This is a genomic window from Leucobacter rhizosphaerae, assembly GCF_022919175.1.
Taxonomy (GTDB): Bacteria; Actinomycetota; Actinomycetes; order Actinomycetales; family Microbacteriaceae; genus Leucobacter; species Leucobacter rhizosphaerae.
The window spans coordinates 340,710-571,395 of record NZ_CP095043.1 but is presented as its reverse complement, the minus strand read 5'-3'; the positions used below and the strand labels follow the sequence as shown (position 1 = coordinate 571,395).

General features: G+C 69.0%; 202 protein-coding genes, 4 tRNA genes, 1 other RNA gene and 1 pseudogene (2 of these 208 only partly in view). 72 read left to right on the top strand and 136 right to left on the bottom strand.

The window, feature by feature from the left end; translation table 11 throughout:
* On the top strand, positions 1-857 hold the 3' end of the coding sequence (gene sucB / locus MUN76_RS02600; RefSeq protein ID WP_244686884.1) for a 2-oxoglutarate dehydrogenase, E2 component, dihydrolipoamide succinyltransferase. 937 nt of this gene lie to the left of the window's left edge; 857 of the gene's 1,794 nt are visible here — the last part of the coding sequence; its start codon lies off the left edge, out of view; the stop codon is at positions 855-857.
* A 125-nt stretch (positions 858-982) separates the two neighbouring features.
* Here the strand turns inward: sucB and MUN76_RS02595 are convergent, their stop codons facing one another.
* Entirely contained in the window at positions 983-1,264 is a 282-nt protein-coding gene (locus MUN76_RS02595) for a hypothetical protein (protein ID WP_244686882.1), read from the bottom strand.
* A 410-nt stretch (positions 1,265-1,674) separates the two neighbouring features.
* On the opposite strand from MUN76_RS02595, the gene MUN76_RS02590 reads away from it, so the two are divergent.
* The 3 genes from MUN76_RS02590 (at position 1,675) to glnA (MUN76_RS02580) (ending at position 4,350) form a co-directional block, all read left to right on the top strand.
* Complete coding sequence (locus tag MUN76_RS02590) at positions 1,675-2,364, top strand: DUF4191 domain-containing protein (RefSeq protein ID WP_244686880.1); 690 nt, start codon at positions 1,675-1,677, stop codon at positions 2,362-2,364.
* 6 nt (positions 2,365-2,370) lie between these two features.
* Complete coding sequence (locus MUN76_RS02585; protein WP_244686878.1) at positions 2,371-2,799, top strand: RDD family protein; 429 nt, start codon at positions 2,371-2,373, stop codon at positions 2,797-2,799.
* Positions 2,800-2,925: 126 nt separating this feature from the next.
* Positions 2,926-4,350, top strand: coding sequence for a type I glutamate--ammonia ligase (gene glnA, locus MUN76_RS02580; RefSeq protein WP_244686876.1), 1,425 nt, complete (start codon positions 2,926-2,928; stop codon positions 4,348-4,350).
* A gap of 270 nt (positions 4,351-4,620) precedes the next feature.
* Here the strand turns inward: glnA (MUN76_RS02580) and MUN76_RS02575 are convergent, their stop codons facing one another.
* The 3 genes from MUN76_RS02575 to MUN76_RS02565 all read right to left on the bottom strand — a co-directional run bounded on the left by MUN76_RS02575 (position 4,621) and on the right by MUN76_RS02565 (position 9,347).
* Positions 4,621-7,683 (bottom strand): bifunctional [glutamine synthetase] adenylyltransferase/[glutamine synthetase]-adenylyl-L-tyrosine phosphorylase, encoded by a 3,063-nt coding sequence (locus tag MUN76_RS02575; RefSeq protein ID WP_244686875.1) that lies wholly within the window; start codon positions 7,681-7,683, stop codon positions 4,621-4,623.
* 12 nt (positions 7,684-7,695) lie between these two features.
* The gene (glnA, locus tag MUN76_RS02570; protein ID WP_244686873.1) at positions 7,696-9,033 is read right to left on the bottom strand and encodes a type I glutamate--ammonia ligase; all 1,338 of its coding nucleotides are present in this window, start codon (positions 9,031-9,033) and stop codon (positions 7,696-7,698) included.
* A 110-nt stretch (positions 9,034-9,143) separates the two neighbouring features.
* Positions 9,144-9,347, bottom strand: a complete 204-nt coding sequence (locus MUN76_RS02565; RefSeq protein ID WP_244686871.1) for a methionine aminopeptidase — start codon at positions 9,345-9,347, stop codon at positions 9,144-9,146.
* Between the two features lie 70 nt (positions 9,348-9,417).
* On the opposite strand from MUN76_RS02565, the gene map reads away from it, so the two are divergent.
* Positions 9,418-10,287 (top strand): type I methionyl aminopeptidase, encoded by an 870-nt coding sequence (gene map / locus MUN76_RS02560; protein WP_244686870.1) that lies wholly within the window; start codon positions 9,418-9,420, stop codon positions 10,285-10,287.
* A 25-nt stretch (positions 10,288-10,312) separates the two neighbouring features.
* Here map and rnpB read toward each other — a convergent pair.
* From rnpB to MUN76_RS02530, 6 genes are all read right to left on the bottom strand, one after another.
* An RNA gene (gene rnpB, locus MUN76_RS02555) (RNase P RNA component class A) lies at positions 10,313-10,697 on the bottom strand.
* Positions 10,698-10,731: 34 nt separating this feature from the next.
* Entirely contained in the window at positions 10,732-11,460 is a 729-nt protein-coding gene (locus MUN76_RS02550) for a zinc ribbon domain-containing protein (protein WP_244686868.1), read from the bottom strand.
* A 41-nt stretch (positions 11,461-11,501) separates the two neighbouring features.
* Complete coding sequence (locus MUN76_RS02545; RefSeq protein WP_244686866.1) at positions 11,502-12,371, bottom strand: Nif3-like dinuclear metal center hexameric protein; 870 nt, start codon at positions 12,369-12,371, stop codon at positions 11,502-11,504.
* Positions 12,372-12,373: 2 nt separating this feature from the next.
* Positions 12,374-13,039 (bottom strand): methionine ABC transporter permease, encoded by a 666-nt coding sequence (locus MUN76_RS02540; RefSeq protein WP_244686864.1) that lies wholly within the window; start codon positions 13,037-13,039, stop codon positions 12,374-12,376.
* Entirely contained in the window at positions 13,039-14,067 is a 1,029-nt protein-coding gene (locus MUN76_RS02535) for a methionine ABC transporter ATP-binding protein (RefSeq protein ID WP_244686862.1), read from the bottom strand. Before MUN76_RS02535 ends, MUN76_RS02540 begins: the two co-directional genes overlap by 1 nt.
* 117 nt (positions 14,068-14,184) lie before the next feature.
* On the bottom strand, positions 14,185-15,087 hold the full coding sequence (locus tag MUN76_RS02530; protein WP_244686860.1) for a MetQ/NlpA family ABC transporter substrate-binding protein: 903 nt from the start codon (positions 15,085-15,087) through the stop codon (positions 14,185-14,187).
* Positions 15,088-15,306: 219 nt separating this feature from the next.
* Between MUN76_RS02530 and MUN76_RS02525 the strand changes: the two genes are divergently transcribed.
* From MUN76_RS02525 to MUN76_RS02505, 5 genes are all read left to right on the top strand, one after another.
* A complete protein-coding gene (locus tag MUN76_RS02525; protein ID WP_244686858.1) occupies positions 15,307-16,746 on the top strand; it encodes a glyceraldehyde-3-phosphate dehydrogenase in 1,440 nt (479 codons plus the stop codon).
* A gap of 46 nt (positions 16,747-16,792) precedes the next feature.
* Complete coding sequence (locus tag MUN76_RS02520) at positions 16,793-17,638, top strand: universal stress protein (protein WP_244686856.1); 846 nt, start codon at positions 16,793-16,795, stop codon at positions 17,636-17,638.
* Entirely contained in the window at positions 17,638-18,855 is a 1,218-nt protein-coding gene (locus MUN76_RS02515) for a glycoside hydrolase family 3 N-terminal domain-containing protein (protein ID WP_244686855.1), read from the top strand. The genes MUN76_RS02520 and MUN76_RS02515 overlap by 1 nt, the downstream gene beginning before the upstream one ends.
* Positions 18,856-18,899: 44 nt before the next feature.
* Positions 18,900-19,550 (top strand): MBL fold metallo-hydrolase, encoded by a 651-nt coding sequence (locus MUN76_RS02510; RefSeq protein WP_244686853.1) that lies wholly within the window; start codon positions 18,900-18,902, stop codon positions 19,548-19,550.
* Positions 19,551-19,688: 138 nt separating this feature from the next.
* Positions 19,689-20,927 carry an MFS transporter gene (locus MUN76_RS02505; protein ID WP_244686851.1) on the top strand — a complete coding sequence of 413 codons (1,239 nt, stop codon included), beginning with the start codon at positions 19,689-19,691 and terminating at the stop codon, positions 20,925-20,927.
* Here the strand turns inward: MUN76_RS02505 and MUN76_RS02500 are convergent.
* The gene (locus tag MUN76_RS02500; RefSeq protein WP_244686850.1) at positions 20,924-22,090 is read right to left on the bottom strand and encodes a glutathione S-transferase family protein; all 1,167 of its coding nucleotides are present in this window, start codon (positions 22,088-22,090) and stop codon (positions 20,924-20,926) included. The two genes, MUN76_RS02505 and MUN76_RS02500, sit on opposite strands and share 4 nt — an antisense overlap.
* 9 nt (positions 22,091-22,099) lie before the next feature.
* Entirely contained in the window at positions 22,100-22,630 is a 531-nt protein-coding gene (locus MUN76_RS02495) for a flavin reductase family protein (protein ID WP_244686848.1), read from the bottom strand.
* Positions 22,631-22,751: 121 nt separating this feature from the next.
* Here MUN76_RS02495 and MUN76_RS02490 point away from each other — a divergent pair, with 121 nt between their 5' ends.
* From MUN76_RS02490 to MUN76_RS02470, 5 genes are all read left to right on the top strand, one after another.
* Positions 22,752-23,237 (top strand): glutathione peroxidase, encoded by a 486-nt coding sequence (locus tag MUN76_RS02490; protein WP_244686846.1) that lies wholly within the window; start codon positions 22,752-22,754, stop codon positions 23,235-23,237.
* A 229-nt stretch (positions 23,238-23,466) separates the two neighbouring features.
* Positions 23,467-23,808: a PadR family transcriptional regulator gene (locus MUN76_RS02485; protein ID WP_244686844.1), complete on the top strand. Its 342-nt coding sequence runs from the start codon at positions 23,467-23,469 to the stop codon at positions 23,806-23,808.
* 17 nt (positions 23,809-23,825) lie between these two features.
* On the top strand, positions 23,826-24,227 hold the full coding sequence (locus MUN76_RS02480) for a DUF1048 domain-containing protein (RefSeq protein WP_244686843.1): 402 nt from the start codon (positions 23,826-23,828) through the stop codon (positions 24,225-24,227).
* Positions 24,228-24,253: 26 nt separating this feature from the next.
* Positions 24,254-25,036, top strand: coding sequence for an ABC transporter ATP-binding protein (locus tag MUN76_RS02475; protein WP_244686841.1), 783 nt, complete (start codon positions 24,254-24,256; stop codon positions 25,034-25,036).
* Entirely contained in the window at positions 25,033-25,797 is a 765-nt protein-coding gene (locus tag MUN76_RS02470) for an ABC transporter permease (RefSeq protein ID WP_244686839.1), read from the top strand. Before MUN76_RS02475 ends, MUN76_RS02470 begins: the two co-directional genes overlap by 4 nt.
* A 35-nt stretch (positions 25,798-25,832) precedes the next feature.
* Here the strand turns inward: MUN76_RS02470 and MUN76_RS02465 are convergent.
* Together MUN76_RS02465 and MUN76_RS02460 are read right to left on the bottom strand one after the other, a co-directional pair.
* Positions 25,833-25,905 (bottom strand) — tRNA-Val (locus MUN76_RS02465).
* Positions 25,906-25,967: 62 nt separating this feature from the next.
* Entirely contained in the window at positions 25,968-26,429 is a 462-nt protein-coding gene (locus MUN76_RS02460) for a peroxiredoxin (protein ID WP_283248118.1), read from the bottom strand.
* Positions 26,430-26,670: 241 nt separating this feature from the next.
* Between MUN76_RS02460 and aceE the strand changes: the two genes are divergently transcribed.
* The 7 genes from aceE (at position 26,671) to MUN76_RS02425 (ending at position 35,164) form a co-directional block, all read left to right on the top strand.
* Positions 26,671-29,397 (top strand): pyruvate dehydrogenase (acetyl-transferring), homodimeric type, encoded by a 2,727-nt coding sequence (aceE, locus tag MUN76_RS02455; protein WP_244686837.1) that lies wholly within the window; start codon positions 26,671-26,673, stop codon positions 29,395-29,397.
* A 13-nt stretch (positions 29,398-29,410) separates the two neighbouring features.
* Positions 29,411-30,610: a PucR family transcriptional regulator gene (locus MUN76_RS02450; protein ID WP_244688627.1), complete on the top strand. Its 1,200-nt coding sequence runs from the start codon at positions 29,411-29,413 to the stop codon at positions 30,608-30,610.
* Between the two features lie 79 nt (positions 30,611-30,689).
* Entirely contained in the window at positions 30,690-31,607 is a 918-nt protein-coding gene (locus MUN76_RS02445; protein ID WP_244686836.1) for an ACP S-malonyltransferase, read from the top strand.
* A gap of 17 nt (positions 31,608-31,624) precedes the next feature.
* Positions 31,625-32,629 (top strand): beta-ketoacyl-ACP synthase III, encoded by a 1,005-nt coding sequence (locus tag MUN76_RS02440; RefSeq protein WP_244686834.1) that lies wholly within the window; start codon positions 31,625-31,627, stop codon positions 32,627-32,629.
* 84 nt (positions 32,630-32,713) lie between these two features.
* Positions 32,714-32,962: an acyl carrier protein gene (locus MUN76_RS02435; RefSeq protein ID WP_099725062.1), complete on the top strand. Its 249-nt coding sequence runs from the start codon at positions 32,714-32,716 to the stop codon at positions 32,960-32,962.
* Positions 32,963-33,070: 108 nt separating this feature from the next.
* Positions 33,071-34,309 (top strand): beta-ketoacyl-[acyl-carrier-protein] synthase family protein, encoded by a 1,239-nt coding sequence (locus MUN76_RS02430; RefSeq protein ID WP_244686832.1) that lies wholly within the window; start codon positions 33,071-33,073, stop codon positions 34,307-34,309.
* A gap of 69 nt (positions 34,310-34,378) precedes the next feature.
* Positions 34,379-35,164 carry a glutamine amidotransferase gene (locus MUN76_RS02425; protein ID WP_244686831.1) on the top strand — a complete coding sequence of 262 codons (786 nt, stop codon included), beginning with the start codon at positions 34,379-34,381 and terminating at the stop codon, positions 35,162-35,164.
* Here the strand turns inward: MUN76_RS02425 and efeB are convergent.
* The 6 genes from efeB to MUN76_RS02395 all read right to left on the bottom strand — a co-directional run bounded on the left by efeB (position 35,146) and on the right by MUN76_RS02395 (position 41,328).
* Positions 35,146-36,441 carry an iron uptake transporter deferrochelatase/peroxidase subunit gene (gene efeB / locus MUN76_RS02420; protein ID WP_429953339.1) on the bottom strand — a complete coding sequence of 432 codons (1,296 nt, stop codon included), beginning with the start codon at positions 36,439-36,441 and terminating at the stop codon, positions 35,146-35,148. The two genes, MUN76_RS02425 and efeB, sit on opposite strands and share 19 nt — an antisense overlap.
* A gap of 2 nt (positions 36,442-36,443) precedes the next feature.
* A complete protein-coding gene (gene efeO / locus MUN76_RS02415) occupies positions 36,444-37,670 on the bottom strand; it encodes an iron uptake system protein EfeO (protein ID WP_244686827.1) in 1,227 nt (408 codons plus the stop codon).
* Positions 37,667-38,578, bottom strand: a complete 912-nt coding sequence (gene efeU, locus MUN76_RS02410) for an iron uptake transporter permease EfeU (RefSeq protein ID WP_429953044.1) — start codon at positions 38,576-38,578, stop codon at positions 37,667-37,669. The genes efeO and efeU overlap by 4 nt, the downstream gene beginning before the upstream one ends.
* Positions 38,579-38,772: 194 nt before the next feature.
* On the bottom strand, positions 38,773-39,261 hold the full coding sequence (locus tag MUN76_RS02405) for a Dps family protein (RefSeq protein ID WP_244686824.1): 489 nt from the start codon (positions 39,259-39,261) through the stop codon (positions 38,773-38,775).
* A 178-nt stretch (positions 39,262-39,439) separates the two neighbouring features.
* Positions 39,440-40,180, bottom strand: a complete 741-nt coding sequence (gene hemQ, locus MUN76_RS02400) for a hydrogen peroxide-dependent heme synthase (protein ID WP_244686822.1) — start codon at positions 40,178-40,180, stop codon at positions 39,440-39,442.
* A 50-nt stretch (positions 40,181-40,230) separates the two neighbouring features.
* Positions 40,231-41,328: a ferrochelatase gene (locus tag MUN76_RS02395; RefSeq protein ID WP_244686820.1), complete on the bottom strand. Its 1,098-nt coding sequence runs from the start codon at positions 41,326-41,328 to the stop codon at positions 40,231-40,233.
* 153 nt (positions 41,329-41,481) lie between these two features.
* Between MUN76_RS02395 and MUN76_RS02390 the strand changes: the two genes are divergently transcribed.
* Positions 41,482-42,240 carry a FadR/GntR family transcriptional regulator gene (locus tag MUN76_RS02390; RefSeq protein ID WP_244686818.1) on the top strand — a complete coding sequence of 253 codons (759 nt, stop codon included), beginning with the start codon at positions 41,482-41,484 and terminating at the stop codon, positions 42,238-42,240.
* 27 nt (positions 42,241-42,267) lie between these two features.
* Here the strand turns inward: MUN76_RS02390 and MUN76_RS02385 are convergent.
* Positions 42,268-42,341, bottom strand: a tRNA-Ile gene (locus MUN76_RS02385).
* A gap of 160 nt (positions 42,342-42,501) precedes the next feature.
* On the opposite strand from MUN76_RS02385, the gene MUN76_RS02380 reads away from it, so the two are divergent.
* The 4 genes from MUN76_RS02380 (at position 42,502) to MUN76_RS02365 (ending at position 45,431) form a co-directional block, all read left to right on the top strand.
* On the top strand, positions 42,502-42,987 hold the full coding sequence (locus MUN76_RS02380; protein ID WP_244686816.1) for a type 2 periplasmic-binding domain-containing protein: 486 nt from the start codon (positions 42,502-42,504) through the stop codon (positions 42,985-42,987).
* The gene (locus MUN76_RS02375) at positions 42,984-43,964 is read left to right on the top strand and encodes a cation diffusion facilitator family transporter (RefSeq protein ID WP_244686814.1); all 981 of its coding nucleotides are present in this window, start codon (positions 42,984-42,986) and stop codon (positions 43,962-43,964) included. The genes MUN76_RS02380 and MUN76_RS02375 overlap by 4 nt, the downstream gene beginning before the upstream one ends.
* Positions 43,965-44,006: 42 nt before the next feature.
* A complete protein-coding gene (locus MUN76_RS02370) occupies positions 44,007-44,438 on the top strand; it encodes a hypothetical protein (protein ID WP_244686813.1) in 432 nt (143 codons plus the stop codon).
* Between the two features lie 123 nt (positions 44,439-44,561).
* Positions 44,562-45,431, top strand: a complete 870-nt coding sequence (locus MUN76_RS02365; RefSeq protein WP_244686811.1) for a GNAT family N-acetyltransferase — start codon at positions 44,562-44,564, stop codon at positions 45,429-45,431.
* Positions 45,432-45,480: 49 nt separating this feature from the next.
* Here the strand turns inward: MUN76_RS02365 and MUN76_RS02360 are convergent, their stop codons facing one another.
* On the bottom strand, positions 45,481-49,761 hold the full coding sequence (locus tag MUN76_RS02360) for an SdrD B-like domain-containing protein (RefSeq protein ID WP_244686809.1): 4,281 nt from the start codon (positions 49,759-49,761) through the stop codon (positions 45,481-45,483).
* A gap of 193 nt (positions 49,762-49,954) precedes the next feature.
* Between MUN76_RS02360 and MUN76_RS02355 the strand changes: the two genes are divergently transcribed.
* Together MUN76_RS02355 and MUN76_RS02350 are read left to right on the top strand one after the other, a co-directional pair.
* Entirely contained in the window at positions 49,955-52,525 is a 2,571-nt protein-coding gene (locus tag MUN76_RS02355) for a LuxR C-terminal-related transcriptional regulator (protein WP_244686808.1), read from the top strand.
* Positions 52,497-53,756: an MFS transporter gene (locus tag MUN76_RS02350; RefSeq protein WP_244686806.1), complete on the top strand. Its 1,260-nt coding sequence runs from the start codon at positions 52,497-52,499 to the stop codon at positions 53,754-53,756. Before MUN76_RS02355 ends, MUN76_RS02350 begins: the two co-directional genes overlap by 29 nt.
* A gap of 35 nt (positions 53,757-53,791) precedes the next feature.
* Here the strand turns inward: MUN76_RS02350 and MUN76_RS02345 are convergent, their stop codons facing one another.
* Complete coding sequence (locus MUN76_RS02345) at positions 53,792-53,995, bottom strand: hypothetical protein (protein ID WP_244686804.1); 204 nt, start codon at positions 53,993-53,995, stop codon at positions 53,792-53,794.
* A gap of 40 nt (positions 53,996-54,035) precedes the next feature.
* Positions 54,036-56,432: a helix-turn-helix transcriptional regulator gene (locus MUN76_RS02340; protein ID WP_488167806.1), complete on the bottom strand. Its 2,397-nt coding sequence runs from the start codon at positions 56,430-56,432 to the stop codon at positions 54,036-54,038.
* A gap of 391 nt (positions 56,433-56,823) precedes the next feature.
* Between MUN76_RS02340 and MUN76_RS02335 the strand changes: the two genes are divergently transcribed.
* From MUN76_RS02335 to MUN76_RS02325, 3 genes are all read left to right on the top strand, one after another.
* On the top strand, positions 56,824-59,427 hold the full coding sequence (locus tag MUN76_RS02335) for a choice-of-anchor G family protein (protein WP_244686801.1): 2,604 nt from the start codon (positions 56,824-56,826) through the stop codon (positions 59,425-59,427).
* 96 nt (positions 59,428-59,523) lie between these two features.
* Positions 59,524-60,339: a DUF5819 family protein gene (locus MUN76_RS02330; RefSeq protein WP_244686799.1), complete on the top strand. Its 816-nt coding sequence runs from the start codon at positions 59,524-59,526 to the stop codon at positions 60,337-60,339.
* Positions 60,340-60,374: 35 nt separating this feature from the next.
* On the top strand, positions 60,375-61,484 hold the full coding sequence (locus tag MUN76_RS02325; RefSeq protein ID WP_244686797.1) for an HTTM domain-containing protein: 1,110 nt from the start codon (positions 60,375-60,377) through the stop codon (positions 61,482-61,484).
* Here MUN76_RS02325 and MUN76_RS02320 read toward each other — a convergent pair.
* Entirely contained in the window at positions 61,384-62,076 is a 693-nt protein-coding gene (locus tag MUN76_RS02320; RefSeq protein WP_244686796.1) for a YoaK family protein, read from the bottom strand. The two genes, MUN76_RS02325 and MUN76_RS02320, sit on opposite strands and share 101 nt — an antisense overlap.
* 108 nt (positions 62,077-62,184) lie before the next feature.
* On the opposite strand from MUN76_RS02320, the gene MUN76_RS02315 reads away from it, so the two are divergent.
* From MUN76_RS02315 to MUN76_RS02300, 4 genes are all read left to right on the top strand, one after another.
* The gene (locus MUN76_RS02315; protein WP_244686794.1) at positions 62,185-63,180 is read left to right on the top strand and encodes a GGDEF domain-containing protein; all 996 of its coding nucleotides are present in this window, start codon (positions 62,185-62,187) and stop codon (positions 63,178-63,180) included.
* Positions 63,181-63,804: 624 nt separating this feature from the next.
* Positions 63,805-66,387 (top strand): helix-turn-helix transcriptional regulator, encoded by a 2,583-nt coding sequence (locus tag MUN76_RS02310; RefSeq protein WP_244686792.1) that lies wholly within the window; start codon positions 63,805-63,807, stop codon positions 66,385-66,387.
* A gap of 90 nt (positions 66,388-66,477) precedes the next feature.
* Positions 66,478-67,341 carry a PhzF family phenazine biosynthesis protein gene (locus MUN76_RS02305; RefSeq protein WP_244686790.1) on the top strand — a complete coding sequence of 288 codons (864 nt, stop codon included), beginning with the start codon at positions 66,478-66,480 and terminating at the stop codon, positions 67,339-67,341.
* 332 nt (positions 67,342-67,673) lie between these two features.
* Entirely contained in the window at positions 67,674-68,132 is a 459-nt protein-coding gene (locus MUN76_RS02300) for a MarR family winged helix-turn-helix transcriptional regulator (protein WP_244686789.1), read from the top strand.
* A gap of 34 nt (positions 68,133-68,166) precedes the next feature.
* Here the strand turns inward: MUN76_RS02300 and MUN76_RS02295 are convergent, their stop codons facing one another.
* The 5 genes from MUN76_RS02295 to MUN76_RS02275 are packed head-to-tail and all read right to left on the bottom strand — an operon-like array spanning position 68,167 to position 73,113.
* Complete coding sequence (locus MUN76_RS02295) at positions 68,167-69,120, bottom strand: siderophore-interacting protein (RefSeq protein ID WP_244686787.1); 954 nt, start codon at positions 69,118-69,120, stop codon at positions 68,167-68,169.
* Positions 69,110-69,910 carry an ABC transporter ATP-binding protein gene (locus MUN76_RS02290; RefSeq protein WP_244686785.1) on the bottom strand — a complete coding sequence of 267 codons (801 nt, stop codon included), beginning with the start codon at positions 69,908-69,910 and terminating at the stop codon, positions 69,110-69,112. The genes MUN76_RS02295 and MUN76_RS02290 overlap by 11 nt, the downstream gene beginning before the upstream one ends.
* Complete coding sequence (locus tag MUN76_RS02285; RefSeq protein ID WP_244688625.1) at positions 69,907-70,953, bottom strand: FecCD family ABC transporter permease; 1,047 nt, start codon at positions 70,951-70,953, stop codon at positions 69,907-69,909. The genes MUN76_RS02290 and MUN76_RS02285 overlap by 4 nt, the downstream gene beginning before the upstream one ends.
* A gap of 11 nt (positions 70,954-70,964) precedes the next feature.
* Positions 70,965-72,047 (bottom strand): FecCD family ABC transporter permease, encoded by a 1,083-nt coding sequence (locus MUN76_RS02280; protein WP_429953036.1) that lies wholly within the window; start codon positions 72,045-72,047, stop codon positions 70,965-70,967.
* Between the two features lie 37 nt (positions 72,048-72,084).
* Positions 72,085-73,113, bottom strand: coding sequence for an iron-siderophore ABC transporter substrate-binding protein (locus MUN76_RS02275; RefSeq protein WP_244686784.1), 1,029 nt, complete (start codon positions 73,111-73,113; stop codon positions 72,085-72,087).
* Between the two features lie 115 nt (positions 73,114-73,228).
* Between MUN76_RS02275 and MUN76_RS02270 the strand changes: the two genes are divergently transcribed.
* Positions 73,229-73,843, top strand: a complete 615-nt coding sequence (locus MUN76_RS02270) for a DNA-3-methyladenine glycosylase (RefSeq protein ID WP_244686782.1) — start codon at positions 73,229-73,231, stop codon at positions 73,841-73,843.
* Between the two features lie 81 nt (positions 73,844-73,924).
* Positions 73,925-74,284: a metallopeptidase family protein gene (locus MUN76_RS02265; protein ID WP_244686780.1), complete on the top strand. Its 360-nt coding sequence runs from the start codon at positions 73,925-73,927 to the stop codon at positions 74,282-74,284.
* Positions 74,285-74,456: 172 nt separating this feature from the next.
* Here MUN76_RS02265 and MUN76_RS02260 read toward each other — a convergent pair whose 3' ends face one another.
* The 11 genes from MUN76_RS02260 to efp all read right to left on the bottom strand — a co-directional run bounded on the left by MUN76_RS02260 (position 74,457) and on the right by efp (position 86,411).
* Positions 74,457-75,497 (bottom strand): DMT family protein, encoded by a 1,041-nt coding sequence (locus MUN76_RS02260; protein WP_244686778.1) that lies wholly within the window; start codon positions 75,495-75,497, stop codon positions 74,457-74,459.
* 6 nt (positions 75,498-75,503) lie between these two features.
* Positions 75,504-76,418, bottom strand: a complete 915-nt coding sequence (gene gmk / locus MUN76_RS02255; RefSeq protein WP_244686776.1) for a guanylate kinase — start codon at positions 76,416-76,418, stop codon at positions 75,504-75,506.
* A 61-nt stretch (positions 76,419-76,479) separates the two neighbouring features.
* Positions 76,480-77,337 (bottom strand): orotidine-5'-phosphate decarboxylase, encoded by an 858-nt coding sequence (gene pyrF / locus MUN76_RS02250; protein WP_244686774.1) that lies wholly within the window; start codon positions 77,335-77,337, stop codon positions 76,480-76,482.
* A 2-nt stretch (positions 77,338-77,339) separates the two neighbouring features.
* A complete protein-coding gene (carB, locus tag MUN76_RS02245) occupies positions 77,340-80,651 on the bottom strand; it encodes a carbamoyl-phosphate synthase large subunit (protein ID WP_244686772.1) in 3,312 nt (1,103 codons plus the stop codon).
* Positions 80,651-81,862 (bottom strand): glutamine-hydrolyzing carbamoyl-phosphate synthase small subunit, encoded by a 1,212-nt coding sequence (gene carA / locus MUN76_RS02240; protein ID WP_244686771.1) that lies wholly within the window; start codon positions 81,860-81,862, stop codon positions 80,651-80,653. The genes carB and carA overlap by 1 nt, the downstream gene beginning before the upstream one ends.
* Positions 81,859-82,410: a PH-like domain-containing protein gene (locus tag MUN76_RS02235; RefSeq protein ID WP_244686769.1), complete on the bottom strand. Its 552-nt coding sequence runs from the start codon at positions 82,408-82,410 to the stop codon at positions 81,859-81,861. Before MUN76_RS02235 ends, carA begins: the two co-directional genes overlap by 4 nt.
* Positions 82,407-83,834: a dihydroorotase gene (locus tag MUN76_RS02230; RefSeq protein WP_244686767.1), complete on the bottom strand. Its 1,428-nt coding sequence runs from the start codon at positions 83,832-83,834 to the stop codon at positions 82,407-82,409. Before MUN76_RS02230 ends, MUN76_RS02235 begins: the two co-directional genes overlap by 4 nt.
* Positions 83,831-84,787, bottom strand: coding sequence for an aspartate carbamoyltransferase catalytic subunit (locus MUN76_RS02225; protein ID WP_244686765.1), 957 nt, complete (start codon positions 84,785-84,787; stop codon positions 83,831-83,833). The genes MUN76_RS02230 and MUN76_RS02225 overlap by 4 nt, the downstream gene beginning before the upstream one ends.
* A complete protein-coding gene (gene pyrR / locus MUN76_RS02220; RefSeq protein WP_244686763.1) occupies positions 84,784-85,311 on the bottom strand; it encodes a bifunctional pyr operon transcriptional regulator/uracil phosphoribosyltransferase PyrR in 528 nt (175 codons plus the stop codon). Before pyrR ends, MUN76_RS02225 begins: the two co-directional genes overlap by 4 nt.
* Positions 85,312-85,422: 111 nt before the next feature.
* On the bottom strand, positions 85,423-85,839 hold the full coding sequence (gene nusB / locus MUN76_RS02215; protein ID WP_244686762.1) for a transcription antitermination factor NusB: 417 nt from the start codon (positions 85,837-85,839) through the stop codon (positions 85,423-85,425).
* 8 nt (positions 85,840-85,847) lie between these two features.
* Positions 85,848-86,411 (bottom strand): elongation factor P, encoded by a 564-nt coding sequence (gene efp / locus MUN76_RS02210; protein ID WP_244686760.1) that lies wholly within the window; start codon positions 86,409-86,411, stop codon positions 85,848-85,850.
* A gap of 156 nt (positions 86,412-86,567) precedes the next feature.
* Between efp and MUN76_RS02205 the strand changes: the two genes are divergently transcribed.
* Complete coding sequence (locus MUN76_RS02205; protein ID WP_244686758.1) at positions 86,568-87,131, top strand: thioesterase family protein; 564 nt, start codon at positions 86,568-86,570, stop codon at positions 87,129-87,131.
* Between the two features lie 197 nt (positions 87,132-87,328).
* Here MUN76_RS02205 and MUN76_RS02200 read toward each other — a convergent pair whose 3' ends face one another.
* Positions 87,329-88,243: a hypothetical protein gene (locus MUN76_RS02200; protein ID WP_244686756.1), complete on the bottom strand. Its 915-nt coding sequence runs from the start codon at positions 88,241-88,243 to the stop codon at positions 87,329-87,331.
* Entirely contained in the window at positions 88,221-90,248 is a 2,028-nt protein-coding gene (locus tag MUN76_RS02195; RefSeq protein ID WP_244686755.1) for a vWA domain-containing protein, read from the bottom strand. Before MUN76_RS02195 ends, MUN76_RS02200 begins: the two co-directional genes overlap by 23 nt.
* Before the next feature lie 35 nt (positions 90,249-90,283).
* On the opposite strand from MUN76_RS02195, the gene MUN76_RS02190 reads away from it, so the two are divergent.
* A complete protein-coding gene (locus MUN76_RS02190) occupies positions 90,284-91,753 on the top strand; it encodes an AAA family ATPase (protein ID WP_244686753.1) in 1,470 nt (489 codons plus the stop codon).
* A 194-nt stretch (positions 91,754-91,947) separates the two neighbouring features.
* On the opposite strand, the gene aroB is transcribed toward MUN76_RS02190, so the two are convergent.
* From aroB to MUN76_RS02120, 14 genes are all read right to left on the bottom strand, one after another.
* Positions 91,948-93,030 carry a 3-dehydroquinate synthase gene (gene aroB / locus MUN76_RS02185; protein ID WP_244686751.1) on the bottom strand — a complete coding sequence of 361 codons (1,083 nt, stop codon included), beginning with the start codon at positions 93,028-93,030 and terminating at the stop codon, positions 91,948-91,950.
* Positions 93,027-93,740 carry a shikimate kinase gene (locus tag MUN76_RS02180; protein ID WP_244686749.1) on the bottom strand — a complete coding sequence of 238 codons (714 nt, stop codon included), beginning with the start codon at positions 93,738-93,740 and terminating at the stop codon, positions 93,027-93,029. Before MUN76_RS02180 ends, aroB begins: the two co-directional genes overlap by 4 nt.
* Positions 93,737-94,933 carry a chorismate synthase gene (aroC, locus tag MUN76_RS02175; RefSeq protein WP_244686748.1) on the bottom strand — a complete coding sequence of 399 codons (1,197 nt, stop codon included), beginning with the start codon at positions 94,931-94,933 and terminating at the stop codon, positions 93,737-93,739. The genes MUN76_RS02180 and aroC overlap by 4 nt, the downstream gene beginning before the upstream one ends.
* Positions 94,934-94,938: 5 nt before the next feature.
* The gene (locus tag MUN76_RS02170; protein WP_244686746.1) at positions 94,939-95,817 is read right to left on the bottom strand and encodes a shikimate dehydrogenase family protein; all 879 of its coding nucleotides are present in this window, start codon (positions 95,815-95,817) and stop codon (positions 94,939-94,941) included.
* Complete coding sequence (mltG, locus tag MUN76_RS02165) at positions 95,817-96,914, bottom strand: endolytic transglycosylase MltG (protein ID WP_244686744.1); 1,098 nt, start codon at positions 96,912-96,914, stop codon at positions 95,817-95,819. Before mltG ends, MUN76_RS02170 begins: the two co-directional genes overlap by 1 nt.
* The gene (gene ruvX / locus MUN76_RS02160; protein ID WP_244686742.1) at positions 96,911-97,411 is read right to left on the bottom strand and encodes a Holliday junction resolvase RuvX; all 501 of its coding nucleotides are present in this window, start codon (positions 97,409-97,411) and stop codon (positions 96,911-96,913) included. Before ruvX ends, mltG begins: the two co-directional genes overlap by 4 nt.
* 3 nt (positions 97,412-97,414) lie before the next feature.
* On the bottom strand, positions 97,415-100,087 hold the full coding sequence (gene alaS / locus MUN76_RS02155) for an alanine--tRNA ligase (RefSeq protein WP_244686739.1): 2,673 nt from the start codon (positions 100,085-100,087) through the stop codon (positions 97,415-97,417).
* Positions 100,088-100,124: 37 nt separating this feature from the next.
* Positions 100,125-100,343 carry a hypothetical protein gene (locus MUN76_RS02150; RefSeq protein WP_244686737.1) on the bottom strand — a complete coding sequence of 73 codons (219 nt, stop codon included), beginning with the start codon at positions 100,341-100,343 and terminating at the stop codon, positions 100,125-100,127.
* Between the two features lie 79 nt (positions 100,344-100,422).
* The gene (locus MUN76_RS02145; protein WP_244686736.1) at positions 100,423-101,934 is read right to left on the bottom strand and encodes a sensor histidine kinase; all 1,512 of its coding nucleotides are present in this window, start codon (positions 101,932-101,934) and stop codon (positions 100,423-100,425) included.
* Positions 101,927-102,670, bottom strand: coding sequence for a response regulator transcription factor (locus MUN76_RS02140; protein ID WP_244686734.1), 744 nt, complete (start codon positions 102,668-102,670; stop codon positions 101,927-101,929). Before MUN76_RS02140 ends, MUN76_RS02145 begins: the two co-directional genes overlap by 8 nt.
* 8 nt (positions 102,671-102,678) lie before the next feature.
* Positions 102,679-103,779 carry a bifunctional glycosyltransferase family 2/GtrA family protein gene (locus MUN76_RS02135; RefSeq protein ID WP_244686732.1) on the bottom strand — a complete coding sequence of 367 codons (1,101 nt, stop codon included), beginning with the start codon at positions 103,777-103,779 and terminating at the stop codon, positions 102,679-102,681.
* A 3-nt stretch (positions 103,780-103,782) separates the two neighbouring features.
* Positions 103,783-104,742, bottom strand: a complete 960-nt coding sequence (locus MUN76_RS02130) for a phosphodiester glycosidase family protein (RefSeq protein ID WP_244686731.1) — start codon at positions 104,740-104,742, stop codon at positions 103,783-103,785.
* 443 nt (positions 104,743-105,185) lie between these two features.
* Positions 105,186-105,815 (bottom strand): 30S ribosomal protein S4, encoded by a 630-nt coding sequence (gene rpsD / locus MUN76_RS02125; protein ID WP_244686729.1) that lies wholly within the window; start codon positions 105,813-105,815, stop codon positions 105,186-105,188.
* Between the two features lie 229 nt (positions 105,816-106,044).
* Entirely contained in the window at positions 106,045-107,394 is a 1,350-nt protein-coding gene (locus tag MUN76_RS02120; RefSeq protein WP_244688621.1) for a replication-associated recombination protein A, read from the bottom strand.
* A 138-nt stretch (positions 107,395-107,532) separates the two neighbouring features.
* Here MUN76_RS02120 and MUN76_RS02115 point away from each other — a divergent pair, with 138 nt between their 5' ends.
* Positions 107,533-108,768 carry a DUF349 domain-containing protein gene (locus MUN76_RS02115; RefSeq protein ID WP_244686727.1) on the top strand — a complete coding sequence of 412 codons (1,236 nt, stop codon included), beginning with the start codon at positions 107,533-107,535 and terminating at the stop codon, positions 108,766-108,768.
* A 102-nt stretch (positions 108,769-108,870) separates the two neighbouring features.
* Positions 108,871-109,464, top strand: a complete 594-nt coding sequence (locus tag MUN76_RS02110) for a hypothetical protein (protein WP_244686725.1) — start codon at positions 108,871-108,873, stop codon at positions 109,462-109,464.
* Between the two features lie 40 nt (positions 109,465-109,504).
* On the opposite strand, the gene MUN76_RS02105 is transcribed toward MUN76_RS02110, so the two are convergent.
* The 7 genes from MUN76_RS02105 to leuA form a co-directional block, all read right to left on the bottom strand.
* Positions 109,505-111,754 (bottom strand): RelA/SpoT family protein, encoded by a 2,250-nt coding sequence (locus tag MUN76_RS02105; RefSeq protein WP_429953026.1) that lies wholly within the window; start codon positions 111,752-111,754, stop codon positions 109,505-109,507.
* Positions 111,755-111,840: 86 nt separating this feature from the next.
* Positions 111,841-112,881 (bottom strand): protein translocase subunit SecF, encoded by a 1,041-nt coding sequence (gene secF, locus MUN76_RS02100; protein WP_244686724.1) that lies wholly within the window; start codon positions 112,879-112,881, stop codon positions 111,841-111,843.
* Position 112,882: 1 nt separating this feature from the next.
* The gene (gene secD / locus MUN76_RS02095) at positions 112,883-114,694 is read right to left on the bottom strand and encodes a protein translocase subunit SecD (protein WP_244686722.1); all 1,812 of its coding nucleotides are present in this window, start codon (positions 114,692-114,694) and stop codon (positions 112,883-112,885) included.
* A gap of 87 nt (positions 114,695-114,781) precedes the next feature.
* Positions 114,782-115,252 (bottom strand): preprotein translocase subunit YajC, encoded by a 471-nt coding sequence (yajC, locus tag MUN76_RS02090; RefSeq protein WP_244686720.1) that lies wholly within the window; start codon positions 115,250-115,252, stop codon positions 114,782-114,784.
* Between the two features lie 162 nt (positions 115,253-115,414).
* Positions 115,415-116,434, bottom strand: coding sequence for a Holliday junction branch migration DNA helicase RuvB (gene ruvB, locus MUN76_RS02085; protein WP_244686718.1), 1,020 nt, complete (start codon positions 116,432-116,434; stop codon positions 115,415-115,417).
* Positions 116,431-117,060: a Holliday junction branch migration protein RuvA gene (ruvA, locus tag MUN76_RS02080; protein WP_244686716.1), complete on the bottom strand. Its 630-nt coding sequence runs from the start codon at positions 117,058-117,060 to the stop codon at positions 116,431-116,433. The genes ruvB and ruvA overlap by 4 nt, the downstream gene beginning before the upstream one ends.
* An 87-nt stretch (positions 117,061-117,147) precedes the next feature.
* Positions 117,148-118,911 carry a 2-isopropylmalate synthase gene (gene leuA / locus MUN76_RS02075; RefSeq protein WP_244686715.1) on the bottom strand — a complete coding sequence of 588 codons (1,764 nt, stop codon included), beginning with the start codon at positions 118,909-118,911 and terminating at the stop codon, positions 117,148-117,150.
* A gap of 222 nt (positions 118,912-119,133) precedes the next feature.
* Here leuA and MUN76_RS02070 point away from each other — a divergent pair, with 222 nt between their 5' ends.
* Positions 119,134-120,990, top strand: coding sequence for a DUF2207 domain-containing protein (locus MUN76_RS02070; RefSeq protein WP_244686713.1), 1,857 nt, complete (start codon positions 119,134-119,136; stop codon positions 120,988-120,990).
* A 40-nt stretch (positions 120,991-121,030) separates the two neighbouring features.
* Here the strand turns inward: MUN76_RS02070 and MUN76_RS02065 are convergent, their stop codons facing one another.
* The 6 genes from MUN76_RS02065 to MUN76_RS02040 form a co-directional block, all read right to left on the bottom strand.
* On the bottom strand, positions 121,031-121,402 hold the full coding sequence (locus tag MUN76_RS02065) for a DUF5684 domain-containing protein (RefSeq protein WP_244686711.1): 372 nt from the start codon (positions 121,400-121,402) through the stop codon (positions 121,031-121,033).
* Between the two features lie 62 nt (positions 121,403-121,464).
* Complete coding sequence (gene era / locus MUN76_RS02060; RefSeq protein WP_244686709.1) at positions 121,465-122,385, bottom strand: GTPase Era; 921 nt, start codon at positions 122,383-122,385, stop codon at positions 121,465-121,467.
* Positions 122,382-123,674 carry a hemolysin family protein gene (locus MUN76_RS02055; RefSeq protein ID WP_244686708.1) on the bottom strand — a complete coding sequence of 431 codons (1,293 nt, stop codon included), beginning with the start codon at positions 123,672-123,674 and terminating at the stop codon, positions 122,382-122,384. The genes era and MUN76_RS02055 overlap by 4 nt, the downstream gene beginning before the upstream one ends.
* A complete protein-coding gene (gene ybeY, locus MUN76_RS02050; protein WP_244686707.1) occupies positions 123,671-124,132 on the bottom strand; it encodes an rRNA maturation RNase YbeY in 462 nt (153 codons plus the stop codon). Before ybeY ends, MUN76_RS02055 begins: the two co-directional genes overlap by 4 nt.
* Positions 124,129-125,187, bottom strand: a complete 1,059-nt coding sequence (locus MUN76_RS02045) for a PhoH family protein (protein WP_429953021.1) — start codon at positions 125,185-125,187, stop codon at positions 124,129-124,131. Before MUN76_RS02045 ends, ybeY begins: the two co-directional genes overlap by 4 nt.
* Positions 125,177-125,527: an HIT domain-containing protein gene (locus MUN76_RS02040; protein WP_244686705.1), complete on the bottom strand. Its 351-nt coding sequence runs from the start codon at positions 125,525-125,527 to the stop codon at positions 125,177-125,179. The genes MUN76_RS02045 and MUN76_RS02040 overlap by 11 nt, the downstream gene beginning before the upstream one ends.
* Between MUN76_RS02040 and zapE (MUN76_RS15595) the strand changes: the two are divergent.
* Positions 125,433-126,521: pseudogene (gene zapE, locus MUN76_RS15595) on the top strand (cell division protein ZapE); the annotation flags it as partial. The gene MUN76_RS02040 and the pseudogene zapE (MUN76_RS15595) overlap by 95 nt on opposite strands.
* Positions 126,500-126,775: an AFG1/ZapE family ATPase gene (gene zapE, locus MUN76_RS15545; protein WP_429953019.1), complete on the top strand. Its 276-nt coding sequence runs from the start codon at positions 126,500-126,502 to the stop codon at positions 126,773-126,775. The pseudogene zapE (MUN76_RS15595) and the gene zapE (MUN76_RS15545), both read left to right, overlap by 22 nt.
* Before the next feature lie 33 nt (positions 126,776-126,808).
* On the opposite strand, the gene MUN76_RS02025 is transcribed toward zapE (MUN76_RS15545), so the two are convergent.
* From MUN76_RS02025 to lepA, 6 genes are all read right to left on the bottom strand, one after another.
* Positions 126,809-127,582 carry a 16S rRNA (uracil(1498)-N(3))-methyltransferase gene (locus MUN76_RS02025; RefSeq protein ID WP_244686699.1) on the bottom strand — a complete coding sequence of 258 codons (774 nt, stop codon included), beginning with the start codon at positions 127,580-127,582 and terminating at the stop codon, positions 126,809-126,811.
* 6 nt (positions 127,583-127,588) lie between these two features.
* Complete coding sequence (dnaJ, locus tag MUN76_RS02020) at positions 127,589-128,689, bottom strand: molecular chaperone DnaJ (protein ID WP_244686697.1); 1,101 nt, start codon at positions 128,687-128,689, stop codon at positions 127,589-127,591.
* Between the two features lie 62 nt (positions 128,690-128,751).
* Positions 128,752-129,789 carry a heat-inducible transcriptional repressor HrcA gene (gene hrcA / locus MUN76_RS02015; protein WP_244686695.1) on the bottom strand — a complete coding sequence of 346 codons (1,038 nt, stop codon included), beginning with the start codon at positions 129,787-129,789 and terminating at the stop codon, positions 128,752-128,754.
* Positions 129,790-129,880: 91 nt separating this feature from the next.
* Positions 129,881-131,104: a radical SAM family heme chaperone HemW gene (gene hemW / locus MUN76_RS02010; protein ID WP_244686693.1), complete on the bottom strand. Its 1,224-nt coding sequence runs from the start codon at positions 131,102-131,104 to the stop codon at positions 129,881-129,883.
* A 257-nt stretch (positions 131,105-131,361) separates the two neighbouring features.
* Positions 131,362-132,078: a DUF1990 family protein gene (locus tag MUN76_RS02005; RefSeq protein ID WP_244686691.1), complete on the bottom strand. Its 717-nt coding sequence runs from the start codon at positions 132,076-132,078 to the stop codon at positions 131,362-131,364.
* On the bottom strand, positions 132,075-133,928 hold the full coding sequence (gene lepA / locus MUN76_RS02000) for a translation elongation factor 4 (protein WP_244686689.1): 1,854 nt from the start codon (positions 133,926-133,928) through the stop codon (positions 132,075-132,077). Before lepA ends, MUN76_RS02005 begins: the two co-directional genes overlap by 4 nt.
* 441 nt (positions 133,929-134,369) lie before the next feature.
* Here lepA and rpsT point away from each other — a divergent pair, with 441 nt between their 5' ends.
* Positions 134,370-134,630, top strand: a complete 261-nt coding sequence (gene rpsT / locus MUN76_RS01995; RefSeq protein WP_244686687.1) for a 30S ribosomal protein S20 — start codon at positions 134,370-134,372, stop codon at positions 134,628-134,630.
* Between the two features lie 149 nt (positions 134,631-134,779).
* Here rpsT and holA read toward each other — a convergent pair whose 3' ends face one another.
* The 5 genes from holA to MUN76_RS01970 all read right to left on the bottom strand — a co-directional run bounded on the left by holA (position 134,780) and on the right by MUN76_RS01970 (position 143,338).
* Positions 134,780-135,781 (bottom strand): DNA polymerase III subunit delta, encoded by a 1,002-nt coding sequence (gene holA, locus MUN76_RS01990; RefSeq protein ID WP_244686686.1) that lies wholly within the window; start codon positions 135,779-135,781, stop codon positions 134,780-134,782.
* A 9-nt stretch (positions 135,782-135,790) separates the two neighbouring features.
* Positions 135,791-138,163 carry a ComEC/Rec2 family competence protein gene (locus MUN76_RS01985; RefSeq protein WP_244686684.1) on the bottom strand — a complete coding sequence of 791 codons (2,373 nt, stop codon included), beginning with the start codon at positions 138,161-138,163 and terminating at the stop codon, positions 135,791-135,793.
* 71 nt (positions 138,164-138,234) lie between these two features.
* Positions 138,235-139,161, bottom strand: coding sequence for a ComEA family DNA-binding protein (locus tag MUN76_RS01980; RefSeq protein WP_244686682.1), 927 nt, complete (start codon positions 139,159-139,161; stop codon positions 138,235-138,237).
* Positions 139,162-139,316: 155 nt separating this feature from the next.
* Positions 139,317-141,845 carry a leucine--tRNA ligase gene (leuS, locus tag MUN76_RS01975; protein WP_244686680.1) on the bottom strand — a complete coding sequence of 843 codons (2,529 nt, stop codon included), beginning with the start codon at positions 141,843-141,845 and terminating at the stop codon, positions 139,317-139,319.
* Positions 141,846-141,910: 65 nt separating this feature from the next.
* Positions 141,911-143,338, bottom strand: coding sequence for an anthranilate synthase component I family protein (locus tag MUN76_RS01970; RefSeq protein ID WP_244686678.1), 1,428 nt, complete (start codon positions 143,336-143,338; stop codon positions 141,911-141,913).
* Positions 143,339-143,377: 39 nt separating this feature from the next.
* Between MUN76_RS01970 and MUN76_RS01965 the strand changes: the two genes are divergently transcribed.
* Both MUN76_RS01965 and MUN76_RS01960 read left to right on the top strand, forming a co-directional pair.
* Positions 143,378-144,094 carry a maleylpyruvate isomerase N-terminal domain-containing protein gene (locus MUN76_RS01965; RefSeq protein ID WP_244686676.1) on the top strand — a complete coding sequence of 239 codons (717 nt, stop codon included), beginning with the start codon at positions 143,378-143,380 and terminating at the stop codon, positions 144,092-144,094.
* Between the two features lie 71 nt (positions 144,095-144,165).
* Positions 144,166-144,948 carry an aminotransferase class IV gene (locus MUN76_RS01960; RefSeq protein WP_244686675.1) on the top strand — a complete coding sequence of 261 codons (783 nt, stop codon included), beginning with the start codon at positions 144,166-144,168 and terminating at the stop codon, positions 144,946-144,948.
* Here the strand turns inward: MUN76_RS01960 and cydC are convergent.
* From cydC to MUN76_RS01940, 4 genes are all read right to left on the bottom strand, one after another.
* On the bottom strand, positions 144,931-146,628 hold the full coding sequence (cydC, locus tag MUN76_RS01955; protein WP_346730403.1) for a thiol reductant ABC exporter subunit CydC: 1,698 nt from the start codon (positions 146,626-146,628) through the stop codon (positions 144,931-144,933). The two genes, MUN76_RS01960 and cydC, sit on opposite strands and share 18 nt — an antisense overlap.
* Positions 146,625-148,283 carry a thiol reductant ABC exporter subunit CydD gene (cydD, locus tag MUN76_RS01950; RefSeq protein WP_244686673.1) on the bottom strand — a complete coding sequence of 553 codons (1,659 nt, stop codon included), beginning with the start codon at positions 148,281-148,283 and terminating at the stop codon, positions 146,625-146,627. The genes cydC and cydD overlap by 4 nt, the downstream gene beginning before the upstream one ends.
* A 96-nt stretch (positions 148,284-148,379) precedes the next feature.
* Positions 148,380-149,408, bottom strand: coding sequence for a cytochrome d ubiquinol oxidase subunit II (cydB, locus tag MUN76_RS01945; protein ID WP_244686671.1), 1,029 nt, complete (start codon positions 149,406-149,408; stop codon positions 148,380-148,382).
* 12 nt (positions 149,409-149,420) lie between these two features.
* On the bottom strand, positions 149,421-150,875 hold the full coding sequence (locus MUN76_RS01940; protein WP_244686670.1) for a cytochrome ubiquinol oxidase subunit I: 1,455 nt from the start codon (positions 150,873-150,875) through the stop codon (positions 149,421-149,423).
* Positions 150,876-151,118: 243 nt separating this feature from the next.
* On the opposite strand from MUN76_RS01940, the gene MUN76_RS01935 reads away from it, so the two are divergent.
* Positions 151,119-152,168 (top strand): App1 family protein phosphatidate phosphatase, encoded by a 1,050-nt coding sequence (locus tag MUN76_RS01935; protein WP_244686668.1) that lies wholly within the window; start codon positions 151,119-151,121, stop codon positions 152,166-152,168.
* Complete coding sequence (locus MUN76_RS01930; protein ID WP_244686666.1) at positions 152,165-153,235, top strand: FUSC family protein; 1,071 nt, start codon at positions 152,165-152,167, stop codon at positions 153,233-153,235. The genes MUN76_RS01935 and MUN76_RS01930 overlap by 4 nt, the downstream gene beginning before the upstream one ends.
* 66 nt (positions 153,236-153,301) lie before the next feature.
* Here MUN76_RS01930 and MUN76_RS01925 read toward each other — a convergent pair whose 3' ends face one another.
* From MUN76_RS01925 to ftsY, 10 genes are all read right to left on the bottom strand, one after another.
* Positions 153,302-153,859 (bottom strand): YceI family protein, encoded by a 558-nt coding sequence (locus MUN76_RS01925; RefSeq protein WP_244686664.1) that lies wholly within the window; start codon positions 153,857-153,859, stop codon positions 153,302-153,304.
* Between the two features lie 148 nt (positions 153,860-154,007).
* Positions 154,008-154,730 carry a type 1 glutamine amidotransferase gene (locus tag MUN76_RS01920; protein WP_256451799.1) on the bottom strand — a complete coding sequence of 241 codons (723 nt, stop codon included), beginning with the start codon at positions 154,728-154,730 and terminating at the stop codon, positions 154,008-154,010.
* Entirely contained in the window at positions 154,727-156,052 is a 1,326-nt protein-coding gene (locus tag MUN76_RS01915) for a Mur ligase family protein (protein ID WP_244686662.1), read from the bottom strand. The genes MUN76_RS01920 and MUN76_RS01915 overlap by 4 nt, the downstream gene beginning before the upstream one ends.
* A gap of 20 nt (positions 156,053-156,072) precedes the next feature.
* Entirely contained in the window at positions 156,073-156,810 is a 738-nt protein-coding gene (gene trmD / locus MUN76_RS01910; RefSeq protein ID WP_244686661.1) for a tRNA (guanosine(37)-N1)-methyltransferase TrmD, read from the bottom strand.
* On the bottom strand, positions 156,800-157,465 hold the full coding sequence (gene rimM / locus MUN76_RS01905) for a ribosome maturation factor RimM (protein WP_244686659.1): 666 nt from the start codon (positions 157,463-157,465) through the stop codon (positions 156,800-156,802). The genes trmD and rimM overlap by 11 nt, the downstream gene beginning before the upstream one ends.
* On the bottom strand, positions 157,465-157,782 hold the full coding sequence (locus MUN76_RS01900) for an RNA-binding protein (protein ID WP_244686657.1): 318 nt from the start codon (positions 157,780-157,782) through the stop codon (positions 157,465-157,467). Before MUN76_RS01900 ends, rimM begins: the two co-directional genes overlap by 1 nt.
* 5 nt (positions 157,783-157,787) lie before the next feature.
* Complete coding sequence (rpsP, locus tag MUN76_RS01895) at positions 157,788-158,207, bottom strand: 30S ribosomal protein S16 (protein WP_244686655.1); 420 nt, start codon at positions 158,205-158,207, stop codon at positions 157,788-157,790.
* A 287-nt stretch (positions 158,208-158,494) separates the two neighbouring features.
* Positions 158,495-160,063 carry a signal recognition particle protein gene (ffh, locus tag MUN76_RS01890; RefSeq protein WP_244686653.1) on the bottom strand — a complete coding sequence of 523 codons (1,569 nt, stop codon included), beginning with the start codon at positions 160,061-160,063 and terminating at the stop codon, positions 158,495-158,497.
* A 79-nt stretch (positions 160,064-160,142) separates the two neighbouring features.
* Positions 160,143-163,310, bottom strand: coding sequence for a tetratricopeptide repeat protein (locus tag MUN76_RS01885; RefSeq protein ID WP_244686651.1), 3,168 nt, complete (start codon positions 163,308-163,310; stop codon positions 160,143-160,145).
* 28 nt (positions 163,311-163,338) lie between these two features.
* Positions 163,339-164,214, bottom strand: coding sequence for a signal recognition particle-docking protein FtsY (ftsY, locus tag MUN76_RS01880; protein WP_244686649.1), 876 nt, complete (start codon positions 164,212-164,214; stop codon positions 163,339-163,341).
* 347 nt (positions 164,215-164,561) lie between these two features.
* On the opposite strand from ftsY, the gene MUN76_RS01875 reads away from it, so the two are divergent.
* Genes MUN76_RS01875 through MUN76_RS01860 form a run of 4 tightly spaced genes read left to right on the top strand, consistent with a single transcriptional unit; the run spans position 164,562 to position 168,557 of the window.
* Positions 164,562-165,815, top strand: a complete 1,254-nt coding sequence (locus tag MUN76_RS01875) for a branched-chain amino acid ABC transporter permease (RefSeq protein ID WP_244686647.1) — start codon at positions 164,562-164,564, stop codon at positions 165,813-165,815.
* 9 nt (positions 165,816-165,824) lie between these two features.
* Entirely contained in the window at positions 165,825-166,811 is a 987-nt protein-coding gene (locus MUN76_RS01870) for a branched-chain amino acid ABC transporter permease (RefSeq protein ID WP_244686645.1), read from the top strand.
* Positions 166,804-167,787, top strand: a complete 984-nt coding sequence (locus MUN76_RS01865) for an ABC transporter ATP-binding protein (RefSeq protein WP_244686644.1) — start codon at positions 166,804-166,806, stop codon at positions 167,785-167,787. The genes MUN76_RS01870 and MUN76_RS01865 overlap by 8 nt, the downstream gene beginning before the upstream one ends.
* Positions 167,784-168,557, top strand: coding sequence for an ABC transporter ATP-binding protein (locus MUN76_RS01860; protein WP_244686642.1), 774 nt, complete (start codon positions 167,784-167,786; stop codon positions 168,555-168,557). Before MUN76_RS01865 ends, MUN76_RS01860 begins: the two co-directional genes overlap by 4 nt.
* 145 nt (positions 168,558-168,702) lie before the next feature.
* On the opposite strand, the gene MUN76_RS01855 is transcribed toward MUN76_RS01860, so the two are convergent.
* From MUN76_RS01855 to MUN76_RS01840, 4 genes are all read right to left on the bottom strand, one after another.
* The gene (locus MUN76_RS01855) at positions 168,703-169,989 is read right to left on the bottom strand and encodes an ABC transporter substrate-binding protein (protein WP_244686640.1); all 1,287 of its coding nucleotides are present in this window, start codon (positions 169,987-169,989) and stop codon (positions 168,703-168,705) included.
* 170 nt (positions 169,990-170,159) lie between these two features.
* Positions 170,160-173,822, bottom strand: a complete 3,663-nt coding sequence (locus MUN76_RS01850) for a chromosome segregation SMC family protein (RefSeq protein WP_244686638.1) — start codon at positions 173,820-173,822, stop codon at positions 170,160-170,162.
* 147 nt (positions 173,823-173,969) lie between these two features.
* Entirely contained in the window at positions 173,970-174,599 is a 630-nt protein-coding gene (locus MUN76_RS01845; protein WP_244686637.1) for a maleylpyruvate isomerase family mycothiol-dependent enzyme, read from the bottom strand.
* 69 nt (positions 174,600-174,668) lie between these two features.
* On the bottom strand, positions 174,669-174,926 hold the full coding sequence (locus MUN76_RS01840; RefSeq protein WP_244686636.1) for a hypothetical protein: 258 nt from the start codon (positions 174,924-174,926) through the stop codon (positions 174,669-174,671).
* A gap of 25 nt (positions 174,927-174,951) precedes the next feature.
* Between MUN76_RS01840 and MUN76_RS01835 the strand changes: the two genes are divergently transcribed.
* Positions 174,952-175,488, top strand: coding sequence for a CGNR zinc finger domain-containing protein (locus tag MUN76_RS01835; protein ID WP_244686634.1), 537 nt, complete (start codon positions 174,952-174,954; stop codon positions 175,486-175,488).
* A gap of 86 nt (positions 175,489-175,574) precedes the next feature.
* Here MUN76_RS01835 and MUN76_RS01830 read toward each other — a convergent pair whose 3' ends face one another.
* Positions 175,575-177,170 (bottom strand): isocitrate lyase, encoded by a 1,596-nt coding sequence (locus tag MUN76_RS01830; protein ID WP_244686633.1) that lies wholly within the window; start codon positions 177,168-177,170, stop codon positions 175,575-175,577.
* 463 nt (positions 177,171-177,633) lie between these two features.
* A complete protein-coding gene (gene nhaA / locus MUN76_RS01825; protein WP_244686631.1) occupies positions 177,634-178,953 on the bottom strand; it encodes a Na+/H+ antiporter NhaA in 1,320 nt (439 codons plus the stop codon).
* A 206-nt stretch (positions 178,954-179,159) separates the two neighbouring features.
* On the opposite strand from nhaA, the gene MUN76_RS01820 reads away from it, so the two are divergent.
* Positions 179,160-179,642 carry a hypothetical protein gene (locus MUN76_RS01820; protein ID WP_244686630.1) on the top strand — a complete coding sequence of 161 codons (483 nt, stop codon included), beginning with the start codon at positions 179,160-179,162 and terminating at the stop codon, positions 179,640-179,642.
* Positions 179,643-179,789: 147 nt separating this feature from the next.
* Here MUN76_RS01820 and mutM read toward each other — a convergent pair whose 3' ends face one another.
* The 10 genes from mutM to MUN76_RS01770 form a co-directional block, all read right to left on the bottom strand.
* On the bottom strand, positions 179,790-180,770 hold the full coding sequence (gene mutM, locus MUN76_RS01815) for a bifunctional DNA-formamidopyrimidine glycosylase/DNA-(apurinic or apyrimidinic site) lyase (protein ID WP_244686628.1): 981 nt from the start codon (positions 180,768-180,770) through the stop codon (positions 179,790-179,792).
* A gap of 1 nt (position 180,771) precedes the next feature.
* On the bottom strand, positions 180,772-181,500 hold the full coding sequence (gene rnc, locus MUN76_RS01810) for a ribonuclease III (RefSeq protein WP_429953004.1): 729 nt from the start codon (positions 181,498-181,500) through the stop codon (positions 180,772-180,774).
* A 72-nt stretch (positions 181,501-181,572) separates the two neighbouring features.
* Positions 181,573-181,776: a 50S ribosomal protein L32 gene (gene rpmF / locus MUN76_RS01805; protein WP_017793916.1), complete on the bottom strand. Its 204-nt coding sequence runs from the start codon at positions 181,774-181,776 to the stop codon at positions 181,573-181,575.
* A gap of 13 nt (positions 181,777-181,789) precedes the next feature.
* The gene (locus MUN76_RS01800; protein ID WP_244686626.1) at positions 181,790-182,368 is read right to left on the bottom strand and encodes a YceD family protein; all 579 of its coding nucleotides are present in this window, start codon (positions 182,366-182,368) and stop codon (positions 181,790-181,792) included.
* Positions 182,368-182,862 (bottom strand): pantetheine-phosphate adenylyltransferase, encoded by a 495-nt coding sequence (coaD, locus tag MUN76_RS01795; protein ID WP_244686624.1) that lies wholly within the window; start codon positions 182,860-182,862, stop codon positions 182,368-182,370. The genes MUN76_RS01800 and coaD overlap by 1 nt, the downstream gene beginning before the upstream one ends.
* 51 nt (positions 182,863-182,913) lie before the next feature.
* Positions 182,914-183,633, bottom strand: a complete 720-nt coding sequence (locus tag MUN76_RS01790; RefSeq protein ID WP_244686622.1) for a response regulator — start codon at positions 183,631-183,633, stop codon at positions 182,914-182,916.
* A complete protein-coding gene (locus MUN76_RS01785) occupies positions 183,630-185,078 on the bottom strand; it encodes a sensor histidine kinase (RefSeq protein WP_244686621.1) in 1,449 nt (482 codons plus the stop codon). The genes MUN76_RS01790 and MUN76_RS01785 overlap by 4 nt, the downstream gene beginning before the upstream one ends.
* Positions 185,079-185,150: 72 nt before the next feature.
* Complete coding sequence (locus tag MUN76_RS01780; RefSeq protein WP_244686620.1) at positions 185,151-186,038, bottom strand: ABC-2 transporter permease; 888 nt, start codon at positions 186,036-186,038, stop codon at positions 185,151-185,153.
* Between the two features lie 28 nt (positions 186,039-186,066).
* On the bottom strand, positions 186,067-186,978 hold the full coding sequence (locus MUN76_RS01775) for an ABC transporter ATP-binding protein (protein ID WP_244686619.1): 912 nt from the start codon (positions 186,976-186,978) through the stop codon (positions 186,067-186,069).
* Positions 186,979-187,098: 120 nt separating this feature from the next.
* Positions 187,099-189,294, bottom strand: coding sequence for an ATP-dependent DNA helicase RecG (locus MUN76_RS01770; RefSeq protein WP_244686618.1), 2,196 nt, complete (start codon positions 189,292-189,294; stop codon positions 187,099-187,101).
* A 53-nt stretch (positions 189,295-189,347) separates the two neighbouring features.
* Between MUN76_RS01770 and rsmD the strand changes: the two genes are divergently transcribed.
* The gene (gene rsmD, locus MUN76_RS01765; protein WP_244686617.1) at positions 189,348-189,953 is read left to right on the top strand and encodes a 16S rRNA (guanine(966)-N(2))-methyltransferase RsmD; all 606 of its coding nucleotides are present in this window, start codon (positions 189,348-189,350) and stop codon (positions 189,951-189,953) included.
* Positions 189,954-190,030: 77 nt separating this feature from the next.
* Complete coding sequence (locus MUN76_RS01760) at positions 190,031-190,816, top strand: hypothetical protein (RefSeq protein WP_244686615.1); 786 nt, start codon at positions 190,031-190,033, stop codon at positions 190,814-190,816.
* An 87-nt stretch (positions 190,817-190,903) separates the two neighbouring features.
* Here MUN76_RS01760 and MUN76_RS01755 read toward each other — a convergent pair whose 3' ends face one another.
* Both MUN76_RS01755 and gabT read right to left on the bottom strand, forming a co-directional pair.
* Positions 190,904-192,373, bottom strand: a complete 1,470-nt coding sequence (locus MUN76_RS01755) for an NAD-dependent succinate-semialdehyde dehydrogenase (protein ID WP_244686613.1) — start codon at positions 192,371-192,373, stop codon at positions 190,904-190,906.
* 29 nt (positions 192,374-192,402) lie between these two features.
* The gene (gene gabT / locus MUN76_RS01750) at positions 192,403-193,746 is read right to left on the bottom strand and encodes a 4-aminobutyrate--2-oxoglutarate transaminase (protein ID WP_244686611.1); all 1,344 of its coding nucleotides are present in this window, start codon (positions 193,744-193,746) and stop codon (positions 192,403-192,405) included.
* Between the two features lie 183 nt (positions 193,747-193,929).
* On the opposite strand from gabT, the gene MUN76_RS01745 reads away from it, so the two are divergent.
* On the top strand, positions 193,930-195,528 hold the full coding sequence (locus MUN76_RS01745) for a PucR family transcriptional regulator (RefSeq protein WP_244686609.1): 1,599 nt from the start codon (positions 193,930-193,932) through the stop codon (positions 195,526-195,528).
* A 40-nt stretch (positions 195,529-195,568) separates the two neighbouring features.
* Here the strand turns inward: MUN76_RS01745 and thiL are convergent, their stop codons facing one another.
* Positions 195,569-196,690, bottom strand: coding sequence for a thiamine-phosphate kinase (thiL, locus tag MUN76_RS01740; protein WP_244686607.1), 1,122 nt, complete (start codon positions 196,688-196,690; stop codon positions 195,569-195,571).
* A 47-nt stretch (positions 196,691-196,737) separates the two neighbouring features.
* Here thiL and MUN76_RS01735 point away from each other — a divergent pair, with 47 nt between their 5' ends.
* Positions 196,738-197,244 carry a DUF3515 domain-containing protein gene (locus tag MUN76_RS01735; protein ID WP_244686606.1) on the top strand — a complete coding sequence of 169 codons (507 nt, stop codon included), beginning with the start codon at positions 196,738-196,740 and terminating at the stop codon, positions 197,242-197,244.
* A gap of 81 nt (positions 197,245-197,325) precedes the next feature.
* Here MUN76_RS01735 and MUN76_RS01730 read toward each other — a convergent pair whose 3' ends face one another.
* The 8 genes from MUN76_RS01730 to MUN76_RS01695 all read right to left on the bottom strand — a co-directional run bounded on the left by MUN76_RS01730 (position 197,326) and on the right by MUN76_RS01695 (position 206,351).
* Positions 197,326-198,198 (bottom strand): DUF559 domain-containing protein, encoded by an 873-nt coding sequence (locus tag MUN76_RS01730; RefSeq protein ID WP_244686604.1) that lies wholly within the window; start codon positions 198,196-198,198, stop codon positions 197,326-197,328.
* 272 nt (positions 198,199-198,470) lie between these two features.
* Positions 198,471-199,583 (bottom strand): D-alanine--D-alanine ligase family protein, encoded by a 1,113-nt coding sequence (locus MUN76_RS01725; protein ID WP_244686602.1) that lies wholly within the window; start codon positions 199,581-199,583, stop codon positions 198,471-198,473.
* Positions 199,583-200,707 carry an NAD(P)H-dependent glycerol-3-phosphate dehydrogenase gene (locus MUN76_RS01720; protein WP_244686600.1) on the bottom strand — a complete coding sequence of 375 codons (1,125 nt, stop codon included), beginning with the start codon at positions 200,705-200,707 and terminating at the stop codon, positions 199,583-199,585. Before MUN76_RS01720 ends, MUN76_RS01725 begins: the two co-directional genes overlap by 1 nt.
* Positions 200,704-201,480, bottom strand: coding sequence for a lysophospholipid acyltransferase family protein (locus tag MUN76_RS01715; protein ID WP_244686599.1), 777 nt, complete (start codon positions 201,478-201,480; stop codon positions 200,704-200,706). Before MUN76_RS01715 ends, MUN76_RS01720 begins: the two co-directional genes overlap by 4 nt.
* Positions 201,481-201,543: 63 nt before the next feature.
* Positions 201,544-202,872 carry a UDP-N-acetylglucosamine 1-carboxyvinyltransferase gene (gene murA / locus MUN76_RS01710; protein ID WP_244688610.1) on the bottom strand — a complete coding sequence of 443 codons (1,329 nt, stop codon included), beginning with the start codon at positions 202,870-202,872 and terminating at the stop codon, positions 201,544-201,546.
* 125 nt (positions 202,873-202,997) lie between these two features.
* Entirely contained in the window at positions 202,998-203,600 is a 603-nt protein-coding gene (gene leuD / locus MUN76_RS01705) for a 3-isopropylmalate dehydratase small subunit (RefSeq protein WP_244686597.1), read from the bottom strand.
* A gap of 3 nt (positions 203,601-203,603) precedes the next feature.
* Positions 203,604-205,097, bottom strand: a complete 1,494-nt coding sequence (gene leuC, locus MUN76_RS01700; RefSeq protein WP_244686595.1) for a 3-isopropylmalate dehydratase large subunit — start codon at positions 205,095-205,097, stop codon at positions 203,604-203,606.
* Between the two features lie 228 nt (positions 205,098-205,325).
* Positions 205,326-206,351, bottom strand: coding sequence for a TerC/Alx family metal homeostasis membrane protein (locus MUN76_RS01695; RefSeq protein WP_244686593.1), 1,026 nt, complete (start codon positions 206,349-206,351; stop codon positions 205,326-205,328).
* A 279-nt stretch (positions 206,352-206,630) separates the two neighbouring features.
* On the opposite strand from MUN76_RS01695, the gene MUN76_RS01690 reads away from it, so the two are divergent.
* Together MUN76_RS01690 and MUN76_RS01685 are read left to right on the top strand one after the other, a co-directional pair.
* A complete protein-coding gene (locus tag MUN76_RS01690) occupies positions 206,631-207,425 on the top strand; it encodes a TIGR00645 family protein (protein ID WP_244686592.1) in 795 nt (264 codons plus the stop codon).
* A gap of 70 nt (positions 207,426-207,495) precedes the next feature.
* Positions 207,496-207,577: transfer RNA gene (locus MUN76_RS01685), tRNA-Leu, on the top strand.
* A gap of 42 nt (positions 207,578-207,619) precedes the next feature.
* On the opposite strand, the gene MUN76_RS01680 is transcribed toward MUN76_RS01685, so the two are convergent.
* Entirely contained in the window at positions 207,620-208,729 is a 1,110-nt protein-coding gene (locus MUN76_RS01680; protein WP_283248112.1) for a sensor histidine kinase, read from the bottom strand.
* The gene (locus MUN76_RS01675) at positions 208,716-209,399 is read right to left on the bottom strand and encodes a response regulator transcription factor (protein WP_244686588.1); all 684 of its coding nucleotides are present in this window, start codon (positions 209,397-209,399) and stop codon (positions 208,716-208,718) included. The genes MUN76_RS01680 and MUN76_RS01675 overlap by 14 nt, the downstream gene beginning before the upstream one ends.
* Before the next feature lie 86 nt (positions 209,400-209,485).
* Here MUN76_RS01675 and MUN76_RS01670 point away from each other — a divergent pair, with 86 nt between their 5' ends.
* Positions 209,486-210,130, top strand: coding sequence for a M15 family metallopeptidase (locus MUN76_RS01670; RefSeq protein ID WP_244686586.1), 645 nt, complete (start codon positions 209,486-209,488; stop codon positions 210,128-210,130).
* A 37-nt stretch (positions 210,131-210,167) separates the two neighbouring features.
* Here MUN76_RS01670 and MUN76_RS01665 read toward each other — a convergent pair whose 3' ends face one another.
* Complete coding sequence (locus MUN76_RS01665; protein ID WP_244688608.1) at positions 210,168-211,967, bottom strand: APC family permease; 1,800 nt, start codon at positions 211,965-211,967, stop codon at positions 210,168-210,170.
* A gap of 621 nt (positions 211,968-212,588) precedes the next feature.
* Here MUN76_RS01665 and mgtE point away from each other — a divergent pair.
* Positions 212,589-213,950, top strand: a complete 1,362-nt coding sequence (gene mgtE / locus MUN76_RS01660; RefSeq protein WP_244686584.1) for a magnesium transporter — start codon at positions 212,589-212,591, stop codon at positions 213,948-213,950.
* A 60-nt stretch (positions 213,951-214,010) separates the two neighbouring features.
* Here mgtE and MUN76_RS01655 read toward each other — a convergent pair whose 3' ends face one another.
* The 10 genes from MUN76_RS01655 to MUN76_RS01610 form a co-directional block, all read right to left on the bottom strand.
* Positions 214,011-217,103, bottom strand: a complete 3,093-nt coding sequence (locus MUN76_RS01655; protein ID WP_429953336.1) for an aminotransferase — start codon at positions 217,101-217,103, stop codon at positions 214,011-214,013.
* Positions 217,104-217,224: 121 nt separating this feature from the next.
* A complete protein-coding gene (locus tag MUN76_RS01650; protein WP_244686580.1) occupies positions 217,225-217,881 on the bottom strand; it encodes a non-canonical purine NTP pyrophosphatase in 657 nt (218 codons plus the stop codon).
* Between the two features lie 2 nt (positions 217,882-217,883).
* Positions 217,884-218,624 (bottom strand): ribonuclease PH, encoded by a 741-nt coding sequence (gene rph, locus MUN76_RS01645; protein WP_244686578.1) that lies wholly within the window; start codon positions 218,622-218,624, stop codon positions 217,884-217,886.
* 32 nt (positions 218,625-218,656) lie between these two features.
* Positions 218,657-219,550 (bottom strand): glutamate racemase, encoded by an 894-nt coding sequence (gene murI, locus MUN76_RS01640; RefSeq protein ID WP_244686576.1) that lies wholly within the window; start codon positions 219,548-219,550, stop codon positions 218,657-218,659.
* Between the two features lie 87 nt (positions 219,551-219,637).
* Positions 219,638-220,327: a ribonuclease HII gene (rnhB, locus tag MUN76_RS01635; protein WP_429953334.1), complete on the bottom strand. Its 690-nt coding sequence runs from the start codon at positions 220,325-220,327 to the stop codon at positions 219,638-219,640.
* A 50-nt stretch (positions 220,328-220,377) separates the two neighbouring features.
* Entirely contained in the window at positions 220,378-221,100 is a 723-nt protein-coding gene (lepB, locus tag MUN76_RS01630; protein ID WP_244686575.1) for a signal peptidase I, read from the bottom strand.
* Between the two features lie 138 nt (positions 221,101-221,238).
* Entirely contained in the window at positions 221,239-221,586 is a 348-nt protein-coding gene (rplS, locus tag MUN76_RS01625; RefSeq protein WP_244686573.1) for a 50S ribosomal protein L19, read from the bottom strand.
* 192 nt (positions 221,587-221,778) lie between these two features.
* Complete coding sequence (locus MUN76_RS01620) at positions 221,779-222,825, bottom strand: Fpg/Nei family DNA glycosylase (RefSeq protein ID WP_244686571.1); 1,047 nt, start codon at positions 222,823-222,825, stop codon at positions 221,779-221,781.
* Positions 222,826-222,842: 17 nt separating this feature from the next.
* Positions 222,843-223,334, bottom strand: a complete 492-nt coding sequence (locus MUN76_RS01615; RefSeq protein WP_244686569.1) for a ribose-5-phosphate isomerase — start codon at positions 223,332-223,334, stop codon at positions 222,843-222,845.
* Between the two features lie 27 nt (positions 223,335-223,361).
* Positions 223,362-223,970 carry a mycothiol-dependent nitroreductase Rv2466c family protein gene (locus MUN76_RS01610; RefSeq protein WP_244686567.1) on the bottom strand — a complete coding sequence of 203 codons (609 nt, stop codon included), beginning with the start codon at positions 223,968-223,970 and terminating at the stop codon, positions 223,362-223,364.
* Positions 223,971-224,058: 88 nt separating this feature from the next.
* On the opposite strand from MUN76_RS01610, the gene pepN reads away from it, so the two are divergent.
* From pepN to MUN76_RS01595, 3 genes are read left to right on the top strand one after another with little or no spacing between them, the layout of a single operon-like run.
* Complete coding sequence (pepN, locus tag MUN76_RS01605; protein ID WP_244686565.1) at positions 224,059-226,620, top strand: aminopeptidase N; 2,562 nt, start codon at positions 224,059-224,061, stop codon at positions 226,618-226,620.
* Positions 226,620-227,525: a mechanosensitive ion channel family protein gene (locus MUN76_RS01600; protein ID WP_244686564.1), complete on the top strand. Its 906-nt coding sequence runs from the start codon at positions 226,620-226,622 to the stop codon at positions 227,523-227,525. Before pepN ends, MUN76_RS01600 begins: the two co-directional genes overlap by 1 nt.
* A complete protein-coding gene (locus MUN76_RS01595; protein WP_429952991.1) occupies positions 227,522-227,962 on the top strand; it encodes a globin in 441 nt (146 codons plus the stop codon). Before MUN76_RS01600 ends, MUN76_RS01595 begins: the two co-directional genes overlap by 4 nt.
* Positions 227,963-228,031: 69 nt before the next feature.
* Here MUN76_RS01595 and MUN76_RS01590 read toward each other — a convergent pair whose 3' ends face one another.
* On the bottom strand, positions 228,032-228,676 hold the full coding sequence (locus MUN76_RS01590; RefSeq protein ID WP_244686562.1) for a LysE family translocator: 645 nt from the start codon (positions 228,674-228,676) through the stop codon (positions 228,032-228,034).
* Positions 228,677-228,740: 64 nt separating this feature from the next.
* On the opposite strand from MUN76_RS01590, the gene MUN76_RS01585 reads away from it, so the two are divergent.
* The 5 genes from MUN76_RS01585 to MUN76_RS01565 form a co-directional block, all read left to right on the top strand.
* Positions 228,741-229,310, top strand: coding sequence for an HhH-GPD-type base excision DNA repair protein (locus MUN76_RS01585; RefSeq protein ID WP_244686560.1), 570 nt, complete (start codon positions 228,741-228,743; stop codon positions 229,308-229,310).
* Positions 229,311-229,369: 59 nt separating this feature from the next.
* Positions 229,370-229,442, top strand: a tRNA-Arg gene (locus tag MUN76_RS01580).
* Positions 229,443-229,578: 136 nt separating this feature from the next.
* The gene (locus MUN76_RS01575) at positions 229,579-229,815 is read left to right on the top strand and encodes an addiction module protein (RefSeq protein WP_244686558.1); all 237 of its coding nucleotides are present in this window, start codon (positions 229,579-229,581) and stop codon (positions 229,813-229,815) included.
* Between the two features lie 359 nt (positions 229,816-230,174).
* Complete coding sequence (locus tag MUN76_RS01570) at positions 230,175-230,471, top strand: DUF2277 domain-containing protein (protein WP_244686556.1); 297 nt, start codon at positions 230,175-230,177, stop codon at positions 230,469-230,471.
* Between the two features lie 85 nt (positions 230,472-230,556).
* On the top strand, positions 230,557-230,686 hold the start of the coding sequence (locus tag MUN76_RS01565) for a helix-turn-helix transcriptional regulator (protein ID WP_244686554.1). Its footprint extends 935 nt past the window's final position; only the first 130 of its 1,065 coding nucleotides appear in the window; it begins with the start codon at positions 230,557-230,559; the stop codon falls past the right edge of the window.

Genomic DNA, 230,686 nt, shown 5'->3' with positions numbered 1-230,686 from the left:
CAACAGTCACCGGCACCGGGGTGGGAGGGCGCATCCGCAAGGAGGACGTCGTCGCCGCCGCCGAGGCCGCCGCATCCGCGTCGTCCGCAGCACCCGCGGCAAGCTCGGCTCCGGCCGCAGCTCCGGTCGCGGAGGTGTCGCCGCTGCGCGGCACCTCGCAGAAGATGAGCCGGCTCCGCAAGGTGATCGCGGAGCGCGCGGTCATCTCGTTGCAGACGACCGCTCAGCTCACGACGGTCGTGGAGGTCGACGTCACCCGCGTCGCGCAGTTCCGCCAGGCCACCAAGGACGAGTTCCTGCAGAAGACCGGCAACAAGCTGTCCTTCCTGCCGTTCTTCGCCCTTGCTGCAGCCGAGGCGCTGCGGAGCTACCCGATCATCAACGCGGTGGTCGACGGCGATTCGATCACGTACCCGGCAACGGAGAACATCAGCATCGCCGTGGACACCGAGCGGGGTCTCCTCACCCCGGTGCTGCGCGATGCCGGCGACAAGAGCCTGTCGGAGATCTCGGGCGAGATCGCCGACCTCGCGGCACGCACCCGCGATAACAAGCTCACGCCGGACGAGCTGAGCGGCGGCACCTTCACGCTGACCAACACCGGTTCGCGTGGCGCCCTGTTCGACACGCCGCTCGTGTTCCTGCCGCAGGTCGCGATCCTCGGGACCGGCTCGGTCGTCAAGAAGCCCGTCGTGATCTCCGGTCCGGAGGGCGACTCCATCGCTGTCCGCTCGACGGTGTTCCTCGCGCTCTCCTACGATCACCGCATCGTGGACGGCGCGGACGCGGCCCGCTTCCTCACCCAGGTGAAGCAGCGCCTGGAGGCGGGAGACTTCGCGGGGAGCCTCGGCTACTAGGCACGATCGATCGACCAGGCGGAATCACCGGCGAGCCACAGACGGATTCACTCCGCCGCTCGGCCGGACTCGGGGCCGCAGTGCGCACACCGTGCCACTGCGGCCCCGCTGCGTGTCCACCGGCATCAGGAGACTCCGATCGGCTCGAATCGGCGCTCCACCGCAAACACGAGCGCCTCTGAGGCGTACGCCGCGGACCAGCCGCCGAGCCGCCCCTGCGCCTCGGTGCAGATGTCGGCGACGGCGTCGTGCAGCGCCTCCGTGACGTACCGGTGCGCGCCCGCGGCGTCCCATCGCAGCAGGAACTGCTCTGCGAGATCCAGCGGGAGCCCGAGCGCGGCGCAACCGGCATCGTGCCCGCGCCGGCCGTGGGTCTCCGCGCGATCCACTCGCGCTCCGGAGGGCACGACGGCCGATCCCCTCGTCCGCACCACGATCTTGTCCCCCCACACCTCCAGGTCCCGGGGCCGCACCCCACCCGCGCACCGGTCGACTGCGCGCAGCCCGATCCCCCAGCTCCCGAGCACGAGGAGTCTTCCGGCCAGCGCGCCTCCAGACGCACCCGCGGGCCTCCGACGTCGAGGCGGCCCATCGGCCCGCTGCCGGTGCGCCATTCCGTCACCTCCGATCCGTGCGTGGCCTCAGCTGCGACCATCTTTCACACCAGCCTGCCGCGCGTTCGACTCAGAGCGTCCATGACGACGCGAACCGTGGATCGATTGCTCGAGTAGACCCTGCTTGCCCTGCTGTGAGCGAACAATCCTGCAGCGCTCCCGCGGCGTCCTCGCGCACCGTCGCGACGCGATACTCTAGAGGTATGGCAGCTGAGAAAGCGAAACGCACCGGTCGCATCAAACAGATGGTGGAGATCTATCGGACCACGAGGGTCCGGGATCGCAACCTGACGCTGGCGCTTCTGGTGTCGTTCCTTGCTCCCGTCGTGGTATCGCTGCTGCTCGCCTGGCTCCTTCCCGGGAGCTGGCTGAACTGGGTCGTCTGGCCCCTCAGCGGCGTCCTCGTCGGCATTCTCCTCGTGATGATCGTGCTGGGGCGTCGCGCCGAGAAGGCCGCCTACCAGCAGATCGACGGTCGACCCGGCGCCGTGGGCGCCGTCGTGCAGGGCGCTCTCCGTCGCTCGTGGCGCGGCTCCGAGGTCCCGGTCTCGATCAACCGCAACCAGGACGCGGTCTACCGGGTCGTGGGACGCGGCGGCGTGGTGCTCATCTCCGAGGGCTCCCGAGCTCGCACGGAACGCATGGCCGCCGATGAGGAGCGCAAGGTCAAGCGCGCGCTCCGCAACGTCGAGGTCGTCCACCTCTACGTCGGTCCCGACGGCGACGGCATCCCGCTCCACAAGCTCTCCCGCACGCTCGTCAAGCTGAAGCCGAAGATGAGCCGCGCCGAGGTGACGGCCGTGTACAACCGGCTCTCCTCGCTCCAGGCAACGCCGATCGGGATCCCCAAGGGGATGGACCCGAACCGCGTCCGCCCGCAGCGCCCCCGCTGATCCGACATGGCAGCCTCGACCCCGCAGCGGTTCGGAGATCTTGAGCCGAGTGCGTGGCCCGGCGAGCGACTCGGTCTGCCCGAAACCGGTCCGCGCTCCGTCGCGCGCATCGGTCGCCGCACCCTCGCCATCGCGATCGACTGGGGGCTCGCCCTCCTGCTGGCGAACGCTTTCGCCGACGGTGCGGCGGTCTCCATGCTCACCCTCGCAATCTTCGCGGTCGCCCAGGTCGTCTTCATTCCCACCATCGGCGGCTCGATCGGCCACCGCCTGCTCGGCATGCGCGTCGTGCCGCTCGTCGGCGGGTGGATCGGGCTCTGGCGCCCGGTCGTGCGCACCCTGCTGCTGGTCCTCGTGATCCCCGTCATCGTGTGGGATTCGGATCAGCGCGGATTCCACGACAAGATCGCTGGAACCGTCCTGGTCCGGGCATGATTCCGGCCGAACGCGCCCGGCGTCGCGTAACACTCGTGAAACATAGGACTCACCGTTCAGAAATCAGCCTCGCATAAGCTGGTTACACGCGAACGGTACCGCCCGGTACATCACAGGAGGAGCAGTATGTTCAAGACCCCGCAAGAAGTCATCGACTTCATCAAGGAGACCGACGTCAAGTTCGTTGACGTGCGATTCACGGATCTCCCCGGTGTGCAGCAGCACTTCAACATCCCCGCAGCCACCGTCGATCTCGATTTCTTCGAGGTGGGCCAGATGTTCGACGGCTCCTCGATCCGCGGCTTCGCCGGCATCGCCGAGTCCGACATGCAGCTCATCCCCGATGTGACCACGGCGTACCTGGACCAGTTCCGCGCCGAGCGCACCCTCGTGCTCATCTTCGACATCTTCAACCCGCGCACCGGCGAGATCTACTCGAAGGATCCCCGTCAGGTCGCCAAGAAGGCGGAGCAGTACCTCGCCTCCACCGGTATCGCGGACACGGCCTTCTTCGCGCCCGAGGCCGAGTTCTACATCCTCGACTCCGTCCGCTACGAGACGACCCCGCAGCACACCTTCTACGAGATCGACTCGGAAGAGGCGCACTGGAACTCCGGCCGCAAGATCGAGGGAGGTAACCTCGGGAACACGACCTCTGCGAAGGGCGGCTACTTCCCCGTCTCCCCCGTCGACAAGCAGGCCGATCTGCGCGACGACATCTCGCTCCGTCTCATCGAGTCGGGTCTGCACCTCGAGCGTGCGCACCACGAGGTCGGCGCTCCGGGCCAGGCCGAGATCAACTACCGCTTCGACACGCTGCTGCACGCTGCGGATGACGTGCTGAAGTTCAAGTACATCGTGAAGAACACCGCCGAGCTGTGGGGCAAGACCGCCACGTTCATGCCGAAGCCGGTCTTCGGTGACAACGGCTCGGGCATGCACACCCACATGTCGCTGTGGAAGAACGGCGACCCGCTGTTCTACGACGAGAACGGCTACGCCGGTCTCTCCGACATCGCACGGTGGTACATCGGCGGGATCCTGCACCACGCACCGGCCCTGCTCGCCTTCACGAACCCCACGATCAACAGCTACCGCCGCCTCGTCAAGGGCTACGAAGCACCCGTGAACCTCGCGTACTCGGCCGGCAACCGATCCGCCGCGGTGCGTATCCCGCTCACCGGCTCCAACCCCAAGGCGAAGCGCATCGAGTTCCGCGCTCCGGATGCCTCGGGCAACCCCTACCTGGCCTTCGCCGCGCAGTTGATGGCCGGTCTCGACGGGATCCGCAACCGCATCGAGCCGATGGAGCCGATCGACAAGGACCTCTACGAGCTGCCCCCGGAGGAGGCGAAGAACATCCCCCAGGTGCCCGGATCGCTCGAGGAGGCGCTCGTCGCGCTCGAGGCCGACCACCAGTTCCTGCTCGAGGGCGGTGTCTTCACCGAGGAGCTGATCCAGACCTGGATCGACCTCAAGCGCGAGACCGAGATCGCCCCCATGGCGCTCCGGCCGCACCCGTACGAGTTCGAGCTCTACTACGGGGTGTAACACGCCGCGGGGGTCGCCCCGAACGCACGAAAGCCCGCCACTCGATCATTGAGTGGCGGGCTTTCGTCGTGTGGTCAGAGACTACGAGTCAAGGTCGTCATCGAACTCGGCTCCGTCTTCGGCGAGCAAGGCCTCGAGGAATGTCTGTAAGTACTGCATAACGATGAGATTACGCTTTGATAACGAATTGCACCAGACCTCAGCGTAAATATTTCATGAACGCGTCATCAACAGCGCGTGCGGCGGAAGACTGCCAGGCGTCCCGCAGTCTCACCAGGTCCCGGGGAACCGCTCGTCGACCTCGTAGCCGAAGAACTCGCGCTCGAACACCGCCCGGGCCCGCCGGGACACGGCGAACCACCGCTCCTCCAGCTCGGAGGTGCGCCCGCCCGGAAGCCCCAGGACCCCGGCAATGCCCTCGAGATCGGCCCAGTCCGTGGGCAGCGAGTCCGAAGCCCGCCCCGTCCAGAGTTTCAGCGCGGACCGGATGCGGCTCGCGAAGCGCCAGGAATCGGTGAGCTGCTCCGTGTCTTCCGCGGCCAGGAGATCAGCGTCGCGGGCGGCGACCAGCGCCTCGAGGGTCGACACGGTGCGCAGCGCGGGATGTGAGCGGCCCTCACGGAGTTGGATGAGCTGCACCAGCCACTCGACGTCGCTGATGCCCCCCGGGCCGAGCTTGAGATGCCGCCGCCGATCGGCGCCCTGCGGCAGTCGTTCGGCTTCGACGCGCGCCTTGATCCGGCGCACCTCTCGCACCTCGGCGTCGCCGAACGCGGCGGGATACCGGATCTCGTCGGCGAGTGCGATGAAATCGGCTCCGAGGGCGGCGTCGCCGGCCACGTGTCGGGCGCGCAGCAGCGCCTGCGCCTCCCACGTCACCGACCATCGCTCGTAGTACGCGCGATACGCATCGAGGCTGCGCACGATGGGTCCGTTCTTCCCCTCGGGGCGGAGGTCGAAGTCCAAGTCGACCGGGAACCGCGGGTCGGAGACGAGGCGCCGGAGTTCGGACACGAGCTTCGTGGCCGCGCGCGATGCCTGCTCTGCGGGCACGCCGTCCGCGGCCCGGAAGACGGCGACGATGTCGATGTCCGAGGCGAAACCGAGCTCGCGACCCCCGTAGCGGCCCATACCGATGAGTGCGAGTTCGACGAGCGGGTCAGCGGCGGGTGCAGCGGCGGCCTCGTCGCGGCGCAGCGCGATCAGGAGTCCGTCCAGAAGCGCGGTGTGCGCCGCGTCGAGGCCGAGGGCGACGTCACGATCGTCGATCGCCCCGACGATGCGTCCGAGGGCGAGGCGGAGCACCTCTCTGCGGTGCACGGTGCGGAGCATCGCGGAGGAGTCCGCCGCGGAGTCGCGACGCGACGCGATCGCGCGCATCTCCTCGAGCAAGGTCGGCAGACCGAGCGGCTGCAGTCGATCATCCTTCTCGAGCCAAGCGACGGCCTCCGGGATCGACTCCAGCAGCTCGGCGGCGTACCGGGAGCACGACAGCACCCGCGCGAGGCGCTCGGCCGCGTCCGTGCCGTCGCGCAGCAGCCGCAGGTACCACGGGTTCCCCTGGTTGGCCTCGCTCACCCGGCGGAAGGAGAGCAGACCGAAGTCGGGGTCGGTGCCCTCGGCGAGCCACTGCAGCATGACGGGCATGAGATTGCGCTGGATCCTTGCGCGTCGCGACGTCCCCCGAGTCAGGGCGCTCAGGTGCCGGATCGCGCCGTCGGGATCCCGGAAGCCGATGCTGCTGAGGCGGGCGCGGGCCTCGTCGCTGCCGAGCACCAGCTCCTCCTCCGGGAGCGCCGCGACGGCGCTGAGCAGTGGAGCGTAGAAGATCTTGAGGTGCAGCTCCCGCACCTCGCGCTTGATCAGCTCCCACAGAGCGAGGAGCCCCGACCAGGTGTCGGCGAGTCCCGTGGAGCGCGCGAGGACCCGGAGGCTCTCCTCGTCCCGCGGCATGATCGCGGTACGGCGGAGCTCGCGCAACTGCAACCGGTGCTCGAGGGTGCGCAGGCGCCGGTAATCGGACGCGAGCCGCTCCCCGTCGCTGCGGGCGATGTACCCGCCCTCGACGAGCGCGCGGAGCGCGGGCAGGGTGCCGCGCAGGTGCAGACGTTCGTCGTACTGACCGTGCACGAGCTGCAGCAGCTGGACGCTGAACTCGATGTCGCGGAGGCCACCCGGGCCGAGCTTCAGCTGCACCTCCAGCTCATCGTCCGCGATGTGCTCCGTGACGCGCTGGCGCATGCGCTGAACCGACCCGACGAAGTCCTCCCGCGAGGAGGAGGACCAGACGAGCTCCCGCGTCCCCGCCACGAAGGCTTCGCCGAGGCCGCGATCGCCGGCGAGCGGGCGGGCCTTGAGCAGCGCCTGGAACTCCCACCCCTTGGCCCACCGCTCGTAGTAGTGCAGCATCGAGCCGAGCGTGCGCACGAGGGCGCCGTGACGCCCTTCGGGTCGGAGGTTCGCGTCGAGTTCCCAGAGCGGGGGTTCGATCGCGGGGTCATGGATCCCGCGCATCGTCTCGCTCGCGAGCCGCGTTGAGATCCGGATCAGGGCGTCGCCGTCGACGACCTCCTCGTCGCTGGTTCCCACGATGAAGACGACGTCCACGTCGGAGACGACGTTCAGCTCCTCGGCGCCGCACTTGCCCATGGCGACGACGGCGAGGTCGACGACGGACAGTCGCTCCGCCGGCACCGCCGGGCCCGAGAGCCCCGCGAGCAGCGACGCGCGCGCGACCGCGAGTGAGGCCTCCACTGCTCCCCCGGCCAGGTCCGACAGCGCGTGCGCCACCGGCTCGAATGCCGCCTCGACGCGGCCCGCGCGCGCTTCCCGCAGATCGTGGAGCATGAGCTCAGCCAGGAGTTCGCGATAGCGCACGCGGAGTGCCAGCCATCCCGGCTCACCGGCGAGCGCCGAGGCGGCGAGCGGCCCACCGGCACCGACCGGAGCTCCGCGCACCGCCTCGACGAGTGCGCGGCGGGCTTCCTCGGTGCGGATCAGCCGGCCGCCGGTCTGCAGGATCTCGGCGAGCCGGCCGGGCTGCCGTGCGAAGAAGTCGCCGAGTGCGGGTGACGAGCCGAACAGCAGGCAGAGGCGCTCGAACTGCGCTGCGTCGAGCCCGGCGAGCACCTCCGGATGCCGATCGCCGAGCTGCCGCGCGCGGATGAGTGCCGCATCGGGATCAGCGGCGTGCGCGAACGGGTCGAGGAGCGATGCTGCGGGAACCGAGAGGCAGGCCGCGAGCTCGTCGAGCTGCTCGCGTGCCGACGTCAGCTCCTGGAACCCGGCGCGCGCGAGGTCCGTGAGCCGCAGATCGCGCTGCTGAGCTGCCAACTGGACTCCGTGCTAGACGGTGTCGAGCATCGACGAGAGCTCGTAGGGCGTGACCTGGCTGCGGTACTCGGCGACCTCACGGCGCTTGTCGCGGAGGAAGAACGCGAAGACCTGCTCCCCGAGGGTCTCGGCCACGAGTTCGGAGCGCTCCATGACCGCGAGGGCGTGGTCGAGGCTCGTCGGAAGTGCGTCGAAGCCCATCGCCCGCCGCTCGCCGTCGCTGAGGGCCCAGACGTTGTTCTCGGCCTCCGGGGGGAGCTCGTACTCCTCCTGGATGCCCTTGAGTCCGGCCGCGAGCAGCACCGAGAAGCCGAGGTAGGGATTCACCGCGCTGTCCATGCCGCGGTACTCGACCCGCGCGGCGCCGCCCTTGCCCGGCTTGTACATCGGGATCCGGACGAGCGCGGAGCGGTTGTTGTGCCCCCAGCTCACGAACGACGGGGCCTCGTCGCCACCCCAGAGCCGCTTGTAGGAGTTGATGTACTGGTTGGTGATCGCGGTGATCTCCGGGGCGTGGCGCAAGAGACCCGCGACGAAGCGACGACCGGTCTGGGAGAGTTGATGCTTCGCGGCCGGATCGTAGAAGGCGTTGGAGTCGCCTTCGAAGAGCGAGAGATGCGAGTGCATGCCCGATCCGGGGTGCCCGGCGAGCGGCTTCGGCATGAAGGTGGCGTGCACGCCCTGTGAGATCGCCACCTCTTTGACGACGGTGCGGAAGGTCATGAGATTGTCTGCGGTGGTGAGCGCGTCCGCGTAGCGGAGATCGATCTCGTTCTGACCCGGTCCGGCCTCATGGTGACTGAACTCGACGGAGATGCCGAGGTCCTCGAGCATGTTCACGCTCTCGCGGCGGAAGTCATGGGCGGTGCCGCCGGGGACGTTGTCGAAGTAGCCGGCTCGGTCGACGGGCACCGGCCCCTCGGCACCGAACGCCTTCGACTGCAGCAGATAGAACTCGACCTCGGGGTGCGTGTAGAAGGTGAATCCCTGTTCGGCGGCCTGCGCCAGGGTGCGCTTCAGCACGTTGCGAGGATCGGCGACCGCGGGCTCGCCGTTCGGGGTGCGGATGTCGCAGAACATGCGCGCGGTGGGCTCGCTCTGGCTGCGCCAGGGCAGCAGCTGGAACGTCGACGGATCCGGAACCGCGAGCAGGTCGGACTCGTAGGCGCGGGTCAGACCCTCGATGGCGGAGCCGTCGAAGCCGATCCCCTCGCTGAACGCACCCTCCACCTCGGCCGGCGCGAGTGCGACCGACTTCAGTGTTCCCGACACGTCGGTGAACCACAGGCGGACGAACCTGACGCCGCGCTCCTCGATGGTGCGAAGGACAAAATCTCGTTGCTTACTCACACCCGCTCCGATCACTGGGGACGTCTGGCACGATCAGACTATCGTTCCGTGCGTAACAATCGCGTTACACGAAGGTGCGAGTGCCGTCACAACGACACCCGCACCCCGGGCTACTCGTCCCGCGCGTCTTCCTCGGCCCACTTGCGGGCGCGCTCGGCCACGATCTCCGTGGCGTTCGCCGCCTCCTCGCGCGTTGCGAACGGGCCCACGCGGTCGACGGAGAGCGACTGCGGGCCCTCCTCCACCTCGCCGGTGCGGGTGTTGTACCAGTACGTCTCGGCGGGGTCTTCGACACCCCAGTCGCGCTTGCTCACGGTGCACGTCCTTTCGATCGCGGGTCCAGCGAGCGGGAACGGCCTCCCGGCTCACTCCTAGACTAGAGGCATGCCATTCAACGCACAGGGCCATCTTGTCCCCGGATCCCTCCCACCGGTGCGGACCGTGCCCGGCAGCATCGCCAGGCCGCCCTACGTGGGCCTGAATCGGCCCCCGGAGTACACGGGCGACAATACCTACACCGACGCCGAGATCGAACGGATCCGTGCTGCGGGCCGGATCGCCTCGCGGGCACTCGACGCCGTCGGCGCGGCCGTGCGGCCCGGCGCGACGACGGCGGAGCTCGACCGGATCGCCCACGAGTCCGTGGTCGCCGCGGGTGCGTATCCCTCGACGCTCGGTTACCGCGGATACCGGGCATCGAGCTGCACCTCCGTCAACGAGGTCATCTGCCACGGGATCCCCGACGACACCGTGCTCCGAGACGGCGACATCGTCAACGTGGACGTGACGGCCTACCTCGACGGCATGCACGGCGACACGAATCGCACGTTCCGCGTCGGCGAGGTGCGTGAGGAGATCGACCAGCTCGTCGAACGCACGCACGAGGCGATGATGCGCGGGATCCGGGCGGCACGACCCGGGCGCGAGGTGAACGTGATCGGACGGGTCATCGAGACCTACGCCAAGCGCTTCGGGTACGGGGTGGTGCGCGATTTCACCGGGCACGGTGTGGGCGCGGCATTTCACACGGGCCTGATCATCCCCCACTACGACTCGGCGCCGGCCTATGCCGATCTCATCACCCCGGGCATGGTGTTCACCATCGAACCGATGCTCACGCTCGGCACGCACGAGTGGGACCAGTGGGCCGACGGCTGGACGGTCACGACCCGGGACAAGTCCGTCACCGCGCAGTTCGAGCACACGATCGTGGTGCACGAGAACGGGTTCGAGATCCTCACGCTGTCGGACTAGCGCGGAGGCCCCGAAGCCGGTGCGTGGAATGGGCCGGATCATACGCCGGGTTCTGTCCCGCCGGTCCGTAGACCCGCGGTGACGGTCATCTCTCTCGGGGCACTGTTGCCAGTACCCTCTAGCGGCCTACCCGAAGACTCGGCGGGGCGCGTCATCGTCTTCTGTCTGGCCTTGCTCCGAACGAGGTTTACCTGGCCGCCCGTGTCACCACGGACGCCGGTGGTCTCTTACACCACCCTTTCAGCCTTACCTGCGGCACCGAAGCACCGCCGGCGGTCTACTCTCTGTTGCACTTTCTCGCGGGTTGCCCCGGGTGGGCGTTACCCACCGTTCTCCCCTGCGGAGCCCGGACGTTCCTCGGCACATCTGTCACTCGCGTGACGCCGTGACGCGACCGTCTCACCGACCCATTCCACGGTTCAGTCTAGCGGAGACCGCCCGGGTCTAGTCCTCGAAGTCGCGGACGAGGATCGCGCCGCTGCCCGGGCAGAAGACGATCTCGTCGGGTGCGGTCGCGCGGATGTCGCTGAGCTCGGCCGGGGCGAGCGCCATGTTGCTGCCCTCCGAGACGTTGCCGCGCAGGCGTGCCGCCCCGAGACCGATGCGCCCGCGGAGCTCCTCGTACAGATCGAGCAGGTCGCGCTGCAGCTCCGCAGCGAGTCCGGCCCGCTCCTCGGTGTTCGACGCGAGCTCGGCGTCGAGTCGACGTTCCGCGTCGTCGAGCCGAGCCTGGATCTCGGCGCGGCGCGCGTCGATCCCGGCGAGGTGCGACTCCGCCTCGGAGAACGTGGCCTGCACCCCCTCGACGACCTCCATGAGCTCGAGCTCACGATCCTCCAGCTCCGACTGCCGACGGCTGAGCGTGTCGAGCTCGCCCTGGAGCGACTGGGCTTCTTTGCTGGACGTGCTGACGCTGAGCATCTGGGTGTCGCGGTCGCGGCGCTGCTGCACGGTGGCGACGTCGGCCTCGATGCGGGCGAGCTCCGTGCGCCGCGTGTCGAGTTCGCGCTGCGCTTGCATGAAACGGTCGCGGGCCGCCGCGGTGTCGCCGCTCAGCGCGTCGAGATCGCCGCGCTCCGGCAGTGTGGCGCGCTTCCGGCGCAGCCGTGCCAGCGTGTTGTCGAGGTCTTGGAGATCGAGCAGCAGTCTCTGCTGGCGTGTGCTGGCCTTCATAGCTGACAGCCTAGCGTCACGAACGACCGTTGCACGGCGCGTCAGACCGCGAAGCTCCAGGGGTCGGTGCGTCGGGTGCTCACCCGGAACTCGACCCCGGGCAGGCGGTCGCCCAGTCGCTCGGCGGCGCCGTCGAGCCAGAGCGACTCGCTCGCCCAGTGCGCGACGTCGATGAGCGCCGGCCCGCCCATGGCCGCAGCGCGTTCCAGCGCCTCCTGCGCGGGGTGGTGGCGCAGGTCGCTCGTGAGATAGACGTCGGCCGCGAGGACGGCCGGGTGGTCGAGCAGGCTGTCGCCGGCGCCGCCGAGCAGCGCGATGCGCTGGACCGCGCGATCCGGATCGCCCGCGACCCGCACGCCGCTGACGGTCTGCGGCAGGATCCCCGCGACGCGCTCGGCGAAGGCGCGGAGCGACTCCGGCGCGTCGAGCGTGCCCACGCGTCCGATGCCCGCCGTGCCGCCCGAGACCTCGGGAGATGTGCTTTCCACGATGGGGCGCGCAGCGCGCAGCCCGAGCCGCTCGGCGATCACCGCGGAGACGCCCCCCTCCGGGATATCGGCGTTCGTGTGCGCGGTGAGGAGCGCGCAGTCGCCGCGGATCAGGCGGGCGAGCAGCGCCCCCTTGGCGGTGTCCTCCGCGACCGAGTGCACACCGCGCAAGAGCAGCGGGTGATGCGCGAGCAGCACGTCGGCGTCCCACTCCAGCGCCTCGTCGACGGTCGCGCCCACGGGGTCCACGGCGAGCAGGACGCGTCGCAGCGGCGCAGCGTCACGGCCCGACACGAGCCCGACCCGATCCCAGCTCTCCGCGGATGCGACGGGCCAGAGCGCCTCCGCGGCACGGCGGAGATCGGACACGGTGTGCTCCCGCGGGGATCCGGATGACGGGTCTGCGACCGAGAGCTGCACCATGTCTACCTCCGAAGGAGCTTGCGAGCGATTCCGTTGCCGAGCACCTGCACGAGCTGCACGATCACGATGAGGATGAGCACGGCGGCCCAGGTCACCCAGGGGTTGAACTGACGGTAGCCGTACTGCAGCGCCAGGTTACCAAGCCCGCCGCCGCCGATCACACCGGCCATCGCGGTCATGTCCACCACAGCGATGAACGCGAAGGTGTAGCCGAGCACGAGCGGGCCGAGGCCCTCGGGGATCAGCACGGTGAAGATCGTGCGGAGCGGACCGGCACCCATGGCCCGCGCGGCCTCGATCACCCCGGGGGGAACGGTGAGCAGGTTCTGCTCGACGAGGCGGGCCATGCCGAACGTCGCTGCGAAGCACAGCACGAAGAGGAGCGCCGGGGTTCCGATGCCCGTGCCGACCGTCAGGCGGGCGAGCGGTTGGAGCGCCGCGATGAGGATCACGAAGGGAATCGGTCGGAAGAAGTTGACCAGGAAGTTGAGCACCCAGAACACGACCCGGTTGTCGAGCAGGCCGCCCTGCCGGGTCACGGTGAGGGCGACGCCGATGATCAGACCGAGCACCCCGCCGATCCCCATCGCCGTGACGACGTAGAACAGGGTCTCGACGGTCGCCTCGACGAACTTGCCGCTCTCCAGCAATTCGATGAGCTTGTCCATTACGCCAGCACCTCCAGGTCGGTCTCCTGGGCCAGGGCCGCGATCGCGTGCTCCACCCGCAGCTCGTCGCCGATGAGCTCGAGCGTCAACTTGCCGAAGCTCCGGCCGCCGACGTCGGTGATCCCGCCGTGCACGATGCTCACGCCGACGCCGCGCTCGGCGAGGGTCTGGAAGACGACGGGCTGGTCGACGTCGCCGTCGCGGAAGGTCATGGTGACGAGCTTGCCCCGGTGCCGCTGTCGCAGCGCCTCCAGGTGGTCGTCGGCCGGCTGGCTCGGCAGCGCCGTCGAGACGAAGCGGCGTGTCGTCGAGGTCTGCGGGTTGGAGAACACGTCGAAGACGTCGCCCTGCTCGACCGCGCGCCCGCCATCCATCACCGTCACGCGATCGGCGATCTCCCGCACGACCTCCATCTCGTGGGTGATGAGGACGATGGTGATCCCGAACTCGGCGTTCACCTGCTTGAGCAGTGCGAGCACCTCTTGCGACGTCTCGGGATCGAGGGCGCTCGTCGCCTCATCGGCGAGGAGGACACCCGGATTCGTCGCGAGCGCGCGCGCGATCCCGACCCGCTGCTTCTGGCCGCCCGAGAGCTGGTCCGTGAAGGCGCGCGCTTTGTCGGCGAGGCCGACGAACTCGAGCAGCTCGGTTACTCGTCGCGTGCGTTCGGCGGTGGGAACCCCGGCCACGATCAGCGGGTATTCGACGTTCTTCGCGACGTTCTTCGAGTGGAACAGGTTGAACTGCTGGAAGATCATGCCGATGCCGCCGCGTGCGGCGCGCACCTTCGACTCGGGCAGTGCCGTGATGTCCTGGTCGCCCACGAGGATCCGACCGGCGGTCGCACGCTCGAGGCCGTTCACGAGGCGCAGGAGGGTGCTCTTGCCCGCACCGGAGTACCCGATGATCGCGTGGATCTCACCGGAGGCGACATCGATCGACACGTCGTCGACCGCGACGACCGGGGGTGCGCCCTTGCCCCGCCCGGGGTAGCGTTTGCCGACCCCGATCATCTGCACGCGTGTCATCTGCGTCTCCACTCCTCTGGGTGTCCCGCTCATGCAGCGGAACCGGAATCAAGGATGCCATGATTCCGGTTCCGCTCCGACGTCCGCACCCGTTCGGTGCGGACGCGATGGTGAGGTCTAGCCGTTGTCCCGGACCTGGGCCTCGGAGTCGGTCAGGATCTCCTGCAGCTCGGAGACGGGGGTGTTCAGCAGGATGGCGCTGTCGCCCGAGTTCTCGAGCACGCCGGCCTGCACGTCGGCGTTGGTCTGGTAGATCTCGACCAGCTTCTGGTAGGTCGGGTTCTCGGCGTCGGCCTTCTTCGCGGCGAAGATGTTGATGAAGTACTTCGCGCCCTCGTCCTCGGGATCGTCCTGGTACAGGGCGTCCGAGAACTCGAGACCCGCGTCGGTGACGAAGTCGTTGTTGACGACCGCGGCGTCGACGTCGGCGAGGGAGGTCGCGGTGAAGGAGGCGTCCATCTCGGTGACGGAGACCTTCGAGGCCGCCGTGTCGATGTCGTCGGGGGTCGAGAACAGCGAACCGCCGTCGGAGAGTTCGATGAGCTCGGCCGCCTGCAGCACGTTGAGCGCACGAGCGCGGTTCGTCGGGTCGGACGGGATCGCGACGGTGCCGCCCTCCGGGATCTGGCTCAGCTCGTCGTGCTTCGTGGAGAACACGGCGAGCGGGTAGATCGCGGTCGACCCGATCGCGACGAGGTCGTCGTCGTTCGCGACGTTGTAGTCCGCGAGGTACACGATGTGCTGGAACTGGTTGAGGTCGAGCTCACCCTCGCTCAGCGCCGGGTTCGGCTGGTTGTAGTCGGTGAAGTCGACGAGCTCGACCTCGATGCCCTCGTCGGCTGCTGCGGCGGTGAAGGTCTCCCAGTAGGGATCGCTCGAGCCGACGACGCCGATGCGCACGGGGCCGCTCTCAGCGCCCTCCTCGGAGCCGCTGTCGGCGGCCGGTGCGGAGCATCCCGCCAGGACGAGCGCCAGGCCGGCGATGGAAGCGGCCAGGATGCCGCGCTTCGTGAAACTCATGGTGTTCCTCAAGTGGTGATATCGGAGTGTGGGCCCCGGATCCGGGGCCATGTCTGAACAAAACCAGCCTGGGGCACCCCGGACGGCGCGCGAAATCAGCGTGTCACACGGCGTCATGGTCTCGCTCCAGCGTTCCCGTGGGATACTGGGAGTGACGCCGACACGGCGCCGGCGGGCAGGCCGAACTCCTCATCACTTTGGAAGGAACTCTCCGTTCACATGAATCAGCGAGCTGTGTCTCACCTGGAAGCCTGGAAGACGAAGCAGGAACTCGCGGAGCGGATGATCCCGCTGATCGGCCAGCTGTACCGGGATCACGACGTGGTGATGTCCGTGCATGGCCGCAGCCTGGTCGGCCGGTCCGCGATCGACATCATCCGCGCGCACAGCTTTGCCCGGAAGATCGATGACGTCGAGCTGTCGCTGACCGAGACCTCCGCCATCGTCGAGGCGCTCGCGGAGATCCAGCCGGGGCCGGTCTCGGTGGATCTCGCCCTCCTCGCCAACGGTTTCCGCGCGTCGGGCGCTTCCGACCTCAGCGCCTACCTTCGGGAGGAGCTCGCCCCCGCGCTCGACGCGAAGCCGGGTCGCGGCACCGACGTGGTGCTCTACGGGTTCGGTCGCATCGGCCGGCTGCTCGCACGCATCATCATCGACCACACGGGGAGCGGCAACGGTCTGAACCTGCGGGCGATCGTCGTGCGCAAGGGGTCGGACAACGACCTCGAGAAGCGGGCGAACCTGCTGCGACGCGACTCGGTGCACGGCCCTTTCAACGGCACGATCAAGGTGCTGGAGGACGAGAACGTGATTCTCGCCAACGGCGTGCGTATCCAGGTGATCTACTCGAACGACCCCGCCGAGGTCGACTACACCGCGTACGGGATCGAGGACGCGATCCTCGTCGACAACACCGGCAAGTGGCGCGACGCCGAGGGGCTCTCCCAGCACCTCCAGAACCAGGGCATCGCTCGTGTGCTCCTCACCGCACCCGGCAAGGGCGACATGCTGAACGTCGTGTACGGCGTGAACAGCGGCAACATCACCGACGCGCACACGATCCTGAGCGCCGCCTCCTGCACCACCAACGCGATCACTCCCGTGCTGAAGGTCATCAACGATCGCTTCGGCGTGAAGCAGGGGCACGTCGAAACCGTGCACTCCTACACGAACGATCAGAACCTGATCGACAACTTCCACAAGGGCGACCGGCGCGGCCGCTCGGCCGCCCTGAACATGGTGCTCGCGGAGACGGGTGCCGCGAAGGCCGTGGCGAAGGCGCTCCCCGAGTTCGAGGGCAAGCTCACCGGCAACGCGATCCGCGTTCCCACCCCCGACGTCTCGATGGCGGTGCTGAACCTGCAGCTCGAGACCGAGACCGATCGCGACGAGATCAACGCCTTCCTCGAGAAGGTCTCGCTGACGGGCAGCCTGCGCACCCAGATCGACTACGTCGAGTCCCCCGAGATCGTGTCGACGGACTTCGTCGGTTCGAACCGCGCGGGCATCGTCGACGGCCTGGCCACGATCGTTACCGGCAACACCGCCATCCTCTACGTCTGGTACGACAACGAGTTCGGCTACAGCTGCCAGGTCGTGCGCATCATCGAACAGCTCGCGGGCAGCCACCCGGCACACCTGCCCGCACTGGAGTCCTAGGGCACCGATCCCGTTCCCAGCAGCACCGAGAGAGAAGAGGCAGCACATGTCCGGTACATATCTCATTGGAGTCGACGGTTCAGAACAGAGCCGGGTCGCCCTCGCGTGGGGCCTCGCTCGGGCTGGTGAACGGGGTGCGGCCGTGGAGCTGCTCCACGTCGCCGACGACTCGTTCCTCTCGGAGAGCGTGGCCTTTCTCTCCGAGGCGCAGCAGGCGTCCGAGCAGATGCTCGCGGCGGAGACGGAGTACGCGCGGAGCCTCGGGTTCACCGGCAAGATCAGCGGGAGCGCCGTCGTCGGGCACCCGATCGCGGAGATCGAGGAGGCCTCGCGCCACGCCGATCTCCTCGTGCTGGGTGCGCACGGCGGGGGTCGCCTCGCGGGCTCCTTCTTCGGCACCCGGGCGGTGAAGGCGGCGGCGACCGCGCACTGCCCGGTCGCCGTGATCCCGAAGGACGACGTGCGCCGGGACTCGACCGTCGTGGTGGGCGTGGACGGCTCGGATGCCTCGAAGAAGGCGATCGCGTTCGCGGCCGAGGAAGCGTCCTTCCGCGGGCTTCCGCTCGTCGCGGTGTACGCGTGGATGCCGCCCCTCACCCCGGGGCTCGAGTACCTCTGGAGCGAGGAGCTCGTCGAGTCCCAGCGCGCCGCGGCCGAGGAGGCCATCGCGATCGGCGTGGCCGGCCTCGCGAGCCGCTACCCCGACCTCGAGATCCGTCGCGAGATCGTGCAGGCTCCGCCGGTCGCGGCACTGGTGCAGGCCGCGGAGGGGGCCGATCTGCTGGTCGTCGGCAGCCGAGGCCGTGGCGGAATCTCCCGGCTCCTGCTCGGCTCGGTGAGCCACGGGGTCCTGCAGGCCCTCCCCTGTCCGGTGATCGTCACCCGCGCATAGTGCGTCGACCGCGCATCCGGCGATTCGGCGCGGTGGCGCTCACCGCCGCGCTGATCCTGCTCGCCGGATGCGCGACCGAGCCCGCCGGGTCGTCCGGATCCGCCGCCTCGAGCGGGCCGAGCCCGACCTCCGAGCCGACCACCCCGGCACCGCCGACCCCGGCCGAGCTCAGGCACGCCGACGCGGTGGAGCGCGTGACCTCCGCGACCACCCGCGAGAAGGTCGCGAGCATCGTCATGAGCACCGCCCCCGGCACCGATCCGGCCGCGCTGCGCAGTCTCATCGAGGCTCAGGGTCTCGGCGGCGTCATCCTGATGGGATCGAACGTCCCGGCGACGCCGGAAGAGTTGCGCGCCCTGACCGGGGTGGTCGCCGGCGATCCCGGATTTCCCGCGCTCATCGGCATCGATCAAGAGGGTGGAGTCGTCTCCCGCTTGGCCTGGGACGACCTGCCGAGCGCGAGCGCACTGCGAACCGAGGCGCCGGACGCCACGGAAGCGGCCTTCGCGGCTCGCGCACGGCTGCTCGCCGACACCGGAGTCAGCGTGAACTTCGGGATCATGGCCGACATCACGGCGGATCCGTCGAGCTTTCTCGCCGACCGGGTGCTCGGAGTCACACCCGATGACGCTGCGGACCGGGTTGCGGCCGCGGTGCGCGGCGAACGGGGCGTGGTGCGCTCCACCCTCAAGCACTTCCCGGGGCATGGCTCGGCGCCTGGGAACTCTCACGAGATGATCCCGCAGTCCCCTCTGGATCGGGCCGCCTGGAAGACCACCGAGGCGGTGCCGTTCCGCGCGGGCATCAACGCGGGGGCCGAGCTCATGATGACCGGACACGTGCGTTTTCCGACCATCGACCCGCTCCCCGCTTCCCTCTCCCCCGAGTGGCACCGGATCGCCCGGGAGGACCTCGGGTTCACCGGGGTGATCGTCACGGACGATCTGGTCATGCTCCAGAACTCCGGCGAGCCCGCACTGCTCGACGCGACGCAGAACGCGATCCAGGCGCTGCTCGCGGGCAACGACCTGCTGCTCCACCTCGACGGTGCGGCGGTGCCGGCGATGATCGACGGCCTCATCGCCGCGGTGGACAGCGGCGCGGTGCCGGAGGCGAGGCTCGTCGACGCCGCGACCCGGGTCGCTGAGCTGCGGCTGGAGATCGCCGGAGCGCACGAGCCCGGTAGCGCTCCGGCCGCTGTCGTGGGCCCCGGGTAGCATGGCAACTCCGACATCGCACACCACAGGAAGGGCAGGCGCCCATGAGCACCTCCGCGCGCATCGACCGTGTCATCACCACCGGCCTCATCGGTGCCGGCCGGCCCGGGTTCCCGCCGGAGGGTGTGGCCCTCGAGAACAACGTCTGGCTGGTCGGTGACGACTCCGAGGTGCTCGTCATCGATGCCGCGCACGACGCGGAGGCCATCGTGGCGGGGGTCGGGGATCGCGACGTGCTCGGGATCCTCCTGACGCACGGGCATGAAGATCACGTGAACGCCGCCGTCGCCGCGGCTCGGCGGCTCGACACGCACCTCTACCTGCACCCGGCGGACCTGTTCCTCTGGGAGCAGACGCACGGCGACACCCCGCCGGATTTCGAACTCGAGGACGGCGCATCGTTCCTCGTCGCCGGGATCGACCTGACCACGGTCCACACGCCCGGTCACACCCCGGGTTCGGTCTGCTTCGTCGCGCCCGCGCTCGACACCGTCTTCTCCGGTGACACCCTGTTCCAGGGCGGGCCGGGGGCGACGCGCTGGGAGTACTCGAGCTTCCCGCAGATCGTCGAGTCGATCCGCACCCGTCTGTTCACCCTGCCCGCTGCGATGACGGCGCAGCCCGGTCACGGCGCGAGCACCACCATCGGCGCGGAGTCCCCGGCCCTCGCCTCCTGGCTCGCCCGCGGCTGGTAGTCACCGGTCGCCGCAGAGCCGTCGGCAACCGCCGAAACCTGCTCGGAACGGTCAGGGACTAGCATTGCAGGGTCGCAGTGCCGCGTCAGCACCCGTGTGCTCACACACTCCACCTGATCCGCACTCCGAAAGGCCTGCATGACCCAGCTCACCCCGTTCCGCCGGAACGTCGCCCTGTTCGCCCTCGCCTTCGGCGGCTTCGGGATCGGCGTCACCGAATTCGCGACGATGGGGCTGCTCCCGGACGTGGCGCGCGAACTGCTCCCCGGATTCGAGGCGGCCCCCGACACGGGCATCGCCCAAGCCGGGATCCTGATCACCGCGTACGCACTCGGCGTTGTGGTGGGCGCGCCGACGTTCGCCGTGCTCGCGTCGCGCATGTCGCAGACCCGACTGGCGTTCTGGCTCCTCGGCCTCTTCATCGTCGGGTCGCTCGCGTCGGCCTTCATGCCGAGCTTCGGCACTCTCGCGATCGCCCGCTTCGTCGCGGCGCTGCCCCACGGCGCGTACTTCGGCGTCGCATCGCTCCTCGCAGCACGCATCATGGGCCCCGGCAAGCAGGGGCGCGGCGTGGCGCTCGCCCTCTCCGGACTCACGATCGCCAACGTCATCGGTGTGCCGCTCGCGACGTGGCTGGGACAGACCGTGGGCTGGCGCTGGGCCTACGTGCTCGTCGCCGTCATCTTCGGCCTCACGCTCCTCATCGGATTCTGGGCGCTGCCGAGGTTCCCGGGGAACCCGGAGCGGAGCGCGCTCCAGGAGCTCTCGGCGCTCCGCAACCCCCGCATGTGGATCATGATCGCGGTGGGCGCGGTCGGGTTCGGCGGGTTCTTCGCGGTCTACTCCTACATCGCCGAGGTGACCACACGCGAGACGGGCTTCCCCGCCTCCGCGGTGCCGTGGGTGCTGGCGTGCCTCGGCATCGGCATGACGGTCGGCAACCTGCTCGGCGGCTGGGCGACCGACCGGCACGCGACCCGCACGGTCACGTGGGGCTTCGCAGCCTTCATTCTCGCGCTGCTCGCCTACGCGCAGTTCGCGAGTGCGCCGGTCGGACTGATCCTGACCGTGTTCGTGATCGGCGTGACGTCGTCGGCGCTGATCCCCTCGATCCAGACCCGACTGATCCGGATCTCGAACGAGGCCGCGCTGCTCGGCGCCGCGGTCAACCACGCCGCCTTCAACATCGGCAACAGCCTCGGGGCCTGGCTCGGCGGCCTCGTCATCGCGGGGGGAATCGGGTATCTCGCCCCCGGGTGGGTCGGGGTGCTGCTCGCCGCGCTCGGATTCGCGCTCGCGGGTGTGAGCGTCGCGGTCGAGCGCCGCGACAAGGCCCGCAACCTCAACACGATCGGGATCCCGACCCTCGCGGGTTAGTTCGGGAGCGTGAATTCGCTCGGCACCAGCGGGCTGTGGCCGGGTGTGATGCGCTCGTCCGGCCGCACCGAACCCGGAGCGGTCCCGTCGCCGAACGGCGATCCTCCGAAGCGCTCGCGCCCGTGGGGTTCCAACCAGTTCTCGAGGTCGGGGCCGGCCGGCACGATGCCCGTCGGGTTGATGTCGCGGTGCGTGACGTAGTAGTGCTGCTTGATCTGCACGAAGTCGACGGTGTCTCCGAACCCGGGAGTCTGGAAGAGCTCGCGCGCATACGCCCAGAGATTCGGCATCTCGGTCAGTCGGTTGCGATTCGTCTTGAAGTGGCCGTGATACACCGGGTCGAAGCGGACCAGGGTGGTGAAGAGCCGCACATCGGCTTCGGTAATGCGGTCGCCCATCAGGAACCGGTGAGTCGAGAGCCGATCCTCGAGCCAGTCGAGCGTCTCCCAGAGTCGACGATACGCGTCGTCGTACGCCTCCTGGCTGCCCGCGAAACCGCACCGGTAGACGCCGTTGTTCACCTCGGTGAAGACCCGCTGGATCACGGGCCACATCTCGTCCACGAGCTCCGCAGGCAGCAGGTCGGGTGCTCCCTCCCGGTGGAATGCGCGCCACTCCGTCGAGAAATCGAGGGTGATCTGCGGGTAGTCGTTCGTGACGACTCCCCCGCTCGGGATATCGACGATGGCGGGCACGGTGATGCCGCGCGGATAGCCCGGGAACCGGGCGAAGTAGTGCTCCTGCAGGCGCTCCGAGCCGAGCACCGGATCGCGCCCGTCGGGGTCGAGATCGAAGGTCCAGGATCGTGCGTCGTGGATCGGGCCGGGGCGCCCGATCGAGATGGCATCCTCGAGACCGAGGAGGCGGCGCACGATCAGCGTACGATTCGCCCACGGGCACGCCGGCGCGGCGATGAGGCGGTAGCGATTCGCCTCCACCGGCCAGGCCTGCGCGCCCTCGCTGAGGCCAGCGCCGAGCGTGCCGATCTTCGAGCGCCCGGGAGCGGGGAGTGCGCGCACCGCGGCGGGATCCGCGACGATCCGATCCTCGATGTACTGGGTGTCGCGCTCGAACGCCTCGCCCCCGGTGACGTAGCTGCCGAGCGTCGAGTGCTCGTCGGCGTCTCGAGTGGACGGGTCGGTGCGATCGGCGGGCTCGGTCATGGTGATCTCCTAGCGGGTCGGGTCGACGGCGGGAAGCGGGATGAAGCGTCGGTCGTGGTAGACCATCGGGGTCTCGGACGCGCCGAAGTGCGCTCCGAGCACCTCGGCGACGACGATCACCGAAGACCCTACGCCGAGCGAGTGGAGCGTGCGGCAGCGGAGCGCGACGCGGGAGTCGGGCAGGAACGGCTCCCCGGTGTCGAGCTGCTCCCAGCCCTGCTCGGCGGTGAAGCGCTCGGCGCCCGACACCGCGAACGACAGCGCGAGGTCGGCGTGGCGGGCGTCGAGCAGATGCACGAGATAGCTGTCGGCGCCGAGGATCCCGCCCGCACTGCCCGTCGCGCGGGTCACGGAGAAGGCGAGCGTGGGCGGATCGATGCCGACCGATGCGACACTCGACGCGGTGAGACCGACCGGCCCGTCCTCGGTCTGGGCAGTGATGAGCGCCACGCCAGCGGGGTGTTCGCGGAAGGCGCGTTTGAGCGCCTCGGCGCCGCTGAACTCGACTGGAACACTCGTCTCACCGTGCGGTGCACCCATGGGTGGCTCCCCTTTTCGTTACTGCCGAACCTATCGTCCGATGCTGACGAGGATCTCAACACGTCCGGCCGATCGAACATTCCGCTGTGACGCTCACAGGCTCCGCGCATAGGCTGGACGCATGAACCTCCGCGACATCCCCCTCACCACGATCGACGGCGAATCGACGACGCTGGCGGCCCACGCCGATGAGGTGGTGCTCGTGGTGAACGTCGCGTCGAAGTGCGGTCTGAGCCCGCAGTACGAGACTCTCGAGGCGTTGCAGGCGCGGTACCAGGATCGCGGTTTCACCGTGCTGGGGTTCCCCTGCAATCAGTTCCTCGGGCAGGAGCCCGGCAACGCGGAGGAGATCAAGGAGTTCTGCTCGCTCACGTACGGCGTGACCTTCCCGCTCATGGAGAAGACGAAGGTCAACGGTCGCCACAAGCACCCGCTGTACGAGATCCTGCACGAGGTGCGCGACGCCGACGGCAAGAAGGGGCGCGTGAAGTGGAACTTCGAGAAGTTCGTGATCGCTCCGGACGACTCGATCAGCCGGTTCCGGCCGACGGTGGTGCCGGATGACCCGGCCATCATCTCGGTGATCGAGACGGCACTGCCCCGCTAGGGATGCCTGTGCGCCGCGCTGATGCGCGTGTGCGCTGACAGACGTTCGAGCAGAGATCTGCATTCCCGCTGATCGGATCGCGCGAATCCGTCAGCGGGAATGCAGATCTCTGTACATAGGTGACGCTTGGCGCGCCTAGATTCCGGTACTCAGTGTTGCTATCGAGTGGTACTTGGCTCTACTATGTAGTGGTACCCAGTCACACCGAGTAGTCGAGGACGTGCCGCACATGGCGAAACAGATGACCGAGATGCTGAAGGGCACGCTCGAGGGGGTCGTGCTCGCGCTGCTCCGCGAACAGCCGGCATACGGGTATGAGATCACGGCGCGCTTGCGCGAGCACGGCTTCGCCGACATCGTCGAGGGCACCGTCTACGCGCTGCTGATCCGGATCGAGCAGCGCGGTCTGGTCGATGTCGAGCGGGTGCCATCGGAGAAGGGTCCCCCGCGAAAGGTCTACGCACTCAACACGGACGGCCAGGCCGTACTCGATGAGTTCTGGTCGACCTGGGGCTTCCTGTCCGACCGGATCGAGGCGCTCCGCACCGACACCCCACCCGAACACGCATAGGAACAAGGAGAGTCATCATGGTTGCAGGCTGGATTGAACAGGTCACCGGATCGTTCGAAGACAAACGGCGGTGGAAGCAGTACCAGGCACGGAAGCGGGCCCTGCCGGCCGGCTACCGGACGGCCCTCGACGGACTGGAGCGGTACCTCATGTACGCCGGTGCGATCGCCAAGGGCGACGTCCTCGTGCAGATGCTGGACGACCTGGCCGACTTCGTCGAGCAGGCGGCGGCCGACGGCACGCCGATCCGGGACATCGTCGGGGACGACCCGGTCGAGTTCGCCGAGACCTTCATCGCGAACTACGCGGACGGGCAGTGGGTGAGCAAGGAGCGGAAGCGCCTGAACGACACCATCGACCGCGCCGAAGCGGAGAGCTCGGGCGATCCGAGCGCGTCAGGATCCGGATCCGGATCCTGACGGATCCCACGGAGAGAGGAACCGACATGCGCACCAGTCCTGTCCCGGGACCGGAGATCCGGATCCAGGGACTCACGAAGGCGTTCGCGGGCACCGAGGTGCTCCGCGGCGTCGACCTCGATGTCGAAGCCGGCACGATCGTCGCACTGCTCGGCTCGAACGGTGCAGGGAAGACGACCCTCGTCCGCATCCTGTCGACCCTGCTCTCCGCTGACGCCGGCGCGGCGACCGTCTGCGGCCACGGCGTCGCCGACGCCCCGCAGCGGGTGCGCGAATCGATCAGCCTGACCGGGCAGTTCGCCGCGGTGGACGAGGTATTGACGGGCCGCGAGAACCTGATCCTCGTCGCCCGCCTCCGACATCTCTCGCGGCCTGCGGAGATCGCCGATGAGCTGCTCGCAAGGTTCGCGCTCACCGACGCCGGACAGCGCCGAGCGGGGACCTACTCGGGAGGGATGCGGCGACGACTCGACATCGCCATGAGCCTCATCGGGTCTCCCCCGGTGATCTTCCTCGACGAACCGACGACCGGTCTCGATCCGCAGGCGCGGAACGAGGTCTGGGAGACGGTGCGGGAGCTCGCGGACGGCGGCACCACGGTGCTCCTCACGACGCAGTACCTCGAGGAGGCAGAGCATCTCGCGGACCGCATCGCGATCCTGCACGAGGGTCGCATCATTCAGCACGGCACGCTCGCGGAACTGCGATCGTTGCTGCCGTCAGCCACCGTCGAGGTCGTCGAGAAACAACCGTCGCTGGAGGAGATCTTCCTCTCCCTCGTCGGTCCGAAGACTCGGGAGGAATCATGACCGCACACCTGCTCCGCGACACGACCGTCTTGACGGGGCGCTCGCTCCGGCACATCCTTCGGAGCCCCGACACGATCATCACCACCGTCGTCACGCCGATCGCGCTGATGCTGCTCTTCGTGTTCGTGCTCGGAGGGGCGATCTCGACAGGGTCGGACGAGCCGTACGTGTCGTACATGCTGCCCGGGATCCTGCTCATCACCATCGCTTCGGGCGTGGCGTACACGGCGTATCGGTTGTTCCTCGACCTGCAGGGCGGGATCTTCGAGCGGTTCCAGTCGATGCCGATCGCGCGGTCGAGCGCCCTCTGGGCGCACGTGCTCACCTCGGTGGCGGCGAACCTCGTTTCGGTGGCCGTGGTCACCGGAGTCGCGCTGCTGCTGGGATTCCGCACGGGGGCGTCGCCGCTTGCGTGGCTCGCAGTCACGGGGATCCTCGTGCTCTTCACGCTCGCACTCACCTGGATCGCGGTGGTGGCGGGGCTGTCGGCGAAGACGGTCGATGGCGCGAGTGCCTTCAGCTACCCGCTGATCTTCCTGCCGTTCATCAGCTCGGCGTTCGTCCCGACCGAGTCGATGCCCGGCCCGGTCGCGTGGTTCGCCGAGCACCAGCCCGTCACAGCCATCGTCGACACGCTGCGCGCCCTGTTCGCGCTACAGCCGGTGGGCGGCGAGATCTGGGTCGCCCTCGCCTGGCTGATCGGGATCCTCGCGGTCGCCTACGGCGGAGCGGTGCTGAAGTACCGAGGACGCACGCGGTAGCACCGAGCTGCGCGTCGCTCGAGCGAGAGATTCGGTGGGCCCGGCCGGGATCGAACCGACGACATCCACGGTGTAAACGTGGCGCTCTACCAGCTGAGCTACAGGCCCCTCGTCCGCGAGCGAACTCCCCCATCCTAGGGAAGGTCGCTCGCGGACACCAATTCAGACGGCTAGCCGATGTCTGCCAGCGCCTCGCGGTACGCCGCGAAATCACGCGGCTGGCCCGGCTCGGTCTCGAACGAGGCGAGCACGGAGCGGTCCTGGCCGATCACGAGCGTCGCACGGGTCGCGATGCCGCCGTCCTCGATGAACACACCGTACTCCTTCGCGACCGCGCCATGCGGCCAGAAGTCGGAGAGGATCGAGAACTCGTAGCCCTCCTGCTTCGCCCATGCCTGGAGCGTGAAGACGGAGTCGACGGACACCCCGACGAGACGGACCTTGCTGTCCGAGAACACCGACAGGTTGTCGCGCAGCTCGCACAGCTCACCCGTGCAGATGCCGGAGAACGCGAGCGGGAAGAACACGAGGGCGACCGGGCCCTCGGCCACCAGCTCGGAGAGCGTCAGCTCCTCGCCGTGCTGATCCGACAGCGTGAAATCGGGCGCCACCGCGCCGACCTGAAGCACCAAGGGTGCCTCCCTTCTGGCGCGTGACGCGCCCGTGAGAACGAGAATGCAGGTCCACACTACCGATTGCGACCCGCGGATTGTGCAGAGGTGACACACTGCAACGGAGTATTCACTGATTCGTCGTGGATGTTCGCTAGTCTGGGAGGCGACCCGCGGACCAGCGGGGACCCTTCGTGCTGCGCACGGGTGCACCAAGCCGTGCCCAGAGCGCGCACGTCTCATGGTGAACGGAGTACCCATCTTGGCTGTGAACACACAGGATCCCTACGCCCCTGATCACGATGATCAGGACCCGCAGGAGACCGCCGAGTGGCGCGAGTCGCTCGACGCGGTCGTGGAGGAGCGCGGCGCCGGCCGCGGGCGCGAGATCATGACGAGCCTGCTCGACCGGTCCCGCCAGCTGCATCTCAACGTGCCGCAGGTGCCGACGACCGACTACGTGAACACCATCGCATCGGACGACGAGCCCGATTTCGCGGGCAACGAGGAGCTCGAGCGCAAGTACCGCTCGTGGATCCGCTGGAACGCCGCGATGACCGTGCACCGCGCGCAGGCGCCCGGTATCGGGGTCGGCGGGCACATCTCCACGTACGCCTCGGCCGCGTCCCTCTACGAGGTCGGCTTCAACCACTTCTTCCGCGGGCAGGATCACCCGGGCGGTGGCGACCAGATCTTCGTGCAGGGGCACGCCTCCCCCGGCATGTACGCGCGCGCCTTCCTCGAGGGGCGCCTCACCGCCGACCAGCTCGACGGGTTCCGCCAGGAGAAGTCGCACCTCGGCGGCGGGCTGCCGAGCTACCCGCACCCGCGTCTGCTCCCCGACTTCTGGCAGTTCCCGACCGTGTCGATGGGTCTCGGCCCGATCAACGCGATCTACCAGGCGCAGCTCAACAAGTACCTCACGAACCGCGGCATCAAGGACGCCTCCGACCAGCACGTCTGGGCCTTCCTCGGCGACGGCGAGATGGACGAGGTCGAGAGCCGCGGTCAGTTGCAGGTCGCGGCCAACGAGGGCCTCGACAACCTCACCTTCGTGATCAACTGCAACCTGCAGCGGCTGGACGGCCCGGTGCGCGGCAACGGCAAGATCATCCAGGAGCTCGAGAGCTACTTCCGCGGCGCCGGCTGGAACGTCATCAAGGTGATCTGGGGCCGCGAGTGGGACGACCTGCTCGAGCGCGATACCGAGGGCGCCCTGCTCAACGTGATGAACACCACGCCCGACGGCGACTTCCAGACCTACAAGGCCGAGAGCGGCGGGTTCATCCGCGACCACTTCTTCGGGAAGGACGAGCGCGCGGCACGCCTGGTCGACGGCTACTCCGACGACCAGATCTGGCAGCTGCGCCGCGGCGGCCACGACTACCGCAAGGTCTTCGCCGCCTACTCCGCCGCGATGGCGCATAAGGGCCGCCCGACCGTCATCCTCGCGAAGACGGTCAAGGGCTACGGTCTCGGCCCGCACTTCGAGGGCCGCAATGCGACGCACCAGATGAAGAAGATGTCGCTCGAGGACCTGAAGCTCTTCCGCGACACCATGCGCATCCCGATCACCGACGCGCAGCTCGAAGCCGATCCCTACCGTCCCCCGTACTACCACCCGGGAGACGACGACGAGGCGATCCAGTACATCCACGAGCGTCGTCGCGAGTTGGGCGGATACCTGCCGGAGCGGCGCTCGACGCACACCGAACTCACGCTGCCGGAACCCAAGAGCTACGCCATCGCGGCGAAGGGATCGGGCACGCAGGAGGCCGCGACGACGATGATCTTCGTGCGCATGCTGAAGGACCTGATGCGCGACAAGGGCTTCGGCCCCCGCTTCGTGCCGATCATCCCCGACGAGGCGCGCACCTTCGGCATGGACTCCTACTTCCCCACCTCGAAGATCTACAACCCGCACGGGCAGAACTACGTCTCCGTCGATCGCGAGCTGCTGCTCGCCTACAAGGAGAGCCCGCAGGGCGTGCTGATCCACGTCGGCATCAACGAGGCGGGGGCCTCCGCGGCCTTCACCGCGGTCGGTACCTCGTACTCGACCCAGGGCGAGCCGCTGATCCCGGTCTACATCTTCTACTCGATGTTCGGCTTCCAGCGCACGGGCGACGCGCTCTGGGCCGCGGGCGACCAGATGGCGCGCGGATTCATCATCGGTGCGACCGCCGGACGCACGACGCTCACGGGTGAGGGCCTGCAGCACGCCGACGGCCACTCGATGGCACTCGCAGCCACCAACCCCGCCGTCATCTCCTACGATCCTGCATACGGCTACGAGATCGGACACATCGTCCGTTCCGGCATCGAGCGGATGTACGGCGGTGAGCACCCGGATCCGAACGTGATGTACTACCTCACGGTCTACAACGAGCCGATCGTGCACCCGGCCGAGCCGGAGAACGTCGACGTCGAGGGCATCGTGCGGGGCATCCACCGCGTGAGCGCGGCCGGCGAAGGCCAGCACGCCGCGCAGATCCTCGCGTCGGGTGTCGCTGTGCCGTGGGCGATCGAGGCGCAGGAGATCCTCGCCCGCGACTGGGACGTGGCCGCGGACGTGTGGAGCGTCACGAGCTGGACGGAACTCGGGCGCGACGGCGTCGCCGCCGAGCAGCACAACTTCCGCCACTTCGACGAGCCGGCACGCGAGGCGTACCTCACGCAGAAGCTCGCGGGGGCCGAGGGCCCAGTGGTCGCGGTCAGCGACTGGGCGACGCAGGTTCCGGAGCAGATCCGTCAGTTCGTGCCGGGCGACTACTCGGTCCTCGGGGCGGACGGCTTCGGGTTCTCCGACACCCGCGCCGCGGCGCGACGGTACTTCGGGATCGACCGCGAGTCCATCATCGTGCGGATCCTGCAGCGACTCGCCGCGCAGGGCAAGATCGACGCCGAGGTCCCGCGTCGCGCCGCCGAGCAGTACCGTCTGAACGATGTCAACGCCGGCACGACCGGTGGCGCTGGCGGAGACGCCTAGGCCCGGGATCCTGATGGATCGCATGAAAGAGCAGGAGCTTGCCTGGCTGCGCACGATAGCCGGCGAGCTCGCAACCCAGACGATCGCCCGACTCGACGACACGCTGCCGTGGTACGGCAACATGCCGCCGAGTCGGCGATCGGCGGTCGGTCTCGTCGCGCAGACCGGGATCAGCTCCTTTATCCAGTGGTACGAGGATCCGTCGGCGACCCCGTGGATCGCCTCCGACGTCTTCAGCTCCGCACCGCGTGAGCTGCTGCGCTCGATCAGCCTGCAGGAGACGCTGCAGCTGATCCGCGTGGTGGTGTCGGTGGTCGAGGATCGCGTCTCGCCCCGCAGCGAGGCCCTCCGCGAGGCGGTGCTCCACTACTCGCGCGACGTCGCGTTCGCGGCCGCCGACGTCTACGCCCGCGCGGCCGAGGCTCGCGGGCTCTGGGACGCGCGCCTCGAAGCGCTGGTGGTGGACTCGATCCTCACCGGGGAATCCGATGACGAGCTGCCGAGCCGGATCGCAGCGCTCGGCTGGCACGGCGACGGTGACGCGGCGGTGCTCGTGGGCACCGCCGAGCGCTTCGTCGACGTCGATCAGCTGCGGCGCACCGCCCGCCACGCGGGCGCCGACGTGCTGATCGGGCTGCAGGGCACCCGCCTCGTGGTGGTGCTCGGGCGCATGGAGTCGTCGCCGAAGGATCCGAACACGGGCGAGCCCGTGTCGCTGACCTTTTTGGAGATCGCGGACCGCCTGGCGGAGGGCTTTTCCGACGGCCCGGTGGTGCTCGGACCGACCGTGGAGAACCTCGTCGCGGCGTCGCGCAGTGCGCGCGCCGCGCTCGCCGGGGTCGCCGTCGCGCGCTCCTGGCGCAACGCTCCGCGACCGGTCGCGGCGGACGATCTGCTGCCCGAGCGGGCGCTGGCCGGTGACGGGCTTGCGCGACGCACGCTGATCGAGCAGATATACGAGCCGCTCAGCGCGCACTCCGGCGAACTGCTCGAGACGCTGTGGTGCTACCTCGACAACGGCCGTTCGCTCGAGGCCACGGCGCGGGAGCTCTTCGTGCACCCCAACACGGTCCGCTATCGTCTGAAGAAGGTGTCGGACGTCATCGGGTGGAACGCCACGGGTGCGCGCGAGGCGCTGATCCTGCAGTCGGCGCTCATCGCCGGGTCGATCGCGCAGCACGGCGGCCGCCGCGCCGCACCGTCGAAAAAATGATGAGTTCCCACAATCATTTTTCCGATTTATGGTGCGTTATATGCAGGGACTTCCGCCTGGATCTGAGAAACTGGACGACGTGATTGTTCTCGCCTGCCCTGGACAGGGCTCCCAGACCCCCGGTTTTCTCAACGAGTGGCTTGAGCTTCCGGGCGCACGAGAGGCCCTCGGAACCGCCTCCGAGCGCATCGGCGTCGATCTCATTGCGCACGGCACGGTGAGCGACGCGGACACGATCCGCGACACCGCGATCGCCCAGCCGCTCATCGTCGCCGCGAGTCTGCTCGCGTGGCGCGAGCTCGCCGCGCGCACGTCGCTCGCCGAGGTCGGTGTCGCCGGCCACTCGGTCGGCGAGTTCGCTGCAGCCGCGGTTGCCGGGGTGCTCTCCGAGGAGGACGCGCTGCACCTGGTCGGTGTGCGCGGCCGCGCGATGGCGGAGGCCGCGACCCGCGCGGAGACCGGCATGGCCGCGGTGGTCGGCGGGGTCGAACCCGACGTGCTCGCCGCGATCGAGGCCCAGGGCCTCACCCCGGCGAACCGGAACGGTGGCGGCCAGATCGTGGCCGCGGGGGCGCTCGACGCGCTCGACGCGCTCGCTGAGCAGGCCCCCCGGGGCGCTCGGGTGATCCGTCTGCAGGTCGCCGGTGCCTTCCACACGTCGTACATGGCGGACGCGATCCCGGCGCTGCGCGACGCGGCCGCCGAGGTCACCGCGCAGGATCCCACGCACCGACTCTGGACCAACCACGACGGCTCGGTCGTGACCGACGGCACCCGCTTCCTCGACCTCCTGGTCTCGCAGGTCGCGCACCCCGTGCGCTGGGACGCGTGCATGGAGGGCTTCCAAGCCGCGGGCATCACCGGGCTCATCGAGCTCACGCCCGCGGGCGCGCTCTCCGGCATCGCGAAGCGCGCGCTGAAGGGTACCCCCGCGGTCGCCGTGAAGTCCCCCGCCGACCTCGACGCGGCGGTCGCTCTGCTCGCCGACGCAGCCTGATCGAAAGGAACCAGCACATGGCTCAGCTTGTGCAGCCCTCGGGCCCCGCCTTCACCCGTCTGCTCTCGATCGGCGCCGCCCGCGGCGACCTCAATGTGCCGAACGACGACCTCGTCGGGCCCATCGACTCCTCCGACGAGTGGATCCGGCAGCGCACCGGGATCATCCAGCGCCGCCGCGCCAGCGACGGGATCGAAGCGGTCGACCTCGCGGTCGCGGCCGCCGAGGAAGCGATCGCACGCTCTGGCCTCGACCGCTCGGAGATCGACGGTGTGATCATCTCGACGATCTCGAACGTCGCGGTCACCCCCTCGATGGCGTCGCTCGCCGCCCACCGCCTCGGGCTCACCCCGGCCGCGGCATTCGACATCTCGGCCGCGTGCGCCGGCTACGTCTACGGCGTGGCGCAGGCCGACGGCCTCGTGCGCGCGGGCATCTGCACGAACGTCTTGGTGATCGGCGCCGAGAAGCTCTCCGAGATCGTGGATCCCACGGATCGCAGCATCTCGTTCCTGCTCGCGGACGGCGCCGGTGCGGTGATCGTCGGCCCCAGCGACCACACCGGGATCGGCCCGACCGTGTGGGGCTCCGACGGCGAGAAGTGGGACGCGATCCGCGTCAGCTCGACGTTCCAGGAGTACCGCAACGGCGGCGGCGAGGTCGCCTGGCCGACCCTGCGCCAGGACGGGCAGACCGTGTTCCGCTGGGCCGTCTGGGAGATGGCGAAGGTCGCACGCCGTACGCTGGAGGAATCCGGCATCGAGGCGTCCGATCTCGCGGCTTTCATCCCGCACCAGGCCAACATGCGCATCGTCGACGAGTTCGCCAAGCAGCTGAAGCTCCCCGAGAGCGTCATCGTCGCGCGCGACATCGAGATGCAGGGCAACACTTCGGCGGCCTCGATCCCGCTCGCGATGCACGCGCTCCTCGAGGAGCACCCGGAGCTCTCCGGCGGGCTCGCGCTCACCATCGGGTTCGGCGCCGGCCTCGTGTACGGGGCCCAGGTCGTCGAGATCCCCTAGCTCCCAGCGCGCCGCTCCGGCTCCCCGGTTCGGTCGCTTCCAGACGTAGAATTTCCCCACCACAACACACAAGGAGAATACAGAATGGCATTCAGCAACGAAGAGGTCCTCGCCGGACTCGCAGAGCTCATCAACGACGAAACCGGCATTGCGGCTGACGTGGTGGCGGCGGACAAGTCCTTCACCGACGACCTCGACATCGACTCCATCTCGATGATGACCATCGTCGTCAACGCCGAGGAGAAGTTCGACGTCAAGATCCCCGACGAAGAGGTCAAGAACCTGAAGACCGTCGGCGACGCCGTCGACTTCATCGTCAAGGCTCAGGCCTAAGCACGCGCGGACGGGAGGCGGGATTCCCCGCCTCCCCCACGCACCCCCTCACTTCGAAGCGCGTGTCGCTTCACCCCACGGCCACTCGATCACGCGGAGCATGACCACATGAGCAAGAAGATTGTCGTTACCGGCATCGGCGCAACGACGCCGATCGGCGGCACTGCCCGAGAGACCTGGGAAGCGCTGCTCGCGGGCACGTCCGGTACGCGCGCCCTGGAGTACGACTGGGTCGAGCAGTACGACCTGCCCGTGCGGTTCGCCGCCGAGGCGATCGTGCGACCCGAAGAGGTGCTCGCCCGTCCGGTGGCCAAGCGCCTCGACCCGTCCAGCCAGTTCGCCCTCATCGCCGCAATGGAGGCGTTCGCCGACGCGGGCTCCCCGGAGCTCCCCGCCGAACGCCTCGGTGTCGACTGGGCCACCGGGATCGGCGGCCTCTGGTCGCTGCTCGACGCCTGGGACACCCTCCGTGAGAAGGGCCCGCGGCGCGTCATGCCGCTCACCGTGCCGATGCTGATGCCCAACGCACCGGCCGCCGCGGTGTCCATGCACTTCGAGGCCCGCGCCTACGCCCGCACCGTGGCGTCCGCCTGCGCATCGAGCACCGAGTCGCTCGTGAACGCCTACGAGCACCTGCAGGCCGGTCTGGCCGACGTGGTCATCGTCGGCGGCTCGGAGTCGGCGATCCACCCGATCACCCTCGCGTCCTTCAACTCCATGCAGGCGCTGTCGAAGCGGAACGACTCCCCCGAGACCGCCTCGCGCCCCTACAGCATCGACCGTGACGGGTTCGTCATGGGCGAGGGTGCCGCGGCCCTCGTCGTCGAGACCGAGGAGCACGCGCTCGCTCGCGGTGCGAAGATCTACGCGGAGATCGCCGGTGGCGGCGTGACCGCGGATTCCTACCACATCACCGCTCCGGAGCCCGAGGGCAAGGGAGCGAGCCGCGCAGTGCTGCTCGCGCTCGAGACGGCGGGTGCGACCCCCGACCAGGTCACGCACATCAACGCCCACGCCACCTCCACGCCGACCGGCGACATCGCGGAGTACGGTGCGCTGCGCGTCGTGTTCGGGGATCGGGTCGACTCGATCCCGGTTTCGGCGACGAAGGGCGCGACGGGGCACCTCCTCGGTGGCACGGGCGCTCTGGAGGCCGTGTTCTCCGTGCTCGCCGTGCAGAACCGCATTGCACCGCCGACGATCAACGTGACCGAGCAGGATCCCGAGATTCCGCTCACCATCTCCGGCGAACCGCAGTCGCTCGGCGACGGGCCGCAACTCGCGATCTCGAACTCCTTCGGGTTCGGCGGCCACAACGCCGTCGTGGCGATCCGCTCCGTCGACTGAGTCGCCACCCGACTGCAACACAACGCAACGGCTTCATGCCTCTCCGGCGCAACGCGCTACCGTAGAGGCATGAAGCCGTTTTTGCTGGTCACCTCACGCGGCGAGGACGACGTCGCCGCGGAGGAGCACGCGGCGTATTGCCGGCTCACCGGCCTACTGCCCGAGGACCTCGAGTGGCGGCGGATCGACCGCGACTCCCTCGGTCCGATCGACTTCGCGGCCTACTCCGGGATCATCCTCGCAGGCAGTCCGTTCACGGTGAGCGAGCCCACCGAGGCGAAGTCCCCGACCGAGCTTCGCGTGGAGCGCGAGCTCGCGCAGCTGCTCGACGAGGTCATCGCGCGCGACGTTCCGTTTCTCGGGGTCTGCTACGGAATCGGGACGATCGGCGCGCACCAGGGTGCCCGCGTCGACCGCACCTACGGCGAATCCTCGCAGGCCGTGCGCATCACGCTCACCCCCGCCGGTATCGTCGACCCGCTCTTCCACGAGCTCCCCGAGGCGTTCGACGCGTTCGTCGGGCACAAGGAGGCGATCAGCGAGGTGCCGGACTCCATCACGGTACTCGCGGGCTCCGCGACCTGCCCGGTGCAGGCGTTCCGCGTCGGCAGGAACGTCTACGCGACCCAGTTCCACCCCGAGCTCGACACGGCGGCGTTCACGGACCGTGTGCGCACCTACGCGCACCACGGGTACTTCAACCCGGGAGAGGTCGACGCGATCATCGAGCAGGTGGAGCACGCGGACGTGCGCGCGTCGCACATGGTGCTCGGGCGCTTCATCGAGGAGTACATCTCCTCGTCGCCCGCACCGCGTGTCGCGGACCTGGCCCCGGTCTACTCGAAGAGCGCCTGAGCGACGAACTCGCCCTGCGCGATCCCCCGCGGCACCGCCCAGAGCCCGGAGCCGATGTGGCGGATGTACTCGTTCAGGAGGTCCGGCTTCAGCGACTGCTGCACCCGGACGAACATCGCGGGATCGCGCTGGAACGAGATGAAGAAGAGCCCCCCGCCCATCTGCCCGAGGCCATTGGAGCCGTCCACGTAGTTGTAGCCGCGGCGCAGGATCCGCGCGCCGCCGTTCTGATCGGGGTGCGCGAGGCGCACGTGCGCGGCGATGTCGATGGTGGGCTCGCCCGCGGCGTTCGTCGCCGTGAAGTCGGGCTGCTCGAACTCTCCCCCGCCGGTGGCCGGGCCGCCGGTGCGTTTGGTCCGTCCGAACACCCGCTCCTGCTCGAGCAGCGAGGTCCGGTCCCAGGTCTCGATGGTCATGAGGATCTTCCGCGCGACCAGGTACGTGCCGCCGCGCATCCACTCCGGCGCGGAGCCCCCGACCCAGACGTGCGCATCCAGCGCCGCGCGCTCGTCCGACATGATGTTCATCGTGCCGTCCTTGAACCCGAACAGGTTCCGCGGCGTCTCCTGGTCGCGGGACGTCGAGGAGGTGCGACCGAACCCCAGCTGGCTCCACGAGAGGTGCGCGCGACCGATGGCGATCCGCGCCAGGTTCCGGATCGCGTGCACCGCGATCTGGGGATCGTCGGCACACGCCTGCACGCACAGGTCCCCGCCGCTCTGCGTCGCCTCGAGGAGGTCGAAGGCGAACGACGGCAGCGGGGTGAACGTGTCGGGGAGCTTGGCGCGGATCCCGAACGGATCCGCGTCGTCCTCCTCCCCGGTGAAGAGCTGGTGCCCGAGGCCGAACGTCAGGGTGAGGTGCCCGGCGTGCAGGCCCTCGGCCTCACCGGTGTCGTCCGGCGGCAGGAGCGGATCCTCGGACTCGATGCCCGTGCCCAGAGCCTCGCCGCGGCAGAGCTGCTCGGCCGCGGCGGTCCAGTCCTGCAGCAGCGCGATCAGATCGTCGCGGGTCGCCCCGCGCACCATCCGGAACGACGCGAAGTGCAGGCGGTCCTGCGCGGGCGTGACGATGCCGGCCTGGTGCGCCCCGTGGAACGGCACGACCGAGCCGCTGGAACCGTCGGCCCCGGTGCCGGCGAGGGCGGCGGCGGTCACGGCTGCCCCGCCGGCGCCGCCGAGGGCGAGGCCGGCGACGCCGGTGCCGATCATCCCCAGCAGGCCGCGCCTGGTGGGAGTGATGGCGGGGTCGGTCGCCTCGGCCTCGCTCACGACGATCCCTACTTCACGACCGCTGCGGTCAGCTTCGACATCGGCTCGCTGAGCGCACTCAGGCTCGCGGCGAGTTCGGCGCGCTGGGTCTCGTCGACGGTGTCGTAGAACACGAATCCAGCGTCGTAGGAACCGTACTCGTCGAGCAGCGCGAACATGTCGGCGAATCGCTCGTCCAGCTCGGTGACCAGCTCGGAGGCGTCGTTCGCCTCGGCGAGCGGGCGAACGGTGTCGAACGCGACCTGCGCGCCCTCGACGTTGGCGTAGAAGTCGTACAGGTCGGTGTGTCCGAACTCGTTCTCCTCACCGGGGAGCTTGCCGTCGGGAGCGGCAACCTCGTCGAGGAGGCCCTTGGCACCCTCGGTGATGTCGGCGAGCGTCAGGGTGAAGTCGGGAGCCGCGACCTTGTCCTTCAGTTCGGTGATGTCGGCGACCAGCTGATCGCCGAGCTCCGCGCGCTCCTCGGGGGTGAGGGCGACGAGATCGTCCTTCGGGTAGTGATCCTTCTCGGGCGTCGAGTAGTTCGCGATCGCGGCGTCCAGCCACAGATCCTGCTCGATGCGGTGGAATCCGGTGAAGGGGATGCCCTCCTCGAGCGCGCCCGGCTTGCGGTAGTCGATCTTGGGGTCGAGGTCGCCGAACTGCTCGGCGGTCGGCTCGATCCGCTCGTAGCTGATGCGCACGAGCGGGAAGAGGCGCTTGGCCTCCTCGTCGTCGCCCGCCTGGTAGGCGTCGACGAACTCCTGCACCTGGGGCACGAGCTCCTCGGTCTGCGACTTCACGTACCCGATGTACTGCGCGATCACCGCGTCATCCTCCTGAGAGGTCTCGACGGCCTCGCCGTTCACGACGAAGGGGGCCTGGCCGACGCCCGCGCCGATCATGCCGGGCTTGCAATTGGTGAAGTAGTCGCCCGGGCCCACCTGCACGGTGAGGTCGCGGCTCGCACCGGGGGCGATGTTCTCGACCTCGCCGATGATGGTGAGCTTGTTCGCACCGAGCACGTAGAACTCGTTCACCGTGCTGCCGTCGTTCTGGACGGTGAAGGTGACGGTGCCGCTCGTCGCTTCGGCGGTCTCGACCGCGCAGTCGGTATCGGACGCGGTGACAGCGATGCTCTCGGCGTCGGGTGCGGCGTTCGGCACGCACCCGGTGAGCGCGATGGTGGCACCGGCGAGTGTGGCAAGGGCGGTGAGCGTCTGGCCGACGCGCCTGCGGGGGTGGGTGATGGTCACGGGGTTCCCTTCTGAGTGGCGGCGATCTTGCGCGCCGCGCGTTCGCGTTCCTGCGCAAAGGATGCGCGGAGGAAGATGGTGAGGGTCGGCACGAGGTACAGGAACCAGGCGAAGACCTCGAGCTTCGTCATCTCGGGCGAGAACCCGATCGTGCCCTTGAGCAGCGCGCCGAGGAAGCCGTCGGGCGCGATGAGGTGGGAGAGCTGGAACGCCCAGGCGGACTCGCCGAACCAGGCCGCGACGAACGCACCGGCCTCCGGCGGCGGCGGGGCAAACGGTCCCGGGAGGAACCCGGCCTCCTGCAGATCGTGGACGCCGTAGGCGAGCACCCCGGCCGCGAAGACGATGAGTAGTGCGCCCGACCAGCGGAAGAACACGGTGAGGTTGATGCGGAGCATGCCCCGGTAGAGGAGCCACCCGAGGATGATCGCGATCACGATGCCGGAGACGGCGGTGAGGAACCCGGTGAGCGGGGAGATATCATTCGCCCGCGTCGTCGCCCAGATGAAGAGTGCGGTTTCGAGCCCCTCGCGCCCCACGGAGACGAAACCGATGGCGGCGACACCCCAGCCGTTGCCGACGAGTGCGCGATCGACTTGACCGCGGAGGTCCGCACCGAGGTCGCCCGACGCGCGCAGCATCCAGAACACCATCCAGGTGACCATGACGACCGCGAGGATCGACAGTGAGCCCCCGATCGCCTCCTGCGCCGTGAAGGAGAGCCCGTAGGCGCCGTAGGTGAGGATGGCGCCCAGGATCATCGAGAGCAGCACGGCGGCGCCGACGCCGATCCAGATCCGCTTCGCGACATCGCGTCGCCCGATCCGGTGGACGTAGGCGAGCAGAACACCCACGACGAGTGCCGCCTCCAGGCCCTCGCGGAGGCCGATCATGAGAGTTCCCAGCACTAGCGGCTCGCTTCCAAATGCACGTGTGATCTTGGTAAGGCTCGCCTTACAGAGTGAAGTTACCACAGTTTCATCAGATGTATGAACCGACAGGTGTCGCGAGTCCCCGGGCACACGACAACGGCCCCGCCGAGAACCGATGTGGAACTCGACGGGGCCGTTGTGATCATGGCCGCAGCGTCAGCGGCAGCGGACTAACCCGCGAAGTGCGAGAACAGGAACCAGCGGTCCTTGTCCAGCTGCTGCGCGATCGCGATCACGACGTCCTGGCTCACGAGATCGATGTCATCGAGCCCCTTCACCGCGGCGTAGACGGTCTCGAGCGTCGCGTCGATCTGCGCCACGATCTCGCGGACCGTCACGTCGGACTGCTGGAAGCCGTCGCTCAGCGTCGGAGTGGTGGTGCGCGCGGCGACCGTCGAGATCCGAGCGTCGACGGGCAGCCCCAGGGCGACGATGCGCTCCGCGACGGTGTCTGCGGCATCCTGTGCGTTCGTCACGACGACGTCGAGGAACTCGTGCACGCCGATGAAGTTCTCACCGCGCACGTGCCAGTGCGCCTGCTTGCCGTTGACCGCGAGTGCCACGAGGTCGTGCACGACGGGGCTCAGGTACTGCGCGACGCCGGTGGGGCGGCTGAGATCGCCCTGCGCGGCCGGAACCTGAATCTGCTTAGTGACCATTGAGTGATCCCCTCTCTCTGTGAAGTCTTACCCATAAACTTACGCCGATTTCGGGATCGTGCAAGCAAGGACAGGCTCGGCTTACAGTCGATGACAGGACTCGCGATCGGCGGAATCATGCGGCAGAGAGCGGTCTCCGTCGACTCGAGTGCGTAGGCCGTGAGGTCCCTGATCGCTCTCAGCTGAAGATGCGGGCGAGGAGCTCTTCGGGTGCGCGACGAGGCCCGGTGAAGAAGGGGATCTCCTCGATGACGTGCCGCCGGGCCGACGTGGCTCGGAGCTCGCGCATGAGGTCCACGATCCGGATCACATCGTCCGCTTCGAACGCGAGCAGCCACTCGTAATCGCCCAGTCCGAAGGCCGCGACGGTGTTCGCGAGCACGTCTCCGTAGTCCCGGGCCGCGGCACCGTGCTCGCGCAGCATCTCGCGACGTTCGGCGTCGGGCAGCAGGTACCATTCACGCCCCCGCACGAAGGGGTACACGCAGACGTAGCCCTTCGGAGCGTCCCCGGCCAGGAAAGCGGGCACATGGCCACGGTTGAACTCCGCGGCGCGGTGGACTCCGATGTTCGCCCACACCGGTGCCAGAGCGCCTGCCGACCACTCGAGCACGAGGCGATATGCCGCCTGGAGCGCCTCGGGAGTGGGCGCGTGCCACCAGATGAGAAGGTCGGCATCCGCCCGGTACCCCGCAACGTCGTACCAGCCGCGGGTCACGAGACCCTCGATCGCGTCGAGCTCGGCGAGGAGGCCGCGTGCGATCCCCCGCCAGGCCGGTGAGACGCCGACACCGGCGCGGCCGTGATCCTCTCGGAACACCGCGTACATCGTGTAGTTGACGGCGTCGTTGATCGCGTCGGCGACGCCGGAGTGGTCGACGACGGGGGCTGCGGAGGCGGGTGTGGTGGGAGTAGACATCGTGGGTCCTCGGGGTGGGGTGGGTGGGAATCGGTGCGGGTCGCCGCGCGTCAGTCGTGAGGACCGGCGAGCACCGGGATCCCGGTGACCTCACCGGCGCGCATGCGGCAGCTCCCCGCCGGCGCGTCATCCGGGAAGGCCGCGAGGGAACCGACAGTGGCCGGTGCAACGTCCGCGCCGCTTTCCCGAGCCGCGCGCTCGAGCACCATGTCGATGAGACCCGCGACGAAGCGCTGCCGCACGCCGACGGTGTCGGCCCGGGCGGCTGCGATCCCGTGCTCCTCGGCCGTCTCCATCGCCTCGACGTCGAGGTCGAAGGCGACCTCCATGTGGTCCGAGATGAACCCGATGGGCGCGATGACGATCTTGCGGACGCCCTGCGCCTGAAGCTCCTCAATGTGGTCGTTGACGTCCGGCTCGAGCCACGGGGTGCGGGGGTCGCCGGACCGTGAGCAGTAGGCCAGCGACGACGGCAGCGCGTGCCCGAGGTCGTCGGCCAGGGCGGCATCGATCGTCGCCCGCACATCCTCGTGCTGTTCGCGGTAGCCGGGGCCCGTCGCGGCCGAGGCCTCCTGCATCGTGTCGGGAATCGAGTGCGTGACGTACAGAATGTGCGCGCCCGCCAGCCCGCCGTCGAGGGTGGCACCGGCCTCGCGGATCGCATCAAGATTCGCGTGCACGAATCCCGGGTCGTTGAAGAACGGGCGCAGCATGTGGATCTCGGGGGCCGACTCCCCCAGCTCGTGCACGGCCGCTGCCAGGTGCTCGCGGTACTGCCGGCTGCCCGAGAACGACGCGTAGGCGCTCGTGACGAGGGTGAGGATCCGCTTCGCGCCGAACGCACTCGCGTCGCGCAGCGTGTCGACCGTGTAGGGGTGCCAGTTGCGGTTGCCCCAGATCACCGGGAGGTCCACGCCTCGCCGCTGCAGCTCGGCGCGCAGGGCATGGAGCAGGTCGAGATTCTGCTCGTTGATGGGACTGCGGCCGTCGAAGCGGTGATAGTGCTCGCCGACCTCCACGAGGCGGTCCTCCGGGATGCCCTTGCCGCGCGTCACGTTCTTCAGAAACGGGAGGACATCGTCGGTGCCGTTCGGACCACCGAAGGAGCAGAGCAGGAGCGCGTCGTAGGGCATGGCGTGTGCAGTCATGACTGGCACGCTACCATCAGTGATGCTGTAGATCTGATGTATAACATCGGATGTGGAGGCCCCATTTGGCGACCCCGCGAATCGATATGATTGCAGGGTACCGGCACGCAGACTTCCCGCGTGTCCCGCCGGCCCCCTCCAGAGGTTTCACACATGACAGGTTCACCACGCGGCTCGCAGAAGGCACGTGACACCCTCGAGTATTTGCGCGACAACATCTCGAGCGGCGCGTGGGCGGTCGGCGACCTGATCCCGAAGGAGCCCGAGCTCATGGAGCTCATCGGCGTCGGCAAGTCGACGGTGCGCGAGGCGGTCCGGTCGCTCGCGACCTTCGGCATGCTGCAGACGGTGCCCGGTGTGGGCACCTTCGTCCGGGCGCGCACACCCGTGAGCACGATCCTCACGGAGTTCCTCGTCGACCACGATCTCGAGGAGGTGCTGGTCTACCGGCGCTCGCTCGAGATCGAAGCCGCGCAGCACGCGGCGGTGAACCGGAGCGAGGAGCAGCTCGTGCTGCTGCGAGACGCGTTCGCGCGCTCGCACGGTGGCGCCGCGGCGATCGACCGCTGCGACCAGAGTTCGACGCCCGGGTCGTTCCACCTCCTGATCGTCGAGGCGAGCGGCAGCAAGCTGCTCCTGGATCTGTACCTCGGCGTGATCTCTGTGCTCCAGAAGGCCAGCGCCGACGGGCGCGTGATCCTGGGCACCACCCCGGAGACGATGCATCTGGATCACGAGGCCGTGCTGAAGGCGATCGAGGCTCGGGATGTGCGCAACGCGGCGCACTCGATGGCGCTACACGTCGATCGAGACCTCGGCCTCCGCACCGACATGCTGGAGTTCAGCCCGCAGACCGAACGCGCCACGTCACTGATCGACGCCGGCTACGATCCCGGTCAGTCCGAGCTGTAGGCGATCCCGCGCAGACGTCCGAGGGAGTAGGGCGTGCGGGGCTTGAACCCGCGACCGACGGATTATGAGTCCGCTGCTCTAACCGGCTGAGCTAACGCCCCCTGGTGCGGCTCTCAGTCTAGTGAATGCGGGCGGTCGGCTTGGCCGATCCGCCACTAGCGCGTCCGTTCCACCGTCGGCAACCCCCTGGTCGCCTGCCGCGCAGTCCGTGCACACTACTGGTGTCCCCGTCAGACACGGTGCACGACAGGAGTGAACCACATGGCACGGCTGCGAGTTCGGTCTCGAGCGGCAGGGGTGGTGGGATCCGTGATCCTGCTGGGCACAATCACCGCGTGCGGGCTGCAGATCCCCTCCGATCCGGACGGCACGCTCTCGGACGTCGCCGGCGGCACTCTGCGCGTGGGCGTCTCCACGGAACCTGGCGTGATCACCGCCTCCGGCGACACGTTTGACGGCCCCGCTGCCGACCTGGTCGACGGGCTCGCCGACGAGCTCGGCGCCGAGGTCGAGTGGCATCCGCTCGGCGAGGAATCAATCGTGCGGATGCTCGAGGACGACGCACTGGATCTCGGCGTCGGCGGGTTCACCGATGCCACCCCCTGGATAGACCGGGCCGGAGTATCCCGGGCCTTCGACCATCTCCCGGACCTCGAGGGTCGCCGGTTCGTGGTGCTGGTGCAGCTCGGCGAGAATGCGTTCCTGTCGCGCGTTGAGGCCTTCCTGGATGCGGAGTCTGGATCATGACCACCGCATCGATGCGACAGCACTCGCACGAGCAGCTGCCCGAGAAGCAACGGGAGGCGCGACGGTCGGCGATACGGTGGCAGATCTTCACGATCGCGTACACGAGCGTCACGATCATCGTCGTCGCGTTTGTGCTCGGCAACTCCCAGGCGATGAAGACCGCCTGGATCGAGGACATGCTCTCCCTGGTTCCGCAGATCGTATTCCTCCTCTCGCTCCTCTTCGTGCAGCGGAGGCCCACGAAGAAGCATCCGTACGGATGGCATCGGGTCATGGGGGTTGGTCACCTCATCGCGGGCGTGGCGCTACTCGCGGTGGGGCTCATTCTGGCGGTGGAGGCGGGATCCGGCCTGCTCGCCGCAGAGCATCCGACCATCGGCACGATCGTGCTGTTCGGACACACCGTCTGGTTGGGTTGGATCATGGTGGCCGTGATGGCCGTGATCGTGGCGGGGCCGCTGATCTACGGCCCGGCGAAGGCGAAACTCGCGCCGGTGCTGCACAACAAGCTGCTCTACGCCGACGGTGACATGGCCAAGGCGGACTGGCACACGAATGCCGCATCGATCGTCGGTGTACTCGGAATCGGCGCCGGACTCTGGTGGCTCGACGGAGTGGCCGCGCTGTTCATCTCCGTCGGGATCGTCGTAGACGGGTTCCGCAACACGAGCATTGCGCTGCAGGATCTGATGGATCAGCGTGCCCGGAGTGCCAACGGGAAGGATCCGCACTCGCTCGTCAATGAGGTCCTGGAGTTTCTCGCGGGAGTGCCCTGGGTCGCCGACGCCGCCCTGCGCATGCGCGACCAGGGCCAGGTCTTCCACGTCGAGGTTTTCGTGGAACCTCAGCAGTCCGAGGTATCGCTGGAGCAACTCGCGGACCTCAGCGCGGCGATCGCGCGGATCGACTGGAAGCTGAACGATGTGGTGGTCGTCGCGACCCAGGAGCTCCCAGAGCACGCCGACCGGCTGAGCTGATCCGGCACCTCTCTCGGCCGAGACTCTCCCTAGACTGAGGGCATGGACCTCACTCGCCGTCCCTCGCGTCCGCTCCGTGTGTCGCTGCTCGTCATCAGTGGGTTCAATGCACTCTCCGCGCTCATCGGCATGGTCGGGCTGACGCTCGGAGGTGGGATGGGGTTACCGCTCGCGTGGCTCGACGGGAGCGTGTTCACCTCGTACGTGTGGCCCGGAATCATCCTGGGGGTCGTGGTGGGCGGGTCCCAGGTGCTTGCACTTCTCGCCCAGCTCCGCTGGCTGGCGCTCGCGTGGGGTCTGCACGCGGCAGCCGGGCTCGTCATGATGATCTGGATCTTCGTGGAGATCGCGATCATGCTGGTGTGGTCGCCGCTGCACGGCATCTTCTTCGTCACTGGACTCCTGCAGACCGTGCTCGCGATCCTCGCGGTGGGTGCGGTGCCGCGCCCGTTCTTCGGACGCTCCGACCTTTGAGGAACGCATCCGCGACATACCTCACTTCGACCTCCCCACACGTATCGCGCGAAACGGGGCGAATTTCGGACCTAGACTCAGGAGAGTTCGGGGTGCATGCCTCGCCGAGTGAGGGAGCACACGATGGAATCCGGCATCCGCGTCCGCGCACTCGCCGCGAACGAGATCGATGAGGTCGCGTCGCTCTGGGAAGCGCTCTTCGACCATCACCTCGCGGTCGGTGCGGCAGGGCTCGCCACCATCGCGCGCGAGGAGACCTGGCCCCGTCGCCGCGCCCACTACGAGCGACTGCTGCAGCAGCACCCGGACACGCGCTTCTGGCTCGCCCTCGACGACGCGGGATCGCGACTCGGGTACGCGGTGGCATTCGAAGAGGAGCTGGCCGGTGCCCGAGCCATGGTGCTGGAGACGCTCGGTGTTGCTGCAGCGGCCCGGGGCCGCGGGATCGGATCCCATCTGATGCGCACCGTGGACGATGCGGCGCAGGACGGGGGTATTGATCTCGGCGTCCTGGACGTGCTGGGCGGCAACACCCGAGCGCGCGCACTCTACGTGCGTTGCGGGTATGAACCGTACTCCGAGACCTGGATGCTCTCCACTCCCCCGGAGCTCGTCGCTGAAAGCCCACCCTCCTTTGCCGATCTGGTGCAGGAGGCACGGCGACTCGGCCTGCGGCTCACGCTTGCTGCCGGCCCTGACGACACCTGGGTGTCGGCGGATCAGATCGTCGATCTCTCCCGGCCCCGTGCGACCGGCCTTCGGCGCGTTTCTGGTCCTCCAGCCGCTGCACGGAGCCCGATCGATCTTCGCGGCCTCGAGGATCTGTGCACCACACTCGCGGAAACGGGGCTGTGGACGATCAGGTGCGAGATCTCCTCGGGGTCGGCGGACACCGCGCTCCGAGGACTGCTCGCGCAGTGCGGATTCCGACTCAGCACGGAGCGATTGCTGCGTCGGGGCAGCGGGCTGCCGTCCGCCGCAGCACACGACTGAGGGGGTTCGACGAGGCGTGTCCCCCATCGAACCCCCTCGTCGGTGATCGTTAGTGCTCCACGTGCCGGCGTCGCCGGAGAATCACTGCGGCCGCGCCTGCGACCAGCAGCAGGAGTGCTGCGGCCGTGATGCCGGTGAGCTGTCCGCCGGTCACCGGGAGGCCCGGGATCGGGTGCTGCGGTGTCGTCGGATCCGTCGGTGCCTGTGGGATGGGTGGGTTGCCGCAGACCTTGTCGGTGACGGTGACGTCGTCGACGGTGAGGGCGGCTTCGTTGAGGAACCCGCTCCCGGTCTCGGTTGCCGTGATGTCGCACACGGTGTCCTCGGTCGTGATCGTTGTCGCGATGTCCGCGGTCACGGTCACGAGGTACGTGTGCGTCGCTCCGCCCGGCAGTGCTGCTGCCGCTACGACCGTGGTATCGGTCTGCCCGTCGAAGCCCGGGTTCGTGGCGATGCCACCCGGTACCGTGTTCCGGGCCGTGACGTCTCCGATGGTGATGTCGCCGCCGTACGCGAGGTCGTCGGTGAGGTCGTACACCCCTTCCGCGGTGCCCGTGTTCGTCGCGGTGAGTTCGTACGTCACCGTCGTGCGGTTGCCCGTGCCGAGGTCGGTGGCGCCGAGGTACGTTTTGTCGAGCACGATGTTCACGTTCCGGTCGATGATGAGACCCGCGTCGAGGGTGAGGTCCTCGGTGTCCTGCCCGAGAGCGAAGTCCTGGGTCTCTCCCGTGACCGTGTCCGCATCCGAATCGATCGTCGAGTCATCACCGGCATGCTGGATCGTGAACGTGGTGTTCGAATTCAACCCGTTCGGGTCGAACACGACATGGTAGGTGCCGGAGGCGAGGTTTTCGAACCGGTAGTTCCCGTCCGCGTCCGTCACCGTTTCCAGGTCGACGAGGTTGCCGTCAACATCAGTACCCAGGAGACGCACCGGGAACCCGGCCACCCCCGGCTCGCCCTCGTCCTGGAGGCCGTTCTGGTTGAGATCCTCCCAGACCCGATCCCCCACCGCGGAGGCGATGACAGCGACCTGTCGCACCGCGGGCCCCACGGGCTGCGTCACGCCGACGACGCGACCGGAGGTCCGGTTCTCGTACACATCCCCCGCCGTGTTCCCCTGCGGGGTCATCGTGACCTTCACCGTGAACTCGTCCGCCGAACCAAACGACCCCGGACGCACGAACCTGAGCCCCGTCACCTCCGACACCGAGGCCGGGCACGCAGCCGTGGTCCCGGTGCCGCTCACGACCGAGCCACCGGTGGCGGCGTCGCACCACGTCGTCGCACCCGTGCTCTGGTTCGACGGGTCGCTCGGATCCACGACCAGGGACGCCGCAGCGGCACTCGTGTACAGCACCTGAATCCCGGTACCTGCAGACACCGACACGTCATTCAGGTCCACGGTCCCGGTGAACGCGGACCCGTCACGCCCGTCCGCGGGGAGCACGTCGATGACATCGACATCGGACACCTGCGCCGGGGAATCGATATTCACGAAATCGATGGTCCAGGTGAACGAGCGCGGGTACGCGAGACCCTCCCGGTTCGACTCGACCTGGGGCTTATCCACGGTCTTCGCGATTTTGATCCCCGTCGGCACCACCAACTGGATCTGCGCCGTCGACGTCCGCGCGCTCACCCGCGTCGGATCCCCCGGAGACGCCACCACGGCGGTATTCGTGTACACCCCGTTCCGGGCCGTCGCACCGATCTCGACCTGATACATGATCGGATCTATCGCGACATTGATCTCCTGCGGGCCCAGATCCCACTTCACATACGTCTGCCCGGCACCGCAGGTCACCTCCGCGCCCGCGGGCGACCCCTCCTGCACGATCACCGGCACAATCGGGGCACCACTCTCACGCGCGGAAGACACAAAGGACTGATACCGCGGCAGACAATCCTCCACCGTGACATTCTGGGTGAGACCCGTGACCGACGCATCCGCCGTGAGCGACGGAGTCAGGCGGTACTCCACCGTCGATCCGGCCGTGTACTGCGGCGACGCCGAATCCGTGAACAGGCCCGTGGTCGGGTTCTTCACGAACTTCTTGATCCGCGCAGACGCCTCACCCACGATGAGTCGGTCGCCACGTGACCCGACATTTGTCCCCGGGTTGTAGCTTGACGGGTGGGTCGTGTCAGGTGTCGCCACGACCTCGTCGAGGGTGTGCACCCCGGCACGGGTCAGCAAGCTGGCGTAGTTCGGGATGATCGTGCCGTTCGCACCGGCGCCCTCGAGCACCTTCATCGCGATCGTAAAGTTCACCCACATCTGGTTCGACACGTTGCCGGCTTCGGAACTGAACGAGAACCGGACCCGGTTCACGCCCTGCCATGTGCCATCGACGACGGAGGCCCCGGCTACTGCGCCGGGAGTCGATGCCCAGGTGCCGGAGTCGCAGTCGGAATTCTCAGCGGACCCGGGAGTCGCGGTGTACCCGTACTCGACCTGCAGGTTCTGCAGATCGTCAGCGCTCGTCCACCACTCATCGAGAATGACGCTGGAGAGCCATGCGGGGGACCCGTTCGATGCGAACTGCACTCGAGTGTATGGTGTTGCCGGCAGATTGAATGTCTCCGGCATCGCGAGTTTCGTGTTGTCCCACACATCACAGGCGACGAACGAACGAGCATTCTGCGTCGCGGAGAGCGGGAGGAGCTCGTGATGGACGATCAAGTTGCTCATGACGGTCTGACCCGGAAGCACCACAGTGTTGCCATCCAGAAAACGAGAGGATCCGGGAGGTCCTTCGAACTCCCAGTTCGTGTATTTCCCGGACGGAGTGTTCCCCGGGGCGCCGGTGACGCCGCTGAACCCCTTCGTCAAGCTGAAGTTGCCCGATCCGGCTTCAAACCGGGTGCTTCCTGACCGGACATTGTTCTCAGGCGCCTCCCCCAAGTTGGGGCTGCCATCAATCGCGGTGGCCTGAACCTCGGAGTAGTTGTTCGACCAGTTGAGCGTGTACGCGTCGCCCTCCTGAAGACCGAGGTCCTGAATCGCTTCGAATGGCACCTCGATACGGATCGATGTCGCGAGAACGTACCCGGAGTCTGCAGGGAGAGCGGGCCCACCGACGGCATTGGTCGGCACGGTGTACGCGGTCGTGTCTGCGTCGGTGAAGGTGATGTCGACCGGAGTGCCGAGTTCGGTCTGCACGCAGGTGATGGTGCCGCTATCGCGAACCGCGTTGTCCGGCGCTCCCTGCCAGGGATTCGGCAGCGACCCGTACAGATTCGGGTGCCCATAGGAGCACCCCGTGATGCGCGGTGCGTACTTCTCCAGCGCACCCGCGCCCGCGGCGATCCACTCCGGCGAGGACGTCACCCCGGGTCCGAAGAACGATTCAGGCCGGAGGTCTTCGGTCACCACGATCGGAGAAGCCAGTGGTGTGACCCCCTTGCCGTTCGATGGGGCTTCCATCGTCAGCGGGAACTCCATCCGCACACAGAGCTTCGTGGCGTCGAAGGTACACGCCAAGAACTGCTGGAAGAAGGGGCCACTGTTATCGGTCGTTGCTCGGGTCCGCTTCGACACATCGAAGTTCGCCGCGGCCGACACCGAGTGCGACACCTCGTTGGAGACCGACGGGGCGGCCGTCTCCTGCGAGGCGGCAGTCGCAGTCACCGGGGTGAGCGCGGTGCCGTTCGGCACCTCAGGCCGCACCTTCGACACGAAGCGGTAGTCCAGCGACGTACCCTGCGCCTGATCGGCGACGATGCACGTCACGGACTGCGTCGGCAGGGACTCCCAGCTCGTCGAGACGACGGGAATCGGCGGCGCCGGCAACGAGGCCGGTGTCACACTCGAGCCCGGCAGACAGAATGGCGGCAGCGACACGAGCTCCTCGCCCTGCGGCAGGTCGAACGTGATCGTCGGGGCGGTGTGCTCCGAGCCCTCGAAGCGGACGCTGACGTTATACGTCACCGAGTCGTTCGTGCGCACGATGTCATTGTCGGGGCCGGAATCGTTGCCCGCATCGTCGTTGTCCTGGAACGGTTCCGTGCCGGTCTGCTGCGTGAGCACAACGGAGAGGGTGCCATCGCCGGCCGCGAACGGAATGATGGGGGCGGCATCCACGGCCACCGGGACTTCGAGAGTCTCCGGTCCCGGCTCGGACCCCTCGGTGGTCGCCGTCGCTTCCTCGGCTGCGGGCGCGGCCGGTGCGGTTCCCTCGGTCGAGGTCTCGGGTGCGGTCTCCTCTGCGAACGCCGCAGGAACCGACAGCAGTCCAGCCACCATGGCGAATGCGCTCACGAGCGCCCCCGCGTGCAGGAGTCGCCGAGCGGGCGTCGCCGGTGGTCGCTTGCCTCGATACGTCATTGTTCCCTCGTCCCAGTGAATTGCCGAATCGGCACAGTCATTCCCGACGTCAGAGTAGGCGGCGCGAACCCACCTGAGATCGATCGGCCGGATTTTCCCCCCGCATTTCCCCCTCTTCGGCATCCCGCACAGGCCCGCACGTCCCGTGGAATCGGTAGATTGAGACGTATGCCTGCGCCGTCGGATCCATCCCATGCCGGCTGACGCGCATTTCTTCCCGGTGACCCGCCACCACATGCTTCCGCGGCCGCTGCTGTTGCGGCGCGTCGTTTCGCAGCGTCCGGCGCTCACACTGATCCACGGTCCTGGCGGGAGCGGCAAGTCCGTGCTCGCGGCGACGGTGGCGCGCACGCTAGCGTCCGAAGCGGGGTCCATCGACGATCAAGCAGGTTCGGCACTCTGGATCGAGCTCTCGGACGCCGACACCTCCCCGGGAGCGCTGTGGCAACGGGTGGCAGGCGCCATCGCCCGAGCCGGCCTGGTCGAATCCTCGTCGGGCGATCCTCACCCCGGCCTGCGTGAGATGCTCGTGTCGCTGGGCCGAAGGGTGGTGCTTGTGCTGGATGGCGCTCCCGCGGGGCTCCCCCTCGACACGCAGCGGCCGCTCGTCACCATGCTCGAGGAGGTGCCCGACCTCAGTGTGATCGTCACCTCGCGACGGCGGCCCGCCGAGCTTGCCGGCCCGAAGACCCGGTTTCGGCTCCCCGTGTGCGAGTTCGGCCCAGATGACTTGGCGCTCTCCGAGAGCGAGGTCGCGCAACTCCTGGCCGCGCGCGTCCCCGAGATCCGGTCGACGGAGCGGGAGCAGGCGGCAGCCCACCTGGTCCGGAGCACCCGCGGATGGATGCTGGGTGTGCTCGCCCTGATCGCGGAGGGTGAGGAGGCCATCGCGGGATCTCGAGGTCGCCCCGCGCAGGTGGTGGCGTCGCTGATCGAGGCAACGATAACGTCTGGCACGCCCGCCGAGCATCGGCTGCTGTGCGCGACGGCCCTCTTCGAACAGGTCTCGCCCACGGTCCTCGAGCGCATGCTGGACGTCTCGCCGACCGAGGCTCAGATACTTCTTGAGCGTGTGATCGACGCGCATTTCGGTTCCTGGCTCGAGGAGAATGGCGAGCTCTGGTTCCACCACCAGACGATGGTCCGTGACGAGATCATGCGACGTGCCGAGGGGTTGGTCGGCGCTGATGAGCTGCGCACGCTCGCGGGTCGAGCCGCACCCGCCTTCGCATCGGCGCGACCGAGGCTCGCGGTGCAGGCCGCGATCATCGGCGAGCAGTGGGATGTGCTGAGTGAGCTCCTGCTGCAGGGAGACATTGCGCCTGTGACGCGGGATCGCATGCCGCACCGGCTCTCGGACGTTCCGGAGCACATCCAGGAGCAGTACCCGATCATCGGGGCGTTCGCGCTGATCGATGAGTACGCCTTTCCGAAAGGACGCATCGCCCGGCTGTTCTCCGGGCTTCGGGTGCTCGCCAGCACGGGTCTCGCCGCGGCCTCCGAGGAGCCGGGATTTCCAGGTCTGTCCGCCACAGCGCTCCGGATGATCGTGTCGCGCCTCGCGGGGAACGAGTCGCTCAGTGTGGAGCTGGCCCATCGGCTGCTCGCGTTGCTCGAGCAGTTCAGCCCCGAGGAGCGGACGGACGCCTGGATTCCGCTCCAGAGCGCTCTGCGCCACGCGGCAGTCACCTTCATCCACGCGGATGACAGTCTCGCCGCGGAACAGGCGCTCGCGCCGCTGCTCAACTGGCCCGACCGACTGGAGCCGAAAACTCGAGCCCACGCGAACTCCCTTGCGCTCTGGACGGCCGCGTGGAACGGCGACTTGATCACCGCGCGCTCGCGACTCGTGCGATGCGAACAGCTGAGAGAGCCCGTTGGTTGGGCTCACTCGTACCTCGGTGCCGGGTACCGGATCGGCGCGGCACTCCTCGACCTGGAAGCTCGGCAGCCTGAGGCGGCAGCCGAGCACCTCGACGCACTCCAAGAACACGAGGCGACGATCGAGCACTGGCCGCATTTGGTGATGCTGCACGCGCTCATCACGGAGAGCTCGGGCGGTCCCGGGCCGGCGCTCGAGCGTCTCGAGCGCGAGCTGCACCGGAGGAAACATCGGTTCGGGGTCTTCCCCAGTTCGCAATCACTGCTCGAGTCGCTTCGCGCGCGCCTGCGGTGGCAGTCCGGCCAGCGCATCGGGGCTGATCGGCGGAAGCGCACCGCCACGCTCGCGAGCGTGTACGCCGCGATGAGCCGAGGTGGCTTCGACGAGGCGTCGCTCACGGTCGGCGCACTCCTCCATCAGCCGGCTGCGTTGCGCTCCCCCAGGATCCGGACCGAGCTGTTGATCATCGGCGCCGAGAGCGCGCGGCGCGCCGGCGACACCTCTGCAGCGACCGCTCGCATTTCGGGCGCGAGCGAGCTCCTCCAGGCCCTGCACCTGGGGCTACCGATGCGTGCCCTGTCGGCGGAATCCGCCGGGGCCCTCGCGCTGCTCGCGCCCGGGCTGCCGGTCGAGCACAGCATCGCTGCAGAGGCGCACGTGCTCGTGCCACTCTCGAAGGCCGAGGCCCGCACGCTGCAGTCGATCCAGCACTCGGGGAGCATTGAGGAGACCGCGACCGCACTGCACCTCTCCCGAGAAACGGTGAAGTGGAACCTGAAGCAGGTGCACCGCAAGCTCGGGGTCCGTCGCCGCTCCGAGGCGATCCGGGTGGCACGCGAAGCCGGATTCATCCATGACGGGTCCGATGTCGACGGCCGGTGAGCGCGCGTCCTTCCGGGTCGCGTTCTTCGTGAACCTTGCGAAACTGACGTTGCTCGCGGCGCTGACCCCACCCGTCGCGGTGGGCATCGCCGCCCGCGCGACGGACATCGCTTCGGGACTGGAGGTCGCGGGCATCGTCGCCGTGACCATGAGCACGGGGTCGATATGCGCCATCATCGGTGCACTGCTCGTCGGCCGCATCGCCGACATCGGAAGCGCGTCGGCCTTCCGACGCTGGACCCTGGTGCTTGCGGCAACGGTCGTGGGCACGCTCGGACTGGTGATCGCGGTGACCGGTGTCTCGCCCGGCGCGTTGCTCGTGGGCTGGGGCATTGCGCAGGGCGGCTACTCCGGTGCAATGGCGGTGCTGCGCGCGCTCCTGGCGACTGCGCTGCCGCGCCACCGCAGCAGAGGGGCCGTCATCATGATCCTCGGGGCCTACGTGGGCCTCGCGCTGCCGCTCGGCGTCCTCCTCGTCGCACCGGAACTCGTGTGGCAGACGACGTTCGTGCTGTCGCTCGTCAGCTGCGCTGTTCCGGCCATGTTCCTTTTCTTCGCGCCGCAGCGTGCCGGCTCGGGGGCGCAACTGGGCGCGTCTCCCATTTCCGAAAGCGCCGTGAGCGCACCGGTGCGGCGGGTGCATCCCGCTCTGCTGTTGGCGTCTCAGCTCTGCGTGAGTGCGGTCGCCGCCGCCTACCTCGCCGCGCACGCGCTGGAGCTTGCGGCCCGATCCGAGGACGGTGACGCGGTGCCCGTGCAGATGGCGGTCGGTCTGCTCATCGCCGCGATTGCCGGGCTCGTCTGCGCGACCGCTGCGCTCTACGCACGTCCGCGATTCGTGTCGCACGCACGCGGCTGCATCCTGGTGAGTTCTCTGGTGCTCATGGTGTCTCTCGGTCTGCGCGGGTTCGCGGAGGCCGTGGCGGTGGTCGGGGTGTCCGCATTCGTCAGCGGATTCGCGATCGGGATCCTGAACTCGGTGCTGCTGGCGGCGGCGCTGGAGGCGGCCCCTCCGGGTCGTGACGGCAGGTTCATTGGGGCCTTCAGCGCGTCGGGCGCGGCCGGCCAGTTCGTCGGCCCGCTCCTGGGCCTCGGAGTGGTCTTCGCCGCCACAGCGCTCGTCCCGGGACTGTTCACCGACAATCCGTACCGCACGCTCATGCTGGTGCTCGCGGCGGTGGCGCTCGTGCCCGGGGTGCTCTGGATCCGACGCGGTCCGCGAGAACCGTGACGGCGACGGTCCGCGGGATCGACGGTGCTGATCTGTTACTTGCGGGTGCCCTGGCGCGCGAACCACACCGCGAGCCCGAGTGAGATCCCCAGGATCATGCCGATCGGGATCCCGAAGCCCACGCCGATCGAGGGCAGCAGCAACCCGATCACGACTCCGAGGATCATGCCCGCGACCAGGCCACCGGAGATGTACCCGATCATCCCCGCGTACGGATCCCGGCCCTGGTCGTCGGTCATGCCCCGAGCGTATCCCGGATCCCGCGCGAACGGTGAAGATCTATGACAGGAGTTCTGCGATCTGGTCCCGGCTCGACGCGCCGAGCTTCGACCGTGCCTGAGCCAGGTGCGACTCGACCGTTCTGGCGCTGCACCCGAGTCGCTCGGCGATCTGCCGGTTCGTCATTCCCTGGGCCGCGAGACGAGCCACGGACCGTTCGCGGGGGGTGAGCCTGACGCGGCTGCTCGTCGGCAAGTCACCGGGGCGATGCCATCGAACGCGCTGACGCAGCCGAGCCGTGAACTCGGCGATCCTGGCGTCGCACCGGCGGACACCCCCGGATGCCCGTCGGCTCAGCAGGATGGCGCGCGCCTCGGTGTACGCGAATGCCGCGGGAGTCCAGAGCTCGCGGCGCTGCAACTCCTCCGCGATTCGGAGAAGCTCGGCTGGATTCTGCTCCTCCGACGCCGCGAGGTGCGCCTCCGCGAGGCGGAGCGACGGCAGCGGCGTGGCGGGTCCCGCCGAGAACGGTCGGCGGGGCACGTGCTCGATCTGCCCGGACAGGTATGACACGATGCGTCGCTCGATCTCGATGCCAACGGGCGCCGTGGAGCCCACGGTTCGATCCTGCGAGACCTCGGTGATCGCGAGCGCAATGCGATCGAGGGCATCGCGGAGGCGCACGGGAATGAAGCGCGGTGCGCGTGCCTGCAACCCCGACCACTCCAATCGCGCGCGACCGAGATCTCCCGAGGCGAGCGCAGTACCAGTCGCTTCGAGATGGCGGATCCAGCGGCGGTGGTACGCCCGTGGCGCCAGTCGGCCCGCCGCCTCGCGAAGTTCGTTGGATCGCGACGCGCATTCTCCGGACAGCAGGGCGACCACCGTATGCGCGAGGAGTGTCGTGGCGAGCAGCGGCTCGAACTGCCGTGAGACCTCGACCGTCGGGAGTGGGATGTCCTCCCCGGTCGCCAACCATGTTCCGTCGGGCACGACGCCGGCGAGGACGTGGTCGAGGACGGAGAAGGCACGTGCGGCATTCGTGAGCTCGGGGAACCCGAGACTCTGAATCGGCCCGGGGTCGCCGGACAGCGCGTTCGGGCCTCTTCCCAGCGTGTTCCACACACGGAAGACCGCGGCGAGATCGTCGGTGACCGGTCCGGTGGCGATGTCCGTGTGACCCCCGACCGCAGCGACGAGTTGCGCACGAAGGAAGGCCGCCGCGACCGCATCACTGCTGCCGTCCGGGAAACTCAGCGCGTCGAGTTCACGGAGTCCCGCCGCGGGTCCAGCGAGCACGATCAGTGACTTCGTGCGGTGCAGCGGATCCTCCGGGTGATCGGTGGTCCCGGCACGGACCAGCAGCGTGCGTGCCGCAGATCCCTCATCGAAGGCGAGGAGGTCGGCGGCGACCCGTTGGATGATCCGGGATTCGACGGGCGACAGCGCACCGTCGGTCGCGACCGGCCACGTCCCCAGCACTCGCGCGCACTGCGCGGCCTCGGCCGCGGTGATCGGGAAGCCGAGTGCCTCCTGCGTCACCAAGTGGCCCGCGATGAGGTTTTGGATCCGAGATACCTCGCTCGGATCCGCGCGATGGTGGAGCGAGAAGCCGACGAACGGGGGGACCGAATAGAGCTCGGTCCCTGGTGTCCTGATCAACACTCCGAGATCGAGCAGCTGGTGCGCAGCCTCTCCCCCGATGAGCTCGACCACAGCGCTGAGATCACGAGACTCGAAGTCGGCGAGTGCGACCGCCATCGAGGCGAGCTCTGCAGAAATGTCTCCGATTGCGCTGCTCAAGCTGCGCGCCGCCGGGAGGGGAACTGCGCCGAAGAGCACTCCCGAGATCGATGGTCTCGGGCAGCTGGACAGGTGGCCGTGGCGTGCAATGGTGAGGAGATCCAGCGCCCACTGGGGCCTGCCCTCGGCCAGGGCACAGATGGTGTGCACCGTATCCGAGTCGACGGCGGTCTCCGAGTGCGAGTGGAGCAGTGTTTCGAGTTCGTGGGCATCCATGGGATCGATCGGCATGAGGTGGGCCGTATCCAAGAGCCGCTGGGCATTCGGAGGCAACCCGGAACCTTCACTGCCGGCGAGCAGATGATGACTCCGCCAGTGGCCGGTGTCGAGCGCTGAGAGGAGCGGGCCGCCGCTCAGTACGTGCGCGTCGAGCGCTTCGAGGAGCGGCGGGTCCGCCAGCTCGAGCTCGTCGACGATGAGCGTGGACAGCGGGTGCGCGAGTGCGGCGCGTTCCGCGCCGTCGGCCTCCGAGCAGCGGATCTCGGTGACGACGTGGGCGTCCCTGCGCAACGCTTCCGCCATTCTGCGCAGCAGATAGCTCCGGCCAGATCCGTTCGGACCGGTCAGTAGGACGTTGCCGAATTCGGTCAGATGTGTTCTCGTTTCGTCGAGGAATTCTCGACGAAACGGCGCTCCATTGCTCCCCGTGTCCATGTGCATTCCGTGGCCCGCACCGAGGTACGGAGCGGACTTCAGGCCCCCTTGGGCATGACTCTAGCCGTTTCTGGGTAGCTGCTGGGAAAAATTCTCGGACGGTGGCCACATCTGTTCAGTGAGCATCGGAAGTGTCGGGCGTGTCGCCTCAGGGCACACACGCGGAGCTCTCAGTAGTCCCGGCGTCGATGCGGAATGGCCGTGACGCCGTTTCTCAGGCCACCCGGTTGGCGTAGGAGGCCTCGCCGACGGGCCTCTAACCTCCTGACTAGTTGCCCGTATGAGAGCGACTGATCGTGCGAGGGACATCATGTAGCGCATGTTTCCCTCCTGGATGAAAAGGGGTGGGACCTTGAAACTTCACGACCAAGCGACCCGGAGTCGCCGAAGAGTGACCAGGGGGCTTGCGCTCGGCGCGACGACCGCCGTGGTGCTGGCATCCGCCTCCGTGGCTGCGCCAGCGGCACTCGCCGACACGCACACCGTCACCGCGGAATCCGCGGCGCATGGGCACTGGCTCTGGGCGGAGGGGCTCGGTCTCGACGTCGCAGGCGCTGGAACCACACTCTCGAACTCAGATGACACACCGGGCCCGGTGACCGACCCGCTCAACGTTGAGGTGCTCGGAGGACTCGCTGAGCTGGAAGTCGGTACCGTCAGTCTGCCGCTGATCAAACCCGCTCCGGAGGCCCCCGGCCTGTTGGAGCTCGGCAATCTCGGGGCGCTCTCGAGCTACAGCGCGTCACCGAGCGCCACATCGTCGAGCGCTTCAACCGGCCTCATCACCTCTGAAGGCGGCTTGAACCTGGACGTGATCAACAGCGGCGAGTACGGCACCGCGAACCTGGACCTGAGTGATCTGCTCGGCCAGGTGCTCACCCCGGAACTGGTCGACACGCTCGTCGATGAGGCCTCGATCGAGATCGGCGCCCTAGGGTCGCGCGCGACCAAACAGCTCACCGACGAGAGCAGCGAGTACGCCCTGAGCGACGTGACCGCGACGATCCACAGCCCGGCCGTGGCGACGCTCATCGACGAGGTCGACACCACGCTTGCTGCAACCGTGCAGCCGATTCAGGGCGTGTTCGGCACCGGAGGCGCGCTGGAAACGACGCTCAGCGAGCTCGTGGGAGCCCTCGACGCTCTCCCGGGGGTGACGGCCTCCTTGAACGATGCATCGGTCAATGTTGAACCGTTGCTCACGCAGGTGCGAACGTCCTTGCTGGAGGAGCCGCTTTCAAACACGGACGGTAGTGTGCTCGTCGACCTGAGCACGGGAACGATCTCGGTCGATCTGGCGAGCCTCGTGGTCAATCGCACGGGGTCGACTGATCTCAACTCCTTGCCGGCAGACACCGAGGTACTGCACGGCGACACCGTGAACGCGATCCTCGACGGTGTCACGGACGCACTGACGGGCGCGGGCGAGAACTCGCTCATCTCGAAGACGGTCGACCTCGTGCAGCAGGGACTGTACAACGTCGAGGTCAACGTGGACATCCAGGTCGCCGTCACCGTCGTGCTCGAACTGGTCAACGCACCGGTCACGCTGTCCGGCACCGTCGGCGGATTCATCGGCGTCGACGGGTACGACGAGCCCGAGCTCGACACGTCCCAGATCGAGGTGGCCGGCCTTCCCGTCGGCACGGTACTGCAACCGCTAACAAATCTGCTCCTCGACGTCGTGCAACCGATCGGCAATGCGCTCGACACGGCGCTCACCGAGGTGATCGACGATCTGCAGCCGTCACTCACCGAAGCGCTGCAGCCGGTGGTGTCTGGCCTGCTCACGAACGGCGTCGGTCCGGTCCTCCGAGAGATCGCCACGGTCACGATCAACGAGCAGCCGACGCCCGGTGACCTCGGTGCGGACAGCTTCACCGTCCGCGCACTCGCGGTGCGCTTGCTCCCCAACGCCGCCACCAACGGCGCGGTGGCGCTGGAGTTCGGATCGTCCACGGTGACGGCGCTGGATGAGGATCCGGGCACCGATCCCGGGACCGATCCGGGCACTGATCCTGGGACCGACCCCGGCACTGATCCTGGGACCGACCCCGGCACTGATCCCGGCACTGATCCAGGCACCGACCCTGGTACGGATCCGGGAACCGATCCGGGCACTGACCCTGGTACGGATCCGGGAACCGATCCGGGCACTGACCCTGGTACGGATCCGGGAACCGATCCGGGCACTGACCCTGGAACTGATCCGGGAACCGATCCGGGCACGGACCCGGGCACTGATCCGGGCACGGACCCGGGAACCGATCCGGGCACTGACCCTGGTACGGATCCGGGCACGGACCCGGGCACGGATCCGGGAACCGATCCGGGCACGGACCCGGGCACGGATCCGGGAACCGATCCGGGCACGGACCCGGGCACCGATCCGGGCACGGACCCGGGCACTGATCCGGGCACGGACCCGGGCACTGATCCGGGAACTGATCCGGGCACGGACCCGGGCACCGATCCGGGCACCGATCCGGGGACTGACCCAGGAACCGACCCGGGCACCGATCCCGGCACCGACCCTGGCACTGATCCCGGAACGGACCCGAGCGGCGAACTCGCCATCGAGCTCGAACACGACGTGCGAATGCCGGGTCAACAGGAGCGGGCCTACGGCTATGGATTCCTGCCCGGCGAGATCGTGACGGGAACCCAGTACTCGTCCCCACTCGCGCTCGGGACCCAGGTCGCGAACGCGCAGGGTGAGGTGGCCTTCACGTGGAACGTGCCGGCGAACGCCTCCCTCGGCATGCACACGGTCGAGCTGGTCGGTGCCGAGTCCGGTGCCATCGCCGCAGACTTCCGAGTCGTGGCGGCGAATGAGCCGGGCGGGGGCGGGGGGCCCGGCGCGAAGGGTGGCCTCGCGACGACCGGATTCGATCCCGGGCCGGTCGTGCCGATCGCACTGCTGGTGCTCGCCGCGGGTGCCGTGATCGTGGCGGCCTCCCGACGGAAGCCGCGGGTCGATCACACGCGTGAGTAAGCGCATCGCGTGACGGAGCGGTGGCTGATGGAGTAGTTTTGCCGGAAGCCACCGCTTCGTGCGTGGACCATATTCCGCTGAGCGCGAGGGGGCGCAATGAGGGGTCATCGGGAGGGGTCGACTGTTCCGGAGCAGGATCGCGGGCGGATCGACCACCGCGGTTCGCGGGCCGCACTGGTCGGCGTCGTCGTGGCTGTCGCACTCCTCGCCGTGCATATGTTCTTCACCGCCGTCGTGAACGTGCCGTCGGATCGCGTGAAGTACGAGGTGCTCCCCGGAGCACTCGCCGACCGCTACGCGCAGCCCTACCTGGTCCAGGACTACAAGATCTTCGCTCCGGATCCGGCGGACGCCGACCACCAGCTGTGGGTGCGCGCCTGGATCGAAGACGAGAACGGCGAGCGCGAGCCGAGCGAGTGGGTGAACACCACGCACGTCGAACTCTCCTCGCTCTCACAGAAGGTGCTCCGGAAGCAGCTCTCCGTGACCGGTGCCGAGCGACTCATGGCCGCCTATCAGCGACTCAGCGCCCCACAACAGGCGGCAGCGCAGCGCAACTACCTGGAGGGTGACGCTCTGTTCGGGCTCGACGAGGCGCTCCGCACCGCCGACGACTCCCGGCCCGTCGCAGTGAGCGCCTTTATCCGAGCTGACAACTACGCGACGTCGTATGCGACGCAGGTCGCGCACGCGCTGTGGGGCGACGACGGCTCGGTGGTCGGGGTGCAGGTGCGCGCCGTGTATGACCCGGTGATCCGGTGGAACGACCGCCACGATCCCGATGCGCAGCGGCCCGCCGCGAGCTACACGGATCTCGGCTGGGTTCCGCCGATGGAGTGGGAAGGCCAGGATCCCGAGGCCTTCGCGCGCACGTTCACCAACTGGGCCGAGCGGGCCGAGGTGCTGCCGTGAGCGCGGATCGGCGAACACCGCAGAATCCGAGCTTCGTGCGTGATGGATGGGATCGGCTCTGCGTCTGGTTCCTGAACGAGCGCCACGGCACCTACGGCCTCGCGATCATGCGCATCGGCTTCGGTGCGATGACGGTCGTCATCCTCGCGATGTACCTCCCGAACTTCTCGTACTCATTCGGCGCGGGATCGCGCTGGGGGTCGGCGCTCACCCAATCGTCCGCGGTGCACGACTACCTGTGGCCGATCCCGCTGCTCTTTCCGGCTGATGAGCCCGATGCGCTCCGCCTGGCGAAGATCCTGCTCCTCATGGCCGTCGCGGTCATCTACGCGCTGGGCTGGCGGATGCGGGTGACGAGCCCGCTGTTCGTGCTGCTCTGGCTCGGATTCACCCTGACCAATCCGGTCATCCTGAACACCGGCCACTACCAGACCTTCCGGATCTTCCTGCTGTTCATGCTGCTCGCGGACCTGTCGCAGCGCTGGTCCCTCGATGCGCGCCGACGCGCCCGTCGCGGCGCGGAGGATCCCGCGCTCGGCGTTCGGAACGGGCGCCTCCCCCGATGGGCGCCGATCCTCGCGAACAACGTCGCCCTGGTGCTGATCGGCTACCAGATCTGCGTCATCTACGTCTCGAGCGCACTGTGGAAGCTGCAGGGGTCGACATGGATCTCCGGGGTCGCGGCCTACTATCCGCTGCAGCTCGAGGAACTGACGCTGTTCCCCTGGCTGAACCACCTGGCCTGGCAGGTGACGCCGGCCGTCTTCCTCGCCTCCTGGCTCGCGGTCTACGGTCAGCTCTTCTTCCCGCTCATGCTCCTGAACCGCTGGACGAGGATCCTCGGCCTCGTCGTCGTCACGGGCATGCACGCCGGGATCGGGATCCTGCTGGCGCTCCCCTGGTTCTCGCTGATGATGATCCTCGGTGACATGATCTTCATCCGGGATCGGAGCTGGCGCGCGCTGATCGATCGTCTCGGCCGTGTCTGGCCCGCTGGCAGGCGGCACACGATCGGGAGTGCCGGAGTCGCTCCCCAGGGTCAGGTCAGCGCGGCGACCCCGGTGACCGCTGCGAGCGCGCCGTCTTCGGTGGCGCACTCCGGCGTCGGATCAGCAGGTGCACCCCGCCAATCGCGACCAGACTGAGCACCGCGACCGCCAGCGACCAGAGCCCGATGAGGTGCCATGTCAGCGCTCCGACAAGCGCACCGAGCGTGATCCCGGTCCAGAGCAGCAGTGGACGCACCCATGAGCCCTGCGCCCGACCGGAGAGGCGCTCGGCGAGGCCGATCCCGAAACTGACCAGGGTGCCGGTCGCATACGTGATGGCGACCCGGGCTCGCCCGTCGGCGATGAAGAGCGTGTTCATCGCACCCATGACGGCGGACAGCGCCACCAACGAGTATCCCGAGGTCGGTGCCAGTGTGACGATGCCCACCGCGATCGCCAGTGCGCCGGCGAGGATGAGGACTCGTTCGGCCGAGCGCACCCGTTCGAAACGGATTCCCAGGAGGTGCCCGCAGGTCACTCCGAGCACGAACCCCAGCACCAGACACAGTGCCACCGACGCAGTGTGCACGGCTCCCTGGGACACCTCAACACCCGCTTGGGTCGAATTGCCGCTCATGAACGAGACGAACAGGCCACCCGACATGATGAAGCCGATGGCGTCGACGAACCCCGCGACGCCGGCGAGGAGAACCGAACCGCCGTATGCGGCATCTGAGAGAGACTTCACGTGTGTATGTATACCTCATCGGACAGATGCCGCGATGGCGCGGCCAGCACATCGACCCGTATCGCACCCTCTCCCCCGCTTCTCCTGCGTCTCGCTAGACTCGCTCGTATGAGCGCAGGACTCTCGGAACTTCTCGCCACCGTCGGCGCGTCGGGTCACGGACTCGACGCAGAGGTGCAGGATCGCCTCAACGGAGCCTCGACCTTCACCGAGGCCGCGGACGTGGTCGTGCGATATCTCAACGAGAAGACGCCGCTCTCCGACTGGTCGGTCACCCGGGTGGTGAGCGATGAGCAGGTGTTCGTGCACGTGGAGCAGGGCGGCGAACGCGGCGTGGGTGATCGTGTGAACTGGGATCAGACATTCTGCAAAAAAATGGTGGCCGGGGGTGCGCACATCGTGCCCGACTCGGCCAAGGATCCGCTCTACGCCGAACTCGGTGAGTCCACCGGCGTCGGATCGTACGCGGGCTACACGATCATCGACGACCGCGGCGAGCTGTTCGGCGTGCTCTGCGGCACTCGCCGTGAACCGCTCGGCTCGGACGAGGCCATCGATCAGGAGCTCGTCCACCTACTGAGTCAGCTGCTCTCCATCCAGTTGAGGCTCGCGCGCGGGATCGACCGAGAGCGCCGGCAGGCGGCGATCGCCGAGGCGGAGGCGAACACCGACCCGCTCACCGGACTGTTGAGTCGCCGCGGGTGGGAGCGCATGGTCGATGACGCCCAGGAGCGGATCGACGCGTTCGGCGACCCGGTCTCAGTGGCCGTCGTCGACCTCGACGATCTCAAGGCGATCAACGACGGGCTCGGGCATCAAGCGGGAGACGCGCAGATCGTGGGGCTCGCGAACGCGCTGGCCGGTGCCGCCACGGACTCACATCGAATCGCGCGGGTCGGCGGCGACGAATTCCTGATCCTCGCGAACGGCGTCGCCGCGAACACCGCAGAGTCGCACTTCGAGCGGTTCATCCACGCAATTCTGGACGCCGGGATCCGTGCCTCCTTCGGCTACGCGACCGCCCGCGCGGGTGACCCCCACCTCCAGGCGGCGATCCACGAGGCCGACGCTCGCATGTACGCGCAGAAGTCATCGCGCAAGTAGCTCGGCGGTTCACCGCGACGCTCCTGGGTGCTGCGCCGGCTCCTCCTGGCAACCGGCGTCGTGATCGGCGCGCGCAACTCACCGAGCCCGCCCACCCTCCGTAGGCGCTGACTTCGGCACCTGCCGGGGTCCGAGGGTGGCCGTTGTACGTAAGTCTGCCTCGGCGGCTACTCAGAGTTGGAGGCAGAGCGTACTGATTCACTGGCATCGTCCCATGATCGGTCCGCGCAGACGCTTACCTTTGAGGTATTCGCTCGTCCCCTAAGCGGGCGGATATCGTGAGCATGCGATGCCGAAGGGGTCCCTGCGGTAACACATCTCACACACCCGCCGTCGCGGTTGTTGTGGCAAAGGATGCTCTGCGTTCTCGCCACGGTACTTGACACCCCATCCAACCGCGCGGCAGCACTGGGAGTCCACTCGTCCTCCGGTGTGGAAGGCATTGCCTTCAGCAGCCCCACCGCTCTCCCCAAATTTCAGCGGTGGGGCTGCATCTCTCTGATGCCATCGATGGACTGGAGCGGACGTGCTGGGAACAACCAAGATGGCGCGGCTGCATTCGCACGCGACCGTCTATCCAGGGTTCGCGTCGAGGAGTACAATCGCACCCACCAGTGAGGGTTCGTGAGGAAGCGGGCGCCGGTGTTCGTCGGACGCAAGGAGAGTGTGGCTCGGGCGATCGATCTTGTCCAAGCGGGTATCAGCGTGGACATCGTTGGCGGTCGCGGCAGCGGAAGGTCGACCTTCCTTCGAGCGCTCGAGCATCGACTCGTCGACGCAGATTGGACCGTCGTCACCGTGAGGGGGATCGCCTCCCTGCGACAGCACCCGCTCGCAGCACTGCATCTCGCAGGTATCGGCGGTGCGGGGCGACCCGGCGGGGCACTCCACGAGACCGCGGCGGCGCTGAAAGCCAAGCTGCATGTCGAGCGCGCCGTGCTCTTTCTCGACGACTGGGATGACCTCGACGAGGCTTCCTGGGGCATCGCGGAGTCGCTCCGACGCCAGGAGGGCATTGCGGTCGTCGTCTCCCGGCTGCAAGGGTTGCGTGCTCGACACACCCCGACCGGACTCGATGCGTCGACGCTCGAACCCTCGTACGTGATCGACATGACGCCCCTCGGCTTCGAGGACATGGAACAGGCGCTGGGGAACTATCTCAAGGCGCCGATCGAATCGAGCACGATGAGTCGCATCTACGCGAAGTCCGGTGGCAACATCGGCCTCGCCGTCAGTCTGGTGGATGCGACATCCCGCGAGGGGCAGCTCGAACTTCGCGGCACCGAGTGGGTCGCGTCGCGAGACCTGTGGAGTCCTGGGTTGAGAGCCGTGCTCGAAGCGTATCTCGAGAACCTCGATTCGGCGGCCCGCGACGCGCTTGAGATCATCGCGATCGCCGGCCTCGCCTCCCTCGACACCGTGCGCAAACTCGTCGACTGGGGCACGTTGGAGCTCCTCGAGGAACGGGCGATGATCACCTTCATCTCGAGCGGCACCTCCCCGCTCATCGCGGTGATTCCACCGTTGCTGGTCGAGTTCTTCCGGCACGAGCCGCTGAGTGCTCGTCGGGTTCGTCTGACCGAACTCATCGTCGAACGCCTGGGTGCGGCGCAGTCCGCGTCCGCCATTCTCACCGAGCAGATGTACCGCCCAGCGGTGACACCGGAACGTGAAGCGCTGTTCGTGCGGTTGCTGCACGAGCGCGCTCGGGCGCTCCGTATCGTGACAGCTTCAGAGTGGGAGTCCGTGAAGTCGCCGTCACATGCGGTGCGATACATCGAGGCGCTCAGCCACACGTTCACTGCAACGGTGAATGCGACCGTGAGGCGTGTGTTCGACGAAACCGACGAGCGACTCGAGGATGCTCCGAGCCAAGCGGCGCTGCACGCACTCGCCGCACGATGGCAGGCGTACGTGGAACACGATCTGGAGGCCGCGCGGGCGACGCTGTCCCGGGCTCGCCGCGGGCTCGGGATCTACGGACGGGTCCTCGACGCCGTCAGAGTGGAGCTCGAGTTCAATCTTGAAACGCTGCCCGAGCAGTTCGCAGCTGCGCTCGAAGTCACCGACGACCTCCCGGGCGACGTGAAGATCGAACTCCTGCAGACCCAGCTCCTCGTGCTGACCGGCGCCGGCCGTCTCAGAGACGCCCAGCGTGTGCTCGACCGTCTGGAATCGCTCGGCCCGCTTTCGACCGCCTCCCGGGTGCTGCAGGCGACGATGGTCCTCGGCACCGGGGACTATGCATCGACACTCGGACTCCTTCATCGAGGACTCGATGAGGCGCACGGCGTTCTCGACCTCCACGGAGTACGCGCGTTTGGCGCCGCCGCAATCCTCTGCCACGTCTTCGCGGGAAACACCGGCGGGCTCGAGGAGCTGATCGAGACGATATTCGCTGCCGGGGAACCGACACCCTTCCCACCCGGCAACCAGCTCACCCTCCTGTCCTTCGGGGCGCTTTCTGCGATCCGGAACGGACAAATAGCCACCGGTGAGCGGCTCATCGGTGAACTGGATCGCCTGTCGACTCCGGATGGACCGTTGCCGGGTCAGTCCCGCGCCTGGGCGCACGCGCAACTGGCGGTCTTCAACGGCGATCCGGCGACGGGTGCGCGGTTGCTCTGGGAATCCTCCGAGCGCTTGTGGGCCCGGCAGGCTCGGTTCGCCGCGCTCTCAGGGTTTCTGGGTGCCGTCGAGATCGAGACGACGGACGAGCGGTTGAGGGTGATCCGGGAGTACCTGTCGGTGGTCGAGGAACCCCTCACCTTCCAGGTTCAGGTCGATTACTTTCAGGCGCGGCTCCACGAGGACGCCGCAGGAGTGCTCGACGCGGCCATCGGCCTGAACACCGTCGGACGCATCGGCCTTGCGCTGCAGGCATGCCAGAGTGCGGCCGCTCTGGGCGAATACCGCAATGAACCGGAGATCGTGCAGCGGGCCGAACAGCTGCGACTGTCGATCCTTGAGCGGCACTCCCCCGGCACGATCGATGCCACACGGTTCTCCGTGAGCGCGGTGACATTGACGGACCGCGAGCATGAGGTCGCGCGGCTGGCTGCCGACGGGCTGACGAACCAGGAGATCGCAAACCAGCTGGTTTTGAGCGTACGGACTGTCGAGACGCACATGCATCGTGTGATGCGGAAACTCGACGTCGGAAGCCGCCACGCGATTCAGGATCACCTCGAACGGGTGAACCCGTAGTGCGTGCGTGACTGCGGTACCGCCCAGCCCGCGGAAGATTCGGGGTGACGATCGCCGAACGCACGCCGTCCGCTCCAGTACACTCGTCAGATGGTTCCAGTCATCAGATCCGCAGCGTTCACCAGTGATCCGAGCGGCGGGAACCCCGCGGGCATTGTGCTCGACGCATCCGAGTTCACAGATCTCGAGATGCAGGGCCTCGCAACAGCTGTCGACTACGCGGAGACGGCGTTCGTCACGGGAGCCGACGCGGATGGGGTGTCGATCCGCTACTTCTCGCCGGTTGCGGAAGTTCCGTTCTGCGGCCACGCGACCATCGCGACAGCGATCGCACTCGTCGAGCGCGGGCTTCGGGCTCCGGGCGATCTCACATTCCGGACTCCCGTGGGGCCCGTGCTCCTCCGCACCGCGAGGATCGGGGGCAGGATTCGCGCGGCGTTCACCAGCGTCGAACCCTCGGTTGAGGCCATGCCGCCTGCAGATCTCGCAGAACTCCTCGCCCTCATCGGACTCACGGAACCGGATCTCAGTGCGGACATGCCACCCGCGCTCGCATTCGCGGGCAATGTGCACCCGCTGCTCGTGCTCTCGGATCGCCGGGCCTTCGACACGTTCGCCTTCGATCCCGACGCCGCCCGGATCCTGATGGACGCGCACGGCTGGCCGGCGACCATCACGGTCCTGCACGGCAGTGCTGCGGATGGGCTCGTCGCGCGGAACATCTTCCCGGTCGGCAGGATCACGGAGGATCCGGCGACCGGGTCTGCGGCCGCGGCGGTGGGTGCCTACCTCCGTGCGCTCGACCTGGTCGAGGCACCGGCGACGATCGAGATCCGGCAGGGCGCTCACGTCGGGCGCCCCAGTCTCCTCACCGTCGAGATTCCACGTTCCGGCGGCATCACCGTCTCTGGGACTGCGGTGGAGCTGCCCGATCCCACGGAGTCGCGCCTCTGAACTGCTGCGGCCCGACCGGGCTCACGCGTCGGGTGACGGCTTCGGGCAGGTCAGGTGCGTGGGCTTCCCGGGGCCGCCGCGCGCGATCCGATGGTCGGCCATCGATGCCCCGCACACCGGGCACTTCGGATCAGCTGGCGGCACGTAGGCCGGTTCGTTCGGGTCGCCAAGCTGTGCCGTCCCCTCGAACTGGTAGAAGAAGCGGCGCCACGCAGCCCAGAAGCCAGGCTGTCCGTCCCACGGGGTCTCATGCCAGAGTCGTCGTTTTCGTTCGCGCACAAACGAAATCGTATCACAGATCGTTTGTGCATTAACGAGCTATACTGTGACGTATGGAGGAGCTCACGGAGGACGCACTCGAACTCGACCGCCAGGTCTGCTTCGCCTTGGCCGTGGCCAGTCGAAGCGTCATCGGCGTCTATCGCCCGATCCTCGAGCCGTTGGGGCTCACCCACCCGCAGTACCTCGTCATGTTGGCTCTCTGGGGAGACGGCACGTTGCGCTTCCGCGAGCTCGCGGACATGCTTCGCATGGATCCGGCGACCCTCTCCCCGATCGTGAAGCGCCTCGAACACTCGGGCCTCATCGAACGGGTGCCGGTCGACGGGGATGAGCGGACGTTCGCGCTCGTCACCACCGCGGCCGGCCGCGCGCTGCGGGACCGCGCGCTCGCTGTACCTCCGGCGGTGGTCGAACGCCTCGGCGTGCCGGTCGATCGGCTCATGGCGCTGCGAGACGAGCTCACGGCGATCATCGAGGCGATCGACCGGGATCCAGCCGCAGCCAGCTGACGTCGCGAATCCTGTTCGCTCCAGCGGGTGCGGCTCAGCCCTTCATCGCGACGCCGATGCGCCAGTAGCCCATGAAGGCGACACTCGAGCGCGGGATCCCGAGGTCGCGCACGAGGTGGCGGCGCAGGGTGGTGATGACCCGGCTCTCCCCGGCGATCCAGAAGCGGGTCGCCGATGCGCTGCCAGTCGCTGCCGCGTCACCGGCCGCCGCGGGCACGGAGACGGCTTCTCCGCTGCCGGAGTAGACGGGGGTCTCCCAGAGCAGGTCCTCGGTTTCCACGACGGGGTCCACGGCCGTGTCGGCGACATCGAGGTGTTCGAGCACCGTCGGGATGAGGCGTGAGCCGACGTCGCCCCCCGCACGAGGGAGCCAGCGCACCGAGACACCTCGGGGTGCCTGGATGTGCAGTTCGTCCGAGGGCTCCGGGATCTCGATGAAGGCGGTCCCCCGGGTCGCGGGATCCAGATCCTCGAGAATGCGCGCGATTGCGGGGGCCGCGGTCTCGTCGCCGGCGAGCACGATGTCGCCCGTCGACGAGGTGTCGAACTCGATCCCGCCCCCGTCGAGCCGGTCCCGTCGCGGCGCGACGAGGAGCAGCGCATCCCCCGCCTGCGCGGCAGCCGCCCAGCGCGAGGCCGGGCCGGTCGCCCCCTCGGCCAGGTGCAGCACGAAGTCCACAACGAGGCGCGTGCGACCGCCGTCGACGGTGAGATCCCGGATCGAGTAGGTGCGCATGGACCCGCGGCGATCCTCCGGAACCGCGAGCCACGCGGTGTACCAGTCGTCACCCGCGCCCTCCAGGTCGGGCAGCACGCCGCTCTCCCCCGGAAAGATCAGTTTGATCCGCTGGTCGAAGGTCTGGCCGGGCGTGCCGATGCCATCGACCCCGGGGCCCGTGAAGGTGACCCGCATGAAGCTCGGGGACACCCGTTCGACCGCATCGACCCGGGCCTCGACGACGGTGAATGGTGCGACGCTATCCGACATGGTGCCTCCCGAGTGGCAGAACGAGTGGGGATCCGGAGACCGGATCCGGAATCACCTGGCAGTCGAGCCCGAACACATCGCGGACGAGCGCCTGATCCAGCACCTCGGCGGGGGCGCCGGCGGCACTGACCTCGCCGCCGCGGACCGCCACGAGCATGTCCGAGTAGCGGGCCGCGAGATTGAGATCATGGAGCACCATGACGATGGTGGTGCCGCGCTCCCGGTTCAGGTCGGTCAGCAGATCGAGGACCTCGACCTGGTGGGCCACGTCGAGGAAGGTGGTGGGCTCGTCGAGCAGCAGCACGTCCGTCTCCTGGGCAAGCGCCATCGCGATCCAGACCCGCTGCCGCTGTCCGCCGGAGAGTTCGTCGACCGGCCGGTCCGCCAGGTCGCTCGTGCCGGTCGACTCCAGGGCTTCCGCGACGACGGCGTAGTCCCGCGCGCTCCAGGGCGACATCGCGCGCTGGTGGGGGTGCCGCCCGCGTCCGACGAGATCCGCCACCGCGATGCCCTCCGGTGCGATCGGACTCTGCGGCAGGAGGCCCAGGACCCGAGCGATCTCCTTCGACGGCCGATCCTGCAGGGCGACGCCGTCCAGGGTGACACGACCGCCAGACGGGCGCATGAGCCGGGCCAGTGCACGGAGGAGCGTGGACTTGCCGCAACCGTTGGCACCGACGATGGAGGTGATGCGGCCCGGTGCGATGTCGAGCGAGAGCTGCTCGAGGATCGTCCGATCTCCGTAGCTCAGCGTGACGGCGTCGGCCGACAACTGGTGTTCACGTGTCATATCGAGCTTCCCGTGCGGTTCATGCGGATGAGGAGGAGGATCAGGTACGGGGCGCCGAGCACACCCGTGATCACGCCGACGGGATACCGCTCGTCGAAGAGGAACTGGCCTGCGAGGTCCGACGCGAGCACGAGCAGGGCGCCGATGCAGCCGGCGGGTAGGAGCAGCGAGCCGCCCGGACCCACGAGCCGCGCCGCAATCGGACCGGCCATGAACGCGACGAAGGCGATCGGGCCCGTTCCCGCGGTCGCGAAGGCGAGCAGCGCGACCGCGGCCAGGATCAGAGTGACGCGGGTGAGGTGCACGGGCACCCCGAGCGCTCGAGCGGCGTCGTCGCCGAGACGGAGCGCGCTGAGCCCGCGGCTGCACAGGAGGAGCAGGGGGATGAGGATCCCGCACGCGATCGCGAGCGGGAGGACCCGCTCCCAGCTCGCGCCGTTCAGGCTGCCGGCGAGCCACTGCATGGCCGCCTGAATGTCCCAGTTCGCGGCGCGGGACAGGATGTACGACGTGACGCTGGTGAGCATCGCGGCGATCCCGATCCCGATCAGGATGAACCGGATGCCCGCGAACCCGTTCCGATAGGACAGCAGGGTGATGATGCCGGCGGTGGCGAGTGCGCCGAGGAGGGCGGTCACGGACACAGCCGTGTCGTTGAGCCCGAGCACGATGATCGCGACGACCGCCGATGCACCCGCCCCCGCGGAGATCCCGATCACATCGGGCGAGGCGAGGGGGTTCCGCAGCAGCGTCTGGAAGGTCGTTCCCGACGCCCCGAAGGCGAACCCGGCGAGGATGCCGAGCACGGCGCGCGGCAGTCGCAACTCGCCGACCGTAAACGAGGCTCCCGGCACGGTCTGCCCGGTGAGCACGGCCCAGACCTCGGCCGGTTCGTACAGGGTTCGACCCAGCATCAGACTCGCCGCGAACACGAGTGCGGTGACCACCAGGATGATGACGGTGGCGGTCGCCCGTCGACGCTGCCGCCGCGCACGGCCGGCGGCGATCGCCGTCGCGGCGTCGGTGCGCTGGGTGCGGTTCATGCCGAGGCGGTTCACAGTTCACGCACCTTCTGGCGGCGGACGATCCAAATGAAGAACGGGGCCCCCACGAGTGCCGTGACGATTCCGACCTCGATCTCTTCCGGGCGTGCGACGATCCGACCGACCACGTCTGAGGCGAGGAGCAGGGCCGCACCGGCGATCGCTGAGCTCGGCAGCAGCCAGCGGTGATCCGGGCCGAAAAGCATGCGGCAGAGATGCGGGACGACGAGCCCCACGAACGCGATCGGACCGGCGACGGCCGTGGCCGCGCCGCACAGGATCACGGCGCCGACGGCGGCGATCAGCCGGGCACGGCCCACGTGCACACCGAGCCCGGCGGCCAGATCGTCACCGAGCGCGAGCGAGTTGAGGGATCGTGTGGTTGCGAGTGCCACGATCATCCCGACGACGAGCAGCGGAAGCACGGTCAGGATGCTCTCCCAGGTGGCGCCGCCGACGCCGCCGATGCGCCAGAACTGGAAGGTGCGGAGCAGATCGACCCGGGGCAGCATCACGGCGCTCATCAGTGACACGAAGGCCGCGGAACTCGCGGCACCGGCGAGCGCGAGCCGCAACGGAGTGGCGCCGCCTCGACCCAGCGATCCGACGGCGTACACGAACACGGCGGCGGCGGCGGCCCCGGCGATCGCCACCGTCATGAGGCTCAGCGGGCGAGTGAGTCCGAAGAAGCTGATGCCGACCACCACGGCCAGCGCGGCGCCGCTCGAGACGCCGAGCAGGCCGGGCTCGGCGAGCGGGTTCCGGGTGACCGCCTGCATGACGGCTCCCGACACGCCGAGTGCCGCGCCGACGAGCAACGCGAGCACCGTGCGGGGCAGGCGCTTCGCCACGGCGGCCTCGTTGATCGAATCGGAGGCGCCCTGGAGCGCACCCCCGATGTCGGTGATCGACACGGCGCGGACCCCGAGCACCACCGATGCCACGACGAGGAGCAGGATCACCGCGCATCCCGCAGCGATCCACACGCTCCGACGAGCCGCCCCGCGGCGCAGGTGCGCGGTGCGGGGCGGCTCGTCGAGACCGGGCGTGCGGTCGCCGGGAGCGACCGGAGCCGGTTGCGGGTGGGAGGTCACGCGTGTGCTTCGAGCGCCAATCGGTTCGATCGACCTGCTACTTCGCGGTCGCCGCGGTGGCGAGCACCTCGAAGTAGTCGTCGATCCCCCAGTCGATCGACAGCGGCGACGGGTTGGCCGAGGCCGCGAGCGGGCTCGACTCCTCGAGGATCGCGATCCGGCCCTCGGCGACCGCGGGGATCTTGGAGAGCAGCGGGTCGGACTGGATCTGCTTCAGCACGGCGCCCTCGGCGTCGCCGTAGGTCACGAACACGTCGACGTCCGCGAAGCGGTCCGCCGCCTCCGAGCTCACCTCGACGTAGAACTCCTCCGTGCCTGCCGACTCCTCATCGACGATCTCCGGCTGCGGCAGGCCGAGGTCGGCCAGGAAGCCGGGTCGGGTGTCGTGCACGGTGTAGAAGCCGATCTTGGAGAGGTCGGCCGGGTTCAGGAACGCGAAGAGGATCTTCCGATCCTGCAGCTCCGCGTGCGACGCGAGCGCATCGTCGACCGCGCCGTGCAGCTCCTCGATGAGCGCGTCGCCCTCGTCACCGAGACCGATCGCCTCGGAGTTCAGCGTGATCATGTCGTCGAGGGAGGTGCCCCACGGGGTCTCCGGGTATGCGACGACCGGAGCGATCTTCGAGAGAGTGTTGTAGTCGTCCTCCGTGAGTCCGGAGTAGGCGGCGAGGATGACGTCCGGCTGGGTGTCGGCAACGGCCTCGAAGTCGATCCCGTCGGTCTCGTCGAAGAGCACGGGGGTCTCGGCGCCGAGCTCGTCGAGCTTGTCCTCGACCCAGGGCAGCACACCATTGTCGTCGTCGTCGCCCCAGGTCGCCTTGCTCATGCCGACCGGGACCACGCCGAGCGCGAGCGGGACCTCGTGGTTCGCCCAGGCGACGGTGGCCACACGCTCAGGCTTCGCCTCGATGGTCGTCGTACCGTAGACGTGCTCGATCTCGATCGGGTAGCCGGCCTCGGATGCGCCTCCCGCTGCCGGTTCGGTCTCAGCGGACGGCGCGCAGGCGGCCAAACCGAGTGCGATGGAGGCAACGGCGGTGAGGCCGAGGAGGCGTGAAGTGCGCACGGGCACTCCCTTCAGATCGAGATCACGAGCCGGTCGACTCGCGGCGCCCTCGCCGAGCGCCACATCACATGATGGTAAGGATCGCCTTATGTGTCAAGCCTGGCATACTGGCGGGGTGTCCCGAGATCTCTTTCTGCCGCACGCGCTGGAGGTGGCTCCGAATCTGCTGGGAGCGGTCCTCCGTCTCGACAGCGCCGCCGGGTCGGTGGGGATCAGGATCACCGAGGTCGAGGCGTACCACGGGGTCGGCACGCCGGGGCCGCTCGACGAGGCGTCGCACGCGCGTCGTCGCCGGACCGAGCGGAACGCGGCGATGTTCGGCCCGCCCGGGCACACCTACGTGTACTTCACGTACGGCATGCATCACGCGCTCAATCTGGTCTGCTCCCCCGACGGAACGCCGTCCGGTGTGCTGATCCGCGCGGCGGAGGTGGTCGATGGCGTCGACCTCGCGCGCTCCCGCCGACAGGCCCGCCGTCGCAGTGAGCGGGAGATCCCGAACCACCTGCTCGCGAGCGGCCCGGGAAATGTGGCGGCCGCGCTCGGGCTCACTCGGGCCGAACACGATGGACGGGATCTCTTCGCGGAGCCGTTCGGGTTTGCTCCGGCATCGGGTCCGGTGCCGATGGAACGAGGACCTCGCGTCGGAGTGGTCGGATCCGCCGAAGCCCCGTGGCGGTTCTGGATCCCGGGACCGACCGTATCGCGGTTCCGTCCCGGGCGCGGGTGAATTTCACGGCTCGAATCTCACGACTCGAATCTCGGAGCGTGAATCTCGTGGCTTGAGGTTCCACTGTGGGATGCTGGTGTCATGCACCAGGTACCCGAGGCTCAGTTCGAATCGCTCGTCGCCGATCAGATGGATCAGCTGCCCGACGGACTCGGCCGTGAACTGGACAACGTGAGCGTCACGGTGCAGGATCGGCCGGCCGACGGCAGCCTGCAGGTGCTCGCGGTGTACAGCGGCGTTCCGCTCTCGGAGCGCGGACAGTTCGGTGCGGCTCCCCTGCCCGACAACATCGTGCTGTACCGCGAGTCGATGCTTGCGCACGCCCACGACGTCGAGGCGCTGAAGCGCGAGATCTGGAACACGCTGATCCGCGAGATCGGGCAGCACCTCGGCATGGACGACGCGCAACTCGCGGAGCTGGTCGCTCGCCACCGCCGGTAGGTCTGCGGCGCTGCGGGGTGCCGCGGGGTGCGTCGGCGGTTGCGGAGGCGCCTGTGGTTCGCGGCGCGGCGCTCGCCGTGTGAGCGATTTCGGGGCTGAACTCCTGGGTTCACCCCAGATATCGCTCACGCTCGCGCTCGCGCGGGGTCGGGGTTGGGATCAAGGTGAGGGATCAGGATCCGGCGGGGGCGTCGTCCCCAGGAGTCACCGCAGGGTCAGAAGACGCAGAAGTCCCAGGGGGCGCAGCAGGCGCCGCGCCACCAGCAGCAAGCGCGCCGCCCTCGGGACGCAGCGCCGAGGCCCCGGTCTGCGGGTGGAACTTCGCCAGCCCGATCACACCGATGATCGCCACCGCGCCCGAGGCGATGAACGCGATCACCGCCCACAGGGGCGCTCCCGCCGCCTCACCGAGCACGACGATGCCGATGAGCACCGCGATGATCGGATCGATCACCGTGAGGCCCGCGACCACAAGATCTGGCGGACCCGACGAGTAGGCGTTCTGCACGAACACCATCCCGAGCAGCGCACCGATGAGGAGCGCCGCGACGCAGGTCCAGGTGAGCCACTCGAACTCCTGCTGCTGGAAACGTCCGATGACGGCTTTCGCGAAGGTCGCCACGAATCCGTACAGCACGCCCGCGCCGACGATGTAGACGAGCGCGATCCCGCGGTGCCGCAGGAGCACGAAGAGGAGCAGGGCGACGGCGAGCACCACCGCGAAGGTCACGAGGATCACGATGAGCTTCGTGTCGGTGACGGGGCGGTCCGAGGCCGTGAATGCCGCGATGCTGACGAAGACGACGATTCCCGCCACGGCGAGACCGATCGAGGTCTGCACCCGCCGGCCGAGCTTCACACGACTCACGCGGGAGTTCAGGATCGAGGTGATCACAAGCCCGACGACCCCGATCGGCTGCACGATGATCAGTGGCGACAGCGACAGCGATCCGATCTGGAACACGACTGCGAGCCCGAGCAGCGCAGTGCCGACCACCCACGACGGGCGCCGGAACAGGCTCATCACGTGCCGCAGCGACAGCCCGGACCCCGCGCTCACCCCGACGATGCGCTCGACCTTGTTGAGCCCCCGGGACTGGTACTGCGCCCCGAACGCGAGCAGCGCCGCTCCGATGAGGGCGAGCGGGATCCCGAGGAACTGCTTCGGATCCAGCGCCGTCACCTCGGACAGGCCGTCGACCAGCTGATCCATGGGGCGCTACCCCCGCATGAGTTCGACGAGCCGCAGCGCGGCCCGCGGAACCTCGTCGTTGACGATGATCTCGTCGAATTCCTCGGCCGCCGCGAGCTCCACCTTCGCGGTCTCGAGACGCCGTGCGCGCTCGGCTTCGTCTTCGGTTCCACGGCCCACGAGCCGGTTCACCAGCTCGTCCCAGCTCGGCGGAGCGAGGAACACGAGGCGCGCCTCGGGCATGCTGGCCCGCACCTGGCGGGCGCCCTGCAAGTCGATCTCCAGGAGCACGAGGTCGCCGTTCTCGGCGGCCTGATCCACCGGCCCACGCGGAGTGCCGTAGCGGCTCTGGTTGTGCACCGTGGCCCACTCGAGCAGTTCGTCGGAGGCGAGCATCCGATCGAAGCCCTCGTCGTCGACGAAGTAGTAGTGCTCCCCCTCGATCTCGCCCGGGCGCGGGCGGCGGGTCGTCGCGGAGACGGACAGCCGCACCTCCGGGAAGTGATCGCGGATGTACGCGGCCACCGTGCCCTTGCCGACCGCCGTCGGTCCGGCCAGCACGGTGAGCGGCGGACGGCCGCCCTCGGGCGCCGATCCCAGGCGATCCCGCACGAACGTCTCGAGCTTCTCGCGCTGCAACCGCCCGAGGCCCCCGAGACGCTTCCGGTCGGAGATCCCGAGCTGTTCGCGCACCCGCTCGGCTTTCACCGCGCCGATGGCGGGGAACGACAGCAGGTAGTCGGTGATGCGGAGGGTCGCGGCCGGGCTGTTCGGCACGAGCGACTGCTCCAGCACCCGCAGGGGCGAGATCTCGCCGCTGCGCAGGCGCTGCTTCAGGTCGGCTCGCGCCTGCCGGGCAGCGATCGCGGCGCGATTGGCGGCGACCCGATCGACCTCCGGCATGGCGGTGCTGTCCGCGTCGTCGGTGGTGGAGTCGCTCATCCTGGTGCCTCCTGCGTCGTGGTGTGTGGCGAGCCCGGCCCGGGGCCGCAGCCCCGTCCCGCTAGGCGGACTCGGGTGTCAATGCCCTGGCAATGCTATCCGAGCGCTCGCGCACCCGGTCGGCAAGCCCCCGCGCGCCGCCCGACAAGACACTGCGCGATTCGTTCGCGAGCAGCGCCCAGCCGAGCCCACCGAAGGTGCGGCCCGCGTCCTCGATCCGGGCGCCCTGGTGGCCGAAGCCCGGGGCGAGCACCGGCAGCGCCGGCTTCGCGGGTGGCAGGGTGACGTCGATCCCGAAGTCGGCCAGCGTGAGCGTGGCGCCGAGCACGACCCCGACCGAATTGACGTGCGTGTCCAGAGGCGCGTCGAAAGCGAGCGCGTCGTCGACCATGGCCTGAGCCACGGTGCGGCCGTCCGCACGACGCGATTGCTGCACCTCCCGAGCTTCGGGGTTCGAGGTCGCCGCGAGCACGAACAGCCCCTTGCCGTGGTCGCGAACGTGCCCGAAGGCGCCGCTCAAGCTCCCGAAGCCCTGATACGCCGTGACGGTCATCGCGTCCGCCTCGAGCGGGGATCCCGGGGTGAGCCAGGCGTCGGCGTACGCCGCGAAGCTCGACCCGATGTCCCCCCGCTTCACGTCCGCGATCACGAGCACCCCCGCCGCGCGCGCGTCGGCGAGCACCCGCTCGAGCGCCACGTAGCCCGCCGAGCCGAATCGCTCGAAGAACGCGATCTGGGGCTTGACGCACGCCGCGACGCCGGCGGCGGCCGCGATCACGTCGCGACCCATCCGCTCGGCGCCGGCGGCATCGTCCGTCAGCCCCCAGTCCGCGAGCAGCGGTGCGTGCGGATCGATCCCCACGCACAGGTGGCGCTTCGCCGCGAGTGCGGCGCCGAGGCGATTCGAGAACGACGTCATGGTTACGCGCTCTCCGCCGCCCGCGCCGCCACACGATCGAGCTCGTACTCCTGCAGCGACTTCACGTCGAAGCCGGCGCTCTGCGCGGAGATGGCGCCCACCGCGGCCGAGAGCTCCGACACCGTCGTGAAGATCGGCTTGTCAGCCGCAACGGCCGCGGCGCGAATCTCGTAGCCGTCCGCACGCGCATCGCTCCCCGACGGGGTGTTGATGATCATGTCGACCGACCCGCCGTTGATGAGGTCGACGATCGTCTCCCCCTCGCTGTGCTTCGAGTGCTTGCGGACGGTCTCCGAGCGGATCCCGTTGCGCGCGAGCACGACCTGCGTGCCCTGCGTCGCGAGGATCCGGTAGCCGAGCTCCTGGAGTCGGAGCGCCGGCAGCACGATGGCGCGCTTGTCGCGATCCGCCACGGAGAGGAACACGGTGCCCGACGTCGGCAGCTCGCTGCCCGCAGCGGACTGACTCTTCGCGAACGCGGTCGGGAAGTCGCGGTCCATGCCCATGACCTCGCCGGTCGAGCGCATCTCCGGCCCGAGCAGCGAGTCGACGACGAGCCCCTCGTGGGTGCGGAAGCGTTTGAAGGGCAGCACGGCCTCCTTGACGGCGATCGGGGCATCGATCGGGGCGCGGGATCCATCGCGCTCGGGCAGCAGCCCGGCCTCGATGAGCTGCGCGATCGACTCCCCCGCCATGATGCGCGAGGCCGCCTTCGCGAGCGGGATCCCGAGCGCCTTCGACACGAACGGCACGGTGCGCGACGCACGCGGGTTCGCCTCGAGCACGTAGAGGACCCCCTGCGCGATCGCGAACTGCACGTTCAGCAGGCCGCGGACACCGAGGCCGGACGCGATGCCGAGCGTCGCCTCGCGCACCCGCGCGATCTGGTCGTGTCCGAGCGTGACGGGCGGCAGGGTGCAGCTGGAGTCACCCGAGTGCACACCGGCCTCCTCGATGTGCTCCATCACGCCGCCGACGTAGAGCTGCTCGCCGTCGTAGAGCGCGTCGACGTCGATCTCGATCGCGTCGTCGAGGAACCGGTCCACGAGCAGCGGGTGGCCGGGGCCGACCAGCGCGTGGCCGGCGATGCGCTCGAAGTAGCCGTGCAGGGCGGTCGTGTCGTACACGATCTCCATGCCGCGGCCGCCGAGCACGAACGACGGGCGCACGAGCACCGGGTAGCCGATCTCCTCGGCGATGCGGATCGCACCCTCCTTGTCGATCGCGGTGCCGTTGCGGGGCGCGGTGAGCCCGGCCTGCTCCAGAATCCGCGAGAACGCGCCGCGCTCCTCAGCCAGGTCGATCGCCTCGGGGGTCGTGCCGAGGATCGGGATCCCGGCGTCCTTGAGCGGCTGCGCCAGCCCGAGCGCCGTCTGCCCGCCGAGCTGGACGACGACGCCCAGCAGCGTGCCCGACGCCTGCTCGGCGTGGATGACCTCGAGCACGTCCTCGAGCGTGAGCGGCTCGAAGTACAGGCGGTCCGAGGTGTCGTAGTCGGTCGAGACCGTCTCGGGGTTGCAGTTGATCATGATCGTCTCGTAGCCCGCGTCGGAGAGCGCGAACGACGCGTGCACGCACGAGTAGTCGAACTCGACGCCCTGGCCGATGCGGTTCGGGCCCGAACCGAGGATGACGATCTTCTGCCGGTCGGACGGGGCGACCTCGGTCTCCTGGTCGTACGAGGAGTAGTGGTACGGCGTGAGCGCGGGGAACTCGCCCGCGCAGGTGTCGACGGTCTTGAACACCGGCCGCAGACCGAGGCCGTGGCGCAGGCCGCGGATCTCGGACTCGGAGGTGCCGCGGATCCCCGCGATCTGCACGTCGGAGAAACCGTGATCCTTCGCCTCGAGGAGCACCTCGCGGGTGAGCTGCGGAGCCTGCCGCACCGTTTCGGCGACCTCGTTGATGAGCTGGATCTGGTCGAGGAACCAGGGATCGATCGCCGTTGCGGCGTAGACCTGCTCGATCGTCGCACCGAGACGGAGCGCCTGCTGCACGTCCACGATGCGGCCGTCGGTCGGGCGGCCGATGGTGCCGAGGAGATCCTCGACCCGCTGCGCCCGCTCGGCCTCCGGCACCGCGTTCCAATGGAACGACGAGCCGCGCTTCTCGAGCGACCGCAGCGACTTCTGCAGCGCCGTCGTGAAGTTGCGGCCGATCGCCATCGCCTCGCCCACCGACTTCATGGTGGTCGTGAGCGTGTCGTCGGCGGCCGGGAACTTCTCGAAGGCGAACCGCGGGGCCTTCACCACGACGTAGTCGATCGAGGGCTCGAAGCTCGCGGGGGTCTTCTGGGTGATGTCGTTCGGGATCTCGTCGAGACGGTAGCCCAGCGCGAGCTTCGCCGCGATCTTCGCGATCGGGAAGCCGGTGGCCTTCGACGCGAGGGCCGACGACCGCGACACGCGCGGGTTCATCTCGATGACGATGACGCGGCCCGTCTTCGGATCGATCGCGTACTGGATGTTGCAACCACCGGTGTCGACGCCCACCCGGCGGATGATGTCGATGCCGATGTCGCGCAGCTTCTGGTACTCGCGGTCGGTGAGGGTCAGGGCGGGTGCGACCGTGATCGAGTCACCCGTGTGCACGCCCACCGCGTCGACGTTCTCGATCGAGCAGACGACGACCGTGTTGTCGGAGGTGTCGCGCATGAGCTCGAGCTCGTACTCCTTCCACCCGAGGATCGACTCCTCGAGCAGCACCTCCGTCGTCGGGCTGTAGTGGAGGCCGTCGCCGGCGATGCGGACGAGCTCCTCCTCGGTGTAGGCGAAGCCCGAGCCGAGACCGCCCATGGTGAAGGACGGGCGGACGACGAGCGGGTAGCCGAGGTCCTTCGCGAACTCCTTGGCCTCCTCGATCGTGTGCGCGATGTGCGACCGGGCGACGTCGGCACCCGACTCGAGCACCAGCTCCTTGAAGATCTGGCGGTCCTCACCGCGCTGGATCGCCTCGACCTTCGCGCCGATCAGCTCGACGCCGTACTTCTCGAGGATCCCCTGGTCGTGCAGCGCGATGGCCGCGTTGAGCGCCGTCTGGCCGCCGAGGGTCGGCAGGATCGCGTCCGGCTGCTCCTTCTGGATGATGCGCTCGATCACCGCGGGGGTGATCGGCTCGACGTACGTCGCATCCGCGAAGTCGGGATCGGTCATGATGGTCGCCGGGTTCGAGTTCACGAGGATGACGCGCACGCCCTCCTCGCGGAGCACGCGGCACGCCTGGGTGCCGGAGTAATCGAACTCGCAGGCCTGACCGATGACGATCGGACCGGAGCCGATGACGAGGACTGAATTGATGTCTGAACGCTTGGGCATTAGTGGGTCTCCTCGTTCCCGCCGGTGGTGCGGGAGGAGCGGTGCTGAACCAGCTCACGGAATCGGTTGAACAAGTAGAAGGCGTCGTGCGGCCCGGCCGCCGCCTCGGGGTGGTACTGCACCGAGAACGCGGGGATGTCGAGGCACTCGAGCCCCTCCACCACCTGGTCGTTCAGGCTGTAGTGGCTGACCTGCACCCGCCCGAAGCCGGCCGGCGAGTCGAGCTCGCCCTCGATCGGGGCGTCGACGGCGAAGCCGTGGTTCTGGGCGGTGATCTCGACCCGTCCGGTGCGCTTGTCGAGCACCGGCTGGTTGATCCCGCGGTGGCCGAAGGGCAGCTTGTAGGTGCCGAAGCCGAGCGCCCGCCCGAGCAGCTGGTTGCCGAAGCAGATCCCGAAGTACGGCACACCGTCTCGGAGCATCTCCTGCAGCAGCGCGACCTGCTGCTCGGAGGCTGCGGGATCGCCGGGACCGTTCGAGTAGAAGAGCGCGTCGGGGGCGATGGCGCGCACCTCGTCGGCGGTGGTCGTCGCGGGCAGCACCACGACGTCGAAACCGTGCTCCGAGAGGTACTGGACCGTCGCCCGCTTGATGCCGAGGTCGAGCACCGCGATCGTGCCGATGCGCGAGACCTCGCCCGAGGCTGGCACGTCGTAGCGCTCGGCCGTGGTGACCTCTGCGGAGAGGTTCTTGCCGGCCATGCTGGGCTGCTCCTGCACGAGTGCGAGCTGCGCGTCCTCGGAGAGCGCGAGCGCGTCGCCGGAGAAGACGCCCGCGCGCATGGCGCCGGCCGAGCGGATGTGGCGGGTGATCGCGCGGGTGTCGACGCCGCTGATCCCCACGACGCCGTCGGCGACGAGGTCCTCGTCGAGCGAGCGCTCCGCCCGGAAGTTGGAGACGCGACGCGCGGGATCGCGCACGATGAACCCGGCGACCCAGATCTTGCGGGACTCCATGTCGGTGTCGTTCGCTCCGGTGTTGCCGATGTGCGGCGCCGTCATGAGCACGATCTGCCCGGCGTACGAGGGATCGGTGAGCGTCTCCTGGTACCCGGTCATACCGGTCGAGAAGACGACCTCGCCCAGCGTCTGCCCGGTCGCCCCGTAGGCGCGACCGGTGTATCGGGACCCGTCCTCGAGCACGAGCACCGCGGCGCCCGTGGGCACGGCAGTGGTCGGGGGTACCGTCACTTCGGTCGTTGTGGTGGTCACGCATCCTCCTGGGTGGTGTCGGTCTGGTCAGTCGTCACAATGGTGGCGATCGCGTCTGCGAACGCTTGCTGCTCCGGGGGCGCGGCGAACCGGAAGCTCGACTCGAGCGTTCGCGGTGCCGGTGCGGATCCCGCAGCGGCGGGGGTCTGGGGTTCGGGACGCCACTGCAGCAGCGAGAGGCCGTCCTGCTCGACGACCTTGCCGATCCGGCCGCCCGCGGTCGCGGTGCCGGTGAGCTGGTCGACGGAGAGGTGCACGGGGGGCTCCCCCGTCACCGCGATGGTCACGCCGCCGCGTCGCACGGTGACCTCCGCGAATCCCTTGTAGCGCAGGCCCGGGATCGCGATGCGCTCGAACGGGGAGCCGACGGGCGTCGTGGAGACGTAGCTGGCACGCGGGAACACCGCGACGATCTCACCCGTGGGCATCAGCGAAGCTCCCGCGAGGCCCCCGTCACGGCGGGCTCGAGCGCGCCACGCGATCCACATGCCCCCGAGCACGAGCACGACGATCGCCGCCATCAGAATGGCGAAGCCGGTCCGGCTCATGCGGTGGCCTCCGCCTGGGGGCGTCCGAGATCCGCCGTGGCGCGCGCTGCGGCCGCGACGGTCTCCGGATCCACGAGCACTCCGTCATCGAGGGTCAGGGCGCCGCGGCGGATCGTGTAGGCGACCCGACCCGGGAGCTCCATGCCGAGGTACGGCGAATTCACGCTCATGCCACGCAGGTGGTCCACCGAGAAGGTGCTCGAGCCACTGGGATCGACGAGCACGATGTCGGCGATCTCGCCGGCCTCGAGCGCGGCGGGGTGCGTGTCGAGCCCGCCGATCGTCGCTGGCCGCTGCGAGAGCAGCGTCTCGAGCTCCGCCCAGCTCGCGTGCCCCTCGTGGACCAGGGTGAGCAGCGCGATCGGGAGTGCCGATTCGAGGCCGACCATACCGAAGGCGGCGGCGTCCCACTCGCACTCCTTCGCCTCCACCGGGTGCGGTGCGTGGTCGGTCGCGACGATGTCGATGAGTCCGTCGGCGACGGCCTGGCGGAGCGCCCGCACGTCGGCGTCGCGACGGAGCGGCGGATTCACCTTGTAGCGCGCGTCGTAGCTCCGCACGAGCTCCTCGGTGAGGATCAGGTGGTGCGGGGTGACCTCGGCCGTGACCAGCACGCCGCGAGCCTTCGCCCACCGGATGACCTCGACCGAACCGGCTGTCGAGAGGTGGCAGATGTGGAGCCTGGCGCCCACGTGCTCGGCGAGCAGCACGTCGCGGGCGATGATCGACTCCTCGGCCACCGCCGGCCAGCCCTTCAAGCCGAGCTCGCTCGACAGCGCGCCCTCGTTCATTTGCGCACCCTCGGTGAGCCGCGGATCCTGCGCGTGCTGCGCGATGACCCCGTCGAACGTCTTCACGTACTCGAGGGCACGCCGCATGAGCATCGGGTCGTGCACGCACTTGCCGTCGTCGGAGAAGACGCGCACCTGCGCCCGGGACTGCGCCATGGCGCCGATCTCGCTCAGGCGCTCCCCCGCGAGATCCTCGGTCACCGCGCCGATCGGGCGCACGCTCGCGTAGCCCGCGGCATCGCCCAGCGCCTGCACCTGCTCGACGACCCCGGCGGTGTCGGCGACGGGCATGGTGTTGGCCATCGCGAACACACTCGTGAATCCGCCGGCTGCGGCGGCGCGGGTGCCCGTCAGCACGGTCTCGGACTGCTCCCCGCCCGGCTCGCGCAGGTGCGTGTGGAGATCGACGAGGCCCGTCATCGCGACGAGGCCGTCGGCCTCGATGATCCGCTCGCCCTCTTGCGGCGCCAGATCGGTGCCGCGCTCGACGATGCGACCATCGGCGACGCGCAGATCGATCGTGTCGGCGCTGCGGTGATCGGCGCCGCGCTCGGTGAGGTCCGCCGCCACGCGCACCCCGCGGAGCAGCAGGCCCGCCGGGCGGGTCGCGTCGGTGATGGTCTCGTGGCTCATGCGGACTCTCCTCGTTCGCCGGACAGCAGTAGGTACAGAGCGGCCATGCGTACGGAGACGCCGTTCGCGACCTGCTCGAGCACGGTCGAGCGGGGCGAGTCCGCCGCGCCGGACGAGATCTCGAGGCCTCGGTTCATCGGTCCGGGGTGCATGATGATGGCGCGGTCGGCGAGTCCGCCGACCCGGCGGTCGTCGAGCCCCCAGTTGCGCGCGTACTCGCGCTCGTTCGGGAAGAACGCGGCGTGCATGCGCTCGCTCTGGATGCGGAGCATCATGACGACGTCGGGGGCCTCGAGCCGGATCGCGTCGTCGAGCGAGTGGTGGATCGTCACGGGCCAGTCGCGCGTGCCGTAGGGCAGCAGGGTCTCGGGCGCGACGAAGCTGACTCGCGCGCCGAGCACGTTGAGCAACCACAGGTTGGACCGGGCGACGCGCGAGTGGGCGATATCGCCCACGATCACGACGGAGACCCCGTCGAGATCCCGACCGCGGCTGTCGGCGCCGAAGAGTCGTCGCCGCATCGTGAAGGCGTCGAGCAAGGCCTGGGTGGGGTGTTCGTGCGTGCCGTCGCCCGCGTTGAGGACACCGGCGTCGATCCAGCCACTCGAGGCGAGGCGCGCCGGAGCACCGGATGCAGGGTGCCGGATCACGACCCCGTCGGCGCCGATCGCCTGCAGAGTCTGCGCGGTGTCCTTCAGCGACTCGCCCTTCGACACCGACGAGCCCTTGGCACTGAAGTTGATGACGTCGGCGGAGAGGCGCTTCGCGGCCGCCTCGAACGAGATCCGCGTGCGGGTCGAGTCCTCGTAGAAGAGGTTCACGACCGTCTTGCCGCGGAGCGTCGGGAGCTTCTTGACCTCGCGCTGCTGCGTGGCGGCCATGTCCTCGGCCGTGTCCAGCACGAGGATCGCGTCGTCGCGCGACAGGGTGCGCGTGTCGAGCAGGTGCCTCATGAGATCGTCACCGCGTCTTCGCCGTCGATCTCCGACAGCCGGACCGAGATCCGCTCGTGCTTCGCGCTCGGCAGGTTCTTGCCGATGTAGTCGGCGCGAATGGGCAGTTCCCGGTGCCCGCGGTCGATGAGCGCCGCGAGCCGGACCACGGTGGGTCGGCCGTGGTCGTTGAGCGCGTCGAGCGCGGCGCGCACGGTGCGGCCCGAGTAGAGCACGTCGTCGACGAGCACGACCGTGGCGCCGTCGATGCCGGAGACCGGCATCTCCGTCGGCCGCGGTGCACGCGTGGGGTGCTGCGCGAGGTCGTCGCGATACATCGTGACGTCGAGGCTGCCCACGGGCACCTCCGCCTGCTCGATGCGCGAGATGATGTCGGCGATCCGCCGAGCGAGGTGGCTGCCCCGGGTCGGGATCCCGACCAGTACCAGGCCGTCGACGCCCTTATTGGCCTCGATGATTTCGTGCGAGATTCGGGTCAGTGCCCGCGAGATCTCGGCTCCTTCGAGCACGGTCCGCGTGTCCATCTTTCCGAGCCTCCCTTCTCCGCCTCACGGGACGGAAGTTAAAGAAAAGCTAGTACTCCGCCAGCCTACCGCACGGACGGGGGTCCCGCGTGCGGCGGCCGGCCCGCCCGGCTAGGCCTGAGCGTGCTCCGCGATGCGGCCGAGCACACCGTTGACGAACCGCCCCGAGTCGTCGGTCGAGTACTCCTTCGCGAGTTCCACCGCCTCGTCGATGGCCACGGCCGCCGGGACCTCCGGGTTGTGCAGGATCTCCCAGGCGGCGAGCCGCAGGAGCGCCCGATCGATATGGGGCATGCGCTCGAGCGTCCACGCCTGAGCGTAGCTCGAGATCAGTTCGTCGATCTCGTCCCGGTGATCCGTGACCCCGTCGACGATCTCGCGGGCGTACAGCCAGGAGGCGGCGCGGTCGGGCTCCGCTGCCGCCCGCTTCGCCTCGGCGTTCACGACGGTCGTGATCGACTCGCCTCGGACATCGGCCTGGAAGAGCAGGTCGAGGGCCCGCTTCCGGGCCTTGGTGCGTGCTGACACTCCGCGGACTAGTCGTTGACGCGGCCGAGGTAGTCGCCCGTGCGGGTGTCCACCTTGACGCGGGTGCCGGTCTCGAGGAACAGCGGGACCTGGATCTCGGCGCCGGTCTCGACCGTCGCGGGCTTGGTGCCGCCGGTCGAGCGGTCGCCCTGCAGGCCGGGCTCGGTGTAGGTGACCTCGAGCACGACGGACGCGGGGAGCTCCAGGTACAGCGGCTCGCCCTCGTGCAGGGCGATCTGCACCTGCAGGCTCTCGAGCATGTACTTCGCGGCGTCGCCCACCACGGTGCCGGAGACCGTGATCTGGTCGTAGTCGGTCTGATCCATGAAGACGAAGTCGGCGCCGTCCTGGTACAGGTACTGGAAATCGCGGCGATCCACGTTCGCGGTCTCGATCTTCGCGCCGGCGTTGTAGGTCTTGTCGATGATCTTGCCCGACACGACGTTCTTCTGCTTGGTACGCACGAAGGCGCCGCCCTTGCCCGGCTTGACATGCTGGAACTCGATCACGCTCCAGAGCTGACCGCTCTCTTTGATGACGGTGCCGTTCTTGATGTCATTCGAGGATGCCATGCAGGGGTTCTCCGGGTTCTGTACTCAGGACTTCAGGTTCGATCGCAGGAAGTGCGCCACGTTATTCTACAGTCCCCGGCCGCGGGATCGCTCTGATTGTGCCGGGTCGCCACAATCGGGACGCACTGCGCGCGAGCGAACCCTAGGCTGCCTGGCATGCATATGCTCTTCCGCACCCTCTGGCACATGTGGTTCGTCGGCCGTCGCGGGTCGAAGCTCACCTTCACCGATGTGGCGCGCTCGCGCTTCCGGGTCTGGCCGACCGACCTCGATCTCCTCCGCCACATGAACAACGGCAAGTACCTCTCGATCATGGACGTCGCGCGGTTCGATCTGATCCAGCGCAATGGCGTGATGGCGCTCTTCTCGCGGGAGGGCTGGTACCCGGTGGTGGTCGGGCAGACGATCTCGTACCGGAAGTCGCTGAACCCGTGGATGCGCTTCTGGATCGAGTCCCGGATCCTCGGCTTCGACGACCAGGCCGTGTACATGGAGCAGCGGTTCGTGCGTCCGGGCTCGGATCGCCGCCCCGAGGTCTACGCGCGCGCCGTCGTGCGGGCGCGTATCCTGCGCCGGGGCGGCGGCGTCGTGCCCGTCGGCGAGATCATCGAGAAGTCGGGCGCCAACGTCGACGAGCTCGGGGTGCCCGAGGAGATCCTGGCCTGGGGCCGCGCGACCCGGCTGCCGTCGACCCGGGACGCGGCACCGAGCACCTGGTAGGCGCCGAACACCGGGCAGTCGCCGAACACCGGGGCATCGCTCGGTTGGCGACCGGGGTCGCGCGCGTGTTCGTGCAGAGATCCGCACTCCTGCTGACCGGATTCGCGGATTCTCTCAGCCGGAGTGCAGATCTCTGCTCCAACGAATGAATGAGTGAATGAATGGCAAGCGCACCCTGACGCCCGTGATGCACGCTTCTACGCGATCGGCGGCCGCGCCCCGAGGTGCGGCCCCTGATTGCCGACCTCGCGGCAGCTGATCCGGATCACACCCTCCCGCTCGTCGAAGACGTGCCGCGCCGCCAGGCGACCGTCGGCGAGCGTCCCGGCGAGCCACGTGAAGCTCGACGCATCGATCGGCGACTCCCCCGCCTCGGTCCGCATCAGCTGCAGCATCAGGATCTCCGGGAGCGAGACGTGCGGACCGTGGGTGTGGCCCAGACCGAGCACCGACGGCTTGTCGGCGCCCGGCACGAGGCGCAGGGTCCACTGGACACGGGATCCGGCACCGTCCGACGAGACGCCGTCCGAGGACACGCCGACTGACAACATGCGGTCCGAGCGCACCACGGCGAGCGTTGCGTCGGGCGGGGCGTCCAGTCGGGCAAACTCCTCCGTCGCCTCAGTCGACAGCAGCAGCGGGTCCGGGTGCGCATCCGAGACGGAGAGTCCCTCGGGGTGCCGCGCGGCGGCGAGGCGGAAGGCCGCTCGCCACGGCTCCGCACCGAATCCGTAGGGTGCCGGCACCGCGAGCAGGGTGGGATCCGCGTCGAGGTGCTCGCCGAGTCGGGAGAAGTGCACCCCGGCCGCTGCGAACGTCTCGGGTTCGGGCACCTCGGTTCCCAGGAGGTCAGCGGCCGCGCGGGCGAGGCCGAACGCACGCCCGAGGCGCTGCGCGGCGTCGGCTGACGCGCCGGGGAACAGCGCGTGGGCGAGGGTGTCCGAGCGCAACCGAGCCGCCTCACCATCGAGCCAGGCGTCGAGATCCCGCGCGGAGGCGAGCTCGCCCCCGTCGGTGCCGAACCGCTCATACGCACCGTCGAGCTCGGCCGCAAGACTGGGGAACAACGACCGGATCAGTCGCAGACGTTCAGACGCGGTCGTGGGGCTCATGCTGCAACGGTATCCGAGGAGAGCGGCGCTCCGCGACGTCCTCTGCCACGATCTCGCGGAGCACCTCGGGCAGGCGGCGAGGATCGTCGACCCTGCGACTCGTGGGTGCGAACCGCTCCACGACCTCGTCGCTACCGATCCCCACACCGATGACCTCCACCCCGGCCTCGTGCAAGCGACGGAGCTCGCGGGCTGCGGCGACCGGGTCGTTCGACCCGCCGTCGCCGACGAAGATCACGAGTCGGCGTCGCTCAAGACCATCGCGTGGGCTCGCATTCGCCTCGTCACCCGCCCCAGTACCCAGGCCGAGCTGCCGGGCCGCTGCTCCGAGCGCGGCGCCGTCGTTGGTGGACCCGCGCGGGGATCGTATCGCGTGCACGAGGTGCTGGCGAACGTCGTCGTCGAGGCCCCGTGACAGCGGCTTCACGATCAGCGCCTGCGCGTCGAACACGATGAGTGCCGTGCGGATCGAGAGCTCGAGGTCGACGCCGTGCCGATCCTCGGCGTGACGGATGTCCCGCTCGGCACCGGCGAGGGCCTCCACCATGATGAGCGCCGCGTCCGCGGCAGCTTCGGCGACCGGCCCCTGCATCGACGCCGATCGGTCGACGAGCAGCACGTAATCGGTGCTCCCGGCCCGGCGGGTGCGCCGCGCCCGTGATTCGCGCTGCACGAACGCACTCGGGCGCGGCACCCCCGCGATCGCGTCCGCAACGGCGGAGGCGAGGGACTCGAGCCGCAACGTATCCCCCTCGTCACGAGCGCGTCGGCCGGGGACCCGGCGCTCGGCGACCCGCTCCGCGATCACGCGCGACCACACCTCGCGCATGCGGCCGATCGCGTCGCTCAGCTCCTCGGCGCGTCGTCGGTAATCGAGAGCAGCGCCCGCACCCGCCCGCGTGCCCGCGCCCGCGCCGCCCGCGCCCGCGCCGCCCGCGCGATCGCTCGCCGCGGAATCGCCCGTCGCTCGCGCATCCTGGGGCAGGTCACCGGCGTCGAGCACCAGCGCGCCCGCTGCCGGCATGGGGGTGGACAGGAACGCACGGACGAACCCGGCCTGCTCAGCCGCGAAGAGGTCTGCGCCCTCCGCGTGCTCGGCGCCGTCCCCGGCCCGGGCCCGGTCCGCAGCGGGATCCGGGGGTGTCGCGGCTGCGTCCGTCTCGGACGCGTCCTCGGTGGGGCTGTAGGCGTCGCTCTCCGCGGCGTCCGGATCGCCACCGGGGCCGGTGCCAGCGAGGTCGTCGGGCGCCGGATCGCTGGACCCGTCGTCCGCCCGGTGCGCCCGGTCGCCCACCCCGAGCCCCCGCTCGGCGACATCCTGGGCGCGCAGGCGTTCGAACGCGGGCAGGAGCAGCGCGACGGCGCGTTCCCACCGCAGGAGCCCCGACCGTGTAGGATCCGGCGCGGTCACCCTGCGCACCGGGTCCGGCCCCGTGCCCCCGCGCCGCTGCAGCTGCCGCCACTCCTCGGCGACGGCCGGGTCAACGACCCCGTCGAGCGCCGTGCCCGGGTCCCCGTCGACGCGGCGCAGCAGGCCGATGTGCAGGAGGATCCCGATCCACTGCAGGTGGCGTGGCCACTCGAGCAGGGTCGCCGGGAGCGAGCGGGAGGCCGCAGCCGCGAGCGGATCCTGCGCCGCGGGAACGACCGTCAGAAGCTCCGCTGCCGCCTGCAGCCGGGTGACGGTCTCGAGGAGCGGCGCGAGCTCGGGTCGTCCGGTCGAGAGCGCGGCCCGACGCCGATCGCGCTCCGGGGAGACGCGCGGGAATCGCACGTGCTGCCAGACTTCGAGGAGCGACAGCGCGACGGCTTCCGCGTCGCTGTGCCCGAGCGCGGTGAAATGGCCGAGGCCCACACGCAGACCGCGCGGGGTGAGTTCCCAGTCGGCGCCGTCGGTGACGAGGATCGGCGTTCCCACGATCGCGCCGGCGGCCTCGAGCTGCGCGCGAAGGTCGCCTCCGAACCCGTGGGGCCCGGCGGCTGCGTCACGAGCGTGGTCGGTCATCCTCACACACTATCCGTGACTGATAGCGTGACCGTATGCTCCCGACCGATGCGGATCCCGTGCTGCGCGAACTGCAGCAGCTCTCCGGCGAAGCCCGCCGAGTTCGCAGGGCACTGCGGAGTGCGGAGAGCGCGCATCGGACGGCGCTCGCGTCGGAACTCGAGGCGCTGCTCCGCAGAACCGCCGAGCTCCGTTCGTCCGAGGCGCACGGTGCCCTCGTCGACGACGCACTCGATGCCCGGGCTCGCTCGCTCCGGGTCGCGGCGGAGGCACGTCTCGCCGACCGTCGGACAGCGGAGCGGCGTCGGCAAGCCGACGATCTCGTGGCTCGGGCGATTGCCGACGGGCGGCCGCTCACCGCGGGCGAACAGCGGACGGTGCGGAGTCTCCTCGGGACCGGGACCGGGACCGACCGCGACGCCGGATCCGACCGCGACCTCGACCCCGCGCGCGATCAGAACGACGCGGTCTGGCACCGGAGCATCACGACGGAGCGAGTGCGCGACGACGTGCTCGAGGCGCTCGGCACCGTGGCGCTCCGCGACGCTCGCCGCCAGCTGCGCACGGGCCTGCTCATGACCGACCAGATGCGTCGGATCATCGCCGAGGCGACGCCGGCGATGCTGCGCGGCGATCCGATCCTGCTCGTGGGAGAGACCGGCGGCGCGAAGACCGCGCTCGCGGAGCACCTCAGCCGCGCGGCGATCGGCCGCGATCCTGAGCTCATCTCCGGGTACGGCGACATCACCAGCGCCCAGGTCATCGGGAGTCACGAACTGCGGGCCGAGGGCGGCGCGACGTCGAGCGTCTTCGTCGCCGGCCCCCTGCTGCGCGCCATGGCCGAGGGCCGACCGGTGATCCTCGACGAGGTCAACGCGATGCCGCCCGAGTTCTTGAAGCGCCTCAATCGGATCCTGCAGCTGCGCCCGGGTGACACTCTCGCCGTGCAGGAGGACGCGGGGCGTGCGGTGCGCATCGCCCCCGGCTTCGTCATCCTCGCCACCGCGAACGAGCAGACCCCGCACCGGTACCGCGGGCTCGATCGACTGAGCGCGGAGCTCGTCAACCGATTCGGCGCGAACAGCTACCGGGTGCACTATCCCGATGCCGCCCGCGACTACGCCGACTTTCCGGCGGAGAACGCCTTGCTCGCCGCAGCCGCGATCGCCGATGACCGCGGCGAACTCCCGCCGGAGCTCCCCGTGGATGCGCTCCACCGGGTCGCGCGAGCGGCGTTCATCAGTCAGCAGGTGTTCGCGGGGGCGCACGGCGAAGGCTTCGACGCCTTCGTGTCGACGGAGCGCGAGATCGACGGGCGGCCGGGCCTCGAGGAGTCCGTGCTCGCGCCACGCACGCTCGTGGCGCTCCTGCAGAAGGTTGCCGACAGCGCCGGGACCGTCACCCTCGACCGCGCGCTGACGAGGTTTGTCGAGGGTGTCATGCACCGCGAGGACCGCCGGGTGCTGGCCCTCATCATCGAGGGACAGGGGTTCCGGATCCGCTGAATCGGCCTCGTTCGCGATCACGGCGCCGCCGAACGCGGGCCCCTACACCGAGCCCGAGACGTGCTCGGGAGCTCGCGACAACGGCCAGAAATGGCCGTTGTTCGTTCGCGATCACGGCGCCGCCGAACGCGGGCCCCTACACCGAGCCCGAGACGTGCTCGGGAGCTCGCGACAACGGCCAGAAATGGCCGTTGTTAGTTCGCGATCTCCTGGTAGGCGAACTGCAGCATCGAGTCGTCGACGCCCGCGAGCACCCGGGGCTTGGCGATGTCGTCGAGCACGATGAAGCGCAGCATGCCCGCGCGGGCCTTCTTGTCGCGCTGCATCGTGGCGAGCAGCCCGGGCCAGCGGCCCGCCGGGTAGGACAGCGGCAGCGTCAGCGACTCGAGGATCCGGCGGTGCCGATCGACGACCTCGTCCGAGAGGGCGCCGGCCAGGCGTCCGAGCTCCGCCGCGTAGATCATGCCGATGGAGATGGCGACGCCGTGACGCCACTGGTAGCGCTCCGCGTGCTCGATCGCGTGGCCCAGGGTGTGCCCGTAGTTCAGGATCTCTCGGAGGCCGCCCTCGCGGAAGTCCTCCGAGACCACACGGGCCTTCACGCCGATCGAGAGCTCGACCACCCGCTGGAACTCGGGTGTGGACGGGTCGGTGGCGCGGTCGATGTCGGCCTCCAGGATGTCAAGGATCTCGGGCTCGGCGATGAACCCGTACTTGGCAACCTCCGCGAACCCCGCGAGGATCTCGTTGCGCGGCAGCGTGGCCAGCAGATCGAGATCGCAGAGCACCGCGCTCGGTGCGTAGAAGCTGCCGACGAGGTTCTTGCCCTCGGCCGTGTTGATGCCCGTCTTGCCGCCGACCGCGGCATCGACCATGCCGAGCACGGTGGTGGGTACGTGGACGAGACGGACGCCGCGGAGCCACGTCGCCGCGACGAACCCGGCGAGGTCGGTGACGGCACCGCCGCCGAGGCCGACGACCGCATCGCTGCGCGTGAAGTCGGCCTGCCCGAGGATCTGCCAGCAGAAGGCGGCGACCTCGACCCGCTTCGCCGACTCGGCGTCGGGCACCTCGGCCAGCAGCACCTGCTCATAGCGCCCCTGCAACTGCTCGCGCAGTTCCTCGGCGAGCCGACCGACGGTCGGGGTGTGCACGATGAGCACCTTGTTGACGCGGTCGCCGAGCGCCTCCGGCAGCCGGTCGATCACCCCGCGTCCGACCGTCACGGTGTACTCGGACTCTCCGGTGACCGGGATGGTGGTGGCGGTCGAGGTCATGCGGTGTCCTTCCGGAAGCTGCGCGCCCACTGGGCGACGCGTCGTGCGAGCTGTTCTTTGGTGGCGCGGTCGGTGCGGTACGTGACGTCCGCGACCTCCTCGTAGAGGGGGCGGCGTTCCTCGAAGATCCGCCCCCAGGCGTTCGGGTCGTCGCGCAGCAGCGGGCGCCGGGCGATGTTCGCCGTCCGCAGCACGGCCTCCTGGGTCGTCGTGAGCAGCACGACCGGGTGCTGACGCAGCAGGATCCGGGTGCTCTCGGTCAGCACGGCTCCGCCGCCGAGCGCCAGGATCCGCGCCCCGGGATGCGCGAGCTCGGCCGCGATCACCTCCGCCTCGATTCGCCGGAACTCGGCTTCGCCGTGGGTCTCGAAGAAGGCGGTGATCGGCCCGTGGCCGCGCACGATCACGGCGTCGCTGTCGACGAACGGGATCCCGAGCTCCCGGGCGACCCGCTTGCCGAGGCTGGTCTTGCCCGCGGCCATCGGACCGACGAACACGACGGTGCGGTCGGGCAGGCTGGGACCGCGCCGACGGCGTCTGCGACGACGGGACCGCGGCGCACGCGACGCGGGCTGACCGGCCGGGGTCGCGCTTTCGACACTTCGCGTCGGGATCGGGATCGGGTTCGTGGGCGGCGACGGCTTGGGCTGAGGCGTCGCCGCGGGCGCGGGCAGTCCCGCGTCGCGCTGCGCCCGCCTCGAGCCGCTCACGACTCGATGGCGGTGGTGAGCTGATCCGGAATCGCCGCGAGATACCCCTGCAGATTGCGGCGCGTCTCCGCCACGCTGTCACCGCCGAACTTCTCCGTCACGGCGTCCGCGAGCACCAGTGCCACCATCGCCTCGGCGACGACCCCGGCAGCGGGCACCGCGGAGACATCGCTGCGCTGATGGTGCGCCTTGGTCTCCTCACCCGTGGCCGTGTCGATCGTCGGCAGGGCGTGCGGCACCGTGGCGATCGGTTTCATGCCGGCGCGAACGCGCAGGATCTGACCGGTGGTCATGCCGCCCTCGATGCCGCCTGCACGTCCGGTGTCGCGGGTGATCTCCCCGTCGACGACGTGCAGTTCGTCGTGGGCCACGGAGCCGCGGCGGCGGGTGGTCTCGAACCCGTCACCGACCTCGACGCCCTTGATCGCCTGAATGCCCATGAGCGCCCCGGCCAGTCGGGAGTCGAGACGGCGATCCCAGTGCACGTAGGAGCCGAGTCCCGGCGGGAGGCCGTAGGCCAGCACCTCGACGATGCCGCCGACGGTGTCGCCGGACTTCTTCGTGTCGTCGACCTCCACGACCATCTGCGCGCTGGTCCCGGCGTCGAAGCACCGTAGCGGATCGGCGTCGAGGGCTGCGACGTCCTCCGGTCGTGGCAGTCGGGCGCCCGCGGGTACGGCGACGTCGCCGAGTGCGACGGTGTGGCTCACGAGGGTGATCCCGAGCTCGCGCAGGAACGCGCGGGCCACGGCGCCGAGCGCGACACGGGCAGCGGTCTCGCGGGCGCTCGCGCGCTCCAGCACGGGGCGCGCCTCGGCGAATCCGTATTTCTGCATCCCCGTGAGGTCGGCGTGGCCCGGACGCGGCCGAGTGAGCGGCGCACCGCGGCCGCGGGACTTCTCCGAGAGCTCGGTCGGCTCCGGGTTCATCACCTCGGTCCACTTCGGCCACTCCGTGTTGCCGACGCGGATCGCAACCGGACCGCCGATGGAGACGCCCTGCACCACACCGCCGGAGAGATGCAGCTCGTCCTGCTCGAACTTCATGCGCGAGCCGCGGCCGTACCCGAGTTTGCGTCGGGCGAGATCCTCGCGAATTTCGTCGAGCGACACCGGCACCCCGGCCGGGAGCCCCTCGAGGACGGCAATGAGTTCGGGGCCGTGGGATTCCCCGGCAGTGAGCCAACGCAGCATACCCGCTATTCTCCCATACTGACGGAGTCGAGCGCGCGCTGCATCACCGCCTGCACCTCGTCCTCGTCCGCAACCGCGGTGTCAGGATCGCCGTGCTGGAAGATCCGGATCTGGATGAGCGCCTGGGCGACGAGCATCCCGAGCCCCGAGTGGGCCTGTCCACCCGCACCGGTCCAGCGGACCGCGAGCGGCGAGGGCCACGGGTCGTAGGCGACGTCGAACAGGGGGATCCGCGTGAGGCCGTCGGGCACATCGAGCTCCCGGCTCGCGGGTCCGGGCAGCGCCGAGACGACCAGGGTCGCGGAAGCGAGGAGCGCGGCGGGGTCGGTGCGCCACGCCGTCGGGCTCACTGCGGCCAGCTCGACGGGGGCGGCCGAGGTCGTCTCGCGGGTGCCCGAGAAGCGGTCGACCAGCTCGGCCGCCGCGGCCGCGTTGCGCGCGACAATCGTGACGTGCTCGGCGCCGAGGCGGCGCGCAGCCAGCACCGCCGACACGGCGGTCGCCCCGGATCCCAGGACCACGGTGCGCCGTGCGTCGAGACCACTGCGGCGGATCGCCGTCGCGAGGCCCGCGACATCGGTGTTGAACCCGGCCCAGCCCGCGGCCCCGGAGAGCCGCAGCAGCGTGTTCACGACCCCGCTCTCACGAGCGACCGGGTCGAGCACCGCGGCGAGACGGTGCGCCTCCTCCTTCAGCGGCATGGTCACCGAGAAGCCGCGCCAGTCGGCGTCGCGCGAGGTCAGCAGCTCGCTGAGCGCGTCTCGACCGCATCGGATCGCGGTGTACTCCCAGTCCAGCCCGAGCTCTGCGTACGCCGCACGGTGGATCAGCGGCGACTTCGAGTGCGCGATCGGATCGCCGAGCACCGCGAGCTGCTGCGGCACTAGCAGCCGCGACCGGGGTTTGCGATGCACCACTGGTTGAGCTGCTCGACCGCGGCGTTGTGGTCCTCGATCGTCGACGTGAACACGGACTCGCGCGTGTCGAGGTTCACCGCGACGAAGTAGAGCCAGTCCCCCGGCTCTGGGTTCAGCGCCGCCACGATAGCATCACGACCCGGGTTCGAGATCGGCCCCGCCGGCAGCCCGAGGTGCACGTAGGTGTTCCAGGGGTTGTCGTCCGCGAGAGCCTCGTCCGTGGACCAGACGCTGCCGTCGTCGTGCTGGCCCATGCCGTACTGGGCCGTCGAATCCATCTGCAGCAGCATCTCCTGGGCGAGTCGGTTCTGGATCACGCGGGAAACCTTGCCGAAGTCCTCGATCCGGCCCCCCTCGCGCTGCACCATCGCGGCGATGTTGAGCACTCGCTCACGATCCTCCACCGGCACGCCGAGCTCATCGAGCACGAGCTTCTGCTGCTCCACGAGCCGCGAGATCGCCTCGACGCCCGTGGTGGTCTCCTCGAACTCGTAGGTCGCGGGGAAGAGCCAGCCCTCGAGGCTCGTCACACCCTCGGGGAGCCCGAAGGCTGCGGGGTCCGCGGCGGCGGCCTGCAGCTCCTCGAGCGGGATGTCCGCGCCCGCCGAGATGATCTCGAGCGTCTGCGCCACGGACTTCCCCTCCGGGATCATCGCCGTGTAGGCCATGCGGTTCGCGGGGTCCTGGAGGGCCTCGAGCGCCGATTGCGCGCTCATCTGCAGCTTCACCCGGTACGAACCCGGGAGGAACTCGACCGCCGGATCCTGCTCGAGCAGCAGTTCGTAGAACGCCTCCGAGGTCTTCACGACGTCGGCCTCCTCGAGGGAGACCGCGATGTCCTCGCCGATCTCCCCAGCGGTGATCACGACGATCGCCTCGCCGGTGCCGGTGCCCTCGTAATCGTTGCTGGTCCAGCCCATGGTCTGGGAGATCCGCGGACCGTACTGGGACCAGAGGTAGGTACCGCCCGCGGCGAGGCCGCCCAGCAGCAGCACCGCCACCAGCAGCGAGATCAGGACTCGCCGCCCGGTACCACTCGATTCGCCGCGCGTGCGTGCATTCATTCCGGCGTTCCCCCCTCAGGTGCCCGGTCAGCGTTCTCGACCACACTACCCGGGGCTTCGCCACGCGCGCGCTCCATATCCAGAGCGTGTTGCAGGATGACCACCGCCGCAGCCTGATCGATGATGCCGCGGCTCTGCTTGGTCTTCTTGCCCGCCTGCCGCAGCTGACCCTGGGCCGATACCGTCGAGAGGCGCTCGTCGACGAGCCGCACCGGGATGCCGAGCGGTGCGAACCGTCGGGCCAGCTCCTCGGCGAACGCCACCGCGTCGTCCGTCGACGGGGTGCGCTCTCCGCGGAGATTCAGCGGGAGGCCGACGATGGCCTCGGCCGCATCGAGTTCGCCGGCGATCGCCACGAGCCGCGTGAATGCCGAGTCCCCGTCGAGATCCCGCAGCACCGTCTCCACCGGCGTGGCGAGCATGCCGTGCAGGTCGCTGCGGGCGACACCGACGCGGGCTTTCCCTACGTCGATGCCGAGCCGCACACCGGGTCTCACGGCCTAGGCCTCGAGACTGCGGCGGATCTCGGTGAGCGCATCGTCGAGCCGAGTGATGTCGGTACCGCCGCCCTGAGCGAGGTCGTCCTTGCCGCCGCCACCGCCGCCGAGCACCTGGGCGCCCAGCTTCGCGAGGGCCCCGGCCTTGACGCCGGACTCGCGAGCGGCGGCGTTTGTCGCCGCGATCACGACCGGCTTGTCGCCGGCTGCGGCGGCGAGGACCACCACGGCCGGGTCGCTTCCCAGCTGCTCCCGAACCCGCAGCACGAGGCCACGGACGTCGTCGGCAGAGCCCACGGCGCCGAGCGACGCGACGACGAGCCGGAGCGAGCCGATCCGTTCCGCGCCGGCCATGAGCTGCGGCACCCGCTGCGCGAGCTTCTCCGCCTCGAGCGATGCGATGCGCTTCTCCGCGAGCTTCAACTGCGCGCCGAGATCCTGCACCTTCGTGATCAGCTCCCCGCGCGGCACCTTGAGTCCGCTGGTGAGCTGCTGCACGATCGCGCGCTCCGCAGCGAAGTTGCGGAACGCCTCGATGCCGACGAGCGACTCGACCCGGCGGTTCGTCGACCCGACCGAACTCTCGGAGATGAGGCTGATCATGCCGATTTCTGCCGAGCTCGAGACGTGCGTGCCCGCGCAGAGCTCCCGCGACCACGGGCCTCCGATGTCGACGACCCGCACGCGATCGCCGTACTTCTCCCCGAAGAGCGCCATGGCGCCGAGCGCCTTCGCCTCGTCGATCGGCATCTCGCGCGTCACGACCTCGAAGTCCGAGCGGATCGCGAGGTTCGAGATCTCCTCGATCTCGCTCTTCGTCTCGGTCGAGAGCGCGTCGCTGTGCGTGAAGTCGAGGCGCAGGTACCCCGCCTTGTTGTAGGAACCGGCCTGGTGCGCGCCGGATCCCAGCACGTCGCGCAGCGCCGCGTGCACGATGTGTGTGCCCGAGTGCGCTTGCGTCGCGCCGCGCCGGTAATCGGCGTCGACACGGGTCTCGGCCCGGGCGTCGATCCCGATGGTGCCGACGACGACCTTGACCGTGTGCACGATCAGACCCGGGACGGGCTTCTGCACGTCGAGCACCTCGGCCTCGAAGCCGTCGCCGATGATGAGCCCCTGATCGGAATCCTGGCCGCCGGACTCCGCCCACAGCGAGGTCTCGGCGAGCACGACCTCGGCGATCTGGCCCTCCCGGGCCTCCGTGACGGGCTGGCCGTCGACGACGATCCCCAGCACCCGGCTCTCGTGCTCGAGCTCGTCGTATCCCGTGAAGAGGGTCTCGCCCAGCCCGCGGAGCGACTTGTAGATGGAGAGGTCGGCGCGCTGCCCCTTCTTCGCCTTCGCGTCCGCCTTCGCGCGGTCGCGCTGCTCCTGCATGAGCGACGCGAAGACCTCGTGGTCGACGGAGACGCCGGCCTCCTCGGCGATCTCGAGCGTCAGCTCGATGGGGAACCCGTGGGTGTCGTGCAGCAGGAAGGCGGTGTCTCCGGGGAGCGCCGCGGGGGCGCTGCCACCCGTGGTGTCCGCCCGGGCCGCCGCGACGGCGCCGTCCAGGATCTGGATGCCCGCGCCGAGCGTGCGGAGGAACGTCTTCTCCTCCGCGTACGCCACCCGGGAGATGAAGTCGAAGTCGCGGGCGACGTCGGGGTAGGCCGCGGACATCGCGTCGCGCGACACCGGGAACAGTTCCGCGAAGCTCGGGCCCTCGACGCCGAGCAGGCGCATCGACAGCGTGACGCGGCGGAGCAGGCGACGGAGGATGTATCCACGACCCTCGTTCGACGGCGTGACCCCGTCGGCGATGAGCATGAGCCCGGAGCGGACGTGGTCGGCGATCACGCGGAGTCGCACGTCGTCGGTGTGATCGGCCCCGTACGTGGTGCCCGAGAGCGCTGCGGCACGATCGAGCACCGGACGCACCTGATCGATCTCGTACATGTTCTGCACGCCCTGCTTGATGAAGGCGACGCGCTCAAGACCGAGCCCGGTATCGATGTTCTTCTTCGGCAGTTCGCCGAGGATCGTGAAGTCGGTCTTCGACTTCACGTCCGCGACCTGGTACTGCATGAACACGAGGTTCCAAATCTCGACGTACCGATCGTCATCGGTCGCCGGGCCGCCGTCGATCCCGTACTCGGGACCGAGGTCGTAGAAGATCTCGGAGCACGGCCCCGCGGGCCCCGGCTGCCCCGTGGACCAGTAGTTCGTGTCCTTGCCGAGCTTCTGGATGCGCTCGTCGGGGAGCGTCGAGTGCTGCTTCCAGAGGGCGAGCGCCTCGTCGTCCTCCTCGTAGACGGTGACCCACAGATCCTTCGGATCGAACCCGAGGCCGCCGTCGGCCTCGCTCGTCGTGAGCAGGTCCCACGCGAACGTGATCGCCCCCTCCTTGAAGTAGTCGCCGAAGGAGAAGTTGCCGCACATCTGGAAGAAGGTCCCGTGGCGCGGCGTGCGGCCGACCTCCTCGATGTCGTTGGTGCGGATGCACTTCTGGACGCTCGTGGCACGCGGGTACGGTGCCGGGACGAGTCCGGAGAGGTACGGCACAAACGGCACCATGCCGGCGACCGTGAACATCAGGCTGGGGTCGTCGCTGACGAGCGACGCGGACGGCACGACGGTGTGTCCGCGCTTCTCGAAGAAGTCGAGCCAGCGGCGGTGGATTTCAGCGGTCTGCATCCGGGAGGATCCTTTGATTCGGGACGAGCGGGTCGGACTACGGCTTGTCGGGGAGCGCGCGGAGCGCCGCCTCGACGTCGTCACCGGCGTCGGGGGCCTCGGCGTCGTGGTAGCCCTTGTCGAACGCCCGGTTGAACTCCGCGATCCCGCGGTTCACACGATCGAAGAACCGGCGACCCTCCGTGGTCTGGTTGACGAGGTGGGCGGCAATGAACCCCACTACCGCACCGCTCACGAGCCATCGGAGCTTCTGCATGTGATCATCCCTTCATCGACGTCGATCGCGCACGAGTTCACTCGCGCCGACACGCGCTCCAGCTTAGCGGGTGCGGCATTCAACTCGGGGTGGGCGAGCTCCGGGGCAGTTCGACCGAGAACCGGGTGTCCCCCGGTGCGCTGCGCACCCCGACCGTCCCGTGATGCGCGTGCACGATGGCGTGGACGATGGCGAGACCGAGCCCGGTGCTTCCCGTCGCCCGTGCCCGCGAGGAGTCGTCTCGGGTGAAGCGCTCGAACAGGCGGGGCAGGAACGCCTCCGGGATCCCGGGCCCCGTGTCGGCCACGATGATCCGGACCGTGTCCGGCAGCTCCTGCAGGGAGATCGTGACCCGGGTTCCCGCCGGGGTGTGGACCCGCGCGTTCGCGAGGAGATTGACGAGCACCTGCTGCAGCCGGCCCGGGTCACCGGAGATCGTCACCGTGCCGTCCGGCAGGTCGGCAGACCACTCGTGCTCCGGTCCCGCGGCCGCGGCGTCGTTCACCACGTCGGCGATGAGCTCGCCGAGCGCGACGGGACGGAGCTCCAACTCCTGGCCCTCGTCGATCCGGGCGAGCAGCAGGAGGTCCTCGACCAGGCTCGTCATCCGCACGGACTCGGACTCGATCCTGCCGAGCGCGTAGACCGCGTCCGGTGGCAGGTCGTCGGACATCCGCCGCGTGAGCTCCGAGTACCCGCGAATCGAGGCGAGCGGGGTGCGCAGCTCGTGGGAGGCGTCGGCGACGAACCGACGCACTTTCTCCTCGCTCGCGTTGCGGGCGCCGAAGGCCTGGGCGACCTGATCGATCATGGCGTTGAACCCGGAGACGAGCCGGCGCACCTCGGTCGCGGCCCCCTCACCCGGGGCGTCCGCCCGCTCGAGGTCCACCGCGCCGCGCTCGAGCGGGGTCCGCGCGATGGACTCCGCAGTCGCGGCGACGCGCTCGAGCGGGCGCAGTTCGTGTCGGATGTACCAGGCGGCGAGGGATCCGAGCCCGAGGCAGCCGAGGATCGCCACGATCGCCATGGTCACCCCGAGCGACGAGATGGTCTGTTCGACCGGGGCGAGCGGCACGCCGACAACGACCGTGCTGTCCCCGCGCTGTTCGAGGAGGAACCGGTATCCGCCGAGGCCGTCGCCCGGGGTCGCGTCGCGCGACGCCGAGTCGGGCCAGTCCGAGAGGATCGCGGTCAGCTGTTCGACGCTGAGCGACTGCACCGAAAAGGCACTGTCGAGGGTGATGCCCGACACGCCGGCCGAGTTCGCCAGGATGAGGATGGAACCCGCGGAGGCCCCCGGGCCGTCGAAGATCTGCCCGAGATCCACGCTCCCCCCGGTGCTCTGCCCCGGCTCCCCCGGCCCGCTCCCCGGTTCGACCGCGAACATGACGCGCGAGGAGAGCATGTGGAGCTCGGAATCGAGTTGGTCCACGAGCGACGAGCGGAGTGAGGTGAGCCCGATTGCGGCGATGGTGCCGGAGAGCACGATCACGGTGAACGCCAGCACGGCGACGATCCGGGTGCGGAGGGACCACTGCGACGGCCGCGGCTCGAATCTTGGCGCACTCCCGTTCCGCGCGGTCCTAGGCATCGGGACCCGCCTTCAGCAGATAGCCGACCCCGCGCACGGTCCGGATCATCGGCGTCCGCCCGAGCTCGATCTTCTTCCGGAGGTAGGAGATGTACAGCTCGACCACCGTCGACGTGCCGTCGAACTCCTCGTGCCAGACCTGTTCGTAGAGGGCCGCCTTCGTCACGACCCGCTGCTCGTGCTCCATCAGCGCGCGCAGCACCTCGAACTCGGTCTGAGTGAGCTCGATCGCGTCACCGCCGCGCTGCACCTCATAGCTGCGCGGATCCAGGGTCAGATCCCCGACCCGCAGCACCTCGTCCGCGGGTGCGGCCGGTCGCCCGCCCGACCGGCGCACGAGCGCGTGCACCCGGGCGACGACCTCCTCGAGGCTGAACGGCTTGGTGACGTAGTCGTCACCGCCCTCACTGAGCCCGGTGATGCGATCCTGCACAGAATCCCTCGCGGTGAGGAACAGCACCGGGACCCCGTCCCCGCTCTCCCGTAGCCGCTGCAGCACACCTACCCCGTCGAGGTCGGGCAGCATGATGTCCAGGACGATGACGTCGGGCGCGAACTCGCGCGCGGCGGAGAGGGCCTCGGTACCGCTCTCGGCGATCCGCGTCTCCCACCCCTCGTAGCGGAGCGCCATGCCGATGAGGTCGGCGAGGGAACGCTCATCGTCGACAATGAGGGCGCGGGCCTGAGACACCGAGCCGTCGGCGATCGTGCGGGAGCGTGCCTGATGATCCTTCATGCTCCCAGTCAGCCCGACGTTGCTATGCGATCCATGTGCGTGACCCGTTCGTTCTCCGGGAATGCGGCCTCCGGCTCCCGGGGCCCTGCGAACACCACCCCGCGCTGCACGCCGTAGCTCGTCGCGAAGAGCACCGCCTCGGTGGTGAGCTTGGCGATCCAGAGCGGCACCCCGGCGTCGGTGAGAAAAGACATCCAGACGATGTTCGAGGCCAGCAGCAGGATCGCCAGCAGCGAGTACTGCACGATCTGCCGCCCCAGAGCACCGCGTCCGCGCCGCTGGAACACGACTCGACGGTTCACCGCGAAGTTCACGGAGGCGCTCGTGAGGCGAGCGATCACGATCGACGGGACGAGCAGCCCGGTGATCCCGAGCAGCACCGCGAGCACCGCGGCGTCGACGACGAAGGCGAGCAGCGACGACGCGGCGAATCGGGCGATCGGCGCGAGTACCCGGAGCGAATCGCGGACGGGACGGAAGTGGCTGGAGGGGTTGTGCTGCAGGTACACGGTGCGGATCGGGAGTTCCCGGGCGCCGAACCCCGCGCGCCGCAGCCGGAGGAGCACCTGCTGCTCGTACTCGAATCGCTCCCCGGGGACGGTGCGGAGCCACGGCAGCATCCGGTGCGGGATCCCGCGCAGGCCGGTCTGCGTGTCCGAGAGCGCCCACCCGGCGGCTGCGCGGAACAACCGACGTGCGACGGCGTTGCCGAGACGGCTGCGGAGCGGGACCGCACCGGTGAACGCCCGGCACCCCAGGACCATCGCGGCGTCCTCCCGGCCGCGCGACCGGTCGAGCTCGTCCGCGATCGCCAGGATGTCCCCGACCTCGTGCTGGCCATCCGCATCCGCCGTGACGACGTCCGCTCCGGGATGCGTGCGCTCAGCCTCCGCGAAGCCGAGCTTCAGCGCGTGCCCCTTGCCGTGGTTGCGCGAGGAGACGAGGACCGCGGCACCCGCATCGCGCGCCGCGGCGAACACGTGCGCGTAGGCGGGCCCCGAGCCGTCATCGACGATGAGCACCGCCGCCTCGGGGCGGCCCGCACGGAGCGCACGAACGAGGGCCGGGAGTGCGTCGCCCGGTTCGTACGCGGGGATCAGGATCAGCACGGCTCAGCCCGCCACGTAGAGGATGTCGCTGGTGCCGCGCTCGCCGCCGTTCGACGGGCGGTTCACGACCCCGCCGTCGGAGTAGAGCGTCGACGAGCCCCCGCCGTCGAGATTGTAGGCGGTCTCGGCGCCGAGCTCGAGCATGATGTCGGCGAGCTCGGTGAGCGTGGCTCCCCGGCTCGTGCCGGGATCCCGGCCGTCCACCACCACAAAGACGAGGTGGTTCTCGTCGATCACCCCGATCGCGGTGCGCGGCTGCTGGCCCTGGATCGAGTGATTGCCGAAGTTCGTGTCGATCTCGACGTCCTCGATGCCGTCGACCGCCTGGCCGTCCTCGACGATCGCGGGACCGAAGCTCAGCGTGTTCCACACCCCCGCGGCGACGAGCTCGTCGGCCGACGTGGAGGTCTCGTCGTACACTTCGACGCGGCCGTCGGTGTACATCGCCAGCCCCTCCCGTGCGGGTTCGTCGCGGTAGGCGACGCCGTTGCGGATCACGATCCCGGTGCTGCGGAATCCGTAGTAGTCGCCGTTGACCGCGAACACGGCGTCGTTCGCCTCGGCCATCTCGCTCGTGGTCTGGGTGATGTTCTCGCCGAACTGGTTGTGCGCGAACGCGGAGCGCAGGTCCGTCGCATCTCCGAGTTGGACGTCCGCGATCGTGAGCGTGATGGTGTCCTCGCCCGTGCCCCGCGTCTCCTGCGTCACGGTGACGCTGGTGTCGTCATCGGTGGCGTCTACGTTGGCGCCCGTGGCGGTCTGGCTCGCCTCGTACTGCGCGACGTCCGAGATCTCGACCTTGGGGATGAGAAAGCGGTCCGCCGCCCAGGCGGCGGCGCCGCCGAGGACCAGGGCGAGAGCGGTCGCCGTCGAGATGATGGCGGTTCTGAGACGCCAGCGGCGTCGCTGGGGGCCTTGGGGGTCCGTGGGTGCGAGCGGTTCGGAGGTCTCTGCGGTATCCATGCTTCATGGATACGGAGCGACGCTATGCGATTCGCATGGGTTTCGCATGGGCCCGCGCGAATAGGACGAATTCAGCGGGCCGTGGGACTCCCCATGACTCGATCGCTGCTGAGTCGCTGCCCGATGTCGTCGAGCACCCCCACGCGAGCGAGAGCGATTTCAGTGAATTCTTGCGCTCAATGCCCCAGAAATTGCTCACACTCGCACCCGCAACCCAGAGTGTGAGCGAATTCCGTGAGCCTTTGCACGTTTCACCCCGGCAGTCGCTCACAGTCGAGCTCGGAGCCGAGCGCACGTGCGGATGCACGCGAGACGCCCGACCTTCCCGCCGCAGGTCGACTCGGCCGGGACGAGAACCTGGACAACCGGAACACGGCACGGCCCGGAAACGACGAAGAGGGCACCGGATCACCGGTGCCCTCTTCGTTTCGTTGCGCTGTGTGCTAGCGGCCCGAGTAGTACTCGACCACGAGCTGCACTTCGCAGGTCACGGGGACCTCTGCGCGCTTCGGGCGGCGCACGAGGCGCGCCTGCAGCTTGTCGAGCTCGACCTCGAGGTAACCGGGAACGTTCGGCAGCACCTCGGCGTGGCCACCGGCAGCGGCGACCTGCAGGGGCTCGATGCCCTCGGAGCGCTCCTTGACGTGGATGAGCTGTCCGGGCTTCACGCGGAAGGACGGGCGATCGACGATCTTGCCGTCGACGAGGATGTGACGGTGCACGACGAGCTGACGCGCCTGCGCGGTGGTGCGGGCGAAGCCGGCACGGAGCACGAGGGCGTCGAGGCGCATCTCGAGGAGCTCGACCAGGTTCTCGCCGGTCAGGCCGCCCTGACGACGGGCCTCCTTGAACGCGATGGTGAGCTGCTTCTCGCGGATGCCGTACTGGGCGCGGAGACGCTGCTTCTCGCGCAGGCGGACCGCGTAGTCGCTGTCGCTCTTGCGCTTCGTGCGTCCGTGCTGGCCGGGGCCGTACGGGCGCTTCTCCATGTACTTGGCGGCCTTCGGGGTGAGGGCGATGCCCAGTGCCCGCGAGCGGCGGGTCTGTGAGCGGGTACGCGACGTAGTCGACACGTGTGTCCTTTCGGGTTTCTGTTCGCGGTTCGGGATCGAATCGCATGTTCTCTCGGCCACGCTGTGTCCGCATCGGCTGACTCGATCGACTCGATCAGCGATGCACGCGACACAGCACACCGTCTTCGGTGAGGGAACGACCAGTGCAGAAACCCGGCTACAGGGCGACTGCCACGCGCCCCACGCGCGCAGCCAACGGCGAGGGCCGTGTAGGCCAGAGAATAGCTTATCAGATCCCGCGCGTGATCCGACGGATCTTCTCGAGTCGTTCCGCGATCTCCCGCTCGTATCCGCGCGCCACCGGTTCGTAGTAGGTGCGGCCGACGAGCTCGTCGGGCAGGTACTGCTGCTCCGAGACACCCCGAGGATCGTTGTGGGGGTAGCGATAGCCCTTGCCGTGACCGAGGCGCTTGGCGCCCGGGTAGTGGCCGTCGCGCAGGTGAATCGGCACCAGACCGAATCGCCCCGCCTTCACGTCGGCGATGGCCGCGTCGATCGCCGTGATGACGGCGTTGGACTTCGGGGCGGTCGCGATGTAGATCGTCGCCTCGGCCAGCGGGATGCGCGCCTCGGGGAGTCCGATGAGCTGCGTCGCCTCCGCTGCGGCCACCGCGATCGGGAGGGCCTGCGGATCCGCCATGCCGACGTCCTCGGCCGCGTGCACCATGAGCCGTCGTGCGATGAAGCGCGGATCCTCACCGGCCTCGATCATGCGCGCCAGATAGTGGATCGCGGCGTCGGGATCGGATCCGCGCAGCGACTTGATGAACGCGCTGATGACGTCGTAGTGCTGGTCGCCGTTCTTGTCGTAGCGGAGCAGCGCGCGGTCGATGGAGGAGGACACGATCTCGTCGGTGATGTGCGGCGGATCGGAAGCCGCGGCCTCGGTATCGGAATCGGGATCAGCGTCGGCTTCCGCGTCCGCGTCGGGATCGGTGCCCGCGGCGCCCGCCCCCGCGAGTGCGGATGCCGCCGCAGCCTCGAGCCCGGTGAGTGCACGGCGGGCGTCACCCGACGCCAGCTGCACGAGCGCTTGGAGCGCGTCGTCCTCGAGCACCACGCTCCCGGCGAGCCCTCGGGGGTCCTCGACCGCACGCACGAGCAATGTGCGCAGATCCTCGTCCTGGAGCGGTTCGAGCGTGAGCAGCAGTGATCGGGAGAGCAGCGGGCTGATGACGGAGAACGAGGGGTTCTCGGTCGTCGCGGCCACGAGGGTGACCCAGCCGTTCTCCACCCCGGGCAGCAACGCATCCTGCTGCGCTTTCGTGAAGCGATGGATCTCGTCGAGGAACAGGACCGTCGCGATGTCGTAGAGGTCGCGGTCGTTCAGCGCGCGCTCCATCACCGTGCGAACGTCCTTGATGCCGGCGGTCACCGCCGAGAGCTCGACGAAGCGACGGCCGCTGGAGTGCGCGATCGCCTGTGCGAGCGTCGTCTTCCCCGTGCCCGGCGGGCCCCAGAGAATGATGGACACGGCACCTCGTGTGGCCTCCCCCTCGGCCGCGAGCACCCGGAGCGGCGACCCGGGCTTCAGCAGGTGCTGCTGACCGACGACCTCGTCCAGCGAGCGCGGCCGCATGCGCACGGCGAGCGGTGCCGTCTGGCCGGGAACTGCGGAGGTGGTCACCAGGCCATGCTATCGATGCCGGGCTATGGCATAGTGGGAGAGTCATGTCGGCGATTCCGCCGACCCCACAACTGACAGGTGAGTAGCACGGTGAGCGAAGCGACCAACGAAACCCCCTGGGGCCGAGTCGACGAGGAACGCACGGTATACGTCCGAGAGGGCGACACCGAGCGCGCCGTGGGGTCGTTCCCCGACGGTACACCGGAAGAGGCGCTCGCCTACTTCACGCGGAAGTACGCCGATCTCGAGGGTCAGGTCACCCTGCTCGAGGCGCGCATCGCCCGCGGCACCGCCGAGGCCTCCGTCGCCGGCACCGTCGCCAAGCTGCAGCAGCAGCTCGTCGAGCCGGCCGCGGTCGGCGACCTGGCGGCACTGCGCGCACGCGTCGACAAGCTCGGTGGCAAGGCCGCTGAGCTCACCGAGAAGCAGCAGGCCGAGCGCGACGCGGCGCGGCAGGAGGCCCTCGCCAAGCGCGAGGCGATCATCACCGAGGCCGAGCGGCTCGCGGCGCAGCCTGAGGCGTCCATCCGCTGGAAGGACACGAGCCTCGCGTTCGAGCAGCTCTTCGCCGACTGGCAGACGGCTCAGAAGAACGGTCCCCAGGTGCCCAAGGGGCAGGCGGATGCGCTCTGGAAGCGCTTCCGGTCGGCGCGTCAGACCTTCGATACCGCGCGGCGCGCCCACTTCGCACAGATGGACTCCAACAACAAGGACGTGAAGCAGCGCAAGGAGCGGATCATCGCCGCCGCGGAGGCCCTGGCGCCGAAGGGCATCGACGGCATCCCCGCCTATCGCGACCTGCTCGACGAGTGGAAGGCCGCCGGACGTGCGAGCCGCAAGCTCGATGACCAGCTGTGGGCGCGGTTCAAGGCCGCCGGCGACGTGCTCTACGACGCGAAGGCGGCGGAGACGGCGCAGACGAACGAGGAGTACACCGCGAACCTCGTCGCGAAGCAGGCCCTGCTCGACGAGGCGGAGCCGATCCTGTCGGAGACCCAGCACACCTCGGCGCGCAAGGCGCTGACCGCGATCCAGCTCCGCTGGGATGAGCTCGGGCGCGTGCCGCGGGAGGCGCTCCGCGACATCGAAGGGCGTCTGCGCAAGATCGAGGACCACGTGAAGGGTCTCGAGGAGGAGCACTGGCGGAAGTCGAACCCCGAGACCAAGGCGCGCAGCGAGGGCCTTCGCGGGCAGCTCGAGGCGTCGATCGCGGAGCTCACGACCGAGGTCGAGGCCGCACGTGCGGCGGGCGACACGCGTGCCGTGTCGGATGCCGAGGCGAAGCTGCAGACGCAGCAGTCCTGGCTCGCCGCCCTCGGGGACTGAGTCTCCGTCCCCCGAGGGGGTCCGGCGTGATCCTCGGGGTGCGTTGTCCACAGATCGCGCCGTCATCGAGAGTGGGCGCCGCCGTGGGGTGAAGATGGGGTCATGGCACTCCCGACCTCCCCTCCCCGCGCGACGAGCGGGCCGCATCTCCTCGCGCCCACGCTCTCCGCGATCCCCCGCACGGATCTTTGGCCCGTCGCCATTCGGTCGGCCGAGCTGCACCGCGGCACCCTCGTCCGGTGCGGTCCTGGAACCCGACCGGTCGGATGGCCCGAGACCCCGCGGGTGCGGGCGCACGCCCTCGCTCCCTGGCTCACCGAGCAGCGCATCGCGGTGCAGCGTGTGGCCGCGTGGATCTGGGGCGCCGCGCGCGACCCGGGAACACCGCTCCACTTCGCCATGCGCGGTTCGCGGCGGGCCTTCCGCACCGCGTCCCGCATCGTGGAGCTGCACGAGTTCCAGTTCGTACCGGGTGACCTGGTCCCCCTGGATCAGGCGCTCGTCACGTCGCCGCTCCGGACCGTCTTCGACCTGCTCCGCAGCCCCGCGGACTTCACTCGAACCGACCACGTCGCCTGCCGTCTGCTGCTGGGGCGGGCACCCGACGGCGCGGAACGACTCCACGAGCGCCTCCGGTCCGCCGGGCGGCCGTTCCGGGCGCAGGCGCTGGCACGACTCGAACGATGCGCGGGGTGAACCGGCCCGCGCCGGTCAGCTCCGGATGCGCCCGCGCCGGTCAGCTTTGGATGCGATAGACGTCGTAGACGCCGTCGATGCGGCGCACGGCGTTCAGCACGTGCTCGAGGTGCGTCGCATTCGCCATCTCGAAGACGAACTTGCTGATCGCGAGGCGGGAGGTGGACGTGTTCACGGACGCCGAGAGGATGTTGACGTGATGCTCGGAGAGCGTGCGGGTGACGTCGGAGAGCAATCCGGACCGGTCGAGCGCCTCGACCTGGATCTGCACGAGGAAGACGCTCTTCGACGTCGGCGCCCACTCCACGTCGATGAGCCGCTCCTGCTGGTGCTGCAGCTCCTGGAAGTTGTGGCAGTTCACGCGGTGCACCGAGACCCCCTGCCCCTTCGTGACGAATCCGCGGATCTCATCACCGGGTACGGGCGTGCAGCACTTCGCGAGCTTCGCGAGCACATCGGAGGCGCCCGTCACGACGACCCCGCTCGTGGCCGAGGCCTTCGAGGTCCGCGGCGACTCGATAATGGGCAGCGTCGCGAGCGCGGGCTCCGACGACACCTGGTCGTCAAAGACCAGGGCCGAGACCTTCTCGATCACCGACTGGGCGGAGACATGCCCTTCTCCGACCGCGGCGTAGAGCGCGGTCACGTCGGCGAGCCGGAGCTGAAGTGCGACCTGCTGCAACGCGGCCGAGTTCATGACCTGGTGGAGCGGCATGCCCTGCTTGCGAAGCGCTTTCGTGATCTCGACCTTGCCGGTCTCCGCGGCCTCGTCGCGGCGCTCTTTCGTGAACCACTGCCGGATCTTGTTCTGGGCGCGCTTGCTCTTGACGAAGGTGAGCCAGGACTTGTTCGGCCCGGCATTCGGGTCCTTCGACGTGAAGACTTCGACGACGTCGCCGTTCTGCAGCGGCGTCTCGAGCGGCACGAGACGCCCGTTCACCCGGGCACCCATCGTTCGGTGCCCCACCTCGGTGTGCACGGCGTAGGCGAAGTCGACCGTCGTGCCCCCGGCCGGCAGCCCGACGACCCGGCCCTTGGGGGTGAAGACGTAGACCTCCTTGGCCCCGATCTCGAAGCGCAGTGCATCGAGGAACTCGCTCGGATCCTCGGTCTCGGCCTGCCAGTCGGAGATGTGGGCGAGCCACGCCATGTCGTTGGAGCTCGGCTGCTGCTGCCCCTGCTGACGCTGCTTGTACTTCCAGTGCGCCGCCACACCGAACTCGGCGCGCTGGTGCATCTCCACCGTGCGGATCTGGATCTCGACGGCGCGGCCGTCGGGACCGATCACCGTGGTGTGCAGCGACTGGTACAAGTTGAACTTGGGGGTGGCGATGTAGTCCTTGAACCTGCCCGGGATCGGCGTCCACCGCGCGTGCACGGCACCGAGCACCGCGTAGCAGTCCCGGATCGAGGCGACCAGCACCCGGATGCCGACGAGGTCGTAGATGTCGTCGAAGTCGCGGCCCCGCACGATCATCTTCTGATAGATCGAGTAGAGCTCCTTGGGACGCCCCGTCACCTCGCCGCGGATCTTCGCCTCGCGCAGATCCGTCTCGATCGACTGGATCACCGCTCCCACGACCTCGTCGCGCTGCGGGTTGCGCTGGCTGACGAGATTCTCGATCTCGGCGTAGAGCTTCGGCTTCAGCACCGCGAAAGAGAGATCCTCGAGCTCCGACTTCATCGACTGGATGCCGAGACGGTGCGCGAGCGGTGCGTAGATCTCGAGCGTCTCCTGCGCTTTGCGCTTCGCGGAGTCGCTGGAGACGAAGCCCCAGGTGCGCGCGTTGTGGAGCCGGTCGGCGAGTTTGATCACGAGCACACGGATATCGCGCGACATCGCGACCACCATCTTGCGCACCGTTTCCGCCTGCGCGGAATCGCCGTACTTGAGCTTGTCGAGCTTCGTCACGCCGTCGACGAGCATCGCGACCTCTTCGCCGAACTCGGCGGTCAGCTGGTCGAGCGAGTACTCCGTATCCTCGACGGTGTCGTGCAGCAGGGCAGCCGCGATCGCGACCGGTGCGATGCCGAGATCGGCGAGGATCTGGGCCACCGCGATCGGGTGGGTGATGTACGGCTCACCGCTCCGCCGCTTCTGGCCGCGGTGCGCGCGCTCGGCGACCGTGTACGCGCGCTCGATCATCGAGAGGTCGGCGCGCGGGTGGTTGCTGCGCACCGTGCGGACGAGCTGGTCGACCGCCCCGGGTGCGCTCCCCCGGGAGAAGATTCGCGGCACGAGTCGACGCAGCGACGGAGTGCCGCTCTGCGCGGTATCGTTCACTGCCACGTGCTACCTCCCTCGACTGATAGAACGCTACACCACACGATGGCATTCCCAGAAAACGCCGGAACGGCGGCCCGCAGGCCGCGAGGCTAGCGTGCGGTCGCGGCCTCGGACTCTGCGGTATCGGCGTCGGAATCGGCGGATTCCTTTGCGCGAGCGCGGAGCACCTTCGCATCGCGGTCCTTGATCGACGGCTCATCCTGTCGGAGCTGCGCGTAGACCGGTGCGGCGATGAAGATGGTGGAGTACGCCCCGACGAAGATACCGATGAAGAGCGCGAGCGAGATATCGCGGAGCGTGCCCGCACCGAGCACGAACGCACCGATGAAGAGGATCGAACCCACAGGAAGCAGCGCGACGACCGAGGTGTTGATCGAGCGCACGAGGGTCTGGTTGACGCCGAGGTTGACCGATTCCGCAAAGGTGCGGCGATCGCTCATCTCCCCGGGCGACGTGTTCTCGCGGATCTTGTCGAAGACCACGACGGTGTCGTAGAGGGAGTAACCGAGGATGGTGAGGAAGCCGATCATCGCTGCCGGGGTGATCTCGAAGCCCGAGATCCCGTAGATCCCCGCGGTGATGATGAGGTCGTGGAAGAGCGCGACCATCGCGGCCATCGACATCTTCCACGTGCGGAAGTAGAGCGCCATCACCAGCGTGGCGAAGACGATGAAGACGATGAGCGCGATGATCGCCTGGCGCGTGATGTCCTGTCCCCAGGCGGGCCCGATGAACGAATACGTCACGTCGGCTTCCTCGACGCCGTAGCCCTCGGCGAGTGCCGCCGTGACCTCCTGGTTCTCAGCGTCCTTCAGCGCTTCGGTCTGCACGCGGATGTCCGTCGGGCCGAGCTGGGACACGCGCGGGGCACTGGAGGGCAGGACCTCTCGGACCGCCTCCTCGGCGATCTGCGGGTCCCGATCCTGACCCTGCTCCAGGTGGACCTGGAACTGGCTGCCGCCGGTGAACTCGATGCCGAAGGTGAACCCGCCGCGGAGCAGCGGTCCGAGGATCGCGATGAGGATCAGCACCGCGGAGATCGTGTACCACGTCTTCCGGCGGCCGATGAAGTTGATCGACTTCTCACCGGTGTAGAGGGCGTTTCCGAACTCGGAGAATGAGCGAGCCATGTCAGCTCTCCTTTCCGGCGGTGGTCGTCGCCGGGGTTCCGGAGGACTCGGCGGCCTTCCGCTCTGCGATGGTCTGTCGTCGTTCGGCCTCGCGCTGGCTTCGGGCGTTCTTTTTGCCCGCTCCCTTGGACGCGATGACCGGTGCGCGGAACTGCGCGCGACCGCGGTAGATCGCGCCGAGGCGACGGGGGTCGAGGCCCGAGGCCGGGTGGCCCTCGCGGTAGAAGCGCGTGCGCCCGAGCAGCACCATCATCGGGTGCGTGAAGAGCGCTACGACGAGCACGTCCACGAGCGTGGTGAGACCGAGGGTGAACGCGAAACCCTTGACGTTGCCGACCGCGAGGATGAAGAGAATCACCGCGGCGAGGAAGTTCACGCCGTCGGAGGCCAGAATCGTGCGGAAGGCGCGCTTCCAGCCGTTCTCGATGGCCCCGTCGATCGAGAACCCGTCGCGCAGCGCGTCTCGGACGCGCTCGAAGTACACGATGAACGAGTCCGCGGTGAACCCGACCGCGACGATGATGCCGGCGACGCCGGCGAGGGAGAGCCGGTAGCCCTGGCGCCACGAGAAGAAGGTGAGCAAGAGGTACGTGAGGATCGCGGCGATCGCGAGGGAGGCGATCGTCAGCGTGCCGAGTGCGCGGTACTGGAACATCGAGTAGATGACCACGAGCACCAGGCCGATGAGACCCGCGAGCAACCCGGCCTGCAGCTGATTCGAGCCGAGCGTCGAGGAGATGTCCTCCTGGCTCTGCACGGTGAAGTCCATCGGCAGCGCACCGAACTTCAGCTGGTCGGCGAGCGCCTTCGCGCTCTCCTGCGTGAAGTCGCCGCTGATCGAGGGGCGACCGTCGAGGATCTGCCCCTGCATGGTCGGAGCCGAGAGGACACTGCCGTCGAGCACAAACGCGAACTGGTTCTGCGGCTCAGTGGCACCGTACAGGCGCGTGCTGATCTTGCCGAAGGTCTCGGTGCCCTTGTTGTTCATGGTGATCTGGACGACCCAGCCGCCGGTCGTCGCACCCGTCTGGGTGGTCTCGGCCTGCGCCACGGCATCGGTGATCACGTCGCCCTCGAGCTCGACCGGGCCGAGGATGTACTTCAGGCCGTTGTCCTGGCAGGTGATGAGCGGGCGGTCCGCCGGTGCATCACGGGTGTCGAGCACGCTGTCGGAGGTGCAGGTGAAGGCGTCGAACTGCTCCTGCAGCTCGGGCGTGATCCACGCCAGGTCTCCCGCTCCCTCGGGCAGCGGGTCGGGATCCACGGCCGAGGTGTCCGTCGTGGACTCGGCGTCGTCGGTGCTCTCAGCGGCGTCATCCTGGGAGGCGTCGCTCTCAGCGGCCTGATCGCCGGTCGACTCGGCATCGGAAGCGCTGGCCTCCGCGTCGGCGCCCTCGGCAGTCGCCTCCTCTTCGCCCGGCGTCTCGGCGGTCACGCCGATGTCGACCGCGAGTACGGGGCGGAAGTCGAGCTTCGCCGACGCCTCGATGCGCTGCAGCGTCGCGTCGTCGACCTTGCCCGGGATCGACACCGAGATGTTCTGGCTGCCCTGGGTGGTGATCTCCGCCTCGGAGACACCCGCGGCGTCCACGCGCTGGCGGATGATGGAGACCGCCTGCTGCAGCTGCTCACCGCCCACGGCCTGGCCGTCGGTCTGCTCGGCCGCGAGAAGGATCTGCGTGCCGCCCTGCAGGTCGAGTGCGAGCTTCGGCGTCCACGTCGCGTCGCTGCGGAACACTCCGAGAGTGATCAGTCCGACGAGGCCGACGATGATGACCAGTAGAAAAACGAGGGAGCGACGAGCTCTCCGCACCGCAGGTGTGGACGCCAAGACTGAACTGCTTTCTCTATACCGTGGAAGACAAGGCTGCCGCGACCCGTGCCGCGGCAGCCACCATGCTTACGCCTTGGGCGTGGTCTCGGGGCCGTTCTCCCCGTCGGACTCCTTCGCGGCGGAATCCTTGGCCGCGGCGTCCTTCGACGCGGGATCGCTCACGATCTCGATCTCCTCGACGACCTCGGTCGTCTCGACGGGCTCACCGGCAGCGGCGCGCTCCTCGGCGATGCGCTCGCCGAACGCGGGATCGTCATCCGGGGCGAGCTCGGAGCCGACCACGTCGTCGTCCGGGGCATCGACGGGCGTGATGATCTGCGACACCGCGTTGCGGTGCACGACGATGGTGCTCGTGCCGCTCTGCACGGTCAGACGATTGTCCTCGTCATCGATGGACACGACGGTTCCGAAGATGCCCGACTGGAGCATGACCTCGGCACCGGGGCGGAGTCCGTTCTGCAGCGCCTGCATGGCGGCCTGGCGCTTCTTCCCGTTCCGGAACATGAAGAAGATGAGCACGGCAATCAGGCCGAACATAAGGATGGAAATCGGATCCAAAGCCACAATGGTCCTTTCGGTGGGCGGGCACTGGCCGGCGCAGAGCGCACAGACCTGTCAAGCCTACCGTGATCTCGCTGTGAGATGCGGCCTCGATGCTGTGAAGTGCGGGTGACCCTGCCCCCACCGCCGGCTATGTCGTCAGATCAGCGTGGGCGGGGCGGCCTGCGGTGCCGGAATCGGGATCCCGACGTGCTCCCAGCCACTGCGCGTGGCGACCCGGCCACGAGGGGTGCGCGTGAGCAGACCCGCGCGCACGAGGAACGGCTCCACGACCGCCTCGATCGTCTCGGCTTCCTCGCCCACGGACACCGCCAGCGTGGAGAGCCCGACGGGCCCACCGTTGAAACGCTCGACCACGGCGCGCAGCACTTCGCGGTCCAGGCGGTCCAGACCATGCTGATCCACGTCGTACAGGGTCAGCGCGGCCTCGACGCTCGGGGTGTCGCCGGGCGTCCCGTGCACGAGACTGTAGTCGCGCACGCGTCGGAGCAGCCGGTTCGCGATCCGCGGGGTGCCGCGGGAGCGGCGGGCGATCTCGTCCACGCCCCGGGGTGAGATCTCGAAGTCGAGCAGACCGGCTGCGCGCCGCACGACGCGGGCCAGCTCGTCCTCGGAGTAGAACTCCAGATGCGCGGTGAACCCGAAGCGATCCCGCAGCGGATTCGGCAGCAGACCGGCGCGAGTCGTAGCGCCCACCAGAGTGAAGGGGGCGAGCTCGAGCGGCACGGAGGTGGCTCCCGCGCCCTTGCCGACCATGATGTCGACCTTGAAATCCTCCATCGCGAGGTAGAGCATCTCCTCGGCGCTGCGCGCCATGCGATGGATCTCGTCGACGAAGAGCACCTCCCCCGGGGTGAGCGCCGAGAGCACGGCCGCGAGGTCACCGGCGTGCTGGATCGCGGGGCCGGAGGTCTGGTGCAAGGGCTTATCGAGCTCCACCGCCACGATCATCGAGAGCGTCGTCTTGCCGAGCCCCGGTGGGCCCGCGAGCAGAATGTGGTCGGGCGTCCGCTGCCGCATCGTGGCCGCGTTGAGCAGCAGGCCCAGCTGACTGCGCACCTTCGCCTGCCCGACGAACTCGTCGAGCGTCGCGGGCCGGAGCGCGCCCTCGTACCCGAGCTCGGAGGGCGAGACCTGAGCTGACAGTTCTCCCGTCACCGGGAGCCTCCCCGTGCACCGGAGCGCGACCCCTGCAGCAGTGCCAACGTGGCGCGGAGCAACCCGGCGCTGTCAGCGGGCGCGCCCGCGTCCCGCGCGTCCTGCACCGCCTGCCACGCGTCCGACTCACCCCACCCGAGCCCGACCAGGCCGTCGCGCACGGCCTCCGCCACCGCCGTCTCGGGATCCGCGTCGACCGGCGCTCCGTCGGCGGCCGCGAGTTCGAGCCCCGCGAGTTTGCCCGCGAGTGAGACCACGATCAGCTTGGCCGTCTTCGGGCCGATGCCGGAGACCTTGCGGAACGGCTTCTCATCGTCCGCGGACACCGCGCGAGCGATCTCGCCGGGGGTGAGCGCGGAGAGGACGCCGAGCGCGCTCCGCGGGCCGACACCAGAGACGGCGATGAGATGACTGAACACGTCGATCTCCTCGGACGTCGCGAACCCGAAGAGGGTCAGCGAATCCTCCCGCACCACCAGCGAGGTGTGCAGGCTGAGGTCGTCGCCGACGTGGGCCTGAGCGACGCGGCCGCTCGGCACCTCCACGCGCAGGCCGATCCCGCCGACACCGATCACGACCCACCCTGTACCCGCGGAGAGGACCCGCCCTTGAATCGAAGCAATCACGGGATCAGCCTAGGCCGCGTGTCGGACGTTGACGGACTCGCCACACCGTTGATTCGAAGATATCTACGAATCTGAAACGCGACGGAGCTACGCGCCGACGGCCTCCGGCTCGCGCACGGCATTGCGCACCGAACGATTCACGGAGCTGATGATCGCCTTCAGCGTCGCCCGGGTGGTGTCCGGATCGATACCGACGCCCCACAGCCGCTCGCCGTCCACCTCGAGGTCGACGTAAGAAGCCGCCACGGCGTCGCCGCCCGAGCTCATCGCGTGCTCGACGTAGTCGAAGAGGGTCACCGTGTGGCCGCCGTCGTTGAGCGCGTTCAAGAAGGCATCCACGGGACCGTTGCCCCGCGAAGTCGTCTGCATCTCATCGGCACCCACGCGGTAATCGACGGTGAGTTCGGTGATCCCGTCGCCCGCGCTCGTCGAGGAGGTGCGGAAAATCTCGTACCGACCCCAGCGCTCGGCGTCGTCGCTGCTGCTCGGCAGGTACTCGTCCTGAAAAATGGTCCAGATCTCGTCGCTCGAGACCTCGCCGCCCTCGGAATCGGTGACCCCCTGGACGACCGAGCTGAACTCGATCTGGAGGCGACGCGGCAGGTCGAGGTGGTGATCGGTCTTCAGCAGGTAGGCCACTCCCCCCTTGCCGGACTGCGAGTTGACGCGGATCACGGCTTCGTAGGAACGCCCCAGATCCTTCGGGTCGACGGGCAGGTACGGCACCGCCCACTCGAGATCGTCGACCGCGACTCCCGCGGCCTCGGCGTCCTGCGCCATCCGCTCGAAGCCCTTCTTGATGGCGTCCTGGTGGGATCCGGAGAAGGCCGTGTAGACGAGATCGCCGGCCCACGGGCTGCGCTCGGGCACCCGGAGCTGGTTGCAGTACTCGGCGGTGCGTCGCACCTCATCGAGCCGCGAGAAGTCGATCTGCGGGTCCACACCCTGGGTGAACATGTTGATGCCGAGCGCGACGAGGTCGACGTTGCCGGTGCGTTCACCGTTGCCGAACAGGCACCCCTCGATGCGATCCGCCCCGGCTAGGTAGCCCAGCTCCGCGGCCGCGACGGCCGTGCCGCGGTCGTTGTGCGGGTGCAGCGACAGGATCACGTTCTCGCGGTGCGCGAGGTGGCGGCTCATCCACTCGATGGAATCGGCGTACACGTTGGGGCTCGCCATCTCCACCGTCGCGGGCAGGTTGATGATCACCTTGCGCTCGGCGGTCGGCTGGAAGACCTCCAGCACGTCGTTGCAGACCTCCACGGCGTACTCGAGCTCGGTGCCGGTGTAGGACTCGGGCGAGTACTCGTAGTAGATCTCGGTATCCGCGCAGATGTGCTCGCTCGCGACGCAGAGCTTCGCGCCGTCGATCGCGATCTGCTTGATGCCCGCGCGATCCTGCCGGAACACGACGTCGCGCTGCAGAATGCTCGTCGAGTTGTACAGGTGCACGATCGCCTGCTTCGCGCCGATGAGCGACTCGTAGGTGCGGGTGATGAGGTGCTCCCGGGCCTGCGTCAGGACCTGGATCGTCACGTCGTCCGGAATCGCGTCGTCCTCGATGAGGTGTCGCACGAAGTCGAAGTCGGTCTGGCTCGCCGACGGGAACCCGACCTCGATCTCCTTGTAGCCCATCTTGACGAGCAGATCGAACATGATCCGCTTGCGCTCCGGGCTCATCGGATCGATCAGCGCCTGATTGCCGTCGCGGAGATCCACCGCGCACCAGCGGGGCGCCTCGGTGATCCGCTTCGTGGGCCACGTGCGATCGGGCAGTTCTACCGAGATGATCTCGTGGAACGGGCGGTAGCGGTGAATCGGCATACCGGAGGGCTGTTGCGTGTTCTTCATGGGCTCGTCTTCCTCGTCTTCAAGTCTTGCTCAGCCAAACACAAACACCGCGACGAGTGAGGCCTGAAGGATTAGGACTCGTCGCGGCAGCTAAGGAGAAGCGAGCCGAACAGCATGGGTTCACTATATCACCGCGAGATCGCGGGTCCCGCACCGACGCCTCACCCGCCTCGCCGCGGATACGGCCGAGCCTCGAAAACGCCCGTGGCATACGCTGGTGGTATGACCTCAGCGCCGCACCTCCCGACGTCAGGATCACCCGCACCGCGACGCGCGCGTCCGAGATCCCGCTCCCGCTGGGCACTCGGAGGTCTGGTGCTCGCGGCCGTCGCGGCGCTCGCGCCGAGCGTGGCCGCGCACGCGGACACGAGTGATTTCAGCTACGAGAGCTGGCACGCCAATTACGAGATCTCGCTCGACGAGGACGGTCGTGCCGAGACCCGCGTCACCGAGACCCTCGTCGCCAGGTTCCCGGACTTCGACCAGAATCGCGGGCTCGTGCGCGGGATCCCGATCGACTACCAGGGGTCCTCGACGGATCCGCGCGACTTCAACGTCACGGACGGGAACGGTGCCCCGGTGCCCTTCGAGATCGAGGAGGACGACGGCTTCGTCGCGTTCCTGACGGGCGACGACCGATTCGTGCGCGGCACGCAGACGTATGTGCTGAGCTACACGCTGAGCGACACGATCCTCGCGCGCGACGACGGTGCCGCCGACGAGTTCTACTGGGATGTGCTGGACGTCGAGCACCTGCAGCCCATCGACGCCTTCTCCGCCAGTTTCACGTTCGCACCGGAGCTCGCCGATGCGCTCACCGGGGACGCGCAGTGCTACGCCGGTGCCGCGAACGCCACCGCATCGTGCGAGCTCCAGCGCGATGCGTCCTCCACGACCTTCACACTCGCACCGATGCCGATGGGCCCGCAGGAGGGTGCGACGGTGGCGATCGGCCTGGCGCCCGGCACGGTCGTGCAGCCGGAGTCGCGCCTGCCGAACTTCGCACTCGACACGCTCCCACTGTTCATCGCGGGGATCGCCACCGCCACCGGGGTCGCGAGTACCGTCGCCATCGCCCGCTTGCGGGGATCCCGCCGGAAAGGCCGCGGGGTGGTCGTCGCGCAGTACGACGTGCCCGCGCACCTGCCGCCGCTCCTCGCCGCCCCGATCGTCGGGGTGTCGACTCCGCCCGTTCCGGCGGAGTTCGTGCACCTCGCCGTCACGGGGGCGATCCGGATCGAGGAGGGGGAACCCGAGGCCGGATTCTTCGGCCCGAAGGACCCGCAGCCCGCCGTGCGGCTGCTCGACCCCACGCGCGCCGGCGACGCCCTCGACGTCGCGACGCTGCACGATCTGTTCCCGTCCGCAGCGCCGGGAGCAGTGATCGAGATCCCGAAGGAGGATGAGGACTTCGGCAAGCGCATGACGGCGCTGCAGACCGAGGGGAACGCCCAGGCATCCGAGCGAGGCTACTTCGAGAAGGTCGCGAGCCCGGTCGCTCGGATCCTCGGCTTCGCGTCGCTCGGACTCGCGGCGGTGCTCCTGGTGTTCGTGATCCTCGGCATGATGAGCCGGAGTTCGGTCACCCCGGTGATCGGCCTCGTCGCCGTGGTGATCGCGGCGGTGCTCGGGGTCATCGGCCTCGTGAAGCACCGGGTCCACACCCCGCTCGGGGCGGAGACCCGCGAGTACCTGGAGGGGGTCCGCGAGTTCATCCGCGTCGCCGAGACCGACCGGCTGCAGATGCTGCAGTCCGTCGAGGGGGCTGAACGCCGGCAGGACGGCACGGTCAACGTGATCGAGCTGTACGAGCGACTCCTCCCCTACGCGATGCTCTTCGGGCTCGAGAAGCAGTGGACCCGCACGCTCGAGACGAAGTACGCCGAGCAGACGGGGTACGTTCCGCTCTGGTACCCGGCGCTGGGGATGCACGGGATCTCGCACTTCAGCAGCACGATCTCGAGCTTCACCAGCAATCTCAACTCGTCGGTCAGCTACACGTCGAGCAGCTCGGGCGGATCCACCGGCGGCGGGTTCGTCGGTGGCGGTGGCGGCGGCGGGTTCTCCGGCGGTCGCTAGTGGGATCGCGGCTCAGCGGCCGCGGCTCAGCAGCGGCAGCTCAGCGGCTGCGGTACTGGGCGCTGCCGAAGCCGAGGATCAGGTAGCCGATCGCGGAGAAGAGCCACAGCAGGAAGAACGAGAACGCCCCGCCCTTGCCGAAGCGCTCGCCGAGCCGGATCGCCACGAAGATCGAGAAGATGATGTTGACGATCGGGATGATGTAGAGCAGCGCCATCCATGCGGAGTACCCGGCGACCTTCACCAGGATGAAGACGTTCACGATCGGGATGATCGCGAGGATCCCGGGGTAGCCGGCCTTCGAGAACACGCGCCAGAGCGCGATCGCGATGATGACGTACCAGACCACGGCGAAGACGCCGTAGTTCTGGAACAGGGCCATGATTTGCGTCTGATCGGTGATGCTGTCCATGGCTGGATCCTATCGCAGAGCCCGCGTCGGCATCAGGGCTGAGTCGCGGCCGCGCTGCAGCGTCAGAATCCGAGCTTGCCGAGCGCCTTCGGGTCACGCTGCCACTCCTTCAGCACCTTGACCCGCAACGACAAGTACACGCGTCGCCCGAGCAGCGCTTCGATCTCGTGGCGCGCGGTCTCGCCGACCTGGCGCAGGCGCGATCCGCCCTTGCCGATCACGATCCCCTTCTGGCTGTCGCGCTCGACGTAAATCGAGGCGTAGAGCTCGAGCAGGCCGTCCTCGCGCTCCTCACGATCGTCGACCGTCGCGGCCAGCGAGTGCGGCAGTTCCTCACGGGCGCCGTCGAGGGCCGCCTCGCGGATCAGCTCCGCGATCCGGTCGTCCTCGCCCTCATCGGTCGTCTGGGCATCCTCGTAGAGCGGGGGCGACAGCGGCATGAGCCCGAGCAGCACGTCCGAGAGCACGTCGAGTTGCTCGCGGGTGACCGCCGAGATCGGCACGACCGCGTCCCATTCCCGCAGCTCGCCGAGCCGCGCGAGCTGGTCGATGATCTCGCTCCGCGAGGCCTCGTCCACCTTGGTGAGGATCGCGACCTTCTTCGCACGGGGGAAGTCCTCGAGACGGTCGTTGATGAACCGATCCCCCGGCCCGAGCTTCTCGTTCGCCGGGACGCAGAAGCCGATCACATCGACGTCTCCGAGCGTCGACTCCACGAGCGCATTGAGCCGTTCGCCAAGCAGGGTGCGTGGGCGGTGGATCCCCGGGGTGTCCACGATGATGAGCTGGCCGTCGGGGCGATGCGCGATCCCGCGAATCGCGCGGCGCGTCGTCTGCGGCTTCGGGCTCGTGATCGCGATCTTCTCACCGACGAGCGCGTTCGTCAGCGTCGACTTGCCCACGTTCGGGCGGCCGACGAAGGAGACGAAGCCCGCGCGGAAGGTGTCGGCCCGCTCGGATGCGGGGGTGGGTGTTGCCGTCATGATGCGTCCTCGTCTTCGTCGGTGCCGACCCAGCGCACGTGGGCGGTGAGGAGGCGCTGCCTCCGTCGTTCGATCTCGGTTGCGGTGAGTGCGATGCCGGCCACCGTCACGGTGTCGCCGGGTTCGGGCAGTCGGCCCAGGTGCTTGGCGACGAGTCCGCCGACGGTGTCCACGTCGTCGTCCTCCAGTTCGAGCGCGAACAATTCGCCGAGGTCCTCGACCGAGAGCCGGGCGCTGACCAGGAACGTGCCGTCGTCCTGCGGCACGACCTCCGGTGCGTCGCGGTCGTGCTCGTCCGTGATCTCGCCCAGGAGCTCCTCGATGAGGTCCTCGAGCGTGACGAGTCCGGAGATGCCCCCGTACTCGTCCACGACCAGCGCGAGGTGATTGGATGCGCGCTGCATCTGGCGGAGCAGTTTGTCGGCGCGTTGCACCTCGGGCACGAAGATCGCCGGCTTCATGATGCGCGTGACGGGGGCGGTGTCCGCCTCCTCCGGTCGTCGCAGCAGGAACCGGCTCGCGTCGCGCAGGTAGGCGATTCCCGCCACATCGTCGATCTCGCCCGCGATGACCGGCACGCGGGAGTGCCGCGACGTGTGGAGCTGCTCGAGCGTCTCCCGCACCGTCATGTCGCTCCCCACCGTCACCATGTCGATCCGGGGCACCATGACCTCGCGGACCAGGGTGTCGCCGAACTCGACGAGCGAGTGGATGTAGTCGCGGTCGTCCGTCTCGAGCAGCGACTGCTCGGCGGCCTGATCCACCATCGAGAGCAGCTGCTGCTCGTCACGGATCCGGGCACCGCCGGGACCGCGCCCCGGGGTCACCCGCGTGCTGAGTCGGATGAGCGCCGTCGCGATGGGACCCAGGATCACGCGCAGGGCGCGGACGGTGGGTGAGGCGAAGCGGATCACCGCCTCGGGGTGGTGCGTCCCGACCGTGCGCGGACTCGAGCCGACGAGCGCGAACGTCACGGCCGTCATCACGAGGGTGGCGATGACGAGCTCCAACCACAGTTCGTCGAGCGAGTAGGCGAGCACGAGCGTGATGAGCACGGCGGCAAGCGTCTCCGCGAAGACACGGGCGAAGCTCAGCGCGTTGACGTGGGCCACTTCGTCCTCGGCGATCGCCCGAATCGCCGCACCGCGTCGACCGGACTGCTCCGCGAGCGCCAGGAGTTCGGCGCGGGATCGGACGCCGAGCGCCGCGTCTGCGGCCGCGAGCAGACCGCCGCCGGCCAGCAGCACCACTGCCGATCCGAGCAGCAGTGCGATGAGTAGCCCGCTCATCGTTTGCGGTCGCGCATGGCGAAGGACAGCAGCAGGTCGCGCTGCAGCCCGAACATCTCGGCTTCCTCGTCCGGGGTGGCGTGGTCGAAGCCGAGGAGGTGCAGCATGCCGTGGGTGAGCAGCACCGCGACCTCCTGCTCGAGATCGTGCCCCGCGGCCTCCGCCTGGGCCTCGGCGACCTGCGGGCAGATCACGACGTCGCCGAGCAGACCCGCGGGGGTCTGCGCGTCGACCCGGCCCGGCCGCAACTCGTCCATCGGGAAGCTCAGCACGTCGGTCGGCCCGGGCTCGTCCATCCACTGCACGTGGAGCTGCTCGATCCCAGCCTCGTCGACCATCACGATCCCGAGCTCGGTATCGGGGTGCACGTGCATCGACTCGAGCACAAACCCCGCGAGGCGCTGCAACCGTGCTTCGCCGACCTCGACACCTGATTCGTTATTGATCTCAACGCTCACTGCGGGGACTCTCCTGGGGTCTGATGGCGACCCGAGTGACCGGCGTTCCCGGCCCGCTCGGTGTCGCTGTAGGTCTGGTAGGCGTCGACGATCCGGCCGACGAGGCTGTGCCGCACGATGTCGTCCGAGTCGAGCTCGGCGAAGTGGATGTCCTCAACACCGCGGAGGATCCGGCTCACCACGCGCAGGCCGCTCGCCGCGAGCGGCAGATCGACCTGGGTGACATCGCCGGTGACGACCATCTTGGAGCCGTATCCGAGTCGCGTGAGGAACATCTTCATCTGCTCGGGAGTGGTGTTCTGGGCCTCGTCGAGGATCACGAACGACTCGTTCAGCGTGCGACCGCGCATGTACGCGAGCGGGGCGACCTCGATGGTGCCGCTCGCGAGGAGCTTCGGCACGATCTCGGGATCCATCATGGAGCCGACCGCGTCGAACAGCGGACGCAGGTACGGATCGATCTTGTCCTCGAGGGTGCCCGGAAGATACCCGAGGCGCTCTCCCGCCTCGACGGCCGGCCGCGTGAGGATGATCTTGGAGACCTCGCGGCGCTGCAGCGCCTGCACCGCCTTCGCCATCGCGAGATACGTCTTGCCCGTGCCGGCGGGGCCGATCCCGAACACGATGGTGTGGGTGTCGATCGCGTCGACGTAGGCGCGCTGGCCGCGGGTCTGCGGTCGCACCGCAGTGCCGCGCACCGTCAGGATCGGGGCGCTGAGCACCTGGGCGGCGGTGGGGCCGTTGCCGTCGTGGACCATGCGGGTGACCTCTCGTACATCGAGTCGCGACACGGGGCCGCTGCGCCGGGCGAGCTCGAGCACCTCGAGCACCACTTGCTCGGCGGCGATCACGGCGTCGGCGGGACCGCGAAGATTCAGGACCTCGTCGCGGGCGTGGAAGGCGACCGCGGGGTGCTGGGATTCGAGGTCAGCGATGAGCTGATCCCGGTGCCCGAGGAACGACGCGAGGTCGACCCCCGTCAACAGGACCGTGCGCTGCAGCTCGGGTGCGGTGGCTGGGGTTTCCTGCGTCGCAGGGGTTGGTTCAGGATCCAACGAGGGAATGCTCCTTGAATGCACCGGCGAGGACGTGCGCGTGCACGTGGAAGACCGTCTGCCCGGCCCCCTCGCCCGTATTGAAGATGAGGCGGAACTCGCCCTCGGCGAGTTCGTCGGCGAGGCGCTGCGCCACCGCGATCATCTCGGCGAGGGTCTCGGGATCGCCCGCGGCGAGTTCCACCACGTTCTGATACTCCGTCGATTTCGGGATCACCAGCACGTGGACCGCCGCCTGCGGGTTCATGTCGGGGAACGCGATCACCCGTTCGGTCTCCGCGAGGATCTCGACCGGGATCTCCCCCGACACGATCTTGCCGAACACCGTCTCAGTTGCCATAGCGACCAGTCTAGCGCCGCCCCGGCTCATCGTCAGCAGCGAGTCGCTAGGGTGGGTCGCGATGGAACCCACAGCCCGACGCATCTCGGAGCACGCGCGACGCGCCGGCTTCGGCCTCACCGACGCGCAGCTCGGCGCCGCGGCGCGCCTCGAGCTGCTGCTCGACAGGATCGCCGGCGGTCGACGCATCGCCCCGCGCGACACGATCGTCGATCCCGAGCCGCGACGCGGCATATATCTGTGGGGTGAGGTCGGACGCGGCAAGAGCTGGTTGATGGACGCGTTCCTCGCGAGCGTGGGCCACGACCGGACCTGGCGTGTGCACTACCACGAGCTCTTCCGCCACTTCCACCGGGCCGTGCACGCCGGGAAGAGCGGCACCGATGTCTCTGGCGGCTCCGACACCTCCGGCCGCACCGCCGTCGAGGCGGCGCTCGACGCGCTCATCGGCGATCGGGTCGTGCTGTGCATCGACGAGTTCTCGGTCAACGACATCGCCGACGGCATGCTGTCCTATCGGCTCTTCACCGAGCTCTTCGAGCGCGGGCTCTTCCTCGTGATCACGTCGAACTACCACCCGGATCAGCTGCTGCCCCACCCGCTGTACCACGAGCTCTACCTGCCGGGCATCGACCAGCTGAAGCGGGAGCTCGAGGTCGTGGAGGTCGGCGGCGCGACGGATCTGCGGACCGGTGCCCCGGGCTCAGTGGTCGCGGGTGGCGCCGGGACGAGCGAGGCCGGCAATGGTGAGGCGAGCACTCGTGAGGCCAGCACCGAGACCTCGCACGCCAGCACCGCCGCGTTCCGTCGCGGCCGGCTGATCCATTCGGATGACACGGAGGGATTGGCCGAGATCCTGCGGCAGTGGGATCTGCCGACCGAGCAGACCCCGGGCACCATCGTCGCGGGGCACTACGAGATCGCCACCACCGGGTTCGCCGCAGACGCCGCGCGATTCAACTTCGACGCTCTGTGCCGACAGGCGCGCGCTACCCTCGACTACCTGAATCTCACGGACCACCGCACGCGGGTGGTGATCGACGGGGTCCCCGGCTCTCGCGGGAGACCGAGGCGGTGCGGCGCCGCTGGGTCAACCTCATCGATGTGCTGTACGACCGCGCGGCCGAGCTGGTGCTCGTCTCGGATCACCCGCTCGACGAGATCCTGGACATCGACGGCGCGAATCGCGACACCGCGCGCACCAACAGTCGATTGGGATTGCTCGAGACGCGCGACGCCCGAGTCTGAGTGCGGCCGATCCCGCACCGAGTTGCGGGGCGCCTACCAGCGGCCGAGCGCGACGTTCAGCACTGCGAGCCCGGCGGGGCCGGCGCTCGAGGTGCGCAGCACGGTGTCGCCGAGTCGGAGCACCGCGGCTCCCGAGGATTCCAGCGCGTCGAGTTCGGCATCGGTGAAGCCGCCCTCGGGGCCGATCACCACGAGCGTCTCGTCGGTCGGGGCGCACTCAGCGCGTCGAGTGCGCGACCACTGCGCCAGGGTGCCGATCCCTCGCGGGTGCAGCACCACCACGTCGACGCCCGGCTGCTCCGCGCGATTGCGGAGTCCGGCGAGATCGATGGGGTCGTGCACGCGCGGGATCCAGGCACGCAGCGACTGCTTCGAAGCCTCCCGGGCGATGCGCTGCCACTTCGCGACGCCCTTCGCGGCTTTCTCCGCACCGCCCGCACCGTCCCAGCGTGACACCGAGCGCTCCGCTTGCCAGGGCACGATGTCGTCGACGCCGAACTCGGTCGCCTGCTCGACGGCGCGTTCGTCCCGGTCACCCTTCGCGAGCGCCTGCACGAGCACCAGCCGGTGCTGCGCCGCGGGAGCGCGATCCACCGATGCGAGGCGCACCGCGAACCGGTCCTTGGCAACGTGCTCGACCGTACCTGAGGCCTGCGCCCCGTGCCCGTCTCCCACGAGGATCTGCTCCCCCGCGCGCAACCGGCTGACCCGCACCGCGTGGCGCGCCTCGTCTCCCGACACCTCGACGAGGGTGCCGGGCTGCCACGCACCGGCCTCCTGCGCATCGACGAGGTAGAGGTTCGCCACGCGCGGTCAGCCCTGACGGAAGAAGCGGTCGCGGATCTTGCCGAAGAAGCTCTGCTGGAATTCGCCGAGGTGCGGCGGGGCGTCCTTGCGCAGCGTGGCGAGCTGGCGCACCAGATCCTTCTCACGATTCGAGAGCTTCTCGGGGGTGGCGACCTGCACGGCGATCTTCAGGTCGCCGCGCGAGGTGGAGCGCAGGGCCTGGATCCCGCGCCCGCGCACCGTGATGACGTCGCCCGACTGGGTGCCCGCGGGAATCTCGACCGAGACCTCACCGTCGAGCGCCGGGACCGTCGACTCGGTGCCGAGGATCGCGTCGGTCATGGCGAGCTGCATGGTGCAGAGCAGGTCGTTGCCATCGCGGCTGAAGACGTCGTCGTGCGTGACACGGAACTCGATGAACAGGTCGCCGTTCGGTCCGCCGCCCGGGCCGACCTCGCCGCCGCCGCGCATCTGCAGCCGCGTGCCGGTGTCGATCCCGGACGGAATGTCGACCGGGATCGTGCGGCGCTCGCGCACCCGACCCTTGCCGGCGCACTCGACGCAGGGGTGCTCGATGACCGTGCCGTAGCCCTGGCAGCTGCCGCAGGGGTGCATCGTCACGACGTTGCCGAAGAGCGAGCGGACCTGGCGCTGCACCTGCCCCTGCCCGTGGCAGACGTCGCACGTGACCGGGTGGGTGCCGGGCTGGCAGCACGTGCCCTGGCAGGCGCCGCACAGCACCGCGGTGTTGATGGTGACCTCGCGCTGCACGCCGAAGATGACCTCCTCGAGGGTCACGTCGACCCGGATCATCGCGTCGTCGCCGCGCTCCGAGCGGGATCGCGGGCCGCGCTGGCCGCCGCCGAATCCGCCGCCCCCGAAGAACGTCTCGAAGATGTCGCCGAAGCCGCCCATGTCGGACTGGCCGCCGCCCATGTCGTAGCGCTGGCGCTGCTCGGGGTCGCTCAGCACGTCGTAGGCGTGGGTCACGCCCTTGAAGCGCTCCGACGCCTCTTCACTCGGGTTGACGTCCGGATGCAGTTCGCGGGCGAGCCGCCGGTAGGCCTTTTTGATCTCTTCGGGAGTCGCCTCGCGGGTCACCCCAAGGGTCTCGTAGTGGTCGGCCACTGATGTGCTCCTCAGATTGCTGGTGTTCGGGTACGTGCGGACGCCGCGATGCGCGGCGGTGGCTATTGGTCTTCGCCGAGCAGGCGATTCAGGTAGCGCGCGACGGCGCGCACCGACGCGATGTTCCCCGCGTAGTCCATGCGCAGGGGGCCGAGCACGCCGAGTCGGGACACCGAGGTGCCCTCCGCCTCGTAGCTCGAGGCGATGATCGAGGCCTCGGAGAGCCCGTAGGGCTCGTTCTCGCGACCGATCGAGGCGGACACGTCGCGCTCGTCTTGCACCAGCTCGTCGAAGAGGCGGAGCAGCGTGACCTGCTCTTCGATCGCCTCGAGCACGAGCGGCAGGCTGCCGTCGAAATCACCCGGACGCGACAGGTTCGCCGCGCCGGCGATCGCGATCCGGTCACTCCGGTTCGCCTGCATCTGGGTGCTCACGGCGTCGAGCACGGCGGTCACGAGCTCAGACTCGCCCGGTTGGGCCCAGTCCTCGACGGAGGCCTGCAGGCCGATCACCCCGGCGGCCGCGGCGTCGACGTCGCGCCCGACCGTCACTCCGGCGATGCGCTCGCGGAGCCCCTGGACCCAGGCCTCGGTCACCCGGGACGCCGGGAGCCGCGCCATCTGCTGCTCCACCACCCCGCTGCCGAGGATGAGCACGCTGAGGATCCGGTCCTCAGCCACCGCGACGAGGTCCAGGTGGCGCACGACCGTGCGCCGCAGCGACGGGTACTGCGCGACGGCGACCTGGTTGGTGAGCTGCGAGAGCAGCCGCACGGTGCGGGACATCGCGTCGTCGAGATCGGCGGCCTCGCCGAGGAAGCGCTCGATCGCCGTGCGCTGCGCGACTGTGAGCGGTCGGATCTTCGCGAGGGTGTCGACGTACAGGCGGTAGCCCTTGTCGGTCGGCACCCGGCCGGAGGACGTGTGCGGCTGCGCGATGAGCTCGTCTTCTTCGAGGAGCGCCATGTCGTTGCGAATCGTCGCCGCGGACACGCCGAAGCTGTGCCGGTCGACGATCGCCTTCGAGCCCACCGGCTCGTTCGAAGAGACGTAGTCGCTCACGATCGCGTGGAGCACGGCGAGACTGCGTTCGGAAACCACGGCTCCACCCCTCCTCGTCACGACCGCGCCGGGCATTGGCACTCGATCAGTCTGAGTGCCAAGTCTAGCGCAGTGCGGGCTGTGGGGACGGTCAGCCGAGGAGTCGGTGGACGACCGTGTCGGCGAGCAGCCGGCCGCGCAGCGTCGGCACGACCCGACCGTGAATGGCTGCACGACCGTCGATGAGCCCGTCGGCGATGAGTTCCGGGATCGCCCGTCGCTCGATCTCGCTCAGCAGGTCGGCCGGCAACCCGTCCGCGATGCGCGTCTCGAGCAGGATCCGCTCGTCGCGAACGGCCTCCGGAGAGAGGACCTCACGGGCGTGCGCGGGTGAGATCCCCCGGGCGATCCGCTCGGCGTACGGTCCCGGGTGCTTCACGTTCCACCAGCGCACGCCGCCGATGTGGCTGTGCGCGCCGGGTCCCGCGGCCCACCAGTCCTCCCCCGTCCAATAGGCGAGGTTGTGCCGCGAGCGGGTCTCGGGAGAACGCGACCAGTTGCTGATCTCGTACCAGCTGAAGCCGGCGCGACCGAAGGCCGCATCCGCGAGCTCGTACATGTCGGCGTGGAGATCCTCATCGGGCTCGGGCACCTGGCCTCGGCGGATCTGGGCCGCGAGTTTCGTGCCCGTCTCCACGATCAGCGCATAGGCCGAGATGTGGTCCGGCTCCGTCGCGAGCGCCGCCTCGACCGAGCGCTCCCAGTCGGCGAGGCTCTCTCCAGGCGTGCCGTAGATGAGGTCCACGCTCACCTGCAGACCGGCATCCCGCGCCCACTTCGTCACGAGCCGCACCCGCTCGGGTGCGTGGGTGCGGTCGAGCGTCCGCAGCACGTGCGGCACCGCCGACTGCATGCCGAAGCTGACCCGGGTGAAGCCGGCCTCGGCGAGGGCGTGGAGGTACGCCTCGTCGACCGAGTCGGGGTTCGCCTCGGTCGTCACCTCGGCACCGTCGGCGAGCTCCCAGTGGCGGGTGATGCCACCGAGCATCGCGGTGAGGTCGCTCGCGGGCAGCAGGGTCGGGGTGCCACCGCCGAAGAACACCGTGGAGACCGGCCGCTCGGGCAGTCCCACCCGCGCCATCGTCGCGGCGCCGAAGGCGAGTTCCTGCTGCACCTGGCCGGCGTAGTCCCCCCGGCTCGTGCCGCCGAGCTCACTGGCCGTGTACGTATTGAAGTCGCAGTAGCCGCAGCGCACCCGGCAGTAGGGCACGTGCACGTACACGCCGAACCGGCGGTCCGCGGCGCCCTCGAGCACCCGCTCAGGGAGCGCGCCGTCCTCGGGTGCGGGATCGCCGTCAGGCAGAACGCTGGGCACGCGAGTACCTCGACATCGGACCGGGACGCACCGGGCTCACGGCTGCGGCCTGCTGGGGCGTCGCTGGTGAGTGGCGCGGGCATCCGGGGCGTCAACGGGGTCAGCCGGGTCCGGGGTGTCCGCGACGTCAGATGCTGCCGACGCGGGTACCTCGGCCTCGGGACCCTCCTCGGGATCCTCGAGCTCTGGTTCCTCGATTTCGGACGTCTCCGCTTCCGGCTGCTCCACAACCGGCACATCGACCGGATCATCGACAGTCACCTGCTCGGCGGTCGACTCCTCACCATCTGGCTCCTCGATCGCCGGCTCCTCCGCGACCGGGGCACCGGCGCCGCCCCGGGTGCCAGGGCGGCGAGCTGATCCCGCGCGGCATCGATCGCCTCGCGGATCACCGCGCGCGCCTTCAGCCCGAGCAGCCCGTTCTTCGGGGACGTCAGAAAGCCCCGCGCCACCGCCCAGACCGTGTCGTCCTCGCGGAACTCGACCGTGAACCGTTGCTCGCCGACGGCGCCGAGCTCGTCGCTCGTGCCCCACGCGAAGCCGACGACCCGTTCCTCCGTCACCGTGTACACGACGAGGATGCTGCGCTCCGGCTTCCCCGGTGCGGCCAGCACCGCCGTGGTCCCGGCGACGAGGTAGGGCTCTCCATCGGGGCCGAACTGCTCCTCGATCTCGCTCACGGCCTGGGCGCGGCCCTGCTCGTCGAACTCGGGTCCGACGTACTCCGCATCGGTGCCACGCGACACGTGGGTGACCGCGATCCCGGTCCCCCGCTGCGCGCCCCACGTCATCAGCAGACTCGACGCGGCGATGAACCGATCCTGACCGCTGCCGAGTTGGAGCGACTCCTCGTAGGGAGTGCTCCCCTCGGGCGGAAAGCGCAGCAGATCGGGCAGCTTCGACGCGCCGACCGCCGCGTAGGCTGCCGGCATCTCGACGTGGCTGCTGCGCCGGGTGGGCTCCGCTCCGCTCACTTCTTCCCCGCGTCCTTGCCCTCGACATCCCCGGAGAGCGCGGCGATGAAGGCTTCCTGAGGCACCTCGACCCGGCCGACCATCTTCATGCGCTTCTTGCCCTCCTTCTGCTTCTCGAGCAGCTTGCGCTTGCGGCTGATGTCGCCGCCGTAGCACTTCGCGAGCACATCCTTGCGGATCGCGCGGATCGTCTCTCGCGCGATCACGCGCGCGCCGATCGCCGCCTGGATCGGCACCTCGAACTGTTGTCGCGGAATGAGCTTGCGGAGCCGCTCGGCCATCATCGTGCCGTAGGCGTAGGCGTTGTCGCGGTGGACGATCGCGCTGAAGGCGTCGACCTGGTCGCCCTGCAGCAGGATGTCGACCTTCACCAGATCCGCCTCCTGCTCGCCCATCGGCTCGTAATCGAGGCTCGCGTACCCCTGGGTGCGGCTCTTCAGGTGGTCGAAGAAGTCGAACACGATCTCGCCGAGCGGCATGCTGTAGCGGAGTTCGACGCGCTCGCCGAGGTACTCCATGCCCATCAGGCTGCCGCGACGCGACTGGCAGAGCTCCATGATCGTGCCCACGTAGTCCTTGGGGGCGAGGATCGCCACACGCACCACCGGTTCGCGCACGCTCATGATCTTGCCGGTCGGGTACTCGGACGGATTGGTGACGGTGATCTCCTTGCCGTCCTCCGTCGTCACCTGGTAGATCACGCTGGGTGCCGTTGCGATGAGGTCGAGATCGAACTCGCGCCGCAGCCGCTCGGAGATGATCTCGAGGTGCAGCAGGCCGAGGAAGCCGCAGCGGAAGCCGAAGCCGAGCGCGACCGAGGTCTCGGGCTCGTACTGCAGGGCGGCGTCGGACAGCTTGAGCTTGTCGAGCGCCTCACGGAGCACCGGGTAGTCGGTGCCGTCGAGCGGGTAGAGACCCGAGAACACCATCGGCTTCGGGTCCGTGTATCCGGGCAACGCATCGGTGGCACCACGGAGCTTCGACGTGACGGTGTCGCCGACCTTCGACAGGCGGACGTCCTTCACGCCCGTGATGAGGTATCCGACCTCACCGACGCCCAGCCCCTTCGTCGGGGTCGGCTCGGGAGACGATACGCCGATCTCGAGCGCCTCGTGCTCGCTCAGCGTCGACATCATGAGGATCTTCTCGCGCGGCACGAGCTTGCCGTCGACCATACGCACGTAGGTCACCACGCCGCGATAGGGGTCGTAGACCGAGTCGAAGATCATCGCGCGGGCGGGGGCGTCGGCGTCGCCGACGGGGGCCGGCACTCGGGCGACGACGCTGTCGAGCAGTTCCTCGACGCCCATGCCCGTCTTTCCCGACACCTTGAGGATGTCGTCGGGATCGCCGCCGATGAGGTCGGCGATCTCCCGGGCGACCCGCTCGGGATCGGCGGCCGGCAGGTCGATTTTGTTGAGGACCGGGATGATCTCGAGATCGTTCTCCATCGCGAGGTACAGGTTCGCGAGCGTCTGCGCCTCGATCCCCTGGGCGGCGTCCACGAGCAGCACGGCACCCTCGCACGCGGCCAGCGACCGTGAGACCTCGTAGCTGAAGTCGACGTGCCCCGGGGTGTCGATCATGTTGAGCGCGAAGCTCTGCCCGTCGACCTCCCAGTTCATGCGCACGGCCTGCGACTTGATGGTGATGCCGCGCTCCCGCTCGATGTCCATGCGGTCGAGGTACTGCGCGCGCATCTCGCGGTCGGGCACCGTACCGGTGATCTGCAGCATCCGATCGGCGAGGGTCGACTTGCCGTGATCGATGTGCGCGATGATGCAGAAGTTGCGGATCCGTGCGGGGTCGGTCGACGCCGGGATCTGTGGGGTGAGGCTGCGTGGAGACATTGCCAGCCATTATCCCACTCTTTTGCGGGTGGCTCGCCCGAGTGCCGTCGCTTCGTACTGAGATCCGCACTCCCGCTGACCGTACCGCCCGCAGGCCTCAGCGTGAATGCTGATCTCTGTCTGAGGGAGCGGGCTCCGGGATGATCCCGTGAGACCCCGAACCGAGAAAGGTTCTCATCGCCGGCGGGTGCACCCTCCGGAGTCCCTGCCGAACTGCCCTGCCGAGCTCCGCTGCCGGACCGACCTGCCGAACTGCCCTGCCGAGCTCCGCCGCCGGTTTCCCTGCCGAATTCTCCTGCCGCGGTTCCAGCGTTTTCCACTCGGGTCTGATATCGTTGGTTCTTGGCTTGCGTGTGGTTCACACCACACATCCCGTGAGGCGCCCTCTCTCGCCGATCGGACCATCGTCAAATCTCTTACGTTTTAAGGACACTACTCAACGTGGCAAACATCAAGTCGCAGATCAAGCGCATCAAGACCAACCAGAAGGCGACTGAGCGCAACCGTGCGTACAAGAGCGAGCTCCGCACCGTGATCCGCGCTGCGCGCGAGGCGATCGCGTCCGGCGACAAGGCTGCCGCCGAGGCCAAGCTGAAGGTCGCGAGCCGCAAGCTCGACAAGGCCGTTTCGAAGGGTGTCATCCACAAGAACCAGGCTGCGAACCGCAAGTCGAAGATCGCCGCCCAGGTGGCCGCCATCTAGGCTCGCACTCGCTGCATCCGAACCCCCGTGCTCCTCGGAGCCCGGGGGTTCGTGCATTCCCAGGCCGTTCGGCACTCGGGAGCCCGTGAGTTCGGCGTCCCACGCGCTGCAGGTGTCCCGGGCGCCTCAGGTCTCCCGGACGTCCGCCCTCAGCGGCCGCGGCGCGCGACGAAGAGCAGGTACTTCTCGAGCGCGTACTCGGGATCGCGGCTGCCGCCCTTGAGCAGCCACTCCGTCTCCGCCGCGAGGTCGATGCAGCGGGCCAGGTCCTCCTCGCGCCACGCCCGTGCGTCCTTCACGGCGCGGTCCGCCTGCCACGGCGCCATCCCCAGATCTTTGGCGAGCTGACCGCCGCTTCCGGTCGCACCGTAGGCCCGCGCGATGCCGCGCATCTTGAAGTTCAGCGCCGCGAGCATCGGAATCGGATCGGTGCCCGTCGAGAACGCCTGCCGCAACAGCACGAGGGCCTCGGCGGCACGACCCGCGGTCGCCGCGTCGGCGACTTTGAAGGCGTTCGTCTCCACCCGCCCCTCGGTCGCGCGATTGACCTCTTCCTCGCTGATGCGTGTGCCGGCATCGGACACCAACTGCGCGCACGCCCCAGCGAGCTCGCCGACCCCGCCGGAGTAGGCGGCCACGAGCATGCGGAGCGCCCCGGGAGTGATCTGCGCGCCAAGCCGTCGGAACTCCCCCTGTGCGAAGGTCAGGCGATCCTGATCCTTCTTGATCTCGGGGCACACGACCTCGATGCCCGTTCCTGAGCGGATCAGGTCGAGCAGTGCCTTGCCGCGCTGGCCCCCGGCGTGGCGAAGCACCAGGGTGGTCTCTTCGGCAGGCTGCGCGACGTATCGCTTCGCGTCCTCCAGGAACGCGTCTGAGCACTTCTCGACGCTGTCGACCCGAATCAGGCGTGGCTCGGCGAAGAGCGAGGGGCTCGCGAAGGTGAAGAGCTCCCCGGCGGTGTACGAGGACGCATCGACGTCGTGGACCTCAAGATCGGCGTGAGCCGACTTCAGCGCGTCGCGAACGCTCTGCCCGGCCCGGTCGGCGAGAAACCCCTCCGGCCCCGTGATCAGCACGACAGCTGCGGGGTGCGCCTCGCTCCAGTCGAGCTGAGGGATCTTCGCCTTGGTGCTTCGTGCTGCTGCCACCCCACCAGACTACTCGCCACCTCGGACATCCGGCGGGCTCCGCTCGCTCCAGACCTGCAGGTCCCCCGGACTCCCGGAGATCGCGATGGATCCCCGCTCGTCCGTGCGAAGCGCCTCGGTGCCCGCGACATCCAGCGCGCGCAGCGTCTCCGGTGCGGGATGCCCGTATCCGTTGTCCGCCCCGACCGAGATGAGGGCAACATCGGCTCCGGTCTGGGTCACGACCCGCATGTCGGCGTCCCGAGATCCGTGGTGCGCGATCTTGACGACGTCCGCGGTGAGACTCGGCTCCCGAGCCAGCAGCGCCGCGTGCTCGTCTCGCCCGGAGTCGCCGAGCAGGAGCACGCTCAGCCCACCCACCTGCACCCGAATGATCAGACTCGCGTCGTTGCTCTCGGCCGGAGCGATCCCGACCGGCGGGGCGAGCACTCGCCACCCGACGGCATCACCTGACGTGCTCCTGGCACCGGCCGCGGCGATCCGGTGCGGGATGCCGCGGCGATCGAGCGACGCCACGACGGGACGCTCGGTGCCACGGCTCTCGTCTTCGCGCGTTGCCGGTGCGATGATCGCCCGCTGGACGATCCCGCCCACCGCGTCGAGCGCTCCGACGTGGTCCCGGTCGTCGTGGGTCAGCACGAGGAGCGCAATCCGTTGCACGCCGAACCGCTGCACGCAGGCCCGGAGGCGCTCCTGGTCGTCGCCCGTGTCGACCAGCACGACCTGCTGAGGGTGTGCCGGGTCCCGCAGCATGATGGCATCGCCCTGTCCGACATCGCAGGCGACGATCGCCCAGTCGCGCGCAGTGGTCGCGCGGCTGGTCATCGGCCCGACGGCCGACATGCTTACGACGATCGCTGCGCCGCCGCACAGCAGCACGGCAGCGACGGTGCGAATACTGCGAGGACTGCTCGAACGCTCGTGCCAGGGTCCCCTGAGCGCCGCGCGCGTCCCATCCGGGAGTGCCACGCGGCCGGATCGGACGAGCCAGCCGAGCAGGAAGAGGGCCTGCGCGGTCGCGAGCAGGATCGCCCCGCTCCACCCTCCCGGCCACTCCCAGCGCGCCAGCGGCAGCCCCGCGCAGACCTCCGCCGTCGCGGCGACCCATCGAGCGGGAAGTGCGGCCAGCTGGACGAATCCGGTGCCGAGTGCCGAAGAGAACGGCAGCGCACTCAGCGCGAGCAGCCCGAGCCCCGTGCCGAGCGGCGCAGCCGGTCCGGCGAGGACGTTCGCGAGCACGCCGACGGCGGGGAGCCCCGGGTCGAGCAGGAGGAGCAGCGGCCCGCATGCCAGCTGCGCGGCGAACGCGACCGCTACGGGTGTGACGAGCCAGACCGGCAACCGGGTCAGCCGACGCCCGGCCCGCACGAGCGACGGCACCAGCACGAGGATGCCAGCGGTCGCAGCCACGGACATCGCAAAGCCCGGCTGCACCGCCTGCCACGGGTCCGCAATGAGCAGCGTGATCATCGCGAGACCGAGCGCCGGAAGCGCGACCGCCCGTTTGCCGCCGTACCCGGAGACGAGGACGACCACGGCCATAATCGCAGCGCGCTGCACACTCGGGTCGGGCCCGACCACAACGACGAAACCGCCGAGCGCAACGGCGGCGACCAGGAGCCGGACGCGCCGCCCCGCCCCGAGGCCCGCCGAGACCGCGATGAGCGCGCTGGTCACGAGCGCGCAGTTCGCCCCAGACACCGCGACCAAGTGCGTCAGCGAACTCTGCCGCATCCGCTCGTTGAGGGCCTCTGAGACGAGACTCGTGTCTCCCACCGCGAACCCGGGGACCAGCTCGGCACCCGTCACCTCGGCCGCGGCGTCGTGCAGCCCATGCCGCAGGGCCACGGCGACGCGGCTCCCACCCGTGCCGGCGGCCTCGGTCCCCTCCGCGACCGCCACCCCGTACACCGCACTGGACCCCGGCCCCAGTGCCTCGATACGGCCGGACACCCGCAGCTGCACACCGGGTGCGAGCGCGTCGTCGCCGGAAGCTGACGACGAGGCTCCCGCAGCGGAACCGCGGAGCCACAGCAGCACCGGCACCAACCCCCGCGGGGTGTCGACGTCGGCGCGTACCCACGACCCGGACGCTCGGTCGGCTCCGGTCTCGACGTCCTCCGGGTATCCGCGCACGGTCGCCTGCAGATCGACCATGGCCCGCGTCGCCGCAGCCCGAGCGAGCCCGGGGTCCGCGCGCTGCCACTCGGCCACGCCGATGCGCGCACCGAGGAGCACGAGTACCGCGCACCCGAGTACCGTCACGCGCCAGGCGCCGGGGAACCATCTCCACAGCACGCACCCGAGGGCCGCCGCGATCCCGGCGATCCACGGACCGAACCCGAAGCCGCCACCATTCCCCGCCGCGCTCTGCGCAGTCACTGCGCACGCGGCCAGCGCCCACGCCACGGCTGCGGCACTCAGGAGACGCCACGACCCGGGCGGCGCCCGATTCACACCGTCACCTGCGCGCGCAGCGCTCCCAGCATCTTCTCCCCGACCCCGGGAACGTCCAGCAGCTGATCGACGGAGCTGAAGACTCCATTGGCCTGGCGCCAGTCGAGAATGCGCTGCCCGATCGCGGGGCCGACCCCCGGCAGTGTGTCGAGCGCACCGAGATCCGCGGTGTTCAGGTTGACGACGGTCGGAGCTCCATTGGAGTCCGAAGATGCCGCCCCCGGAGGCGCACCGGCCGCTGCCGAGCTGCCCAGCGCGCCGCCGCCCGTCGCGACCAAATCGGCATTCGGAATCACGACCTGCTCCCCGTCGACGACCGGGCGAGCGAGATTGACCGCGGCGAGCACTGCCGCGTCGGTGGCGCCACCGGCTGCGTCAACGAGCTCCCCGACACGCGTTCCCGCGGCGACCTCCAACACGCCTGGACGCACGACCTCACCCACCACGTGCACGGTCACGCGTCCGGCCGCCGCGCCCGTGCCGTCCCCGCCCCCGCTCGCAGGCGCGGCGACCGGGGCGTTCGAGTCGGTCGTCGTGCCGGCGTCGGATCCGCCGGAACTGCCCTCGCCCGGTGCCGCTTCGACCATCGCCCCCGTGGACTCAGCAAGGGCGCCGTTCCCGGCCGACAGCGACTCGGCCGGGCGGACCTGCAGCACCGTCACGATGATCGCGATCACCACCGCGGCGACGAACACCGCGCCGCCCGCCACCGCGGGGATCGACACCGCTCGGAAAATCCGCTCGCGGAGGGACGGCGCAGGTACCCACTCGAGCGGATCGGGCGCGCCAGAGCCCGACGGTGCGCTCTCGCGAGCCCGCCACAGGCCCCGGTCGAGGATCGTCTCGGACGATGGGACGTCGTCGGACGGTGGGCCGCCGGAAGGGGTCGTGAGCTCGGCGTCGGGTGTCAGTGAGAGTCGCATGCCGCCACGCTAGGCGGCGATCGCGCCCGAGCGGTCGACGGAACCCCATCTGTGGACACCGCAGACCGGTGCGGCACAGATCACCCCAGGTGAGCGGACAACGCCCCCGGGAACAGCACCGGTGCGGGCCTCACGTCAGCCCGAACCGCTCCAACCTACGCCGGCTTCGTCGCGATGCTCACGATCTTCGGCACGCGCACCACGACGTTGACCACCTGACGGTCCCCGATCGCGCGCTGCACCCCGGCCGATGCACGAGCAGCGGCCTCCGCCTCCGCCTCGTTCACGGAGGCGGGCAGCGTGAGCCGATCCCGCACCTTGCCGTCGACCTGGACGACCATCGTCACCTCGTTCTCCACGAGCAGCGCCGGGTCCGCAGTCGGCCACGTCACGAGCGCCACGGTCGGCTCGTGACCGAGCTTCGCCCACATGTCCTCCGCCGCGTACGGCGCGAAGAGCGAGAGGATCACGGCGATCGCCTCGGCCGACTCGCGGACGGCGGGGTCCGCCGCGCCGGCTCCGGAGTCGATCGCCTTGCGGGTCACGTTGACCTGATCCATGAGGCGCGCCACGACCACGTTGAACTTGTACGACTCGATGAGCCCGGGGGCGTCCGCGAGCAGGTGGTGGGTGTGCTTGCGCAGTCCGGCGTCGCCGCCCGCGAAGTCGACCCCAGCCGGGCTCGCCACGTCGTCTGCCACGCGCCACGCGCGGGCGAGGAACTTCGCGGATCCCTGCACCGAGACGTCGGCCCAGTCGATGTCGTCTTCCGGCGGCCCGGCGAAGGCGAGGGTCACCCGCAGCGCATCGGCGCCGTGATCCCGCAGCTCCGACGCGAACTCCACGAGGTTGCCCTTGGACTTCGACATCTTCGCACCGTCGAGCAGCACCATGCCCTGGTTGAGCATTTCGATGAACGGCTCTTCGAAGTCGATGTACCCGAGGTCGTGCATCACCTTCGTGATGAAGCGCGAGTACAGCAGGTGGAGGATCGCATGCTCCACTCCACCCACGTACTGATCGACGGGGGCCCACTTCTTCGCCTGCTCCGGATCGAACGCCTGCGTGCTGTCGTTCGCCGAGAGGAACCGGAAGTAGTACCAGGAGCTGTCGACGAAGGTGTCCATCGTGTCCGGGTCGCGAGTGAGTTTGGCGCCGGTCTCCGGGTCGATCACCGTCGACCACCGTTCGGCACCGCCGAGGGGCGAGGTGCCCTTCGGCTTCAGGTCGAGCCCCTCCGTGGACGGCAGTTCGACGGGCAGCGCGGCCTCGGGCACCGGCTGCATCGAACCGTCCTCGGCGTGCAGGATCGGGATCGGCGTGCCCCAGTAGCGCTGCCGCGAGATGAGCCAGTCGCGGAGCCGGTAGGTCGTGGTCGCGCGGCCGGTGCCGCGGGCCTCGAGGATCTCGATCGCCCGCGCGATGGCCTCCGTTTTGCCGAGGCCGTCGAGCTCACCGGAGTTCACCACCACACCGTCGCCAGACGTCGCGATCCCGCTCTCCGCCGGATCCGCGAGCTGGGCACCGTCGGCGTCACGCACGTCGACCACGACCCGGACGGGCAGCTCGAACGTCCGCGCGAAGTCGAGGTCGCGCTGATCGTGCGCCGGGACCGCCATGATCGCACCGTGGCCGTAATCGGCGAGCACGTAGTCGGATGCCCACACGGGAATGCGCTCCCCGTTGACCGGGTTCACGGCGAAGTGGTCGAGGAACACACCGGTTTTCTCGCGGTCCGCATTCTGCCGCTCGATCTCGGTCTGCTTTTGCGTCTGCTCCAGATATGCCTGGAACTGCATGCGCACCTCCGGCGACGCACCGGCGGCGAGCTCAGCGGCGAGATCGGCATCGGGGGCCACGACCATGAAGGTCGCACCGTGGAGCGTGTCGGGACGCGTCGTGAACACGGGCACCTTCGCGCTGCGGCCCTCGATCTCGAACTCGACCTCCGCGCCACGCGAGCGGCCGATCCAGTTGCGCTGCATGTTGAGCACCTTGGTCGGCCACTTGCCCTCGAGCTGGTCGAGGTCGTCGAGCAGACGATCCGCGTAGTCCGTGATGCGGAAGTACCACTGCGTCAGCTTCTTCTTCACGACCATCGCACCCGAGCGCTCCGAGGTGCCGTCGGGCAGCACCTGCTCGTTCGCGAGCACGGTCTGATCGATCGGGTCCCAGTTGACCCAGCTGGCCTTCCGGTAGGCGAGGCCCTTCTCGTACATCTTCAAGAAGATCCACTGGTTCCACTTGTAGTACTCGGGGTCGCTCGTGTGCAGCACGCGGCTCCAGTCGAACGACGGCGCGTAGACCCGGAAGGACGCCTTCTGCTGGTCGATGTTCGCGTAGGTCCAGTCGCGCGGATCGACGCCGCGCTTGATCGCCGCGTTCTCCGCCGGCAGTCCGAACGAGTCCCAGCCGATCGGGTGCAGCACGTCGTAGCCCTGCCCGCGCCAGTATCGCGCAAGAACGTCGCCGAAGCAGAACGCCTCAGCGTGGCCCATGTGGAGGTCGCCGGAGGGGTACGGGAACATGTCGAGCACGTACTTCGTCGGCTTGGCCGCGGCACCGTCGGCACCCGCGTCCTGGCCGACCTCAAAAGGCTTCAACTGCTCCCAGACGGGAAGCCAGCGATCCTGGATCGCCTGGAAGTCGTAGCCCTCGGCCTCGCGGCCCTGCTGCTCGGTCACACACACCTCGATCTGGTTGAACTCACCGTGCCCGCGCCGCAGGCACACTCACACCCAGACTACCGTTATTCGCTGCTCGGGTCGGCCCCGCGGAGCGCGGCGAGGAGTGGCGCGGCTTTCAGGTGCTTCTCCCGAAGCTCGGACTCGGGATCCGAGTCCGCCGTCACCCCACCACCGGCTCCGACGCGCGCACTTCGGTCGGCCGCCGGTCCGCGTAGTCCACGAAGCTCGATCGAGCGGATCGTCATGGCGAGTTCGAGGTCCCCTCGCGCATCGACCCACCCGAAGCATCCCGAGTAGAGGCCGCGCGGGCCCCCCTCCAGGGCGCCGAGGATCTCGACGGCCCGACGCTTCGGCGCACCCGTCATCGATCCCCCGGGGAACGCGGCAGCGATGGCGTCGACCGCGTCGAGGCCCGCGCGCAGCTGGCCCGAGACCGTGCTCACGAGCTGATGCACGTGCGGGTGGGACTCGACCCGGAGGAAGCCGTCGACCCCCACGGAACCGGGTTCGCACACCCGGCTGAGGTCGTTGCGCATGAGGTCCACGATCATCAGGTTCTCGGCCCGCTCCTTCGGGTCGGCGGCAAGGTCTGCGGCCAGTCGGGCGTCGGCTGCGGGATCAGCGCTGCGCGGGCGCGTGCCCTTGATGGGGTGCGTCGACACGGTGCGGTCCTGCACGCTCAGGAAGCGCTCGGGGCTCGCGCTGACGAGAGCACGGTCGCCCGCGACGATGACGGCACCACGGATGGCACCCCCGCGGCCGCGAAGGCGCAGAAAGAGGTCGAGGGGCGGGGTCGACACGCCCTCCAGCTCGGCGGTGTCGGTGAGGCACAGCACATACGACTCCCCGTCCACGATCTTCCGCTGGCACGCGGAGGCCTGGGCCGCGTAGGACGCATCGGACTGTCGCCAGTGCGCCGCGGTGGGTTTCGCACGCGGCAGGTCCGACGCCCAGGACCGTTGCCCCGTGGAGACCTCCCCCAGCTCTGAACTCGGCAGTTCCGCTCCGAACCGCACCCACCACCGATCGAGGGACGCAGCATCGGTGCCACGGAGCTCCGCTCGACGAGTCGCGTGGTGGATCGCGAGCACGGTCTCGATCCGCAGTGCAAACGCGGGCTCGGCGTCGTCCTCGGCAGGGTCGAGGCCGAGCAACGCCACCCCGAACTCGTACCCGAGGGCCGCGACCCAGCCGCCGGTAAACCCGGTGAGGTCGGCGGCAGAAGAAGCTGAGAACGCCGAGGGCTCGACGGGAGCCGAAGAAACCGACGCCGCCGCACGCAGATCCTCGAGAAAGCGCTGCTCTCCGCCCCTCGCAGCCGTCCGCACCTCCGAGGCGATGGCGAGGTAGCTCCAGTCGGCGTCATCACCGAACCCGCCGTCGAGCCAGCACCAGGCCGGAGCCGACTCGAGACGGCGTGCGATCGCGGCGACGTCGTCGGGGTAGGGCACCTCGCGCACCGCGGGCCCGCGCTGCTGCGGCTCTTCCACGCTCCCAGCGTAGTGGCTGCGCGATGATACGCTCGCCGCATGGACCCGGCTGCGGAGATCGACGAGAGCTTCGGCGATGCGGCCGCGTGGTTCGCGGCGCTGGTCCAGCGCATCCCGAGTGACGGGTGGACGGCCCCCGGTCTGGGCGACTGGTGCGTGCGCGACCTCGTCGGTCACACGGGTCGCGCGCTCTCCACACTGACTCGGGCGCTCGGAACGCCGGCCCCGCACGTGGAGTGCCCGAGCGCGGAGGCGTACTTCGTCGCGACCGCGGCACGCGCTGCGGCACGCGACGCCGCGACCACCGACGCGGAGTCGGACGGTGATTCCGTGTACGCCCGCGGAGTGACCGCGGGTCGAGCGCTCGGATCGGATCCCGCGGCGGCCATCAGCGATCTTGTGCGCACCGCCCGGGTGGATCTCGCGAACGCGCGTCGCGACGGAGCTGCGGCAGGGCAGGAACCCAGCGTCACCACCATCGTCGGGGGCATGCCCCTGCGGGAGTACGTGCGCACGCGGACCTTCGAACTCGTCGTCCACGGCCTGGATCTCCGGGCGGCCGTGCACCGCATCACCGACGAAGTCCCGCTCCCCGCGCTCCCAGCTGCGTCGCTGCGCGATGCCACGCGGACTGCCACGAGCCTCGCGATCCAACGCGGCGACGGACCCGACCTGCTGCTCGCGCTCACCGGCCGCACGCCGATGCCGCGCGACTATTCGGTGCTCGCCCCCGTCACCGATGCGGCGGACGCATGACAGCTTCAGAACCCGTGTCCCCGGATCCCAGGACACCGACAGCCGCCTCTTCGGACCCCACATCTGGATTCGTGGCCGCGGACTCCTTCCGCGTGCGCACCCACCCGGTGACCGGCGCCGCGGAGGTACGAGGCTGGACTCGGCACCTCGCGCGCTTCCGCCGCGCCGTCACCGCCGCGACCGCGGGTTCGACCGACGCGGCCTCGGCCCCGTCAGACGCGGAGCTCGACGCGTTTCTGCGGGACGCCGCACACCGCATCGCCGCGTTCGGTCCCGGCTTTCCGCGACTCGAGGCCCGTCGCACCGCCGGTGCCCCGGAGCTCGGCCTCACGCTGCGCCCCGCACCGCCTCTCGGACGCGAACTCGCGCTGCGCACGGCACCCGGCGTCGCACTCGTCGATCCCGGGCGGAAGGGACCGAATCTGGAGCGACTGGCGGCTCTCAACCGAACGCTCGGAGCGGAGGCGCTGCTGATCGACGCGGAGGGGAACGTGCTCGAGGGCGCGACCACGAGCCTGATCTGGTGGCGGCCTGGTGATGCGCGCGGCGTGCGCGTCGCCGACCCGCAGGACGGGCCCGGTGCGCGGGTGCCTTCGGTCACCGAGTCGCTCATCACCGACGCCGCACGGCGCTCCCCGCTCGAGGACGGCTCACTTCGCGAGGCCGCCGTCTCGCCGGCGGAGTTGGGCGACGCCGAGGTCTGGGCCGTGAACGCGCTGCACGGCATCCGCGTGGTCACGACGGTCGACGGCCATCCGACGCGTGACGCGGATCAGGATCGCCTCGCCTGGTTCCGGGCGGCACTCGACCGCAGCTGGGAGCCCGTCGAGGCAACGCTACCGACGGCTCGGTAGGTGCAGCCGGGCGCTCTGGATCTCCGCGGGGAGTTCGGTGTGCGTGATCAGGATCACCGCACGATCATCGGGCACGGCGCCGAGCAGGTCGCGCAGCAGACGGTCCGCCACCTCACGATCGACGCCGGCCGTCGGTTCGTCGAGCACGACCACCGGGAAGTCCGCGAGGATCGCGCGGGCCAGTGCGATGCGCTGCGCCTGACCGCCGGAGACGAGCGCCCCCTGCTCCCCCACCCGTGTGTCGAGCCCACCGCGATCGGTGGCCCACTCCGCCAGCCCCACACGCGCGAGCACCGCGAGCAGCTCGTCGTCGCTTGCGCCCTCACGCGCGAACTTCAGGTTCTGCCGCAGATCCGCATCGAAGAGGTGCGGCGACTGCTCGCACAGCCCGACGATCGCGCGGACCTGCGGCCCCGAGAGCGTGTCGGCCTCGACACCGCGCAGTCGATAGCTGCCGCGATACGCGAGGAACCGCACGAGGGCGAGGGCAAGCGTGCTCTTGCCCGCCCCGCTCTCCCCGGTGATCACGAGCGTCTCCCCCGCGCGGAGTTCGAACGACACGTCGCGCACCGCATCTGCCGACGCTCCCGGGTGGCGGGCGGCCAGCGACGCGACCGCAACGAGGGGTGCTGCGGGATCACCGGCGACCTGCGACGGAACATCATCGACCGCGCCGGGCTCGTGCGGGATCTCCGCGGGCAATGGTGCCTCGGTGAGCGACGCCACCCGGTCCGCGCTCGATCGCACCGCGCGACGGGCGGCCAGCGCCGCGGGAATCTGAGCGCTGATCTCGAAGACGGCCGCGGGCACGACGACCGCGGCGGCGAAGAGGGCGGTGCTCAGGCTGTCGCCCACCCGGGGCATGAGGAGCCAGAGCACGGCCAGTGACGCCGCCCCCGACCCGAGCGCGAGCACGGCCCCGGTGAGTCCCGCAGCCCGGCTCCGGCGCAGCTGGGCCCGCGCGAGCCGGGATTCGCAGGCCGCGATCCGAGCGCGCTGCTCCCCGATCGCGCCGAACGCGGCCAGCACCTCGGCGGCGGCGAAGCGCTCGAGCAGAGAATCGACAAGTGCGGCGCGGGCCGCGCTCAGCTCCCGATCGCTGGCCCCCGCGATCCGCTCGGAGCACCAGACGGCCACGGCCAGCGACGCCCCGAGCAGTCCGGTCAGCACGAGCGCCGCCGGAACGGACACGAGCGCGACGAGCACGAGGCTGAGCCCCACGACGATCCCGCTGACGATCAGCGGCTGGCGCACCCGGAGCGGCTCGTCCTGCAGCTGGTCGACGTCGTCCACGAACGCGGCCAGCACCTCGCCGCGACGCTGCCCCTCGATCGCACCCGGCACGCGCGGAATGAGCGCCGTGAAGGTCTCCGCGCGGAGCGTCGCCAGCTGCGCGAGCGCCGCATCGTGGCTGAACAGACGCTCGGTGTAGCGGAAGACCGCCCGCCCGATCGCCAGTGCGCGCACCCCCACGATCGCAAACGTCAGGTGCAGGATCGGGGGCTGATCCCCCGCGCGCACGATGAGCCACATGCTGAGCGCGAGCAGCCCCACCACCGACAGATCGGCGAGCACGCCGAAACTCAGACCGGGCAGGCGGCGCCCGAGCCGCGGCATCGCTCGCGCGAGCACTGCCTCGCGGCCCGTGCCCGTCGAGTCGGCCCTCGGTGCCCCGCTCACGCGTGCACCCCCGAGGGGGTGGCGGTGAGCTCGACGACCCGGTCTGCAGACTCGAGCACAGGCCGGCGATGGCTCACGACGAGCACCCCGCGACCGCCCTCGGCCTCAGCGCGGAGGGCGCGGCACACCGCGGCCTCCGTCTCGGCGTCCAACGCGGAGGTCGGCTCGTCGAGGAGCAGCACGTCGGCGTCGCGCCGCCACGCGCGATAGAGGGCCCGCGCGATCCCGACCCGCTGAGCCTGACCCCCGGACAGTCCGGCCCCGCCGGCGCCAAGCAAGGTGCTGGGGTCGAGCTCCGGGATCGCCGCGGCGGAGAGCGCCCGTGCGACGAGCAGATCATCGGGTTCGGGATCGCCCAGCGCAACGTTCTCCGCGACCGATCCCTGCAGGAGTCCGGGCCGCTGCCCGGACCAGGCGATGTCCGCCGGACCCGAGATGCGTCCGCGCGCGGGAGCGACGAACCCGAGCACCCCGGCCAGGAGTGTGGACTTGCCCGCTCCCGAGGGCCCGGCGAGCGCAACGACCTCTCCGGGCGCGACCGAGAACGACACCGGGGACGAGACCGGCCGGCCGCTGCGGAGGATCTCGACCGCGTCGAAGCGGAGGCCCGTGCGAGCGGCGGCTGCACCCGGGTGCCCCGCGATCGGCGCGTCGAGCGGGCGCCGCTCGCGCTCGATGAGTTCGAACACCTCGGTCGAGGCGGAGAGCCCCTCGGTCGACGCGTGGAACGCGGCGCCGACCTGGCGGATCGGGATGAACACCTCGGGCAGGAGCAGCAGCACGAAGAGGCCGAGCCCGAGCGGGAACTCGCCGTTGACGAGGCGCGTGCCCACGGTCACCGCGACGAGGGCGATGGAGAAAGTACCGGCGAGATCGAGCACGAATCCCGAGAGGAAGGTGACGCGGAGCACGGTCATCGTGCGCGAGCGGTACTCCTCCGTCTCGCGGGCGATGCGCGCGGACTGGCGAGCCTCCCGGCGGAAGATCTTGAGTGTGGCGAGCCCCGTGACGACATCGAGGAACGACGCCGAGAGGTGCTGCAGCTGCGCCCACTGGCGATCCTGCACCGCCTGGGTCGCGAACCCGATCAGGATCATGAAGACCGGGATGATGGGGAACACGATGATGACCGTGATCGCGCTCACCGGGTCCGCGAGGAGGAGCACGAGGATCAGCAGGGGCGTTGCGATCGCGGTCAGGATCAACTGCGGCACGTAGCCCGAGAAGTACCCGTCGAGGGCGTCGAGGCCGCGCCCCAGCGACGTCGCGAGCTCCGCGTCCGAGCGTTCGTCCTCACGCTCAGGTGATGCCGCGTCGAGCGCGTCGAGCGCGGCCCCGCGCAGCTGGGACTTCACCCGCACCGCACCGCGTGCGGCGACCGTGTCCATGCCCCAGGCGGCCGCGGAGCGCAGGAGCAGCGCCGCACCGGCCACGAGCAGCACCCACCAGAGATCCGAGGTCGGGAACGCCCCCTCGGCCACGCGCCCGGTCGGCGCTCCGATCATGGGCAGGACCACGATCGTGATGAGCTGCGCGAGCGCCCAGCTCCACACGATGATCGCGAGCGTGCGAAGGAGACCGAGGATTCCACCCGCCGCGAACACACCGCGCGCCGCCCGCGCATAGCGCAGCAGCCTCGGGTCGAGGGGTTTCATGCCGTGTCCTGTCTCGCCTGGGAGCGGTGCCGGATCCATCGCGGGGGCCGCTGCGGCCGCTCCGCGAGTGGATCCAGCACCAAATCTACCGCAGGCTCAGTGCGCGTCGACCGGGATCGACTCCCGGGTGAGGCGCTTGCGGAAGATCCAGTACGTCCACGCTTGGTACGCGAGCACCAGCGGCAGCGTGAACACCGCGACCCAGGTCATGAGCTCCAGGGTCCGGGGCGAGCTGGCCGCACCCTCGATCGACATCGAGTACGCCGGATCGACGCTGGAGTGCATGAGGTACGGGAACATCGACATGAAGATCGCGAGCAGCGCGAAGACGATCGCCGTGGCGTTGCCCGTGAAGGCCCAGCCCTCGCGACCGACGGCGTTCGCGACCCAGGCGCCGATCAGCGACACCGCAGCGACGATCGCGCAGAGCACGATGACCCAGAGGGTCGGGCTGTCGAGGTGCTGCAGCACGGTCCAGATCAAGAAACCGGCGCCCGCCACGATCGTCACGAGGCCCACGCCCTTCGCCATCGCGCGCGCCCGGTCGCGGATGTCGCCCGCGGTCTTCAGGGAGATGAATACGAGCCCGTGCGTGAAGGTGAGGAGCAGCATCGTGAGGCCGCCCAGCAGGCCGTAGGGGTTCAGCAGCGTGAGCAGGGTGCCCTCGTAGATCCATCCCCCGTTGTCCATCGGCACGATCGGCACGCCCTGCGCGAGGTTCGCGAAGGCAACACCCCAGAGCAGCGGCGGGACGACGGAACCCCAGAAGATAAACTGGTCGAACCAGCGCGTCCAGCGCTGCCCCTTCCCGAGGTGGCGGTACTCGAACGACACCCCGCGGAGGATGAGCGCGACGAGGATCACCAGCAGCGCGAGGTAGAAGCCTGAGAACATCGTGGCGTACCACTCGGGGAAGGCCGCGAAGAGCGAAGCGCCCGCGACGATCAGCCAGGTCTCGTTGAGATCCCAGACCGGCCCGATGGTGTTGATGATGACCCGGCGGTCGGTGTTGTCGCGCCCCAGGAACGGGAGCGACATGCCGACGCCGAAGTCGAAGCCGTCGAGCACGAAGTAGCCGATGAGCAGCACGCCGACGATGAAGAACCAAATGGTGGTGAGTTCCATGTTCCTGTCCTCCTAGTAGACCGTGCCCAGCTGCTGCTGGTCGGGTTCGCCGGTCGTGTCGTCGCCCGAGGCCCGCGGGATCTCGGGTGGGCCTTCCTTCGCGGCCTTCGTGATGAGCTTGAACTCGACCACGGCGAGACCGCCGTAGACGATCGTGAAGACGATGAGGGAGATCAGCACCGCCCAGCCCGGTACACCGGGTGACACGCCGTTCTCCGTCGTCATCACACCGAATACGATCCAGGGCTGACGCCCCATCTCCGTGAAGACCCAGCCGACGAGCGAGGCGAGCATCGGGATCGGCGCGGTCCAGATCGCGACCTTCCACACCCAGCGCGGAAGCTCCGTGTTCTTGCGGGTGATCCAGAGCCCCACCGCGGAGACGAGCGCGGCGAGTGCGCCGAGGCCGATCATCCAGCGGAAGGCCCAGTACGTGACCCAGATGATGGGCGCGAACTGCCCGTCGGTGGGGCAGGTCAGGAGGCTGTCCGCACCACCGCAGTAGAGCTCCGTGTATTCCGCCTGCAGATCCCGGATGCCCTCGACGGACCCGTCGAACGTGCCGTTGGAGAGGAACGAGAGCAGGTACGGGATCCGGATCGAGAAGATCTCGTGCGCACCATCGGGGGTGCCGAGGCTGAAGACGGAGAAGGACGCGTCTGCGCCGGAGGCCGTGTCGTAGAGCGCCTCCGCCGCGGCCATCTTCATCGGCTGCGTCTCGGTCATGACCATGCCGAGCGAGTGACCGGTGAATCCGACGCCCATGAAGGCGATGATGTTCGTCCACGCGCCGAGTCGGAGCGTGGTCCGCATCTCATCGACGAACTGCCCGCGCTGCAGGTGCCAGGCGGCGACCGCGACCATCACGGTGCCGGCGAACATCGTCGCCGCGAAGATGGTGTGGGGGAACTGGGTCACCGCGACCGGGTTCGTGAGCACGGCGCCGATGTCGAGGAGTTCGGCCCGGCCGCGCTCCTCGTTGATCTCGAAGCCCACCGGGTTCTGCATGAACGCGTTCGCAGCCAGGATGAAGTAGGCGGAGGCCACGCTCCCGAGCCACACGAACCAGATGGTCAGCAGGTGGATCTTCTTCGGCAGCTTGTCCCAGCCGAAGATCCAGAGCCCGATGAAGGTCGCCTCGAAGAAGAAGGCGATGAGTCCCTCCATAGCGAGCGGCGCGCCGAAGATGTCGCCGACGAAGCGGGAGTAGTTGGACCAGTTCATGCCGAACTGGAACTCCTGCACGATGCCGGTGACGACGCCCATCGCGAAGTTGATCAGGAAGATCTTGCCGAAGAGTCGCGTCAGCCGGAGGTACTTCTCCTTGCCGGTGCGGACCCAGACGGTCTGCAGGATCGCGACGATGAGCGCCATGCCGATCGTGAGCGGCACGAAGATGAAGTGGTAGAGCGTGGTGAGCCCGAACTGCCAGCGAGCGAGAGACAGCGGGTCGAGAAATTCGTCCATAGTTGCTCCTGAACGAAGAACGCCGCGCCTCACCCGAGGAGCAGCACTCCCTTAGTGAGATCCGCCACGAGATGGTCATTCTCGCCGGAGCTATCGGTCGGCGACCGATCACCCCGATTCTAATCTCTCTGAGAGTTGGCTGCGAATCCGTCTCGACGTGAAGCTAGTTGTGCGGGCCGCCTCTGCGCGCGGCGCGCGGCACCGCACTCAGGCGCGCGGGTGAGCGCCCCGTAGACTGTGGGGGTGACTTCGCCCGACCAGCCCGATACGCGGCCTCGATTCGCGGCGCGGCTGGAGGACTGGCTGCACGGCCGTCGTGCGCGCCGAGCGATCTCGCGGGGCAAGACCCCCTCCGTGATCCCCTACATCGGGTACGGCTCGACCGAATGGGTGCGCGTGCTCGGCCGGGTGCTCTACCTGAAGCCGGAGACGCGTGAGCACACGCGGTTCCGACCCGACGTGGCCGAGGTGTCCCGAGTGCGCGGCTGGCGGACCTTCACGAGCCTCTCGGTGCCGCACCAGCCCGTGCGCGTGCTGATCGATGGCACGCCCGTGACCGAGGTGGTCGCGGATCGCGGTGGGGTGATCGACGCGAACATCCCCGTGTCCCTCGCCCCCGGCTGGCACACCGTGACGCTGCAGGCGGGCGACAGCGAAGCGGCGGACGCCCCCGTGAACATCATCGACCCGTCCGCGCGGATCGGGATCATCTCCGACGTCGACGACACGATCCTGACCACGGCGCTCCCGAAGCCGTTCGTTGCGGCCTGGAACAGTTTTGTGCTCGACGAGCACGCGCGATCCGCCACCCCCGGCATGGCCGTGATGCTCGATCACCTCGTCGCCGCCCACCCGGGCTCCCCCGTGCTGTACCTCTCCACGGGCGCCTGGAACGCCGCGCCGGCGCTCAGCCGCTTCCTCGCGCGCAACCTGTATCCGATGGGGCCGCTCCTCCTCACCGACTGGGGGCCGACGCATGACCGCTGGTTCCGCAGCGGTCGCGAGCACAAGCAGCGCGAGCTGAAGCGGCTCGCGTCCGAGTTCCCCGACGTCAGCTGGGTGCTCTTCGGCGACGATGGGCAGCACGACGAGTCGCTGTACCACGAGTTCGCCACGGCGCACCCGGAGAACGTCGCGGCCGTCGCGATCCGGCAGCTGACGGTCGGTGAGGCCGTGCTCGCCGGTGGTCGCTCGAAGGCGCGACTGCACCGGAGCACGAGCGGAGTGCCGTGGGTCTACGGCCCGGACGGCGCGCGGCTGCGAGAAGAACTGCGCAAACTGGGCCTGCTGTGAGCGGTCCGCCGACCCGGCCCTGGCGACGCGTCGAGCGTCGCCTCACGGGGCGGTTCACGGTGCCGATGCGGCCCTCGCTGCTGCAGTTGCTGAAGGGCGCGGCGTCCGCGATCCTCACCTGGTTCGTATGCCTCGCGATCTTCCCCGAGCAGCTGCCGATCTTCGGCGCCATCGCCGCGCTCATCGTGATGCAGGACAACATCGACCAGTCGCTCACCCGCGGCATCGAGCGGGTCGTGGGTGTGCTGCTAGGGGTCTCGGTGGCCCTCGGCGCCGGGGCGGTGTTCGGTCCGCAGGCGTGGCTCTTCATCGCAGCGATCATCGTCTCGATGGGCGTCGGCTGGCTCTTCCGCATGACCCCTACCTCCACGAACCAGGTCGCGATCAGCGCACTGCTCATGATTGCGCTCGGCGGCCTGCAGCTCGGCTACGGATTCGAGCGCCTCATCGAGACCGCCATCGGTGCGGCAATCGGCGTGGCGATCAACGCGCTCGTGGTCGCCCCGGTCCGCACCTCCTCGGTGCACACGGCGATCGCGGGTCTGACCGAGCAGACCGCGCTCGTGCTGCGCCGACTGGCCGACAGCCTGGCTGAAGCCCGGGATGAGGCCTGGCTCGCCGAGATGTACGCCGAGGCGCGGCAGCTGCAGACCGAGCGGACGCGGGTGCACGGTCTGCTGCGGCAGGCCCGCGAGAGCCTCCGCCTGAATCCGCGCAGCAGCCGCCACCGCCAGGGCCTCGCCGACGACGACGCGCTGTTCCAGCGCCTGCAGCCCATCGTGACGCAGGTGATCGGCATGGCGCGAGCACTCTACGATCTGTATGCCGCCGATCTCGTGACGGATCCGTCGGTGGTCGGCATGGCCGAGGAGATGCGCCGCGCCGCGCACGATCTCGAGCTGCTCGTCCACCCGGACGCCCCGGACGACCGCGCCCCCGAACCCGCAGCACTCACCGCGCCGTACACGATCCCGCGCCCGCACCCGGACCACTGGGTCCTGATCGGTTCGCTCATGGAGGATCTGCGCCGGGTGCGCGGCCGGATCACCGGGGACCTCGAGCTCTAGGCTCCGCACGCACGCAGCGGGCCCGGATCGATGGATCCGGGCCCGCTGCGTGCGTCGCGATGAGGTCTAGGCCTGGAGTGCGGCCTGGACGTCGAGCGTGATGGTGACGTCGGAGCCGAGGAGGAGGCCGCCCTTTTCGAGGGGTGCGTTCCAGCTCAGACCGAAGTCCTCGCGCTTGATCACGGTCGAGGCGGTGAAGCCCGCCTTGTAGTTGCCGTAGGCGTCCTCGCCGAAGCCGCCGAACTCGAGCGTGAAGGTGACGGGCTTCGTCACGCCGCGCAGCGTGAGATCGCCGTCGACCAGGAAGTCCCCGCCGTCCTCGCGTGCACCGGTGGAGACGAAGGTGAGCTGGGGGAACTCCTCAGCAGCGAAGAAATCGCCGGTGCGCAGGTGACCGTCGCGGTTCTTCTCGTTGGTGTTCACGGAGGCGACCTCTGCCGAAGCGGTGACGGTCGAGTCGAGCGGGTTCTCCGCGGTGACGAACGTGGCGTCGAAGTTCTCGAACTTGCCCTTGACCTTGCTGATCGCGAGGTGACGGACCGAGAAGCCCACCTCGGAGTGCGTGGGGTCGATCGTCCAGGTGCCGGTGCGGTAGCCGGGGATCTGCTCAGCGGTGATGCTCATGGTTGGCCTTTCGTCGAAGTGTGAGGTTCACAGTGGGTCAACTATTACATGCGCGTGGATATTCCCAGTGTGACGAACTTTTTCTGACGGATCCGATCAGGCCGCGGAAATGCGCGCGATGCGGGCGATATCGGGCCCCGTCAACGCGTCACCGCGGGCGCCGCTTGGCGCTGGCACGAGCGCGGGTGACGGTCTCGTTCACCTCGGCGACCGGAGTGAATTTCCCGTAGCGACGCCGCGCAGCCTCCCCGATCAGGAAGTCGCTGAGCGCGGGGTTCTTCGGCAGCAGGGACCCGTGCAGGTAGCTGCCAATGACATTGGCGGTCCGCGCCCCCTCGACGCCGTCGCGCGGATTGTTGCCGGCACCCTGCACGACCCGGCCGAGCGGCTGCGACCCGGGGCCGAGCGTCGTGTCGCCGCTGTGATTCTCGTATCCGATGATCTCCCCGAACTCGGCCGACTCGAGCACGATGTTGCCGATCATGCGGGTGTCGCCACCGCGGGTTTCGACGTCGAGCACCCCGATGCCGACCAGCTCCTCCCCCGTGTAGGTGGTGAAGCGATGACCGAAGAGCTGGTAGAGCCCGCACACCATGAGCATGGGGGTCCCGTCGGCTGCGAGATCCCGCACCTGATCGCCGCGTGCCGCGAGATCGAGCGCCACGCGCCCCTGCCCGGAATCCTGTCCGCCACCGCCGATGACGATATCCAGGTCGGCGGGCAGTGGATCACCCGGGTTGACTTCGACGACGCGCGGGGAGAAGCCCTGGGCCTCCGCGCGCCGGCTCAGCGCCAGCACGTTGCCACGATCGCCGTAGATGTTCATGTCGCGCGGGTAGAGCGAGGCGATGACGAGTTCGGGGGTGCTCACCAGATGTCCTCCACGTCGGTCAGCACGGCGAGCTCCTTGCGGAGTGCAAGCATCGCCGTGTAAGTGCAGTAGATCCGCCGCGGCCGTCCGGTGGTCGCCGACCGGAACGCCTGCAGTGCCCGCGACAGGTCCTCCTCGACCGCCGCGACGGGCACCTCGTCGTGCTCGAGCCGGAGCGCCATGTCCCAGGCTCGCGTCCCGCTCACCATGTCCACCCCGGCGGAGGCGAGGGACCCGAATTCGACGTCCCAGAGCCACGACATGTCGCGCCCATCCGCGTACTGATCGTTGATCGCGATCATCGCGGAGACCCCCTCGGGGTCGAACGAGGCGAGGCCGAGCCGGAACCCGGCGGGGTTCTTGACGAGCACCAGTTCGAGCGGCTGGCCGTCGAGCTGCAGCTGCTCGCCGCGGCCGAAGGCCGGGCGCACTTCGGCCAGCGCCTGGAGCAGATCCGGGATCGAGGCAGAGGGATGGGCCTCGGCCGTTCGGCCCGCAATCGGACCTCGCTCGAGCACCATGCGCACCGTTGAGAGCGCCGCGGCGGCGTTGAAGGTGTTGTAGAGGCCTTCGAGTTTCAACCCGGTGTGATGCGACTCGCCGTCGATCAGGAAGGTTGCCTCGTGGTCGCCGAGGCCGATGAGAGTGACGTCGGCGTCCGCGGTGACCTCGCGAACCGGGAGCGCGGCGGCGTGGAAGTCATCGTCGCTCGGGAACGTCGACAGCAGCGCATCGGACAGCCCGAACTCGCGGACCTCGGCAGTGTCGGAGAGGCGCTCCCGGGTCTGCTGTCCGATCGCCGCGACGAGCCGATCCTCCCGATTGACGATGAGCCCCTCGGTCGTGGCATCCGCGATGCGCTGCAGCAGCCGCGCCGTGGCGTCGATCTCGCCGAAGCGATCCAGTTGATCTCGCAGCACGTTCAGCAGCAGCGTGAATCGCGGGCGCACCCGGTCGATGAAGTACATCGCGTGCGCCTCATCGAGCTCGAGGACCGCCACGTCCGCGTCGAGTCGGCCGGTGACCGAGCACTCCTGAATCGCCGCTGCGACCACGCCGCGCGAGAAGTTCGACCCGGTGCGGTTCGTGAACACCCGCAGACCGCTGGCCTCGAGGATCTCGACGATCATCTTCGTGGTGGTGGTCTTGCCGTTGGTGCCGCTGACGGCGATCACCCCGTAGGGCAGTCGCCCGAGCACGCGCGCGAGGAATCCGGGATCGATGCGCTCGATCACCAGTCCGGGCAGAGCCGAACCGCCGCCGCGCAATCGCGCCACCTGCCGTACCGCTTTGCCGATGACGGCTGAGAGAACATCACGCATACACCCAGCCTACCGGCGTGCTACGGCGCCGCGTGGCGTCCGCGCCGCTCGCCGCCGAGCTCCGCCGGCAGCAGCTCCGGGCGGACCCGCCGCGTGCGCTCGATGCTCTGCTCACGGCGCCACGACTCGATGGCGGCGTGGTTTCCGCTCAGGAGCACGGGCGGCACCGCGCGATCCCGCCACTCGGCCGGTTTGGTGTAGCTCGGGTACTCGAGCAGCCCGTCCTCGTGCGACTCCTCGACCAGGCTCTCGGGATTGCCGACGACGCCGGGAATGAGCCGTGCGATCGCTTCGATCATCGCGATCGACGCGACCTCTCCCCCGTTGAGCACGTAGTCACCGATGCTGACGAGCCGCACCCGACCGCGCTCGGCGTACTCGTCGAAGACCCGCTGATCGATCCCCTCGTACCGACCGCAACCGAAGACGAGGTGGGACTCGGTGGCGAGCTCGCGCGCCATGCGCTGGGTGAACACGTCGCCCGCGGGCGAGGGGAAGATGATGAGCGGGTCGTGGTCGCTCCCGTCGGCTGCCGAAAGGATTCCGTCCAGCGCCGCGCCCCAGGGCTCGGGTTTCATGACCATGCCCGCGCCGCCGCCGGAGGGAGTGTCATCGACGGTGCGATGCTTGTCACGGGCGGAATCGCGCAGATCGTGGACCTGCACGTCGATCAGGCCCCGGGTCTTCGCCTTGCCGAGCAATGAGAGCTCGAGCGCGTCGAAGTAGCCCGGGAAGATCGTGACGACATCAATCTTCACGGGTGCCGTGCTCTCCGCGGGAAAGGTCCTCGGGGCCGTCGGCAGCGCCCGTGGACCCGTCGGTCTCGGGGATCGGGATCTCCGGCGCCTCCTCGAACAGCCCCGTGGGCGGAGTCACCCGGACCACCCCGGCCTCCATGTCCACGCTCGGCACGATGGCCTCGACGAACGGCACCATCACCTGGCCGCGATCCGTCGAGACGACGAGCAGATCCTGCGCCGGGAAGTGCTGCACCTCGGCCACGGAACCGACCTTGACGTCGTCGCGTACGACGTCGAGACCCACCAGCTGGTGGTCGTACCAGGCATTCTCCTCTTCGCCCTGCGCCACCGTTTCCTCGTCGATCCACAGGATCGCCTTCACGATCCCCTCGGCCGCCGTGCGATCGGTGATCTCCGTGAAGAAGCCGACGGGAGACGCGTTGAACCAGCGGAGCTCGCGCATCACGATCGTGCGACCGAACCACGGGGAGTCCTCGGGCACCTGCAGGTGGAAGACCGCGCCGGGGACGAATCGGAGTTCGGGGTTGTCGGTGAACAGCTCGAGTTTGATGCCGCCCTTCAAGCCGTGCGGCTTCGAGAGTCGGCCGACACGCAAACTCCCCGCCCCGCTAGCGGGACGGGGAGCCTGCGCACGCTTCGGCGCGTCGGCCATCAGGCCTCGCCCTCCGGTCGGTGCGTCGCGATGCGGTCGTCGGTGAGCCCGTCGGCGTCATCGGCATCGACCTCATCGGTGTCGACGACGTCGACGCGCACACGATCACCCACCGCGAGGGAAGACACGATCGTGCGCAGGGACTGTGCGGTGCGCCCGCCTCGACCGATCACACGGCCGAGGTCGCTCGGGTGCACCCGCACCTCGAGGATGTCACCGCGAGCGGCCTCGCGAGAGGCGACGCGCACCCGATCCGGGTGTTCGACGATTCCCTTCACGAGGTGCTCGAGCGCCTCTGCAAGTGCCTGCTCAGCCAAGAGAATTAGGCCTCGGTGGTCTCGGCAGCAGCCTCTTCGGCCGGTGCTTCTTCAGCGGGCGCGGCGGCCGGCTTCTCAGCCTTCGGGCGCAGCACGGGCTTCTTCTTGGCGTCGGCCTCGAAGACGGGCTTGGGCTCGGGTGCGAGCACCTTGGACTCGGTGTCGCCCTCGCCCGTGAACTTGGCCCAGTCGCCGGTCAGCTTCAGGATCGCTGCGACCTGCTCGGTGGGCTGCGCGCCGACCTTGAGCCAGTACTGCGCGCGCTCCGAGTCGACCTCGATGAAGGAGGGGTGCTCGGTGGGGTGGTACTTGCCGATCTCCTCGATCACACGACCGTCGCGCTTGGTGCGCGAGTCGGCGACGACGATGCGGTAGAACGGTGCGCGGATCTTGCCGAGGCGCTTCAGACGGATCTTGACAGCCATGAATGACTCCTATGTGTTGAGTACTGCAGAGAGAAACACCGCCCCGAGTCCGGAACGGAAGCATCAACGCGCCACCGGCGCGAACTCATCAATCCTGGCACACACGCGCGGGAAATGCAATTTTTGTTCCGATCAGGGATTTTATCGCCTGACACGGAACACGTCGCGCGGATCTCACCGCCCAAACGGTCCAGATCTCCCGATTCTGGCCGCTTGCAGCGCAGCGTCCGCTTGACGTGCACGCACGTCCGATCGCGCGACGCCGATGCATCGCAGCGGGAGGCTCCTTACCGGAGCCCGCGGCCCAGCATCTGCTGCAGCTTCGCCAGCTCCTCCTCGCTGGGAGCGCCGCCGGGGCCGGCAGCACCACCGCCGAGCCCGAAGCCGGAACCGGTCGCGGGGGCTGCCGCCGCAGCCGCGCCGCCCTCCTGTGCACGCTTCGCGGGATTGCCCGAGCGCTTCGCGCCCTTGCCCTTGGCGACCTGCTTCTTCTTGCCGCCGTGGCCGCCCATGCCGGGGACCGCTCCCATGCCCGGGATCTGCGGCACGCCGCCGCGCGCCACGGTCTTCATCATCTTCGCGGCCTGCTCAAAGCGCTGCACGAGCGCATTCACGTCGGTCACGGTCATGCCCGAGCCCTTGGCGATGCGCAACCGGCGCGACCCGTTCAGGATCTTCGGGTTCTGCCGCTCGTCCTTGGTCATGGACTGGATGATCGCCTCGGTGCGGACGATCTCGCGCTCGTCGAAGTTCTCGAGCTGATCCTTCATCTTGCCCATGCCCGGGAGCATGCCCATCATCTTCTTGATGGAGCCGGCGCCGCGCAGCTGCTGCATCTGGCCGAGGAAGTCGTCGAGGGTGAACTGATCCTTGGCGATCTTCTCCGCGACCTTGCGCGCCTCGTCCTCATCGAAGCTCTGCTGGGCCTGCTCGATGAGCGTGAGGATGTCGCCGAGGTCGAGGATCCGGCTGGCCATGCGGTCGGGGTGGAACGGCTCGAAGTCGCCGAGCCCCTCGCCGGTCGACGCGAACAGGATCGGGCGGCCGGTGACGCTTCGGATCGAGAGTGCGGCACCGCCGCGGGCGTCGCCGTCGAGCTTCGTCAGCACCACACCGGTGAAGTCGACACCCTGCTGGAATGCCTGCGCGGTCGTCACGGCGTCCTGACCGATCATCGCGTCGATGACGAAGAGCACCTCGTCGGGATCGATCGCCTTGCGGATGTTCGCAGCCTGCTGCATGAGCTCCGCGTCGACGCCGAGGCGACCCGCCGTGTCGACGATGACGAAGTCGTACTGCTTCGACTTCGCCTCGGCGACGCCGTTCTTCGCGACCTTCACGGGATCGCCGACCCCGTTGCCCGGCTCGGGGGCGTAGATGGCGACGCCGGCCTGCTCGGCGACCACGCCGAGCTGGGTGACGGCGTTCGGGCGCTGGAGGTCGCAGGCTACGAGCAGCGGGGTGTGTCCCTGATCCCGCAACCATTTCGCGAGCTTGCCCGCGAGTGTCGTCTTGCCGGCACCCTGCAGGCCGGCCAGCATGATGATGGTCGGCGGGTTCTTCGCGAACTCCAGCCGGCGCTGCTCGCCGCCGAGGATCGTGACGAGCTCCTCGTTCACGATCTGCACGACCTGCTGTGCAGGATTCAACGCCTTGTTGACCTCGTCGCCCAGCGCCCGCTCGCGCACGCGGCCCGTGAACTCCTTGACCACGTCGAGCGCGACGTCGGCCTCGAGCAGCGCACGCCGGATCTCCCGCACCGTGCTGTCGACGTCGGACGCCGTCAGCTTCCCCTTCGCGCGAAGGTTCTTGAAGGTGTCGGTGAGCCGCGAGGACAGATTTCCGAAAGTAGCCATAGCAGGGACAGTCTACCCGGCCCGTTCCGGTTCCGCCGCGCGGCCGGCCCGCGGTTCGACCGGGTTCACCCGAGGCGGCTCAGAGTCCGAGCTCGTTCCACAGGATCACCGCGAGCACGACGGCTCCGATGGCTCCGGCGACCCAGGCGCCGGAACGCGGCCCGGAACGCTTCGCGGCGGCCCGCTGCTTCTCCAGGGCGCGGGACACCTGCGGAGACGTCGGGCCGAACACTCGCTCCATCACCGGAATGTTCGACCGGTAGATCTGCAGCGCCTCTCGATCCCGACCGAGTGCGATCAGCGCCTCCGCGACGTCGTCCCGTGCGTCCACCGTGACGCGATGCCCGGCCCCGAGGCGCTCCTCCCCCTGCGCCACCGCGTCGGTGACCGCCGCGAGGGCCGCCTCGTGCATCGCGTTCGTCGCCAGTCTCCGACCGAGCCAGACGCGGAACAGCACGGCGCGTTCCGGGTCGGTGCCGATCGCATCCGCGACCTCGATCGCCCGCCGCTGCGGTGCCTCGAGCAGGTCGGCCCGACCGATCCGGGAGTACGAGAGGCTCAGCAGGTTGAGCGCGTCGGCCAGGGCCCAGAGGTCTTCGGGCAGCAGGCGCTCGAGCTGCGGCACGATCCGCGCGTACCCCTCGGACGCCTCCTGGTCGGCGTGCAGTGCGTGATGGCTCGCGGCGATCCCGCGCTCGGCCCGCAACCAGCGCAATCCGGCGTCGTCCGCGAACGCGTCGCGCGCGCGGGTGTACTCGACGAGCGCGTCCAGGTGCCGGCCCTGCTCCGCCAGGTGATCCGCGTACGCCAGTGCGTTCAGCCCCGAGCGATCGCCGTCTGAATCAGTGCGCGCCGCCTCCGAGAAGCCGGCCCGCACTGCAGACGCCAGTTCGCCGCGCTCCTCAGCCGGCGCCCCGAGCAGCTCGAGCGTGCGATCGAGCACCCGGATTCGGCTGAGCGTACTCGGATGCGCGGCGCCCAGCACTTCCCGGGAGAGTTCAACCGCCCGCTCCGAGGTGCGACGAGCCGCGTCGAGATCTCCGGTGGACTGGAGCGCCTGCGCCCAGTTGGCGAGTGAGCTGAGCGTCTGGGGGTCGCGTTCCCCGAGCGCCTCCGCACGGGCGCGGTGAACCTGTTCGAAGCGCCGGGCCGCCTCGCCGAAGCGTCCGAGGTGCTGCTCCTCGAGCGCACGGTTGTTCTGGGTGATGAGGGTGTCTCGGTGCGCCGGACCCAGAACAGTCGCCTGGATCTCCTGGAGCTGATCGTAGGCCGCCGCCGCGTCCGCGTCGCGGTCGAGCTTGCAGGCCGCGAGAGCCAGGTTGCCCATGATCCGCATCGCCTGCAGGCTGCGTCCCTGCCCGGCGGCCTCGAGTCGTGCGAGCGCCGGTCGGAGCACTGCCTCCGCCTCGTGCGGACGATCGCCGTTGAGATACACCGCCGCCAGATCGATCGTGTGCCCCACCGTTCCCGTCGCCTCGACGAGCGCGCGCATCTCCACTGCTGCCTCGTCGAAACGATCGAGGTCCTGCAGCGCGAGCGCCCGGGCGTTCCGGAGGTCCCACAGCACGGCCTCGTCCACACCCTCCGCCCGCGCGTCCTCGATCCCGCGCGCTAGGGCCGCCTCGGCGTCGCTCGGGCGGCCCACGCGGCGCAAAGCGGCGCCGACGGCCTGCACCGAGCGGGCGACGCGCGTGGGCAGGTCGGCCGGAGCGCCCGGTTGGTCGGCACGCGCCCGTTCGAGCACCAGCACCCGCTCGTACTCGGCGAGGGCGGCCTCGGCGTGTTCGGCGGCGAAGAGCTCGCGGGCCAGCGTGTCGCGGGCGTGGATCTCGACGCCCCTCCCGGGGCGCCCGAACGCCGCGAGGTCGGTAACGCAGTCGCGCAGGGTCGACAGGCGCGGCTCCGAGCCCTCGTCGAACCACTCGGCCTCCGCCTGCCAGGCGAGCCGCAGCTCCTCGAGGAAGCGCTCCAGGTGCTCCGGATCAGCCGGGGTCGCGCCGTGCAGATCGCTGCAGTGCTGCCCGAGCTGCTCCCGCCACTCCCGCGCGAGCTCCGGGCCCCGCCGGATCGCCTGCGGAACGCTCCCGTCCGGGAGCTCGCTGAGCGTGCGCAGGAGTCGCTGCTCCGTGCGACGGGCGTGGATCGCCGCGTCGCTGAACGCACCGAGCTCGGCCGTGGCGTCGATCACGAGGGACCGGGCCTCGACCAGCACGGGCCGGGGATCCCGATCGGGATCCCGCATCGCCGCCCAGGTTCCGCGCTCGATCTCGACCATCACGTCGCGGGTGCGGAACACCTCGGGGCTGTCCGGCCCGTAGCGGGCCGTCTCGTACACGAGGATCTGTTCGGCGAGTTCGAGCGGATCGTCCACAGCACCAGTGTCCCCCGGGTCGTCGCGCCGCTGCCGGAGCAACTGCACACGGAACCGCAGGGCCGCGATCGTCTCCGCGTCGTCCTCACCCAGCAGCCGCCCGAGCGCGGGAATCAATTGCGCGAGCTCACGGTCCGCGCGCGCGATGTCACCCGACCAGGTGAGGGTCCGGACGAGCCACCACCAGGCGGTCAGCGTCTCACCGTGGTCGAGTCCATATATGTGTCGTCGTCCGGCGGTGATCCGCTCCCACAGCAGTGCCGAGTCGGCATCGAGATCGAGGCGGGACAGCTCGGTCGCCTGATCGGCCAGGGCCGCCAGGTGCTCGGGCCCGCCCTCGGCGATCGAGGCGGCCCGAGCGACGAGCAGCTCGAAGCCCTCCAGGCCCGCCGCGCCGTGCACGCGCACCATCCACTGCGCGCGCCGCGCGAGCAACCAGAGGGTTCGCCGGTGCACGGGCCCGAGCTCGACCTCGGACGTCGCGACGAGCCCGTCGAGGACGGACAGCGCCGCCCGCTCTTCCGGTCCCGACGCGCCGATGAGCGCGGCGAGGGCGCGCGCGTACAACTCCTCCTCGAGCAGGCCGGAGTCGGACGCGGCCCCGTCGCGGAGATCCGACAGCAGTTCGGCGAGCATGCCGTACATCTCCCGGGAGGACGCGCGGTCGCCGAGCTCGTCGAGCCCGTAGGCGAGGGCGCGCAGCGCGGACCGGTGCGCCGAGCTCCCCTCCCCGTCCTCGGCCACGACCACAGGGATCAGCGCGGGCAGGTCCGCCACGGCCTCGGCGATGCGCGCCGGGTCTCCGCTCTCGACCGCCGCCCAGGCACCCCGCAAGTCGGAGTCGGGGTCGAGGGGATCGCCCGGGTCCGGTGCCATGTCGCCGCTGCGCGTTCTGCCGACCGGCTCAGCCCACGAGCTGCTGCGCGAAGACGTGCGGGGTGAAGCCGGTGAGGTCGGCGATCCCCTCGCCCTGACCGATGAGTTTGATCGGCAGTCCGGTCTTCTCCTGGACCGAGAGCACGAACCCGCCCTTCGCCGAGCCATCGAGTTTGGTCAGCACGAGCCCGGTGACCCCCGCGTGTTCGATGAAGGCTTCGGCCTGCGCCAACCCGTTCTGGCCGGTCGTCGCATCGAGCACGAGCAGCACCTCGGACACCGGTGCCTGCTTTTCGACGACGCGCCGGATCTTGCCGAGCTCGTCCATGAGGCCGCCCTTGGTCTGCAGCCGGCCGGCGGTATCGATGATCGCGACCTCGTAGGACTCTGCAATGGCGCGCTGCACGGTCTGGAAGGCGACGGACGCGGGATCCTGACCCTGCTGCTGCGGCCGCACGATGTCGACCCCGGCTCGATCGGTCCAGGTCGTGAGCTGCTCGACCGCCGCGGCGCGGAAGGTGTCTGCGGCGCCCACGATGATCCGCTTGTCGAAGGTCTTCAGGTAGTTCGCGAACTTGCCGATCGTGGTGGTCTTGCCGACGCCGTTCACTCCGACGACGAGGATGACCGCGGGTCGCTCGGTGAGCTGCAGCGTCGGATCGTACGCGGCCAGTCGCTCCTCGATCGCGTCGCGAAGCATGCGTTTCATCTCCTTGACCTCGGTCACCCGGTGCCGCCCGACCTCCTCGCGCAAGCGGTTGAGGATCGACTCCGTGACGTCCGGGCCGAAGTCCGCCGTGATGAGGGCGGTCTCGAGATCGTCCCAGGTGTCATCGGTGATCTGCTCGGGTCCGGTGAAGATCCCGCGGAACACGTTCGAAATCGACCACGATCGTTCTGCCATACCGACAAGACTAGCGTCGCGCTCTCGCCTACGCCGACGCGACGGAACGTCCAATCGGGAACCGCATAGATCGGACCCGCATGTTTTATCTCGACAACAATCTGGGATGACAGGCAGAAATGGCCACCGGGGTGCCGAGAGTCGGTATATATTTGGGCGACGCTGCAGTCCTGGGGAGGACGGCAGTGCGTGTCATGCAATGCGTTACGACCAATGGAGGTCCGGTGAACCCCACCATTCGAAGCAGGAGAGGGCCCACACGCGGCTTGATACTCCTACTGCTTTCCACGTTCCTGGCCGTGTTAGGCGTCTCGAGTCTCGCCGCTCCGGCGTTCGCCGCGGATTGCGTGCCTGACGCATCGACCGCCTGTGTTCAGGGCGTCGTCAAGGCGAGCACCGGAGACCCCGCGCCCGGTGTCGACGTCACGCTCTCCGGGGGTGGCGGCGACGAGACCGCAACCACGGATGACGCCGGTCGCTGGGCGTTCCCCGTCACGGAGGCCGGCGACTACACCGTGACCATCGACGAGGCGACGCTCCCGGAGGGCCAGTTCCTCAAGAGCGTCGGCACTCGCGACGTCGTGGTCGAGCTGAACAGCCAGGCCAGCGCACTGTTCCCGCTGACCGATGATCCGAACGCCGCCGACGCCGCGGCGGCGGCGGAGAAGCCGGATACCGATGACGCCGCGAGCGCACCGGCGAAGGAGTCGGCGAACTCGTTCTCGTGGCCCCGGTTCTGGCAGCAGTTCGTGTCGGGCATCCGCATGGGCCTGCTCATCGCCCTCGCCTCCCTCGGGCTCTCGTTGATCTTCGGCACCACGGGGCTCAGCAACTTCGCGCAGGGTGAGATGGTGACCATGGGCGGCCTGCTCGCCGCCGTCTTCATGGGGCTGACCGGCAACCTCTGGATGGCCGGCCTCCTGGCGGTGGTGGCCTCGGCCGGATTCGGCTGGGCGCAGGACAAGGTGCTGTGGAAACCGCTCAGGAAACGACGGCTCAGTCTCATGCAGATGATGATCGTCTCCATCGGTCTCTCGATCACCCTGCAGTACACCTTCCAATTCCTGTTCGGCTCGGGCGTGATCCGAATCGACAAGAGCACCGCGGAGACGATCACGATCGCGGGCGTCACCCTCACGACCCAGTCCTACGTCGCGATGGGCATCTCGCTGCTCGCGATCATCGCGGTCGGGCTCGGACTGATGTACACGCGCTTCGGCCGCGCCACCCGAGCGATCTCCGACAACCCGGCGCTGGCCCGGGCCTCGGGCATCGACGTCGACCGGGTGATCAACATCGTCTGGGTCGTGGGCGGCGGACTCGCCGGCCTCGCGGGCGTCTTCTTCGGCCTGGTCTTCAACGGACTCAACTGGTTCACCGGTGGCACCATGCTGCTGCTCTTCTTCGCAGCGGTCACGCTGGGTGGACTGGGCACCGCGTTCGGCGCCTTCGTGGGCTCCATGATCATCGGCATGATGGTCGAGCTCACGAACATCTGGCTCCCGGGCGACCTGAAGTACGCGACGGCGCTGCTTCTCCTCATCCTGATCCTGCTGATCCGTCCGCAGGGCATCTTCGGTCGCAAAGAGCGAATCGGCTAGGGGCATCACATGGATTTCTGGACTGGACTCCTGCAGAGCATCCTGCAGACCGCGCTCTCTCCGACCACGGCGGCCTTCGTGCTCGCCGCGATCGGCCTCAACGTGCACTTCGGCTTCACCGGCCTCATGAACATGGGGCAGGCGGGCTTCATGCTCGTCGGCGCCTACGGCTTCGGCGTCTCGGTGGTGATGGGGCTCGGCTTCTGGCCGGCGCTGCTCGTCGCGATCCTGGCCGCCGTGCTGTTCGGCCTGATCCTCGGCATCCCCACCCTCAAGCTCCGCGGCGACTACCTGGCGATCGTCACGATCTCCGCCGCGGAGATCATCCGCATGGTCGTGAAACTCGCGGCGCTGCAGGACATCACCGGCGGGCCGACCGGGATCCCGGGGCAGAAGTACCGGCACGTCTTCACCGAGCTCTCGCCGCTCCCCGAGGGCAAGACCACGATCCTCGGCCTCACCTACGCGAACACGGGAGTCGACGACTGGTGGACCCGCATCGTGGCCTGGGGCCTCGTCGCCCTCTTCATCCTGATCACCTGGGCACTCATCCGGAGCCCCTGGGGTCGGGTCCTGAAGGGCATTCGCGAGGACGAGGACGCCGTGCGCAGCCTCGGCAAGAGCTCGTACGCCTACAAGATGCAGGCGCTCGTCCTCGGTGGCGTGATGGGCGCATTCGGCGGGATCGTCATGGCGCTCCCCGCCGCGATGCAGCCGGACTCGATGGGTCGTCCGACCACCTTCAACATCTGGATGATCATGCTTCTCGGCGGTGCGGCGACGATCTTCGGGCCGCTCCTCGGCAGCCTGCTGTTCTTCATCGTGCGCCTGATCCTGACGAGCTTCGCGGGCGAGTTCATCCCGGACTCGATCCTGAACGCGCAGCAGACGGAGCAGCTCGCCTGGGTGCTGATCGGCATCTCACTCATCCTGCTGGTGGTCTTCAGACCGCAAGGCATACTCGGCAATAAAAAGGAGCTGTCGTTCAATGTCTGATCACACAGCGCCGACCCATCCGTCGGCAGATCCGAACTATCCGTACGACCGCGCCGCGCTCCGTGCCGAGCTCGCCACTCTCGAGCAGGTGCCGGGCGTCGCGAAGCCGGACCCGATCCTCTCGGTCGATCGCATCGAGCGCCAGTTCGGCGGCCTCAAGGCCGTCGACGTCGAGCACCTCGAGGTGCAGCGCGGAGCGATCACCGCGCTCATCGGCCCGAACGGCGCCGGCAAGACGACGTTCTTCAACCTCATCACGGGATTCGACCGCCCGTCGAACGGCAAGCGCCTCATCGGGGGCGGCGACGCTTCTTGGACCTTCAACGGCCGCGTGCTCAACCGCACCGGTGCATCGCAAGTGGCGCGCACCGGGATGGTCCGCACGTTCCAGCTCACGAAGGCGCTCTCGCGCATGACGGTGCTCGAGAACATGCTCATCGGGGCGAACAATCAACCGGGCGAGAACCTGTTCGTCGGTCTGTTCAAGCCGCTCTGGGCGAAGCGCGAGCAGGAGAACATCGCGCGTGCCGAGGAACTGCTCACCCGCTTCAAGCTGGACGCCAAGAAGGACGACATGGCGGGCGACCTCTCCGGCGGGCAGAAGAAGCTCCTCGAAATGGCCCGAGCGCTGATGTCGAACCCCTCGATGATCATGCTCGACGAGCCGATGGCGGGCGTGAACCCCGCACTCACGCAGAGTCTGCTCGATCACATCCAGGCGCTCCGCGACGAAGGCACGACCGTGCTCTTCGTCGAGCACGACATGCACATGGTGCGCCACATCTCCGACTGGGTGGTCGTGATGGCGCAGGGCTCGATCATCGCCGAGGGCGAGCCCGAGGATGTCATGGCGAGCGAGGCCGTGGTCGACGCCTACCTCGGCGCCCATCACGACCGTGACCTCGGTGACGACGATGTACTCACCACCGGCGTGATCCGCGCCATCGCCGCAGAGGTCGAGGAGGAAGTCCGATGAACGCTGACGCACCACGGCTGGTGGTCAAGGCCGACAATCTGACGGCCGGCTACCTGCCCGGGATCAATATCCTCAACGGCTGCACGCTCGAAGCCTACGCCGGTGAGCTCATCGGCATCATCGGGCCGAACGGCGCGGGCAAGTCGACCCTCTTGAAGGCGCTGTTCGGACTCGTCGACATCCGCGACGGTGCTGTCACCCTCGACGGTGAGGACATCACCAACGCCTCGACGAACAAGCTCGTGCGCAAGGGCATCGGGTTCGTGCCGCAGACGAACAACGTGTTCCCCTCGCTCAGCATCGAGGAGAACCTGCAGATGGGCCTCTTCCTGAAGCCCAAGGAGTTCGCGTCGCGCGCGGCCGACATGTGGGAACTCTTCCCCATGCTCGCCGATCGCCGCAAGCAGCGGGCCGGATCGCTATCGGGTGGTGAGCGCCAGTCCGTTGCGATGGCGCGTGCGCTCATGATGAATCCGAAGGTGCTGCTGCTCGACGAGCCGAGCGCCGGCCTCTCCCCCGTCCGTCAGGACGAGACCTTCATCCGTACCCGGCAGATCAACAAGACGGGCGTCACGATCATCATGGTCGAGCAGAACGCCCGGCGCTGCCTGCAGATCTGCGATCGGGCATACGTGCTGGATCAGGGCCGGAACTCCTACGAGGGTCCGGGTCGCGAGCTGGCGAACGATCCAAAGGTGATCGAGCTCTACCTCGGCACCCTCGCGACCGACGTGGAGGCGAAAGCCTCGGCCGACCACCCCGCGCCGTAGCGGTCACAGCAGAGCCCCCTGGGTCACGGATGCTCCGTGACCCAGGGGGCTCTGTCGCGCGGGAACCGTTGAATCTGGACATCGGACCCCGCAAACGCAGAAGCGCCCCGGCCGTTCGGCCGGGGCGCTTCGCTTCGAGCGGGACCTACTCGGTCTGCCCCTCGACGGCCTTCTGGAAGACCGGGATGTTGGTGTTGTCGTACTTGTAGATGCCGATGAAGGCCGACGACGGATCGTTGTTGTCGTTCAGCGGGCCGGTGCCAGCCTTGCCGACGTACTGGATGTCCTTGCCGTCTTCGATCAGCTTGGCGCAGTCACCGAAGGAGCTGCACTCCTCGCCACCGTCGGAGCCGGAGACCGCGTGCAGGTTCTCCTGGATGGCTGCCGAGTCGGTCGCGCCGGCCTTGGTCGCCGCGAGCGCCACCAGCGTCACGAGGTCGTACGCCTCGGGCGCGTAGGTAAAGCTGTCGAGCTCGCCGTCGAACTCAGCCGCGTAGATGTCCTGCAGCTGGGTCTTGAACTCATCGTTGGACTGCGCGCCCGGGATCGACCCCTGTGCACCCTCGAGCGTGCCGGGCTCGAAATCGGCGTCGTAACCGTTCGCATTGCCGTCGACGAGATAGAAGGTCGAGGTGTCGACGCCCTGGTTGACCGCTTCGGGGACGATCTGCTTGAACTGATCGTAGGTCACGACGACGATGGCCTCGGCACCGGAATCCTTTGCCGCGGTCACCTCCGACGCGAACGAGGTCTGCTCGACCGGGAACTCGTTGCCGTCCCCCTTGCCGCCGTAGACGACCTCGGCGCCGCCGGCCTCGACGGTCTCCTGGATCACGTCGCGCAGACCGAGACCGTAGGGGTCGTTGAACGTCAGGAACGCGACGGAGGTGACGCCGTCGGCGAGGATCTGGTTGCCGAGCGCGTCGCCCTGGACCGTGTCCGGCGGAGCGGTGCGGAAGTAGTTCGGGCTGATGCCGCTGAGGTCTGCGGAGGTGTTCGACGGCGAGCCCATGAGGATGCCGGCCTCGGCGATCTTGTCGACCACGTGCTGGCTGCGGCCGGAGCCCATGGCGCCGAGCACGAACTGCGCGCCGCTAGCGATGACGTCGTCGGCACCCTTCTCGACCACGGTGAGGTCGCTGGCGTCGCCCTCGTTGGCGTTCGCGACGATCTCGACGGGCTGGCCGAGAACGCCACCGGCGTCGTTGATGTCGGCCAGGGCCTGAGCGATGCCGGCCTGCACCGGGGGCATCAGAAACCCGAGGGAGCCCGTCTGCGGGAGCAGCGTGGCGATCTTGAGCGCATCGCCGCTCGCCTCGGATGATCCGCCTGCCGGCTCCGACTCGCTGCTGGTGGAGCAGCCTGAGAGCACCAGTGCTGCAGTCGCAACGAGCGCGAACGCACCCGCGGCCTTTCTTGAGTGAACCTTCATTGGTACACCTTTCTCAGATGAGTGAGGACACCTCGTACGTCGAGGCGCTGGGACCGAGCATAGTGGGGCTGGGCACCCCAGCCGCGCCGCTGTGGACATGCGAAATAAACTTGTTAGGAAACCGAGTCCTATTCCATGCCTGATCCACAATATTGCTTGAAGATCGCCTGCTATTCGTCGTCGCGCGTGATGCGCTGCCCGACCACCGCGGAGATGCCGTCCTGCCGCATCGAGACCCCGTACAGCGCGTCGGCGATCTCCATGGTGCGCTTTTGATGGGTGATGATGATGAGCTGGGAGTTCTCGCGCAGGCGCTCGAACACCTGCAGTAATCGGCCCAGGTTGGCATCGTCGAGGGCCGCCTCGACCTCGTCGACGATGTAGAACGGGCTCGGCCGCGCCTGGAAGATCGCGATGAGCCACGCGACCGCGGCGAGAGACCGTTCGCCGCCGGAGAGGAGCGAGAGGCGCTCGACCTTCTTCCCGGCCGGCCGCACCGCCATCTCGATCCCGGTGGTGAGCAGATCGTCGGGATCGGAGAGGGCCACCTCGCCGGATCCGCCCGGGAAGAGAATCGGGAAGACCTCGGCGAACGCGGCCTTGGTGTCCTCGAACGCGGCGGCGAAGATGCCCTGCATCTTCTGGTCGAGCTCCTCGATGATAGAGAGCAGATCGGCCCGGGTCTTCGTGAGATCCGCGAGCTGCTCCGTCAGGAAGAGGTGCCGCTGCTCGAGTGCGGCGAACTCCTCGAGCGCGAGCGGGTTGATCCGCCCGAGCTCCCCCAGTCGCTTCTCGGCTCGTGCGAGACGGCGCTCCTGCTCCGCCCGGACGAACGGGATCGTCGATGCCTCGCGTCGCGAGCGCTCCGCGGACGCCGCCCGAAGTTCCGCGGCGAGTTCTGCCTCGAGTGCGGTCGCCGGAGTTTCGAGTTCGGCGTCGCCCGCGTCAGGCGGAGGTCCGGCGTCTGATCCGGCCCCCGAACTCGATTCCGGTGCCGACTCCGCGGCGGCCACGGGGATCGGCTGCTCCGGCCCGTACTCCGCGATGAGCACGTCCTCCACCAGACCCAGCTCATTGCCCGACCGTTCGAGGAGCGACGAGAGTTGGAGCTTGCGCTCGTAGCTCTTGAGCTCCGCGCCGTGCACCAGCTCCGTCAACCCGTGCAGGCGCTGCCGCACCTCGGATTCCTCGGAGCGCAGGAGCGTGAGCTCCTGGCTGTGGCGGGCGCGCTCCTGCTCGGCGCGCTGCTGAGCGAGGCGGGCCTCCCCCAGGGAGCGATCGCAAGCGTCGAGGATCGCGGGCAGCAGCTGGGCCACCCGTTCGGCCTGCGCGACCTGCCGAGCGCGCAGCACGGAGCGACGGGCCGACTCCTCGGCTGCGCGACGCTCGGCCTCGAACTGCTCCGTCAGTGTCCGCTCGTGCGAGGCACCGGCGCGAGCGCGTTCACGCGCCGTCTCGAGCGCGAGTCGGAGCTCCACCTCCTGGGTGCGCGCCTGCTCCAGCTCGGCGAACAGGCGCTCGCGCTCGCTCGCGTCGAGCATCGGGCGGGGCGACGCCTCCGCCTCGGCCAGCGCCTGTGCGGCCGTCTCGGCATCGCGCGCGGCACCGGTCGCGCTCTCCGCCACGCCGGTGAGGGTCTGCCGCGCCCGCTCGGCCTCGGCGCGCGCGGACTCCGCCCGGGCCGACAGCCGGTGACGCTCCTTCGCCACTTCGGCGAGCTGCGCGTCGGCGGCGCGCAGATCCGCGTACGCCTGCTGCGCGTCCATTTTCGCGCGCTGCGCGACCGATCTGAGTTCGGCGAGCTCCGCCTCGGCCTCCTCCGCCTCCCGCGCCACGATGTCGTGCCGGTCCCGGGCCTGCTCGAGATCGGCGGTCAGCTCGATGCGAGACGGGGCGAGACCGGAGCCGCCGCTCACCGTGTGCGGCGTCAGCACGTCGCCGCGGCTCGTCACCACCGTGAAGGAGCCGGAGGGCCAGCTGACGCGGAGCTCCGCGGCCGCCCGCAGCGCGGCATCGAGATCCTCCGCGATGTAGCACCCCGTAAGCAGACCGAGCACCCCCTCGGGCGCCGCTTCGATCACGTCGACAGCGCGAGTCGCGTCCGCGATCGTCGGGGCCGGATCCGCTGGCTCCGAGGCGGCCACGACCGTGCGCACCCGACCGAGATCCTGTGCGTGCGCGGTCTCGACGGAGCCTCGGGCCGCGTCAGCGGTGTCCGCCAGAAGCGCCTCGGCGAAGGCCCCGAGCGCCGCGCCGACCGCCGCCTCGTGTCCATCCCGAACCCGGACCGCATCCGACACCCGTCCGCGAATGCCGCGCGGGGCCTCGGCGAGCACGGCGGCCGACGCATCGCGCTGATCGAGCGATCGGGTGAGCGCGCTGACGCGCGCGGCCAGGCCGGCCCGCTCCTGCTCGAGGGTGTGCAACCGTTCCCGCGTCTCGTCACGCCGTTGCTCAGCTACGGACTGGGCCTCTTGCGCGGCACGGTAGTGGTCGTCGAGGCCGACCTCCGGAGTCTCCCCCGTCTCGGCCTGGTCGGAGAACGCCGCGAGTTCGCGTTCGGCTTCGTCGGCGCGTGCGACGGCCTGCTCCACGGCCTGCTCGCGGCGCGAGATCTCCTGCGCCAATGTTGCCCGCTTCTGCTCGGCAGCCTCCGCCTGGCCGCGGAGTTGCGACAGTCGCAGGTCGTGGCGGGAGACGAGCGCGCTCTGTGCGGCAATGTGCTCGTCGGTCGCGTCGAGGGCCTGTTGCGCCTGGCGCGTGACGAGACCGGCCCGCTGCCACCCGGCCTCGACCTCGGGGATCAGCGCCTCGAGCCGACGGGCCTCATCCGCGGCCTCCTGGACCGTTCCGTGGCTGGTCCGGTGCATCTGCTCGGGCGCCTCGGCCTGGGTGGCCAGGAAGGTGAGGCGCTGCTGCGTCTGCGAGAACAGTCCGCGGAGTTTGGCCTGCACGGCCTCGAGGCCGAGCGTGACGCGACGGGCGGCGTCGAGCTCGTCCCCCTGTTGCTCCTGTTCGAGGCGCTGGATCCTGAGCTGCTTCTGCTCCACCTGCTCCTGCAGCACGATCCGCTCGGAGTGCCGTTCGGATTCGTCGCGAGCGAGCTCGTCGAGCTCTGCGCGGAGGCGTGCCACGTCGTCGGCGAGCAGACGGGCTTTGGCGTCCCGCACCTCCGCCGCGATCCCCTGTGCCGCGCGCGCGACCTCGGCCTGGCGTCCCAGCGGCTTCAGCTGGCGTCGGATCTCGCCCGCGAGATCGTTGAGGCGGGTGAGATTGGTCTCCATCGCATCGAGCTTGCGGAGGGTGCGCTCCTTACGGCGACGGTGCTTCAGGATTCCGGCGGCCTCTTCGATGAACCCGCGGCGATCCTCGGGTGTGGCGCGGAGCACCGCGTCCAGCTGCCCCTGCCCGACGATCACGTGCATCTCACGGCCGAGGCCGGAGTCGCTGAGCAGCTCCTGCACGTCGAGCAGTCGGCAGCCCTCGCCGTTGATCGCGTACTCGCTGGATCCGTTGCGGAAGAGCGTGCGGCTGATCGTGACCTCGGAGTATTCGATGGGGAGCGCACCGTCCGCGTTATCGATGGTGAGGCGCACCTCCGCGCGGCCGAGCGGTCCCCGCGTCGAGGTGCCGGCGAAGATGACGTCCTCCATCTTGCCGCCGCGCAGCGTCTTCGCGCCCTGTTCGCCCATCACCCAGGCCAGAGCATCAACGACGTTGGACTTGCCGGAGCCGTTCGGCCCGACGATGGCGGTCACCCCCGGTTCGAACTGGAAGGTGGTCGGCTGCGCGAAGGACTTGAATCCTCGGAGCGTGAGGCTCTTGAGATGCACGCAGCCTCCTCCTCTCCGCCGATTGCCAGGCTGATTGCGCGGCCGATTGCCGATCGACCATCGTCAGCGTACCCGACGCCGTGTCGCGCGCCCGGCTGACCCGCCGCGGCGCCGACCCCGCCGCGGCGTCCTCGCAGGTGACCGCGATCAGCTCAGGCGTTCCCGCAAACCATCGACGCCCGGTCCACGCAGTCGATCGAGCCCACTGCGCCGGCCCGCCATGGCGAGCACAAGATCGACCAGCGGACCGGAGACGATCGGGCCGTCGCCGGTCGTGAACGCATCGTCGTCGGCTTCCAGGCGGAGCCCGCGCACCATGCGATGGCTGTTGACGGCGAAGTCCTTGGCGGCGTAGAACCGCGCCACCTCACGCACGGCTGCGGGATCCGGCACGAGGGTCCGCCCGAGGGGACGAGCCATGTCCTGGCCGTGGACGATGACCTCACCGAGGAACGCGGGGAGGTCCTTCGTGGGCGCGATCGTCAGGGGCACCGACGCCCGGAAGCGATCTCGGGTGGCCTCGGGCGTCGGGCCGAGACGACGCGCCAGCAGCCGATCGTTATGGACGTCCGCGTTGAATCGCGCACGCACGATACTCCGGATCCACGCCCAGGTCCCGGTGTTCGCCGCTGCGGTGAGGTGCGCGGTGACCTGCTCGACCGTCCACACGCTGCACTCTGACATGGTCGACCAGTCAGCGGGTTCGAGGCTCTCGAGCAGATCCAGCACCCGGCCTCGTTCGGTGTGGATGTGGGTCCAGAGTTCGGTCGGGATCACGGCGGGTTCCTTCAGCTCGTCGGGTGGCGCCGGTCTCGCATCGGAGCCGGTCGGCGCTCTGCAGCGAGCCTACTCGGACAGGTACGACGCGTGCCCGAGTTCACGGCTCAGCGCGGACGGCGGGAGCGCATCGGGGCGTTCGACATCCACCCGCATCGTGCCGCAGATCCCGCACCGCACGTAGCGGACCACACCCTCCGACGTCGGGTGTCGCGATTCGAGTTGCCAGCCGTGCTCGTGGCGGACGGGTGCGCGGGTGGCGGACGGGCGCTCGGGCGATGGAGTCTGTGCGGTGTGGGATCGGGTGTCGGTCTCTGGAGCGTTCATGCTCTCAGCATGATGTAATGGCCTTATGCATCTCAACCCTTACGGTGAGTACGCCGTGCTGCTGGCCGCGTCACTCGCCAACGATCCTCCGAAGAACCGGGAAGATATCGTCGACCGGACGCGCGAGTACGGCATGACCATGACCTTCTCCGAAGGTCCCGACGACCCGAGCGGGGTGCGACAGGTGCTCCAAGAGTGGCTACGGGTCGTCGACGCCGAGGATCCGCACGCGCGTGCACTGATCCTGAACGAGCAGATGGAAGCGGCGACCGCGATCCCGCGCTTGACGGACCACGACGGCGAGGGATGGCACCTGCACTACCGCGACGACACTCGCACGACGCTGCCCCGCGTGCTCGCCGCCGTGATCAGTGTCGGCACCGCGCTCCACCTCACGACCCGCGGCATGCACCGACTGCGCCGCTGCGCCGCGGGTGACCCCTGCACCGCGGTGGTCGTCGACGTCACCCGCAACGGCCGACAACGCTACTGCTCGGTGCGCTGCGCAAACCGTGCGGCAGTGCGCCGCCATCGCGCTCGCGCGGCACTCGACGCATCGTGACATCGCACGGACAGCGGTCTTCTTCCGCACGAAAACACGAAACGGGGGCCCGGCCGAAGCCGAACCCCCGCAGGTGATCCCGAGCGCTAGTTGAACTGGTTCATCGTGTTGTCCTTGCCGCCGGCCTTGAGCGCGGCGTCGCCGGCGAAGTACTCCTTGTGGTTGTCGCCGATGTCGCTGCCCGCCATGTTCTGGTGCTTGACGGTGGCGATACCCTCGCGGATCTCGCGGCGCTGCACGTCCCGCACGTAGGCCAGCATGCCCTCGTCGCCGAAGTAACCCTTGGCGAGGTTGTCGGTCGAGAGTGCGGCCGTGTGGTAGGTCGGCAGCGTGATGAGGTGGTGGAAGATCCCGGCCCGGGCCGAGCCGTCGCGCTGGAACGTGCGGATCTTCTCATCGGCGAGCTGCGCCAGTTCGGTGCCGTCGTAGTCCACGCTCATGAGGTTGTCGCGCTGGTACGCCGACACGTCGGCGCCCTGCTCGACGAGCTGATCGTAGGCCTGCTGACGGAAGCTCAGGGTCCAATTGAAGGAGGGGCTGTTGTTGTAGACGAGCTTCGCGTTCGGGATCACCTCGCGGATCCGATCGACCATGCCCGCGATCTGCTCGACGTGCGGCTTCTCGGTCTCGATCCAGAGCAGATCGGCGCCGTGCTGCAGCGAAGTGATGCTGTCGAGCACGCAGCGGTCCTCACCGGTTCCGGGGCGGAACTGGTACAGGTTGCTGGCGAGCCGCTTGGGGCGCACGAGCTTGCCGTCGCGCTTGATGATGACGTCGCCGTCGCCGAGGTCGGCCTCGGAGATCTCCTCGACGTCGAGGAAGGAGTTGTACTGGTCGCCCAGATCGCCCGGGGTGTGGCTCACCGCGAGCTTCTGGGTGAGGCCCGCGCCCAGCGAGTCGGTGCGCGAGACGATGATGCCGTTGTCGATCCCGAGCTCGAGGAACGCGTAGCGGATCGCGTTGATCTTGGCGATGAAGTCCTCGTGGGGCACCGTTACCTTGCCGTCCTGGTGACCGCACTGCTTCTCGTCGGAGACTTGGTTCTCGACCTGCAGCGCACAGGCGCCGGCCTCGATCATCTTCTTCGCGAGCAGGTAGGTCGCCTCGGGGTTGCCGAAGCCGGCATCGATGTCGGCGATGATCGGCACGACGTGCGTCTCGTAGTTGTCGATCTGCGACTGGACGAACTCGACCGCGGTCTCGTCTCCGGCGAGGCGCGCCTCGTCGAGCTGCGTGAAGAGCAGGTCGAGCTCGCGTGCGTCGGCCTGGCGCAGGAACGTGTAGAGCTCTTCGATCAGGGCCGGCACCGAGGTCTTCTCGTGCATCGACTGATCGGGCAGCGGGCCGAACTCCGAGCGCAGCGCGGCGACCATCCAGCCCGAGAGGTAGAGGTAGCGCTTGTTCGTGGTCTTCAGGTGCTTCTTGATCGAGATCAGCTTCTGCTGTCCGATGAACCCGTGCCAGACGCCGAGCGACTGGGTGTAGACGGACGAGTCGGCGTCGTACTCCTCCATGTCGCGTCGCATGATGTCGGCCGTGTACTGGGCGATCTCGAGACCGGTCTTGAAGCGGTTCTGGGCGCGCATGCGGGCGACGTGCTCGGGGTTGATCCGGTCCCAGCTGGAGCCGTGCTCGGCCTTCAGCGCCTCCACGGCATCGATGTCGTCACGGTACGCGGTCATGGTGTCTCCTCCGGTGTGATGGTGGGACCGCCTCCGGTGGCGGCCTCACTGGGCTACTTCTCACTCTGCACCCCCATGTGACATCAATCCGGCCATTTCAGGGGTGAAGAACGCGCGTATTTCTGCACCCTGGAAGAATCGGAAAATGAATGAGTCGAAGCGCAGCCGTTGCGGTGTCGTTGCGGACCCGTATGGATTCGGTGATGCACCGTGCGGGCCGAGGTGGACAACGGGTTCGTGATGCTGCAGGTCGCGGCAATCGCGGCGGAGACGTCACGCTTACAGGATCATCCGACGGAAGTCCCTCCGGAATGCCTGAGATCTCCGGAGGGATTGACCGGCGAAACCTCTCGGCGAGGCGGCATTCGTCAGTCGTCGTGATGTTGCGTTCGAGGCGGTCGGCCTCGAACGGGAGCAGAGCCCGAGTGCTCAGACACGTCGTCGGGTGCCGCCGTCGATGGTGTCACCTCTGCTGATAGATATCAGGGATGTCGTCCCCGTCGGCGTCCACGGACTCCTCAACCGCGATCTGCTTGTAGCGGCGGTTGCGGGTCGCGAGCACGATCGAGGCAAGCGTCGCTGCGATCACCGACGCGACCATGATGGCGATCTTCGCGTCGTCGTTGTGCTGCGGTTCCGTCGTGAAACTGAGCTCCGCAATCAACAGCGAAACGGTGAATCCGATGCCGGCGAGAAGCCCGACTCCGACGAGATCAACCCATTTCAGTGCCGGATCGAGCCGGATCTTCGTGATGAGCGTCAGAAGCCACACACCGAGGAGAATACCGAGGGGTTTGCCGATGACGAGCCCTGCGACCACTCCGATCGTCACGGGATCCGACACTGCGCGCAGGAGCCCCTCGCCACCGCCGACGGACACCCCGGCCGCGAAGAAGGCAAAGACGGGAACCGCGAAACCGGACGAGAGAGGCCGGAACCGGTGCTCGAAGATCTCGGCGAGATCGGGCGCGCCCAATGCCGAGTTCCGCTTGGACGGACGCACTGGGATGGTGAAGGCCAGTGCGACACCGGCGATGGTGGCGTGAATGCCCGACGCGTGCAGGAACGCCCACGCAGCGAATCCGATCGGCAGGAGGATGATCCAGGGCGCGAACGCGTGACGCACGAACGCTCGCCGGAAGCGTTGAGCGATGAACCCGTAGAGCACGATGATCGCGATGGCGACCCCCAGCGGCACCAGTTGGATGTCGCTCGTGTAGAACATCGCGATGATCGCGATGGCGATGAGGTCATCGACGACGGCGAGCGTCAGCAGAAAGATCCGCAGCGGACCGGGGAGGTGCGATCCGACCAGCGCGAGCACGGCGACCGCAAACGCGATGTCCGTTGCCGCCGGGATTGCCCACCCCGCGAGCAGCGACGGCTGGGACCATACGACGGCGACGTAGATGAGCGCGGGTACCGCAACACCCGCGGCGGCGGCGGTGATCGGGACGATCGCGGTGTTGAACGATCGAAGGCTTCCAGAGACGACCTCTCGTTTGAGCTCGAGACCGACGAGGAAGAAGAAGATGGCGAGGAGGCCGTCAGCTGCCCAGGCACCCAGGCTCAGCTCGAGATGCCACGGCTCGTATCCGACAGTGAAGTCTCGCAATGCGAAGTACGACTCCGAGAGTGGCGAATTCGCCCACACGAGTGCCACGACTGCGGCGATGACCAGCAGCATGCCACCGACGGCTTCCTTGCGCAGCAGCGTCGTGACTCGGCCGACTTCTGCGTATCCTGGCCATCTGGGCGTGCGGAGGAATGAGTTGTCTGACATGGTCTCCCCGGGGTCGACTGACGTGAACTGTCGACCAGACTTCCCGACGCACCGTGATTCATTGTATCTGGATTCGCCCGCTTCCACTGGCCCTTGCGCGACGAGCGATCCGTGTGTGTACCATGGGTGCGCTGCAGACGATCGCAGCGCTGGGTGTGCCGGGAAGACTGGTCGGCGAAGGAACACCCGACCCGAAATGGAACCCGATGAAGACCAGCTACCCCGAGTGCGGCGACCCCGTGCTGCAGCCGCGCGACTCGTCCAGTGATCTCGAGAGTCCTACTGGATTGCTCTGGGGAATCGATCTGTCCCGATGCACCTCCAAGCAACTCGGCAAGGCATGCCTGCAGGAGTCCGAGGCGGAGCTGCGAGGGTGCCTCGATCAGTTCACCTCCGTGAAGAAGGTCGTCGTGGCATTTCGACTCCCCGAACAGCGGAACGTGTTCGCCGACCTGAAGGTGCCGGAACGACGTGCGGTCAAGCTCCACAACGACCTCGAGCGGGAACGTTCTCGCGACGTGCCGTTTGTGTACCTGGACATCACGGGTTGTCAGGACCTCAACCTTCTCCGTCGGCGAATCGACGAGGTGATGCACCTCCCCGCGAGTACGTGGTCGACGATCTTGCTCGACTGGCACGATGCCGAGCTTCAGCCGATCCACGAGGTCATGGCAGAGCAGGTGCTCTAGCAGTGCACCCGACGCGGTCCCTGTCGTCCCGGCGCGCAGCCTGACCGTTCAGCAATCACACGAGGAGCGAGTGAGCACGGATCGCTCCGTTCAGAAGCGGAGGCGACCAACAACCCTAGCAAGCCGTTTTGGACGGGGTCTAGCCTCTCAGCGCTTGCGCTGGCACCGCGGGCAGAAATGCGATCCTCGACCTCCAAAGGCGATCCGCTTGATCGAGCCCCCGCAGCGCGGGCACGGCTCCCCCGTGCGACCGTACGCGTTGAGCGAGTGCGCGAAGTACCCAGCCTGCCCGTTGACGTTCACGTACTGAGCATCGAAGCTCGTACCGCCCTCCGCGAGCGCCTTGCCGAAGACCGCACGCAGCTCGGCGAGCAGCGCCCGCGCGCCGCGCACACTGACCGATCGGCCGAGGGTCTCCGGGTGGATCCGCGCCCGCCACAGCGCCTCGTCGGCGTAGATGTTGCCGACGCCGCTCACGAGCGTCTGGTCGAGCAGCGCGCGCTTCACACCAGAATTGCGACGACGCAGCGCAACAACGAACGCGGCATCGTCGAATCGCGGGTCGAGCGGATCACGGGCGATGTGTCCGGCCTGCGCCGGGAGCGCGGCCGGCTCACCGTCGTCGTCGATCAGGGTGTCCAGGGCGAGCGAGCCGAACAGCCGCTGGTCCGCGAAGTCGAGTCGCAGCTCGCCGTGTTCGGCGTGCTCGATCCAGAGCCGGATCCGGACGAAACGATCGTCGGGCGCATCCGGCGCGCGCAGCAGCATCTGCCCGCTCATGCCGAGGTGCACGAGCAGTGCGCGGGCGGGCGCCGCAACGGCACCGAGCTCGGGGCTCGGCGCGTCAGCTGCGACCGCGTCGGCGACCGGCACCCAGAGGAACTTGCCCCTGCGGCGCGGAGCCTGCAGCACGAGCGACTGCGCACGGCGCTCGAAGTCGGCGGCCCGCCGCAACTGCTCACCGGCGTCGAGCGTGACCCCGTGGCCGCCGTCCGCTGCGGAGCCGCCGATCGGGACGTGCCGTTTCAGCGCACGCGCGTCGCGCACCTCCACCCCGGCGATCTGCGCGCCCGTGACGGCGGGCGCGAGGCCCGCCCGGACCACCTCGACCTCGGGAAGTTCGGGCACGTCAGTGAGCGGTCGACTGCAGTCGGGTCACCGCGTCCTGCGCGGCGGCGAGCTCGGCCGTCTTTTTACTCTTGCCGACGCCGCGCCCCGTCACCCCGGCGAGTTCCACACGTGAGGTGTACCGGCGATCATGATCCGGACCGCTGCCGGTGGTCACGTACTGCGGGTGCGGCAGCGATCGATTCGAGGCCTCCTGCTGCAGCGACGTCTTGGGGTCGAGCGCGTTCAATGCGTCCATGAACCGCTCGGGGTCCGACAGCAGCGGCGCGATGAGGTCGAGCACGAACCGGGTGGCGATCGCGGCGTCGGTCGAGAGGAAAACCGCACCGATGACCGCTTCAACGGTGTCGGCGAGGATCGAGTCCTTTTCGCGTCCACCCGTGAGTTCTTCCCCGCGGCCCAGGCGAACAGACTCCCCGAGGCCGAGGCCGCGAGCGATCTCCGCCAGTGCCACCGTCGAGACGAGGGCGGCCCGGCGCTTCGCGAGCTCCCCCTCGCTGAGTGAGGGAAAGTCGCGGTACAGCTGCACCGTCACGGCTTGCCCGAGGATCGAGTCGCCGAGGAACTCGAGTCGCTCGTTGTGCGGGGCTCCGCCGTGCTCGTACGCCCAGGAGCGATGCGTGAGCGCCAGAGCGAGCAGCTCCGGATCCACCACGACCCCGAACGGGTCAAGAAAACCGCCGAGCTCCCCGTGTGGGGATCCCGGCGGCATCTCAGTCTGTGAAGTCATATGCGACTCACCGTGCGATCGAGGCATCGTGTCGGCTGCAGCAGCAGCGTCTCACGACGCGGTTCCGCAGGCTCAGGCGTCGGCGACCTTGCGGCCCTTGTACTCGAGGAACAGGGGGGTGCCCTGCGAGTCCTCGACCACACGAGCGCGGTGCGGGAGGCTGTAGACAGTCTTCCCGTTCTCAACGGTCTTGACGAGCGTGGGGACCGAGGCCTTCCACGCCGAACGGCGGTGACGGGTGTTCGAGCGCGACATCTTCCGCTTGGGAACAGCCATGATGTTCTCTTTCCTAGTTGCGTGTCGATCCGGACGTGCCGTCCGAATCAGGTTCATCTTCAGCTTCAAAGCCAGCCAGCGCTGCCCAGCGCGGATCAATCTCCGCCTCGGGCACCGCTGCAGCCTCGGTCTCGCGCAGCTCACCGGACTCGGGATCGAGTCCCGGGCAGTCCGGGCGACACACAGGCTGAAACGGCAGTGCAAGCACTACCGCGTCTCGGAGCGGAGGTTCAAGATCCACGTGATCACCGTGAACCCCATACTCGTCGGCCTCCGTAGGAGTATACGCGAAAAGCTCTTGAAACTCGACTTGAAACGGCGTGGTGAAATTTTTGAGGCACCGCCCGCACTCCGCAGCCATGGTCGTCTCGACCTGCGCGGAGACGAGGATCCCCTCGTGCACGGACTCGAGACGCAGATCGAGGGTCATGTCGACGCCGGCGGGCACCTCCGCGAGTGCCTCGCCCAGTTTCTCGGGCACCTCGAAGGTGCGCGAGCGCTCCCGCATCTCACCGGGCCGGTTCAGAATGTCCCGGATGTTCTCCTCGTAGCGGCGACGGGCTGAGGCCGCGACCGGGCTGACCCCGGACATCAGGCGGGCCTCGCGGCGTTGAGGAACCGAGCCACGGCCGGCGGCACGTATGGGCTGACGTCGCCGCCGAGCGAGGCGACCTGGCGGACCAGCGTGCTCGAGACGTGCGCGTGTCCGGGATCCGGAAGCATGAAGATCGTCTCGACCCCGGCGAGGCTGCGGTTCATGAGCACCATCGGGGTCTCGTACGCGACGTCGATCTGCGAGCGGATGCCCTTCACGAGCACCGTGGCGCCGACCTCCGTGCAGTAGTCGACGAGCAGCCCCATCGACCACGACGCGACGATGATGTTGGAGGGCGCGTCGGGATCCTCATCGAGGGACTTCTGAATCAGGTTCACGCGCTCCGTGATCGGGAGCATCGCGTCCTTGCCGGGGTTGTGCACGACGAGCACGTGCACCTGGTCGAAGAGGGCCGCGGCGCGACGAATGACGTCGAGGTGCCCCCGGGTGACCGGGTCGAAGGATCCGGGTACTACGGCGATCTTGGTCATGCCTCTACCCTATTCGGTGCGCCGGCTCGAACCCCGTCAATTCGCCGCGAGCTACAGACCGTGCTGCTTCGCGAAGATCACGGCGTGCACGCGATCCCGGAGCTGCAGTTTCGAGAGCACGCGACCGACGTGGGTCTTCACCGTGGACTCCGACAGGAAGAGGGTGCTCCCGATCTCCCCGTTGTTCTTCCCCTCCGCGATGAGCCGCAGCACCTCGAGCTCGCGCTCCGTCAGCACCTCCAGCTCTGCGGACGCCTGGGCGGCAGCAGGCGCGGCCGCCCCCAATCCGGACACTCCCGCGAACGACAACACCGCGGCGGTCTCGCTGCCCCGCAGCTGCTCGAGCAGTCGACGCGTGACACTCGGCGCCATGGTGGCATCGCCGTTCGCGACCCGTCGGATCGCGTCCACGAGCTCCGTGGGCCGCGCATCCTTGAGCAGGAAACCGCTGGCGCCGGCGTGAATCGCACCCGCCGCGTACTCGTCGAGGTCGAAGGTGGTGAGCACGAGCACGCGCGTGTCGGGGTGCGCCTCGACGACTCGCGCCGTGGCCTCGATGCCGTTCATGCCGGGCATCCGGACGTCCATGAGCACGATGTCGCAGCCGGATCCCTCGGACTCCAAGCGCGACAGCTCGGCGAGGGCGGTATGCCCGTCGCTCGCCTCGGCGACGACGGCGATACCCGGCTCCGACAGCAGCACGAGTCGGAATCCGGTCCGGATCAGCTCCTGGTCGTCGACGAGCATCACGCGGATCGGTGTCTCGGTCATGGGGTTCCCTCGTTCTCGGTCGGGGTCGTCGGGTGGGGGTGCGCGGTCGGACGCTCGCTCGGCGGTTGTGCGGGCGGCGCCGTCGACTGCGGCATCGGCATGGGTGGCTCGGACTGGCGTGCCGCCTGATGCACGGGGAAACTCGCCTCCACGATCCAGCCCGGCCCGTCGGCCGCGGGCCCGGACTCGATGCGGCCGCCGAAAACCCGGACCCGCTCGGCGAGTCCGGCGAGACCGCGACCGGATCCCACGCCGCTCGTGGGTCCCGGGCTTCCGGGCCTCCGACCGTAGTCACGGACGTGGACGATCACCCCGGCCTGCGTGCCGCGGATCCCGACCATCGCGGAGGCGTCGAGCCCGGCGTAGCGCAGCACGTTCGTGAGCGACTCCTGCACCACCCGGTAGATCGCGAGTTCCTGGCCGCGATCTCCGAACTCCCCCACGTCGAGGTCGAGCGCGAGACTCAGCCCCGCGTCGCGGAAGCCCTGGACGAGCTCCGGAATGTCGGCGACCACGGGTTGCGGCGCGAGCTCGGCCGCGTCGTCACCGGAGGCCTGCAGGGCGCCGAGCAGGCGGCGCATCTCCGCGAGCGCCGTCCGTCCGGTTTCCGCGCTGCGCTGCATCGCCTCGGCGGCGGCATCGGGTGCCGCCTGCACCGCGCGGGAGGCGCCCTCGGAGAGCGCGATCATCACCGACACGGAGTGCGCCACGATGTCGTGCATTTCCCGGGCGATGCGGCTGCGCTCCTCGGCCACCGCGAGTTGCGCGAGCTGATCGCGCTCCCGGGCGAGCTGGTGCGCGCGGTCGATGATCGCCTGGAGGTACCTGCGTCGATTGCCGAGATTCACACCGAGCATCATGACCGCGAGGAGCCAGAGCGCGTTCATGATGGACGCCATCACCGCGACTCCCCAGTCCGACGGCCCCGCGAGCACCACACTCGTCACGCCGGGTGTCGGCAGACCGAACTGCAGCAGGTAGATCAGGATGTTGGAACTCAATGCGATCCCGAACGCCACCCACCCGGCCGCGACACTGCGGTACACCGGCACCGCGTAGAGCAGGAAGTACTGCGCGACGGAGGTGGCGACCATCTGCGCGCCGTGATCGCCGAAGAGCATGAGCGACACGGCGATCAGCCCGGTGAGCGGGAATCGGCGGCGGAAGAAGAGGGCCGCGGAAACGACGAGCACCCGGAAGACGCTGTAGACGGCGATGGGCCCGTCGAGGTACGCCGGCACCCCGAACCAGGAATCGATCGACCCCTCGCTCCCCATCGCGTCCGAGACCGCCACCTGGGCGCTGTCGATGAACGCCATGAGGAAGCAGCCGAACAGGTAGCAGACGACGATCGAGACGTCGACGGCGCGCGGGTGGGCCGCGAACGCCCGCCGGATCACTCCCGGCGGGCGAGGCAGACGGACCTCGGCTTCGATCGACGGCATCACCCTCTCACCCTACTGGCCGGCGCGGGATCGGGCCCCCGGGCCGCCATCGACCGGCGGCCCGTTCCGCGACTATCGCGCGTCACGCCGCAGGAAGCCGAGGAGTGCCGGGATCAGGACCACCACGGCCCAGGCCAGCATCGCGCCGAGCGCCCCCCAGAAGGTGGGCCCGCTCGCCACGTCGACCATGCCCTGCGAGATCACTGCGCCGAGCGAGGAGGGCAGGTACTGCGCGGCGACGGGCACCCACTCCCAACCGGTCAGGCTGAGCACCTGGAACCCGATCGGCAGCACGAACGCGACCCCGGCGACCACGGCGATCCCGCCCGCGGTCGAGCGGAGCAATCCCGCGATGCCGGCCGCGAAGAGCGCGAACAGCACCAGGTAGACGATCGTGCCGAGCACCCCGGAGACGACGGGCATCGCGAGGAGCGACGGACCCGCGGCCGGCAGGCAGAGTGCGGCGATCCCGAGACCGCCGACCACCACAGTCAGCGCCGTGATCGCGGAGATGGTGGCGAGGACGACCATCTTCGCGATCGCGACGGGGGTGCGCCTCGGCACCGCGGTCAGCGTCGAGAGGATCATGCCACTGGAGTACTCGCTCGCCACGGCGAACACCCCGAGCACACCGAACACGAGCGCGAGGAAGGACGCCGAGGCCGTGGACACCGTCAACAGGTAGGCCTCGAGCGCAGCGGGGTCCGGAGTCGTGCCCGCGCCGGTGAGCTCGCCGCTCCACAGCATCCCGATCATGGCGCTGAAGCCGAGCCCGGCGAGCACCGTCACGAGGATCGTGACGCGGATGCTCCGAAGTGAGGCGAGTTTGATCCACTCCGAGCGGAGCACTCCTGCGGTGGTCAGTCGCGGTGCGGGCCCGGCTGGCCGGGACTTCCGCGCCACGTGGTCGCCCGCGGCGACGGGCGCCGTGCTGGCGTCGATGAGAATGGTCGAGGTCATGATCTGGCTCCTTCGTGAGCGATACGGACTAGGCGGCGACGTATTCGACGTGGTCGCGGGTGAGGGCGAGGTAGGCGTCCTCGAGACTCGTGCGGATCGGGCTGAGCTCGTGGAGCACGAATCCGTGCTCGGCGGCGAGGCGACCGAGCTCCGCGGCTGTGATCCCGTGCGCCTCGAAGCCCTCCTCCGCGAGGGGTTCGAGCCGGATCGCGGGATCCTCGGTCGAGAGCAGCAGGGAGGCGAACCGGGCGGCGTCGGGCGTGCGCACCGTCACCCGGTCGTGCTGCCCGCCCGAGATGAACTCCTGGATCGGCGCATCGGCGACGACCTCGCCACGACCGAGCACGATGACGTGATCGGCGGTCTGCGCCATCTCGCTCATCAGGTGGCTCGAGAGCAGCACCGTGCGACCCTCGCTCGCCAGGTGCCGGAGGAGCTTCCGCACCCACAGCACCCCGTCGGGATCGAGCCCGTTGATCGGCTCGTCGAGGATCAGCACCCTCGGGTCCCCGAGCAGCGCGGAGGCGATGCCGAGCCGCTGCCCCATACCGAGCGAGAACCCGCCGACCCGGCGGTTCGCGACGGCGGAGAGCCCGGTCTGCTCGAGCACCTCGTGCACGCGCCGGTCGGAGATGCCGTGCGTCGCCGCGAGGGCTCGCAGGTGGCTCCGTGCGCTGCGCCCGGGATGCACACCCTTCGCGTCGAGCAGGGCGCCCACTTCGGCCATCGGCGCCGACAGGTCCGCGTACCGCTGACCCTGCACGGTCACCGTGCCGGCCGACGGGCGGTCGAGCCCCACCATGAGCCGCATGCACGTCGATTTGCCCGCCCCGTTCGGGCCGAGGAACCCGGTCACCTGGCCCGGCGCGATGGAGAAGCTCACCTCGCGCACGGCCGTCTTGTTGCCGTAGACCTTGGTCAGTCCGCGTGCCTCGATCATGGTGTCACCCTCCCGTTCCGAGAACGCCGAATTTCAGCGATACTCCAACGGTAGGAACCGACGGCGCGTGACACGTCCCTCCGAGGTACCGGGAGCGGGGTACCTGAGTACGACGTTCGCCTAGGACTTCGCGAGGTTGTCGAGGAGCTGGGCCTCGCGGGCCTCCGTGATCATGGCGGCGAGCCCCGGAGCCGTCGTCAACTCGGGATCCCGATCGAGCAGGTCACCGGCGACCTCACGGGCATGCGCGATGAGCTCGCCGTGCTCCGCCACCCGCAAGAGCCGGAGCGTGGAGCGGCCGCCCGACTGCGCGGTTCCGAGAATGTCGCCCTCGCGCCGCAGGGTGAGATCGATCTCCGCCAGCTCGAAGCCGTCGGAGGTCGCGGCGATCGCCTCGATGCGCTCGCGGGCGAGGCTGCCCTGCTCCGCGGTGGTCATGAGCAGGCACAACCCGGCGTGCTCCCCTCGACCCACTCGGCCGCGGAGCTGATGCAGCTGGGAGATCCCGAATCGGTCGGCGTCGCGCACGATCATGATGGAGGCGTTCGGCACGTTCACGCCGACCTCGATCACGGTGGTCGCGACGAGCATGCGGATATCGCCCGCGGCGAACCCGCGCATGACCCGGTCCTTCTCGGCCGATGGCATGCCGCCCGTGAGCGCCTCGATACTCACCCCAGCGAACTCCGGGCGAGCCCGCAGCTCGGCGACGGTGTCGGTGACGTTCGCGAGAGGTCGGGCGCCGCCGCCCGAATCCGCTGCGTCGGACGCCTCTTCGGTCTCGAGCTCGGGATCGGGCTCGCTCGACGAGATCGCCGGGCAGACGACGTACAGTTGCCGTCCGGCGGCGAGGTCTTCCGCCGCACGCGCCCACACGCGGGCGGCCCGATTCGGCATCTCCAGCTCGGGGACGACGAAGGTCTCGATCCCCTTGCGACCGGGCGGCAGCTCTCGGATCGTGGTCACCTCCAGGTCGCCGAAGGCGGTGAGTGCCACAGTGCGCGGGATCGGCGTCGCCGTCATCGCGAGCACGTGCGGTTGCGTGCCCTTGCGACGGAGCGCCTCGCGCTGTTCGACGCCGAAGCGGTGCTGCTCGTCGACGACGATGCACCCCAGATCGTAGAAGCTGACTCCCTCGCTCAGCAGGGCGTGGGTGCCGACCGCGATACTCGCATTGCCCGATGCGAGCGAGAGCAGCGCCCTCTTCCGCTCCGCGACGGGCATTCGGCCCGTGACCAGCACGGGTGCGAGTTCCGCGCTCAGATCGGGCCCGAGGGCCTCGACGATCGAGCGGAAGTGCTGAGCCGCCAGCACTTCGGTGGGAGCGAGCAGCGCGCTCTGGCCGCCGCTCTCCGCGACCTGCAGCATCGCCCGGAGTGCGACGAGCGTCTTTCCCGAGCCGACCTCGCCCTGCAGGAGACGGTGCATCGGGTGGGGCGCGGCGAGCTCGTCGGCGAGCGTGGCGCCGGCGCGCTCCTGATCCCCGGTGAGCGCAAAGGGCAGGGCCGCGTCGAACCGCGCCAGTGGACCGGTGCTGCTGCCCCGAGGGCGCGGCGTGCTGGCTTCGAGGCCGCTCCGGCGACGTCGGTCGAGGAGTGCGAGCTGCAGGTCGAACGCCTCGCGGAAGCGGAGGCTGTCGCGCGCTCGTTTCCAGTCGGCGTCGGTCTGCGGGCGATGGATGAGTTCGAACGCGGGGTCAAGGGCGATGATCTCCTCCGCATTCCGGATCTCGGCCGGCAGCGGATCCTCGATCGGGCCGACCGCGTCGAGCGCGAGTTCGACGGCGCGCTGGATGTTCCAGCTCGTGAGCTGCGCGGTCGCCGGGTAGATCGGCACCGGGGTCTCCGCCCACGCGAGAGCGGCGGCCTTGTCGAGCTGCTCCCCGCCCGGTGCCTCGTCCCGGTGCTCGAAGAGCTCGTAGTCGGGGTGCTGGAGCTGCAGTTGACTGCGGTAGGCGCTGACCTTGCCCGCGAAGATGCCCCGGCGACCGGCGACGAGTTCGTGCGCCCGCCAGTTCTGGTTGAAGAACGTCAGGGTCAGTGTGCCGGTACCGTCGGTGATCCGGACCTCGAGGATGCTGCCGCGCCGCCGCTGCATGGTGCGCTCGCGCACGTCCAGCACCTGCGCCACCACGGTGATCTGCTCGCCGATGGGCAGGCCGAGGAGCGGGGTCAGTTCGCCCCGGCGCGAGTAGCGCCGAGGAAGATGCCACAGCAGATCGCCCACGGTGCGCACACCGAAGGCCTTCTCCAGAGGTTTTGCGGTGCGCGCGCCGATCACTCCGTCTAGGCGGGTGCCGAGCGACGCGGATGTCATGCGTTCAGCGTAGCGGTGACCGCTGACACCGGGGATCGCGCTACCCTTTTCGAATGACCAGAATCATCGCCGGAGCGGCCGGATCGCGGCGGCTCGAGGTTCCGAAGTCGGGCACTCGTCCGACGAGCGATCGGGTGCGCGAGGCCATCTTCTCGACGCTCGATGCGTGGGGGTTCGTCGAGGGCACTCGGGTCCTCGATCTCTACGCGGGATCGGGAGCGCTGGGGCTCGAGGCCCTGAGCCGCGGCGCCGCCGAGGTCACCCTCGTGGAGAAGCATCCCCAGGCCGCCCAGGTCGCCGGTCGCAACGCGCGTACCGTGTCCGAGGCGCTCGGCGGCGGCGCGCACGCAGAGGTGATCCGCCAGACCGTCCAGACCTATCTCGAGACGGTCGCGCCCGCACCCCGCTGGGACGTCGTACTCATCGATCCTCCCTACGATCTGGGCGAGACCGAGCTCTCCGCGAACCTCCGGGCCCTCGTCCCCGTGCTCGCGCCGGACGCCGCAGTGCTCGTGGAGCGCAGCAGCCGTTCGCCCGAGCCGGGCTGGCCCGACGGCCTCGGACTGGTCCGGAAGAAGGCGTACGGCGAGACCGTGCTGTGGTGGGCGGAGCCGGCCGGCGAAGTGGACTCCACGGCGAGCGGATCTGCGCCGCGATAGGGTGCAAGGGAACGGATGAGTCGTGGTTCCGAGGCCCGTCAGGGCGAGCGGAAGTACCAGGAGTGGGGAGAGCACCGGTGTTGACAGCACGATCGAGGCGGACGGGATCGGCGTGGGTCGCCGGCGCGACGATAGCGGGATCCCTGCTCCTGAGCGGCTGCGGAATGCTGCCGAGCTTTGTCACGGAAGACACCCCGGCGGGCGCTCCGTCGGAGTCCGGTACCGCGGACGCGCGCGGCGACGCGGCAGCGCAGGAGGAGTTCTTCGACAACGTGATGCTCATGGTGCCGATGGTGGCGAGCCTCGACCCCGCGTCGTCCTGGGCGTCGGTCGAACCGGCGGCCTGGGATGAGGCCGACGCTTCGGTGCGCGACACCGTCGTGGAGATGGGACTCGACGCGTGCACCCGGGCGGACGAGGCGAGCGGGGACTCGGGGCTCGAGGATCCGGCGATGACCTGGCTCGCAGCCCGATTCCTCTGCGGTGAGCACCGCGAGGCCGCGGACGAGTTCCTCTCGAACGACACGAGCATCTCCCCCACCCACACGATGGCCGACCTGTTCGAGTTGGCGGTGGTGCAGGACGACGCCACGACCGCCGAGCTGCTCGACGCCAACAACGTCTGCATCGGGGCGCTCGCCCTCGCGTGGGAGGTCCATGCCGGCTTCACCCCGGACGCGACCTGCTGGCTCATTCGCGTGCAGTCGGTCGAGGAGACCGGGGGCGACGCGGAGTACCTCTCCCTCTTCGTGAACGCGGGCGACGTCGCGAACGCGGCCTCCGACGAGCGCTTCGCTGAGCTGGCGGAGGCCTCCGGTGCGACGCCGAACGACCTCTCCAACCTGCTCGACGGGATGGAGTAGCCCGGACACCGAAAAGATCGGCGTGATCTCGCCGTCTCTCCGGAGAGAGCCGATGAGATCACGCCGATCCGACGGGCGATCTGCGGACTAGGTCCGCGGGATCAGGGTGTACTTCGTCGAGAGGAACTCGTGGATCCCCTCGAAGCCGCCCTCGCGGCCGATGCCCGACTGCTTGATGCCGCCGAACGGCGCAGCGGCGTTCGACACGATGCCGGTGTTCAGGCCCATCATGCCGGTCTCGAGCTTCTCGATCATGCGGTGCCCGCGGTGGATGTTCTCGGTGAAGACGTAGCTCACGAGACCGTACTCGGTGTTGTTCGCGATCTCCACGGCCTCGTCCTCGGTCGAGAAGCGGATGATCCCGAGCACCGGGCCGAAGATCTCCTCGCGCATGATCGCCGACTGCGGGCTGAGGTTGTCGATGACCGTGGGCTGGAAGAAGTTGCCCGGGCCGTCGATGGTCTCGCCACCGGTGACGATCGTCGCGCCGGTCTCGATCGCGTCCGCGACGAGGCGAGCGGTGTTGGTGACCGCCTTGTCGTCGACGAGCGCGCCGATGTCGTTGCCCTCCTCCGCGCCACGACCGATCGTCATCGCGGCGACCTTCTCGCCCACACGGCGGGCGAACTCGTCGGCGACCGACTCGTGCACGATCACGCGGTTGGCGGCGGTGCAGGCCTGGCCGATGTTGCGGAACTTCGCGAGCAGCGCTCCCTCGACCGCACGGTCGAGATCCGCGTCCTCGAACACCACGAACGGCGCGTTGCCGCCGAGCTCCATCGACGTGCGCAGCACGTTCTGCGCTGACGCCTCGAGCAGCTTCACGCCGACGGGCGTGGAACCGGTGAAGCTCAGCTTGCGCAGACGCGAGTCAGACAGCAGCGCACTCGACTGCGCACTCGACTTCGAGGTGGCGACCACGTTCACCACACCCGCCGGCACCCCGGCCTCCTCGAGCAGCTGCGCGAAGAAGATGGTGGTGAGCGGGGTGAGCGCAGCGGGCTTGATGACGACCGTGCAGCCGGCGGCCAGCGCCGGAGCGATCTTGCGGGTCGCCATCGCGAGCGGGAAGTTCCACGGCGTGATGAAGTAGGTCGGGCCCACGGGGATGTGGGAGACGACCATATGGCCGGTGCCCTCCGGGTTGTCGCGGTAGTCGCCGCGCACCCGCACGGCCTCCTCCGAGAACCACCGGAGGAACTCGCCGCCGTAGTTCACCTCACCGCGCGCCTCGGCGATGGGCTTGCCCATCTCCATGCTCATGAGCAGCGCGAAGTCCTCCTTGCGCTCCATGAGGAGGTCGAACGCGCGGCGCAGGATGTTCGAGCGCTCGCGGGACGGCGTCGCGGCCCAGGAGTCCTGAGCGGCGACGGCCGCGTCGAGCGCGCGCACGGCGTCCTCGACGGTCGCGTCCGCGATGGACTTGATGGTCTCGCCGGTCGCGGGATCCTGCACGTCGAGCGTCGCACCCGACGTCGAGGGCTCCCAAGTGCCCCCGATCCCGAGGCCGGACTGGACGCGATCGAGCAGATCCTGCTCGTTGGGCTTCAGTGCCATAGGTCTAGTGTCCCTTCAGAAACGCGGAATTAGTTGGCGGCCAGGGCGTCGGCGACGACCTGGAGGCCCTCGCGGAGCAGCTCGTCCGAGATGGAGAGCGGCGGGAGGAAGCGGACCACGTTGCCGTAGGTGCCGCAGGTCAGCACGATGACGCCGTTCTCGCCGGCCGCCTTCGCGATCGCACCGGTGATGGCGGCGTTCGGGGTCTTCGATCCCGACTCCACGAACTCGATGGCCTTCAGCGCACCGCGACCGCGGATCTCGCCGATGCGGTCGTCGGACTTCGCAATCTCGCCGAAGAACTCATCGATGATGGCGCCGATCTCGCGGGCGCGCTCGGTGAGGTTCTCCTTCTCGTAGGTGTCGATCGTCGCGAGCGCGGCGGCGCAGGCGATCGGGCTGCCCGCGTAGGTGCCACCGAGGCCACCGGCGTGCGCAGAATCCATGATCTCGGCGCGGCCGGTCACTGCGGAGAGCGGCAGCCCGCCCGCGATGCCCTTGGCGGTCGTGACGAGGTCTGCGACGACACCCTCGTGGTTCGCCGCGAACAGGTCGCCCGTGCGGGCGAAGCCGGTCTGCACCTCGTCGAGGATGAACACGACGCCGTTCGCGGTCGCCCACTCCTGGAGTGCGGGGAGGAAGCCCTCGGCGGGAGCGATGAAGCCACCCTCGCCCTGAATGGGCTCGATGATGATCGCGGCCAGGTTCGAGGCACCGACCTGCTTCTCGATCTGGGTGAGCGCGACCTTGGCCGCCTCGGCACCGCTGAGCCCGTCGCGGAACGGGTAGGAGGTCGGCACCCGGTAGATCTCGGGAGCGAAGGGGCCGAAGCCGTCCTTGTAGGGGATGTTCTTCGCGGTCATGCCCATGGTCAGGTTGGTGCGACCGTGGTACGCGTGGTCGAAGACGACGACGGCGTTCTTCTTCGTGTAGTGACGTGCGATCTTGATCGCGTTCTCGACGGCCTCGGCACCCGAGTTGAAGAGTGCGGAGCGCTTCTCGTGGTCGCCCGGAATGAGCGAGTTGAGCTTCTCGGCGACGGCGACGTAGCCGTCGTAGGGCGTGACGGTGAAGCAGGTGTGCGTGAACTGCTGCACCTGGTTGATCACGGCCTCGACGACCGCGGGGGCCGAGTTGCCGACGCCGGTCACGGCGATGCCGGAGCCGAGGTCGATGAGCGAGTTACCGTCGGCGTCGATCATGACGCCGCCACCGGCCGCGACGATCGAAACGGGCAGCGCGACACCCACACCGGCCGCGACGGCGGCGTTCTTCCGCGCGATCAGCTCGAGCGACTTCGGCCCGGGGATGCTGGTGACGAGCTTGCGCTCCTGCGGAAGCGAGGGACCACCGGTGACGGTGACATCGGCCATGGGATTCTCCTTTGGGTGACGGCGTTCGGCTCGATGATCGCGCTGTCGCGAGGGTTCTCGGCCGATTGGGTTCGGGATCAGCCTAGACCCCACCATCGGTCGGACTTCGTGCCACAATGGAGTATTCGAACCAGAAGATTCGACAATGCGGCACGGCGTGCCGTTCCCGGGAGGCGGAGCAGCATGGCAGCACCGATGGCGGTCCCGCGCGGGAGCGCGGCCGGATCCTCGTACCCGACCATCGAGCTCGGGTCGCTGCTCCACCAGTACACCCTCGGGCTCGTGCTGATCGCAGGATCCGATGCCGACACCCCCTCGCGCCCTGTGCAGTGGGTGCACAGCAGCGAGCTCGAGGATCCCACGCCGTTCCTCCCCCCGCGCACCGTGCTGCTCACCACGGGCGCGCGCTTCTCGGGGATCCGGGATCAACAGGCGGCGGACGCCTACGTGCAACGCCTCATCGATGCCGGCACGACCGCACTCGGCATTGCCGTCGGCCTGCACTGGGACCGCGTGCCCGCGACGTTCGTGAGCGCCTGCGACCGGTTGGGGCTGCCTCTCTTCCGCGTGCCGTACGACACCTCCTTCATCGCGATCGTGCAGGGCGCCGCGCGCCTCCTCGACGCGCAACTGCGGGAACGCGATATCTGGGCGCTCGACTCGCAGCGCGCCGTGTCGAACGCGTCGATGCACCGGGATGGTCTCGGTGCCGCGGTGCGCGAGGCCGCCAGCCGGCTGGGTCGATGGGTCGGGATCACGGACCGTTCGGGGCGGATCGTCGAGTTCGCGCCGCAGTCGGCCCGACCGCGCGCGCATCCCGAGTGGATCCGCCGCGAGACCCGCCAGCTCATCGAACGCGGGCTGAGCTCCGGACGCATCGGCGCCGACCACAGCGGGGGCCACGATGGGCACGGCCTGCAGATGCAGGCGCTCGGTCGCGAGGGCAAGGTGCTCGGGGTGCTCGTGGTGGAGGACCAGGGTGCGCCGGATCACGCGGAGCGGGCGCTGCTCGGTCTCGTCGCGGCCCTCGCCACTGTGCAGCTGGAGCACCGCAGCGGGCTCGATGCGGCTGAAGCGACCCTGCGCACCGCCATCGCGCAGCTGCTGCTCACCGGGGATGCGGTGCTCGCGGAAAAGCTCGCCACGGGTGTGCTCGCCCGGGTGCCGCGCGGCCCCGTCGTCGTGATCCGGTTCGCGCTCCCGCAGCGGATCGACGCGGCGTTTCTACCGGATCTGGAGTCGTTCGATGCCGGGAGCCCCGGGCTTCTCCGTGCGGAGCTCGATGGCGGGCCCGTGGTCTTCGCGGAGACCCGCCACCTTCCGGGCCTGCGACGGTTGCTGCTCGCGCATCGGGTGCCCGCCGGCATCTCGGAGCGCGGGCCGATCGACGACCTGACGACGCTCCTCGGCGAGGCCGAGCGTGCGCTCGAGCACGCGCTCGCGAGCGATGCGGACGGACCCGTCGACTACCTGCCAGCACTGCATGACGGGGTGCTGCACCTGCTGGGGACGCACCCCGAGGCGCGACGACGTGCGGAGGGGTTGCTGGCGCCGATCCGGCACCACGACACGCGGCACGGCGACCACATCGAGGCGAGCCTGCGGACCTGGCTCGCGCATCACGGGCAGACGAGCCCGGCGGCGGCGGAGCTCGGCGTGCATCGGCATACGCTCCGCACACGCGTGCAGACCGCAGCGAACCTGCTGCAGAGCGACCTCGATTCCCCCGACACGCGCGCCGAGCTCTGGGCGGCGCTGCGGCTGGTGGACGACGCCGAGTGAGCGAAGTGCTCGGCGCCGCTGGGGCGCGGTTCCGAGTGCGCTACACCTCGCCGAGGCCCGGGAGCCGCACGGTGAAGGGATCCCACCCGCGGGGCTCGGTCGGGTCGCCGTCCAGGGTGAGTGCCGCGGATCTTGCAACCGCGGGAACGACGCTGCCGATGCGGTGGAAGCCCGCCGGCAGCGTCGTATCGGCCGGGAATGCGGCGAGCAGACCGTGATCCTCTCCCCCGGCCAGCATGGCCTCCAGTGGGACCGACTCTCCGTGCTGCTCGCCGAACGCGTGCAGCAGCCCCGCCGAATCGAGATCGATCGTGACGGCCTGCGAGCGTTTCGTGGATGAGGTCTCTGCCGCCTCCGGGTCGCGACTACTCGCCCGCGCGAGTCGGTCCGCGTCGAGGGACAGGGAGTCGGAGACGTCCATCATCGCCGTCGCCCCGGCCTGCGCCGCGATGCGGCCGAGAGCGATCGGCGGGGTCGGGGCGAGTTGGGCCGCGAGCAATCGAGGGTGCGTGGCCAAGTGCCGCGCGATCCCGCGGGCGTGCGCAACGCCGTCTGCGTCTACGCCATCGCTGAACAGCAGGGTGAGCCCCAGGCCCGCGAGACCGAGATCCCCGGCGTACGCGACCTGATCCCCCGCCCGAGCCTCACTCCGCAGCACGGGCGGAGTGCCGTCGAGCTCACCGATCGCGGTCACGGCGGCCGTGATCACGGGAGCGGTGCCGAGGTCGCCTCCGACGACCCCGCAGCCCGGTGCGAGCGCCGCGCAGGCCGCCGTCAGGCCGCGGGCGATCTCCTCGAGCAGCGCGACCGGTGTGTCGCGAGGCACCGCGAGCGAGACGGTGAGGCCGGTCGGCCGCGCACCCATGGCCGCGACATCGGAGAGGTTCGTGGCGGCGAGCTTCCAGCCCAGATCGAAGCCGCGGTGCCAGGCGCGGCGAAAGTCCGGCCCCTCGATCATGGTGTCGCTCGTCACCACCAGGTCACCCCGGACCCGCAGCACTGCCGAGTCGTCCCCGGGGCCGACCACGGCGGCCTCCGAGGGCGCCAGCTGCGCGAGGACACGCCGGAGCACACCCGCCTCACCGGCAATGCCGACAGTATCGGATCCCGTGTCGGCACCGGTCGGTACTCCGGTTCCGGTCTCCGTACGCCTGCTGCTCACGCCCCCACGTTACCGTGACGTTCAGTTGCAGTGGCTAGGCTGATGGGGTGACTTCGCACGAGATCAGGCCGCGCCGCACGCGTGCACGACGGATGTTGGCCGCGGGTATTGCGGGGGTCGCGCTCGCACCGCTGCTCGCGGCGTGTGCCGGAGAGGTGCCGATGGAGCCGGCCGCGGACGCGAACAGCCCGGCGTGCGCCGATGTGATCGTGCGGCTGCCCGACACCGTGGCCGAGCTCGACCGCCGCACGACGAACGCGCAGTCGACGGGCGCCTGGGGCGATCCGGCCGTGGTGCAGTTGCGGTGCGGGATCGAGCCCAGCGGTCCCACGACCGACACGTGCGTGAACGTGAACGGCGTCGACTGGATCATCGACGAGAGCGCTGCCCCGCTCTACCGTTTCGAGGCGTACGGGCGCAGCCCCGGCCTCGAGGTATTCGTGGAATCCGAGCAGCTCAGCGGCACCGATGTGGTGAACGACCTGAGCGCGGTGGCCCGCGAGCTTCCTCAGGAGCGCAAGTGCACCAGCCTCGCCGAGAACCTGGGGATGTAGAGTCGCCGCCGGTGTCCCGGCGCGGTCGCCGGTGTCCCGGCGCGTCACGCGGTTGCTGCGCGTCAGGCGGTTCGAATCGGGTTACAGCGACCGCGTGAGGTGTGAGGGCCGCAGAGTGTGCCCGGCTGCGACGAGGTGTCTGTCCCGTGCCATCGCTTGCAGCACCGAATCCTGCACCTCTTCCCACGCGAACATCACTTGGGAATACGACACCCGGATCACGGTGTACCCGAGTTGGAGCAGCCGGGCGTCGTGTGCGATGTCGCTCGTGCGCTGGGCGCCCGTGTGATGAGCTCCGTCGATCTGCAGAACGAGCCGCGAGCCGATCAAGAAGTCGACGCGATGCCCGGCGATGACCACCTGCTGTCGGATCCGCGCCGGGATCCACCGCAGGCGCGCGTGCACGATCGACTCAAGTCCTGAGTCCGCAAACGGGCTACTGGCGTCCAGGATGCGCCGAGCCGCGCGTCCGAGCGGGAGCGTCGCCAGGTGCCCGTGCGTGACGAGCCGGGCGTTGAGCGCGGACTCCCAGATCACGAGCGCATCCTCCGAAGGTTGGCACTCAGCCACGTGGCACAGCAGGTTCTCGATCCCGTCCGCCAACAAGAACGGCGGTCGTGGCACGACAGGCCGCTTCCAATGGACCACGACTCCGACCCCACGCACGTGCGCATTCGCACGTGGCGCGGCGACGTGCGGCACCGGAGACGGCTCGCGCACCCACAGCCCGAGTCGTTTCGCCTGCGTCACACAGCTCAGCACCACGTGCTGGCGCGCGGCGAGCAGCAATGCCGGATCGGCCGCCGGCAATGCGATCCACCCGCGTCGCGGACGCACCACTGCACCAGCCGCGAACGCACGATCGATGTCACGACGGGTGACCCCCGCGTCACGCAGCAGGCTCGTGCGCGCAATGCCATCACGCGCGCGGAGCAGGTCGAAGAGCGAGCTCATGGTTGCAGCGTGCCCGAGTCCGGTGGAGCGGTGAACAGCTCTCGAGAACAGTGGAGAAATCAGACTTCCGCGTACGCCGTCCGCAGCCTGGAGCGACGAATGCCGTCAGCGGCGTGGCGGTGTCCGGGCCCGCGTCCACTCATGCGGTTGTCGCAGCTCATGCGGTCAGGAACCTGCCTCTTTAACCGCATGACGAGTGACCACCGCATGGCGTGACGCGGCACGCGGCTCGGAGCCCAGGACCCGCAGCCCGCAGCCCGCAGCCCGCAGCCCTAATACGCGGCGGACTTCTCGATCGCGAGCTCCACGAGCTCCGTGATCAGCTCCGTGTACCCGAGACCCGACTCCTGCCACAGCCGCGGATACATCGAGATGGGGGTGAACCCGGGGAGCGTGTTGATCTCGTTCAGCACCGGCCCGTCCGCGGTCAGGAAGAAGTCGATCCGCGCGAGCCCCGCGCACTGCGTCACCTCGAACGCCCGCACCGCGGCATCCCGGATCGACGCGAACTCCCCCTCCGTGACGCGTGCCGGCAGCTCGAGCTCCACGCCCGCGGCACCGAGGTACTTCGCCTCGAAATCGTAGAAGTCGCGGCCCGTGAACACGATCTCGCCGATCACGCTGCTCGTGCGCGGCCCGTCCTGCCCGCGTCCCTCAAGCACGGCGATCTCCACCTCGCGGCCGGTCACACCGGACTCGATGAGTACGGTGCGGTCCTCGGCGAAGGCCAGTTCCAGGGCGGCCGGGATCTCGGAGGCGTCCGTCACCCGGCTCACCCCCACGCTCGAACCCGCACGCGCCGGCTTCACGAAGAGCGGATACTGCAGCCCCTCGTCGAGCGTCTCCGCGAGCGAGGGATCCCGCGTGATCTGCGACTGCGTCACCGTGCGCCACGGCGCCACGGCGATCCCCGCGTCCGCGAGCACCGTCTTCACGGCGTGCTTGTCCATGCAGAGCGCCGACCCGAGCACCCCGCTCCCGACGTACGGCAGGTCGACGAGGTCGAGCATGCCCTGCACCGTGCCGTCCTCGCCGTACGGCCCGTGCAGCATCGGCAGCACCGCGTCGACGTGGCCGAGCGAGCGCAGCGCACTCGACTGCTCGATCACGGTGAGCGTGCGCGTGGCCGTCGACGCGGGCCACAGCACCCGCGTGCCGTTGTCATGCACCTCGGGCAGTGCCCCGGCCTCGAGCCGGTAGTCCTCGAGATCGCTCTCCTGCATGAGCACGGTCGCACCCTGCTTCGTGATCCCCACCGGGATCACGTCGAAGCGCGTGCGATCGATGGAGCGCAGCACACCCGCCGCGGTGACGCAGCTGATCCCGTGCTCGCTCGACCGGCCGCCGAAGAGGAGGACGACGGTGCGTTTCGGAGTGCTCGACATCAGGCGGGGTGTCCCTTCATGCGGTTGAGGAAACGCTGCCAGCGGCTCGGGTGAGCGCCGCCCAGCGTGAGTTCTGGTCGAGGCACATCGTCCTCCGTCGCCAGGTGCGGTCCGAGGTGCTTCGGCGCCATGGTGCCGCTCAGCACCATCTGCACCTGCTCCACGATCGGCATCACGATGCCGCGCTCGCGGGCCAGCTCGAGCACTGGCGGCACGGACGTGATGCCCTCCGCCGTCTGCTGCATCTGCTCGCGGGTCTCCTCCTGCGAGTACCCCTGGCCGATGAGCCGGCCGGCGGTATTGTTGCGCGAGAGCGGCGACTGGCAAGTCGCGATGAGGTCGCCGAGACCGGCGAGCCCCGACAGGGTCGCGGGATCCGCACCCGACGCGACCGCGAACTCCGTCATCTCGGCGAGGCCGCGCGTGATGATCGCGGCCTTCGTGTTCTCGCCGTAGCCGACTCCGTCGACGATGCCGATCGCCAGCGCGATGAGGTTCTTGAGCACCCCGCCCAGCTCGGTGCCGATGACGTCGGTGTTCACGTAGCTGCGGAAGTACGGCGCGGAGCAGGCGGTCGCGATCTCCTGCGCGACGTGGAGGTCGACGCACGACGCCACGGCGCCGGTCGGCTGCTCCTTGGCGATCTCGAGCGCGATGTTCGGCCCGGACACCACCCCGATGCGCTCGGGACCGATGTCGAGGGTGTCGGTGATGACCTCGGACATGCGCATGGTCGTGGTCTTCTCGACGCCCTTCACGAGGCTGACGAGCACACTCCGCCGGTCGAGGTACGGCTCAAGGTCGAGCAGATTCTGCCGGAGCGTCTGGCTCGGCACCGCGAGGAACACGAGCTGGGCCCCGGTGAGGGCGACGGCGAGGTCTCCCGTCGCCTTCAAGTTCTTCGGCAGGTTGATACCGGGGAGGTACTGACTGTTGCGCCGTGCCACTTGGATCTCGTTCGCGACCTCGGGGCGCCGCGCCCACATGGTCACGTCGCAGCCGGCGTCGCTCAGCACCTTGGCGAAGGTGGTGCCCCAGCTGCCGGATCCGATCACCGCCACCTTGCGGCCGCGGTTGCGCGCGCCGCTCCCCGATGTCACGACGGGGTTCGACCGGGTCGTCAAAACCGACCCGTCTCGGTCTGCTGATGCTTGCTGGGATCCCAGCGCTCCGCCGGTGGCGTCTCGCCGCGCAGGTCCGCGAGCAGTGCGGTGATCGCGCTCATCAGCTCGTTGGTCGCCTCGGTGATCGTCTTCTGGTCGAGCGGACGACCGGTGAAGCGACTGAGGTCGAGCGGCTCGCCAACGGAGACCTCGATGGTCTTCCGCGGGAACGGTCGGATCCGCTTGGCGTAGCGCGGCATCAGCTCTTGCGTCCCCCAGTGCGCGACCGGGATCAGCGGCACGCCGGACTCGAGCGCGAGTCGCACCGCGCCGCTCTTGCCCCGCATGGGCCACAGCTCGGGATCGCGCGTCAGCGTGCCCTCCGGATAGACGATGATCGCGGACTCGCGCTCGATCAGCTGGGCCGCCGCGCCCATCGGATTCTTGCGTCCGTCGCCGTTCCGCACCGCACCCTCGCGCTCGACCGGGATCTGGCCGGAGATCTTCAGGAGCCACCCGAGCACGGGCACCTTGAACAGGCTCGCCTTGGCCATGAAACGTGGCAGGCGACCGAGGTGCCACACCGCCGCCCCCATCGCGATCGGGTCGATCTCGCTGTAGTGGTTCGGCGCGAGGATGAACGAACCCGTCTTCGGCAGTCGCGACGTCGGAGTGAACCGGTATCGGACCATCAGCGACCAGATGGGAAGGCTGATGCTCGCGAGGACCCAGAACACCCCGGGGCGTCGCTTCTCCGCGGACGGCTTGCTCCGCAGTTTCACCGTGTCAGTCATGACTCAATTATCCCGACCCGGGCCTCCGGAAGAGGCATGACAGGTCGGAACTCCCAGAATCGCCTAGCTCTCGAAGACGAAATCGGCGCCGAGCAGCCGGAGCTTCTCAATGAAGTTCTCGTATCCGCGCGAGATGATCCCGATGTTCGTGACCTTCGACTGCCCCTCGGCGGTCAGCGCCGCGATGAGGTGGCTGAAGCCGCCGCGCAGATCCGGCACTTCGATATCCGCGCCGGTGAGCGGTGTGGGTCCGGTGATCACCGCGGCCTGCTCGAACTCGCGGCGCATGACGCGTCGCGAGTCGTCGCTGAGCCCGTCCTTGTAGACGTCGATGCCTGCGCCCATCTGATTCAGGGCATCGGTGAAGCCGAAGCGGTTCTCGTAGACCGTCTCGTGGATCGTGGAGACGCCCTCCGCCTGCGTGAGCGCGACCACGAGCGGCTGCTGCCAGTCGGTCATGAAGCCGGGGTGCACGTCGGTCTCGATCGTGACCGGCTTCAGCGTGCCGCCCGGGTGCCAGAACCGGATCCCGTCGTCGCGCACGTCGAAGTCGCCGCCGACCTTGCGGAAGACGTTCAGGAAGGTCATCATCTCCTCCTGCTTCACCCCGCCGACGAAGATGTCGCCCTTGGTCGCGAGCGCCGCAGCGGCCCAGCTCGCGGCCTCGTTGCGATCGAAGATCGCGCGGTGATCGTACCCGCGCAGCTCCGGCACACCCTCGATGAAGATCACGCGGTTCGGCTCGACCGTGATGATCGCGCCCATCTTCTGCAGGATGCAGATGAGGTCGATGATCTCGGGCTCGATCGCGGCGTTGCGCAGCTCGGTCTGGCCCTCGGCGAGCACCGCCGTGAGCAGCACCTGCTCGGTCGCACCGACGGAGGGGTACGGCAGCTCGATGTTCGCACCCTTGAGCCCGTCGGGGGCCGTCAGGCTGATCCCGCTCGGCAGCTTCTCGATGACGGCGCCGAACCTGCGGAGCGCGTCGAGGTGGAAGTCGATCGGGCGGTCGCCGATCCGGCAGCCGCCGAGATCGGGGATGAACGCCTCGCCCAGCCGGTGCAGGAGGGGGCCGCAGAAGAGGATCGGGATCCGCGAGGAGCCCGCGTGCGCGTCGATATCGGCCTGGTGCGCGACCTCGACGTTCGACGGATCGAGGCGCCACTCGCCCGGATCCTCGCCCCGGGTGATGAGCACGCCGTGCAGCGCGAGCAGGCCCGCGACGACACGCACGTCGGAGATGTTCGGCACGTTGCGGAGCACACTCGCGGACTTGCCGAGGAGTGCCGCGACCATCGCTTTCGTGGCGAGGTTCTTCGCGCCGCGCACCTCGATGCGTCCCTTGAGCGGACGACCGCCGTTGATGATGATCTCATCGGAGGTCAGCCCCACGCGGGCGCCGGCCTTCTGTGCGTCGAGGCGACGCCCGCGGGCATCCGAATCCTCGGTCGCGTCCGACGCGACGGTCTGATCCTGCTCGGTCTCGACGGCGCCGAGCTCCTGGGTATCCTGCGGGTTCATGCGGCCTCCACCGGTGTCGTCGTGGGCATCCAGCTCGGGCGACGGGCCTCGAACTCCGTGATCTTGTCCTCGCTCCGGAGGGTCAACGAGATGTCGTCGAGTCCCTCCATGAGCCGCCAGCGGGTGTAGTCGTCGACCTGGAACGGGACGACGAGATCGCCCACCGCGACCGTGCGATCCTCGAGGCTCACCGTGAGCTGCGTGCCGGGTGCGGCCTCGATGGCCTCCCACAGGCGCTCGACGTCGGCCTCCTCGACCTGGGCCGCGAGCAGCCCCTGCTTCCCGGAGTTGCCGCGGAAGATGTCGGCGAACCGTGCGGAGATGACCACCTTGAAGCCGTAGTCGCGCAACGCCCAGACGGCGTGCTCGCGCGAGGATCCCGTGCCGAAGTCGGGGCCGGCGACGAGGATCTCGGCACCCTGGTACTGGGGCTGGTTGAGGATGAAGTCGGGATCCTGGCGCCAGTGGTAGAACAGCGCGTCGTCGAAGCCGGTCTTCGTGACCCGCTTCAGGAACACCGCGGGGATGATCTGGTCCGTGTCGACGTTCGAGCGCTTCAGCGGGATCGCCAGACCGGTGAGGGTGTGGAACTGCTCCATGGGTTACGCCTCGACCTTCTGCTGGGCATCGGATGCCTGGTGGGAGATGCCGTTAGCAGCATCGGTCTGCAGATCCCACGGGCTTGAGAGCGTGCCGCGGATCGCCGTCGCGGCGGCCACCAGCGGTGACACGAGGTGCGTGCGACCGCCCTTGCCCTGGCGACCCTCGAAGTTGCGGTTCGAGGTCGACGCGCAGCGCTCCCCCGGCTCCAACTGATCCGGGTTCATGCCGAGGCACATGGAGCACCCGGCGAATCGCCATTCGCCGCCGAACTCCTCGACGATCTTGTCGATCCCCTCCGCCTCGGCCTCCAGCCGCACCCGAGCAGACCCGGGCACGACCATGAGACGAACTCCATCGGCCTTCTGCTTGCCCTTGATGATCTCCGCGAAGGTGCGCAGGTCGTCGAGGCGGCTGTTGGTGCAGGAGCCCATGAACACGGCGTCGACCGGGATCTCCTTCATGGGAGTGCCCGCGGTCAGGTCCATGTACTCCAGCGCGCGCTCGGCCGCGGCCCGCTCATTGGGGTCGACGATCGCCGCGGGATCGGGCACGGTGTCGCTCAGCAGCACACCCTGGCCGGGGTTCGTTCCCCAGGTCACGAAGGGCTCGAGCTCGTTCGCGTCGATGAAGACCTCGACGTCGAAGACCGCGCCCTCGTCGGTGGGAAGTGTGTTCCAGTAGGCGACGGCTTCATCCCAGTCGGCACCCTGGGGCGCGTGCGGACGGCCTTTCACGTACTCGTACGTGACCTCGTCGGGGGCGACCATGCCGGCACGGGCGCCCGCCTCGATCGACATGTTGCAGATCGTCATGCGGCCGTCCATCGACAGCGAGCGGATCGCGGAGCCGCGGTACTCGAGCACGTAGCCCTGGCCGCCGCCGGTGCCGATCTTCGCGATCACCGCGAGGATGATGTCCTTGGCGGTGACCCCGGGGCGGAGCTCGCCCTCGACGTTGATCGCCATGGTCTTGAACGGCTTCAGCGGCAGCGTCTGCGTGGCCATGACGTGCTCGACCTCGCTCGTGCCGATGCCGAAGGCGATGGAGCCGAAGGCGCCGTGCGTCGAGGTGTGGCTGTCGCCGCACACGACGGTGATGCCCGGCATCGAGAGACCGAGCTGCGGGCCGACGACGTGCACGATGCCCTGCTCCTTGTCGCCAAGCGGGTGCGCGCGCACGCCGAACTCCGCGACGTTCTTGCGCAGGGTCTCGATCTGCAGGCGGCTCGTGGGATCCTCGATCTCGCGCGTGATGTTGAGCGTCGGAGTGTTGTGATCCTCTGTCGCGATCATCAGATCGACGCGGCGCAGCGGGCGATCCGCGACGCGGAGGCCGTCGAAGGCCTGCGGGCTCGTCACCTCGTGGATCAGGTGGAGGTCGATGTAGATGAGATCCGGATCGCCGTTCTCTCCCTTGACGACGACGTGGTCGTCCCACAGCTTCTCCGCGAGGGTCCGAGGCGTGCGGACCTCGGACGTGTGTTCATCACTCATAGTGCTTCTCTTCTCAAGTCTCTGCGATATTCAATCGCCGCGCGGCACGATTTATTCCGTCAACCCGGATCTCCGAGGGCCCGCGCAGTGAATCGGCCATGCCTGAACTCCGCGACGGGTGGCCGATTGGCTAGACCCCGTCGCGGCTGTGAAGAAGCAGCTGCCGCTGACGCATGGCACCACTCTACCACCGGGTGCACGCAGACCCGGTGGGAGCGGTGCCATCGACTACTTCGTGTCCTCGGGAATCTCCGCCGCGCCCAGGTGCAGACGCTCGCCGTGCGCCTTCGCCTCGCGGTTCGCCTTGACGAGGCTCGCGACCGTCGCGATCGCCATCGCTGCGACGATGAAGCCGAGCGACGTCCAGGTCGAGATCTCGGGGACCGCGACGTGCTCGCCCCCGTTGATGAACGGGAGCTCGTTCTCGTGGAGGGCGTGCAGGATCAGCTTCACGCCGATGAAGGCCAGGATCGCCGCGATGCCGTACTTGAGGTACTCGAGGCGCTCGAGCAGACCGCCGAGGAGGAAGTAGAGCTGACGCAGCCCCATCAGCGCGAAGACGTTTGCCGTGAAGACAATGAACGGGCTCTGCGTGATGCCGAAGATCGCCGGGATGGAGTCGAGGGCGAAGAGCAGGTCCGTCGCGCCGAGGGCGATCAGCACGAGGAGGAACGGGGTGAACATGCGCTTGCCGTCCACCTCCGTGCGGAGCTTGCCACCGTCGTAGTGGTCGCTGAAGGGCAGGACCTTCTTGACCTGGCGGATGATCCAGGAATCGCCCTGGTCGCCGTGTCCACCGGGCTTGACCTGCTGCCAGGCCGTCCAGATGAGCCAGGCACCGAAGATGAAGAAGATCGCGATGAAGCGCTCGATGATCGCGGCGCCGACCAGGATGAAGATGCCGCGGAAGATGAGGGCGAGCACGATGCCGATCATGAGTGCCCGCTGCTGGTACGCAGTCGGCACCTTGAAGCTCGCAAGGATCAGCACAAAGACGAAGAGATTGTCGATCGAGAGGCTGTACTCCGTGAGCCAGCCGGCCAGGAACTCGGTTCCGTGCTGCACGTCGCCGAGCAGGAACATGGCACCGGCGAAGATCAGTGCGAGCACCACATAGAAGCCGACCCAGAGGCTGGCCTCCCGCATGGAGGGCACGTGGGGCCGGCGGATGATGAGTGCGAGGTCGATGATGAGGATCGCGACGAGCACGATCATCGATCCGATTTCGAACCAGAGAGGGAGAACTGAGGTCACCGGTGTGTGTTCCTTCGGCTGGGCGCGGGGTGCGCGAAACGCCGAAGGTCTCTTCCCGGTGGTCGCACGTGCGTGCAACCCCGGCCCGCACCGGCGCCGCTACGGAGCGGCGCGTATTGACGACACGGGCGAAACTGGAATACTCCCCTTCGCGAAGGTCAGTCTACTGCCAACTCCGGGGAGTCTCGTGCGCATCGCACGCGCGGCGAATCCTCAGCCATGCCGCCATGCACCGCATACAATCATCTCTCGACGAGTATCTTGCAGGAGAGGCACCACGTGACCAAGCGCGCCCCGTACATCGAACGCACCGCAGACCACGGGCCCGGTGCCGCCTCCCGCACGCTCGCGGGCTTCATCTTCGCGAGCCGCTGGCTCCAGGCGCCCCTCTACCTCGGGCTGATCATCGCCCAGGCGGTCTACGTCGTGCTCTTCTTCGTGGAGCTGTGGCACCTGTTCGAGAAGGTCATCGTGACCGGCGAGATCAACGAGACCGACGTGATGCTGAGTGTGCTCGCGCTCATCGACATCGTCATGATCGCGAACCTGCTCATCATGGTGATCATCGGCGGCTACGAGACCTTTGTGTCGAAGATCCGGGTGCAGGGCCACCACGATGAGCCCGAGTGGCTCTCGCACGTCAACACGAACCTGCTGAAGGTGAAGCTGGCGGTGTCGATCATCTCGATCTCGTCCATCCATCTGCTGAAGACCTTCATCGAGGTCGGCCGTATGGACAACGGGGTCGTGCTCAACGCGAACGGGACGGTGCTCTACTCGAGCACCGGCGTGTTCTGGGAGGTCATGATCCACCTGGCGTTCATCGTCTCGGCCCTCGCGCTCGCGCTGATCGACCGGATGAGCCACCACGCGGCGCCGGCGACCCGCGGTTTCTCCGCGGGTGAGCTGGAATCCGACCTGACGGAGCCGACGGCTCCTGCTCCTGCGGCCCCGGCGGCCGCGCCGACGCACGCGCTCGCGGGCCAGACCCTGCAGATCGACGCCGACGGGTACGTCACGGTTCGCGTGCCGGCGGATGCGCCGCTGCCGCACGGCGCGCGTTCGGTCGAATAGGGTCGGCAGCCGCGTCGGAGGCTGCTCCCCCGGCACCCGCTAGGCTGTTCGGGTGCCGATCCGGCACGACGCGCGAGTGGCGGAATTGGCAGACGCGCTGGATTTAGGTTCCAGTGTCTTCGGACGTGGGGGTTCAAGTCCCCCCTCGCGCACGGGCGGAGCAACAGACCCACGCTCCCCCGGGAATGGTTCAGTCACTCCACAGTTTCGGCAGCGAGCGCCGCGAATCGGACCGTGGCGATCACCCCGCCACCCGGGCGCGGCGCGAGCTCCAGCGCACCCCGGTGGGCGGTGACGATGTGCTGCACGATCGCCAGCCCGAGTCCCGCGCCCGCGTGATCCCGCGCCGCATCGCGGGTCCGAGCGGCACCCCGCTGGAAGGCTTCACGCAGGTGTGCGAGGCCCGCGGGGTCGAGCTCCGCGCCTGTGTTTTCCACGGTGAGCACCGCGACACCCCGGTCGTGCTCGGTGCGCACCCACACCGATCCGTCCTCCACGAGGTTGTGCACGATGGCGTTGTGGACGAGGTTCGCCGTCATCTGGCGCAGCAGCGTCTCCGACCCGAGCACTCGAACGGGATCGCCCGAGACCATCAGCTGCACCGGTCGAGATTCCGCGAGCGGCAGCAGGTTCTCCGCGGCCTCCTCGGCCGCGAGCGAGAGATCGACCGGCGCGACGGAGTCGAGTCCGCGACCCGATCGGCTGAGCACGAGCAGGGCGTCGACGAGTTCGATGGCGCGGGTGTTGACCTGCTGCAGGCGCGCGAGGAGGGCGTCGACGTCACGATCCGGATCCTGCTGCGCGACCTCGAGCAGCGTCCGCGAGATGGCGAGCGGGGTGCGCAGCTCATGCGAGGCGTTCGCGGCGAAGCGCTGCTGCTCCGCCACATGGGCTTCGAGTCGCCCGAGCATGGTGTCGAAGACATCGGCGAGGTCGCGGAACTCGTCGCGCGCCCCCGGGAGTGCGATCCGATGCGAGAGCGCTCCCTGGCCGGCGAGCGTCGCGGCCTGCGAGATCCGCGCGAGCGGTGCGAGCATCACCCCGGCCAGCCACCAGCCGCCCGCCACCCCGACCACCACGAGGGCGGCGAGGGCGAGCCCGGCCGCCGGTGCGAACGCCCGGAGCAGGTCCGTCCGGTTCGGCACGAATCCCGTCGAGGCCTCGATGTAGCCGTCGGGTACGTACCGCAGGAGGAACACCCACACGATGGCGAGCAGCAGCGCGCCGGTCCCGATCACCATCCCGGCATAGCTCAGCGCGAGCTTCAGCCGCGCACTCGGGCCGGCGGGCCTAGGCACGATCATCTCCCTCGGGATCGGCGCTGATACGGTACCCCACACCGGGCACCGTCTCGATCACCCCGGGCTCGCCGAGCCGCTTCCGCAGCGCAGACACCGTGATCCGCACCGCGTTCGTGAAGGGGTTCGCGTGCTCGTCCCAGGCGCGCTCGAGGAGATCCTCCGCACTCACCACACCGCCCTCCGCCTCCATCAGCACCTCCAGTACCGCGAACTGCTTGCGGGTCAGCGCAACGTAGCGATCGTCGCGGAACACCTCGCGGCGGAACGGATCGAGGCGCAGGCCCGCGAGCGATCGCACGGGAGGTCGGACCGCGGCTCGACGCCGCGCGATGGCGCGCAGCCGCAGCACGAGCTCGCGCAGCTCGAACGGCTTCGTGAGGTAGTCGTCGGCGCCCATCTCGAAACCCGCGGCCTTATCGTCCATCCGGTCCGCGGCGGTGAGCATGAGAATCGGCGTCCCACTCCCCGACGCGACGATCCACCGAGCGACCTCGTCACCGGAGGGCCCGGGGATATCCCGATCGAGCACCGCGGCGTCGTACGCATTGATGCTGAGGAGTTCGAGCGCCGAGTCGCCGTCTCCGGCGATGTCGGCGGCGATCGCCTCCAACCGCAGTCCGTCCCGGATGCCCTCCGCCAGGAGGGGCTCGTCTTCCACGATCAGCACGCGCATGCTCCGATGCTACGCATCACCGGGTATCGGGAGCGTATCGAATTCTGCCTACGCCCTCGCAACACCGTCTCCCGTTGACTGCGGGTATGACCGATCTCGATGCCTCCCCCGCCCGTTCGACCCGCCGTCTCGCCCTCGTCGGCCTCGGGTGCGCGGCGATCTGCCTCGTCGCCCTGCTCGCACTGCGGTTCGTCCCCGAGCTCCTCGCGGGTGCCGCATCCGGATCCGGGGTCGCGAGCTGGGGCGGGATCCTCGATCCCGCTCCGACCCCCACCGCGGCGGACGGGGTGATCGATGCCGAGCACCCGCTGTCCGTATTCGACACCGAGCACCCCGCGATCTCGGGGCTGGCGCCCGACCTCCTCGCCGCCGTGCAAGCGGCCGCCACCGACGCGGCCGCGGAGGGCGTCCAGTTCGAGGTCAACAGCGGGTGGCGATCGCCCGCGCTGCAGGAGCAGCTCCTGGAGCAGGCGGTCGCCGACTACGGTTCACGTGAGGAAGCGGCGCGGTGGGTGGCCACGCCGGAGACCTCGTCGCACGTCACGGGCGACGCGATCGACGTCGGACCGTTCGACGCGAGTCTCTGGCTGTCGCAGTACGGCGCCGCGTATGGGCTGTGCCAGACGTACGCGAACGAGTCCTGGCACTTCGAGCTCCGAGCGGAGGCGGTGGAGTCGGGGTGCCCGACCGCCTACCTCGACCCGACGGAGGATCCGCGCCTGCAGCGGTGAGCCTCGGACGTTCCGAGACGCGGAGCCGACTCCGTCGCTAGGCCACGTGCACCCACGGTCGCTGGGTGTGGTCGGACTCCGCCTCCCGCAGCACCTCGCGGGTCACGGGGGCGATCTCGCCCTCGCCGAAGAGCAGGAAGCGCAGGAGATTCACCAGCGGGTTCCCCTCGGTCCATCGAAAGTAGATGTGCGGCATGTCACCCGTACGGTCCCGCAGCGTGAGGAGCACCGCGGCGAGCGTGTTCGGCACATTGCTGCCCGTCACGGCGAGCACCCGATAGCCGTCTCGGAGCAGCCCTCGGACGACGAGCTCATCCTCGAAGTCGGAGCTGTCGCCGATCGTCACCTCGATGAACCACGGCTCTGCGTCGGAGAGGTGGTGCGCCTGTCGGGCGTGCAGCAGCTTCAGCGGGTATCGCGAGTGCGTGCCGGGCTCGTGCGCGATGAGGTCGATCCGGCAGCCGCGCCGCTCACCGATCCACGCGGTGGCGCGCTCGTCGAACGCCACGGTGACGGCGCGCAGCTCGGTGGCCCGCGCCACCCGCGAGCCAAAGCTCACCACCAGGATCCCGAGGATGAAGCACGCGGCGATGCGGATCCCGTCCGGGCGCTCGATGACGTTGGCGACGGTGGTGTACAGAAAGACACCGGTGATGATCCCGAAGGCGATCATCCGGCGTCGCTGCCGGTGGCGGCGTGCGGAGAGCGTGACGGCGACACCCGCGGAGGTCATGAGCACGAGCACCCCGGTGGCGTACGCGCCGCCCTGCGCGTCGACGTCGGCGCGGAAGATGATCGTGACGAGCGCCGCCACGCCGGTGAACACGAGGACGAGCGGACGGATCGCCCGCGCCCAGCGCGGGGCCATGCCGAACCGGGGCAGGTAGCGCGGCACGAGGTTGAGCAGACCGGCCATCGCGGAGGCGCCGGCGAACCAGAGAATCGCGATGGTCACGAGGTCGTAGGCCGTGCCGAACCCTTCGCCCAGGTACTCGTGCCCGAGATACGCGAGGGCGCGCCCATTCGCTGCGCCGCCCGGCTGGAACTCCGCCGCCGGAATCAGCACGACCGTGGCGAACGACGACGTGATGAGGAACCCGCTCATGATCAGCGCGGAGGTGGTGAGGAGTCGGTGCGCGCCGCGGATCCGGCCCCGCGGCTCGGCGTCCGTATCCCTGGCGTCGCCGCGGATCTGAGGCATCACGGCCACGCCAGTCTCGAAACCCGACAGGCCGAGTGCGAGTTTCGGGAACACGATCAGTGCGATCCCGATCATGAGCCAGGGATCGCCGTGCTGCGTGGTGAGGGCGCTCCACCAGTCCTCGACGACGAGCGGCCGGCCCGCGATGTGCACGAAGGCCGTGATGAGCACGACAAGATTCAGCGCGAGGAACGCGGCGACGAGCAGGGTCGCGACTCGGATCGCCTCCGTGAACCCGCGCAGGAAGACGATCCCGAGCGCGAGGATGAACCCGAGGGTGATGGCCACCTCGTGACCCCGGAGCCCCTCCGGCGCGAAGGGGTTCTCGACGAGGTGCGCGGTCGCGTCGGCGGCGGAGAGCGTCATGGTGATCATGAAGTCGGTCGCCGCGAATCCCAGGAGCGCGAGGATGGCGAGTTTGCCGCCCCAGCGCGGCAGGAGCGCACCGAGCATGGCGATCGATCCTGCGCCGTTCGGGCTCTCTCGGGCGACGCGTCGGTAGATCGGGAGCGCTCCGGCCAGGGTCACGATGACGAGCAGGATCGTCGCGATGGGTGCGAGCAGGCCCGCCGCGAGGGCCGCAATTGCGGGCTGGTAGCCGAGTGTCGAGAAGTAGTCGACACCGGTGAGGCACATGACCCGCCACCAGGTGGTCCGGCGGTCGACGGGCGGGCGGCCGTGCGGACCCGTGTGCTCGCCCGGCGCGTCGGCGGTCCCGGCGAGGAGCCACGCGCGAAGGCGGTGCTGCGGCGCAGACCCGAGCGGCAGCGGATCCCGTGACGCATCGCGCGACGGATCGAGTGCCGGAGAGCGATCTCCTGGCACCTCGTCCGGCGTCTCGTCCGGCGCGAATCGGGTCTTCACGCGCTCACTGTACTCCCGAATGCACCGCGTGGTGCGCACCGGTCGACATCCAGATCAACGGGACCGTGGTTCCGGGTTGGCCGCGCCGGTCCCGGGCTGCTACATTCGGTCCTGTGCGTGCGCCGGTGGCGCCGCCCCAGTGAAAGCGAGGTGAGTGTCCGTTATGTCCAGTGACAGTGCCAGTCCGCAGCCGGTCACCGCGATCGCTCACGCTCGCTGCGTCGCTTTCCGCGACCAGTAGTCTCCGCTCGAGCCTCGCGCCATCCGGCCCTCTCCCCCGGGCCCACCAGGCCCGCCTCCCGCCCGACGGCTCCGCACGCACCCGTGCGCGCAGCCGTTCGGTGCCGGTCGTCCGACGCGCGATCCGCGTGTCCTTGCCGAAAGAGCGAAGCCATGACCCTGCAGCAGCAGACCCCGAACATCGATGAGCTGATCGACACCATCACCCCGCTCCTCGCCCGCCAGGACCTCATCACCCTCACCGGGGTGCTGACGCCGCTCTCCACCTCGGAGATCGTCGAGGTCCTGGAGCGCCTCAACCTGAAGCAGCGCGCCATCATCCACCGATTGCTCGCGAAGGACCGCGCGCTCGAGGTCTTCGAGATGCTGCCGCCCGCGCTGCAGAGCGACCTCTTCACCGGGTTGCAGGACGCGGACGTCTCCCGCCTGTTCGCGGAGCTCGATCCCGACGACCGCATGTGGCTGCTCGACGAGGTGCCGGCGGTGCTCGCCGCCCGCCTGCTCCGCGGCCTGCCCGAAGACGAACGGGTGCTCACCGCCGGGCTGCTCGGCTACCGCCAGGGCAGCGTCGGGCGCCGCATGACCCCCGAGTTCGTGACGACGCACGTCGGCATGACCGCCGCGGAGTCGATCGAGCGCGTGCGCGCCCGACTCGCCGACGCGGAGACCGTCTACACGATCCCCGTGCTCGATCACGGGCGCCGCGTGGCCGGCATCGTGAGCCTTCGGGACCTGCTCGGTGCGGATCCCGACGCACCCGTCGAGGCCTTCATGCAGCCGGCCCACACCTCGGAGGCGACCGAGGAGGCCGAGGTGGCCGCGCGTATGTGCACGGACCTCCGTCTTCTCGCACTGCCGATCGTCGACAGCGAGTCGCGCCTGATCGGCATGCTCACCATCGATGACGCCGTGCGAATCCTCGAGCACGAGGAGAGCCAGGACGCGGCGCGCCAGGGCGGTGCCGAGCCGCTGAACCGGCCGTACCTCTCGACCCCGGTCTTCACGATCGTGCGGTCACGCGTCGTGTGGCTCCTGGTGCTGGCGGTGGGGGCGACGCTCACCGTGCAGGTGCTCTCGGCGTTCGAGGCCACGCTGGCGCAGGTCACGGCGCTCGCCCTCTTCGTGCCGCTCCTCATCGGCACCGGCGGCAACACCGGCAATCAGGCCGCGACGACCGTCACCCGCGCGCTCGCGCTCGGCGATGTGCGCCCGCGCGACATTCTGCGAGTGCTCAGTCGCGAACTGCTGACCGGCGCTCTGCTCGGGCTGCTGCTCGGTGCCATCGGATTCGGGATCGCCGCGCTCGTCTTCGCCCCGGACATGGGCCTCGTCATCGGGCTGACCCTGCTCGCGGTGTGCACGGTGGCGGCGGCGGTGGGCGGGATCATGCCGCTCGTCGCTCGGGCGATCCGGGTCGATCCCGCGGTGTTCTCGAATCCGTTCATCACGACGTTCGTCGACGCAACCGGGCTCGTGATCTACTTCCTCATCGCCCGGATCGTGCTGCACCTGTAGGTGCGCGGGTGTCGACCCGCTGCGCTCGCTCAGCCAGCGCAGCGAGTCGACATCGACCGGCTACCAGCCCTCGGTGAGCACCCGATCCAGCGCGGCCACCACCACGTCCGCGCTGTCCGCGGTGAGGCAGAGCGGCGGCTTCACCTTGAGCACGTTCGAGCGCTCCGAGGTCGTGAGCACGATGACGCCCAGCTCCTTCATGCGCTCGCAGATCGCCGCCGCCTCCGCCGTGGCGGGTTCCATCGTGTCGCGATCCCGAACCAGCTCGACGCCCAGGTACAGGCCCTCGCCGTGGATCGGACCGATGAGTGCGTGCCGCTCGGCGAGCGCCCGGAAGCCGTCGGCGAGCCGGCTCCCCACCACGCGCGCGTTCTCCTGCAGCCCTTCGGACTCCATCGCGTCGAGCACCGCGATCCCGACCCGGCAGCTCAGCGGGTTGCCGCCCGCCGACGAGAAGAACTGGCCCTGCGTGGCGAGGGCGTCCGCGATGCGCTTGGAGGTGATGACGCCGCCGATCGGGAAGCCATTGCCCATCGGCTTCGCGATCGTGATGAGGTCGGGCAGGGCGCCCGACTGCTCGAAGCCCCAGAAGCTCGACCCCATACGTCCGAACCCGACCTGCACCTCGTCGGCGATGCACAGCCCACCGGCGGCGCGCACGCGACGGTAGGCGTCGGCGAGGTACCCGTCCGGGAGCAGCACGCCGCCCGCGTTGCCGAGCACCGACTCGCAGATGAACGCGGCCGCATCGCGACCCTCCGCCGCGAGCGCGTCGAGATCCGCGCCGAGGTCTGCCGCGTACCGGGCGCCGGTGTCGTCGCCGCGATACGTTCCCCGGTAGCGGTTCGGCACGTCGGCGACGTGCACCCAGTCGGGGCGATTCTCCAGCGCGTACGGGTTGTCATAGGCGGAGGTGGTGACGGCATCCGACGCCATGGTCCACCCGTGGTAGGCCTCCCGGAGGGAAACGACGGTCTTCCGCCCCGTCGCCGCCTGCGCGAGGCGCAACGCGAGGTCGACCGCCTCCGACCCGCTGTTCACGAGCAGCACGGTGTCGAGCTCGCTGTCCGCGGGCAGCAGGGCGAGGAGCCGCTCGCTGTATTCCGCCAGCTCGCGGTAGAGGAAGCGCGAGTTGGTGTTGAGAATCCGGATCTGCCGGTTCACCGCGTCGGCGACGCCGGGGTGGCCGTGGCCGAGCCCCGTGACGTTGTTCACCATGTCGATGTAGGCGCGGCCGGTGGTGTCGACGAGGTGGTGGCGCCAACCGCGCTCGATCTGCATCGGACGCTCGTAGTAGCGCTCCTGGGCCGAGGCGAAGATCTGCTCCCGCCGGGCCTGCTCGTCGCCGGACTCGTCGCGCTGCAGCACGGATGCGATGTTCAACAGGGCCGAGGGGTCGAAGGTGAAGCGCGACCAGGCCGGCACCCGTTCGGGGGCGACCAGCTGCGCGCGACCCTCGTCGGGCTCGTCGAGGGCGAGGATCGGCGGCTCCGCTCCCACCAGGGCGTCGGCCCGGCAGAGGGTGGCCGCGATGGGCCGCGCCTCGTCGGCCGCGGGCAACGACGCGATCCGGCGCCCCGGTGCGACCGTGTCCCCTGCCTCGCACTCGGGCCGAACGCCGTCGATCGAAAGCGTCCAGCCGCCCTCCAGCTCGAGCAGCACGCCGCGGTCGGTGGCCACGGCGACCACGCCCGCGACCGGGGACGTGACCGGGAGCGCCTCACCGGCTGCAACATGCACCTCGGTGCCGATGGGCCAGGTCTCGGCGGCGGCGTCGGCATCCACCGCGGTGCGGGTCAACCGATACACGCCGTACGGCAGCACCGCGGCCCCGGCTCCTCCGCCGAGCGCGTCGGCGATGAGTTCAGCCTCGGCGTCGTCCGCCAACCAGCGCCCGGCGTCGAGGGCGTCGCTCTCCACCCCGGGATCGAGCATGGCGACCTCCCCCTGCAGCCCCGGTAGCAGCGAGCGGAGCGGGATCGACCGCCGTTCGCGCAGCTCCTCGTGCGACAGTCCCGCCTCGGCGAGCTCCTTGAGCGTCGCCGGCATCGGTGCACCGACGAGGCGCAGGCCGGCACCGTCCGCGACTCCGACGAATCCGAGCGCCGCCAGCACGTGCTCCGTGACCTCGGCGAGCGGCAGGGCCGTCGCGGCGTCGAAGATCGCCTGCTCTCCGGCGACGCGCTCCCGGGCGTAGGCGTTGTCACCGTCGATCTCAAGCTGGCGCCACCCGCTCGCCACGAGCAGGGCCGCGCGCAACACGACGAGCGGCCAGACCGCGCGCGCCTCGGCCGCCGACAGCGGGGCGTCCCGATGGAACGCGGTGATCACCTCGAGCTGCCGCAGCGGGCGCTCCGGATCGTGGTGCAGCATCGATGACGCCGTCACCGCGAGCTCCGCGACCCGCCAGCCCATGCCGAGGTCTCCGAGATCGAGCACGGTATGCGGGTGCAGGCGCGCATCGGTTCCCGCGCGGCCCATCACGTTGTCGTCGGTGAGATCGCCGTGAATGGCCTGCACCGGGAGCGCGTCGATGAGCGGGGCGAGCGCCTCGTGCGCGGCTTCCGCGGCGAGGAGCACGCGTTCGCGCAACACCTCATCGGCGATCGACGCGGCGAGCTGGATCGTCTCCGCGTGCGCGACCCGCATGTCCCACATCTGCTCGCGCTCGAGCCCCGGGTGGGTGAGGTCCGCGAGCGCGCGGACCGACGCTGCCGCCAGCGCGCCGAACTCGGCGAGCACGACGGGTGCGAAGTACCCGCTGTCGACCATCGGCGCGCCCTCGGCGAACTCGCTGCGGCGCACGGCGAAGCCGCGCCAGCGCTGGGTGGGCTCGCCGTCGACACCCGCGAGCACGGCCGACACCGGCACGCCGGCGGCCCGGTAGGCGTCGAGTGCGGCGTGCTGGGCGTCGCGTGCGGAGTCCGGGAACACCGGGTTGTCGACGCGGAGCACACTCCGGTCGCCGTCGGGGGTCGTGAGCAGGAAATTGCGATCCTGATTGCTGCCCAGTTCACGTGCCGTCACGTCGATCCCGTAGCACTCGCGCGCGATCGTCACGGCGTCGGACTCCGAGACATCAGGACGGACGAGGCCGCCTGCGGGTGCCTGCTGATCCTCCGGGTGGCCGAGACCGCCCGAGCGTGATTCCATCATCGTCAGATTCTCCATTTCGGTATGGAAACGAGGTCACTCATGTGTTGGGTACCACTGGCGCAGTCGCGCGGATACTCGGGCTCGGACGCTGGGGCCCACAAGCCGACGTGGGGAAACTTCAGGTGAGGCGGGCGAGGATCTCCGGCGCCAGGGCGCTGAAGGCACGCGTGCGGTGCGAGAGCGCGTCCTTCTCGGCCGCCGTGAGCTCGGCGGCCGAACGCTCCTCGTGCTCGGGTTGGAACACGGGGTCGTAGCCGAACCCCTCGGCGCCACGGGGCTCCCGGAGCACACGGCCCGGCCAGACGCCGATCTTGCAGACCTCGGACGCCTCGGCCTCGGCCTCGGCCTCCGCCTCGGATGGGGTATCCGCCTCGGATGGGGTATCCGCCGCCTGCGGCAGCACCAACGCGGCGGCGCAGATGAACCCCGCGTCCCGATGCTCGTCTCCGACATCCGTGAGCTGCCACAGCAGCAGGTCGACGTTCGCGCGGTCGTTGCGAGCCGGCCCACCCCAGCGCGCGGAGAAGATCCCGGGGCAGCCGCCCAAAATGTCGACGGCGATGCCCGAGTCGTCGGCGATGGCGGGCAGCCCCGTGTGGGCGGCCGCCGCGCGGGCCTTGAGCAGCGCGTTCTCGGCGAAGGTCACGCCGCTCTCGATGGGCTCGGGACCGTCGTAGCCGACGAGTTCGACCCCCGGGATCAGGGGCCCGAGGATCCGGCGCAGTTCGGTGAGCTTGTGCGCGTTGTGCGACGCGAGCACGAGGGTGGTCGCCATGACTACTGTCCCTCCGCCAGCACCGCCTGCTGCAGCACCGTGAGGTCGGCGGCGCTCGCGAGCGCCAGATCCAGCAGCGCATCGAGTTCGGCGCGCTTGAACGGGGCACCCTCGGCGGTGCCCTGGACCTCGACGAAGTCGCCGGACCCCGTGACCACGACGTTCATGTCGGTTTCGGCGCGGGAGTCCTCGACGTACGCGAGATCGCTCAGCGGCACTCCGTCGACGATCCCGACCGACACGGCCGCGACGCTGTCGCGGAGCGGCTGCGCCTTCTTCGCGATGTGCCCCTGCGCACGGGCCCACTCGAGGGCGTCTGCCAGCGCAACGTACGCGCCCGTGATCGCCGTGGTGCGGGTGCCGCCGTCGGCCTGCAGCACGTCGCAGTCGATGACGATGGTGTTCTCGCCGAGGGCCTTCATGTCGATGATCGCGCGCAGGCTGCGACCGATGAGGCGAGAGATCTCGTGCGTGCGGCCGCCGATCCTGCCCTTCACCGCTTCACGCTGCATGCGCTCGTTCGTCGATCTCGGCAGCATCGAGTACTCCGCGGTCACCCAGCCGGTGCCCGTGCCCGCGAGCCACCGGGGCACGCCCGGAGTGAACGAGGCGGTGCAGAGCACGCGGGTGTTGCCGAAGGAGATCAGCGCACTGCCCTCGGCCTGTGCACTCCAGCCTCGCTCGATCGTGACGGGTCGCATCTGGGCGCTGTTGCGCCCGTCGGCGCGGATGATGTCGGTCATGTCGTTCCTCACACTCGAAAACTGGGGGTGAACTATGCGGGGGTGCCGGTGGTGGCCGGTGCGACGGCGGTGCCGACCGTGCCGGCCGTGCCGGGAAGCCGGATCGTGCCGGTCTCGAGCCGGTCGACGGTGTCGATGCCGATCCCGAGCATGCGGCGCGCGAGATCGACGAAGGCGGCGGCGTCGGTTCCGGTCGCCTCGTAGCGAACCACGGGCTCACCCGCGTCGACCGGGCGCAGCAGATCGCGATTCGTGAGCACCTGGTAGACCTCGTTGGCCGTCTCGATGTCACTGGAGACGAGCGCGACCTCGGGGCCCACGACCTGCCGCAGCGCGCCGCGCAGGAACGGGTAGTGCGTGCAGCCCAGCACCAGGGTGTCGATGTCCCGGGCGACCAGCGGTGCGAGGTAGGCCTCCGCAACCGCCAGCACCTCCGGGCCGCTCGTCTCGCCGGCCTCGACGAGCTCGACGAACCGCGGGCAGGCGACGGCGCTGAGGGTGATCTCGGGGCGCACGGCGAAGAGGTCGTCGTAGGCGCGGGACTGGATCGTGCCGACGGTTCCGATGAGGCCCACGTTGCCGTTGCGGGTGATCGCCGCCGCACTGCGGACCGTGGGCGCGATGACCTCGACCACGGGCACGTCGTAGCGTTCCCGGGCGTCGCGGAGCACCGCGGCGGAGGCGGTGTTGCAGGCGATGACGAGCATCTTCACGCCCTGGTCGACGAGGTCGTCGAGGATCTCGAGGGCGAAGCGGCGCACCTCCGCGATCGGGCGGGGACCGTAGGGCGTGCGGGCGGTGTCGCCGACGTAGATCATGGACTCGCCGGGGAGCTGATCCCGAATCGCACGGGCGACGGTCAGACCGCCGACGCCCGAGTCGAAGACGCCGATGGGCGCGTCGGGCGAGAGCTCGCGTGTACTCACCCCTCCAGCCTATCGCCCGGTCCGCGGTGTCGCCTGCGCGGGCGGATGCGGTGCACAGCTCGTCGCACCGGGCTGAGGCCGGGTGGGCTAGCGCGGGGCGGTTTTGATCCAGGTGTGCCGATGCAGCTCCGTGAGCCCGTGCCCGGCGATTCCCGCGAAGTGCGCCTTCGAACCGTACCCCTTGTTCGAGTCCCAGGCGTACTCGGGGTGGGCGTCGTGCGCCTCGCGCATCAGCGCATCCCGGGCCACCTTCGCGCGCACCGACGCCGCCGCGACACTCGCACAGCTCCGGTCGGCGCCCACCCGCGTGCGCACGTCGAGCGGCGCGCGGAGGCTCGGCGTCAGCCAGTCGTGCGATCCGTCCAGGATAATCACGGCCCGATCCACCGGCACACCCGATCGGTGCAGCTCGAGCAGCGCGCGACGCGCAGCCTCCCCGAGCATGCCGGTGATCCCTCGCGTGTCGATCTCCTCGGCGCTCGCGTAGCCCACCGCCCCGCCACCCCAGGCTGCGACGAGGGGGGCGAGGATCTCGCGACGCTTCTCGCTCAGCAGCTTCGAGTCGCGGAGCCCCTCCGGAAACTCCCGCGTACCCGCGAGTACCGCGTGCACGCCGACGGCGACGGGGCCCGCGATCGCACCCCTGCCGACCTCATCGATGCCGATTACGATCGATGCTCCCGCACCGAACAGCTCCTGCTCGTACTCGAGCGTCGGATCCTTGGAGAGCGCGATGGCGACCGGAGCGGCGGGGGCGACAGCTGCGGGATCAGCGATCACGGGATCAGCGGCCGCGGGATCGGGCTCCGCGGTGCTCCGGTCCGGGATCACGAGGCCGAACGGGCCTCCTCGACCCCAGTGAAGGTGCCCTCGGGTGTGCCGAGCCACCCGAAGTGGCTGAGCGGCCAGTTCAGCAGGAACGCCCGACCGACGATCTCCTCCTCCGGGACGAAGCCCTTGCCGGGCTGGTCCTGGTTGTAACGCGAATCCTTGCTCTGGTAGCGGTTATCGCCCATCACCCAGACGGAACCCTCGGGCACCTCGACGTCGAAGTCGATGGCAGAGGCGCGGGTCTCCCCCTCCGGGATCACGGCGTAGGGCTCGTCGAGCGACACCCCGTTGACCATGACCCGCCCCTCGGCGTCGCAGCAGGACACACGATCGCCGCCGACGCCGATGACACGCTTGACGACGTACTCATCGCTGGTATCCGCGGCCAGACCCACGGCCTGCAGCACCTTTTCGAAGCCCTTTGGCGGCAGTGCGGAGCTCGGGTGCAACCATCCGCCCGGATCCTTGAACACCACGATGTCGCCGCGCTGCACCCCGACCATGTCGGGAACGAGCTGATTGACGAGGATCCGGTCGTTCACCTGCAGCGTCTGCTCCATCGATTGCGACGGGATGTAGAAGCTGCGCACCAGGAACGTCTTCAGCAGGAACGACACGACAAACGCGACGATCAGGATGATGATCAGGTCTCGGAGGAAGCCGAGGATGCCACCCCTGCGCTGCCGCTTCCGACGCTCGGGGGCCACAGCTTCGCTCATTGATGCTCCAGGGGTTCGGGATCCAACGGGGTCGCCGGGCGTGTTCCGCCCGGCGGAGACACTTCAGGCTCCCACCCTTGACAGGGGGGAGCCTGGGAGCGTCACAGGCTTCCGTGAGAAAGCCCGTATGAGAGGCGACTAGCGGTCGCGCTTCTCCTTGATCTTCGCCTTCTTGCCGGTCAGGCCGCGGAGGTAGTAGAGCTTCGCACGACGGACATCACCGTGGGTGACGACCTCGATCTTCTCGATCGCGGGCGAGTGCACGGGGAACTTACGCTCCACGCCCACCTGGAAGCTGATCTTGCGCACGGTGAAGGTCTCGCGGACACCCTCGCCGTGGCGGGAGATGACGACGCCCTGGAACACCTGGACACGCGAACGGTTGCCCTCGACGATGTTGACGTGCACCTTGACAGTGTCACCGGCACGGAACTCGGGGATGTCGCTCTTGAGCGACGAGGCATCGACGTGGTCGAGCTTCTGCATGATGGTCTCTCTCTGCGGCCGCCGCAAGTCGGAACGCGGAATTCGAAAATGTCTAAAGTGGTGAGCTCACGGTCCGTGCGGACCCTCGCGGCAGTACCGCACCGTGGCACAAGGATCAATTATGCCACACTTCTGGGTCATGCCGCTCGCTCCGTACACCGGCGCGCCGCGGGTCGGGATCACCTGACTGCGTCAGGTCTGGCAGCCCGGGCACCAGTACAGCTTGCGGGCGCCGAATTCTTCCAGCACGATGTTCGTGCCGCACCGTTTGCAGGGGGTGCCCTCCAGCTTGTAGACCCAGTGCCGCTCGTCCCGCTCCTGCAGCGCACGCACGTAGTCGTCGCCGGTGAGACCGTCGATCGTCACCATCTGCCCGACCGTGATCCCGGTCTCCAGCAGGTGCGCCCAGTCGTCCCACATCTCCTCGAGCACCGTCTCGCTGAGCTGGTTCGCCGGGGTGTGCGGGTTCAGTTCCGCACGGAAGAGCATCTCGGCTCGGTACACGTTGCCGATCCCCGCGACGACCGATTGGTCCATGAGCACGAGCCCGATAGGGGTCTTCTTCTTCGCCGCCCGCTCGACGAACCGCTGCCGCTCGGCCTCGGTGTTCGCGTTCGCCGGATCCGGCCCGAGACGCTGGATCACCGCGTCGACCTCCCCCGGGGTCAGCACCTCGCAGGCGGTCGGACCTCGGAGGTCCGCGCACACCGTGTCGTTCAGCAGTCGCACGCGCACCTGGCCCACCGGATCGGGCGGGAACGACTCGAGGAGTCCGCCGGAGCGATCCTGTTCGGCCATGCGCACGCGCGCCCGTCGCGGGGCGCCGATCGAGGTCACCGAGTCCTCGGCCTCCTCGTCGACCGCGACGGCATCCGAGCCTGATCCCGCGCCGGCATCCGCGACCGGGGTCGCAGCGTCGACCGCCCCCGCCATCCCCGTCTGCCCGAGCCGACCGCGCCCGAACTTCGTCGCGTGGATCTGGATCGACGGATCGACCTGCACATCGCCCGCGAAGTCCCAGGCGCCGTAGATGCCGAGATGCACCCGCAACCAGTGGTCGCCCGTGAACTCGAGGAACATCTGCTTGCCGACGGCGCGCGCGTCGGTCATCTCGCGACCGTTCAGGATCGCGGCACCCTGCGCGAACCGCCCCTGCGGGCTTGTCACGGCCGGCGCCGTGCCGACGAAATTGACCGCGAACTGCCGCGCGATGCGATGGACGGAGTGGCCCTCGGGCATCCGGAGATCCTCTCAGCCTACGGAGCGTCGACCTGCTTGCCCGCGATGGCGCCGGTCTGCTCGTACTCGCCGAGCTGGGCGATCCGGCGTACGTGACGCTCATCCCCGGTGAAGGGGGTCGCGATGAAGCGGTCGATGAAGCGGATCGCATCCTCGACCGGGTGCTGGCGCGCACCGATCGAGATCACGTTCGCGTTGTTGTGCTCACGCGCGAGCTCGGCGATCTCATCGTTCCACACGAGCGCGGCGCGGATCCCGGCCACCTTGTTCGCGGCCATCTGCTCGCCGTTGCCGGACCCGCCGAAGACGACGCCCAGCGCCGGCACCCCGGCACGCTCATCCCGAGCGACCCCCTGCGCCGCGTTGATGCAGAACGACGGGTAGTCGTCCAGTGCGTCGTAGTGGTCGGGCCCGTGGTCGATGACCTCGTGCCCCTGGTCGCGCAGGTGCTGCTGCAGCTGCTGGCTGAATTCGAGTCCGGCGTGGTCGGTGGCGACGTGAATGCGCATGACCTCGAGTCTACCGAACGAGACGGGTCAGAACTGCGGGCCCTCGGTCCGTCCGCGCTTGAGCTCGTAGAACCCTGGAACACTCGCTGCCATCACGATCCCGTCCCAGAGACGCAGCGCGTCTTCCCCCTTCGGCGCGGGGGTGACGACCGGGCCGAAGAAGGCGGCGCCGTCGACCGAGATGATCGGCACGCCGACGTCGGGCCCGGCGATGGCCATCGCGTGATCCGTGTTCGTACGGAGCTGCGCATCGAGGCCCGTATCGTCCGCCGCCGACCGCAGGTCCTCGGGAAGACCGAGCTCGGCCAGCACCTCGTCGATGATCGTGTCGTAGTCGGAGCGACCGCCGGGATGCACCCGCGTGCCGATCGCGGTGTAGGCCTTGCCGACCGCGGCGGGGCCCTGCGCCCGACCTGCCGCCTCGGCGACGCGCCCGAGCCGCAACCCCTGGCGCTGCCCCTCGGCGTAGGGCTCCGGCACGTCCTGCCCCTCATTGAGGATCGCCAGGCTGATCGGATGCCAGGCGATCTCGAAGCCTCGCACCTCTGCAACGTCACTCGCCCACCGGCTGGTCATCCAGCACCAGGGGCAGATCGGATCGAACCAGAACTCAACGGCGGGAGTCGATGCAGTCATATCGTCAGTGTAGACCCGGAACTCTGCGAGCTGTCAGTGCCGAGGAATAGGGTGGTGCCATCAGATCACCTCGATCCCAGGAGCACGCGTGCCAGGAACAAATCTCACCCGAGCCGAGGCGCAGGAGCGCGCCGCCATCGTCGACGTCCAGAGCTACGAGATCGCCCTCGACCTCACCACCGGTGCCGACACCTTCCGCGCTTCGACGACCGTCAGCTTCACCGCCACGCCCGGCGCGCAGACGTTCATCGACCTCATCGCGGACTCGGTCGACTCTCTCGAGCTGAATGGTGCGACCGTCGACCCCTCGGTCGCGTTCGCCGATTCCCGGATTGCTCTCGAGGCGCTCCAGGCGCAGAACACCCTCCGGGTCGTGTCGACCCAGCGGTACACCAATACGGGCGAGGGTCTGCACCGCTTCGTCGATCCCGCGGACGGCGAGGTCTACCTCTACTCCCAGTTCGAGGTCCCGGATTCGCGTCGGGTCTTCCCGGTCTTCGAGCAGCCGGATCTGAAAGCGACCTTCCAGTTCACCGTGACCGCACCCGCGCGCTGGAAGCTCTCCAGCAACCAGCCGACCCCGACCCCGACGCCGGCGGGCGACGCCAACGGCGAGGCGATCGCCACCTGGACCTTCGCGCCGACGCCCATCATGTCGAGCTACATCACCGCGCTCATCGCGGGCCCCTATCACGAGGTGCGGAGCGAGCTCACCAGCCGAGACGGCCGCACGATCCCGCTCGGCGTCTTCTGCCGCGAGTCCCTCGCCGAGTACCTCGACGCCGACTACGTGTTCGAGAAGACCCGCCAGGGGTTCGCCTTCTTCGAGGAGCAGTTCGACTACCCCTACCCGTTCGACAAGTACGATCAGCTCTTCGTGCCCGAGTTCAACGCCGGCGCGATGGAGAACGCGGGCGCCGTTACCTTCACCGAGGCCTACGTCTTCCGCAGCCAGGTGACCGACGCGATGCGCGAGCGTCGTGTCGTCACGATCCTGCACGAGCTGGCCCACATGTGGTTCGGCGACCTCGTCACCATGCGGTGGTGGAACGACCTCTGGCTCAACGAGTCGTTCGCCGAGTACATGTCGACCCTCGCCACCGCCGAGGCGACCGAGTGGACCGAGTGCTGGACGACCTTCGTCGCCTCCGAGAAGTCGTGGGCGTACCGGCAGGATCAGCTGCCGTCCACCCACCCGATCGTCGCCGAGATCCGCGACCTCGAAGACGTGCTCGTGAACTTCGACGGCATCACGTACGCGAAGGGCGCGTCCGTGCTCAAGCAGCTCGTCGCCTGGGTCGGCCGCGAGCCGTTCATGCGCGGCGTGCACGACTACTTCGTGAAGCACCACCACGCGAACACGGAGCTGCGCGACCTCCTCACCGAACTCGAAGCGCAGAGCGGCCGAGACCTGTCGGGGTGGTCCGAGCAGTGGCTCGAGACCGCGGGCGTGAACACGCTCCGTCCGAACTTCACCCTCGACGCGGACGGCCGATACGCATCCTTCAGCATCGACCAGTCGGCGATCGACGAGTACCCGACGCTGCGCCCGCACCGGATCGCCGTCGGACTGTACGAGGAGGGCGACAGCGGGCTCGTCCGCGCGCAGCGCATCGAACTCGACATCGATGGCCCCTCGACCGACGTGCCGGAGCTCGTCGGCGTCACCCAGCCCGCACTGCTGATCCTGAATGACGACGACCTCACCTACGCCAAGATCCGCCTCGACGAGCGTTCGCTCGCGACGGTATCCGAGCGCCTCGGAGACGTGACCGACTCCCTGGCCCGTTCTCTCGTCTGGGGCACGCTCTGGGACGCGACCCGCGACGCCGAGCTGCCGGCCAGCCGGTTCATCGAGGTGGTGCTCGCGCACATCGACCGGGAGACGGCCTCGACCACCTTGCGCACGCTGCTCCAGCAGCTGATCCTGGCGGCCTCGAGCTACGTCGCCCCCGAGCGCCGATCCGCCACCCTCGAGCGCGTCGCCGACACGCTGTGGCGTCTCGCGGCGGCGGCACCGGCGGGATCCGACACCCAGTTCCAGTTCGTGAAGGCGTTCTCGGGCATCGCCGCGAGCGACGCCCACCTCGATCTCGTGCTCCAGTTGCTCGCCGGAGACGTCGAGCTCGAGGGGCTCGACATCGACACGGACCTCGGGTGGGAGCTCCTCATCGCTCTCGCCGCGGGCGGTCGGACGACGGCCGCGGAGATCGAGGCCGCCCTCGCCGATGACCGCACCGCGAGCGGCGAGCAGTCCGCCGCGCACGCCCGCGCCGCGCTCCCCACGCCCGTGGACAAGGACGCGGCCTGGGCGAGTGTCTTCGATGCGGCGGGTGCGTCCAACCTCATCGTGCGCGCGACCGGACTCGGATTCACCCGCGTCGCGGACCGCTCGACGCTCGAGCCGTTCGTCGAGCGCTTCTTCGCGGCCGTCACCGAGGTGTGGGAGTCGCGCAGCTACGCGATCGCCGAGGAGATGATCGACGGCTTCTACCCCTCACCGCTCGCGAACGAGGCGCTGGCTGAGGCCACCCGATCCTGGCTGGAGTCGCACGCCTCGGCGCCGGCGGCACTGCGCCGCCTCATCACCGAGCATCTCGCCGGCGTGACCCGGGCCCTCGCCGCGCAGCGCACCGACGCGGAGGTCTGATGGACGGCGTCGGAGAGGTCGTGCAGGGCACGGTGGGGTCGTTCTACACGACCTACGCCACACCCATCAACATCGCGCTCATCGTGATCGGCGCGATCCTGCTCAACTGGCTCCTGCGCCGTCTCCTGATGCGCACGGTCACCCAGGTGGTCCGCGGCGTGAAGCGCGCGCAGGACGTCGACACGACCTCCGAGATGCAGGCGGCACCCTACGTCAACGCCCGTGCCGTGCAGCGAACTCGCACCCTCGGCACCGTCGGCCGCGCCGTGATCACCTGGACCGTGGTCGTGATCGCGCTGATCCTGATCCTCAGCCAGCTCAACGTGAACCTCGCCGCGCTCCTGACGTCCGCGGGCATCGTTGCGGCCGGCCTGGCCTTCGGCGCGCAGAACATCGTCAAGGATCTCCTCAACGGCATCTTCATGGTGTTCGAGGACCAGCTGGGGGTCGGCGACGTCGTCACCATCGATCAGGTGAGCGGAACGGTCGAGGACGTCGGGATCCGGGTCACCCAGGTGCGGGCGCTCGACGGCACGCTCTGGTTCATCAGGAACGGCGAGATCCTCACGCTCGGCAACTCCTCGCAGGGATGGGGTCGAGCCCTCATCGATGTCACCGTCGATGCGAACCAGGATCTCGCCCACGTCACCGAGGTCACCCTGGATGCGGCGCGCACCCTGCTCCGCTCCGACAAGTACGCCCGCAAGGTCACGGGCGAACCGGAGATGATGGGGCTCGAGAGCGTGTTCGGGGATCGCGCGACACTGCGCCTCGCCGTGCGGACGCGACCGGAGGCGCAGTGGGAGATCCAGCGCGCGATCCGGGCCGAGATCCGCCGCAAGTTCCGCGAGCACGACATCAAACTGGCGGACGAGCTCCCCAAAGGACCTGGAGGCACCAAGTGACCGACGAGCCGCAGTCCGCGCCCCGACTCACCCTGCGCTCCGGCGCCACCGGGAGCGCCGTCACGGACACCGTGTGGGCGCAGGTCGGCGGCACGGAGACGTTCGAGCGCATCGTGCGGGTGTTCTACGACGGGGTTCGCGAGGATCCCGTGCTCGCACCGATGTACCCCGACGCCGACTGGGAGGGCGCCATCTGGCGATTGCGCACGTTCCTGGAGCAGTACTGGGGCGGCCCGACGACGTACTCGGAGCAGCGCGGGCACCCGCGGCTGCGCATGCGCCACGCCGCATTCCACGTCAATCCCGACGCCCGCGACCGCTGGCTCCTGCACATGAACGCCGCCCTCGACGCAGTTGCGCTGCCTCCGATGCACGACGCCGCGTTCCGCGACTACGTCGATCGTGCGGCGCAGGCGATGGTGAACCGACTCGACTGAGTCGGACCTCTGCCGCGCCGCGGGCTCCGCGGCGGCCGGTACTCCTGTGCGCGCGCCTGCGGATCGTCGTTACAGGCTCGGCTGACGCTGACCCGAGAACGCGAGGACCCCGCCCAGCACGACGAGGAATCCCCCGCCCGTCGCGCTCATCGCGGCCATACGCTTCGGCGACTTCCCGAACCATCCCCGCGCTGCGCTCGCAATGAGCGCCCAGACCGTGTCGCACACGGCGGCGAGCACCACGAAGATCAGGCCGAGCTCGATGATCTGGAGGGGCACCGATCCCGCACCCGGGGTCACGAACTGCGGCAGCACGGCGACGAAGAACGCGATCGACTTCGGGTTGGTGACGCCCACCAGGAACCCCTGCAGCACCTGCCGCCGACCGGAGAGTCGCACCGGGGCCGCGGTCGTCTCGACCGCCCGGTTGCGGTGCCGGATCGCCTGCACCCCGAGGTAGACGAGGTACGCGGCACCGCCGAACTTGATCACCGTGAAGAGCACCACGGACGACGCGACGAGGGCCCCGATCCCGAATGCGACGGCGAGCACGATGGCCAGGGCCGCGAGCGTGTTGCCGAGCACGCTGAGCAGCCCGCCGATGCGACCGAGCGCGAGCGTGCGGCCGATCGTGAAGAGCACACTCGGCCCCGGGATGATGATCAGCACAAACGCGGCGATCCCGAACGCCACCATGTTCTCCACGGACACCATGGAGTCACTGTACTCCTGGCGCGGGGCTCTGTGCGCGATGCGACAACCGACCTAGACTGGGCCCATGAGCCTCCACCTGACCGACGATCCCGCAGCCGACGAGCTGTTGACCGCCGACCCGCTCGCCCTCCTCATCGGCATGCTGCTCGATCAGCAGGTCGCGATGGAGGTCGCGTTTGCCGGGCCGCTCAAGATCGAGCAGCGGATCGGTGCGCTCGATGCGCGTACCATCGCGGAGACGGATCCCGAGGACTTCGCCGCTGCGTTCAAGCAGACGCCGGCGGTGCACCGCTTCCCCGGGTCGATGGCCGCCCGGGTGCAGGCGCTGTGCCAGGCGCTGCTCGATGACTGGCAGGGACGCGCTGAGACCCTCTGGACAGAGGGCGACCCCGACGGAGCAACCGTGCTGAAGCGGCTCCGATCGCTGCCCGGGTTCGGCGAGCAGAAGGCGAAGATCTTCCTCGCGCTGCTCGGCAAGCAGTGCGGCTTCACCGGTGCGGGCTGGCGCGAAGCGGCGGGCGCCTATGGCGAGGAGGGATCGTTCCGGAGTGTCGCGGACATCACGTCTCCCGAGTCGCTCCTGCGAGTGCGGGAGACGAAGCGCGCTGCGAAGGCCGCCGCGAAGGCGAAGTAGCCGACACCGGCATGCACTGGCCGTGGAGGCTTCGCCTCACGGTGTACCCTCGAAAGGCCGCCTCCGTAGCTCAGGGGATAGAGCAGGAGCCTTCTAATCTCTTGGTCGCAGGTTCGAATCCTGCCGGGGGCACTCTCAACGATTCGCAATCACGACACGTGTCAGATCCCGCGCCCGTGCACCGACCGTCGAAAGGGCCTCTGGTCCGCGGCGGAATCAGGGTGTGGAAACCCCCTCCGTGTCGGACAGACGGCATACACCGAGCGGCATGACCCCGGATGTGGCACAGGTTATTCGCGAGGGCCTCACTCTCGATGCGGATCAGCGCGCCCAAGTGGTGCAGGCTCTGTTGGATAGCCTCCGGGAAGATGCCCAGGATCGAAACACGGTTGAGGAGTGGCGGTCAGAGATCCTCCTCCGGCTCGGGGAGATCCGGACGAACGCTGTCGAGGCGGTGAACGCCGACGAGCATTATGCACGCTTGCGCGCCTCACTGTCGGCATGAGGTTCCCGCAATACGAGCACCCGGAAGCCGCCGCAGGATTTGACGCGGCCGTCCGTTGGTATGAGGCCCAAGCACCTGACCTTGGTCTCGACCTGATCCACAACGCTGAACTCACCCGAGACCGTATTGGCCGCTGGCCAGACACCGCAGCACCAGTCGCTTCGGGCGTTGATGGGACCGTGGTGCGGGGCGCTGTGATTTCTGGCTACCCGCTCAGAGTGATCTCTGTGCGAGAATCCGACGCCCTTATCATCCTCGCCTATGCGCATGAGCGGCGTCGACCGGGGTACTGGAGAGCTCGGCGAACATCCTAGCTCCCCTCCCACGCGCCTCACGGTGACCTCGTCTACAGTCACGGCATGTGCCGAAACATCCGAGTGCTCCACAACTTCGACCCGCCGACCACCGATGACGAGATCCGCGAGGCCGCGCTCCAGTTCGTCCGCAAGGTCAGCGGTTCGACCCACCCGTCGCGCGCGAACACCCCCGCGTTCGACCGCGCGATCGACGAGATCGCCCTCGCGACCCGTCGACTCCTCGACGATCTCGTGACGACCGCGCCGCCGAAATCCCGGGAGCGGGAAGCCGAGAAGGGTCGCGAGCGGCACGAGAAGCGGATGGAGCGCGAGGTCCGCATGCGCACCGCGACCCCCTGATCCGTCCGCCGCGGAGCTTTGTCTCCGGGCGCAGAGCGTCGCCGGGTTCCTTGACCCGTCCCGCGGCGCCACGTACGTTGGCGGCATGTCTCTCGCCACGTTCGCCCCGCAGCCGGGTCGGCTGAGCGATGTGACGAGCGCCGCGGTCGCCGAGTTGCACCGGGTGCTGCCGTTCGACGCCATGCAGCTCCTCCGGCACGATCCCCGGCGAGCGG

Bases quoted from the DNA above. Each gene is read 5' to 3' on its own strand.
- MUN76_RS02360 (WP_244686809.1), bottom strand. From the start codon at position 49,761: ATGACGTATCGAGGCAAGCGACCACCGGCGACGCCCGCTCGGCGACTC.
- hemQ (WP_244686822.1), bottom strand. From the start codon at position 40,180: ATGTCTACTCCCACCACACCCGCCTCCGCAGCCCCCGTCGTCGACCAC.
- MUN76_RS02395 (WP_244686820.1), bottom strand. From the start codon at position 41,328: ATGACTGCACACGCCATGCCCTACGACGCGCTCCTGCTCTGCTCCTTC.
- mgtE (WP_244686584.1), top strand. From the start codon at position 212,589: ATGACCCTGCAGCAGCAGACCCCGAACATCGATGAGCTGATCGACACC.
- rpsP (WP_244686655.1), bottom strand. From the start codon at position 158,207: ATGGCTGTCAAGATCCGTCTGAAGCGCCTCGGCAAGATCCGCGCACCG.
- MUN76_RS01940 (WP_244686670.1), bottom strand. From the start codon at position 150,875: ATGGACGAATTTCTCGACCCGCTGTCTCTCGCTCGCTGGCAGTTCGGG.
- MUN76_RS02525 (WP_244686858.1), top strand. From the start codon at position 15,307: ATGAATCAGCGAGCTGTGTCTCACCTGGAAGCCTGGAAGACGAAGCAG.
- carB (WP_244686772.1), bottom strand. From the start codon at position 80,651: ATGCCCAAGCGTTCAGACATCAATTCAGTCCTCGTCATCGGCTCCGGT.
- MUN76_RS02055 (WP_244686708.1), bottom strand. From the start codon at position 123,674: ATGAGCGGGCTACTCATCGCACTGCTGCTCGGATCGGCAGTGGTGCTG.
- MUN76_RS01575 (WP_244686558.1), top strand. From the start codon at position 229,579: ATGACCCCGGATGTGGCACAGGTTATTCGCGAGGGCCTCACTCTCGAT.
- cydB (WP_244686671.1), bottom strand. From the start codon at position 149,408: ATGGAACTCACCACCATTTGGTTCTTCATCGTCGGCGTGCTGCTCATC.
- MUN76_RS01835 (WP_244686634.1), top strand. From the start codon at position 174,952: ATGCATCTCAACCCTTACGGTGAGTACGCCGTGCTGCTGGCCGCGTCA.
- MUN76_RS02390 (WP_244686818.1), top strand. From the start codon at position 41,482: ATGACAGGTTCACCACGCGGCTCGCAGAAGGCACGTGACACCCTCGAG.
- MUN76_RS01790 (WP_244686622.1), bottom strand. From the start codon at position 183,633: ATGACCGAGACACCGATCCGCGTGATGCTCGTCGACGACCAGGAGCTG.
- MUN76_RS02485 (WP_244686844.1), top strand. From the start codon at position 23,467: ATGGCGAAACAGATGACCGAGATGCTGAAGGGCACGCTCGAGGGGGTC.
- leuD (WP_244686597.1), bottom strand. From the start codon at position 203,600: ATGGAGCAGTTCCACACCCTCACCGGTCTGGCGATCCCGCTGAAGCGC.
- pyrF (WP_244686774.1), bottom strand. From the start codon at position 77,337: ATGACGTCGTTCTCGAATCGCCTCGGCGCCGCACTCGCGGCGAAGCGC.
- MUN76_RS02040 (WP_244686705.1), bottom strand. From the start codon at position 125,527: ATGGCAACTGAGACGGTGTTCGGCAAGATCGTGTCGGGGGAGATCCCG.
- MUN76_RS02365 (WP_244686811.1), top strand. From the start codon at position 44,562: ATGGAATCCGGCATCCGCGTCCGCGCACTCGCCGCGAACGAGATCGAT.
- MUN76_RS01570 (WP_244686556.1), top strand. From the start codon at position 230,175: ATGTGCCGAAACATCCGAGTGCTCCACAACTTCGACCCGCCGACCACC.
- MUN76_RS01865 (WP_244686644.1), top strand. From the start codon at position 166,804: ATGTCTGATCACACAGCGCCGACCCATCCGTCGGCAGATCCGAACTAT.
- MUN76_RS02425 (WP_244686831.1), top strand. From the start codon at position 34,379: ATGAAGCCGTTTTTGCTGGTCACCTCACGCGGCGAGGACGACGTCGCC.
- leuC (WP_244686595.1), bottom strand. From the start codon at position 205,097: ATGAGTGATGAACACACGTCCGAGGTCCGCACGCCTCGGACCCTCGCG.
- MUN76_RS01650 (WP_244686580.1), bottom strand. From the start codon at position 217,881: ATGGCGACCACCCTCGTGCTCGCGTCGCACAACGCGCACAAGCTCACC.
- MUN76_RS02550 (WP_244686868.1), bottom strand. From the start codon at position 11,460: ATGAAGGCCAGCACACGCCAGCAGAGACTGCTGCTCGATCTCCAAGAC.
- MUN76_RS01770 (WP_244686618.1), bottom strand. From the start codon at position 189,294: ATGACATCCGCGTCGCTCGGCACCCGCCTAGACGGAGTGATCGGCGCG.
- yajC (WP_244686720.1), bottom strand. From the start codon at position 115,252: ATGTTCGGCCTGATTGCCGTGCTCATCTTCTTCATGTTCCGGAACGGG.
- MUN76_RS01780 (WP_244686620.1), bottom strand. From the start codon at position 186,038: ATGACCTCGACCATTCTCATCGACGCCAGCACGGCGCCCGTCGCCGCG.
- MUN76_RS02205 (WP_244686758.1), top strand. From the start codon at position 86,568: ATGCATATGCTCTTCCGCACCCTCTGGCACATGTGGTTCGTCGGCCGT.
- leuA (WP_244686715.1), bottom strand. From the start codon at position 118,911: ATGAAGAACACGCAACAGCCCTCCGGTATGCCGATTCACCGCTACCGC.
- MUN76_RS01715 (WP_244686599.1), bottom strand. From the start codon at position 201,480: ATGACTGACACGGTGAAACTGCGGAGCAAGCCGTCCGCGGAGAAGCGA.
- MUN76_RS01675 (WP_244686588.1), bottom strand. From the start codon at position 209,399: ATGCGCGTGCTGATCGTGGAAGACGAGCCCCTCCTGGCGGAGGGCATC.
- MUN76_RS02140 (WP_244686734.1), bottom strand. From the start codon at position 102,670: ATGAAGGATCATCAGGCACGCTCCCGCACGATCGCCGACGGCTCGGTG.
- MUN76_RS01730 (WP_244686604.1), bottom strand. From the start codon at position 198,198: ATGAGCTCGCTCTTCGACCTGCTCCGCGCGCGTGATGGCATTGCGCGC.
- MUN76_RS02305 (WP_244686790.1), top strand. From the start codon at position 66,478: ATGGTTCCAGTCATCAGATCCGCAGCGTTCACCAGTGATCCGAGCGGC.
- MUN76_RS02190 (WP_244686753.1), top strand. From the start codon at position 90,284: ATGCTCCCGACCGATGCGGATCCCGTGCTGCGCGAACTGCAGCAGCTC.
- map (WP_244686870.1), top strand. From the start codon at position 9,418: ATGCCATTCAACGCACAGGGCCATCTTGTCCCCGGATCCCTCCCACCG.
- MUN76_RS01860 (WP_244686642.1), top strand. From the start codon at position 167,784: ATGAACGCTGACGCACCACGGCTGGTGGTCAAGGCCGACAATCTGACG.
- efp (WP_244686760.1), bottom strand. From the start codon at position 86,411: ATGGCATCCTCGAATGACATCAAGAACGGCACCGTCATCAAAGAGAGC.
- MUN76_RS01965 (WP_244686676.1), top strand. From the start codon at position 143,378: ATGGACCCGGCTGCGGAGATCGACGAGAGCTTCGGCGATGCGGCCGCG.
- MUN76_RS02200 (WP_244686756.1), bottom strand. From the start codon at position 88,243: ATGAGCCCCACGACCGCGTCTGAACGTCTGCGACTGATCCGGTCGTTG.
- MUN76_RS02300 (WP_244686789.1), top strand. From the start codon at position 67,674: ATGGAGGAGCTCACGGAGGACGCACTCGAACTCGACCGCCAGGTCTGC.
- MUN76_RS01820 (WP_244686630.1), top strand. From the start codon at position 179,160: ATGAAGACCAGCTACCCCGAGTGCGGCGACCCCGTGCTGCAGCCGCGC.
- MUN76_RS01870 (WP_244686645.1), top strand. From the start codon at position 165,825: ATGGATTTCTGGACTGGACTCCTGCAGAGCATCCTGCAGACCGCGCTC.
- gmk (WP_244686776.1), bottom strand. From the start codon at position 76,418: ATGAGCGACTCCACCACCGACGACGCGGACAGCACCGCCATGCCGGAG.
- MUN76_RS01980 (WP_244686682.1), bottom strand. From the start codon at position 139,161: ATGCGACTCTCACTGACACCCGACGCCGAGCTCACGACCCCTTCCGGC.
- glnA (WP_244686876.1), top strand. From the start codon at position 2,926: ATGTTCAAGACCCCGCAAGAAGTCATCGACTTCATCAAGGAGACCGAC.
- MUN76_RS02490 (WP_244686846.1), top strand. From the start codon at position 22,752: ATGAACCTCCGCGACATCCCCCTCACCACGATCGACGGCGAATCGACG.
- rpmF (WP_017793916.1), bottom strand. From the start codon at position 181,776: ATGGCTGTTCCCAAGCGGAAGATGTCGCGCTCGAACACCCGTCACCGC.
- mltG (WP_244686744.1), bottom strand. From the start codon at position 96,914: ATGAATGCACGCACGCGCGGCGAATCGAGTGGTACCGGGCGGCGAGTC.
- MUN76_RS02505 (WP_244686851.1), top strand. From the start codon at position 19,689: ATGACCCAGCTCACCCCGTTCCGCCGGAACGTCGCCCTGTTCGCCCTC.
- gabT (WP_244686611.1), bottom strand. From the start codon at position 193,746: ATGGCCGATGTCACCGTCACCGGTGGTCCCTCGCTTCCGCAGGAGCGC.
- pyrR (WP_244686763.1), bottom strand. From the start codon at position 85,311: ATGGACACGCGGACCGTGCTCGAAGGAGCCGAGATCTCGCGGGCACTG.
- MUN76_RS02290 (WP_244686785.1), bottom strand. From the start codon at position 69,910: ATGACACGTGAACACCAGTTGTCGGCCGACGCCGTCACGCTGAGCTAC.
- MUN76_RS02585 (WP_244686878.1), top strand. From the start codon at position 2,371: ATGGCAGCCTCGACCCCGCAGCGGTTCGGAGATCTTGAGCCGAGTGCG.
- MUN76_RS02450 (WP_244688627.1), top strand. From the start codon at position 29,411: ATGGATCGCATGAAAGAGCAGGAGCTTGCCTGGCTGCGCACGATAGCC.
- MUN76_RS02475 (WP_244686841.1), top strand. From the start codon at position 24,254: ATGCGCACCAGTCCTGTCCCGGGACCGGAGATCCGGATCCAGGGACTC.
- MUN76_RS02345 (WP_244686804.1), bottom strand. From the start codon at position 53,995: ATGACCGACGACCAGGGCCGGGATCCGTACGCGGGGATGATCGGGTAC.
- MUN76_RS02540 (WP_244686864.1), bottom strand. From the start codon at position 13,039: ATGGACAAGCTCATCGAATTGCTGGAGAGCGGCAAGTTCGTCGAGGCG.
- MUN76_RS01745 (WP_244686609.1), top strand. From the start codon at position 193,930: ATGGCAGCACCGATGGCGGTCCCGCGCGGGAGCGCGGCCGGATCCTCG.
- aroC (WP_244686748.1), bottom strand. From the start codon at position 94,933: ATGCTGCGTTGGCTCACTGCCGGGGAATCCCACGGCCCCGAACTCATT.
- MUN76_RS01590 (WP_244686562.1), bottom strand. From the start codon at position 228,676: ATGGTGTCCGTGGAGAACATGGTGGCGTTCGGGATCGCCGCGTTTGTG.
- MUN76_RS02110 (WP_244686725.1), top strand. From the start codon at position 108,871: ATGGCACTCCCGACCTCCCCTCCCCGCGCGACGAGCGGGCCGCATCTC.
- MUN76_RS02355 (WP_244686808.1), top strand. From the start codon at position 49,955: ATGCCGGCTGACGCGCATTTCTTCCCGGTGACCCGCCACCACATGCTT.
- MUN76_RS02070 (WP_244686713.1), top strand. From the start codon at position 119,134: ATGACCTCAGCGCCGCACCTCCCGACGTCAGGATCACCCGCACCGCGA.
- MUN76_RS01680 (WP_283248112.1), bottom strand. From the start codon at position 208,729: ATGATCGTGCCTAGGCCCGCCGGCCCGAGTGCGCGGCTGAAGCTCGCG.
- MUN76_RS01655 (WP_429953336.1), bottom strand. From the start codon at position 217,103: ATGGAATCACGCTCGGGCGGTCTCGGCCACCCGGAGGATCAGCAGGCA.
- rsmD (WP_244686617.1), top strand. From the start codon at position 189,348: ATGACCAGAATCATCGCCGGAGCGGCCGGATCGCGGCGGCTCGAGGTT.
- MUN76_RS01785 (WP_244686621.1), bottom strand. From the start codon at position 185,078: ATGCCGTCGATCGAAGCCGAGGTCCGTCTGCCTCGCCCGCCGGGAGTG.
- MUN76_RS02440 (WP_244686834.1), top strand. From the start codon at position 31,625: ATGGCTCAGCTTGTGCAGCCCTCGGGCCCCGCCTTCACCCGTCTGCTC.
- MUN76_RS01600 (WP_244686564.1), top strand. From the start codon at position 226,620: ATGGACGGCGTCGGAGAGGTCGTGCAGGGCACGGTGGGGTCGTTCTAC.
- MUN76_RS02225 (WP_244686765.1), bottom strand. From the start codon at position 84,787: ATGAGGCACCTGCTCGACACGCGCACCCTGTCGCGCGACGACGCGATC.
- MUN76_RS02375 (WP_244686814.1), top strand. From the start codon at position 42,984: ATGACCACCGCATCGATGCGACAGCACTCGCACGAGCAGCTGCCCGAG.
- MUN76_RS02405 (WP_244686824.1), bottom strand. From the start codon at position 39,261: ATGGTCACTAAGCAGATTCAGGTTCCGGCCGCGCAGGGCGATCTCAGC.
- MUN76_RS01885 (WP_244686651.1), bottom strand. From the start codon at position 163,310: ATGGCACCGGACCCGGGCGATCCCCTCGACCCCGACTCCGACTTGCGG.
- MUN76_RS02315 (WP_244686794.1), top strand. From the start codon at position 62,185: ATGAGCGCAGGACTCTCGGAACTTCTCGCCACCGTCGGCGCGTCGGGT.
- secF (WP_244686724.1), bottom strand. From the start codon at position 112,881: ATGGCTCGCTCATTCTCCGAGTTCGGAAACGCCCTCTACACCGGTGAG.
- MUN76_RS01725 (WP_244686602.1), bottom strand. From the start codon at position 199,583: ATGTCGAGCACTCCGAAACGCACCGTCGTCCTCCTCTTCGGCGGCCGG.
- MUN76_RS02530 (WP_244686860.1), bottom strand. From the start codon at position 15,087: ATGAGTTTCACGAAGCGCGGCATCCTGGCCGCTTCCATCGCCGGCCTG.
- lepB (WP_244686575.1), bottom strand. From the start codon at position 221,100: ATGAGCGAAGCTGTGGCCCCCGAGCGTCGGAAGCGGCAGCGCAGGGGT.
- MUN76_RS01665 (WP_244688608.1), bottom strand. From the start codon at position 211,967: ATGTGCCTCACCGGTGTCGACTACTTCTCGACACTCGGCTACCAGCCC.
- MUN76_RS01915 (WP_244686662.1), bottom strand. From the start codon at position 156,052: ATGCGTGATGTTCTCTCAGCCGTCATCGGCAAAGCGGTACGGCAGGTG.
- MUN76_RS02235 (WP_244686769.1), bottom strand. From the start codon at position 82,410: ATGAGCCGGACCGGCTTCGCCATTCTGATGGCGGCGATCGTCGTGCTC.
- lepA (WP_244686689.1), bottom strand. From the start codon at position 133,928: ATGTCTCCACGCAGCCTCACCCCACAGATCCCGGCGTCGACCGACCCC.
- MUN76_RS01755 (WP_244686613.1), bottom strand. From the start codon at position 192,373: ATGGCACTGAAGCCCAACGAGCAGGATCTGCTCGATCGCGTCCAGTCC.
- MUN76_RS02590 (WP_244686880.1), top strand. From the start codon at position 1,675: ATGGCAGCTGAGAAAGCGAAACGCACCGGTCGCATCAAACAGATGGTG.
- ftsY (WP_244686649.1), bottom strand. From the start codon at position 164,214: ATGGCAGAACGATCGTGGTCGATTTCGAACGTGTTCCGCGGGATCTTC.
- MUN76_RS01840 (WP_244686636.1), bottom strand. From the start codon at position 174,926: ATGAACGCTCCAGAGACCGACACCCGATCCCACACCGCACAGACTCCA.
- MUN76_RS02520 (WP_244686856.1), top strand. From the start codon at position 16,793: ATGTCCGGTACATATCTCATTGGAGTCGACGGTTCAGAACAGAGCCGG.
- MUN76_RS02260 (WP_244686778.1), bottom strand. From the start codon at position 75,497: ATGGATCAGCTGGTCGACGGCCTGTCCGAGGTGACGGCGCTGGATCCG.
- MUN76_RS02230 (WP_244686767.1), bottom strand. From the start codon at position 83,834: ATGAGCCACGAGACCATCACCGACGCGACCCGCCCGGCGGGCCTGCTG.
- rph (WP_244686578.1), bottom strand. From the start codon at position 218,624: ATGACCGACATCATCCGCGCCGACGGGCGCAACAGCGCCCAGATGCGA.
- MUN76_RS01585 (WP_244686560.1), top strand. From the start codon at position 228,741: ATGAGCCTCCACCTGACCGACGATCCCGCAGCCGACGAGCTGTTGACC.
- MUN76_RS02265 (WP_244686780.1), top strand. From the start codon at position 73,925: ATGCACCAGGTACCCGAGGCTCAGTTCGAATCGCTCGTCGCCGATCAG.
- MUN76_RS02535 (WP_244686862.1), bottom strand. From the start codon at position 14,067: ATGACACGCGTGCAGATGATCGGGGTCGGCAAACGCTACCCCGGGCGG.
- MUN76_RS01615 (WP_244686569.1), bottom strand. From the start codon at position 223,334: ATGCGCATTCACGTCGCCACCGACCACGCCGGACTCGAATTCAGCCAG.
- MUN76_RS02340 (WP_488167806.1), bottom strand. From the start codon at position 56,432: ATGGACACGGGGAGCAATGGAGCGCCGTTTCGTCGAGAATTCCTCGAC.
- alaS (WP_244686739.1), bottom strand. From the start codon at position 100,087: ATGCAGACCGCTGAAATCCACCGCCGCTGGCTCGACTTCTTCGAGAAG.
- MUN76_RS02430 (WP_244686832.1), top strand. From the start codon at position 33,071: ATGAGCAAGAAGATTGTCGTTACCGGCATCGGCGCAACGACGCCGATC.
- MUN76_RS02285 (WP_244688625.1), bottom strand. From the start codon at position 70,953: ATGAACCGCACCCAGCGCACCGACGCCGCGACGGCGATCGCCGCCGGC.
- MUN76_RS01670 (WP_244686586.1), top strand. From the start codon at position 209,486: ATGACCGATCTCGATGCCTCCCCCGCCCGTTCGACCCGCCGTCTCGCC.
- MUN76_RS01830 (WP_244686633.1), bottom strand. From the start codon at position 177,170: ATGACCGCGTACCGTGACGACATCGATGCCGTGGAGGCGCTGAAGGCC.
- rnc (WP_429953004.1), bottom strand. From the start codon at position 181,500: ATGACTTCACAGACTGAGATGCCGCCGGGATCCCCACACGGGGAGCTC.
- MUN76_RS02295 (WP_244686787.1), bottom strand. From the start codon at position 69,120: ATGTCGGATAGCGTCGCACCATTCACCGTCGTCGAGGCCCGGGTCGAT.
- aroB (WP_244686751.1), bottom strand. From the start codon at position 93,030: ATGACCTCGACCGCCACCACCATCCCGGTCACCGGAGAGTCCGAGTAC.
- MUN76_RS02145 (WP_244686736.1), bottom strand. From the start codon at position 101,934: ATGCCTAGGACCGCGCGGAACGGGAGTGCGCCAAGATTCGAGCCGCGG.
- coaD (WP_244686624.1), bottom strand. From the start codon at position 182,862: ATGACCAAGATCGCCGTAGTACCCGGATCCTTCGACCCGGTCACCCGG.
- ffh (WP_244686653.1), bottom strand. From the start codon at position 160,063: ATGGCTACTTTCGGAAATCTGTCCTCGCGGCTCACCGACACCTTCAAG.
- rimM (WP_244686659.1), bottom strand. From the start codon at position 157,465: ATGGCCGACGCGCCGAAGCGTGCGCAGGCTCCCCGTCCCGCTAGCGGG.
- MUN76_RS01775 (WP_244686619.1), bottom strand. From the start codon at position 186,978: ATGATCGAGGCACGCGGACTGACCAAGGTCTACGGCAACAAGACGGCC.
- MUN76_RS01620 (WP_244686571.1), bottom strand. From the start codon at position 222,825: ATGCCCGAGGGCCACTCCGTCCATCGCATCGCGCGGCAGTTCGCGGTC.
- MUN76_RS02330 (WP_244686799.1), top strand. From the start codon at position 59,524: ATGAGGGGTCATCGGGAGGGGTCGACTGTTCCGGAGCAGGATCGCGGG.
- era (WP_244686709.1), bottom strand. From the start codon at position 122,385: ATGACGGCAACACCCACCCCCGCATCCGAGCGGGCCGACACCTTCCGC.
- cydD (WP_244686673.1), bottom strand. From the start codon at position 148,283: ATGAAACCCCTCGACCCGAGGCTGCTGCGCTATGCGCGGGCGGCGCGC.
- MUN76_RS02150 (WP_244686737.1), bottom strand. From the start codon at position 100,343: ATGCAGAAGCTCCGATGGCTCGTGAGCGGTGCGGTAGTGGGGTTCATT.
- MUN76_RS02380 (WP_244686816.1), top strand. From the start codon at position 42,502: ATGGCACGGCTGCGAGTTCGGTCTCGAGCGGCAGGGGTGGTGGGATCC.
- MUN76_RS01800 (WP_244686626.1), bottom strand. From the start codon at position 182,368: ATGTCCGGGGTCAGCCCGGTCGCGGCCTCAGCCCGTCGCCGCTACGAG.
- rplS (WP_244686573.1), bottom strand. From the start codon at position 221,586: ATGCAGAAGCTCGACCACGTCGATGCCTCGTCGCTCAAGAGCGACATC.
- MUN76_RS02120 (WP_244688621.1), bottom strand. From the start codon at position 107,394: ATGCGGCCGCGCTCGCTGGACGAGGTCGTCGGTCAGCAGCACCTGCTG.
- MUN76_RS02350 (WP_244686806.1), top strand. From the start codon at position 52,497: ATGACGGGTCCGATGTCGACGGCCGGTGAGCGCGCGTCCTTCCGGGTC.
- MUN76_RS02195 (WP_244686755.1), bottom strand. From the start codon at position 90,248: ATGACCGACCACGCTCGTGACGCAGCCGCCGGGCCCCACGGGTTCGGA.
- MUN76_RS01925 (WP_244686664.1), bottom strand. From the start codon at position 153,859: ATGAGCATCACCGCTGAGCAGATCCCCGGCTACCGCACCGGCACCTGG.
- MUN76_RS01610 (WP_244686567.1), bottom strand. From the start codon at position 223,970: ATGACTGCATCGACTCCCGCCGTTGAGTTCTGGTTCGATCCGATCTGC.
- MUN76_RS02435 (WP_099725062.1), top strand. From the start codon at position 32,714: ATGGCATTCAGCAACGAAGAGGTCCTCGCCGGACTCGCAGAGCTCATC.
- MUN76_RS02130 (WP_244686731.1), bottom strand. From the start codon at position 104,742: ATGGATACCGCAGAGACCTCCGAACCGCTCGCACCCACGGACCCCCAA.
- MUN76_RS02500 (WP_244686850.1), bottom strand. From the start codon at position 22,090: ATGACCGAGCCCGCCGATCGCACCGACCCGTCCACTCGAGACGCCGAC.
- MUN76_RS02510 (WP_244686853.1), top strand. From the start codon at position 18,900: ATGAGCACCTCCGCGCGCATCGACCGTGTCATCACCACCGGCCTCATC.
- MUN76_RS01855 (WP_244686640.1), bottom strand. From the start codon at position 169,989: ATGAAGGTTCACTCAAGAAAGGCCGCGGGTGCGTTCGCGCTCGTTGCG.
- MUN76_RS02480 (WP_244686843.1), top strand. From the start codon at position 23,826: ATGGTTGCAGGCTGGATTGAACAGGTCACCGGATCGTTCGAAGACAAA.
- nhaA (WP_244686631.1), bottom strand. From the start codon at position 178,953: ATGTCAGACAACTCATTCCTCCGCACGCCCAGATGGCCAGGATACGCA.
- MUN76_RS02470 (WP_244686839.1), top strand. From the start codon at position 25,033: ATGACCGCACACCTGCTCCGCGACACGACCGTCTTGACGGGGCGCTCG.
- MUN76_RS02370 (WP_244686813.1), top strand. From the start codon at position 44,007: ATGGACCTCACTCGCCGTCCCTCGCGTCCGCTCCGTGTGTCGCTGCTC.
- MUN76_RS02545 (WP_244686866.1), bottom strand. From the start codon at position 12,371: ATGGTGCAGCTCTCGGTCGCAGACCCGTCATCCGGATCCCCGCGGGAG.
- MUN76_RS02065 (WP_244686711.1), bottom strand. From the start codon at position 121,402: ATGGACAGCATCACCGATCAGACGCAAATCATGGCCCTGTTCCAGAAC.
- MUN76_RS02495 (WP_244686848.1), bottom strand. From the start codon at position 22,630: ATGGGTGCACCGCACGGTGAGACGAGTGTTCCAGTCGAGTTCAGCGGC.